Annotated in this window: 208 protein-coding genes, 1 tRNA gene, 1 pseudogene and 1 riboswitch (1 of these 211 cut by a window edge); of the genes and pseudogenes, 87 read left to right on the plus strand and 123 right to left on the minus strand. The window is 62.5% G+C overall.

The features are described from left to right. Positions 1–713, minus strand: a 713-nt coding sequence (locus tag ACW4TB_RS12070; protein ID WP_455828340.1) for a hypothetical protein, incomplete at its 3' end; no start/stop codon positions are given. Between the two features lie 643 nt (positions 714–1,356). Between ACW4TB_RS12070 and gltS the strand changes: the two genes are divergently transcribed. The 7 genes from gltS to ACW4TB_RS12105 all read left to right on the plus strand — a co-directional run bounded on the left by gltS (position 1,357) and on the right by ACW4TB_RS12105 (position 9,923). Continuing rightward, positions 1,357–2,562 carry a sodium/glutamate symporter gene (gene gltS, locus ACW4TB_RS12075; protein WP_279930718.1) on the plus strand — a complete coding sequence of 402 codons (1,206 nt, stop codon included), beginning with the start codon at positions 1,357–1,359 and terminating at the stop codon, positions 2,560–2,562. 277 nt (positions 2,563–2,839) lie between these two features. Then, positions 2,840–3,223, plus strand: coding sequence for a glycine cleavage system protein GcvH (gene gcvH, locus ACW4TB_RS12080; RefSeq protein WP_012316042.1), 384 nt, complete (start codon positions 2,840–2,842; stop codon positions 3,221–3,223). Between the two features lie 11 nt (positions 3,224–3,234). After that, positions 3,235–6,090 carry an aminomethyl-transferring glycine dehydrogenase gene (gcvP, locus tag ACW4TB_RS12085; protein WP_279930715.1) on the plus strand — a complete coding sequence of 952 codons (2,856 nt, stop codon included), beginning with the start codon at positions 3,235–3,237 and terminating at the stop codon, positions 6,088–6,090. A gap of 159 nt (positions 6,091–6,249) precedes the next feature. Beyond that, positions 6,250–7,626 (plus strand): L-serine ammonia-lyase, encoded by a 1,377-nt coding sequence (locus tag ACW4TB_RS12090; protein WP_279930713.1) that lies wholly within the window; start codon positions 6,250–6,252, stop codon positions 7,624–7,626. A 27-nt stretch (positions 7,627–7,653) separates the two neighbouring features. After that, positions 7,654–8,775, plus strand: coding sequence for a glycine cleavage system aminomethyltransferase GcvT (gene gcvT / locus ACW4TB_RS12095; protein ID WP_012316045.1), 1,122 nt, complete (start codon positions 7,654–7,656; stop codon positions 8,773–8,775). A gap of 355 nt (positions 8,776–9,130) precedes the next feature. After that, a complete protein-coding gene (locus ACW4TB_RS12100; protein ID WP_012316046.1) occupies positions 9,131–9,343 on the plus strand; it encodes a cold-shock protein in 213 nt (70 codons plus the stop codon). 91 nt (positions 9,344–9,434) lie between these two features. Then, positions 9,435–9,923, plus strand: a complete 489-nt coding sequence (locus ACW4TB_RS12105) for an RDD family protein (RefSeq protein WP_012316047.1) — start codon at positions 9,435–9,437, stop codon at positions 9,921–9,923. Between the two features lie 97 nt (positions 9,924–10,020). On the opposite strand, the gene lptG is transcribed toward ACW4TB_RS12105, so the two are convergent. After that, entirely contained in the window at positions 10,021–11,082 is a 1,062-nt protein-coding gene (lptG, locus tag ACW4TB_RS12110; protein WP_012316048.1) for an LPS export ABC transporter permease LptG, read from the minus strand. Then, positions 11,075–12,190 (minus strand): LPS export ABC transporter permease LptF, encoded by a 1,116-nt coding sequence (gene lptF / locus ACW4TB_RS12115; protein ID WP_012316049.1) that lies wholly within the window; start codon positions 12,188–12,190, stop codon positions 11,075–11,077. The genes lptG and lptF overlap by 8 nt, the downstream gene beginning before the upstream one ends. Positions 12,191–12,479: 289 nt before the next feature. Between lptF and ACW4TB_RS12120 the strand changes: the two genes are divergently transcribed. The 5 genes from ACW4TB_RS12120 to rlmF all read left to right on the plus strand — a co-directional run bounded on the left by ACW4TB_RS12120 (position 12,480) and on the right by rlmF (position 18,943). After that, entirely contained in the window at positions 12,480–13,973 is a 1,494-nt protein-coding gene (locus ACW4TB_RS12120) for a leucyl aminopeptidase (protein WP_254466387.1), read from the plus strand. Between the two features lie 51 nt (positions 13,974–14,024). Beyond that, positions 14,025–14,453, plus strand: coding sequence for a DNA polymerase III subunit chi (locus tag ACW4TB_RS12125; protein ID WP_012316051.1), 429 nt, complete (start codon positions 14,025–14,027; stop codon positions 14,451–14,453). Positions 14,454–14,458: 5 nt separating this feature from the next. Further along, the gene (locus ACW4TB_RS12130; protein ID WP_012316052.1) at positions 14,459–14,836 is read left to right on the plus strand and encodes a hypothetical protein; all 378 of its coding nucleotides are present in this window, start codon (positions 14,459–14,461) and stop codon (positions 14,834–14,836) included. 138 nt (positions 14,837–14,974) lie between these two features. Further along, a complete protein-coding gene (locus ACW4TB_RS12135) occupies positions 14,975–17,821 on the plus strand; it encodes a valine--tRNA ligase (RefSeq protein ID WP_012316053.1) in 2,847 nt (948 codons plus the stop codon). A gap of 171 nt (positions 17,822–17,992) precedes the next feature. Then, complete coding sequence (rlmF, locus tag ACW4TB_RS12140) at positions 17,993–18,943, plus strand: 23S rRNA (adenine(1618)-N(6))-methyltransferase RlmF (RefSeq protein ID WP_012316054.1); 951 nt, start codon at positions 17,993–17,995, stop codon at positions 18,941–18,943. A 51-nt stretch (positions 18,944–18,994) separates the two neighbouring features. Here rlmF and ACW4TB_RS12145 read toward each other — a convergent pair whose 3' ends face one another. Continuing rightward, positions 18,995–19,276 (minus strand): HU family DNA-binding protein, encoded by a 282-nt coding sequence (locus tag ACW4TB_RS12145; RefSeq protein WP_012316055.1) that lies wholly within the window; start codon positions 19,274–19,276, stop codon positions 18,995–18,997. Positions 19,277–19,669: 393 nt separating this feature from the next. Here ACW4TB_RS12145 and yejK point away from each other — a divergent pair, with 393 nt between their 5' ends. After that, on the plus strand, positions 19,670–20,677 hold the full coding sequence (gene yejK / locus ACW4TB_RS12150; RefSeq protein ID WP_012316056.1) for a nucleoid-associated protein YejK: 1,008 nt from the start codon (positions 19,670–19,672) through the stop codon (positions 20,675–20,677). On the opposite strand, the gene ACW4TB_RS12155 is transcribed toward yejK, so the two are convergent. The 14 genes from ACW4TB_RS12155 to ACW4TB_RS12220 form a co-directional block, all read right to left on the minus strand. After that, complete coding sequence (locus tag ACW4TB_RS12155) at positions 20,678–20,962, minus strand: GIY-YIG nuclease family protein (protein WP_012316057.1); 285 nt, start codon at positions 20,960–20,962, stop codon at positions 20,678–20,680. A 39-nt stretch (positions 20,963–21,001) separates the two neighbouring features. Continuing rightward, entirely contained in the window at positions 21,002–21,472 is a 471-nt protein-coding gene (locus tag ACW4TB_RS12160; protein WP_012316058.1) for a nuclear transport factor 2 family protein, read from the minus strand. Between the two features lie 102 nt (positions 21,473–21,574). After that, entirely contained in the window at positions 21,575–22,855 is a 1,281-nt protein-coding gene (locus ACW4TB_RS12165; protein WP_012316059.1) for a CynX/NimT family MFS transporter, read from the minus strand. A 13-nt stretch (positions 22,856–22,868) separates the two neighbouring features. Further along, the gene (locus ACW4TB_RS12170) at positions 22,869–23,519 is read right to left on the minus strand and encodes a FadR/GntR family transcriptional regulator (protein ID WP_012316060.1); all 651 of its coding nucleotides are present in this window, start codon (positions 23,517–23,519) and stop codon (positions 22,869–22,871) included. Positions 23,520–23,631: 112 nt separating this feature from the next. Continuing rightward, the gene (gene hisC, locus ACW4TB_RS12175) at positions 23,632–24,678 is read right to left on the minus strand and encodes a histidinol-phosphate transaminase (RefSeq protein WP_012316061.1); all 1,047 of its coding nucleotides are present in this window, start codon (positions 24,676–24,678) and stop codon (positions 23,632–23,634) included. Positions 24,679–24,680: 2 nt separating this feature from the next. Continuing rightward, positions 24,681–26,006, minus strand: coding sequence for a histidinol dehydrogenase (hisD, locus tag ACW4TB_RS12180; RefSeq protein ID WP_012316062.1), 1,326 nt, complete (start codon positions 26,004–26,006; stop codon positions 24,681–24,683). Positions 26,007–26,132: 126 nt separating this feature from the next. After that, entirely contained in the window at positions 26,133–26,768 is a 636-nt protein-coding gene (hisG, locus tag ACW4TB_RS12185) for an ATP phosphoribosyltransferase (protein ID WP_012316063.1), read from the minus strand. 90 nt (positions 26,769–26,858) lie between these two features. Then, positions 26,859–28,124, minus strand: a complete 1,266-nt coding sequence (murA, locus tag ACW4TB_RS12190; RefSeq protein WP_012316064.1) for a UDP-N-acetylglucosamine 1-carboxyvinyltransferase — start codon at positions 28,122–28,124, stop codon at positions 26,859–26,861. A gap of 23 nt (positions 28,125–28,147) precedes the next feature. Continuing rightward, positions 28,148–28,387 carry a BolA family protein gene (locus ACW4TB_RS12195; protein ID WP_003255121.1) on the minus strand — a complete coding sequence of 80 codons (240 nt, stop codon included), beginning with the start codon at positions 28,385–28,387 and terminating at the stop codon, positions 28,148–28,150. A 118-nt stretch (positions 28,388–28,505) separates the two neighbouring features. Next, positions 28,506–28,808 carry an STAS domain-containing protein gene (locus ACW4TB_RS12200; protein ID WP_012316065.1) on the minus strand — a complete coding sequence of 101 codons (303 nt, stop codon included), beginning with the start codon at positions 28,806–28,808 and terminating at the stop codon, positions 28,506–28,508. Beyond that, entirely contained in the window at positions 28,805–29,458 is a 654-nt protein-coding gene (locus ACW4TB_RS12205; protein WP_279930698.1) for an MlaC/ttg2D family ABC transporter substrate-binding protein, read from the minus strand. Before ACW4TB_RS12205 ends, ACW4TB_RS12200 begins: the two co-directional genes overlap by 4 nt. Before the next feature lie 9 nt (positions 29,459–29,467). Beyond that, positions 29,468–29,953 (minus strand): outer membrane lipid asymmetry maintenance protein MlaD, encoded by a 486-nt coding sequence (gene mlaD, locus ACW4TB_RS12210; RefSeq protein WP_012316067.1) that lies wholly within the window; start codon positions 29,951–29,953, stop codon positions 29,468–29,470. Next, positions 29,953–30,750 (minus strand): lipid asymmetry maintenance ABC transporter permease subunit MlaE, encoded by a 798-nt coding sequence (gene mlaE, locus ACW4TB_RS12215; protein ID WP_012316068.1) that lies wholly within the window; start codon positions 30,748–30,750, stop codon positions 29,953–29,955. Before mlaE ends, mlaD begins: the two co-directional genes overlap by 1 nt. Then, a complete protein-coding gene (locus tag ACW4TB_RS12220; protein ID WP_012316069.1) occupies positions 30,750–31,559 on the minus strand; it encodes an ATP-binding cassette domain-containing protein in 810 nt (269 codons plus the stop codon). The genes mlaE and ACW4TB_RS12220 overlap by 1 nt, the downstream gene beginning before the upstream one ends. Positions 31,560–31,806: 247 nt before the next feature. Between ACW4TB_RS12220 and ACW4TB_RS12225 the strand changes: the two genes are divergently transcribed. From ACW4TB_RS12225 to ACW4TB_RS12270, 10 genes are all read left to right on the plus strand, one after another. Next, positions 31,807–32,781: a KpsF/GutQ family sugar-phosphate isomerase gene (locus tag ACW4TB_RS12225; RefSeq protein ID WP_012316070.1), complete on the plus strand. Its 975-nt coding sequence runs from the start codon at positions 31,807–31,809 to the stop codon at positions 32,779–32,781. Beyond that, a complete protein-coding gene (locus ACW4TB_RS12230; protein ID WP_455842982.1) occupies positions 32,782–33,321 on the plus strand; it encodes a KdsC family phosphatase in 540 nt (179 codons plus the stop codon). It abuts the gene before it with no gap. 7 nt (positions 33,322–33,328) lie between these two features. Beyond that, positions 33,329–33,901, plus strand: coding sequence for an LPS export ABC transporter periplasmic protein LptC (lptC, locus tag ACW4TB_RS12235; protein WP_279930693.1), 573 nt, complete (start codon positions 33,329–33,331; stop codon positions 33,899–33,901). Next, the gene (lptA, locus tag ACW4TB_RS12240; protein WP_012316073.1) at positions 33,888–34,412 is read left to right on the plus strand and encodes a lipopolysaccharide transport periplasmic protein LptA; all 525 of its coding nucleotides are present in this window, start codon (positions 33,888–33,890) and stop codon (positions 34,410–34,412) included. The genes lptC and lptA overlap by 14 nt, the downstream gene beginning before the upstream one ends. Further along, a complete protein-coding gene (gene lptB / locus ACW4TB_RS12245; RefSeq protein ID WP_012316074.1) occupies positions 34,413–35,138 on the plus strand; it encodes an LPS export ABC transporter ATP-binding protein in 726 nt (241 codons plus the stop codon). 174 nt (positions 35,139–35,312) lie between these two features. Further along, positions 35,313–36,806, plus strand: a complete 1,494-nt coding sequence (locus tag ACW4TB_RS12250) for an RNA polymerase factor sigma-54 (RefSeq protein WP_012316075.1) — start codon at positions 35,313–35,315, stop codon at positions 36,804–36,806. Between the two features lie 79 nt (positions 36,807–36,885). Continuing rightward, positions 36,886–37,194, plus strand: a complete 309-nt coding sequence (gene hpf / locus ACW4TB_RS12255) for a ribosome hibernation-promoting factor, HPF/YfiA family (protein WP_012316076.1) — start codon at positions 36,886–36,888, stop codon at positions 37,192–37,194. 11 nt (positions 37,195–37,205) lie between these two features. Beyond that, positions 37,206–37,670 carry a PTS IIA-like nitrogen regulatory protein PtsN gene (gene ptsN, locus ACW4TB_RS12260; protein WP_279930687.1) on the plus strand — a complete coding sequence of 155 codons (465 nt, stop codon included), beginning with the start codon at positions 37,206–37,208 and terminating at the stop codon, positions 37,668–37,670. 2 nt (positions 37,671–37,672) lie between these two features. Next, positions 37,673–38,527, plus strand: coding sequence for an RNase adapter RapZ (gene rapZ / locus ACW4TB_RS12265; protein WP_012316078.1), 855 nt, complete (start codon positions 37,673–37,675; stop codon positions 38,525–38,527). Between the two features lie 20 nt (positions 38,528–38,547). Continuing rightward, on the plus strand, positions 38,548–38,820 hold the full coding sequence (locus ACW4TB_RS12270) for an HPr family phosphocarrier protein (protein ID WP_012316079.1): 273 nt from the start codon (positions 38,548–38,550) through the stop codon (positions 38,818–38,820). 63 nt (positions 38,821–38,883) lie between these two features. On the opposite strand, the gene ACW4TB_RS12275 is transcribed toward ACW4TB_RS12270, so the two are convergent. From ACW4TB_RS12275 to pmbA, 6 genes are all read right to left on the minus strand, one after another. Next, entirely contained in the window at positions 38,884–39,762 is an 879-nt protein-coding gene (locus ACW4TB_RS12275; protein ID WP_455842983.1) for a ZIP family metal transporter, read from the minus strand. A gap of 26 nt (positions 39,763–39,788) precedes the next feature. Then, positions 39,789–40,400 (minus strand): superoxide dismutase, encoded by a 612-nt coding sequence (locus ACW4TB_RS12280; RefSeq protein WP_254466393.1) that lies wholly within the window; start codon positions 40,398–40,400, stop codon positions 39,789–39,791. A 1-nt stretch (position 40,401) separates the two neighbouring features. Beyond that, positions 40,402–40,863, minus strand: coding sequence for a hypothetical protein (locus ACW4TB_RS12285; RefSeq protein WP_012316082.1), 462 nt, complete (start codon positions 40,861–40,863; stop codon positions 40,402–40,404). A gap of 27 nt (positions 40,864–40,890) precedes the next feature. Continuing rightward, entirely contained in the window at positions 40,891–42,267 is a 1,377-nt protein-coding gene (locus ACW4TB_RS12290) for a class II fumarate hydratase (protein WP_254466397.1), read from the minus strand. Continuing rightward, positions 42,260–42,652 carry a hypothetical protein gene (locus tag ACW4TB_RS12295; protein WP_012316084.1) on the minus strand — a complete coding sequence of 131 codons (393 nt, stop codon included), beginning with the start codon at positions 42,650–42,652 and terminating at the stop codon, positions 42,260–42,262. The genes ACW4TB_RS12290 and ACW4TB_RS12295 overlap by 8 nt, the downstream gene beginning before the upstream one ends. A gap of 136 nt (positions 42,653–42,788) precedes the next feature. After that, positions 42,789–44,135, minus strand: coding sequence for a metalloprotease PmbA (pmbA, locus tag ACW4TB_RS12300; protein WP_279930682.1), 1,347 nt, complete (start codon positions 44,133–44,135; stop codon positions 42,789–42,791). A 155-nt stretch (positions 44,136–44,290) separates the two neighbouring features. Between pmbA and yjgA the strand changes: the two genes are divergently transcribed. Continuing rightward, positions 44,291–44,812 (plus strand): ribosome biogenesis factor YjgA, encoded by a 522-nt coding sequence (gene yjgA / locus ACW4TB_RS12305; RefSeq protein WP_012316086.1) that lies wholly within the window; start codon positions 44,291–44,293, stop codon positions 44,810–44,812. 41 nt (positions 44,813–44,853) lie between these two features. Here yjgA and tldD read toward each other — a convergent pair whose 3' ends face one another. The 8 genes from tldD to mreB all read right to left on the minus strand — a co-directional run bounded on the left by tldD (position 44,854) and on the right by mreB (position 55,969). Next, complete coding sequence (gene tldD / locus ACW4TB_RS12310) at positions 44,854–46,293, minus strand: metalloprotease TldD (RefSeq protein ID WP_012316087.1); 1,440 nt, start codon at positions 46,291–46,293, stop codon at positions 44,854–44,856. A gap of 2 nt (positions 46,294–46,295) precedes the next feature. After that, a complete protein-coding gene (locus ACW4TB_RS12315; RefSeq protein WP_254466399.1) occupies positions 46,296–47,147 on the minus strand; it encodes a carbon-nitrogen hydrolase family protein in 852 nt (283 codons plus the stop codon). Positions 47,148–47,161: 14 nt separating this feature from the next. After that, the gene (locus tag ACW4TB_RS12320) at positions 47,162–50,971 is read right to left on the minus strand and encodes a YhdP family protein (RefSeq protein WP_455842984.1); all 3,810 of its coding nucleotides are present in this window, start codon (positions 50,969–50,971) and stop codon (positions 47,162–47,164) included. A gap of 88 nt (positions 50,972–51,059) precedes the next feature. Further along, positions 51,060–52,517: a ribonuclease G gene (gene rng / locus ACW4TB_RS12325; RefSeq protein ID WP_012316090.1), complete on the minus strand. Its 1,458-nt coding sequence runs from the start codon at positions 52,515–52,517 to the stop codon at positions 51,060–51,062. A 54-nt stretch (positions 52,518–52,571) separates the two neighbouring features. After that, on the minus strand, positions 52,572–53,183 hold the full coding sequence (locus tag ACW4TB_RS12330; protein WP_012316091.1) for a Maf family protein: 612 nt from the start codon (positions 53,181–53,183) through the stop codon (positions 52,572–52,574). A gap of 33 nt (positions 53,184–53,216) precedes the next feature. Then, on the minus strand, positions 53,217–53,705 hold the full coding sequence (gene mreD, locus ACW4TB_RS12335; RefSeq protein ID WP_279930675.1) for a rod shape-determining protein MreD: 489 nt from the start codon (positions 53,703–53,705) through the stop codon (positions 53,217–53,219). Then, positions 53,705–54,781, minus strand: coding sequence for a rod shape-determining protein MreC (mreC, locus tag ACW4TB_RS12340; protein ID WP_279930749.1), 1,077 nt, complete (start codon positions 54,779–54,781; stop codon positions 53,705–53,707). The genes mreD and mreC overlap by 1 nt, the downstream gene beginning before the upstream one ends. A 150-nt stretch (positions 54,782–54,931) precedes the next feature. Beyond that, on the minus strand, positions 54,932–55,969 hold the full coding sequence (gene mreB / locus ACW4TB_RS12345; RefSeq protein ID WP_003255163.1) for a rod shape-determining protein MreB: 1,038 nt from the start codon (positions 55,967–55,969) through the stop codon (positions 54,932–54,934). Between the two features lie 204 nt (positions 55,970–56,173). Between mreB and gatC the strand changes: the two genes are divergently transcribed. The 5 genes from gatC to ACW4TB_RS12370 all read left to right on the plus strand — a co-directional run bounded on the left by gatC (position 56,174) and on the right by ACW4TB_RS12370 (position 61,029). Next, on the plus strand, positions 56,174–56,461 hold the full coding sequence (gatC, locus tag ACW4TB_RS12350) for an Asp-tRNA(Asn)/Glu-tRNA(Gln) amidotransferase subunit GatC (RefSeq protein WP_012316094.1): 288 nt from the start codon (positions 56,174–56,176) through the stop codon (positions 56,459–56,461). A 15-nt stretch (positions 56,462–56,476) separates the two neighbouring features. Continuing rightward, positions 56,477–57,928 carry an Asp-tRNA(Asn)/Glu-tRNA(Gln) amidotransferase subunit GatA gene (gene gatA / locus ACW4TB_RS12355; RefSeq protein ID WP_254466402.1) on the plus strand — a complete coding sequence of 484 codons (1,452 nt, stop codon included), beginning with the start codon at positions 56,477–56,479 and terminating at the stop codon, positions 57,926–57,928. An 11-nt stretch (positions 57,929–57,939) separates the two neighbouring features. Then, entirely contained in the window at positions 57,940–59,385 is a 1,446-nt protein-coding gene (gatB, locus tag ACW4TB_RS12360; RefSeq protein ID WP_039603446.1) for an Asp-tRNA(Asn)/Glu-tRNA(Gln) amidotransferase subunit GatB, read from the plus strand. Positions 59,386–59,550: 165 nt separating this feature from the next. Beyond that, on the plus strand, positions 59,551–59,925 hold the full coding sequence (locus tag ACW4TB_RS12365) for a septal ring lytic transglycosylase RlpA family protein (protein ID WP_042112109.1): 375 nt from the start codon (positions 59,551–59,553) through the stop codon (positions 59,923–59,925). A 60-nt stretch (positions 59,926–59,985) separates the two neighbouring features. Then, positions 59,986–61,029: a calcium/sodium antiporter gene (locus ACW4TB_RS12370; protein WP_039604108.1), complete on the plus strand. Its 1,044-nt coding sequence runs from the start codon at positions 59,986–59,988 to the stop codon at positions 61,027–61,029. A 76-nt stretch (positions 61,030–61,105) separates the two neighbouring features. On the opposite strand, the gene ACW4TB_RS12375 is transcribed toward ACW4TB_RS12370, so the two are convergent. From ACW4TB_RS12375 to ACW4TB_RS12390, 4 genes are all read right to left on the minus strand, one after another. Beyond that, positions 61,106–62,461, minus strand: coding sequence for an amino acid permease (locus ACW4TB_RS12375; protein ID WP_012316099.1), 1,356 nt, complete (start codon positions 62,459–62,461; stop codon positions 61,106–61,108). A gap of 55 nt (positions 62,462–62,516) precedes the next feature. Further along, entirely contained in the window at positions 62,517–63,458 is a 942-nt protein-coding gene (locus tag ACW4TB_RS12380) for an AEC family transporter (protein ID WP_279930668.1), read from the minus strand. A 210-nt stretch (positions 63,459–63,668) separates the two neighbouring features. Further along, positions 63,669–64,229, minus strand: a complete 561-nt coding sequence (locus ACW4TB_RS12385) for a response regulator transcription factor (protein WP_039604181.1) — start codon at positions 64,227–64,229, stop codon at positions 63,669–63,671. After that, on the minus strand, positions 64,229–65,485 hold the full coding sequence (locus tag ACW4TB_RS12390) for an ATP-binding protein (protein ID WP_279930666.1): 1,257 nt from the start codon (positions 65,483–65,485) through the stop codon (positions 64,229–64,231). Before ACW4TB_RS12390 ends, ACW4TB_RS12385 begins: the two co-directional genes overlap by 1 nt. Before the next feature lie 202 nt (positions 65,486–65,687). Between ACW4TB_RS12390 and ACW4TB_RS12395 the strand changes: the two genes are divergently transcribed. The 9 genes from ACW4TB_RS12395 to ACW4TB_RS12435 all read left to right on the plus strand — a co-directional run bounded on the left by ACW4TB_RS12395 (position 65,688) and on the right by ACW4TB_RS12435 (position 77,308). Continuing rightward, positions 65,688–66,404: an SIMPL domain-containing protein gene (locus ACW4TB_RS12395; protein WP_012316103.1), complete on the plus strand. Its 717-nt coding sequence runs from the start codon at positions 65,688–65,690 to the stop codon at positions 66,402–66,404. A 309-nt stretch (positions 66,405–66,713) separates the two neighbouring features. Further along, the gene (locus tag ACW4TB_RS12400; protein ID WP_012316104.1) at positions 66,714–68,339 is read left to right on the plus strand and encodes an ABC transporter substrate-binding protein; all 1,626 of its coding nucleotides are present in this window, start codon (positions 66,714–66,716) and stop codon (positions 68,337–68,339) included. A 135-nt stretch (positions 68,340–68,474) separates the two neighbouring features. Then, positions 68,475–70,067, plus strand: a complete 1,593-nt coding sequence (locus tag ACW4TB_RS12405; RefSeq protein ID WP_279930663.1) for an ABC transporter substrate-binding protein — start codon at positions 68,475–68,477, stop codon at positions 70,065–70,067. Positions 70,068–70,288: 221 nt separating this feature from the next. Continuing rightward, positions 70,289–71,668, plus strand: coding sequence for an OprD family porin (locus tag ACW4TB_RS12410; RefSeq protein ID WP_012316106.1), 1,380 nt, complete (start codon positions 70,289–70,291; stop codon positions 71,666–71,668). Between the two features lie 73 nt (positions 71,669–71,741). Continuing rightward, a complete protein-coding gene (locus ACW4TB_RS12415) occupies positions 71,742–73,337 on the plus strand; it encodes an ABC transporter substrate-binding protein (protein ID WP_254466413.1) in 1,596 nt (531 codons plus the stop codon). A gap of 76 nt (positions 73,338–73,413) precedes the next feature. After that, the gene (locus ACW4TB_RS12420) at positions 73,414–74,424 is read left to right on the plus strand and encodes an ABC transporter permease subunit (protein ID WP_012316108.1); all 1,011 of its coding nucleotides are present in this window, start codon (positions 73,414–73,416) and stop codon (positions 74,422–74,424) included. A gap of 10 nt (positions 74,425–74,434) precedes the next feature. Beyond that, positions 74,435–75,361 (plus strand): ABC transporter permease subunit, encoded by a 927-nt coding sequence (locus ACW4TB_RS12425; protein WP_012316109.1) that lies wholly within the window; start codon positions 74,435–74,437, stop codon positions 75,359–75,361. Positions 75,362–75,371: 10 nt separating this feature from the next. Beyond that, positions 75,372–76,340 (plus strand): ABC transporter ATP-binding protein, encoded by a 969-nt coding sequence (locus ACW4TB_RS12430; protein WP_012316110.1) that lies wholly within the window; start codon positions 75,372–75,374, stop codon positions 76,338–76,340. Beyond that, a complete protein-coding gene (locus tag ACW4TB_RS12435) occupies positions 76,340–77,308 on the plus strand; it encodes a peptide ABC transporter ATP-binding protein (RefSeq protein ID WP_279930658.1) in 969 nt (322 codons plus the stop codon). The genes ACW4TB_RS12430 and ACW4TB_RS12435 overlap by 1 nt, the downstream gene beginning before the upstream one ends. Positions 77,309–77,519: 211 nt before the next feature. Here ACW4TB_RS12435 and ACW4TB_RS12440 read toward each other — a convergent pair whose 3' ends face one another. Next, positions 77,520–78,407 (minus strand): hypothetical protein, encoded by an 888-nt coding sequence (locus ACW4TB_RS12440; protein WP_012316112.1) that lies wholly within the window; start codon positions 78,405–78,407, stop codon positions 77,520–77,522. A gap of 250 nt (positions 78,408–78,657) precedes the next feature. On the opposite strand from ACW4TB_RS12440, the gene ACW4TB_RS12445 reads away from it, so the two are divergent. From ACW4TB_RS12445 to ACW4TB_RS12460, 4 genes are all read left to right on the plus strand, one after another. Beyond that, entirely contained in the window at positions 78,658–79,467 is an 810-nt protein-coding gene (locus tag ACW4TB_RS12445) for an AraC family transcriptional regulator (RefSeq protein WP_012316113.1), read from the plus strand. A 64-nt stretch (positions 79,468–79,531) separates the two neighbouring features. Beyond that, a complete protein-coding gene (locus ACW4TB_RS12450) occupies positions 79,532–80,938 on the plus strand; it encodes an NAD(P)/FAD-dependent oxidoreductase (protein WP_279930655.1) in 1,407 nt (468 codons plus the stop codon). Between the two features lie 32 nt (positions 80,939–80,970). After that, a complete protein-coding gene (locus tag ACW4TB_RS12455) occupies positions 80,971–81,312 on the plus strand; it encodes a cupin domain-containing protein (protein ID WP_115273930.1) in 342 nt (113 codons plus the stop codon). A gap of 52 nt (positions 81,313–81,364) precedes the next feature. Beyond that, entirely contained in the window at positions 81,365–82,444 is a 1,080-nt protein-coding gene (locus tag ACW4TB_RS12460; protein WP_046784466.1) for a polyamine ABC transporter substrate-binding protein, read from the plus strand. A gap of 111 nt (positions 82,445–82,555) precedes the next feature. Here ACW4TB_RS12460 and ACW4TB_RS12465 read toward each other — a convergent pair whose 3' ends face one another. Then, positions 82,556–84,139 (minus strand): peptide chain release factor 3, encoded by a 1,584-nt coding sequence (locus tag ACW4TB_RS12465; protein ID WP_012316117.1) that lies wholly within the window; start codon positions 84,137–84,139, stop codon positions 82,556–82,558. A gap of 506 nt (positions 84,140–84,645) precedes the next feature. Between ACW4TB_RS12465 and ACW4TB_RS12470 the strand changes: the two genes are divergently transcribed. From ACW4TB_RS12470 to ACW4TB_RS12485, 4 genes are read left to right on the plus strand one after another with little or no spacing between them, the layout of a single operon-like run. Continuing rightward, positions 84,646–85,359: an ABC transporter permease gene (locus ACW4TB_RS12470; protein WP_012316118.1), complete on the plus strand. Its 714-nt coding sequence runs from the start codon at positions 84,646–84,648 to the stop codon at positions 85,357–85,359. Positions 85,360–85,372: 13 nt separating this feature from the next. After that, positions 85,373–86,284: a glycine betaine ABC transporter substrate-binding protein gene (locus ACW4TB_RS12475; RefSeq protein ID WP_012316119.1), complete on the plus strand. Its 912-nt coding sequence runs from the start codon at positions 85,373–85,375 to the stop codon at positions 86,282–86,284. Further along, positions 86,281–86,934: an ABC transporter permease gene (locus tag ACW4TB_RS12480; protein ID WP_012316120.1), complete on the plus strand. Its 654-nt coding sequence runs from the start codon at positions 86,281–86,283 to the stop codon at positions 86,932–86,934. The genes ACW4TB_RS12475 and ACW4TB_RS12480 overlap by 4 nt, the downstream gene beginning before the upstream one ends. Beyond that, on the plus strand, positions 86,931–88,088 hold the full coding sequence (locus ACW4TB_RS12485; protein WP_012316121.1) for an osmoprotectant ABC transporter ATP-binding protein OsmV: 1,158 nt from the start codon (positions 86,931–86,933) through the stop codon (positions 88,086–88,088). Before ACW4TB_RS12480 ends, ACW4TB_RS12485 begins: the two co-directional genes overlap by 4 nt. Before the next feature lie 111 nt (positions 88,089–88,199). Here the strand turns inward: ACW4TB_RS12485 and ACW4TB_RS12490 are convergent, their stop codons facing one another. The 3 genes from ACW4TB_RS12490 to ACW4TB_RS12500 form a co-directional block, all read right to left on the minus strand. Then, a complete protein-coding gene (locus ACW4TB_RS12490) occupies positions 88,200–90,629 on the minus strand; it encodes a TonB-dependent siderophore receptor (RefSeq protein ID WP_279930648.1) in 2,430 nt (809 codons plus the stop codon). Positions 90,630–90,737: 108 nt separating this feature from the next. Beyond that, positions 90,738–91,700: a FecR family protein gene (locus tag ACW4TB_RS12495; RefSeq protein WP_012316123.1), complete on the minus strand. Its 963-nt coding sequence runs from the start codon at positions 91,698–91,700 to the stop codon at positions 90,738–90,740. A 17-nt stretch (positions 91,701–91,717) separates the two neighbouring features. Then, positions 91,718–92,206 carry a sigma-70 family RNA polymerase sigma factor gene (locus tag ACW4TB_RS12500; RefSeq protein WP_012316124.1) on the minus strand — a complete coding sequence of 163 codons (489 nt, stop codon included), beginning with the start codon at positions 92,204–92,206 and terminating at the stop codon, positions 91,718–91,720. Positions 92,207–92,714: 508 nt separating this feature from the next. Here ACW4TB_RS12500 and ACW4TB_RS12505 point away from each other — a divergent pair. Then, positions 92,715–93,878, plus strand: coding sequence for a type III PLP-dependent enzyme (locus tag ACW4TB_RS12505; protein ID WP_012316125.1), 1,164 nt, complete (start codon positions 92,715–92,717; stop codon positions 93,876–93,878). Between the two features lie 153 nt (positions 93,879–94,031). On the opposite strand, the gene ACW4TB_RS12510 is transcribed toward ACW4TB_RS12505, so the two are convergent. Together ACW4TB_RS12510 and ACW4TB_RS12515 are read right to left on the minus strand one after the other, a co-directional pair. Further along, the gene (locus tag ACW4TB_RS12510; RefSeq protein WP_012316126.1) at positions 94,032–94,781 is read right to left on the minus strand and encodes a tetratricopeptide repeat protein; all 750 of its coding nucleotides are present in this window, start codon (positions 94,779–94,781) and stop codon (positions 94,032–94,034) included. Between the two features lie 3 nt (positions 94,782–94,784). Further along, entirely contained in the window at positions 94,785–95,465 is a 681-nt protein-coding gene (locus ACW4TB_RS12515) for a Fe2+-dependent dioxygenase (RefSeq protein WP_012316127.1), read from the minus strand. Positions 95,466–95,685: 220 nt separating this feature from the next. On the opposite strand from ACW4TB_RS12515, the gene ACW4TB_RS12520 reads away from it, so the two are divergent. Continuing rightward, positions 95,686–97,968: a TonB-dependent receptor gene (locus ACW4TB_RS12520; RefSeq protein WP_012316128.1), complete on the plus strand. Its 2,283-nt coding sequence runs from the start codon at positions 95,686–95,688 to the stop codon at positions 97,966–97,968. 105 nt (positions 97,969–98,073) lie between these two features. Further along, positions 98,074–100,626 carry a PepSY domain-containing protein gene (locus ACW4TB_RS12525; RefSeq protein ID WP_455842985.1) on the plus strand — a complete coding sequence of 851 codons (2,553 nt, stop codon included), beginning with the start codon at positions 98,074–98,076 and terminating at the stop codon, positions 100,624–100,626. A gap of 127 nt (positions 100,627–100,753) precedes the next feature. On the opposite strand, the gene ACW4TB_RS12530 is transcribed toward ACW4TB_RS12525, so the two are convergent. The 21 genes from ACW4TB_RS12530 to trmJ form a co-directional block, all read right to left on the minus strand. After that, positions 100,754–101,527, minus strand: a complete 774-nt coding sequence (locus ACW4TB_RS12530; protein ID WP_455842994.1) for an amidohydrolase — start codon at positions 101,525–101,527, stop codon at positions 100,754–100,756. A gap of 5 nt (positions 101,528–101,532) precedes the next feature. Continuing rightward, on the minus strand, positions 101,533–102,681 hold the full coding sequence (locus ACW4TB_RS12535) for a pyridoxal phosphate-dependent aminotransferase (RefSeq protein WP_254466437.1): 1,149 nt from the start codon (positions 102,679–102,681) through the stop codon (positions 101,533–101,535). Positions 102,682–102,800: 119 nt separating this feature from the next. Beyond that, a complete protein-coding gene (gene der / locus ACW4TB_RS12540; RefSeq protein WP_012316132.1) occupies positions 102,801–104,264 on the minus strand; it encodes a ribosome biogenesis GTPase Der in 1,464 nt (487 codons plus the stop codon). A gap of 117 nt (positions 104,265–104,381) precedes the next feature. Then, complete coding sequence (bamB, locus tag ACW4TB_RS12545) at positions 104,382–105,551, minus strand: outer membrane protein assembly factor BamB (protein WP_119687743.1); 1,170 nt, start codon at positions 105,549–105,551, stop codon at positions 104,382–104,384. Next, positions 105,526–106,167, minus strand: a complete 642-nt coding sequence (locus ACW4TB_RS12550; protein ID WP_012316134.1) for a tetratricopeptide repeat protein — start codon at positions 106,165–106,167, stop codon at positions 105,526–105,528. Before ACW4TB_RS12550 ends, bamB begins: the two co-directional genes overlap by 26 nt. A 39-nt stretch (positions 106,168–106,206) precedes the next feature. Further along, complete coding sequence (gene hisS, locus ACW4TB_RS12555) at positions 106,207–107,496, minus strand: histidine--tRNA ligase (RefSeq protein WP_012316135.1); 1,290 nt, start codon at positions 107,494–107,496, stop codon at positions 106,207–106,209. 24 nt (positions 107,497–107,520) lie between these two features. Then, entirely contained in the window at positions 107,521–108,630 is a 1,110-nt protein-coding gene (gene ispG / locus ACW4TB_RS12560; protein ID WP_279930636.1) for a flavodoxin-dependent (E)-4-hydroxy-3-methylbut-2-enyl-diphosphate synthase, read from the minus strand. Between the two features lie 3 nt (positions 108,631–108,633). Next, on the minus strand, positions 108,634–109,665 hold the full coding sequence (locus ACW4TB_RS12565) for a RodZ domain-containing protein (RefSeq protein ID WP_254466439.1): 1,032 nt from the start codon (positions 109,663–109,665) through the stop codon (positions 108,634–108,636). Next, positions 109,662–110,423 carry a type IV pilus biogenesis/stability protein PilW gene (gene pilW / locus ACW4TB_RS12570; protein WP_012316138.1) on the minus strand — a complete coding sequence of 254 codons (762 nt, stop codon included), beginning with the start codon at positions 110,421–110,423 and terminating at the stop codon, positions 109,662–109,664. The genes ACW4TB_RS12565 and pilW overlap by 4 nt, the downstream gene beginning before the upstream one ends. A gap of 13 nt (positions 110,424–110,436) precedes the next feature. Continuing rightward, positions 110,437–111,582 carry a 23S rRNA (adenine(2503)-C(2))-methyltransferase RlmN gene (gene rlmN / locus ACW4TB_RS12575; RefSeq protein ID WP_012316139.1) on the minus strand — a complete coding sequence of 382 codons (1,146 nt, stop codon included), beginning with the start codon at positions 111,580–111,582 and terminating at the stop codon, positions 110,437–110,439. A gap of 28 nt (positions 111,583–111,610) precedes the next feature. Continuing rightward, positions 111,611–112,036: a nucleoside-diphosphate kinase gene (gene ndk / locus ACW4TB_RS12580; RefSeq protein WP_012316140.1), complete on the minus strand. Its 426-nt coding sequence runs from the start codon at positions 112,034–112,036 to the stop codon at positions 111,611–111,613. An 89-nt stretch (positions 112,037–112,125) separates the two neighbouring features. Further along, entirely contained in the window at positions 112,126–112,326 is a 201-nt protein-coding gene (iscX, locus tag ACW4TB_RS12585; protein ID WP_003248529.1) for a Fe-S cluster assembly protein IscX, read from the minus strand. Between the two features lie 10 nt (positions 112,327–112,336). Continuing rightward, positions 112,337–112,678, minus strand: a complete 342-nt coding sequence (gene fdx / locus ACW4TB_RS12590; protein WP_039604293.1) for an ISC system 2Fe-2S type ferredoxin — start codon at positions 112,676–112,678, stop codon at positions 112,337–112,339. A 3-nt stretch (positions 112,679–112,681) separates the two neighbouring features. Next, entirely contained in the window at positions 112,682–114,544 is a 1,863-nt protein-coding gene (gene hscA / locus ACW4TB_RS12595) for a Fe-S protein assembly chaperone HscA (protein WP_279930628.1), read from the minus strand. Positions 114,545–114,586: 42 nt separating this feature from the next. Next, positions 114,587–115,108, minus strand: a complete 522-nt coding sequence (gene hscB, locus ACW4TB_RS12600) for a co-chaperone HscB (protein WP_012316143.1) — start codon at positions 115,106–115,108, stop codon at positions 114,587–114,589. Positions 115,109–115,116: 8 nt separating this feature from the next. Further along, positions 115,117–115,440, minus strand: coding sequence for an iron-sulfur cluster assembly protein IscA (gene iscA / locus ACW4TB_RS12605; RefSeq protein WP_008092567.1), 324 nt, complete (start codon positions 115,438–115,440; stop codon positions 115,117–115,119). A gap of 42 nt (positions 115,441–115,482) precedes the next feature. Beyond that, a complete protein-coding gene (gene iscU, locus ACW4TB_RS12610; RefSeq protein ID WP_007929523.1) occupies positions 115,483–115,869 on the minus strand; it encodes a Fe-S cluster assembly scaffold IscU in 387 nt (128 codons plus the stop codon). A 46-nt stretch (positions 115,870–115,915) separates the two neighbouring features. After that, on the minus strand, positions 115,916–117,130 hold the full coding sequence (locus ACW4TB_RS12615; RefSeq protein ID WP_012316144.1) for an IscS subfamily cysteine desulfurase: 1,215 nt from the start codon (positions 117,128–117,130) through the stop codon (positions 115,916–115,918). A 52-nt stretch (positions 117,131–117,182) separates the two neighbouring features. Further along, positions 117,183–117,674 carry a Fe-S cluster assembly transcriptional regulator IscR gene (iscR, locus tag ACW4TB_RS12620; protein WP_042111731.1) on the minus strand — a complete coding sequence of 164 codons (492 nt, stop codon included), beginning with the start codon at positions 117,672–117,674 and terminating at the stop codon, positions 117,183–117,185. Between the two features lie 179 nt (positions 117,675–117,853). Then, entirely contained in the window at positions 117,854–118,639 is a 786-nt protein-coding gene (gene cysE / locus ACW4TB_RS12625; RefSeq protein WP_012316146.1) for a serine O-acetyltransferase, read from the minus strand. Positions 118,640–118,642: 3 nt separating this feature from the next. Then, positions 118,643–119,398, minus strand: a complete 756-nt coding sequence (gene trmJ / locus ACW4TB_RS12630) for a tRNA (cytosine(32)/uridine(32)-2'-O)-methyltransferase TrmJ (RefSeq protein WP_012316147.1) — start codon at positions 119,396–119,398, stop codon at positions 118,643–118,645. Positions 119,399–119,548: 150 nt separating this feature from the next. Between trmJ and suhB the strand changes: the two genes are divergently transcribed. Further along, on the plus strand, positions 119,549–120,367 hold the full coding sequence (gene suhB / locus ACW4TB_RS12635; protein WP_012316148.1) for a type III secretion system regulator SuhB: 819 nt from the start codon (positions 119,549–119,551) through the stop codon (positions 120,365–120,367). A gap of 57 nt (positions 120,368–120,424) precedes the next feature. Here suhB and ACW4TB_RS12640 read toward each other — a convergent pair whose 3' ends face one another. The 6 genes from ACW4TB_RS12640 to queA all read right to left on the minus strand — a co-directional run bounded on the left by ACW4TB_RS12640 (position 120,425) and on the right by queA (position 126,494). Then, positions 120,425–120,970 (minus strand): glycine zipper 2TM domain-containing protein, encoded by a 546-nt coding sequence (locus ACW4TB_RS12640; protein WP_042111733.1) that lies wholly within the window; start codon positions 120,968–120,970, stop codon positions 120,425–120,427. A gap of 120 nt (positions 120,971–121,090) precedes the next feature. After that, complete coding sequence (secF, locus tag ACW4TB_RS12645; protein ID WP_254466451.1) at positions 121,091–121,999, minus strand: protein translocase subunit SecF; 909 nt, start codon at positions 121,997–121,999, stop codon at positions 121,091–121,093. A gap of 10 nt (positions 122,000–122,009) precedes the next feature. Further along, on the minus strand, positions 122,010–123,872 hold the full coding sequence (gene secD / locus ACW4TB_RS12650) for a protein translocase subunit SecD (protein ID WP_279930621.1): 1,863 nt from the start codon (positions 123,870–123,872) through the stop codon (positions 122,010–122,012). A 62-nt stretch (positions 123,873–123,934) separates the two neighbouring features. Continuing rightward, entirely contained in the window at positions 123,935–124,270 is a 336-nt protein-coding gene (gene yajC / locus ACW4TB_RS12655) for a preprotein translocase subunit YajC (RefSeq protein ID WP_008092587.1), read from the minus strand. Between the two features lie 44 nt (positions 124,271–124,314). Further along, entirely contained in the window at positions 124,315–125,430 is a 1,116-nt protein-coding gene (gene tgt, locus ACW4TB_RS12660) for a tRNA guanosine(34) transglycosylase Tgt (RefSeq protein WP_162144435.1), read from the minus strand. Positions 125,431–125,444: 14 nt separating this feature from the next. Next, positions 125,445–126,494: a tRNA preQ1(34) S-adenosylmethionine ribosyltransferase-isomerase QueA gene (gene queA / locus ACW4TB_RS12665; protein WP_039602792.1), complete on the minus strand. Its 1,050-nt coding sequence runs from the start codon at positions 126,492–126,494 to the stop codon at positions 125,445–125,447. A 108-nt stretch (positions 126,495–126,602) separates the two neighbouring features. Here queA and ACW4TB_RS12670 point away from each other — a divergent pair. Next, positions 126,603–126,687 (plus strand) — tRNA-Leu (locus ACW4TB_RS12670). Positions 126,688–126,803: 116 nt separating this feature from the next. On the opposite strand, the gene ACW4TB_RS12675 is transcribed toward ACW4TB_RS12670, so the two are convergent. Continuing rightward, positions 126,804–128,135: a Fic family protein gene (locus ACW4TB_RS12675; RefSeq protein ID WP_279930619.1), complete on the minus strand. Its 1,332-nt coding sequence runs from the start codon at positions 128,133–128,135 to the stop codon at positions 126,804–126,806. Between the two features lie 415 nt (positions 128,136–128,550). Here ACW4TB_RS12675 and ACW4TB_RS12680 point away from each other — a divergent pair, with 415 nt between their 5' ends. Continuing rightward, positions 128,551–129,159 (plus strand): trypsin-like peptidase domain-containing protein, encoded by a 609-nt coding sequence (locus ACW4TB_RS12680; protein WP_455842986.1) that lies wholly within the window; start codon positions 128,551–128,553, stop codon positions 129,157–129,159. Between the two features lie 200 nt (positions 129,160–129,359). Continuing rightward, positions 129,360–130,283, plus strand: a complete 924-nt coding sequence (locus tag ACW4TB_RS12685) for a bestrophin family protein (protein ID WP_012316165.1) — start codon at positions 129,360–129,362, stop codon at positions 130,281–130,283. On the opposite strand, the gene phnE is transcribed toward ACW4TB_RS12685, so the two are convergent. From phnE to ACW4TB_RS12705, 4 genes are read right to left on the minus strand one after another with little or no spacing between them, the layout of a single operon-like run. Further along, a complete protein-coding gene (gene phnE, locus ACW4TB_RS12690) occupies positions 130,255–131,022 on the minus strand; it encodes a phosphonate ABC transporter, permease protein PhnE (protein ID WP_254466469.1) in 768 nt (255 codons plus the stop codon). The genes ACW4TB_RS12685 and phnE overlap by 29 nt on opposite strands. Further along, positions 131,019–131,846, minus strand: a complete 828-nt coding sequence (locus ACW4TB_RS12695; protein ID WP_012316167.1) for a PhnE/PtxC family ABC transporter permease — start codon at positions 131,844–131,846, stop codon at positions 131,019–131,021. The genes phnE and ACW4TB_RS12695 overlap by 4 nt, the downstream gene beginning before the upstream one ends. Then, positions 131,840–132,634 carry a phosphonate ABC transporter ATP-binding protein gene (locus tag ACW4TB_RS12700; protein ID WP_279930615.1) on the minus strand — a complete coding sequence of 265 codons (795 nt, stop codon included), beginning with the start codon at positions 132,632–132,634 and terminating at the stop codon, positions 131,840–131,842. The genes ACW4TB_RS12695 and ACW4TB_RS12700 overlap by 7 nt, the downstream gene beginning before the upstream one ends. Next, positions 132,631–133,485: a putative selenate ABC transporter substrate-binding protein gene (locus tag ACW4TB_RS12705; protein ID WP_279930613.1), complete on the minus strand. Its 855-nt coding sequence runs from the start codon at positions 133,483–133,485 to the stop codon at positions 132,631–132,633. Before ACW4TB_RS12705 ends, ACW4TB_RS12700 begins: the two co-directional genes overlap by 4 nt. A 123-nt stretch (positions 133,486–133,608) precedes the next feature. Here ACW4TB_RS12705 and selD point away from each other — a divergent pair, with 123 nt between their 5' ends. Further along, entirely contained in the window at positions 133,609–134,643 is a 1,035-nt protein-coding gene (gene selD / locus ACW4TB_RS12710; protein ID WP_279930611.1) for a selenide, water dikinase SelD, read from the plus strand. Further along, the gene (gene mnmH / locus ACW4TB_RS12715) at positions 134,643–135,740 is read left to right on the plus strand and encodes a tRNA 2-selenouridine(34) synthase MnmH (RefSeq protein ID WP_119687748.1); all 1,098 of its coding nucleotides are present in this window, start codon (positions 134,643–134,645) and stop codon (positions 135,738–135,740) included. Before selD ends, mnmH begins: the two co-directional genes overlap by 1 nt. 87 nt (positions 135,741–135,827) lie before the next feature. On the opposite strand, the gene ACW4TB_RS12720 is transcribed toward mnmH, so the two are convergent. The 14 genes from ACW4TB_RS12720 to hmpA all read right to left on the minus strand — a co-directional run bounded on the left by ACW4TB_RS12720 (position 135,828) and on the right by hmpA (position 147,878). Then, positions 135,828–136,214, minus strand: a complete 387-nt coding sequence (locus tag ACW4TB_RS12720) for a lysozyme inhibitor LprI family protein (protein WP_039604544.1) — start codon at positions 136,212–136,214, stop codon at positions 135,828–135,830. 19 nt (positions 136,215–136,233) lie between these two features. Further along, positions 136,234–136,773 carry a hypothetical protein gene (locus ACW4TB_RS12725; RefSeq protein WP_279930605.1) on the minus strand — a complete coding sequence of 180 codons (540 nt, stop codon included), beginning with the start codon at positions 136,771–136,773 and terminating at the stop codon, positions 136,234–136,236. Then, the gene (locus ACW4TB_RS12730) at positions 136,770–137,333 is read right to left on the minus strand and encodes a GNAT family N-acetyltransferase (RefSeq protein WP_012316174.1); all 564 of its coding nucleotides are present in this window, start codon (positions 137,331–137,333) and stop codon (positions 136,770–136,772) included. The genes ACW4TB_RS12725 and ACW4TB_RS12730 overlap by 4 nt, the downstream gene beginning before the upstream one ends. A gap of 142 nt (positions 137,334–137,475) precedes the next feature. Next, positions 137,476–137,727 carry a DUF3077 domain-containing protein gene (locus tag ACW4TB_RS12735; RefSeq protein WP_279930604.1) on the minus strand — a complete coding sequence of 84 codons (252 nt, stop codon included), beginning with the start codon at positions 137,725–137,727 and terminating at the stop codon, positions 137,476–137,478. Further along, positions 137,720–137,974 (minus strand): hypothetical protein, encoded by a 255-nt coding sequence (locus ACW4TB_RS12740; RefSeq protein WP_279930602.1) that lies wholly within the window; start codon positions 137,972–137,974, stop codon positions 137,720–137,722. Before ACW4TB_RS12740 ends, ACW4TB_RS12735 begins: the two co-directional genes overlap by 8 nt. A 475-nt stretch (positions 137,975–138,449) precedes the next feature. Next, positions 138,450–138,833, minus strand: coding sequence for a YkgJ family cysteine cluster protein (locus ACW4TB_RS12745; protein ID WP_012316177.1), 384 nt, complete (start codon positions 138,831–138,833; stop codon positions 138,450–138,452). Positions 138,834–138,986: 153 nt separating this feature from the next. Beyond that, complete coding sequence (gene alaC / locus ACW4TB_RS12750) at positions 138,987–140,195, minus strand: alanine transaminase (protein ID WP_012316178.1); 1,209 nt, start codon at positions 140,193–140,195, stop codon at positions 138,987–138,989. A gap of 240 nt (positions 140,196–140,435) precedes the next feature. Further along, positions 140,436–141,323 carry a heme o synthase gene (gene cyoE, locus ACW4TB_RS12755; RefSeq protein ID WP_012316179.1) on the minus strand — a complete coding sequence of 296 codons (888 nt, stop codon included), beginning with the start codon at positions 141,321–141,323 and terminating at the stop codon, positions 140,436–140,438. Positions 141,324–141,334: 11 nt separating this feature from the next. Then, positions 141,335–141,667, minus strand: coding sequence for a cytochrome o ubiquinol oxidase subunit IV (gene cyoD / locus ACW4TB_RS12760; protein ID WP_012316180.1), 333 nt, complete (start codon positions 141,665–141,667; stop codon positions 141,335–141,337). After that, positions 141,667–142,290 (minus strand): cytochrome o ubiquinol oxidase subunit III, encoded by a 624-nt coding sequence (gene cyoC, locus ACW4TB_RS12765; RefSeq protein WP_012316181.1) that lies wholly within the window; start codon positions 142,288–142,290, stop codon positions 141,667–141,669. The genes cyoD and cyoC overlap by 1 nt, the downstream gene beginning before the upstream one ends. A 3-nt stretch (positions 142,291–142,293) precedes the next feature. Continuing rightward, entirely contained in the window at positions 142,294–144,312 is a 2,019-nt protein-coding gene (gene cyoB, locus ACW4TB_RS12770) for a cytochrome o ubiquinol oxidase subunit I (RefSeq protein ID WP_012316182.1), read from the minus strand. Between the two features lie 3 nt (positions 144,313–144,315). Continuing rightward, entirely contained in the window at positions 144,316–145,260 is a 945-nt protein-coding gene (gene cyoA, locus ACW4TB_RS12775) for a ubiquinol oxidase subunit II (RefSeq protein WP_012316183.1), read from the minus strand. Between the two features lie 558 nt (positions 145,261–145,818). Further along, entirely contained in the window at positions 145,819–146,325 is a 507-nt protein-coding gene (locus tag ACW4TB_RS12780) for a disulfide bond formation protein B (RefSeq protein ID WP_012316184.1), read from the minus strand. Positions 146,326–146,699: 374 nt separating this feature from the next. Next, complete coding sequence (gene hmpA, locus ACW4TB_RS12785; protein WP_196997016.1) at positions 146,700–147,878, minus strand: NO-inducible flavohemoprotein; 1,179 nt, start codon at positions 147,876–147,878, stop codon at positions 146,700–146,702. Between the two features lie 155 nt (positions 147,879–148,033). Here hmpA and norR point away from each other — a divergent pair, with 155 nt between their 5' ends. From norR to ACW4TB_RS12830, 9 genes are all read left to right on the plus strand, one after another. Next, positions 148,034–149,584: a nitric oxide reductase transcriptional regulator NorR gene (gene norR, locus ACW4TB_RS12790; RefSeq protein WP_279930596.1), complete on the plus strand. Its 1,551-nt coding sequence runs from the start codon at positions 148,034–148,036 to the stop codon at positions 149,582–149,584. A 184-nt stretch (positions 149,585–149,768) separates the two neighbouring features. Then, a complete protein-coding gene (locus tag ACW4TB_RS12795) occupies positions 149,769–154,637 on the plus strand; it encodes an Ig-like domain-containing protein (protein ID WP_455842987.1) in 4,869 nt (1,622 codons plus the stop codon). Next, positions 154,592–161,539, plus strand: a complete 6,948-nt coding sequence (locus ACW4TB_RS12800) for a BapA/Bap/LapF family large adhesin (protein ID WP_455842988.1) — start codon at positions 154,592–154,594, stop codon at positions 161,537–161,539. The genes ACW4TB_RS12795 and ACW4TB_RS12800 overlap by 46 nt, the downstream gene beginning before the upstream one ends. A 63-nt stretch (positions 161,540–161,602) precedes the next feature. Next, positions 161,603–163,036 (plus strand): TolC family outer membrane protein, encoded by a 1,434-nt coding sequence (locus tag ACW4TB_RS12805; protein WP_279930595.1) that lies wholly within the window; start codon positions 161,603–161,605, stop codon positions 163,034–163,036. Then, on the plus strand, positions 163,033–165,201 hold the full coding sequence (locus ACW4TB_RS12810; protein ID WP_012316189.1) for a type I secretion system permease/ATPase: 2,169 nt from the start codon (positions 163,033–163,035) through the stop codon (positions 165,199–165,201). The genes ACW4TB_RS12805 and ACW4TB_RS12810 overlap by 4 nt, the downstream gene beginning before the upstream one ends. Beyond that, positions 165,198–166,382 (plus strand): HlyD family type I secretion periplasmic adaptor subunit, encoded by a 1,185-nt coding sequence (locus tag ACW4TB_RS12815; RefSeq protein WP_279930593.1) that lies wholly within the window; start codon positions 165,198–165,200, stop codon positions 166,380–166,382. The genes ACW4TB_RS12810 and ACW4TB_RS12815 overlap by 4 nt, the downstream gene beginning before the upstream one ends. A 183-nt stretch (positions 166,383–166,565) precedes the next feature. After that, the gene (locus ACW4TB_RS12820) at positions 166,566–167,465 is read left to right on the plus strand and encodes a chemotaxis protein (protein ID WP_012316191.1); all 900 of its coding nucleotides are present in this window, start codon (positions 166,566–166,568) and stop codon (positions 167,463–167,465) included. Between the two features lie 96 nt (positions 167,466–167,561). After that, positions 167,562–167,873 (plus strand): hypothetical protein, encoded by a 312-nt coding sequence (locus tag ACW4TB_RS12825; protein WP_012316192.1) that lies wholly within the window; start codon positions 167,562–167,564, stop codon positions 167,871–167,873. Beyond that, a complete protein-coding gene (locus tag ACW4TB_RS12830) occupies positions 167,870–168,604 on the plus strand; it encodes a YkgJ family cysteine cluster protein (protein ID WP_279930589.1) in 735 nt (244 codons plus the stop codon). The genes ACW4TB_RS12825 and ACW4TB_RS12830 overlap by 4 nt, the downstream gene beginning before the upstream one ends. 112 nt (positions 168,605–168,716) lie before the next feature. Here the strand turns inward: ACW4TB_RS12830 and ACW4TB_RS12835 are convergent, their stop codons facing one another. After that, complete coding sequence (locus tag ACW4TB_RS12835) at positions 168,717–168,968, minus strand: DUF3077 domain-containing protein (protein ID WP_012316194.1); 252 nt, start codon at positions 168,966–168,968, stop codon at positions 168,717–168,719. Next, positions 168,965–169,216, minus strand: a complete 252-nt coding sequence (locus ACW4TB_RS12840) for a hypothetical protein (RefSeq protein ID WP_042111742.1) — start codon at positions 169,214–169,216, stop codon at positions 168,965–168,967. The genes ACW4TB_RS12835 and ACW4TB_RS12840 overlap by 4 nt, the downstream gene beginning before the upstream one ends. A 479-nt stretch (positions 169,217–169,695) precedes the next feature. Between ACW4TB_RS12840 and ACW4TB_RS12845 the strand changes: the two genes are divergently transcribed. The 8 genes and pseudogenes from ACW4TB_RS12845 (at position 169,696) to ACW4TB_RS12880 (ending at position 179,667) form a co-directional block, all read left to right on the plus strand. Beyond that, the gene (locus tag ACW4TB_RS12845; protein ID WP_455842989.1) at positions 169,696–170,163 is read left to right on the plus strand and encodes an efflux RND transporter periplasmic adaptor subunit; all 468 of its coding nucleotides are present in this window, start codon (positions 169,696–169,698) and stop codon (positions 170,161–170,163) included. 12 nt (positions 170,164–170,175) lie between these two features. After that, positions 170,176–170,859: pseudogene (locus ACW4TB_RS12850) on the plus strand (efflux RND transporter periplasmic adaptor subunit); the annotation flags it as partial. After that, a complete protein-coding gene (locus ACW4TB_RS12855; RefSeq protein ID WP_279930584.1) occupies positions 170,856–173,948 on the plus strand; it encodes a multidrug efflux RND transporter permease subunit in 3,093 nt (1,030 codons plus the stop codon). The pseudogene ACW4TB_RS12850 and the gene ACW4TB_RS12855, both read left to right, overlap by 4 nt. Positions 173,949–173,957: 9 nt before the next feature. Continuing rightward, positions 173,958–174,632 carry a heavy metal response regulator transcription factor gene (locus ACW4TB_RS12860; RefSeq protein ID WP_254466485.1) on the plus strand — a complete coding sequence of 225 codons (675 nt, stop codon included), beginning with the start codon at positions 173,958–173,960 and terminating at the stop codon, positions 174,630–174,632. Further along, entirely contained in the window at positions 174,607–176,019 is a 1,413-nt protein-coding gene (locus ACW4TB_RS12865) for a heavy metal sensor histidine kinase (RefSeq protein WP_012316199.1), read from the plus strand. The genes ACW4TB_RS12860 and ACW4TB_RS12865 overlap by 26 nt, the downstream gene beginning before the upstream one ends. Positions 176,020–176,150: 131 nt before the next feature. Next, a complete protein-coding gene (locus tag ACW4TB_RS12870) occupies positions 176,151–176,372 on the plus strand; it encodes a hypothetical protein (protein WP_012316200.1) in 222 nt (73 codons plus the stop codon). A 204-nt stretch (positions 176,373–176,576) separates the two neighbouring features. Next, a complete protein-coding gene (locus ACW4TB_RS12875; protein ID WP_012316201.1) occupies positions 176,577–177,911 on the plus strand; it encodes an OprD family porin in 1,335 nt (444 codons plus the stop codon). 259 nt (positions 177,912–178,170) lie between these two features. Next, positions 178,171–179,667 (plus strand): GGDEF domain-containing protein, encoded by a 1,497-nt coding sequence (locus ACW4TB_RS12880; RefSeq protein WP_254466491.1) that lies wholly within the window; start codon positions 178,171–178,173, stop codon positions 179,665–179,667. Here the strand turns inward: ACW4TB_RS12880 and ACW4TB_RS12885 are convergent. Then, positions 179,664–180,140 carry a ferritin-like domain-containing protein gene (locus tag ACW4TB_RS12885; protein WP_012316203.1) on the minus strand — a complete coding sequence of 159 codons (477 nt, stop codon included), beginning with the start codon at positions 180,138–180,140 and terminating at the stop codon, positions 179,664–179,666. The two genes, ACW4TB_RS12880 and ACW4TB_RS12885, sit on opposite strands and share 4 nt — an antisense overlap. 132 nt (positions 180,141–180,272) lie before the next feature. Here ACW4TB_RS12885 and ACW4TB_RS12890 point away from each other — a divergent pair, with 132 nt between their 5' ends. Further along, positions 180,273–180,563, plus strand: a complete 291-nt coding sequence (locus ACW4TB_RS12890) for a DUF3820 family protein (protein ID WP_455842990.1) — start codon at positions 180,273–180,275, stop codon at positions 180,561–180,563. Between the two features lie 109 nt (positions 180,564–180,672). On the opposite strand, the gene ACW4TB_RS12895 is transcribed toward ACW4TB_RS12890, so the two are convergent. From ACW4TB_RS12895 to ptsP, 3 genes are read right to left on the minus strand one after another with little or no spacing between them, the layout of a single operon-like run. Beyond that, on the minus strand, positions 180,673–182,412 hold the full coding sequence (locus tag ACW4TB_RS12895; protein WP_279930577.1) for a PTS fructose-like transporter subunit IIB: 1,740 nt from the start codon (positions 182,410–182,412) through the stop codon (positions 180,673–180,675). Then, entirely contained in the window at positions 182,409–183,356 is a 948-nt protein-coding gene (gene pfkB / locus ACW4TB_RS12900; protein WP_279930575.1) for a 1-phosphofructokinase, read from the minus strand. Before pfkB ends, ACW4TB_RS12895 begins: the two co-directional genes overlap by 4 nt. Then, positions 183,357–186,209, minus strand: a complete 2,853-nt coding sequence (gene ptsP / locus ACW4TB_RS12905; protein ID WP_279930572.1) for a phosphoenolpyruvate--protein phosphotransferase — start codon at positions 186,207–186,209, stop codon at positions 183,357–183,359. Between the two features lie 296 nt (positions 186,210–186,505). Between ptsP and cra the strand changes: the two genes are divergently transcribed. Next, positions 186,506–187,501, plus strand: coding sequence for a catabolite repressor/activator (cra, locus tag ACW4TB_RS12910; protein WP_012316208.1), 996 nt, complete (start codon positions 186,506–186,508; stop codon positions 187,499–187,501). Positions 187,502–187,503: 2 nt separating this feature from the next. Continuing rightward, entirely contained in the window at positions 187,504–188,280 is a 777-nt protein-coding gene (locus tag ACW4TB_RS12915; protein WP_254466494.1) for a TatD family hydrolase, read from the plus strand. 6 nt (positions 188,281–188,286) lie between these two features. Here ACW4TB_RS12915 and ACW4TB_RS12920 read toward each other — a convergent pair whose 3' ends face one another. The 4 genes from ACW4TB_RS12920 to ACW4TB_RS12935 form a co-directional block, all read right to left on the minus strand. Beyond that, on the minus strand, positions 188,287–190,299 hold the full coding sequence (locus tag ACW4TB_RS12920; protein ID WP_279930569.1) for a methyl-accepting chemotaxis protein: 2,013 nt from the start codon (positions 190,297–190,299) through the stop codon (positions 188,287–188,289). Positions 190,300–190,401: 102 nt separating this feature from the next. Next, complete coding sequence (ampE, locus tag ACW4TB_RS12925) at positions 190,402–191,232, minus strand: regulatory signaling modulator protein AmpE (protein WP_279930567.1); 831 nt, start codon at positions 191,230–191,232, stop codon at positions 190,402–190,404. Next, on the minus strand, positions 191,229–191,795 hold the full coding sequence (gene ampD, locus ACW4TB_RS12930; RefSeq protein WP_455842995.1) for a 1,6-anhydro-N-acetylmuramyl-L-alanine amidase AmpD: 567 nt from the start codon (positions 191,793–191,795) through the stop codon (positions 191,229–191,231). Before ampD ends, ampE begins: the two co-directional genes overlap by 4 nt. Before the next feature lie 91 nt (positions 191,796–191,886). Next, positions 191,887–194,052, minus strand: coding sequence for a DUF1631 domain-containing protein (locus ACW4TB_RS12935; protein ID WP_279930564.1), 2,166 nt, complete (start codon positions 194,050–194,052; stop codon positions 191,887–191,889). Between the two features lie 243 nt (positions 194,053–194,295). Here ACW4TB_RS12935 and nadC point away from each other — a divergent pair, with 243 nt between their 5' ends. Next, positions 194,296–195,144 (plus strand): carboxylating nicotinate-nucleotide diphosphorylase, encoded by an 849-nt coding sequence (nadC, locus tag ACW4TB_RS12940; RefSeq protein WP_204918865.1) that lies wholly within the window; start codon positions 194,296–194,298, stop codon positions 195,142–195,144. A gap of 73 nt (positions 195,145–195,217) precedes the next feature. Here the strand turns inward: nadC and trxB are convergent, their stop codons facing one another. Next, positions 195,218–196,180, minus strand: coding sequence for a thioredoxin-disulfide reductase (trxB, locus tag ACW4TB_RS12945; protein WP_003247318.1), 963 nt, complete (start codon positions 196,178–196,180; stop codon positions 195,218–195,220). Between the two features lie 330 nt (positions 196,181–196,510). Here trxB and cysZ point away from each other — a divergent pair, with 330 nt between their 5' ends. Then, positions 196,511–197,239: a sulfate transporter CysZ gene (cysZ, locus tag ACW4TB_RS12950; protein ID WP_012316215.1), complete on the plus strand. Its 729-nt coding sequence runs from the start codon at positions 196,511–196,513 to the stop codon at positions 197,237–197,239. A 102-nt stretch (positions 197,240–197,341) separates the two neighbouring features. Here cysZ and ACW4TB_RS12955 read toward each other — a convergent pair whose 3' ends face one another. Next, positions 197,342–198,658 carry a methyl-accepting chemotaxis protein gene (locus ACW4TB_RS12955; RefSeq protein WP_279930557.1) on the minus strand — a complete coding sequence of 439 codons (1,317 nt, stop codon included), beginning with the start codon at positions 198,656–198,658 and terminating at the stop codon, positions 197,342–197,344. A gap of 174 nt (positions 198,659–198,832) precedes the next feature. Between ACW4TB_RS12955 and ACW4TB_RS12960 the strand changes: the two genes are divergently transcribed. Beyond that, positions 198,833–200,047, plus strand: coding sequence for a glycosyltransferase family 4 protein (locus ACW4TB_RS12960; RefSeq protein ID WP_012316217.1), 1,215 nt, complete (start codon positions 198,833–198,835; stop codon positions 200,045–200,047). Here ACW4TB_RS12960 and ACW4TB_RS12965 read toward each other — a convergent pair. From ACW4TB_RS12965 to ACW4TB_RS12975, 3 genes are all read right to left on the minus strand, one after another. Next, complete coding sequence (locus ACW4TB_RS12965; RefSeq protein ID WP_279930554.1) at positions 200,016–201,119, minus strand: NADH:flavin oxidoreductase; 1,104 nt, start codon at positions 201,117–201,119, stop codon at positions 200,016–200,018. The genes ACW4TB_RS12960 and ACW4TB_RS12965 overlap by 32 nt on opposite strands. 125 nt (positions 201,120–201,244) lie before the next feature. Then, entirely contained in the window at positions 201,245–201,727 is a 483-nt protein-coding gene (locus tag ACW4TB_RS12970) for a glutathione peroxidase (protein WP_012316219.1), read from the minus strand. Positions 201,728–201,869: 142 nt separating this feature from the next. After that, positions 201,870–202,355, minus strand: coding sequence for an FKBP-type peptidyl-prolyl cis-trans isomerase (locus ACW4TB_RS12975; RefSeq protein ID WP_012316220.1), 486 nt, complete (start codon positions 202,353–202,355; stop codon positions 201,870–201,872). On the opposite strand from ACW4TB_RS12975, the gene ACW4TB_RS12980 reads away from it, so the two are divergent. Both ACW4TB_RS12980 and pta read left to right on the plus strand, forming a co-directional pair. Next, the gene (locus ACW4TB_RS12980) at positions 202,354–202,656 is read left to right on the plus strand and encodes a DUF3565 domain-containing protein (RefSeq protein WP_279930552.1); all 303 of its coding nucleotides are present in this window, start codon (positions 202,354–202,356) and stop codon (positions 202,654–202,656) included. The two genes, ACW4TB_RS12975 and ACW4TB_RS12980, sit on opposite strands and share 2 nt — an antisense overlap. A gap of 31 nt (positions 202,657–202,687) precedes the next feature. After that, positions 202,688–204,775 carry a phosphate acetyltransferase gene (gene pta / locus ACW4TB_RS12985; protein WP_046784533.1) on the plus strand — a complete coding sequence of 696 codons (2,088 nt, stop codon included), beginning with the start codon at positions 202,688–202,690 and terminating at the stop codon, positions 204,773–204,775. Positions 204,776–204,895: 120 nt separating this feature from the next. Here pta and ACW4TB_RS12990 read toward each other — a convergent pair whose 3' ends face one another. From ACW4TB_RS12990 to ACW4TB_RS13035, 10 genes are all read right to left on the minus strand, one after another. After that, the gene (locus tag ACW4TB_RS12990) at positions 204,896–205,609 is read right to left on the minus strand and encodes an OmpA family protein (protein ID WP_455842996.1); all 714 of its coding nucleotides are present in this window, start codon (positions 205,607–205,609) and stop codon (positions 204,896–204,898) included. 118 nt (positions 205,610–205,727) lie between these two features. Then, positions 205,728–206,372, minus strand: coding sequence for an MBL fold metallo-hydrolase (locus ACW4TB_RS12995; protein ID WP_254466506.1), 645 nt, complete (start codon positions 206,370–206,372; stop codon positions 205,728–205,730). A 15-nt stretch (positions 206,373–206,387) separates the two neighbouring features. Beyond that, the gene (locus tag ACW4TB_RS13000; protein ID WP_012316224.1) at positions 206,388–206,735 is read right to left on the minus strand and encodes a type II toxin-antitoxin system ChpB family toxin; all 348 of its coding nucleotides are present in this window, start codon (positions 206,733–206,735) and stop codon (positions 206,388–206,390) included. Continuing rightward, positions 206,732–206,986, minus strand: a complete 255-nt coding sequence (locus tag ACW4TB_RS13005) for an AbrB/MazE/SpoVT family DNA-binding domain-containing protein (protein WP_042112115.1) — start codon at positions 206,984–206,986, stop codon at positions 206,732–206,734. Before ACW4TB_RS13005 ends, ACW4TB_RS13000 begins: the two co-directional genes overlap by 4 nt. 202 nt (positions 206,987–207,188) lie before the next feature. Beyond that, positions 207,189–207,881 carry a sensor histidine kinase gene (locus ACW4TB_RS13010; protein ID WP_279932810.1) on the minus strand — a complete coding sequence of 231 codons (693 nt, stop codon included), beginning with the start codon at positions 207,879–207,881 and terminating at the stop codon, positions 207,189–207,191. Continuing rightward, positions 207,878–209,485: a tetratricopeptide repeat-containing response regulator gene (locus tag ACW4TB_RS13015; protein WP_254466508.1), complete on the minus strand. Its 1,608-nt coding sequence runs from the start codon at positions 209,483–209,485 to the stop codon at positions 207,878–207,880. The genes ACW4TB_RS13010 and ACW4TB_RS13015 overlap by 4 nt, the downstream gene beginning before the upstream one ends. A 159-nt stretch (positions 209,486–209,644) precedes the next feature. Then, positions 209,645–212,362 (minus strand): LuxR C-terminal-related transcriptional regulator, encoded by a 2,718-nt coding sequence (locus tag ACW4TB_RS13020; protein ID WP_012316228.1) that lies wholly within the window; start codon positions 212,360–212,362, stop codon positions 209,645–209,647. 273 nt (positions 212,363–212,635) lie between these two features. Beyond that, complete coding sequence (locus ACW4TB_RS13025; RefSeq protein WP_012316229.1) at positions 212,636–214,000, minus strand: DUF1329 domain-containing protein; 1,365 nt, start codon at positions 213,998–214,000, stop codon at positions 212,636–212,638. Between the two features lie 25 nt (positions 214,001–214,025). Then, on the minus strand, positions 214,026–215,945 hold the full coding sequence (locus ACW4TB_RS13030) for a DUF1302 domain-containing protein (protein ID WP_012316230.1): 1,920 nt from the start codon (positions 215,943–215,945) through the stop codon (positions 214,026–214,028). A gap of 331 nt (positions 215,946–216,276) precedes the next feature. Then, positions 216,277–217,959, minus strand: a complete 1,683-nt coding sequence (locus ACW4TB_RS13035; protein ID WP_012316231.1) for a fatty acid--CoA ligase — start codon at positions 217,957–217,959, stop codon at positions 216,277–216,279. Positions 217,960–218,120: 161 nt separating this feature from the next. On the opposite strand from ACW4TB_RS13035, the gene ACW4TB_RS13040 reads away from it, so the two are divergent. From ACW4TB_RS13040 to ACW4TB_RS13050, 3 genes are all read left to right on the plus strand, one after another. Further along, a complete protein-coding gene (locus tag ACW4TB_RS13040; protein WP_012316232.1) occupies positions 218,121–219,086 on the plus strand; it encodes a 2-hydroxyacid dehydrogenase in 966 nt (321 codons plus the stop codon). Positions 219,087–219,139: 53 nt separating this feature from the next. Beyond that, positions 219,140–220,135 carry a class I SAM-dependent methyltransferase gene (locus ACW4TB_RS13045; protein WP_279932804.1) on the plus strand — a complete coding sequence of 332 codons (996 nt, stop codon included), beginning with the start codon at positions 219,140–219,142 and terminating at the stop codon, positions 220,133–220,135. Between the two features lie 41 nt (positions 220,136–220,176). Next, a riboswitch (yybP-ykoY riboswitch) is annotated at positions 220,177–220,297 on the plus strand. Between the two features lie 84 nt (positions 220,298–220,381). Further along, positions 220,382–220,969 (plus strand): TMEM165/GDT1 family protein, encoded by a 588-nt coding sequence (locus tag ACW4TB_RS13050; RefSeq protein WP_455842997.1) that lies wholly within the window; start codon positions 220,382–220,384, stop codon positions 220,967–220,969. A gap of 79 nt (positions 220,970–221,048) precedes the next feature. On the opposite strand, the gene ACW4TB_RS13055 is transcribed toward ACW4TB_RS13050, so the two are convergent. The 4 genes from ACW4TB_RS13055 to ACW4TB_RS13070 form a co-directional block, all read right to left on the minus strand. Then, positions 221,049–221,864 carry a M48 family metallopeptidase gene (locus tag ACW4TB_RS13055; protein WP_012316235.1) on the minus strand — a complete coding sequence of 272 codons (816 nt, stop codon included), beginning with the start codon at positions 221,862–221,864 and terminating at the stop codon, positions 221,049–221,051. 97 nt (positions 221,865–221,961) lie between these two features. Further along, a complete protein-coding gene (locus ACW4TB_RS13060) occupies positions 221,962–222,582 on the minus strand; it encodes an SOS response-associated peptidase (protein ID WP_279932801.1) in 621 nt (206 codons plus the stop codon). A 15-nt stretch (positions 222,583–222,597) separates the two neighbouring features. Beyond that, positions 222,598–222,858: a putative signal transducing protein gene (locus ACW4TB_RS13065; protein ID WP_012316237.1), complete on the minus strand. Its 261-nt coding sequence runs from the start codon at positions 222,856–222,858 to the stop codon at positions 222,598–222,600. Then, on the minus strand, positions 222,858–223,043 hold the full coding sequence (locus tag ACW4TB_RS13070; protein ID WP_279932798.1) for a CPXCG motif-containing cysteine-rich protein: 186 nt from the start codon (positions 223,041–223,043) through the stop codon (positions 222,858–222,860). Before ACW4TB_RS13070 ends, ACW4TB_RS13065 begins: the two co-directional genes overlap by 1 nt. 125 nt (positions 223,044–223,168) lie before the next feature. Between ACW4TB_RS13070 and ACW4TB_RS13075 the strand changes: the two genes are divergently transcribed. Next, positions 223,169–224,335, plus strand: coding sequence for a 1-acyl-sn-glycerol-3-phosphate acyltransferase (locus ACW4TB_RS13075; protein WP_042111750.1), 1,167 nt, complete (start codon positions 223,169–223,171; stop codon positions 224,333–224,335). 31 nt (positions 224,336–224,366) lie between these two features. On the opposite strand, the gene ACW4TB_RS13080 is transcribed toward ACW4TB_RS13075, so the two are convergent. Then, entirely contained in the window at positions 224,367–224,627 is a 261-nt protein-coding gene (locus tag ACW4TB_RS13080) for a hypothetical protein (protein ID WP_012316240.1), read from the minus strand. 160 nt (positions 224,628–224,787) lie between these two features. On the opposite strand from ACW4TB_RS13080, the gene ACW4TB_RS13085 reads away from it, so the two are divergent. Continuing rightward, positions 224,788–224,994 (plus strand): hypothetical protein, encoded by a 207-nt coding sequence (locus ACW4TB_RS13085; RefSeq protein WP_012316241.1) that lies wholly within the window; start codon positions 224,788–224,790, stop codon positions 224,992–224,994. A 75-nt stretch (positions 224,995–225,069) separates the two neighbouring features. On the opposite strand, the gene ACW4TB_RS13090 is transcribed toward ACW4TB_RS13085, so the two are convergent. After that, positions 225,070–225,654 carry a YajG family lipoprotein gene (locus ACW4TB_RS13090; protein WP_012316242.1) on the minus strand — a complete coding sequence of 195 codons (585 nt, stop codon included), beginning with the start codon at positions 225,652–225,654 and terminating at the stop codon, positions 225,070–225,072. 204 nt (positions 225,655–225,858) lie between these two features. Here ACW4TB_RS13090 and ACW4TB_RS13095 point away from each other — a divergent pair, with 204 nt between their 5' ends. Together ACW4TB_RS13095 and mqo are read left to right on the plus strand one after the other, a co-directional pair. After that, a complete protein-coding gene (locus tag ACW4TB_RS13095; RefSeq protein WP_012316243.1) occupies positions 225,859–226,092 on the plus strand; it encodes a hypothetical protein in 234 nt (77 codons plus the stop codon). 603 nt (positions 226,093–226,695) lie between these two features. Then, positions 226,696–228,201: a malate dehydrogenase (quinone) gene (gene mqo, locus ACW4TB_RS13100; RefSeq protein ID WP_012316244.1), complete on the plus strand. Its 1,506-nt coding sequence runs from the start codon at positions 226,696–226,698 to the stop codon at positions 228,199–228,201. Positions 228,202–228,312: 111 nt separating this feature from the next. Here the strand turns inward: mqo and ACW4TB_RS13105 are convergent, their stop codons facing one another. From ACW4TB_RS13105 to ACW4TB_RS13115, 3 genes are all read right to left on the minus strand, one after another. Further along, on the minus strand, positions 228,313–228,603 hold the full coding sequence (locus ACW4TB_RS13105) for a PA4642 family protein (RefSeq protein ID WP_012316245.1): 291 nt from the start codon (positions 228,601–228,603) through the stop codon (positions 228,313–228,315). A 67-nt stretch (positions 228,604–228,670) separates the two neighbouring features. Next, positions 228,671–229,141: a hypothetical protein gene (locus ACW4TB_RS13110; RefSeq protein WP_279932791.1), complete on the minus strand. Its 471-nt coding sequence runs from the start codon at positions 229,139–229,141 to the stop codon at positions 228,671–228,673. A gap of 53 nt (positions 229,142–229,194) precedes the next feature. Next, positions 229,195–229,234, minus strand: partial view of a WbuC family cupin fold metalloprotein gene (locus ACW4TB_RS13115; RefSeq protein WP_012316247.1) — the end only. 434 nt of this gene lie beyond the right edge of the window; the window shows 40 of its 474 coding nt (coding positions 435–474); its start codon lies off the right edge, out of view — the gene reads right to left on this strand; the stop codon is at positions 229,195–229,197.

Consider the following 229,234-nt stretch of genomic DNA (forward strand, 5'->3'; position numbering starts at 1 on the left):
TCTGCCTTGGCCCGAGCCGCAGCTTCTGCCTCTGCCTTGGCCCGAGCCGCAGCTTCTGCCTCTGCCTTGGCCCGAGCCGCAGCTTCTGCCTCTGCCTTGGCCCGAGCTTGGGCCTCAGCTTCCGCTCTGAGTTGCTCCTGCGCAGTGTGAAGAGCTTGTTGCAGCGCTGCTATTTGCGCTTGAAGCATCTGTATTTCGGCTTCTCGCAACTGCACCATATACGCGGCACGATAGGCAGCATTGAGAGCTTCCTGAGCACTCGTTATTTTAATAAGACCAGTTGCAATATTCCTGAAGGTAGCATGGGCGTATTCCTCAGGCTTCCTTCCAAACGGAGAAGCCCCGTAATAACTATTCGCCTGTGTTTGCTGCAGCTCCAGATCTGCTGTTTTTCGACCCAACAAGACTGAACGAGCAGCGATATCTTCCTGGAGGCTTTCGATATGTGATAGCTGAGCGCCACCCCGTTTTTTACGTACAATAGCGATTTCTTGCTCAAGCCTGCCAACCAGTGCAGACAAGCTCTCAAGATAAACGACCCTGGCTGCATCATCAGCGATTTTCATTGCGCCAGCGGCTGATATCTGAAACCCCTCCAAAATCGGTCCCACATGATTGGCGACACTGCCTCCAGGAGCAGAAGCCCCAGGGCGTGAAGGTTGTGCCCCGACATAGGTTGGTGGCAATATGACTTGTCTTTTTTTTCGGGCCATTATATCTCCTTGATAAAATCTCATTAGCCTCGTATGCGCCAGTCACAACACTTGCGATTGCTATTGATAAGTTTCAGGACGAGCAAAACCGAGAAAAGTGGCTTAGCCAACTCCCCTACCACCCTCAACAAAACGCAAAAAGTGTTGCACCGCAGCACTCAGCCTAATACGCCAGCCCAAGAAAAAAGAGATGAGTACTTGAAAATAGACAAATCCTACAAGCAAGGAACAAATAACTGATACACAGGTACTTGCCCCAACCACCGCCTATTAAAACCACCCTATTACATGGAAACGCTGCTCGATCGGCTCGCCCCACTCTCCATCCCGCACTACCTAAAGCACATGACTGATCTGATGCGTATCGATTTGGGTACACGCTAGCATTTTTGATACCCGATCGTTTGAGTGCGAGCTTACAAGGATTTGATCGGCCGGCCGTTTTCGATTTGCCCGAAAAATGGCGGGACTGCTGCAAACATCGCATCCCCGATGACGCAGCAGTGCGCAAATCATGGTAGTCCTGGCAAGGATTAAACTTTTCGCAATCAGGTTTCAGACTGTTCCTACAGGCCCAGCCAATACTTCAACAAGCACTGCTGCGAAAATGACGCTCTTCTTTGTTATGGAGAGAGCGCCTCTCATGCTTGAACTCGACTTCTATGGCACATTGGTCGCCGCCTCCCTGGTGCTGTTACTGGGCCATGGCCTGGTGACTCGTGTCGCTGTCCTGCGAACCTACAATATTCCCGAACCTGTTGCAGGCGGCCTGGTCGTTGCCCTGATCCTGCTCCTGTTACGCAGCTTCGACCTGCAAGTGCAATTCGATACTTCATTGCAAGCACCGTTGATGCTGGCGTTCTTCGCCACCATCGGACTGAACGGAGACTTCGCCAGTTTGAAAAAAGGCGGGCGCGTGGTCGGCATCTTCCTGGTCGTGGTGACCGGCTTGCTGCTGGTGCAGAATGCCATGGGCATCGGCCTGGCCACGGCATTGGGGCTGGACCCGTTGATGGGCCTGCTGACCGGCTCCATCACGCTGTCGGGCGGCCACGGTACGGGCGCGGCCTGGAGCAGTACCTTCAGCGAAAAATATGGCCTGGCCTCCGCCTCGGAGCTGGCCTTGGCCTCCGCCACGTTTGGCTTGGTGCTGGGCGGCCTGATCGGCGGCCCGGTCGCCCGCCTGCTGATCAAGCGTGTGCAGATCCCTGGCGTGGACCAAGCAACGCCTCACTTGCCCAAGGGATTTGAAGAGCCCAAAAAAGAACGCCTGATCACTCCCTTCTCGTTCATCGAGACTTTAGCGCTGATTTCGGTCAGCCTGCTCGGCGGCACCCTGTTGAATGGCCAACTACTGGGCACGGCGTTCGAACTGCCAACATTCGTTTGCGTCTTGTTTGTCGGGGTGTTGTTACGCAACGTGCTTTCAGCGCTGGGTCTGTATCAGGTATTCGAGCGTGAAATCTCAGTGCTGGGCAACGTCAGCCTGTCGCTGTTCCTGGCCATTGCACTGATGTCGCTCAAGTTGTGGGACCTGGCGGCACTCGCCCTGCCCTTCCTGATTATCCTGGCCGCACAGACGTTGCTCATGGCGCTGTTCGCTATCTTCATCACCTTCCGGGTCATGGGCAGCAATTACGATGCAGCGGTATTGGCAGCCGGGCATTGCGGATTCGGCCTGGGTGCCACGCCAACCGCCATCGCCAACATGCAAGCCGTAACCCACCGCTTCGGGCCTTCGCATTTGGCGTTTCTGGTGGTGCCGATGGTGGGAGCGTTCTTCATCGACATCATCAATGTCATCGTCATCAAGCTGTACCTGGCATTGCCGTTTTTCGTTGCGGGCTAAGCCCAAACGTCTCATTGTATTGATTTCAATACACCGTATTGAAATCAATACAAACTCCTTCGGATCCGTCTGTGCAAGGGTTTGATCCCCAAACTCTTTTTCCTTTCTCGCCAACTGTATCGTTTTCATTCCAAAAAAATTGCAGAATGATCACGACCAATATTTAACCTATTGTTTTATAAGACTTTTTTACGAGTGGCCGCATTATTGCTAAGGGAATCCCAACCCAAGAGCGCGAACCCACCGCGCCCAACGCCCTGCTTCCCGAGGATTCCCCATGAGCGAGTTGCGTTTCACTGAAGATCACGAATGGCTGCGCGTCGAAGCTGACGGTAGCGTCACCGTAGGCATCACCGCCTACGCCCAGAACGCCCTCGGCGATGTGGTCTTCGTGCAACTGCCGGAGCTGCAGCAATACGACAAAGGTGCCGAAGCCTCCACCGTCGAGTCGGTCAAAGCCGCCAGCGGCGTGTACATGCCCCTGAGCGGGGAAGTGGTCGCCATCAACGACGGCCTGAACGACAGCCCTGAGCTGGTCAACGAGGACCCCCTGGGCGAAGGCTGGTTCTTCCGTTTCATTCCGGCCGACATGAACGAAGTGGCTGCCCTGCTCGACCAGGACGCCTACGACCGCCTGATCAAAGCCAACGACGACGCCTGAGGAACCCGACCATGACCATCAACCTCGGCACCGCCAACGAATTCATCGCCCGCCACATCGGCCCACGCGCCGCGGACGAGCAGGCCATGCTGGCCACCCTGGGCTTCGACTCGCTGGAGGCCATGACCGCCGCAGTCATCCCCGACACCATCAAGGGCACCAGCGTACTGGGCGCCGAAGACGGCCAGAGCGAGGCCGATGCCCTCGCTGCGCTGAAAGCTATCGCCGGTAAAAACCAGCTGTTCAAGAGCTATATCGGGCAGGGTTATTACAACACCCACACCCCGGCGCCGATCCTGCGCAACCTGCTGGAAAACCCGGCCTGGTACACCGCCTACACCCCTTATCAGCCCGAAATCTCCCAAGGCCGCCTGGAAGCCTTGCTCAATTTCCAGACCCTGATCAGCGACCTGACCGGCCTGCCGATCGCCAACGCCTCCCTGCTCGACGAAGCCACCGCGGCAGCCGAGGCCATGACCTTCTGCAAGCGCCTGTCGAAGAACAAGGCCAGCCATGCCTTCTTCGCCTCGGTGCATTGCCACCCGCAGACCCTCGACGTCCTGCGTACCCGTGCCGAACCACTGGGTATCGAGATCGTGGTGGGCGACGAGCGTGAACTCGATGACGTCAGCGCCTTCTTCGGTGCACTGCTGCAATACCCGGCCAGCAATGGCGAGGTGTTCGACTACCGCGAGCTGGTGCAGCGCCTGCACGGCGCCAACGCCCTTGTCGCCGTGGCCGCCGACCTGCTGGCCCTGACGCTGCTGACCCCACCGGGCGAGTTCGAAGCAGACGTTGCCATCGGCAGCGCCCAGCGCTTTGGCGTACCGCTGGGCTTTGGCGGCCCGCACGCGGCCTACTTCGCCACCCGCGACGCATTCAAGCGCGACATGCCGGGCCGCCTGGTCGGCGTGTCGATCGACCGGTTCGGCAAGACTGCCCTGCGCCTGGCCATGCAAACCCGCGAGCAGCATATCCGCCGCGAGAAGGCCACCAGCAACATCTGCACCGCCCAGGTGCTGCTGGCCAACATTGCCAGCATGTTCGCCGTATACCACGGCCCTGCGGGCCTCAAGCGCATCGCCGAACGCACCCACGCACTGACCTCGATCCTCGCTGCCGGTCTGAAAACCCTTGGCGTGCAAGTGGTCGGAGAAACCGCGTTCGACACCCTGACCCTGGCCACCGGCAACGCTACCGCAGGCCTGCACGACAAGGCACGCGCCCAGCGCATCAACCTGCGCCAGATCGACGCCGCCCACCTGGGCCTGTCGCTCGACGAAACCAGTACCCAGGCTGACGTCGAGGCGCTGTGGCAGCTGTTCGGTGGCCAACAGGCACAACCGGACTTCGCCGCCCTGGCCGCCAGCACCGGTTCGCGCCTGCCTGCCGCCCTGCTGCGTCAGTCGGCCATCCTCGAACACCCGGTGTTCAACCGCTACCACAGCGAAACCGAGCTGATGCGCTACCTGCGCCGCCTGGCCGACAAGGACCTGGCGCTGGACCGCAGCATGATCCCGCTGGGCTCGTGCACCATGAAGCTCAACGCCGCCAGTGAAATGATCCCGGTGACCTGGGCCGAGTTCGGCAACCTGCACCCGTTCGCCCCGGCCGAGCAAAGCCAGGGCTACCTGCAGATGACCACCGAGCTGGAAGCCATGCTCTGCGCCGCCACCGGGTATGACGCCGTGTCGCTGCAACCTAACGCCGGCTCCCAGGGCGAATACGCGGGCCTCCTGGCCATCCGCGCCTACCACCGCAGCCGCGGCGAAAGCTATCGCGACATCTGCCTGATCCCCTCCTCGGCTCATGGCACCAACCCGGCAACCGCACACATGGCCGGTATGCGCGTCGTGGTCACCGCGTGTGACGCGCGTGGCAACGTCGATGTCGAGGACCTGCGCGCCAAGGCCATCGAGCACCGCGAGCGCCTGGCCGCGATCATGATCACCTACCCGTCGACCCACGGCGTGTTCGAAGAAGCGATCGGCGAGATCTGCGCGATCATTCACGACAACGGCGGCCAGGTGTACATCGACGGCGCCAACATGAATGCCATGGTCGGCCTGTGCGCACCGGGCAAGTTCGGCGGCGACGTCTCGCACCTGAATCTGCACAAGACCTTCTGCATTCCGCACGGCGGTGGCGGCCCAGGCGTCGGCCCGATCGGCGTCAAGTCACACCTCGCGCCGTTCATGCCCGGCCACGCTCAGTTGCAGAACCGTGACGGGGCGGTATGCGCCGCACCGTTCGGCAGCGCCAGCATTCTGCCGATCACCTGGATGTACATCCGCATGATGGGCGGTGCCGGCCTCAAGCGTGCCTCGCAGATGGCGATCCTCAATGCCAACTACATCGCCCGCCGCCTGGAAGAGCACTATCCTGTTCTGTACACCGGCGGCAATGGCCTGGTCGCCCACGAGTGCATCCTCGACCTGCGCCCGCTCAAGGATACCAGCGGCATCAGCGTCGACGACGTGGCCAAGCGCCTGATCGACTTCGGCTTCCACGCCCCGACCATGTCCTTCCCGGTGGCCGGTACGCTGATGATCGAGCCGACCGAAAGTGAGGCCAAGGAAGAACTGGACCGCTTCTGCGACGCGATGATCCAGATCCGCGAAGAGATTCGCGCCGTGGAGAACGGTAGCCTGGACAAGGATGACAACCCGCTGAAGAACGCTCCGCACACCGCTGCCGAGCTGGCTGGCGAGTGGGGCCACGGCTACAGCCGCGAACAGGCGGTGTACCCGCTGCCAAGCCTGGTGGAAGGCAAGTACTGGCCACCTGTGGGCCGGGTCGACAACGTGTTCGGCGACCGCAATCTGGTGTGCGCCTGCCCGTCGATCGAGAGCTATCAGGACGCCTGACCGCCTGGGGCCGCTTCGCGGCCCATCGCCGGCAAGCCGGCTCCCACCGGTACTGCAACCCGTCGTGGAAGCAGCGCTGAACCTGTGGGAGCTGGCTTGCCGGCGATGGGCTGCGCAGCAGCCCCAAAGGGTTAACCGGATATGTCAGGAGGAAGCACCATGTCACTGAGCGTCTTCGACCTGTTCAAGATCGGCATCGGCCCCTCCAGCTCCCACACGGTCGGCCCGATGCGCGCTGCCGCGCGTTTCGCCGAAGGTTTGCGCCGTGACGGCCTGCTGGCCAGCACCGCCAGCGTCAAGGCCGAGCTGTACGGCTCGCTGGGTGCTACGGGCAAAGGCCATGGCAGCGACAAGGCGGTACTGCTTGGCCTGGAAGGCGAGCACCCCGATACCGTCGACACCGAAGCCATTCCCGCCCGTCTGCAGGCAATCCGTGAAAGCGGCCATCTGCACCTGCTCGGTGAACACACCATCGCCTTCATCGAGAAGCAGCACCTGGCGATGATCCGCAAGCCACTGGCGTACCACCCCAACGGCATGATCTTCCGCGCCTTCGACGCCGCCGGCCTGCAAATCCGCAGCCGGGAGTACTACTCGGTGGGCGGCGGTTTCGTGGTCGACGAAGAGGCCGCCGGGCAAGACCGCATCGTCGAGGACAGCACCGTACTCGTCTACCCGTTCAAGACCGCCAAGCAACTGCTCGGGCATTGCACCGCCCATCACCTCTCGGTAAGCCAGGTGATGCTGGCCAACGAGGTGGCCTGGCGCCCCGAGGCCGAAACCCGTGCGGGTCTGCTGCGGATCTGGCAGGTAATGCAGGATTGCGTCGCAGCCGGCTACCGGCACGAGGGCATCCTGCCGGGTGGGCTGAAGGTTAAACGCCGGGCACCGGCACTGTACCGTCAACTCAGCCAGCACCCGGAGGCCAACCTGCGCGATGCGTTGTCGGTACTTGACTGGGTCAACCTCTATGCCTTGGCGGTCAACGAGGAAAATGCCTACGGCGGGCGCGTGGTCACTGCACCGACCAACGGTGCCGCGGGCATCGTCCCGGCAGTACTGCACTACTACATGCGCTTCGTCCCCGGTGCCAGTGAAGACGGCGTCGTGCGTTTTCTATTGACGGCCGCGGCCATCGGCATCCTGTACAAGGAAAACGCCTCGATCTCCGGGGCCGAGGTCGGCTGCCAGGGCGAAGTCGGCGTGGCCTGCTCAATGGCAGCCGGCGCCTTGTGCGAAGTGATGGGCGGCAGCGTGCAACAGGTGGAAAACGCTGCCGAAATCGGTATGGAACACAACCTGGGCCTGACCTGCGACCCGATCGGAGGGTTGGTACAGGTGCCCTGCATCGAGCGCAACGCGATGGGCTCGGTCAAGGCCATCAATGCGGTGCGTATGGCCCTGCGTGGCGACGGGCAGCACTACGTGTCGCTCGACAAGGTCATCCGCACCATGCGCCAGACCGGCGCCGACATGAAAAGCAAATACAAGGAGACCGCCCGCGGCGGTCTGGCCGTCAACATCATTGAATGTTGACCCGACAACAAAACCAAGGAGTCACCGATGTCCGAAACACTGCACAAGACCCCGCTACACGCCCTGCACCTGGAACTGGGCGCGCGCATGGTGCCATTCGCCGGCTTCGACATGCCGGTGCAGTACCCGCTGGGCGTGCTCAAGGAGCACCTGCACACCCGTGAGCAGGCCGGCCTGTTCGATGTCTCACACATGGGCCAGATCATCCTGCGTGGCAAGAATGCCGCCCAGGCACTGGAAAGCCTGGTGCCAGTGGATATCATCGACCTGCCAGTGGGCATGCAGCGCTATGCCATGTTCACCAACGAGCAAGGTGGCATCCTCGACGACCTGATGGTTGCCAACCTGGGCGACGACACGCTGTTCCTGGTGGTCAATGCCGCCTGCAAGGAGCAGGATCTGGCCCACCTGCAGCAGCATATCGGGGACCGTTGCCAGATTCAGCCACTGTTCGAGGAACGTGCCCTGCTCGCCCTGCAAGGCCCGGCCGCAGTCACCGTGCTCGCGCGCCTGGCCCCGGAAGTAGCCGGCATGACCTTCATGCAGTTGCGCCCAGTCAGCCTGCTGGGCGAAGACTGCTTCGTCAGCCGCTCGGGCTACACCGGCGAAGACGGTTATGAAATCTCGGTTCCGGCCAAGGCCGCCGAAGCACTGGCCCGCCGCCTGCTGGCCGAGCCTGAAGTGCAGCCGATCGGCTTGGGCGCGCGCGACTCTCTGCGCCTGGAAGCGGGCCTGTGCCTGTATGGCCACGATATGGACACCGCCACCACGCCGGTCGAGGCCAGCCTGCTCTGGGCCGTGTCCAAGGTCCGCCGCGCCGACGGGGCGCGCGCTGGCGGCTTCCCTGGTGCCGATGTGGTCTTTGCCCAGCAGCAAGCCGGCGTGGCCCGCAAGCGTGTTGGCCTGCTGCCACAGGAACGTACGCCCGTGCGCGAAGGCGCAGAGATTGTCGATGCATCTGACAAGCCCGTAGGTAAAGTCAGCAGTGGCGGCTTCGGCCCGACACTTGGCGCACCGGTTGCAATGGGTTATGTCGAGATCGAACATGGCGCGCTGGACACTTCACTGTTTGCCCTGGTGCGCGGCAAGAAGGTTGCCCTGAAAGTCAGCAAAACGCCTTTTGTGGCGCAACGTTACTATCGCGGTTGAACGCGGTACATGAGGTTTGCGAGCAGGTCGACTTATTCGTTTCCGAACCTGCCCCATAACTTATGAACATGGCGCCAGGCCAGGCGCCATGCCGTTTGCGATGAAATGTACAGTTATCGAAAAAAGCCCGATTTTCCAGCTGAGCAAGGGCTTGTTTTTTTCTTGGGAGTTGGCGTAGAGTCATTGCACTGTGTTTGCATGGGTCGCAACAGTTCGTGACCTGGGCCAGTAGCCGCAATCTGCTACAACCCGTTCGACGTGACTTACTTTCCTGCAACCCAGCCCAGTACTCTTTCACTTTTGATAACGTGAAAGTAACTGTCATTAAAATTTAAGCTTCATAGGAAATAAGACAATGGCTGAGCGTCAGAACGGTACCGTCAAGTGGTTCAATGACGAGAAAGGTTACGGCTTCATCACCCCAGAAAGCGGTGCTGATCTGTTCGTGCACTTCCGTGCCATCGAGGGCAACGGCTTCAAGAGCCTGAAAGAAGGCCAGAAGGTCACCTTCGAAGCAGTTCAGGGCCAAAAAGGCCTGCAGGCTGACAAGGTTCAAGTCCTCGGCTAAGCCGGTCGCGACTTAGAAGAAAGCCCCTGCCCAGTGCAGGGGTTTTTTTTTGCCCGTAGAATAGCGGCTTAGCCATTCGGAGCTGTCCTGCATGCCCAAGCCTCTGCTTTCACCCCAAGGTGATTTCCCGCCGGTCGGCCTGGGCCGGCGCCTGGCGGCGATGTTCTACGACTTCCTGTTGTGTACGGCCTTGCTGATCGTCACCGCAGGGGCCTACAAGATGATCCAGATGGCGATCATCGGCGAGGCACGCATGCGCGAACTGACCGAGGCTGGTGCGCTGGACGGCGACCCGCTGCTGTCGACAATCCTGCTGTTTGCGCTGTTCGGTTTTTTTGCCAAGTTCTGGACCCACGGCGGGCAGACCCTGGGCATGCAGGTATGGGGCGTGCGCGTGCAAAACCTTGATGGCAGCGCAATCAGCCTGTGGCAGGCGCTGCTGCGCTTTATCGTGTCGATCGCCTCATGGCTGTGCCTGGGGCTGGGGTTCTTCTGGTCACTGATCGACAAGCGCAAGCGCGGCTGGCATGACATTTACTCGCAGACACAGTTGGTGCGGGTACCGAAACAGAAGAAATAAGCCAGTCAGTTGGCGTTGTTAGGGCCGCTTTGCGGCCCCAAAACGATTACCTGACTGGCATTAACCCTGAGGTCGGCTTTCTCGCATCATCAGGCCATCATCCCGCCCGGCGCAGCAACCATAAGCCGGCCAGTGCACACACACCAGCCGGGATCACTACCGCCAACAGCGGCGGGAAGCCGAACACCTGGCTCGAAGGGCCAAGCAGGTCGCCGGCAATACGGAATACAAACCCCACCAGCACGCCAGTGAACACACGCTGGCCGAGGGTTACCGAACGCAGCGGCCCGAAGATGAACGAAATCGCCATCAGCACCAAGGCCGCAGTCACCGCCGGCTGCAGCACCTTGGTCCAGAACGCCAGCCAGTAACGGGCATTGTTCAGGCCCTGGTCGGACAGGTAGTGGATGTAGTCCCACAGCCCGGTGATCGACAGCGACTCCGGGGCCAGCACCACGGTATTGAGCAATTGTGGGGTCACCGAGACATCCCAGCGTTCTTCCGAGCTCTTCACCACTTCGGTGTGATCGCCACGGAAGTAGGTGGTGCTGACATCGCTGAGTACCCAATGATCGTTCTCATAACGCGCCCGGCGCGCGAAACTCGACGTGACGATCTTACGCTCGTCATCGAAGCGGTAGCGGGTCACACCCAGCAACAGGCCATTGGGCTGCACCGAGTTGATATGCACGAACTCATCACCCTGACGGTGCCACATGCCGCGCTTGGAGCTCTGCGCCTCACCGCCGCCCTGGGCCAGGGAACGGTCGGCCTGGGCCTTGTTCTCGCTGATCGGCGCCACGTACTCACCAATCAGCAGGCCGACCAGCATCAGCACCAGCATCGGTTTCATCACCGCCCAGACGATACGCCCGATGGAAACCCCGGCGGCACGCATGATGGTCAGTTCGCTGCTGCTGGCCAGGCTGCCCAGGCCGATCAGGCAGCCGATCAGTGCCGCCATCGGCAACATGTCGTAGAGCCGGCGGGGCGCCGTGAGCAATGTGAACCAGCCAGCATCCATGACGGTATAGGTATCGCTCAGATCGCTCATCTCATCGATGAATGCGAACAACGAAGCCAGGCCCAGAATGATGCCCAGCACGGCCAGGATGGCCATCAGCACGCTCTGGCCGATGTAGCGGTCGAGCTTAACCATGGGCCACCTCCGCACGACGGGCGGCACGCTTGAGGCGCAACGGCTCCCAGTACATCAGGCCCAGGCCGATGAGCAGGAACAGCCCATGCACCCACCACATGCCCAGGGCGATCGGCAGCTTGCCTTTCTCCAGAGCGCCACGTACGGAAATCAGCATCGTCAGGTAGGCCATGTACAGAAGAATCGCCGGCAGCAGCTTGAGGAAGCGGCCCTGGCGCGGATTGACCCGGGACAGCGGCACTGCCAGCAGGGTCACGATGAATACCAGGATCGGCAACGAGATGCGCCATTGCAGCTCGGCACGTTCGCGTAGCCCGGCATTGCCGATCAGTTGGGAGGTAGGAATGGCTTCACGCTCGGTCACTTCCTCGCTGACTTCAGGCTTGGGCAACAGCACGCCGTAGGTGTCGTACTTGATGGCCCGGTAATCGGCCTGGCCAGGGTTGCCGTCATAGCGGTAGCCATTCTGCAACACCAGATAGCGATTGCCGTCGGCCTGCACTTCCTGGTGGCCCTTTTCGGCTACCAGCACGGACGGTGCACGGTCCTTGGTCTTGTCCTGGTTGAAGCGCTTCTCGGAGATGAATACACCGGTGAGGTTGCTGCGATCATCGGTCAACTCCTCGGTGTAGGTCACCCGCGAACCGTCGCGCAGGGTCTGGAAGCGGCCCGGCACCAAGGTATCGAACTCGGTCAGGGCATCCTGCTGGCCAATGATCTGCTGCACCTGGGCAACGCCCAGCGGCGCCAGACTCAGGCTCAGCCAGGCCACCAGCAAGGCGACCAGTGCCGCAGGTGCCATGGTCAGGCCGAGCAGGCGTTGCTGGCTCATGCCGGTGGCCGACAGCACGGTCATCTCGCTTTCCAGATACAGCCGGCCATAGGCCAGAAGGATGCCGAGGAACAGCCCCAATGGCAGGATCAGTTGCAAGAAACCGGGCAGGCGGAAGCCCATGATCAGGAACAGCACGCTCGGGTCGAGCACGCCCTGGGCCGCCTGGGCCAGGTACTTGATGAAACGCCCGCTCATGATGATCACCAGCAGCACTGCGCTGACGGCGCTCAAGGTCACCAGGACCTCGCGGGAGAGATAACGAAAGACGATCAAACCAGACACTCCTGGGTTGTCAGGGGCGGACTGCCAAACAAAGGCTTACGACAGCCAAGACCAATGCCGGTTCGCCGGGGGCGAACCTCCTTGTAAAGTGCGCGCATTATCCTGTGAATGGCCGCGCCTGTCACTTGGCCGCGCATCAAGGCTGACAACGGGGTTGTCAGCACGCTTGCCGCAGGCTCAAACTGGCAGCTTTTCCACTGGCGCGCGACCACGCGGCCAGGCCCGCCCAGAGCGCAAGAACTCAAAGCGCCAACTGCACAGATCATTCGGGGACCCTGACATGGAACTGGTTGTAAAAAGCGTAGCTGCTGCATCCGTAAAAACCGCCACCCTGGTCGTACCGGTCGGCGAAGGGCGCAAGCTCGGCGCCGTTGCCAAAGCTGTCGACCTGGCCACCGACGGCGCCATCAGTGCCGTGCTCAAGCGTGGCGACCTGGCCGGCAAGCCAGGCCAGACGCTGCTGCTGCAAAACCTGCCTGGCCTTAAGGCCGAGCGCGTACTGCTGGTGGGCAGCGGCAAGGACGAAGCCCTCGGTGACCGCGCCTGGCGCAAACTGGTCACCAGCGTTGCCGGCGTGCTGAAAGGCCTCAACGGCAGCGACGCAGTACTGGCACTGGACGACATCGCCGTCAGCAACCGTGATGCCCACTACGGCAAATATCGCCTGCTGGCCGAAACCCTGCTTGATGGCGAATACGTGTTCGACCGTTTCAAGAGCCAGAAAGCCGAGCCACGCGCCCTGAAAAAGATCACCCTGCTGGCCGACAAGGCCGGCCTGACCGAAGTGGAGCGCGCGGCACGGCACGCCACCGCCATCGCCACCGGCATGGCCTTCACCCGCGACCTGGGCAACCTGCCGCCGAACCTCTGCCACCCAAGCTACCTGGCCGAGCAGGCCAAGGAGCTGGGCAAGGCTCACAAAGGCCTCAAGGTCGAAGTGTTCGACGAGAAGAAGATCAAGGACCTGGGCATGGGCGCGTTCTACGCAGTCGGCCAGGGCAGCGAACAGCCGCCACGCCTGATCGTCCTGCAATACCAGGGCGCCAAGAAGAGCGACAAACCGTTCGTGCTGGTCGGTAAAGGCATCACCTTCGACACCGGCGGCATCAGCCTCAAGCCCGGTGCCGGCATGGACGAGATGAAGTACGACATGTGCGGCGCCGCCAGCGTGTTCGGCACCCTGCGCGCCGTGCTTGAACTGAAGCTGCCGATCAACCTGGTGTGTATCCTGGCCTGCGCCGAGAACATGCCGAGCGGCAACGCCACCCGGCCGGGCGACATCGTCACCACCATGAGCGGGCAGACCGTTGAAATCCTCAACACCGACGCCGAAGGCCGCCTGGTGCTGTGCGATGCACTGACCTACGCCGAACGTTTCAAGCCACAGGCGGTGATCGACATCGCGACCCTGACCGGCGCTTGCATCGTTGCCCTCGGCAGCCACACCGCAGGGCTGCTGGGCAACAACGACGAGCTGATCGGCCAGTTGCTCGACGCCGGCAAGCGCGCCGACGACCGCGCCTGGCAGCTGCCGCTGTTCGATGAGTATCAGGAGCAGCTGGACAGCCCGTTCGCCGACATCGCCAACATCGGTGGGCCGAAGGCCGGCACCATCACCGCCGCCTGCTTCCTGTCGCGGTTCGCCAAAGCCTACAACTGGGCGCACCTGGACATCGCCGGCACCGCCTGGGTCAGCGGGGGCAAGGACAAGGGAGCCACTGGCCGCCCGGTGCCGCTGCTCACCCAATACCTGCTCGACCGCGCCAGCGCCTGATGCCGTGAGGCCGGTGACGCCCCAAGGCGTCACCGGCCGGCAGAGCGAACCATGAGTAAAGTCGATTTCTACATCCTGCCCACCGACTCGCTGTCGGCACGGCTGGATTTCGCCTGCAAGCTGTGCGAAAAGGCCTGGCGCCTCGGCCACCGGGTCTACCTGCATTGCCAGGACGCCGAGCAGCGCAGCGAGCTGGACCAACGCCTGTGGCGCTTCAAGGGCGAAGCGTTCGTACCCCACGACCTGGCGGAGGCACATGCCGACGCCACAGTGGCCCTGGGTCTGGCCGACAACGCCGGCGAGCATCGGGACCTTCTGATAAACCTGGGCGCTGATGTGCCCGGCTTTGTCGGGCAATTCGAGCGGGTTGCCGAAATCGTTGTCGAGCAAGCGGATATCCGCCAATCGGCCCGCGAACGATTCCGTTTCTACCGCGAACAGGGCTATGCTCTGCAAGACCACCGCTTACAGCGACTTTGACGACGATGGACAAGCCTTCCGCCCTACCCGATTCCGCCCATCTGCTTGACGACCTTGAGTCGATCCGCCAGCTGCTGGGCGACGCCGACCTGCAACCACCACTGCTCACCGAGACGGTGGAACAGATTCCGCTGCTGCTCGACACCCCGGCCGGCAACACCCTGCCAGCACCTGAACCGGCTGCAGCACCAGCCGAAGCAGAACCCGAAGAAGACCCGCAGACCCGCCGCCAGGACACACTGCTGCACCTGGAAGCCGAGCTCCGCGCCGCCGCCCAGCTGATCATGCAGGACGTGATCAACGACTTCACCCCGCATATCGAAACCGAGATCAAGCGCCGGCTCGATGCACGCATCGAGCGGCTGATCAAGCGTTCTGAATAAGCCTTGACAATCGCGGCGCACTCTTTGCGGGTTTACCCCGCCAAGAGTGTCCATAGGTCTTGCAGCTTGTCGCTTGAAGCTCGCAGCTCCGTTATACTTCCCGGCTTTCCCGAATAAATGCACAGGGTCCCGCCGCGCATGGATAAGACCTACCAGCCGCACGCCATCGAAACTTCCTGGTACAACACCTGGGAGTCCGAAAACTATTTCGCTCCACAAGGTGCAGGTGAGTCCTACACCATCATGATCCCGCCACCGAACGTGACGGGTAGCCTGCACATGGGCCACGGTTTCAACAACGCGATCATGGACGCCCTGATCCGTTTCCGTCGCATGCAGGGCCGCGACACCCTGTGGCAGCCGGGTACCGACCACGCCGGTATCGCCACCCAGATGCTGGTCGAGCGCCAGCTCGAAGCCAAGGGCCAGAACCGTCACGACCTCGGCCGTGACGCCTTCCTGGACAAGGTCTGGGAATGGAAAGAGCAGTCTGGCGGCAACATCAGCCGGCAGATCCGTCGCCTGGGCTCGTCGGTAGACTGGAGCCGCGAACGCTTCACCATGGATGACGGCTTGTCCGAAGCGGTCAAGGAAGCCTTCGTGCGCCTGCACGAAGACGGCCTGATCTACCGTGGCAAGCGCCTGGTCAACTGGGACACCAAGCTGCACACGGCCATCTCCGACCTCGAAGTGGAAAACCATGACGAGAAGGGCCACCTGTGGAACCTGCGCTACCCGCTGGCCGACGGTGCCAGAACTGCCGACGGCCAGGATTACCTGGTGGTTGCCACCACCCGCCCGGAAACCCTGCTGGGTGACGCTGCGGTAGCGGTCAACCCGAACGATGAGCGCTACCAGGCACTGATCGGCAAGTTCGTCGAGTTGCCACTGGTCGGCCGTCGCATCCCGATCATCGCCGATGACTACTGCGACCCCGAGTTCGGTACCGGCTGCGTGAAGATCACCCCGGCACATGACTTCAATGACTATGAAGTGGGCAAGCGCCACAACCTGCCGCTGCTCAACATCTTCGACAAGAACGCCTTGGTGCTGCCCGCCGCCCAGGCATTCAACCTCGATGGCAGCGTCAATGAGCAAGCCGACACCCGCCTGCCCGCCCAGTACGCCGGCCTCGACCGGTTCGTCGCGCGCAAGCAGATCGTCGCCGACCTGGACGCTCAGGGGCTGCTGGTCAGCATCGACGACCACGCTTTGAAAGTACCGAAGGGCGACCGCTCCGGCACCATCATCGAGCCATGGCTGACCGACCAGTGGTACGTCTCCACCAAACCGCTGGCCGAGCCTGCGATTGCTGCCGTTGAAGATGGCCGCATCCAGTTCGTGCCCAAGCAGTACGAAAACATGTACTTCTCCTGGATGCGCGACATCCAGGATTGGTGCATCAGCCGTCAGCTGTGGTGGGGCCACCGGATCCCGGCCTGGTACGACGAGGCCGGCCAGGTCTATGTCGGCCGCAACGAAGCCGAAGTGCGCGCCAAGCACAACCTGGGCGCCGACGTGGTCTTGCGCCAGGACGACGACGTGCTCGACACCTGGTTCAGCTCGGGGCTGTGGACCTTCTCCACCCTCGGCTGGCCGGAGCAGACCGAATTCCTCAAGAAATTCCACTCCACCGACGTGCTGGTCACAGGCTTTGACATCATCTTCTTCTGGGTTGCCCGGATGATCATGCTGACCATGCACCTGATCAAGAACGAGGATGGCACCCCGCAGGTTCCGTTCAAGACCGTGTATGTGCACGGCCTGGTACGTGACGGCCAGGGCCAGAAGATGTCCAAGTCCAAGGGCAACGTGCTTGACCCGCTGGACATCGTTGACGGCATCACCCTGGACGCCCTGCTGGAAAAACGCACCAGCGGCATGATGCAGCCCAAGCTGGCCGAGAAGATCGCCAAGCAGACCAAGGCCGAGTTCCCGGAAGGCATTGCCAGCTACGGCACCGACGCCCTGCGCTTCACCTTCTGCTCGCTGGCCTCCACTGGCCGCGACATCAAGTTCGACATGGGCCGCGTCGAAGGCTATCGCAACTTCTGCAACAAGATCTGGAACGCCGCCCGCTATGTGCTGGACAAAGGCGAGGACTGCGGCCAGAACGGCGAAGCCTACGAGCTGTCGCTGGCCGACCGCTGGATCATCTCGCAGCTACAACGCACCGAAGCCGAAGTAACCCGCCAGCTCGAGCAGTTCCGTTTCGACCTGGCCAGCCAGGCCCTGTACGAGTTCATCTGGAACCAGTACTGCGACTGGTACCTGGAGCTGTCCAAGCCGGTACTGTGGGACGAAAACGCTCCGGTAGAGCGCGCCCGCGGCACCCGCCGCACCTTGGTGCGCGTGCTGGAAGTGGCGCTGCGCCTGGCTCATCCGTTCATGCCGTTCATCACCGAAGAAATCTGGCAGCGCATCGCGCCGCTGGCAGGCATCGACGGCAAGACCATCATGCTCCAGCCGTGGCCAGTGGCCAACGAAAGCCGCATCGATGCCGCCGCCGAAGGCGATATCGAATGGCTCAAGGAACTGATGGTAGGCCTGCGTAACATCCGCGCCGAAATGAACATCGGCCCGGGCAAGCCCCTGCCACTGTTCCTGAAGAACGCCAACGCCGACGACCAGCGCCGCCTGCAGGAAAACGAAGCCCTGCTCAAGAAGCTGGCCAAGGTCGAGTCGTTCACCGTGCTCGGCGAGGCCGACGAAGCGCCGCTTTCGGCCACCGCACTGGTGGGCGATCTGCAGGTGCTGGTGCCGATGGCCGGCCTGATCGACAAGGACGCCGAGCTGGCTCGCCTGAACAAGGAAATCCAGCGCCTGCAAGGTGAAGTGCAACGCGTCGGCGGCAAGCTGTCGAACGCCGCCTTCGTCGACAAGGCACCGCCTGCGGTGATCGAGAAGGAACGCGCCAAGCTGGCCGAGTCCGAGCAGGCCCTGGCCAACTTCACCGAGCAGCATGCGCGGATCGCTGCGCTGTAACAGTTACATCGCTGACTGACCGGCGGGGGCTAAGCCCCCGATCGCGACACAAGGCCGCTCCTACAGATTTGATGCCGGATTCAACGGCACCGCTATCCTGTAGGAGCGGCCTTGTGTCGCGAAAGGGCCGCGCAGCGGCCACAGGCCAGCGATGCCCATTTGGATTCAAGCATGACCCAGAAACCCACCCTGCACCCGCGCAACCGCCATCAGGGGCGCTACGACTTCCCCAGCCTGATCAAGGCCCACCCGGACCTGGCTCGCTTCACCATCACTAACCCCCACGGTAAACCCAGCATCGATTTCGCCAACCCCGAAGCCGTGCGGGTGTTCAACCGCGCCTTGCTCAAGGCCCAGTACGGCATCCAGCACTGGGACATTCCCGCAGATTACCTGTGCCCGCCGATACCCGGCCGCGCCGACTACATCCACGTAGCCGCCGACCTGTTGGCCGAGGATAACGCTGGCGAAGTGCCCAAAGGCGCTCAGGTGCGCGCCCTGGACATTGGCGTGGGCGCCAACTGCATCTACCCGCTGCTCGGCCACTGCGATTACCGCTGGCGCTTCCTCGGCTCGGACATCGACCCGGTGGCACTAGCCTCGGCCAAGGCAATCGTTCAGGCCAATGGCCTGAGCAAAGCCATCGCACTACGCCAGCAGAACAACGCCAAACTCATTCTCGGCGGCCTGCTCGAGGAAGACGAACGCTTCGACCTGACCTTGTGCAACCCGCCCTTCCACGCCTCACGCGAGGAAGCCACCCGTGGCAGCCAGCGCAAGTGGAAGAACCTCGGCAAACAGGACCCCAAGCGCAAGCTGCCCGTGCTCAACTTCGGCGGGCAGAACAACGAGCTGTGGTGTGAAGGTGGCGAGATCCGCTTCGTCAGCCAGCTGGTTGGCGAAAGCCTACAGTACGCTGTACAGGTGTTGTGGTTCACCAGCCTGGTGTCCAAGGCCAGCAACCTGCCCGGCATCGAAGCGGCGCTGAAAAAAGCCGGCGTCAAGGCCGTACGTATCGTTGAGATGGGCCAGGGGCAGAAACAGAGCCGTATGGTCGCGTGGAGCTTCCACGACCATAGCCAACGGCAGGCCTGGAACGAGCGACGCAAATCACAGGCATGAAAAAACCGCGCCCGGGCAAGCCGGGCGCGGTTTGGTCAATGCATCAACGAATTACTTGTTGATAGCGTCGGTCAGCGACTTGGCCGGCACGAATTTGACGACTTTCTTGGCAGCGATTTCGATGGCAGCGCCAGTCGAAGGGTTGCGGCCGGTACGGGCAGGACGCTCGGAGACTTTCAGCTTGCCGATGCCTGGCAGGGTGATTTCAGCGCCGTTTTCCAGCTGGTCGGCAACGATCTGGCCCAGTTGCTCCAGAGCGTTTTTGGCGGTGGCTTTCGGCTGAGCGATCGACTCGGCGATATCGGCAATCAGTTGGTCTTTGGTCAATGCCATGGTGGTGTTCCTTCCCTATCAAATTCAGTGGTTATGCAGCGCTCTACGACGTTATCGGGCCAGCCCCTGAAGTCTGGAGGGCCGCGCCAATCGGGCATGTAGATGCGTAAATCGGCGTTTGGTTCGACACGGAGCAAGCGCGCTGCCAGCAATGCGCCACCCGAGGTGCGCAAGACCGCGCAAAGCTACCACAGGAATGGATAAATATCCGCTGCCCGCTTCAATTTAGTGCAGGTTTTTCGGGGGTTTTAGCCAAATTCGCAAAAAATTGAACAAAAAAACAACAACCGGCATTTCTGCCAACATCCGGCCACTGCATCACCTGTCGTCTGGGGTAAACTTCACAACTTTTGCAGCGCGGCGCCTGGCCGCCCACGACTGACCGAGAATTCCATGCCAATCCGTCATTGCATCGTTCACCTGATCGACAAGAAGCCCGATGGCAGCCCCGCCGTGCTGCATGCACGGGATACCGAGCTGGGCGCATCGGACGCTATCGAAAACCTGCTGGCCGACCTTAACGACAGCTACAACGCCAAGCAGGGCAAAGCCTGGGGCTTCTTCCACGGCGAATCCGGCGCCTACCCGCTGAGCGGCTGGCTAAAGCAGTACCTGGAACAGGAAAAGGACTTTGCCGCCTTCAGCCGCGTTGCCGTCGAGCATCTGCAAAAGCTGATGGAAGAATCCAACCTTTCCACCGGCGGCCACATCCTTTTCGCCCACTACCAGCAAGGCATGACCGACTACCTGGCCATCGCTCTGCTGCACCACAGCGAAGGCGTGGCGGTGAACGCCGAACTGGATGTGACGCCCTCGCGTCACCTGGACCTCGGCCAGTTGCACCTGGCGGCACGTATCAACCTGTCGGAGTGGAAGAACAACCAGAACTCCAAGCAGTACATCTCGTTCATCAAGGGCAAGAATGGCAAGAAGGTTTCGGATTACTTCCGCGACTTCATCGGCTGCCAGGAAGGCGTCGACGGCCCAGGCGAAACCCGCACCCTGCTCAAAGCCTTCAGCGACTTCGTTGAAAGCGAGGACCTGCCAGAAGAAGCCGCACGCGAAAAGACCCAGACCCTGGTCGACTACGCTACCACCCAGACCAAACTGGGCGAGCCGGTAACCTTGGAAGAGCTGTCCAGCCTGATCGACGAAGACCGGCCTAAAGCCTTCTACGACCACATCCGCAACAAGGATTACGGCCTGTCGCCCGAGATACCGGCGGACAAACGTACCCTGAACCAGTTCCGCCGCTTCACCGGGCGCGCCGAAGGCCTGTCGATCAGCTTCGAAGCGCACCTGCTGGGGGACAAGGTGGAGTATGACGAGGTGGCGGGCACACTGATCATCAAAGGCCTGCCGACGCAACTGGTAGACCAGCTAAAGCGTCGCAAGGACTGATCAACCGCTGGTATAGGAGGCGACCAAAGCCTCCTTCGCAGCCTTGCGCAACTTCTTCACCAGGCGCTCCTGGCGCAATGCCTCGCCCTTGTCCGGCCATTGCTCGACGTAGACCAGCGCCTGCGCCGGGCTGGTCTTGAAATACCGCGCCCCCTGCCCTTTCTGATGCGCTACGAAACGCCGCTGCGGATCATCACTGATGCCGCAGTACAGCGAACCATTGGCAGCCCTCACCAGGTAGACATACCAAGGTTTGCAGATGGGGTTCTCGGATACGTCGCTCACGATGCTTGTGCCTGGCTGCAAAGCCGACAGCTTAACCGCTCAGTTCGCCTGCTGGAACGCACGCAGCCCTTTGAACGCCTGCTGGCGCACCTTGTTCTGCAGCATGGGCGACCACCCCAGCAACACACCGGGTGCACCCAACGCCTGACGCGACCAACGCCACAGGTCGAAGCTGTCGTCATGCTGGCAGATCAACCCGTCGCGGATGACGAAGCGCGCCTGGATATCGTTGACCACGGTACGGCCGGTCTGGCTGAACAGGTAGGTCGCCACCCAATGTGCACAGGCGCTGCGCTCGTCTGCATGGACCTGGTCGAACGTCAGGGAGAAATCCTTGGCCCGGGTGGTGAGCATACGCCACATGTCACCGGCATCACGGCCGCGCAGGGTACCGAAAACCGGGTCACTGAAGACGATGTCTTCGCTGTAGCAAGCCACCATCGCTTCGGCGTCCAGACGCTGGAAAGCCTGATAGAAGCGGGTGATCAGGTCACGGTTGGCGTCGCTCATGGGCAGGCCCGTCCTGGGAATGGAAAGCTGCACGATAATCTGTGGGCACCGGCAATGCCATGCCCATTTGCAACATGAATGCCGGCTGGATCAGTGCAGACTTCAGAGCCTTTCGCTACTCACTTTGACATGCCGCGCCCGCCCTGCCCCAAGGCCGAACACGATGGCCCCCACACCCAATACAGCAAAGATCCAGCCCACTGCGGCCCAGCCGCCCGTCATGTCATGTACCAAGCCCACCGCAAAGGGGCCCATGGAGGCAAGGGTGTAACCCACGCCCTGGGCCATGCTCGACAGGTTGGCCGCCACGTGGGCGTCTTTGGAACGCAGCACGATCAACGTCAGCGCCAAGGCAAAAGTACCGCCTTGCCCCAGGCCTAACAGCACCGCCCAGCCCCACAGGCCAGACAGCGGCGCATACAGGCAGCCGAACAGGCCGGCCAGGGTAATGAGCATGACCAGCACGATTGCCAGCCGCTGGTCTTTGCCCCGCGTGGCCAGCCAGGGTGCACTCAGCGAGCTGACCAGTTGCACGATCACCGAGCCGGAGAGCACCAGGCCCGCTTCGGTCGGGCTCAGACCACGGCCGATGAGGATCGACGGCAACCAGCCGAACACGATATAGGCCAGCGATGACTGCAACCCCATGTACAAGGTCACCTGCCAGGCCAGCGGATCGCGCCACAGCCCTCTCACTCGGTAAGCCACCTTGTGCAGGCCATGCCCCTGGCGCGCCTGGGGCAACCAGACCAGCATGGCCAGCAGTGCAGGGATCATCCAGAAACCCAGGCCCAAGGCCCAGCTGCCGTGCAAATGCTCGGTCAACGGTACCGTGGCGCCTGCCGCCATGGCTGCGCCTAGGCAAAGGGCCATGGTGTAGACACCCGTCAAGGTGCCGGCATGCTTGGGAAAATCACGCTTGACGATGCCAGGCAACAGCACACCGATGATGCCAATGCTGGCACCGGCCATGATGCTGCCAAGAAATACCCCGGTTGTACCCATCGCACTGCGTAGAACGATGCCTAGCGCCAGCGTCAGCAAGATGCCGAGGATCACCCTCTCGCTACCCCAGCGCCGCGCAAGCAGCGGCGCAAGCGGCGCAAACAGCCCAAGACAGAGCACTGGCAAGGTCGTCAGGAGCCCAGCCTGAGAGGCACTAAGGCCCAGGCTTTCACTGACCAGGCCAAGTACCGGGGCCATGCTCGACAGCGCCGGGCGCAGGTTCAGGGCGACCAGTACCAGGCCCAGCAACAGCAACCAAGGCCGCTGCAGCATCACAGGCTGGTCCTGCACTTGCGCATCATCGGCTTCGGCATCAATCAGCAGTTCATCCAGCTCGCGCTCGCGGGCAGGTGTGTCACGGGTCATTGGTTCAGCCATGGCCTTCTCGTGGTCAGGATTCGATGAGGGTGCGGCTCAGGCACTTGGCCCGCTCCGCATCGCGTTGTTCGATGGCGTCGAGGATCTGACCATGCAGATCGAAGGTGGCCTGGCAGCGCGGAACAGTGGCCATGTTGTGCTGCAGCGCGGCAGCCACGACACCCGAGAAATAGCGGTACAACTCGCTAAGCGCCGGGTTGTGTGCAGCGTCGATCAGGCGTTGGTGAAACGCCAGGTCGCAACTGACATAAGCATCCACATCACCATGAAAATGCTCGGCGCTGCCCTTTAGCGCGATGCGCAGGGCACGCAAGTCGTCATCGGTACGCCGCAGTGCTGCCAAGCCTATCGCCTCGGTTTCGAGGATGTGCCGCGTTTCCCTCGCCTGTTCCAGCGTGCAGCGGGACATTGCCAGTACAGCCTGCAGCGGGTCCTGGCAAGTACGCAGGTAACTGCCGTCGCCCTGGCGGATTTCCACCAGGCCGCTGAAGGCCAGCACGCGCATGGCCTCACGCACGGTATTGCGGCTGATGCCCAACTCCAGGGCCAGCTCCGGCTCGGTGGGCAGGCGCTGCCCTACCCGCCAGTCACCCTGGAGGATGCGCTCACGCATGCGTTCCACAGCGAGCTCTACCAAAGATCGCTTGGCCAATTCACTGCCCATGCCTAATCAACCAATCATCCGATGAATTTGCGTATGTTAAGTCAGCGTGGATGGCAGATCAAATCAGCGCGCCAACCAAATCAGTGGGGCCGCTATGCGGCCCCACTGATTATCAGCTCAGCGCATCAATCAGCGCCTGGTTCATTTCTGGTGTACCGATGGTGATACGCAGGAACTGGGCAATCCGCTGTTGCTTGAAGTGGCGCACAATTACACCTTGCTCACGCAAACGCGCCGCCAGCTGCGCCGCATCCTCCTGCGGGTGGCGGGCGAAGATGAAGTTGGCCGCCGATGGCAGCACCTCGAAACCCTTGGCAGTCAACTGCTCCACCAGTGCTTCACGGCTGTCGATCACCTTGCGGCAGGTGGCTTCGAAGTACGCCTGGTCCTCGAACGCCGCAGCGGCGCCGACGATCGCCATACGGTCCAGCGGATACGAGTTGAAGCTGTTCTTGATCCGCTCCAGCGCCTCGATGAGGTCCGGGTGCCCTACCGCCAGGCCAACCCGCAGGCCCGCCAGCGAGCGCGACTTCGACAGGGTCTGGGTCACCAGCAGGTTGTCGTAGCGGTCCACCAGGCTGATAGCCGTCTGGCCACCAAAGTCGATATAGGCTTCATCGACCACTACCACCGAGTCGCGGTTGGCCTGCAACAACTGCTCGATTGCCTGCAGCGGCAACAGGCAACCGGTCGGCGCATTCGGGTTGGGGAAGATGATCCCGGCGTTAGGCTTCTGGTAGTCCTCGACACGGATCTGGAACTGTTCATCCAGCGCCACAGGCTCGAACGGGATTCCATAGAGGCCACAGTACACCGGGTAAAAGCTGTAGCTGATGTCCGGGAACAACAGCGGGCCGCCGTGCTGAAACAGGCCGTGGAAAATGTGCGCCAGCACCTCGTCCGAGCCGTTGCCTACGAACACCTGCCCAGTGGTTACGCCGTAATACTCGGCTACCGCCTGCTTGAGCCGGTCACCATTGGGGTCCGGGTACAGCCGCAGGTTGTCGTTCAGCTCGCCGCGCATGGCCTCCAGCGCCTTGGGCGACGGGCCATAGGGGTTTTCGTTGGTATTGAGCTTGACCAACCGGGCCAGCTTGGGCTGCTCGCCGGGGACGTAAGGCACCAGGTCCTTGACGAAGGGGCTCCAGAATCGACTCATGCTCAGTTCCCCTTGTCTTGGGTCAGGATACGGTATTCGGCGCTACGGGCGTGGGCGGTCAGCGATTCGCCACGGGCCAGGACCGAGGCGGTGTGGCCCAGCTCGGATGCGCCCTGCTCGGAGCAGAAGATGATCGACGAACGCTTCTGGAAGTCATAAACACCCAGTGGCGACGAGAAGCGCGCGGTACCGGAAGTCGGCAGTACATGGTTGGGACCGGCGCAGTAGTCGCCGAGCGCTTCGCTGGTGTGACGGCCCATGAAGATCGCGCCGGCGTGACGGATCTGTCCCAGCCAGGCCTGCGGATCGGCGACCGACAGCTCCAGGTGTTCGGGGGCAATGCGATTGGCCACTTCGATGGCTTGCTGCATGTCGCGCACCTGTATCAATGCGCCACGGCCATTGATCGACTTCTCGATGATCTCGGCGCGCTCCATGGTTGGCATCAGCTTGTCGATGCTGGCAGCCACACGGTCGAGGAATTCGGCATCCGGGCTGACCAGGATGGCCTGGGCATCTTCATCGTGCTCGGCCTGCGAGAACAGGTCCATGGCGATCCAGTCGGGGTCCGTCTGGCCGTCGCACACCACGAGGATTTCCGAAGGGCCGGCAATCATGTCGATACCGACCTGGCCAAACACATGGCGCTTGGCGGTGGCCACGTAGATGTTGCCTGGGCCGACGATCTTGTCTACCTGCGGCACGCTCTCGGTGCCATATGCCAGGGCCGCGACCGCCTGGGCACCACCCACGGTGAACACACGGTCGACGCCTGCAATGCAAGCTGCAGCCAAGACCAGCTCGTTGACTTCACCGCGCGGCGTAGGCACCACCATGACCACTTCAGCCACGCCCGCTACCTTGGCCGGGATGGCGTTCATCAGTACCGACGACGGATAAGACGCTTTACCGCCAGGTACATACAAGCCGGCGCGATCGAGCGGGGTAACCTTCTGGCCCAATACGGTACCGTCGGCCTCGGTGTACTGCCAGGAGTCCTGCTTCTGCCGTTCGTGGTAGATACGCACGCGCTCGGCGGCCTTCTCCAGGGCTGTGCGCTGGGCGTCGGTGATGCGGGTCAGGGCCAGTTCCAGGCGTTCACGCCCAAGGATCAGGTCGTTGATGGACGTGGCACCTACACCATCGAAACGCTGGGTGAATTCCACCAGCGCCGCATCGCCGCGCTCGCGCACGGCCTTGATGATGTCGAGCACGCGCTGGTTGACCGCGTCATCGGACACACTTTCCCAGCTCAGCAGATGATCCAGATGTCGGGCGAAATCCGGATCAGCGGCGTTGAGACGGGCGATTGCAGTGGACACGGTCATGGCGAGGGCCTCGATTATTAGCGAATGCTCAGGCGCCCTAGGCTACCAGTCCATCCGCGCGGGCACCCGAGAAAAGTGGCTATGACGCGGATAGACGGGCGCGACAGCAGAGGTCGCGCGTTCGAGTCAGCCGCGGTGTCGCGATTCGACAGCTTGACGCAGGGTGTCGATCAGGCTCTGGATGCGGGCATGCTGCATCTTCATGGACGCCTTGTTGACCACCAGGCGCGAGCTGATCGTGGCGATCAGGTCCTGGGGCTCCAGGCCATTGGCGCGCAGGGTGTTGCCGGTGTCGACCACGTCGATGATCTTGTCGGCGAGGTTGATCAGCGGTGCCAGCTCCATCGAACCGTACAGTTTGATGATGTCGACCTGACGGCCTTGCTCGGCATAGTAGCGCTTGGCTACGTTGACGAACTTGGTTGCAACGCGCAAGCGACCCTTGGGCTCGGGAGCACCGACCACGCCTGCGGTCATAAGCTTGCAGCGGGCGATCTGCAGGTCCAGCGGCTCATACAAGCCCTGGCCGCCGTACTCCATCAGCACGTCCTTGCCCGCCACACCGAGGTCGGCGGCACCATGCTCGACATAAGTCGGCACGTCGGTGGCTCGCACGATCAGCAGACGCACGTCGTCCTGGGTGGTTGGAATGATCAGCTTGCGGCTCTTGTCCGGATTCTCGGTCGGCACGATACCGGCCTCGGCCAGCAATGGCAGGGTATCGTCGAGGATGCGGCCTTTGGAAAGCGCGATGGTCAACATTGGAACGTCGGTCCTTAAGCGGCTACAACCGACCCGGTCATCGACCCGGCCGTGTTCAATTCAATGGGCGCATCCTTGCGCCGACGAGCATTAGCCCGGTACGCGACGGATCTTCGCACCCAGCATCTGCAGTTTCTCTTCGATGCACTCGTAACCACGGTCGATGTGGTAGATGCGGTCGATCAAGGTATCGCCTTCAGCGACCAGCGCCGACAGCACCAGGCTGGCGGAAGCACGCAGATCAGTGGCCATGACCGGTGCACCCTTGAGTGCCGGCACGCCCGTGACGATGGCGGTGTTGCCCTCGACCTGGATATGCGCGCCCATGCGGTGCATTTCGTACACGTGCATGAAGCGGTTCTCGAAGATCGTCTCGATGACCGCGCCGGTGCCTTCGGCAATGGCGTTGAGCGAGATGAACTGTGCCTGCATGTCGGTCGGGAACGCCGGGTACGGAGCGGTACGAAGGTTGACGGCTTTTGGCCGTTTGCCATGCATGTTCAGCTCGATCCAGTCCTCGCCGGTGGTCAGGTCGGCACCCGCTTCCTTGAGCTTTTCCAGCACGGCTTCAAGGATGGTCGGGTCGGTGTCCTTGACCTTGACGCGGCCACCAGTCACGGCAGCGGCAACCAGGTAAGTACCGGTCTCGATACGGTCGGGCATGACTCGGTAGCTGGCCGAGTGCAAACGCTCGACGCCATCGATGGTGATGGTGTCGGTACCAGCACCTTGCACGTTGCCGCCCATGGCATTGATGAAGTTGGCCAGGTCGACCACTTCTGGCTCGCGTGCGGCGTTTTGCAGCACGCTGCGGCCCTTGGCCAGGGCAGCAGCCATCATGATGTTTTCGGTACCGGTCACGCTGACGGTATCGAAGAAGAAGTGCGCACCGCGCAGGCCGCCCTCAGGAGCCTTGGCCTTGATATAGCCGCCTTCGACTTCAATCTTTGCACCCATGGCCTCAAGGCCGCGGATGTGCAGGTCGACCGGTCGCGAACCAATGGCGCAACCGCCTGGCAGGGCCACTTCGGCCTCGCCGAAACGAGCAACCATCGGGCCAAGCACCAGGATCGAGGCGCGCATGGTCTTGACCAGCTCGTAAGGCGCGACCAGGGTCTTGATGGTACGGGGGTCGATTTCCACCGCCAGCTTTTCGTCGATCACAGGCTCAATGCCCATGCGGCCGAACAGCTCGATCATGGTGGTGATGTCGTGCAAGTGTGGCAGGTTGCCCACGGTGACCGGGCCGTCAGCCAGCAGGGTCGCCGCCAGAATCGGCAGGGCCGCGTTCTTCGCGCCCGAAATGCGGATCTCGCCGTCAAGGCGAGCGCCGCCAGTAATAATCAGTTTGTCCATTGGAGTCTCGCCGCCAAGTTGGCTCAGGTGCGCTCAGCCCAGGCTGCGCTGCTGAAAAATTTCATGGTTACCGCATGGATGCTACCGTTGGCGATCCAGGGATTAAGGTGAGCATAGATCGCCTGCTGACGCTTGACCGGGCTCAGGCCAGCCAACTCGTCGCTGATCACGTTCAACTGGAAGTTGCAGCCTTCGCCTTCAACTTCGACCCGGGATCCCGGCAATTTTTCTTCAAGGAAGCTCTTAACTTCTACAGCCTGCATGCTCAACCTCAATCGGCGCCCGATGCGCACGGGTCGGCCATCATACAAAAAAGCCCCCCGCCTGCGAAGCCCACCGAGGGCGTGCGCTGACCGAGGGGCCTCCATCAGTGGCAAGCCATCAGCTCGCCAGCACTTCATCGAGGTCATAGACCTCGGCAATTTCCCGCATGTCGTCGGGCATCCCGCGGACCTCGCAGGTCTTGCCGCCGGCCTGGCCATCGCGGATGAACGCCAGCAGCAGCGACAGGCCGACACTGGAAGACTTTTCTACCGCCGTGCAATCGATTATCAGGCGTGGCTCGCGGGAAGCCTCGACCAGAGCCTTGCCTTGCTTGCGCAAGGCCGGGCCACTGCGGTAGTCCAGCACACCGACCAGGCGCAACACGCCCGGCTCGGCCATGTTCACGCCGCCCTCGCTCATTTCACAGCCTTGTCTGACGAAGTGTCGGCAGTCTGCTTGGCCTTGGCCACCTCGCCGGCCCAGCCATCGATGGTCTTGTCCAGGTTGTTGCCGTTACGCTGCATGGCGTCGGCGAACTGGTCACGGAACAGCTTGCCGATGTTGATGCCGTTGACGATGACGTTGCGCACCTTCCACTCGCCACCCAGGTTTTCCATGGTGTACTGCACTGGATAGACGGCGCCGTTATTGCCAGTCACCTTCATGCCGACGCTGGCGCGCTTGCCGTCATCGACCTTGGCCGGATCGACGGTAATACCCTGGTTGTTGTATTCCAGCAGGGCGTTGCCATAGAACTGCATCAGGCTGCGCTTGAAGTTTTCCTGGAAGCGCTGCATCTGCTCGGGCGTGGCATTGCGCGAGTACTTCACGGTCATGATGCTTTTCGAGATACCGTCAGCATCGACCACCGGGCCAAGGATGCGGTTGAGGGCATCGTAGAAGGCCTGCGGGTTGGTCTTGTACTGCTCCTTGTTGGACTTGAGGTCACCCAGCAATTCATTGGTCGTGCCCTGCACAACATCGTGCGGAGACTGCCCGGGCGCCGCTACTGTCAGCAGGGGAAAGGCCGCCAGCAGGACCAGCAGGCCACGTCGCAGGATCGAAATCATGGAAACTCCTTAATTAGCCGGTTGTGCTTCTTTCGGTTCCTTGCCCACGGTATTGAGCAGGAACTTGCCAATCAAATCTTCCAGTACCAACGCCGACTGGGTGTCATGGATGGTTGCGCCCTCCTTGAGCACCTCTTCCTCACCGCCAACACTGATGCCGATGTACTTCTCGCCAAGCAGACCGGCGGTCAGGATCGAAGCAGTGGAGTCCGTCGGCAGATTGTCGACTTTTCCGTCCAGCTGCAGGGTCACCCGGCCGGTGTAGGAATCACGGTCCAGATCGATGGCGGTGACCTTGCCGATCGTCACACCGGCCATGGTCACTTTAGCTCTGACCGTCAAACCGGCGATATTGTCGAAGTAGGCATAAACTTTATAGGTATCGCTGCTCGGGCTGGCCGATAGCCCGCTGACACGCAGAGCCAGCAGCAGCAACGCCAGGATCCCGGCCAACAGAAACAGGCCGACACCGATTTCCAGGGTGCGGTTTTGCATCAGAAATCTCCAAACATCAAGGCGGTCAGAATAAAGTCCAGACCCAGTACAGCCAACGAGGCATAAACCACGGTCTTGGTGGTGGCACGGCTGATCCCTTCTGAGGTGGGCTCGCAGTCATACCCTTGGAATACGGCGATCCAGGTCGTGACGAAGGCGAACACCAGGCTCTTGACCAGCCCGTTGAGCACGTCGTCGGTAAAGGAAACACTGTTCTGCATGTTGGCCCAGAACGAGCCTTCGTAGACGCCCAGCCAGTCCACAGCGACCCAAGAGCCACCCCAGATGCCGACCACGCTGAAGATCAGCGCCAGCAGCGGCAACGAAATGAAACCGGCCCACAGGCGTGGCGCAACGATGTACTTGAGCGGGTCGACACCGATCATCTCGAGGCTCGACAGTTGCTCAGTGGACTTCATGTTGCCGATTTCGGCGGTCAGCGCCGAGCCTGCCCGGCCGGCGAACAGCAGTGCAGTGACCACTGGGCCCAGCTCGCGCAGCAGGGTCAGGGCGACCATCTGCCCCACCGCCTGCTCCGAACCATACTTGGTCAGAATGCTGTAACCCTGCAGCGCCAGCACCATACCGATGAACACACCGGACACCGCGACGATCGCCAGCGACAGCACGCCCACCGAATACAGCTGCTTGGTCAGCAGCTGGAAGCCGCCGCCGATGCCGCCGCGGCCGACCAGTGCATGGAACAGGAACAGGCAGGAACGCCCGAGCACGGCCAACACATCGATTGCCGAGCGGCCGAACAAGCGGATACGTTCAAGCAAGGATTTTCTGCGCATCAACGCGTCCCCAACAAATCGGCGCGGTAGTCAGGCGCAGGGAAGTGGAATGGCACAGGGCCGTCCGGATCGCCCTTCATGAACTGGCGAATGCGCGGATTGTCCGAGCCCATCAGCTCATCGGGCGTACCCTGGCCCAGCACCTGGCCGTCACCAACTACATAGATATAGTCGGCGATGCTGGCGGTTTCGGCGAGATCGTGGGATACCACGATGCTGGTAATACCCAGGGCGTCATTGAGCAACCGGATAAGGCGTACCAGTACACCCATGGCGATCGGGTCCTGGCCGACGAACGGCTCGTCATACATGAGGATCTGCGGATCCAGCGCAATCGCCCGGGCCAGCGCCACGCGCCGCTTCATGCCACCGGACAGTTCGTCGGGCATCAGGTCGATGGCACCGCGCAGGCCCACGGCCTGCAGCTTCATCAACACGATGTCGCGGATCATCTCGTCCGACAGCTGGGTGTGCACGCGCAGCGGGAAGGCAACGTTCTCGAACACATCGAGGTCGGTGAACAGGGCACCGCTCTGGAACAGTACTCCCATCTGCTTGCGCGCATCGAACAGGTCGCTGCGCGACAAGCTCGGCAGGTTCTGCCCGGCAACCCACACTTCACCAATGGACGGGCGCAACTGCGCGCCCATCAGGCGCAACAGCGTGGTCTTGCCGCAACCCGACGGCCCCATGATGCCGGTGACCTTGCCACGCGGTATGCGTATGTCGACATTGCTGAAAATGCTGCGCGAACCGCGCTTGAAGGTTACGCCCTTCAACTCGACCGCGTAGGCGCTATCCACACTCATCTAGACTCCTTGCTAGTACAGCCATGTCCTAATGGACGCCGGCCCTCATCTTGAAGACACACGCGCCCCTGGCGGGCCGAATAGCGGCGAACTATAGCACCGCTGACAGGGCTGCCCCAAGGCCATGGAGTGAGTCGTTCAGGCCAGCGACAGGCTCCGATGTCTTTTCATTGCTCAATCGAAAGGGTGAGGCTTTCTTCCATTGCGGCTATAATCGCCGCCTTTTCATCAGGCATTGCTTTTCGACATGAGCCAATCCAGTGAGCTGATCCAGTCCGCCCAGCGCACCCTGCGCCTGGAAATCGAGGCCGTACAAGGCTTGACGGCCAGCATCGATGCCAACTTCGTCAAGGCCTGCGAGCTGATCCTGGCGAGCAAGGGCCGCGTCGTGGTGGTCGGTATGGGCAAGTCAGGGCACATCGGCAACAAGATCGCCGCAACCCTGGCCAGCACCGGCACGCCGGCGTTTTTCGTGCATCCGGCCGAAGCCAGCCATGGCGACATGGGCATGATCACCCGTGGCGATATCATCCTGGCCCTGTCCAATTCCGGCAGCACTGCCGAAATCGTCACCTTGCTGCCGCTGATCAAGCGCCTTGGCATCGAGCTCATCAGCATGACCGGCAACCCCGACTCCCCGCTGGCCCAGGCCGCCGAGGTCAACCTCGATGCCCGTGTCGCCCATGAGGCTTGCCCGCTGAACCTGGCGCCCACCTCCTCGACCACGGCAGCACTGGTGCTGGGCGACGCCCTGGCCATTGCCCTGCTCGAAGCGCGCGGCTTTACCGCAGAAGACTTCGCCTTTTCGCACCCCGGTGGCGCACTGGGCCGTCGCCTGCTGCTCAAGGTCGAGAACGTCATGCACGCTGGCACCGAGCTGCCCCAGGTACAACGTGGCACACTGCTCAAGGACGCCCTCCTTGAAATGTCCCGCAAAGGCCTGGGCATGACCGTGGTCGCCGAAGCGGACGGCAAGCTGGCCGGGATCTTCACCGACGGTGACCTGCGCCGCAGCCTGGACCGCAACATCGACGTGCACACTACCCTGATCGACCAGGTCATGACCGTGCACGGCAAGACAGCCCGCGCCGAGATGCTCGCCGCCGAAGCACTGAAGATCATGGAAGACCACAAGATCAGCGCCCTGGTGGTGGTGGACAAGGACGACCGCCCGGTCGGTGCCCTGAACATGCACGACCTGCTGCGCGCAGGCGTGATGTAAATGAGAACGACGCAAATGACCCAGAACCTGATGCAGCGCGGCAAGGCCATCAAGCTTGCCGTGTTCGATGTGGACGGTGTGCTCACCGATGGCCGCCTTTACTTCCTCGAAGATGGGAGCGAATTCAAGACGTTCAACACACTTGACGGCCAAGGCATCAAGATGCTGATGGCTTCGGGCGTGACCACGGCAATTATCAGCGGGCGCAAAACCCCGGTGGTCGAGCGTCGAGCGAAAAACCTCGGCATTCCACATCTGTTTCAGGGCCGCGAAGACAAACTGGTGGTGCTCGACGGCCTGCTCGCCGAACTGGGCCTAAGCTATGAGCAGGTCGCCTATCTGGGCGACGACCTGCCCGACCTGCCGGTCATTCGCAAGGTCGGCCTGGGTATGGCCGTGGCCAATGCCGCGCCCTTCGTTCGCCAGCATGCCGACGGCGTGACCCAGGCACGCGGCGGCGAGGGTGCCGCTCGCGAATTCTGTGAGCTTATCATGCAGGCCCAGGGCACCCTGGACGCTGCCAACGCCAACTACCTGTAGGTTGCCCATGCTCAGCAAGAAAGCCCGCAATATTGCGCTGCTCGCGGTAATCGCCGCCCTGCTGGCGGCAATAGGCTACTGGAATGTCAGCCCCGAGAGCTTCCTCGACAAGCCGGTAGCACCGGTGGACGAAAGCGCTATCGACTATTATGCGATCAACGCCCACAGCGTACAGTTCTTGCCCGATGGCAAGTTGCAGTATGAAATGACCGCCGACAAGGTCGAACACCTCAAGGCCACCGAGGTCACATTGGTGACCACGCCCGACCTGCATATGTACCGGGGCACCGAATACCCCTGGCACATACAGAGCGTGCGCGCCGAGGTCAACCCGGACGGCACCGAAGTCGAGCTGATCGACAAGGTGCGCGTGGCCCGCACCGATGAAAAGCAGCGTGAGACCATCATTACCAGCTCACGCATGACCGTGTTCCCGCAGAAGCAATATGCGCAGACCGAGCAAGCCGTTAGAATCGACGGCGCCGGTGGCACAACTACGGGCAAAGGAATGAAAGCGTATTTGAAAGAAGGCAGGATGGACCTGCTCTCTAACGTAAGAGGACAGTATGAGGCTCGTTAAAACCCTCCCCCTTTTGCTCAGCCTGAGCGCAGCACTGGGAAGCGCGAGCGCCTTCGCCCTGCCGACCGACCGTGACCAGCCTATCCGCATCCAGGCCGACAACGCGCACCTGGACGACAAGCAAGGCGTAGCCACCTACACCGGTGACGTGATCATCACTCAGGGCTCGATGATGATCAAAGGCAATACCGTGACCATGACCCGCGCCGCCAACGGTGACATCGACGTGGTCACTTCGGTGGGCAACCTGGCCTATTTCGAGCAGCAGCAAAGCGCTGCAAAGCCTGACAAGATGAAAGGCTGGGCCGTGACCATCCAGTATCAGGCACAAAAGGACACAGTGATTCTCACCGACCGCGCCAAGGTCGAAAACGAAGGCAACACCACCGAAGGCGAAAAGATCGTCTACAACACCAAGTCCCAGGTTGCGACCGCCGGTCGCGGCGGCAACGTGACTCAGCCACGTCAGCGCATCGACATGGTGATCCAGCCGAAGAAGAAGGCCGAGTAAATGGCAACCCTCAAAGCCCAACACCTGGCCAAGAGCTACAAAGGGCGCCAAGTCGTGCGTGACGTCAGCCTGTCGATCGACAGCGGCCAGATCGTCGGCCTGCTAGGCCCCAATGGCGCCGGCAAGACCACCTGCTTCTATATGATCGTCGGCCTGGTCCAGGCCGACCAGGGGCGCGTACTCATCGACAGCCTCGATGTCAGCCACCAGCCCATGCATGGGCGCGCACGCGCCGGCATCGGCTACCTGCCACAGGAAGCCTCGATCTTCCGCAAGCTGTCGGTGGCCGACAACATCATGGCCATCCTCGAGACCCGCAAGGAGCTCGACCGTGAGGGCCGCCGCAAGGAGCTGGAAAGCCTGCTGCAGGAGTTCCACATCAGCCACATCCGCGACAACCTCGGCATGAGCCTTTCCGGCGGCGAGCGTCGCCGTGTCGAGATCGCACGCGCCCTGGCAACCGCCCCCAAGTTCATCCTGCTGGACGAACCCTTCGCTGGCGTCGACCCCATTTCGGTCGGTGACATCAAGCAGATCATCCACCACCTCAAGGCCAAGGGCATCGGCGTACTGATCACCGACCACAACGTCCGCGAGACCCTGGACATCTGCGAAACCGCCTATATCGTCAATGACGGGCAACTGATCGCCGAGGGCGATGCGCAGACCATCCTGGCCAACGAACTGGTCAAGGAAGTTTACCTGGGCCACGAGTTCCGACTCTGATTCAGGGACGCGCCTGGAGCACTGGTTTTACAGCCTTGAATGGGCTTAAGTTGTTACAGTGCTCTAGGCAAACGCTACAATTTAAGGCATAAAACTTGCTTGAAATTGGCGCTCCGGCGCCCTCGTGTAGTGGATGGCGCATGCGCGCCGGCGAACAAGGTATTAGCCCCTGCCATGAAACCATCGCTCGTCCTAAAAATGGGCCAGCAACTGACGATGACCCCGCAGTTGCAACAGGCCATCCGCCTACTCCAGCTCTCTACCCTGGACCTTCAGCAGGAAATCCAGGAAGCGCTGGAGTCCAATCCGATGCTCGAACGTCAGGAAGACGGCGAAGACTTCGACAACAGCGACCCGATGGCGGACAACGCCGAGAGCAAGCCGGCCGCCGAAGTCCAGGACAACAGCTTTCAGGAAAGCACCACCAGTGCCGAGACCCTGGAAGACGGTGAGTGGAACGAGCGCATCCCCAATGAGCTTCCGGTCGACACGGCCTGGGAAGACATCTACCAGACCAGCGCCAGCAGCCTGCCGAGCAACGATGACGACGAGTGGGACTTCACCACCCGCACATCAGCCGGCGAAAGCCTGCAAAGCCACCTGCTGTGGCAGTTGAACCTGGCACCGATGTCCGATACCGACCGCCTGATCGCAGTCACCCTTATCGACAGCATCAACGGCCAAGGTTATCTGGAAGACACGATCGAAGAGATCTGCGCAGGTTTCGATCCGGAGCTGGATATCGAGCTGGACGAAGTCGAAGCGGTGCTGCACCGTATCCAGCAGTTCGAGCCTGCAGGTGTCGGTGCACGCAACCTGGGTGAGTGCCTGTTGCTGCAACTGCGCCAACTACCGGCAAGCACTCCATGGATGGCCGAGGCCAAGCGCCTGGTCACCGAGTTCATCGACCTGTTGGGTGGGCGCGACTACAGCCAGCTGATGCGCCGCATGAAGCTCAAGGAGGACGAGCTGCGCCAGGTCATCGAACTGGTTCAGAGCCTCAACCCGCGCCCGGGATCGCAAATCGAGTCCAGTGAGCCGGAATACGTGGTGCCCGATGTCATCGTGCGCAAGGACAGCGATCGCTGGCTGGTCGAACTGAACCAGGAAGCGATCCCGCGTCTGCGGGTCAACCCGCAATATGCCGGTTTCGTCCGCCGGGCCGACACCAGCGCCGACAACACCTTCATGCGCAACCAGTTGCAGGAAGCACGCTGGTTCATCAAGAGCCTGCAAAGCCGCAACGAAACGCTGATGAAAGTCGCCACACAGATCGTCGAGCATCAGCGCGGCTTCCTGGACCACGGCGACGAGGCAATGAAACCCTTGGTACTGCATGACATCGCCGAAGCCGTGGGCATGCACGAGTCGACCATCTCGCGGGTGACCACGCAGAAATTCATGCACACGCCACGCGGCATCTACGAACTGAAATACTTTTTCTCGAGCCATGTCAGCACCTCCGAGGGCGGAGAATGCTCGTCCACGGCAATCCGCGCGATCATCAAGAAACTGGTTGCGGCGGAAAATCAGAAAAAGCCATTGAGTGACAGCAAGATCGCTGGTTTACTGGAGGCACAAGGCATCCAGGTAGCCCGTCGCACCGTCGCCAAGTACCGCGAGTCTCTCGGCATCGCACCGTCGAGCGAACGCAAGCGACTGATGTAGCCCCTCGGATCTGCCACAGCGTTTGTGGGGCAGGTGCAAGACCTGCCTCTTTATGCACGGGCAACAAAGGAGAAGCTGTATGCAAGTCAATATCAGTGGACAGCATGTAGAAGTCACCGAGCCGCTGCGCGATTACGTGCTTGAAAAACTCGCCAGGGTGGAAAGTCACTTCGACAAGATCACCAACGTGCAGGTCATCATGAAAGTCGAGAAGCTGCAGCAGAAGGTCGAAGCGATCCTGCAGATTCCAGGCGGTGAAGTGGTTGCCAACGCCGAACACGAAGACATGTATGCAGCGATCGATGCCTTGGCCGACAAGCTCGACCGCCAACTGAAAAAACACAAGGAAAAACAGCAAAGTCTGCTGCAAGGTGCAGCCGCCCGCTGATCCCCTCATCCATGATCCGACTTGAAACCATCCTGACCCCCGGCCGTTCCTTGGTGAACGTGCCGGGCGGCAGTAAGAAGCGCGCCCTGGAAACGGTCGCCAAACTTATTCACGATCAAGTACCCGAGCTGGAGATGCAAGACGTCTTCGAAAAGCTGATCGCTCGCGAAAAGCTCGGTTCCACAGGCTTCGGCAATGGCATCGCCATACCCCACTGCCGACTCGAAGGCTGCACTTCTCCCGTCAGTGCCCTACTGCACCTGGATGCTCCGATCGACTATGACGCCATCGATGGCGCGCCAGTCGACCTGCTGTTCATCCTTCTGGTGCCGGAGGCTGCCACCGACGCCCATCTGGAACTGCTGCGCCAGATCGCCAGCATGCTGGATCGCAAGGAAGTTCGCGAGCGCCTGCGTGCCGCCAACAGCAGCGAGGCCCTGTACCAGGTAGTCCTGGACGCACAGAACGAGCACTGAACATGCGCCTGATCATCGTCAGCGGCCGGTCCGGCTCCGGCAAGAGTACCGCCCTCGATGTGCTGGAAGACAACGGCTTTTACTGTATCGATAACCTGCCTGCCGGTTTACTGCCGCAGTTGGCGGAAAACGCGTTGATCCATACAGAGTTGCTGCAGCCGAAAGTGGCAGTGTCCATTGATGCCCGCAACCTTCCCAGCCACCTGTCACGCTTCCCTGAACTGCTCGCTGAAGCGCGTGGCCGACATATCCAGTGCGATGTGCTGTTTCTCGACGCCGACGAGGACACGCTGCTCAAGCGCTTCTCCGAAACGCGCCGGCGTCATCCGCTGACAAATGCGGATCGCTCACTGGCCGAAGCGATTCGCGTGGAAAGCGAACTGTTGGGGCCAATCTCCGACCTCGCCGACCTGAAGATCGACACCACCAGCCTCAACCTTTATCAACTGCGCGACTCGATCAAGTTGCGCCTGCTCAATCAGCCCGAGCCCGGCACTGCATTCCTGGTCGAATCGTTCGGCTTCAAGCGTGGCATGCCGGTCGATGCAGACCTGGTTTTCGATGTGCGCTGCCTGCCCAACCCGTACTGGAAGCCCGAACTGCGTGAGCATTCAGGCCTGGATCAGCCGGTTATCGACTACCTTGCCGCACAGCCGGATGTCGAAGAGATGTTCACCGACATCTCGACCTACCTGCTCAAATGGCTGCCCCGCTTCGCCGCCAGCAACCGCGCCTACGTCACCATCGCCATTGGCTGCACAGGTGGCCACCACCGCTCGGTGTACATCACCGAGCGCCTCGGCCAACTGCTGCAACAGTCCCTGAAAAACGTCCAGGTCCGCCACCGCGACCTCTAGCCCACAGGATCCGCACCACGATGCCCGCCCGCGAAATCACCATCATCAACAAGCTGGGCCTGCATGCCCGGGCGGCCGCCAAGTTCGTCGGAGTAGCCGGGCGGTTCCCCTGCCAGGTGCGGGTGGGCCGCGCGCCCGATAAGCTGGTGGACGGCAAGAGCATCATGGCCGTGATGATGTTGGCGGCTGGCAAAGGCACCCAGGTGCACCTGCACACCGAGGGTGAGCAGGACAGCGATGCGCTGGACGCACTGGTGGCGTTGATCAACAACTACTTCGACGAAGGCGAATAAGCCACCTCAAATTCAGGCTGGCCTCATCGCCGGCAAGCCGGCGATAGGGCCGTCAATACCAATTCAAGACATCGCCGTATCCATCACCATCATCAGGCAAAAACCCACGCACAGCCCGAGGCTGGCCAAACGGTGATGCCCATTGCTGCGCGACTCGGGGATGATTTCCTGGGTCACCACCAACAACATCGCCCCTGCCGCACAGGCCAGGCCCAGCGGTAGCAGCAATTCGGCGACATTCACCAGCCAGGCACAGATCACCGCTGCCAGTGGCTCCACCAACCCCGACGCTGTACCAATCAGAAACGCCTTGAACCGCGGCATCCCCGCCCCTGCCAGCACCAGCGCAATGACCAATCCTTCGGGTACATCCTGCAAGGCAATACCCATGGCCAGGCTGTCAGCGTCGGCCATGCCACCGCCCGCCGACACACCGATAGCCATGCCTTCGGGAATGTTGTGGCCGATGATGGCGATCACGAACAGCCAGATTCGCGCCGCGATCACCGGCTGCCTCTCGTTGCCGACCAAGGCCTCGGGCGAAGCACCTGAGACTTTAAGCTCGACCACGAACAGGCACATCGCACCGAACAGTAAACCGGCACTGATCAGGCCACCCGCGCCCCAAGGGCTGAAACCTATGGACTGAGCGGCATCCAGCCCTGGGATTATCAGCGAGAAAGCGGTGGCCGCCAGCATCACACCGGCACCGAAACCCAATAAGGTATCGGCCAGGGCCACCGGCATGTTTCGAATCACCAGCACCGGTACCGCGCCCAGTGCAGTTCCCAGCGCGCACAATGCACCGCCCTCCAGTGCGCGCAGCATGCGCGGGTCCAGGTCCAACCAGGCGATACCCCGGGCCACCAGCAAGGCTATGCCAACCAAGAGCAGCAAAGTACCCAGCGCCAGCCGGAACAGACGCACACTACTGACCGACATCACCTCCGAGCGCATACCGGTCCGACTCACTGGCTGGCTTCGAGATAACGACGTTCCACTTCGGCCCAGTCAATTACGTTGTAGAAAGCCCCAATGTATTCCGGGCGACGGTTCTGGTACTTCAAGTAGTAGGCGTGCTCCCACACATCCAGGCCGAGGATCGGTGTGTTGCCATGCATCAGTGGGCTGTCCTGGTTGCCGCTGCTTTCCACCACGAGTTTCTGCTCAGGGGTCACGCTGAGCCAGGCCCAGCCGCTGCCGAAGCGGGTCAGCGCAGCTTTGGTGAAAGCTTCCTTGAACGCCTCGAAACCACCCAGTTCAGACTCGATGGCCTTGGCCACCAGGCCCTGTGGCTGGCCACCGCCTATGGGCGACATGACCTTCCAGAACAGCGAATGGTTGGCGTGACCACCCCCATGGTTGGTCACCGCGCCTCGCAGGTTCTCCGGCAACTGTTTGACCGCAGCAACCAGCTTTTCAACCGGCCATTCAGCCCACTCGGTACCTTCGAGCGCGGCATTGAGGCCGCTGACGTAAGTCTGGTGGTGCTTGGTATGGTGGATCTCCATAGTCTGGGTATCGATGTGCGGTTCCAGCGCATCGTAGGCATAAGGCAACGCAGGCAAGGTATGAGGCATATCAATGGATTCCGTAAGCTGGGGTTGGGGGCGGCAGGCCCGGCTGGGCAGCCAGTTCACTGGCCAAAGGCGCCTGGCGATCGAGCAGGCGCTCGGTGCGCGGATACTGGCCGTACTCGGCAATGAAGCTCAGCAATTGGGTGTAAGTGCGCCCGCTGTGACGCAGCGCAGCATCACGCAGCGCCTGCGGCAAGCGCGCTTCGTGGCTGGCCTGGAGCAGGCGCTGGTGAGCGGCGCACAGGTAGTCGGCGCTCTCCTGCGGCTGGTTCAGGCGCAGGTGCAGGTCGGCCAGGTTGTGATGCGCGATGACGAACGCCGCCACCGCTTCATCGACGTCATGCCAGCGCTCGAACAGCACCTGGGCCAGAGCCAGGGCTTGCAGGTAGAGCTCCCGGGCATCAACCAGCTCGCCCTGTTCGAACAGGCAGTTAGCGGCCTCGGTGGTGCGTTTCCAGTGCTGCATGACATGTCTCCTGGGCGCTGACGCGGGTCAGATGCCCCCAGCGGTGAGTTTTTCCGGGTCCAGCAGCGCCTCGAGCTGATCGCGCGACAGGTCGGTATGCTCCAGCGCCACGTCGATGATCGGCCGGCCCTGTTTGTAGGCGGTCTTGGCGATCTCAGCGGCCTTGAGGTAGCCGATGATCGGGTTCAGCGCGGTGACCAGGATCGGGTTGCGCGCCAGGGCTTCCTTGAGCTTGCCCTCATTGACCTTGAAGCTGGAGATGGCCTTGTCGGCCAGCAGGCGGCTGGCATTGGCCATCAGCTCGATGCTCTCCAGCAGGTTGCGGGCAATCACCGGCAGCATCACGTTGAGCTCGAAGTTGCCCGACTGGCCGGCAATGGCGATGGTCGCGTCGTTGCCGATCACCTGGGCGGCCACCATGGCTGTGGCTTCCGGGATCACCGGGTTGACCTTGCCCGGCATGATCGAGGAGCCAGGCTGCAGGCCTTGCAGTTCGATTTCACCGAGGCCGGCGAGCGGGCCGGAGTTCATCCAGCGCAGGTCGTTGGCGATTTTCATCAGTGCCACGGCAGTGGTCTTGAGCTGGCCGGACAGCGCCACGGCGGTGTCCTGGGAGCCGATCAGGGCGAACAGGTTCTGTCCCCGGGTGAACTCGACCTGGGTGAGGCCGCTCAGCTGACGGGCAAAGCTTGCGGCGAACTGCGGATGGGCGTTGATCCCGGTGCCAACGGCAGTGCCACCCTGGGCCAGGGCCTGAAGGCTCGGCAGGGTTGCCTCGATGTGCGCGTTGGCGCCTTTGATCTGTGCTGCCCAGCCATCGAGCACCTGGCTCATGCGCACCGGCATGGCATCCATCAGATGGGTACGGCCAGTCTTCACGTACTGATGCACTTGCACCGATTTGGCCTCGATCACCTCAACCAGGTGAGCCAGGGCGGGCAGCAACTGCTCATGCAGCGCCAGTGCGGCACTGACATGGATGGTGGTCGGGATGATGTCGTTGCTGCTCTGGCCGCAGTTGACGTGGTCGTTGGCACTGACCTGCTCACCGAGCAGGCGGCTGGCCAGGGTGGCGATCACCTCGTTGGCATTCATGTTCGAGCTGGTGCCGGAGCCAGTCTGGTACACGTCCACCGGGAAGTGCTGGATGAAGTCCTCGGCGAGCAGGTGCTCGACCGCCTTGACGATGGCTTGGCCCTGGGCGGCGGAAATCTGCTCCAGCTCGATGTTGGCCTTGGCTGCCGCAGCCTTGGCCAGCAGCAGAGCACGAATGAACTGGGCCGGCATACGTTGGCCGCTGATCGGGAAGTTGTCGACCGCGCGCTGGGTCTGAGCGCCATACAGGGCCAGGGCCGGCACCTGCAGTTCACCCATGCTGTCACGCTCGATACGGGTATCACTCATCATCAAATCCTTGCATCAGTTCATCGGGAGGAATGGACGGCAGCAACCGGCAATTGGCCAGTTGCAGGGCGTAGGGTTGCCAGCGCTGGTTCTGATCCAGGCGGTCCAGGTTGCGCAGTTCAAGCAGGGGGCGCCAGGCCTGATCCAGGCACTGGCAACGCCAATGCCATGGCAGCATGCGATCGCAGGCGGTATCCAGCAGCAGGCGGAAAGAGGTCAGCGCCACCGTCCATGGCGAGGTATCCGTGCAGCAGACCAGGTAGCGGCCTTCGGCAAGGTAGTGCTCGATCAGGCGCGGCTCGTCAGGTTCGAGCGCGCAGCGGATGCGCCGGCTGAGCCAGCGCCAGTTTTCCAGGTAGGGCAGTTCGCGCAGGGCAGGTTTCATGAACATCATCACCAAAGCACTTGGGTAATGATTTTCATTATTAAATGATAACCGTAATCACTTCAAGCGCAGGTTGAGCAAAAAAAACCCGGCACAGTGGCCGGGTTCCGAGGTTTTTGCTTACCGCGTTGACAATTCAGCTACCTGCAACGGTCATCCGCTCGATCAACACCGAGCCCGTGTGTATATTGCTACGGGTTTCAAGATCACTGCCAATCGCCACAATCTGCTGGAACATGTCTTTCATGTTGCCGGCAATCGTCACTTCCTGCACCGCATGCTGGATCTCGCCATTCTCAACCCAGAAACCTGCAGCACCGCGCGAGTAGTCGCCCGTGACCATGTTCAGGCCATGGCCCATCAGCTCAGTCACCAGCAAACCGCGCCCCATGCGCCGGATCAGTGCCGCCTGATCTTCGATGCCATGGGTGACATACAGGTTATGCACGCCGCCGGAATTGGCCGTGCTTGGCAAGCCGAGCTTGCGACCGGAATAGGTACCCAGCAGGTAAGACACCAGCTCCCCTTTATCGACAAACGGCTTGGCATAAGTCGCCAGGCCATCACCGTCGAATGCCGCGCTGCCAAGGGCACGCGGAATATGTGGGCGCTCATCCAGCGTCAGCCAGCTGGGGAACAGACGCTGGCCAATGGCACCATCGAGGAACGACGACTTGCGGTACAAGTTGCCACCAGAAATGGCCGACAAGAAGCTGCCGAACAGACCACCCGCCAGTTCGGCGGAGAACAGCACCGGCACTTCGCAGGTCTTGACCGGACGCGCACCGAGTCGGCAGGCTGCTCGCAGTGCCGCGCGCTGGCCAATGCTGCGCGGGTCGGCCAACAGCTGGCCCTGGCGGTTGACGTCATACCAGTAATCACGCTGCATCTGGCCTTCACCTTCAGCGATCATCACGCAGCTCAGGCTATGCCGGGTCGATGCGTAGCCACCGATGAAGCCATGGCTGTTGCCATAGACACGGCAACCCTGATGGGTATTGAGGGTGGTGCCATCGGCGTTGAGAATGCGTGGGTCAGCGTCGAATGCCGCAGCCTCACAGGCCAGCGCCATCTCGATGGCTTTCTCGGGCTCCAGATCCCAGTCATGGTAAAGATCCAGGTCAGGGATCTCGCGCGCCATCAGCGCCGCATCAGCCAGCCCCGAGCACTCGTCTTCGGAGGTGTGCCTGGCAATGGCCAGGGCGGCGGCAACGGTTTCGCGAATTGCCTCCGGCCCACTGGCCGAGGTGCTGGCCGAGCCCTTGCGCTGGCCAACATAGAGGGTGATGCCAAAGCCTTGGTCACGGTTGAACTCTACCGTCTCGACCTCACGCTGGCGCACCGTGGTGGACAAGCCCTGCTCCAGCGATACCGCCACTTCGCAGGCGCTGGCACCCTGCCGGCTCGCCTCGGCGATGATCGCTTCGACCTGCTCCTGCAACGCTGGCAGGTCCTTGGGGCCTACGCTCTGGACTGCACTCATGGTTTTCTCCACTCAAATTCTGCGTTCGGCGAGGGTCATTCTACGACCGGGCCGGACAAGCGGCCCCCGGGTGGTTATCATGGCGGCAATTTCTATGCCTTGTACGAAAAGTGCCTGCGCGGCGACTTTTCATAAAACTTAAACGGACTGCCACCATGGTTGATTCATACGACGACGCCTTCGACGGCGAAAAAAGCAAAACCCAGATCAAGCGCGAGTTGCATGCGCTGGTCGAACTCGGCGAACGCTTGACCACGGTCAAGGCCGATACCCTGGCGCGCCTGCCGTTGACCGACGAGCTGCGCAAAGCCTTGGCCGAAGCCTGCAAGCACACCGCCCATGGCGCACGCAAACGGCATATGTCGTTCGTCGGCAAGCTGATGCGCGACCAGGACCTGGACGCCATCCACGCGGTACTCGAGCAGATCGACAGCTCCAGCCGCCAGTACAACGAGCGCTTCCACAACCTGGAGCGCTGGCGGGACCGCCTGATCGACGGTAACGACGAGGACCTTGAACGCTTCGTCAACGAATACCCCGACACCGACCGTCAGCAACTGCGTTCGCTGATCCGTCACGCCCAGCACGAGAAGGCGCGGAATAAGCCGCCTGCCGCTGCGCGCAAGGTATTCAAGTACATCCGCGACCTCGACGAGCTTCAGCGCGGCCTGCGCTGAACCCCGCCACCTGGGGCTGCCCTGCAGCCCCGGGGCATGCATCACGCGCCGGTACCACCGACGGTGATCGCGTCCAGCTTCAATGTCGGCTGGCCAACCCCTACCGGCACCGATTGCCCATCCTTGCCGCACGTGCCCACACCGCTGTCCAACGCAAGATCGTTACCCACCATCGACACTCGGCTCATGGCCTCGGGCCCGTTGCCGATCAGTGTTGCGCCTTTGACCGGCGCGGTGATTTTCCCGTCTTCGATCAGATAGGCTTCGCTGGTCGAGAACACGAACTTGCCGCTGGTGATGTCCACCTGGCCACCGCCAAGGTTGGCGCAATAGATGCCTTTCTTCACTGAAGCGATGATTTCCTGGGGGTCGCTTTCCCCGGCACGCATGTAGGTGTTGGTCATGCGTGGCATCGGCAGGTGGGCGTAGGATTCGCGGCGGCCGTTACCGGTCACCGCCATCCCCATCAGGCGTGCATTGAGTTTGTCCTGCATGTAGCCCTTGAGCACGCCGTTCTCGATCAGCGTGGTGCATTCGGTCGGCGTGCCCTCGTCGTCGACACTCAGCGAGCCGCGGCGGCCCTCCAGGGTGCCGTCGTCCACGATAGTGCACAGGCTCGAAGCCACCTTCTCGCCGATCCGGCCACTGAACGCCGAGCTGCCCTTACGGTTGAAATCGCCTTCCAGACCGTGGCCGACCGCTTCATGCAACAGCACACCCGACCAGCCGGAACCCAGCACCACCGGCAAGGTACCAGCTGGCGCAGGAATGGCCTCCAGGTTCACCAAGGCCTGGCGCAGCGCCTCACGGGCATAACCCATGACCCGTTCCTCGGTGAAGAAGCGGTAGTCGGTACGCCCGCCGCCGCCCTGCCCGCCCCGTTCGCGCCGACCATTTTGCTCGACGATGACACTGACGTTGAAGCGCACCAGCGGCCGCACGTCAGCGGCCAGGCTGCCGTCGGCCGCAGCGATCAGAATGCGCTCCCAAACCCCGGCCATGCTCACGCTGACCTGCTGGATACGCGGGTCGAGCGCCCGCGTGGCGGCATCGACACGTTTGAGCAGCTCGACCTTTTCAGCACGGCTGAGCACGTCCAGCGGGTTGTCCGGTGCATACAGGGCCGTCACGTCCTGGCTGCGGAACGCTTGAACAGTGCCATTCTGGCCGGCGCGGGAAATCGAACGCGCCGCACGGGCTGCCGAAGTCAGAGCCTCGAGGTTGATCGCGTTGCTGTAGGCGAAACCGGTTTTCTCACCCGACTGGGCACGCACGCCCACGCCCTGGTCAAGGTTGAAGCTGCCCTCTTTGACAATGCCGTCCTCCAGCGCCCAGGTTTCCGAGATCTGGCCCTGGAAGTACAGGTCGGCGGCGTCGATGCCCGGCCCGGCCAACTCGCCCAGTACAGCCTGCAGGCTGTCCAGGGTCAGTCCGCCTGGGGCCAGGAGCTGCTCGCTGACGGTGGATAACATCTGGCTCATAGTCACTCCGAGGTGTGCGCAGGCCGCAAGGCGTCCTGCGAAAAAAAGCGCCGGTGCGAGGCAACCGGCATGCGCGCCCGAATGGACGCTTGTTCATCACTGTCGCGCTCGGCGAGCAATACCGCTTCGCCTTGCGCCTGTTCGGCGACGATCCGCCCCCAGGGGTCGACGATCGCCGCATGCCCATAGGTCTCCCGCGGGCCTGGATGGCTACCGCCCTGTGCTGCGGCCAGCACATAGCACTGGGTTTCAATGGCCCGGGCACGAATCAGCACTTCCCAATGCGCCGCGCCTGTGACCGCAGTGAACGCCGCTGGTGCCGTGATCAGTTGCGCGCCGGCACTGCGCAGCGCGCTGTACAGTTCCGGGAAACGCAGGTCGTAGCAGACGGTCAAGCCCAAGCGACCTGCCGGCGTGTCGGCTACCACCACTTGCGCGCCGTGGGCATAGTCGTCGGATTCACGGTAACGGCCGCGGTTATCGGCCACGTCCACGTCGAACAAGTGCAGCTTGTCGTAGCGCGCCACCACCTCACCGTGCTCGTCGATCAAAAGCGAGCAGGCATGCGCCTTGGCATCAGGCTGATCGGCAGGTGGCAGCGGCAAGGTGCCGGCAACAATCCATAATCTGAGGTCGCGGGCCGTGCGTTTCAACCAGGGCAGTATCGGCCCCTCACCCAGGGCCTCGGCTCGGCCGATCGCAGCGGCGTCCTTGCGCCCCATGGCGGCAAAATTTTCTGGCAGCACCGCCAGCCTGGCGCCACCGAATGCCGCCTGTTCCAGCAAGGCACCCGCACGCTGCAAGTTGGCCAGCACATCGTCCTGGCTGACCATCTGGATCACCGCTACTTTCATCGGCACTCCTGGCACTACTTGTTGAACGGTTTCACAAAGGTGATTCTAGGCTCTTTCCACGGCCCTTCGATGCGATAGTGCACGCTGGCGAAGCGCGATACCCGGTCACCGATCAGCCTATCGACCAGAAACAGCGCGCCACCGACCGCCGGTGCGCCGACGATCAGCGCGGCCAGCGGCAGATTGTTGGTCACAGGCAGGGAGACCTGCAGGTTGGCGTCCACCCGGTCGCGAACGAGGTCCAGCGTACCGTCGAGCTCGAAGTTGCTCGAAGGCCCGGTCACGCTGATCGGCTCGCGGGTCACGTAGACGCCGTCACTGGCTACCAGCAAGCCTTTTACCCGGTCATAGGCCAGGCCCTTGTCAAACAGGTCGGAGAAGTCCAGGCGCAGGCGCCGACCGATGGAGTTGAAGTTGAGCAGGCCGAACACCCGCAAGGCTTGCGCGCCGCCCTCCACCTCGACGAACTGGCCCGTGCGCAACGCCGCATCCATGCTGCCCGAGAAGCGGTTTAGGCCGACCCAGGCTGGCGAACCGGGCCAGCGGCCATCCACATCCAGACGAAAGTCGCGACTGGTCACGGTAGGCGCGAAGCCCCAGGCCTTGAGCACGTCGGCCAGGTTCTTGCCATCCAGGCGGCCCTTGTACCAGCTGCTGGTGGCACCGCTGTCACCTTCCCAGCCGCCCCGGCCGTCGATGTGCAGGCCTTTGAAGACGAGGTCGATATCCTGAGCTGCTACGCCTCGAGCGGTCGGGCGCAGCTTCAGCGCCAGGTTGCCGTACAGGTCGTCGCCGCGGTACAGCTTGTCGATGGTCAGGTCCAGTGCCGGTACCTTGCGTGGGTCGAACGAGGCCAGCGGGTCAGGGCCTTCCTCGGCCTGTGCTTGCGCCGGGTCCGCTGGTGGCAGGCGCAAGGTCTGCAGGCGCACGGTCATCGGTGCGCCCTTGGCATCGGGTAAACGCGCATTGCCGATGACTTCCTTGCTGTCCAGGCGCAGATCCCATGCTGGGCCTCCCCGGGCCAGACGCACGACCGCCTGGTTCAGGTCCATGCCGAGGGCCTTCAACTGGCCGATGCTCAGGTCTACGCTCTGCAGAGTCTGCCGGGCACTTGCGCCAGGGTCGTCGCCACTCATCTGCGTCATCTGGGCCTGCCAGGGCGCCAGGTCCAGGCTCTCGAGGCGCCCCCGTACACGCAGGCCCTGCCCAGCTGGCACCTGCGCCTGCCCTGCCCCCAGCAGCAGTTCGCCGCGACCTTGCGCCAGGTTTTGGCTGGGCGCTGCATAGGCAAAGCGGGCAAGGTCGGCGTAGGCAGCATCCAGACGCCGCTCAGGCCCTTGCAGGGTCATGCTGAATCGGCTCTCACGGGTATCTGCTGCGGCCTTGCCGAACGGCGCAGGCAAATCGATTGCAAGGCCTTTGAGCGACGAATTCACGCTCAGACTGTTGTCGCGGCTGCCAAGGTTGAGTTGCAACTGATAGGGCAGGTCGCCAGACGCCGGCAAGGGCTGCTTGACCTGCAGCCAGTCGGTCAAGGCCCGCAGCGACACCTGGCCATTTGCGTTGATACGCGTCTGCATCTGCCCAGGCTGACCCTCGGCAGTGATCTGCGCGGTCACCGGTTTGCCAAATGCCTGCAGGGCGATGTTCTTCCCGCTCAGCCCCTTGTCGAGATCGAAACTGAAATCGCCCTTGAGTCGGCTCAGCTCCAGGCTTGGCGGCGCAACCTTGAGGCGTGCATCGGAGGTGGCAAAGTCGACCTGCACCTTCGGGCGTTGTCCTCGGGCCAGGGGGATGTCGAGCTTGAGCTTGCCCTTGAGCGGTCCCTCGCCCTCCCATCCTGCGAAAATTTCCCCCGTGCCGATAGGCGCTTCCTTGAGAATCCTCAGGCCATCGCCGAGGCTGCCGTCGAAATTGCCATCAAGGTACAGGCGGCTTTGCTCGGCACCCTCCACATGGGGAATGTTGACACTGACGTCACTTACCTGGGTGTCCAGCAACAGGCCTTTATTGGCCTTGATGCGCACGCCACTGTCCTCGATCAGCACATCGCCATCGACGTTTTGCACCTGTGGCCAGCCAGGCTGGAAGTCCAGGGCGGCGTCGTGCACCTTGAAGAACAGGCTGATGCTGCGCGATTCGGGGCTGGCCCCGTGGTTCAGCGAACCTTGATACTGGAAGTAGCCTTCATCGACGTTGCCCTTGACGATGGCACTGCGCAGCCATTCGTCGAGCGCCGGGCTAAGCACCTCAGGCAGGTATTTGGCGGTGTAGCGCCCATCCCCTTCGGTCAGGCCGACGCGCAGGTCCATGTAGCTCTCGCTGCCTTCATTGAACAGCAGGCGAATCAGGAAGTCCCCGGCGATCTTGCCCTCTTCGCCCAGCACTTTCAGGTAGGGGGCGGCCAGGGTGAAACCCTCTTTGTCGAGGGTATAGGTCAAACGGGCGTTGGCTTTCTGATAATGCCAAGGTTTGGCGAAGATCGGATACAGATGCAACATGAAAGCGTCGGTATCCAGGCGTAGCTCGCCATGGCCCAGGTCTCCGCTGATACTGCCGCTGACATTGCCGGCAGCCGGTGCGCCGTGGTAGGCGTCAAAGCCCACTTTTTCCAGATTGGCAGCGAACTGCAGCCGTTGATCACCCTCGGCCTTGGGCCGCAAGTCGAGGCGCAAGTTACGCACGGCACCGGTCACATTCAGCGCATCGACCGCAGTCATGAATTTTTCAGGCAGTGGCGCCAGTGCATCTATCAAAGGCGTCAGCGGCGCAAGGTCAAGGCGGTCGGCTTGCACCTGCCAGCTTTCCCCTGCGGGTTCCTCACCTGCGCTCTGACGCACCTGCAGCTTCGACTCCCAGCGAGTCTTGCCGATGTTGGCAGCCAGTGAATCGACAACCACATCGAACCCTTGCTCGCGACGCTGGAACCAGGCCGACAAAGCCAGGTTATCCAGTGTTACCGCCTGGCGCTGGGCATAGGCGCCGCGCAACTGAGGGGCATTGAGGCGGACCACCGCCTGCTGCAACCGGCCCTCACCCCAGTCAACCCAGAATTCACCACCGGCGCGCAGGGCTTGGGCCTGCCACTGGCCGAGCAGGCGTGGCGGCAGCCAACGCGCCCAGTCGCTCTGCGGCAGGCTCAGGTAAGCCTCTGCCTTACCGTCGCGCCAGGCCTGGGGCGTTACCCGGCTGCGCAGGTTCAGTGCCAACGGCTGACCGTCAGGCAGGGTCGCACGCAGGTCCAGCGCCTGGCGTGAAGCGCCGGCCTGCAGGCCAAAGCTGACATAGGTAAGAGTCAACGGATCACGCTGCCAGGGCTGCAGGGTGACCTGGCTGTCGAATGCGTCGATACGGCCCAACTGTTGCAGACGCTGCAGCACCTCGGCCGGGTCCAGCGGCGCGTCGTCCTTTTTCGGTAAGCCTTCAAGCGCCCAACCGCCCTGCTCGTTCTCACGCAGGATCAGTTGCAGGCCCGCCAACTGGATACGCGCCAGGCGTACTTCGCGTGCAGTGAGGCTGGCCCACAAGTCGGGCACCAGCTTGACGTCATCCAGGCGCAACGCCGAAGCACCCTCGCCCAACTGCAGGTCACGAACCCGCAGCACCGGCGCCAGGCCACTCCAGCGCCCTTCAAGCGCCCCCACATGCACCGGCAGGCCCAACGCCTGCTCTGCCTTGCTTTCAAGGTCGGCGCGATATTCGGCCACCAGTGGCACCAGCTCCCGGCCGAGGCTGACATAGAGCGCCACCAACACAGCCAGCAGGGCGCAGATGCCCAGCCCCCAACGAGTCAAGGCGACAAGAACGCGGGTCAGACGTCCCATGGCCATGGCCCTCCAGGTCGTTTATCCATGATGGCTCGAAGCAGCGGTTTTGCCAGCCCGAGCACCTTGGACTGGGTATCAGAAAGCCTCAGAGCAGCACCACATCGTACTGCTCCTGCGAGTACATCGACTCGACCTGGAAGCGAATGGTTCGACCGATGAACGTTTCTAGCTCGGCCACGTTGCCGGATTCTTCATCGAGCAGGCGGTCGACCACCTTCTGGTTGGCCAGTACACGATAGCCTTCTGCCTGATAGGCGCGGGCTTCACGAAGGATCTCGCGGAAAATTTCATAACAGATCGTTTCCGGGGTTTTCAGCTTGCCACGCCCCTGGCAGGCGGTGCACGGTTCGCACAGTACCTGCTCCAGGCTCTCACGCGTGCGCTTGCGGGTCATCTGTACCAGGCCCAGCTCGGTGATGCCGATGATGTTGGTCTTGGCATGGTCACGTTCAAGCTGCTTCTCCAGCGTACGCAGCACCTGGCGTTGATGGTCCTCATCCTCCATGTCGATGAAGTCGATGATGATGATCCCGCCAATGTTGCGCAGGCGCAGCTGCCGGGCGATTGCCGTGGCCGCTTCGAGGTTGGTCTTGAAGATGGTCTCTTCGAGGTTGCGGTGGCCGACGAAGGCGCCGGTGTTGACGTCGATGGTAGTCATTGCCTCGGCGGGGTCGACCACCAGATAGCCACCGGACTTGAGCGGCACCTTGCGATCCAGTGCGCGCTGGATTTCGTCCTCGACGCCATACAGGTCGAAGATCGGCCGTTCGCCCGGGTAGTGCTCCAGGCGGTCGGCGATCTCCGGCATCAGTTCGGCAACGAACTGCGTGGTTTTCTGGAAGGTTTCCCGGGAGTCGATGCGGATCTTCTCGATCTTGGGGTTGACCAGGTCGCGCAGTGTGCGCAAGGCCAGGCCAAGATCCTCGTAGATGACCGTCGGGGCACCGCAGGTCTGGATCTGGCTGCCAATCTGCTCCCACAGACGGCGCAGGTAGCGGATGTCCTGCAGGATCTCTTCGGCCCGTGCGCCCTCGGCAGCAGTGCGCAGGATGAAACCGCCAGCGTTCTTGATGTCTTCGCTGTCCATGCAGTCACTGACCACCTGCTTGAGGCGATCACGTTCGGCTTCGTCTTCGATCTTCAGGGAAATACCGACGTGGCTGCTGCGCGGCATGTACACCAGGTAACGCGACGGTATGGACAGCTGGGTGGTCAGCCGTGCGCCCTTGCTACCGATGGGGTCTTTGGTCACCTGCACCACCAGGGCCTGGCCCTCGTGTACCAGTGCAGTGATGGTCTCCACGGCAGAACCTTCGCGCTGGGAAATCTCCGAGGCATGAATGAACGCGGCGCGCTCCAGGCCGATATCGACGAACGCCGCCTGCATGCCTGGTAGCACCCGCACCACTTTGCCCTTGTAGATATTGCCGACGATGCCGCGACGCTGGGTGCGCTCGACGTGCACTTCCTGCAGCACCCCGTTTTCCACCACCGCCACACGCGACTCCATCGGGGTGATGTTGATCAGGATCTCTTCACTCATGGCAGGCTCTCGTCAAAGGTCTTCGGTAATCATGGATCGCGGGCGCCGGGCTGGCTACTGCTGCTTTGTTACCTCTGGAGAAAGCGCCGGCACCTGCCAGCAGGCGATACCGAATTGGGCGAGCAGCTCGGCCGTCTCGCTCAGGGGCAGGCCGACTACCGCCGAATAGCTGCCCTGAAGGCCGGTCACGAATACCGCCCCCAAGCCCTGAATGGCATAACCGCCGGCTTTGTCCACCGGCTCGCCACTGGCCCAATAGCGCTGCGCTTCGTCCGGCTCGATGGCGCGAAAACGTACGTTGCTGGTGACGCAGACACTGAGGCAGCACTGGCCATCGCTCAGCGCCACCGCCGTCAACACCTGATGTTCGCGCCCTGCGAGGTCGGCCAGCATGGCCAAGGCATCTTCACGGTTTTCCGGCTTGCCGAGAATACGACCATCGAGCACCACCGCAGTGTCTGCGCCGAGCACTACGGCCGGGCCGGCAAGACTGGCAAGGCCAGCCTCAGCCTTGCTCCGGGCCAGGCGTTCGACGTACGCCACGGCGCTTTCATCTGGCAGCGGGGTTTCATCGATGGGGGCGCTGGTGACGGTGAACGGCACGCCGATCTGGGCCAGCAATTCACGACGACGGGGCGAGCCGGAGGCCAGGTAAAGTGGTTTCATGCAGACATCTCCCTGTCGGTGGCGGCTGTGCCGTCAGTTGATATGCAAACGCCGGCGCAGATCACGCAGGGCGAAGCTGATCCACGGCCAGAGCAAGGCGCTGATGACTGCCGACCAGACCAGCGCCAGCGTCGGCAAACGGTTGCCGGTGAGCGCACTGAGCCACAACTGGATCAGCTGGGCGATACCGAAGATCACCAGGATTACCAGGCTCTGCTGCCACATCGGGAACATGCGCAGACGCTGCTGCAGCGACAGCACCAGGAAGGTGATCAGGGTCAGGACCAGGGCATTCTGCCCGAGCAGCGTGCCGTACAGCACGTCCTCGGCCAGGCCCAGCACGAATGCAGTTGTCATGCCGACCTTGTTCGGGACCATGAGGGTCCAGAACGACACCAGCATCGCCAGCCACATGGGCCGGAACACCTCGAAAAACGGTGGCATGGGCGAGACGCTGAGTAGCAGGCCAATGGCAAAGGTCAGCCAGATGACCCACCCGTGGTTACGGCGCGTTTTGGCCATCATTGCCTCCGGGGCTGGGCAGGTGCCGCAGGCGCTGCGGCAGGGCTGGCGGGTGCCGCCGCCGGTGCTGCAGCGGGCGGGGCCGGTACCGCTGTGGCAGGGACCGCGGGCGTGGCCGGGGCAGGCGTTGCAGGTGCAGGCGTAACGGGGGCAGCGGGCTCGCCATTGGCACCAGGCTGAGTAGGGCTCGCTGCGTCTTTGCGGTCTGCCTCTTCCTGGGCGAGCGCCGCGTCGGTGGCACGCTGCTCCGGAGAACGCCGGTCGCTGAACACCAGCAGCATGTAGCGGCTGCGATTGAGCGCGGCGGTCGGAATGGCGCGCACTATCGCGAACGGCTGGCCGGAGTCATGGATCACTTCGTTGACCGTGGCCACCGGGTAGCCGGCCGGGAAGCGCTGGCCCATGCCGGAGCTCACCAACAAGTCGCCTTCCTTGATATCAGCCGTGTCGGCAACATGGCGCAGCTCCAGACGCTCCGGGTTGCCAGTACCGCTGGCAATCGCGCGCAGGCCGTTACGGTTGACCTGTACCGGGATGCTGTGGGTGGTGTCGGTCAGCAGCAACACTCGTGCGGTGTAGGGCATCAGCTCGACCACCTGACCCATCAGGCCGCGGGCATCGAGCACCGGCTGGCCAAGGAACACACCGTCGCGCTCGCCTTTGTTGATCAGGATACGATGGGTGAACGGGTTAGGGTCGACGCCGATCAGCTCGGCCACCTCGACCTTCTCGTTGACCAGTGCGGAGGAGTTGAGCAACTCGCGCAGGCGCACGTTCTGCTCGGTCAGGGCCGCCAGCTTCTGCAAGCGCCCCTGCAGCAGCAGGGCTTCGGTCTTGAGTTTCTCGTTTTCCGCGATCAGTTCGTTACGGCTGCCGAACTGGCCCGCCACGCCTTGCCACATCCGCTGAGGCAAGTCGGTGATCCAGTACGATTCCATCAGTACCAGGCCCATCTGGCTGCGCACGGGCTTGAGCAGGTCAAAGCGCGCATCGACCACCATCAGCGCGACCGAAAGCACCACCAATACGAGCAGGCGAACGCCCAGCGAAGGGCCCTTGGAGAAAAGCGGTTTAATGGGCCGTTCCTCGTGGACGACTCAGGAAGTCATTGGACATGGGACAACGCACCAGCCTGGTTGCGGGTTGACGGAAGCGGCGCCCCAACGGACGCCAGCCCAACGCATACAGGTAGCACTGCGCGTGCCACCTGTAAACCGGGCGCTCGATCACTCGCTGGAGAGCAGGTCCATCGCGTGCTTGTCCATCATCTCCAGGGCGCGACCGCCACCACGGGCCACGCAGGTCAGCGGGTCCTCGGCAACGATAACCGGCAAGCCGGTTTCCTGGGCCAGCAGTTTGTCGAGGTCACGCAGCAGCGCGCCACCACCGGTCAGCACCAGGCCACGCTCGGCGATGTCGGAGGCCAGCTCCGGCGGAGACTGCTCCAGGGCGCTCTTGACGGCCTGAACGATGGTCGCCAGCGACTCCTGCAGGGCTTCGAGCACTTCGTTGGAGTTCAGGGTGAAGGCACGTGGCACGCCTTCGGCCAGGTTGCGACCGCGCACGTCGACTTCACGCACTTCGCCGCCCGGGTAGGCGGTACCGATTTCCTGCTTGATGCGTTCGGCAGTGGATTCGCCGATCAGGCTGCCGTAGTTGCGGCGCACATAGGTGACGATGGCCTCGTCGAAGCGGTCGCCGCCAACGCGGACAGACTCGGCGTAGACCACGCCATTGAGCGAGATCAGGGCGATTTCAGTAGTACCACCACCGATATCGACGACCATCGAGCCACGGGCTTCTTCGACTGGCAGGCCCGCACCGATGGCAGCGGCCATTGGTTCTTCGATCAGGAACACTTCACGGGCACCGGCACCCAGAGCCGATTCGCGAATGGCGCGGCGCTCTACCTGGGTCGACTTGCACGGCACGCAGATCAGCACGCGAGGGCTGGGCTGCAGGAAGCTGTTCTCGTGAACCTTGTTGATGAAGTACTGCAACATTTTTTCACAAACGCTGAAGTCGGCGATGACGCCGTCCTTCATCGGACGAATGGCAGCAATGTTGCCGGGCGTACGGCCCAGCATGCGTTTGGCTTCGGTACCGACGGCGACGACGCTTTTCTGGTTGCCGTGGGTACGGATGGCAACTACCGAGGGCTCATTCAGGACGATACCGCGCTCACGCACGTAGATAAGGGTGTTGGCAGTACCCAGGTCGATTGAGAGATCGCTGGAAAACATGCCACGCAGTTTCTTGAACATGGGAAAGTGACCCTGGGGAAAGCGTGGGTAAAAAAGTGCGGCAAACTCTAACAATGGCAGGGATTTTGGGCAAGGAGCCAATATGTTAAATTGGTCGTTTTTCCGAGCACGCCAGCAGATGATCGCGGCCGTATGACCGCCAAAATGCCGACATGTTCCTCATCACGGACCTTATTCCGTTCTTTGTTTCCCCTGGAGATACCCATGGCGCTTGAACGCTGCGACGTGGAAAAGATCGCCCATCTGGCCCGCCTGGGCCTGAATGAAGGCGAACTGCCACGCATTACCGATGCACTGAACAGCATTCTCGGGCTGGTCGACCAGATGCAAGCGGTCGACACTACCGGCATCGAGCCCCTGGCCCACCCCCTGGAGGCCAGCCAGCGCCTGCGTCCCGACCAGGTCACCGAAAGCAACCAGCGTGATGCCTACCAAGCTATCGCACCGAAGACCGAAAGCGGTCTGTACCTGGTTCCCAAAGTCATCGAGTAAGGGATAGTGCCTGCCATGCATCAATTGACCCTGGCCGAGATCGCCCGCGGGCTCGCCGACAAGTCGTTTTCCTCCGAAGAGCTGACCGGCGCCCTGCTGGCGCGTATCCAGCAGCTCGACCCGCAACTCAACAGCTTCATCAGCGTCACCGAGGAGCTGGCCCTGGGCCAGGCCCGTGCCGCCGACGCCCGTCGCGCCGCCGGCGAAACCGGCGCACTGCTGGGCGCCCCAATCGCCCACAAGGACCTGTTCTGCACCAACGGCGTACGCACCAGCTGCGGCTCGAAGATGCTCGACAACTTCAAGGCGCCGTATGACGCCACCGTGGTCGCCAAGCTGGCCGAGGCCGGCATGGTCACCCTGGGCAAGACCAACATGGACGAATTCGCCATGGGGTCTGCCAACGAATCCAGCCACTATGGCGCGGTGAAGAACCCCTGGAACCTCGAGCACGTGCCAGGCGGCTCGTCCGGCGGTTCCGCTGCGGCCGTGGCTGCCCGCCTGCTGCCCGCGACCACCGGCACCGATACCGGCGGCTCGATCCGACAGCCGGCGGCACTGACCAACCTCACGGGCCTCAAACCGACGTACGGTCGTGTTTCGCGCTGGGGCATGATCGCCTATGCATCCAGCCTCGACCAGGGTGGCCCGCTGGCCCGCACCGCCGAAGACTGCGCGCTGCTGCTGCAAAGCATGGCCGGTTTCGACGCCAAGGACTCCACCAGCATTGACGAACCGGTGCCGGACTACAGCGCCAACCTGAATGCCTCGCTGCAAGGCCTGCGCATCGGCCTGCCAAAAGAGTACTTCGGCGCCGGCCTCGACCCGCGCATCGCCGAACTGGTACAGGCCAGCGTCAAGGAGCTGGAAAAGCTCGGTGCAGTGGTCAAGGAAATCAGCCTGCCGAACATGCAGCACGCAATCCCTGCGTATTACGTAATCGCGCCGGCCGAAGCCTCTTCCAACCTGTCGCGATTCGACGGCGTGCGCTTCGGCTACCGCTGCGACGAGCCCAAAGACCTGACCGACCTGTACAAGCGCTCCCGTGGCGAAGGCTTCGGTGCCGAAGTCCAGCGCCGCATCATGGTTGGGACCTACGCCCTGTCGGCTGGCTACTACGACGCCTACTACGTCAAGGCGCAGCAGATCCGCCGCCTGATCAAAAACGACTTCATGGCCGCCTTCGAAGGCGTCGACCTGATCCTTGGCCCGACCACGCCGAACCCGGCCTGGAAGCTCGGCGCCAAGAGCAGCGACCCGGTCGCGGCGTACCTTGAAGACGTCTACACCATCACCGCCAACCTGGCGGGCCTGCCGGGCCTGTCGATGCCAGCCGGCTTCGTCGATGGCCTGCCGGTCGGCGTGCAGCTGCTGGCCCCGTACTTCCAGGAAGGCCGCCTGCTCAATGTCGCGCACCGCTACCAGCAGGTCACCGACTGGCACACCCGCGCCCCCAACGGCTTCTGAGGAATTCACACATGCAATGGGAAGTTGTGATCGGGCTGGAAATCCATACCCAGCTGGCCACCCAGTCGAAGATCTTTTCCGGCAGCGCCACCACCTTCGGCTCCGAGCCGAACACCCAGGCGAGCCTGGTTGACCTTGGCATGCCCGGCGTACTGCCGGTGCTGAACCAGGAAGCGGTACGCATGGCCTGCATGTTCGGCCTGGCGATCGATGCCCAGATCGGCAAGCGCAACGTGTTCGCGCGCAAGAACTACTTCTACCCCGACCTGCCCAAGGGCTATCAGATCAGCCAGATGGACTTGCCGATCGTCGGCAAGGGCCACCTGGACATCGCCCTGGAAGACGGCACCATCAAGCGCATCGGCGTAACCCGCGCGCACCTGGAAGAAGACGCCGGCAAGAGCCTGCACGAAGACTTCAGCGGCTCGACCGGTATCGACCTGAACCGTGCCGGCACCCCGCTGCTGGAAATCGTCTCCGAGCCGGACATGCGCAGCGCCAAGGAGGCCGTGGCCTACGTCAAGGCGATCCACGCGCTGGTGCGCTACCTGGGCATCTGCGACGGCAACATGGCTGAAGGCTCGCTGCGCTGCGACTGCAACGTCTCGATCCGGCCCAAAGGCCAGGCCGAGTTCGGCACCCGCTGCGAGATCAAAAACGTCAACTCGTTCCGCTTCATCGAGCGCGCGATCAACAGCGAGATCCAGCGCCAGATCGACCTGATCGAAGATGGCGGCAAGGTGGTGCAGGAAACCCGCCTGTACGACCCGAACAAGGACGAGACCCGCTCCATGCGCAGCAAGGAGGAAGCCAACGACTACCGTTACTTCCCCGACCCAGACCTGCTGCCGGTGGTGATCGAGGACAGTTTCCTCGAAACTATCCGTGCCGGCTTGCCGGAGCTGCCACCACAGAAGGTCGAGCGCTTCCAGAGCCAGTATGGCCTGTCGGCCTACGACGCCAACGTGCTGGCATCCAGCCGTGAGCAGGCAGACTACTTCGAGCAAGTGGTGAAGATTGGCGGCGACGCCAAGCTGGCAGCCAACTGGGTCATGGTCGAACTAGGCAGCCTGCTGAACAAGCTGGGTATCGAAATCGACCAGGCACCGGTCAGTGCCGAGCAACTCGGTGGCATGCTGCTGCGTATCCGCGACAACACCATCAGCGGCAAGATCGCCAAGACCGTGTTCGAGGCCATGGCCGCCGGTGAAGGCGATGCCGACAGCATCATCGAGAGCAAAGGCCTGAAACAGGTCACCGATACCGGCGCGATCGACAAGATGCTCGATGAAGTGCTTGCCGCCAACGCCGAGCAGGTCGAACAGTACCGCGCCGCCGATGAAGCCAAGCGCGGCAAGATGTTCGGCTTCTTCGTCGGCCAGGCGATGAAGGCCTCCAAGGGCAAGGCCAACCCGGGGCAAGTGAACCAATTGCTCAAGGCCAAGCTCGAAGGGTGAGCTTTGTAGGAGCGGCCTCGTGTCGCGAAAGGGCTGCAACGCAGCCCCAAAGGCTTATGCAGTGACCTGGCCATGGGGCCGCGCTGCGGCCCTTTCGCGACACAAGGCCGCTCCTACAGCCACCGCGCCGCCAAGCGCGCCCAATGGCAGCACCGGAGCATCACCTTGCTAAAACGATCCCTCGGCACCCTGGCCCTGTTTTCCCTGTTGGCCGGCTGCGCCAGCCACGACATCGACCCCCGCGGCTATAACCAGACCGGCACCGCCTCCTATTACGGCGCCCGCCACCACGGCAAGCGCACTGCCAGCGGCGAAGCCTTCAACCAGCACGGCCTGACCGCAGCACACCGCAGCCTGCCCTTCGGCACCCGGGTGCTGGTCACCAACCTCGCCAACCAACGCAGCGTGGTGGTCCGCATCAACGACCGCGGCCCGCACACTCGCGGCCGGCTGATCGACCTGTCACGTGCTGCAGCAGAAAAAATCGGCATGATCCGTAGCGGAACGGCGCGCGTGCGGGTACAAGGTCTAAGCGACTGACGCAACGGAGTTCCAACCATTTTCGACCTCGCCACCCTCCCCACCTTTAGCCTCCTGCAACTGGGCATAGCCTTGCTGTTGCTGGTGGCCGGCGCCGAACTGCTGGTGCGTGCCGCCCTTCGCCTGGCCCAGCGTGTACACGTGCGGCCGCTGATCATAGGCCTGAGCCTGGTGGCATTTGGCAGTACGGCACCACAGCTGACCGTCAGCCTGCAGGCCGCCTATCAGGGCGCGCCCGATGTCGCCGTGGGCAGTGTGATCGGCAGTAATATCTTCAATGTTCTGGTGATTCTTGGCCTGGCTGCATTGATCATCCCGCTACGCGTCTCGCGCCAACTTGTGCGCCTGGACATTCCACTGATGATCCTCGCCAGTGCACTGGTCTACGCGCTGGCCGCCAACGGCCACCTGGGTCGGGTGGAAGGGTTGGTGCTGCTATCAGGCCTCGTGGGCTACCTGGTCATGCTCTGGCACCAGTCGCGCCACTATGCCCGCACCTACCCTGCGCCGCGTGCGCTGGCCAGCAGCGCCGGGCGCTTCTGGACTGGCACACTGCTGCAAGTGGCGTTCGGCTTCGGCCTGCTCAGCCTGGCAGGCCACTTGCTGCTGGAAGCGGCGGTCGAAGTCGCGACCGACCTGGGCTTGTCTGAACGCATCATCGGCCTGACCGTCGTCGCGGTGTGCACGTCATTGCCCGAACTGGCTGCGGCGCTGATTGCCGCCCTGCGAGGGGAACGGGAGATCGCCGTGGGCACGGTGATCGGCAGCAACCTGTTCAATCTGCTGGCGGTGCTAGGCCTGACCGCACTGACTACCCCCGAGCCGCTGACCATATCGCCAAACGCACTGGGCTTCGACCTACCGGTGATGCTCGGCGTCGCGGCGCTTAGCCTGCCTGTGTTCTACTCCGGCTACCGGATTACCCGGGCCGAGGGGCTGGTGTTCCTCTGCCTTTATCTGGTGTACGGGCTGCACGTGGTAGCGTTCACCACGGGCATGCCGCTGGCCGGCCGCCTGGAACGGCTGATGCTGTTCTATGTATTGCCAGTGCTCGGCCTGGTGCTGCTGTACACCACTGTGAGGGCCTGGCGGCGACAGCACTAACGCAGGGAAAGTCGTGCCGCGGTGGAGTGCATGCCTTGGGTGGCGCGCTGCGCCATTCAAGACATGCCCCACCAACTCAAGCCTGCCTAGCTTTTTTCAACCGGAACGCCACCCAAAGCAGCGCAATCCACCCAGGTATCAGCATCACCGAAATACGAATCGGCGGGGTCAGGTACATCACCACCAGAATCAGTACGATAAATGCCAGGCACAGGTAGTTGGTGAACGGGTGCCCCCAGCTCTGGTAGAACGGCTTGATACCTGCCGCCAGCTTGGCCTTGCGGAACTTCAGGTGGGTAATGCTGATGCTCGCCCAGTTGATCACCAGCGCCGACACCGCCAGCGCCATCAGCAGGCCGAATGCCTCACCTGGCATCAGGTAGTTGATCACCACGCACATGCCCGTAGCGAAAGCCGACACGCCCAACGCAGTCAGTGGCACACCGCTGCGGCTGACCTTGAGCAGCTGGCGTGGTGCGTCGCCCTGGCTGGCCAGGCCGAACAACATGCGGCTGTTGGCGTACACGCAACTGTTGTAGACCGACAGCGCAGCTGTCAGCACCACGATATTGAGGATGGTCGCCACCAGGTCGCTGTCCAGTTCGTGGAAGATCATCACGAACGGGCTGCCACCCTGAACGACCTTCTGCCATGGGTACAGCGACAACAGCACCGCCAGCGCACCGATGTAGAAAATCAGGATGCGGTAAACCACCTGGTTGGTTGCCTTCGGAATGCTCTGGCGCGGGTTGTCCGCTTCGGCAGCCGTGATGCCCACCAGCTCCAGGCCACCAAAGGAGAACATGATCACCGCCAGCGCCATCACCAGCCCGGTGACGCCATTGGGGAAGAACCCGCCGTATTGCCACAGGTTGGCCACACTGGCGTCCGGGCCGCCGTGGCCACTGCTCAGCAGCCAGGCACCGAACCCGATCATGCTGACGATGGCCACCACCTTGACCAGGGCGAACCAGAACTCCATCTCGCCATAGACCTTCACCTGGGTCAGGTTGATGAGGTTGATCACCACGAAGAAGATCGCCGCCGTGGCCCAGGTGGGAAACTCCGGCCACCAGTACTGCACGTAGATGCCCACGGCGGTGAGCTCGGCCATGCCCACGAGCACATAGACCACCCAGTAGTTCCAGCCCGAGACGAAGCCTGCGAACTCACTCCAGTACTGATGTGCGAAGTGGCTGAAACTGCCGGCTACCGGCTCTTCGACCACCATTTCGCCCAACTGGCGCATGATGAAGAAAGCCATCAGGCCAGCGATGGCATAGCCCAGCAAAACGGAGGGGCCCGCCAGCTGGATGGTCTGGGCGATACCCAGGAACAACCCGGTACCGATGGCACCGCCCAGCGCGATCAACTGGATATGGCGATTCTTCAGCCCGCGCTGCAACCGCTCGGGCGTGCTCTGGTCTTGCATGAAGTGTCCTTAAGCTCAGTGAGGCAGTGTTTTTATGATGTATGCAGTCAAGGATCTAGATCCATCCGCCCCACTGCAAGATGAAAATACCAATATTGGTGGTGATCGCCGCCATTAGCGTAGTGATCACGATGATCGAGGCCGCCAGTTCGTGGTTGCCGTTGGCTGCCCGTGCCATGACGTAACTGGCCGCCGCAGTGGGGCTGCCGATGTACAGGAACAGAATGCCCAGCTCGGCCCCGCGAAAACCGCAGAGCCAGGCACCGAGCGTGCCGAACAGCGGCAACCAGACCATCTTCACCAGGCTGGCATCGATGGCCAACTTGCCGCTGTCGCGCAGGGCGTTGAGCGACAGGGTGCCACCGATACAGATCAGCGCCAGCGGCAGGGTCATCTGCGCGAGGTAGTCGCCCGAGGTGAGCAACCAGTTGGGCAGGGGTACCTGCCCGTAGGCCATGGGCGTGGCCAGTAGCACGCTGATGATCAGCGGGTTGCTGAAAATGCTCTTGCAGATGCTCCACGGGTCGGACTTCAGGTCCGGGCTGTATACCGCCAGCACTACGGCTGAAAGCGAGTTGTACAGGAGGATCACCAGGCCTGCGAGCACTGCCCCCAGCGAGATACCGTAGTCCCCGTAAAGGCTGGCGGCCAGGGCCAGGCCGATCACGCCGTTGTTGCCGCGAAACGCACCCTGGGTGTAGATGCCGCGGTCGGCCAGCGGGCTGCGCCAGATGGCCAGACCCCAGGCCACGGCGAAGCCGACCAGGGTGGCAGCGACGAAATAGAGGATGACACCCGGTTTGATCGCCGCTGCAAGGTCGGCATGGTAGATGCCAAGGAACAGCAGCGCAGGCATGCAGACGTTGAACACCAGTTGCGAAGCAACACGGTTGAAATTGTCGTCGATCAGATGAATGCGTTTGAGCAGCACGCCCAGGAACAGCATGGCGAAGACTGGCGCCGTGATGTTCAGCGTCTGGATAAGAAGGGCGAGCATGCGCTAGCGATCCTGAAGAGGTTGCCGTTAGGGGGCTAATGATACGCCAACAGGCCAGGAGTTGCGGGGATCAGCTGCAATATAAAGAAATTTCTGTCAGGCCCTATCGCCGGCAAGCCGGCTTCCACAGGTCCCCACCAAGCCTTAATACTGTGGAGCACCTGTGGGAGCCGGCTTGCCGGCGATAGGGCCGGTACCGCCAGGATAAGTTCAGCGCCGCACAGGCCGTTTCTGCAGCTTGCGCTGCAACGTGCGCCGGTGCATACCCAGCGCCCGCGCGGTAGCGGAGATATTACCCTCGTGCTCGCTGAGCACGCGCTGGATGTGCTCCCACTGCAAGCGATCCACCGACATGGGGTTTTCCGGCACCAGCGTGTCCAGGTCCGTATGCTCCGAGAGCAGTGCGGCCAACACATCATCGGCGTCGGCCGGTTTGCACAGGTAGTTGCACGCCCCGCGCTTGACCGCCTCGACCGCCGTGGCAATGCTTGAGTAGCCGGTGAGGATCACCACGCGCATTTCCGGGTCCAGTTCCAGCAGCTTGGGCAGCAGCACCAGGCCGGAGTCGCCCTCCATCTTCAAGTCCAGCGTGGCGTAGTCCGGCAGATCGTTCTGCGCCAGGACCAGGCCTTCCTCTGCGGAGCTGGCAGTGCTCACGCGGAAACCGCGACGGCTCATGGCACGGGCCATGACCCGCGTAAAGGTGGCATCGTCATCCACCAGCAGCAGGTGCGGCAGCTCTTCGCTTTCGACCTGGTTTTCTTCGCTCATCATTCATCTCCTCGCTTGCCATGGGGCAGGCGCAGTTCGGTCAGGGTGCCACCCTGCTCATGACTATAGAGTTTCACCGAACCGCCCGCACGGGTCACGCTGGCTTTGCTCAAGAACAGGCCCAGGCCGAAGCCTTTGCCTTTGGTGGTAATGAAGGGTTTGCCGATTGCTTCGGCAATGGCCGGCGGCACGCCGGGGCCATGGTCGCGGATGCTGATGACGATGTCCTGGGCGTCCCAGTCCAGGCGTACCTCCAGGTCGTCAGGGCACGCATCGGCGGCATTGTTCAGCAGGTTCAGCAGCGCCTGGGTCAGGTCCGGTGGCGGGGTCAGGCGGGGCACCTGGCCGTCGCGCAGACGCTGGAAGCGGTAGCTGGCTTCCGGGCGCATCAGGTGCCAACGGTTCAGCGCCTCATCTAGCCACTCGGTCACGTCCTGCTCCACCACCGCCAAGCGGCGATTGGCTTCGGCGGCACGCACCAGTTGCTGCAGGGTTTCCTTGCACAATTTGACCTGGTCCTGAAGGATCTGCAGATCCTCCTGCAACAGCGGGTCGGCGTGGTCCTGGCGCATTTCGTTGAGCAACACGCTCATGGTCGCCAGCGGCGTACCCAGTTCATGGGCGGCACCCGCGGCCTGGGTGGCCACGGCCAACAATTGTTCGTCGCGCAGGCTTTCTTCGCGCCGTTCAGAGCGCAGTTTTTCCTGCTGGCGCAGCTCTTCGGCCATGCGGGCAGCGAAGAAAGTGATCACCGCAGCCGCCAGCGCGATGCTCAACCACATGCCGTAGACCTGCATCTTGTCCCGCGCCATCGGCAGCCCCTCCAGCGGGTAGAACTGCACCAGCAACAGGCTATAGGCGGTCAGGGCGATACCCGAAAGGATCAGCGAGTAGAGCCAGGGCAAGGTAACGGCGGCAATGGCCAGCGGCACCAGGTAGTAGGAGACGAACGGGTTGGTCGAGCCGCCCGAGTAATAAAGCAGCGCGCTGTGGATCAGCAGGTCGCAGGCCAGCTGCAGCGCGTATTCCAGTTCGGTGACCGGCAGCGACAGGCGCAAGCGCAACGCGGTGAAGGCGCACAGCAGGGACGACAGGGCCAGGGTCGCGGCCAGGGAAAACCAGGGCAGCGGCAGCAGTTCGGTCCAGTAGGCAACACCCACCGAGCCTGCCTGAGCGGCCAGGACCAGAACGCGAATGACAGTCAGGCGCCAGAGGTTCTGGCGGGTAGCGGACAGCGGTTGTGCAGCGGCGAGCATGAGCTCTCCTGATGAGTGCTCCAGGACAATCGGTTGGAGTATACCGAAGCCGCACGCCAAGCAGCAGCGATGCGGCAAAGCGCCACAGTTTGTCACAGGTTCATGATGGCACTTTTGAACCCACTACACTGATCCCGGTCTGATGGGCCATGCGTGGGATGGATGGCCAGAACCCACGCCTTTCATTGCCAAGGAGTATCACATGCCTAACCCTCGTCGCAGCGCTGCCCTGATCCTGTCCTGCGGCCTGCTCGCCAGCCTGCCGGCGCTGGCGGCTGATGAGCCGCGCTACAACCAGGTATCGCTGCGTGCCGAAGTCAGCAAGGAAGTGCCCCGCGACCTGATGGTCGTGACCCTTTATAGCGAAGCGCAGAACAGCGACCCGGGCAAGCTTGCCAAACAAATCACCGAAACCATGAACAAGGCCGTGCAGCAGGCCCGCCAGGTCAAGGACGTGAAAATCACCCAGGGCAGCCGCAACAGCTACCCGGTCTACGACAGCAAGGGGCAGAAGATCACCGGCTGGCGCGAGCGTGCCGAAGTGCGCCTGGAAAGCGCCGACTTCCCGGCCCTCTCTCAACTCAGTGCCGACCTGCTGCAGGACCTTAAGATGGGCGGCATGGACTTCTCCATCGCCCCGGCCACGCGCAAGGCCAGCGAAGACGCCTTGCTCAAGGATGCGGTCAATGCCTTCAAGGCCCGCGCGCAACTGGCAACCGAAGCCCTGGGTGGCAAGGGCTATAAAGTGGTCAGCCTGAACCTCAACAGCAGTGGCTACCCACGCCCCTATCTGCGCAGTGCGCCAATGGCCATGAAAGCCATGGGTGCCGACGAAGCAGCACCGGCGCCAGATATCGAGGCAGGCACCAGCGAAGTCAGCATGAACGCTGACGGCCTGATCGAAGTGCAGATGCCCTGATCAACGCTGGCGATTCAAGGGGCGCTTTGCGCCCCAGCAGCACAGTTATAGACATTTCCTACGCACTCAAATAGTGCTTCCTACAAATCCCCTCCCGCGAAACATCCTGCAAAAAGCCATCATTTTGCCCTCGCAAACGTTCAACTTCCTCGAAAGTTATACATATGCGACATCCATGTACGGCCGTACTACTTTTCTGACGCCAACTATCCTTCGCAGTGTTGCATTGGGAACGCACCCTGCATAAGTATCCGCAGGTCGGCTCACGAGGCCACCTCGAATCAGAAAAATGACAACAATGAGGCCACCATGCTCAAACACGCAGTCATTCCGTTCCTGCTCGGCGCAGGCTTGCTGACCGGCGCTCCGCTTGCCCACGCCGCGTCCAACCTGGTGTTCTGCTCCGAAGGCAGCCCCGCCGGCTTCGACCCGGGGCAATACACCACCGGAACCGACTTCGACGCCTCGGCCGAGACCGTATTCAACCGCCTGACCCAGTTCGAACGTGGCGGCACCGCGGTCATCCCGGGCCTGGCGACCAAATGGGACGTGTCCGACGACGGCAAGACCTACACCTTCCACCTGCGCGAAGGGGTCAAGTTCCACACCACCGATTACTTCAAGCCAAGCCGCGAATTCAACGCAGACGACGTGCTGTTCACCTTCAACCGCATGCTCGACAAGAATCACCCCTTCCGTAAGGCCTACCCCACTGAGTTCCCCTACTTCACCGACATGGGCATGGACAACAACATCGCCAAGGTGGAGAAGCTCGACGACCACACCGTCAAGTTCACACTCAACCAGGTGGACGCCGCGTTCATCCAGAACCTGGCGATGAGCTTTGCCTCCGTACAGTCGGCCGAGTACGCCGACCAGTTGCTCAAAGAGGGCAAGGCTGCAGACATCAACCAGAAACCGATCGGCACCGGCCCGTTCGTGTTCAGCAAGTACCAGAAGGACGCCCAGATCCGTTTCAAGGGCAACAAGGATTACTGGAAACCCGAGGACGTGAAGATCGACAACCTGATCTTCGCGATCACCACCGATGCCTCGGTGCGCATGCAGAAGCTGAAGAAAAATGAGTGCCAGGTGACCTTGTTCCCGCGCCCTGCCGATATCGAGCCGCTCAAGGCCAACGACAAGCTGCAGATGCCGCACCAGGCCGGTTTCAACCTGGGCTACATCGCCTACAACGTGATGGACAAGCTCAAGGGCAGTGACCAACCCAACCCGCTGGCTCAGCTGAAGGTGCGCCAGGCACTGGACATGGCCGTCGACAAGCAGAAGATCATCGAATCGGTCTACCAGGGCGCCGGCCAGCTCGCCGTCAATGCCATGCCGCCGACCCAGTGGTCCTACGACGAAAGCATCAAGGACGTGCCGTACGACCCGGAAAAAGCCAAGCAACTGCTCAAGGAAGCCGGGATCAAGGAAGGCACCGAAATCACCCTGTGGGCCATGCCGGTGCAACGCCCGTATAACCCCAACGCCAAGCTGATGGCCGAGATGCTGCAGGCTGACTGGAGCAAGGTCGGCATCAAGGCGAAAATCGTCAGTTACGAGTGGGGCGAGTACATCAAGCGTTCCAAAGGCGGTGAGCAAGGCGCCATGCTGATCGGCTGGAGCGGCGACAACGGTGACCCGGACAACTGGCTAGGCACCCTGTATGGCTGCGATGCCATCGAAGGCAACAACTTCTCCAAGTGGTGCTACAAGCCCTACGACGACCTGATCAAGCAGGCCAAGGCCACTTCCGACCAGGCCAAGCGCACCGAGCTGTATAAACAGGCGCAGCATATCCTCAAAGATCAGGTACCGATCACGCCAATCGCCCACTCCACGGTCTACCAGCCGATGAGTGCCAAGGTGAAGGACTTCAAGATCAGCCCGTTCGCACTGAACGCCTTCTACGGCGTCAGTGTGGAGAAATAGCGCCGGGCACACGCACCACCCTCGCCCACTTCCACCCTTCGAACTCCCCCCGACGCTACCCGCGCCGGGGTTGGGGGCCCTGTTGCCGCATTTCGTATCCCGAAGCGGCAAAAACAGACGGAAAAAGGATTTGCCATGCGCCACACCACACTGTTTTCCACACTGCTCGCCGTTGGCCTGCTGAGCCAGGCATCGGCCCTTCAGGCCGGTAACCTGGTGTTCTGCTCCGAGGGTAGCCCGGCTGGGTTCGACACAGCCCAATACACAACTGCCACCGACAACGATGCGGCAGAACCGATCTACAACCGCCTGGTGGAATTCCAACGCGGCGGTACGGCAGTACATCCCGCCCTGGCAACGAAGTGGGAAGTATCCGACGATGGCCTGCGCTACACCTTCCACCTGCGCGAAGGCGTGAAATTCCACGCCAACAAAGCATTCACCCCCAGCCGCGACTTCAACGCCGATGACGTGCTGTTCACCTTCAACCGCATGCTCGACCGCGAGCACCCGTTCCGCCAGGCTTACCCCACCGAGTTCCCCTACTTCGTCAGCATGGGCCTGGACAAGAACATCGCAGGCATCGAAAAGACCGGCCCGATGACCGTTATCTTTACCCTGAACGAGGTCGATGCCGCCTTCGTGCAGAACCTGGCGATGAGCTTCGCTTCGGTGCTTTCGGCTGAATATGCCGAGTATCTGATGGCGAGCGGGCGCCCCAGCGACATCAACCAGCAGCCTATCGGTACCGGCCCGTTCGTGTTTCAGCGCTACCAGAAGGATTCGCAGATCCGCTTCAAAGGCAACAAGGACTACTGGGCGCCGGACGAGGTGAAACTCGACAACCTGGTGTTTTCGATCAACACCGACCCATCGGTGCGCATCCAGAAGCTGCGCCGCGGCGAATGCCAGGTCACCCTGCACCCACGCCCGGCCGACCTGCCAGCCCTCAAGCAGGACAGCAAGCTGCAGGTGCTGCAACAACCAGGCTTCAACCTCGGCTATATCGCTTACAACACCCAGCACCCACCGTTCGACCGCCTGGAGGTACGCCAGGCCATGGACATGGCAGTGAACAAGCAGGCGATCCTGCAGGCGGTGTATCAGGACTCCGGACAACGCGCAGTCAACGCCATGCCACCAACCCAATGGTCCTATGACGACAGCCTCAAGGACGCACCCTACGACCCTGAGAAGGCCCGCCAGCTGCTCAAGCAGGCCGGGGTCAAGGAAGGCACCGAAGTCACCCTGTGGGCCATGCCCGTGCAGCGCCCGTACAACCCCAACGCCAAGCTCATGGCCGAGATACTTCAGGCCGACTGGAACAAGCTCGGCTTCAATGTGCGCATCGTCAGTTATGAATGGGGCGAGTACATCAAGCGCATGAAAAACGGCGAGCACGACATCGCCCTGATCGGCTGGACCGGTGACAACGGCGACCCGGATAACTGGCTGGGCACCCTCTACAGCTGCGATGCCATCGGCAGCAACAACTACTCGCAGTGGTGCGACCGGCAGTACGACAGCCTGGTCAAGCAGGCCAAGCAGGTAACCGACCGTGAGCAGCGCACGGTGCTGTACCAGCAGGCCCAGCAACGCCTCAAACAGCAGGTGCCGATCACGCCGGTGGCGCACTCCACGGTAAACCAGCCGCTCAGCGTCAAGGTGGCCGGCTTCAAGGTGAGCCCCTTTGGCCGAAATGATTTTTCCGGAGTGAGCGTTGATTGAGCGTTAGCCGGTAGCGGCCCTCTCGCCGGCAAGCCGGCTCCTACAGAAATGGCACAAGCCTGGGGATCTTTATTGATTCCTGTGGGCGCCGGCTTGCCGGCGAAAGGGCCAGCACTGGCCCCCTGATTGGCCCGGTAACCCCGGGCAACCCTGGCAACACCGCAACAACCCGGCCCACAAGGCCAGGCAATAACTAAAAGAACAGAAAGGGAGCTTTCACTTTGAGACTATTCACGTTCACCACACTGGCGTTATCCATCGCCTCCTTCGCCGCCGTGGCCCAGGCCGACACCCAGAGCCAGGACTACGTCCCGTTCAGCCTCAAAGGCACCAGCGAGCAGGATGAGGCCAAAGGCTTCATCGACGGCCAGAGCCTGTCCGGCAGTACCCGCAACTGGTACGCCCGCGAACGCGCCACCCGCGCGCCGTTGTTCAAGTACTACAAAAGCGACGGCACACGCCACGACAGCCACAGCCGCGACAACTGGCTGCAGGGCACCATCCTCAATTACAGCTCGGGCTTCACCCAGGGCACCGTGGGTTTTGCCGTGGAGGCAGCCGGCTACAACGCCATCGCCCTGGAGCAAGGCCGCGCTGCTGTCGCAGGGCCGAACAACCGTACCCTGACCCATAGCGATGGCGACCCCGTCGGCCAGTGGAGCAAGATGGGCCTGGCCAACGTCAAGGCACGGGTGTCCAACACCACCCTCACCGTCGGCCGCCAGTCCGTGGACACGCCGATGATCGCGTACATCGGCAACCGTGCCCTGCCCTCCAGCTTCCAGGGCGCGTTCCTGCACAGTGCCGAGTTCGACAACCTGTCATTCGACCTGGGCACCTTCGACCGCGTCTCGCCGCGCACCGAACAGAGCCTGAGCAAGTTTCGCAGCGAGTACGGCGCCGCTGGCGTGGAAACCGACCGCGCCAGTACCGCCGGGGTCAACTACCAGCCGCTCAAGAGCCTGACCACCAGCCTGTACGCCACCAAGGTCGACGACTTCTGGAACCAGTACTACTTCGGCGCCAGCCACGTGCTGGGCGACAGCACGGTGCTGAGCCTGACCACCGGCCTGAACTACTACAAGACCGTGGACGCAGGCAGCCAGAAGATGGGCGAGATCGACAACGACACCTACAGCCTGTCGTTCGGCCTGACCCACCAGGCCCACACCCTCAGCGCTTCGTGGCAGCAGGTCAACGGTAACGAGTACTTCGACTACCTGCACGAAACCAACGGCATCTACCTGGCCAACTCCCTGCTCTCGGACTTCAACGGCCCGAACGAGAAATCCCTGCAGATTTCCTACGTGCTGAACATGGCGCCGTATGGCGTGCCGGGCCTGAAGTTCAACCTGTACAACGCCCGCGGCTGGGGCATCGACGGCACCCATTACCGCGGTACGGCCTATGACGTGAACGGCCTGGATGGCGAAACCCACTATGAGTGGGGTATCGGCACCAGCTACGCGGTGCAGAGCGGGCCGCTGAAAGACACCAGCATCCGCGCTACCTATACCGCGCATCGCGCCAGCAAGGCACAGGCCGATGGCAGCCTGGATGAGTTCCGCGTGGTGACCACCATTCCGTTCAACATTCTCTGACCGCTTACGCCCAGGTCCGCTTCAGCGCGGGCCCGGGCGGCTACGCTGGAATCATTGCAAGCAAGGAGGACACATGACATCGCTACCGCTACGCGCTGCCCTGGCAGCGGTCATCCTCGGCGCCGCCGGCAACCTGGCGGCCAAGCCGCTGGTGGTGTGCACCGAAGCCAGCCCGGAAGGCTTCGACATCGTTCAATACACCACGGCGGTCACCGCCGATGCCTCGGCTGAGACGGTGTTCAACCGCCTGGTCGACTTCAAGCCCGGCACCACCGACATCCAGCCAGCCCTGGCCGAACGCTGGGACATCTCGGCCGATGGCCTGACCTACACCTTCCACCTGCGCCAAGGGGTGAAGTTCCACACCACCGGTTACTTCAAACCGACCCGCGATTTCAATGCCGACGACGTGCTGTGGAGCCTGCGTCGCCAGCTCGACCCTAACCACCCGTGGCACGACAAGACCAGCGTCGGCTACCCGTATTTCGAGAGCATGGCCTTCAAGGACCTGCTCAAATCGGTGGACAAGACCGACGACCACACCGTGGTCATCACCCTGACCCGCCCGCAAGCACCGTTCCTGCGTGACATGGCCATGGGCTTCACCTCGATCTACTCCGCCGAATACGGCGACCAGTTGCTCAAGGCAGGCAAGACCGGCGACCTCAACAGCAAACCGGTGGGCACTGGCGCGTTCATCTTCCAGCGCTACAACAAGGACGCCCAGGTGCGCTTCAAGGCCAACCCGGACTACTTCCGCGGCAAGCCGCCGGCCGACTCGCTGATTTTCGCCATCGCCACCGACAGCAACGTGCGCCTGCAGAAGCTGCGCGCCAATGAATGCCAGGTGGCGCTTTACCCGAAACCGGACGACGTGGCGTCGATCAAGGCTGATCCCAAGCTGAAGGTCGCCGAGATCGAGGCCCTGGTCACCGGCTATATCGCCATGAACACCGAGCACAAATACCTCAGCGATGTGCGCGTGCGCAAAGCCATCAACATGGCCTTCGACCGCCAGACCCACGTCGACCAGCTGTTCGGCAAGGGCAATGCGCTGGTGGGGGTAAACCCTTATCCGCCGACCATGATCGGCTACAACAGTGCCAACCAGAACCCACCCCGTGACCTGGCCAAGGCCCGTGAACTGCTCCAGCAGGCCGGCGTGCCGCAAGGCACGGTCATCACGCTGTTCACCCGCAATGGCGGCGGCGCGACCAACCCCAACCCACGGCTGTCGGCGGAAATGCTCCAGTCCGACCTCGCCAAAATCGGCCTGAAGCTGGACATCCGTGTGATGGAGTGGGCCGAGATGCTGCGCCGGGCGAAAAACGGCGAGGCCGACCTGGTCTCCACCGGCTGGGCCGGCGACAACGGCGACCCGGACAATTTCCTCAGCCCCCTGCTCAGCTGCGATGCAGTCAAAAGTGGCGAGAACTACGCCCGCTGGTGCAACTCGAAGTTTCAGGACCTGATCACCCGCGCCCGGGAGGTGATCGACAACGACGAGCGTGCCAGGCTCTATGCCGAGGCATTGAAGGTGTACGATGACGACCAGCCCTGGATCAGCATGGCGCATCCGAAGATGTTCACTGCCATGCGTGACAACGTGGAGGGTTATGTGATCAACCCTCTGACCAACAACAACTTCGCCACCACCAAGGTGAAGTAGAACAACAACGACCGCCGGCAACCCACACGGGCACCGGCGGCACCGCCGTACAACGGCTGATGAGGTAACCCTGACAATGTTGAGTTTTATTGCCCGGCGCCTGGGCCTGCTGATACCGACGTTTTTCGGCATCACCTTGCTGACCTTCGCGCTCATACGCCTGATCCCCGGCGACCCGGTGGAAGTGATGATGGGCGAGCGCAGGGTCGACCCCGAGATGCACGCCCAGGCCATGGAGCGCCTGGGCCTGAACAAGCCACTGCCGGTCCAGTACCTGGATTACGTGGGCAAGCTCGCCCAGGGTGACCTGGGCGAGTCGCTGCGCACCCGCGAAAGCGTATGGAGCGAGTTCCTCACCCTGTTCCCCGCCACCCTGGAACTGGCCTTTGCCGCGCTGCTGTTCGCCGGCATCGTCGGCCTGCTGGCCGGCGTGATCGCTGCGCTCAAGCGTGGCTCGCTGTTCGATCACGGGGTCATGGGTATCTCCCTGGCCGGCTATTCGATGCCGATTTTCTGGTGGGGCCTGATCCTGATCATGTTCTTCTCGGTGAGCCTGGGCTGGACTCCGGTCTCCGGGCGCATCGACCTGCTGTACGACATCGAGCCGAAAACCGGCTTCATGCTCATCGATACCCTGCTCAGTGACGAAGAAGGCGCGTTCAAGGATGCGGTGATGCACCTGATCCTGCCGGCCATCGTGCTCGGCACCATCCCGTTGGCGGTGATCGCCCGCATGACCCGCTCGTCCATGCTCGAAGTGCTGCGCGAAGACTACATTCGCACTGCGCGCGCCAAAGGCCTGTCACCGGCCCGCGTGGTGTTCGTGCACGGCCTGCGTAATGCGCTGATCCCGGTGCTGACCGTCTTCGGCCTGCAGGTCGGCACGCTGCTGGCCGGTGCGGTGCTGACCGAAACCATCTTCTCCTGGCCGGGCATCGGCAAATGGCTGATCGAAGCCATCGGTGCCCGTGACTACCCCGTGGTCCAGAACGGCATCCTGTTGATCGCCTGCCTGGTGATCCTGGTCAACTTCGTCGTGGACATCCTCTACGGCCTGGCCAACCCACGCATCCGTCATCAGCGCTGAGGCCTTCGCCATGACTAGCCCGATTCCGAAATCCGTGACGCCGGCCAGCCCGGTGGACCAAAGCCTGCTCTATCCCTCGCCCTACAAAGAATTCTGGCATGCCTTCTCGCGCAACAAGGGCGCGGTGATGGGCCTGGCCTTCATGTGCGTGGTGGTGTTCTGTGCGCTGTTCGCGCCCTGGGTGGCGCCGCATGACCCAAGCGAACAGTACCGTGACTTCCTTCTGACCCCGCCGGTATGGCTCGAAGGCGGTACCTGGCAATTCATCCTCGGCACCGACGAACTGGGCCGCGACCTGCTCTCGCGGCTGATCCAGGGCGCCCGGCTGTCACTGCTGATCGGCCTGTCGTCGGTGGTGATGTCGCTGATCCCGGGCATCCTGCTGGGCCTGCTGGCCGGTTTCTTCCCGCACTTCCTCGGCCCGTCGATCATGCGCCTGATGGACGTGATGCTGGCCCTGCCATCGCTGCTGCTGGCCGTGGCGATCGTCGCCATTCTCGGCCCAGGCCTGATCAACACTGTGATCGCCATCGCCATCGTGTCGCTACCGTCCTACGTGCGCCTGACCCGCGCTGCGGTGATGGGTGAACTGAACCGCGACTACGTGACCGCCGCGCGCTTGGCTGGCGCCGGGTTGCCACGGCTGATGTTCGTCACCGTGCTGCCCAACTGCATGGCGCCACTGATCGTGCAGGCCACCTTGAGCTTCTCCTCGGCCATCCTCGACGCCGCTGCGCTGGGCTTCCTGGGCCTGGGTGTACAACCGCCGACCCCGGAGTGGGGCACCATGCTCGCCTCGGCCCGGGACTACATCGAGCGCGCCTGGTGGGTGGTGAGCCTGCCCGGCCTGACCATCCTGCTCAGTGTGCTGGCAATCAACCTGATGGGCGACGGCTTGCGCGATGCGCTGGACCCGAAACTCAAGAACGCCGCCTGAGGAGAGCGCCATGTCACTGTTGCAGATCAACAACCTGAGCGTGCGCTTCGGCGACGCCAATGCAATCCCTGTGGTGGACGGCCTGGACCTGGCGGTGGACGCCGGTGAAATCCTGGCCATTGTGGGTGAGTCCGGGTCGGGCAAATCGGTCACCATGATGGCCCTGATGGGCCTGATCGATGCCCCCGGGCGCATCACCGCCGATACGCTCACATTCGACGGCACCAACATGCTCAAACTCAGCCCCCGCCAGCGGCGCAAGGTGGTGGGCAAGGACATCGCCATGGTCTTCCAGGACCCGATGACCGCGCTCAACCCCAGCTACACCGTGGGCTACCAGATCGAAGAAGTGCTGCGCCAGCACCTGGGTCTCAAAGGCAAGGCCGCGCGCCAGCGTGCCCTGGAGCTGCTGAAAAAGGTCGAGATCCCGGCTGCCGAAAGCCGCCTGGACGCCTACCCGCACCAGCTATCCGGTGGCATGAGCCAGCGCGTAGCGATTGCCATGGCGATTGCCGGGGAGCCCAAGCTGCTGATAGCCGACGAGCCGACCACGGCGCTGGACGTGACCATCCAGGCGCAGATCATGGAACTGCTGATCAACCTGCAGAAGGAGCGCAACATGGCGCTCATCCTGATTACCCACGACCTGGCCGTGGTCGCCGAAACCGCCAAACGCGTCTGTGTGATGTATGCCGGCCAAGCCGTGGAAGTGGGCCAGGTGCCAGAGCTGTTCGACGTGCCCGCGCACCCCTACAGCGAAGCACTGCTGGCGGCGATCCCCGAACACAGCATCGGCGCCGAACGCCTGGCCACGCTACCGGGCATCGTCCCTGGCCGTTACGACCGCCCGGACGGCTGCCTGCTGTCGCCACGCTGCCCGTACGTGCAGGACAACTGCCGGCGCCAACGCCCCCCCCTTGATCCTCAGGCCCATAGCCTGGTGCGTTGCTTCTACCCGCTGAACCAGGAGGTGGCGTGATGAGCGTCGTTCTAACCGCACGGGAGCTGACCCGGCATTACGAAGTGTCCCGCGGGCTGTTCAAGGGCCATGCCTTGGTGCGCGCACTCAATGGCGTGTCATTCGAGCTGGAAGCTGGCAAGACCCTGGCCGTGGTGGGTGAGTCGGGTTGCGGCAAGTCCACGCTGGCGCGCGCACTGACGTTGATCGAAGAGCCCTCTTCCGGCTCGTTGCAGATCGACGGCACCGAGGTTAAAGGCGCCAGCAAAAGCGAGCGCAAACAGCTGCGCCGCGACGTCCAGATGGTGTTCCAGAGCCCCTATGCCTCGCTCAACCCACGGCAGAAGATCGGCGATCAGTTGGCCGAACCGCTGCTGATCAACACCTCGTTGAGCAAGGCCGAGCGGCGCGACAAGGTGCAGAAGATGATGGAGCAGGTCGGCCTGCGCCCCGAGCACTATCAGCGCTACCCGCACATGTTTTCCGGTGGCCAGCGCCAGCGCATTGCCCTGGCCCGGGCAATGATGCTGCAACCCAAAGTGCTGGTGGCCGACGAACCGACCTCTGCGCTGGACGTATCGATCCAGGCACAGGTGTTGAACCTGTTCATGGACCTGCAGAAGGAGTTCAACACCGCCTACGTGTTCATATCCCACAACCTGGCAGTGGTACGCCACGTGGCGGATCAGGTGCTGGTGATGTACCTGGGCCGGCCGGCGGAAATGGGGCCGAAGGAAGATATCTACGAAAAGCCGCTGCACCCGTACACCCAGGCGCTGCTTTCAGCGACACCGGCGATCCACCCGGACCCGTTGAAGCCGAAGATCCGCATCGCCGGCGAGCTGCCCAACCCGCTCGACCCGCCGGATGGGTGCGCATTTCACAAACGCTGCCCGTATGCGACGGAACGGTGTGGTGTTGAAGTGCCTGCGTTTCGCCAGGTCGGGACCAGGCAAGTCGCCTGTCACTATGCCGAGCAGTTTCTTTAGGTCGGCATAGCCTCAATCGCCGGCAAGCCGGCCCCCACAGGTAGTTCACTGCTCCTGAGAACGGTGATGTACCTGTAGGAGCCGGCTTGCTGGCGATGGGCCGCACAGCGGCCCCAACCACTCAATGCATGAATATCGCGATCAGAATGATCACCGGAATCGGCACCCCAAGCATCCACAGCAGTAATGAGCGCATGATGTTTCTCCTTACTCAACGTTGAACAGTACGACGCGCGGTGTAATCAACCCCTTCCCCTTCCAGCCACATCACGCGATCACGCTGGCGACCACCATACAGGGCAGCCAGGCTGGCGAAGAATGCCCCACACAACAGCGCAACGAAGGTCCACAGCGCGGTCCATGCCGCCACTTTGGCTGCGGTGTCGGCTGCTTTTTTTGCCTCGACCTTGGCTTGCTCGACCTGGGCGAACACCTGGTCTACCCGTGCTTCGGCTTCAGGCTGGCTCAGGCGGGTACGTTGGGCCACCAGTTGCGCCAGGTAAGCGCGGTCATCTTCGGCGAGCGTCCCCTGCGCAATGGACCTGGCGATAATCCGTGCGGCCACGCCATTGGCGGCGTCATCACTCACAGGCGCCGGGCCATCACTGCGGAACAGGCTGTCAACGAAATAGCCATTGGCGTCAGGCTTGGGCGCCATGCTGGCTGCGGCTCCCACGGCATTCGCGCCGGCCTGCACACCGGCACTGGCCAGCCCCCCGGCGGTACTCACGATCAGCATCGCCGCTACCAGGGTGGCGATTGCCCAGGCGAGAAAACCATGCGCCGTGTCGCGGAAGTACACCTCGTCACCGTGCAGGTTCGCCCACTTCACCCGCAGGCGCCCGGCAATATAGCCACCCAGCCCGGAAGCAAGAATCTGGGTCAGCAACAGCCAGATGATGGTCGAGATGCCCAGTGCCTTGGCGCTGGCACCTTCATCGGCCCAAGGCGAGGTGGCGGCAAAGCCGAGCCCCGCACCCAGTACCATAAGGATCAGTGAAAGGGACGCAGCGGCAGCTGCCCCGGCGAAGATGGCCGCCCAGGACACGCCTGAGCGGCTCTGGGAATCGACATGCGGGTAGTCGGCAGAGGGAATCATGAGGTTTTCGCCTTTATTGTTGATAACAGGTCCATTGCCCTGTAATCGGTGCAGAGGCTGTGCCAGTTGTGTCAAAAAATGACATGCTTCCAAATCAATGACTTAGCTCAAGCGTACGTCCTAGGACCGTGCAAAACACCCGAAACGCGGCTCGCGGCTCAGGGTTTATGCAACGCCCGCCAAGATCCGACCCACGCATCCCAGGGCCCACAGACTTGCCTGCTTCCGCCCTCCCCGGCACTATCAAGCCATGACCCCGACCATCCTCGCCGACGGCCCTGAACAAACGCCGATCACCGCCGAAACCGTGCTGCGCTACCACCTGTGCTGGAAGCACCGCGACCTCGACGGGGTGATTGCGCTGTATCACCCGGACGTGCAGTACCACGACTTTTTCCAGAACCGCGTACTCGGTTACGACGCGTTGCGTGACTATGTCCGCGCCTGCCTGCCGCACCAGGCGGGGGAGGACATCGTCCATGGTGACCGCATCCGCGTAGACGGCAGTACGGCATTCATCCAGTACCAGGTCACGGTGCAGGGCGGCGAAGGTCTGGTGGCGTTTCAGTCCAGCGAAGCGATCACGGTCAAGGACGGGCTGATCTGGCGAGTCAATGAGTACGCCACGCTGGTCCGCCAGACCATCCAGGGTCTTGCCAGCAGCGGCACGCGCCCAGCCGTCAGCCGCCTGGGCCTTTCGCCGCGACAGCTGTCGACCATGGCCCAGGACCTGGAACACTACTTCCAGCGCCAGCGCCCCTACCTTGACCCGGAACTGGACCTGCAGCAGGTGGCCGATGCCAGTGGCTACAGCCGCAACCAGATCTCCTACCTGCTCAACCAGGTGCTGGGGCAAAGCTTCTACCGCTACGTCAACCAGGCCCGCCTGCAGCACCTGATGGCCAGCCTGGATGACGACAGGGTCGGGGCGCCGATCGACGACCTGGCGTTCAGCGCGGGCTTCAACTCCCTGTCGGCGTTCTACAAGTGCTTCCGCGAGCACACCGGGCTTACGCCCAAGGCCTATCTGAAGCAAATTTCCCTGCGTGCACGCACGTAAGACAGCCAGCGCTGAACGCCACTAGGATCGCCCACAGACCTTGACGGATGTGGAGCCGAACCCGATGCAACCTTTGCGCACGCTCAGCCTGTGGATGGACCAGCTAGAAGAACCGCTGTGCGCCCGCCCCGCCCTGCGCGAAGACATCGACGTCGACGTGTGCATCATCGGCGCTGGCTACACCGGGCTTTGGACCGCCTACTACCTCAAGCGCCAGGCACCACAGCTGAACATCGCCGTGATCGAGGCCAACATTGCCGGCTTTGGCGCCTCTGGGCGCAATGGCGGCTGGCTGATGGGCAACATGCTCGGTGAAGACCGTATGCTCGCCACCCTGTCGCCGCAACAACGCCGCGCCAGCATCGACCTGCTGCATGGCATCCCCGACGAGGTCCACCGCGTGCTGCAACGCGAAGGCATCGATTGCGACTACCGCAAAGGCGGCGTGCTGTATTGCGCTGCGCGCTACCCGGAACAGGAGCGCAGCCTGCGTGCCTACCTCGATGACCTCTACCGCCAGGGCATGACCGAGGATGACTACCGCTGGCTGCGGCCTGAGCAACTGGACGCCCAGCTTCGCGTGAGCAACGCCTACGGCGCGATCTACAGCCCGCATACCGCGACCATCCAACCGGCCAAGCTGGTGCGTGGCCTGGCCCGGGCGGTTGAAGCGCTGGGCGTGCTGATCTACGAAAACACCCCCGCCGTCGACTGGCAGCCCGGTGAAGTACGGGCACCTCTGGCGCGCATCCGCTGCCAGTGGATGGTTCCTGCTGTGGAGGGCTACGCCGCCAGCCTGCCACCGCTGGGCAAACATCAACTGCCGGTGCAGAGCCTGCTGGTGGCCACCGAGCCCCTGCCCGAATCGACCTGGGAGCAGATCGGCCTGTCACAAGGTCAGGCCTTCAGCGAGAGCAGCCGCCAGGTCACCTATGGCCAGCGTACCGCCGACAACCGCCTGGTATTCGGCGCCCGCGGCGGCTACCGCTTCGGCGGCAGGTTGCGCGAAGACTTCACCCTGACAGATGCCGAAGTCGAACTGCGCCGCTACCTGTTCAGCGAGCTGTTCCCACAACTCAAGCATGTGCGCATCACCCATTCGTGGGGTGGCAACCTGGGCATGGCCCGGCGCTTCCGCCCGCACATGCTGTGTGACCGCCAGCGCGGTATTGCCCTGTCCGGCGGTTATGGCGGCGAAGGTGTCGGCGCCACCAACCTCGGTGGGCGCACCTTGGCCGCGCTGATTCTCAACCAGCACAACGAACTGACCGCGCAACCCTGGGTGCTCGACAACCGTCCGCTGTCGAGCCTGGCCAGCTGGCCGCCCGAGCCCTGCCGCTGGCTGGGCTACAACGCGATCATCCAGAGCTTCGTGCACGAGGACCGAACCCTCGCCAACCCCGCCACCGTGCCATGGCGGCGGCGCCTGGCCGGCTCGCTGGCGGACTTCATGGAAGGCTTCATGCACTGACTTCCCTTTCACCCACACAGGATCCAACGGTAATGAGCATCACCCAGTTCAAACACACCGAAAGCGCCGTGCTGGACAGCTCCAACCCGGTCGCGGTGCCGCTTGGCGAACCCGTGGCAGTGACCTCGGTCACCTGCGTGGAACGCAGCGATGGCGTCGAAACCGGCATCTGGGAATGCACGCCCGGGCGCTGGCGGCGGCAGATCGCGCAACAAGAGTTCTGCCACTTCATCAAGGGCCGCTGCACCTTCACACCCGACGGTGGCCAGCCCCTTCACATAGAAGCCGGAGACGCACTGATGCTACCGGCCAACAGCATGGGCATCTGGGATATCCAGGAAACCGTGCGCAAGACCTACGTTCTGATCTTCTGATCCGCTGATCGCCTGCCTTCGAAAACAACAGACAAAGCAAGGTAAACCCGACATGCGTACCCTCCTTCTCGCACCCCTGATGCTGGCCGCCAGCGTGGCCAATGCCGCCGACTCGGTAAAGATCTACAACTGGTCCAGCTACGTGGCCCCCGACACGTTGAAGAACTTCCAGCAGGCCACCGGCATCAACCCGACCTACGACGTGTACGACAGCAACGAGACCCTCGACGGTAAGCTGATGACCGGCAACTCAGGCTACGACGTGGTGTTCCCCTCCAACCACTTCATGGCCCGACAGATTCAGGGCAAGGCCCTGAAGAAGCTGGACAAGTCGCAGCTACCCGGCTGGAACAACCTCAACCCGGTGCTGCTCAAGGCGCTGGAGGTCAACGACCCCGGCAACCAGTACGGTTTCCCGTACCTGTGGGGCAGTACCGGCATCGGCTACAACATCGACAAGGTAAAGGCAGTGCTCGGTGACAACGCCCCGGTGGATTCGTGGGACCTGATCTTCAAGCCCGAGTACATGAGCAAGCTCAAGAGCTGTGGGGTCGCCGTGCTCGACAACGGCCCTGAACTGTTACCCATCGCCCTGCACTACCTGGGTTTGCCGCACCACAGCAAAGACCCGAAGGACTACGAGAAGGCCAAGGAACTGCTGATGAAGGTGCGCCCGTACATCAGCTACTTCCATTCATCCAAGTACACAGGTGACCTGGCCAATGGCGATATCTGCGTGGTGGTAGGGTTCTCGGGTGACGTGCTGCAGGCGAAAAACCGCGCCGATGAAGCGAAGAACGGGGTGAAGGTCGGCTATTCGATCCCCAAGGAAGGCGCACCGATGTGGTTCGACATGGTTGCCATGCCGGCCGATGCACCGGATGAGAAGGCGGGTTATGCCTACATGAATTACCTGTTGCAGCCGCAGGTGATGGCCAATATCAGTAACCATGTGCAGTACGCCAACGGCAACCTCAAGGCCGACGCCCTGGTGGACCCGGCACTCAAGGGCAACACCATGATTTATCCGAGCGAAGAGATGATGGGCAAGCTGTATGCGCTGGAGGCGATGCCGGCCAAAATCGACCGCATTCGTACACGCATCTGGACCAGTATCAAGGCGGGGAACTGAAATGGGGCCGCTTTGCGGCCCTTTCGCGACACAAGGCCGCTCCTACAGGAATAGGTGAGCTTCTGTAGGAGCGGCCTTGTGTCGCGAAAGGAGGGCATAGCCCTCCCAGGATCAGTGATGCTCGCGAGTAGCGCGGAACTTGACGTCCGGCCAGCGCTCTTCCATCAGCGACAGGTTGACCCGGGTCGGGGCCAGGTAGGTCAGGTGACCGCCACCGTCGATGGCCAGGTTTTCCATGGCCTTGACCTGGAAGTCTTCGAGCTTCTTCTTGTCGTCGCAGCTGATCCAGCGTGCCGACCACACGGTGATCGGCTCGTAGGCGCACTCGACCTTGTACTCTTCCTTCAGGCGGCTGGCGACCACGTCGAACTGCAGCACACCGACCGCACCAAGGATGATGTCGTTGCTGCGTTCTGGGAAGAACACCTGGGTCGCGCCCTCTTCGGCCAGCTGCTGCAGGCCCTGGCGCAGCTGCTTGGACTTGAGCGGGTCCTTCAGGCGCACGCGGCGGAACAGTTCCGGGGCGAAGTGCGGGATGCCGGTGAAGCCCAGCGCCTCGCCTTCGGTGAAGGTGTCGCCGATCTGGATGGTGCCATGGTTGTGCAAGCCGATGATGTCGCCAGCGTAGGCTTCTTCGAGCTGCTCGCGCTCGGACGAGAAGAAGGTCAGCGCGTCACCGATGCGCAGATCCTTGCCGGTACGCACGTGGCGCATCTTCATGCCCTTCTCGTACTTGCCCGAGCAAATGCGCATGAAGGCGATACGGTCGCGGTGTTTCGGGTCCATGTTCGCCTGGATCTTGAACACGAAGCCGGTGAACTTCTCTTCAACCGGCTCCACGGTACGCTCGTGGGCTACACGGGCCAGCGGGCGCGGCGCCCAGTCGACAACGGCGTCAAGCACATGGTCGACACCGAAGTTGCCAAGTGCGGTACCGAAGAATACCGGCGTCAGCTGGCCATTGATGAACTCGTCCTGATCGAACTCATGGCAGGCGCCCTGCACCAACTCGAGCTGCTCGAGGAAGCGGTCATACTCGTCACCCAGGTGGGCACGGGCTTCATCAGAGTCGAGTTTCTCGATGATCTTCGCCTCAGTACGCTCATGACCGTGGCCCGGGGTGTAGACAATGATGTAGTCGCCGGCGAGGTGGTACACACCCTTGAAGTCGCGATAGCAACCGATCGGCCAGGTGATCGGCGCGGCCTTGATCTTCAGTACCGCTTCGATCTCGTCGAGCAGTTCGATCGGGTCGCGGATGTCACGGTCGAGTTTGTTGATGAAGCTGACGATGGGCGTGTCGCGCAGGCGGCAGACGTCCATCAGGGCAATGGTCCGCGGCTCTACACCTTTACCGCCGTCGAGCACCATCAGCGCCGAGTCCACTGCAGTCAGGGTGCGATAGGTATCTTCCGAGAAGTCTTCGTGGCCGGGGGTGTCGAGCAGGTTGATCATGTGCTCGCGGTACGGGAACTGCATCACCGAGGTGGTGATGGAAATACCGCGCTGCTTCTCCATTTCCATCCAGTCGGAGGTGGCGTGGCGGTCGGACTTGCGCGACTTCACGGTACCGGCGACGGCAATGGCCTTGCCCATCAGCAGGAGTTTCTCGGTGATGGTGGTCTTACCGGCGTCGGGGTGGGAAATGATTGCGAAAGTGCGGCGCTTCGCGACTTCGGCGGCCTGGTTGGTCATGGGAAATCGCCTGACTGGGGGATTCAAAAAGGGGCGATATCATACCTGAAGTTGGGCGGGGACCAAAATTTGATCCCCTCCGTTGGTAAACGATGGTCAGTCAGGCGCGTTTCGCCTGGTTTCACAAAAACCGTCAAGCGTCACAGGAGGAATCGGAAAGGTTGTTTTGTCCATCAGCACAGATAGACAGATAGCAGGTAAACCAACGCCTTTACGTAGGATTCACGCTGTTTTTTAGTACGAAAAAACACTCGCCCCAGTGATTAACACTGGCCAAATGCCGCTGCAGATGGGAACCTTTACGCCCTCGGAGACGTCCACTCCCCTGCAACCCGCTTCGCTTGGGGACTGGTTTCATCAGCATTTTCGGGCCCGACGGGGTTCGGCTCATGGCCTGATCGCAGCCTTCGGTTGCTTCACGCTGCTAATCGCGAACACACCACTCGCCGCCAGCCATGGCCGGCCATAAAAAGAGTGTGCTCGCCGACAACACAAGGAGTCCGCCTGTGGCTACACGCTACGGAAAAGGGCTGTTGGGATGGGCCGCCGTGCTCGTCATCCTGGCCCTGCTGGTTCACTGGATCGGCATCGACACGATCGCGCGTTACCGCGACGATCTTGGGTTTTACCTGCAAGCGCACCTGGTACTGGTGCTGGCTTCGATGGCGGCGGCGTTGGCCGTGGGCATCCCCGCCGGCATTGCGTTGAGTCGACCGCACCGGGTCGACAAAGCCGAGCGCTTCATGCAGTTTTTCAACGTTGGCAACACCATTCCCCCCCTGGCCGTTCTGGCCATCGCCCTCAGTATCCTGGGCATCGGCGCCGGGCCCGCGATCTTCGCGCTGTTCCTCGCCTCCCTTCTGCCCATCGTGCGCAACACCTACGAAGGCCTGAAAAACGTCCCCGCCTCGCTCAAGGAAGCCGCCACCGGCATCGGCATGACCCCGCGCCAGCAACTGTGGCAGGTGGAACTGCCCAATGCCGTGCCGATCATAGTCGGCGGTGTGCGCGTGGCCCTGGCGCTGAACGTGGGCACTGCGCCCCTGGCGTTCCTGATCGGTGCCAACAGCCTGGGCAGCCTGATCTTCCCCGGCATTGCCCTGAACAACCAGCCACAGCTGCTGCTTGGCGCGGCCTGCACGGCGTTGCTGGCACTGGCGCTGGATGCCGCGGTGAGTTTCTCCAGCAAGCGCTGGCTGGAACGTGGCCTGGCCCAATAAAAAGAGGGAACGTATGAAGAAGAGAATCGCCTTGCTGCTGGGCGCGGCCCTGCTGTTCGCAGGCTTTGCCCAGGCGGCGGAAAAACCCCTGGTGCGCATCGGCGCACGGGTGTTCACCGAACAGACCGTACTCGCCGAAATCACCGCCCAATACCTGCGCGCCAATGGCTTCGATGTGCGCGTCACCTCCGGCCTTGGCAGCAGTCTCGCCCGCCAGGCCCAGGAGACCGGCCAGTTGGACTTGATGTGGGAATACACCGGCGTGTCGCTGGTGTCGTACAACCACATCGAAGAGCGCATGCCCAGCGCCGAAGCCACCTACGCCAAGGTCAAGGCGCTGGACGCCAAGAAGGACCTGATCTGGCTGACCCCGACCAAGTTCAGCAACACCTACGCCCTGGGCCTGCCCAAACAGGTCGCCGAGGCCTACCCACAGATCAACACGATCAGTGACCTCAACCAAGTGCTGCGCGACGAGCGCCAGCGCAACCACCTGGTAGCCCTGGACACCGAGTTCGCCAACCGCCCGGACGGCCTGGTAGGCCTGAAGGAGATGTACGACCTGCAAGTCGGCCGAGCCAACATCAGGCAGATGGACGCCGGCCTGGTCTACACCGCCATGCACAACAACCAGGTGTTCGCCGGCCTGGTGTACACCACTGACGGCCGCCTGAGTGCGTTCAACCTCAAGCTGCTGGAAGACGACAAGCACTACTTCCCCGACTACACCGCGGCCCCAGTGGTGCGCAAGGCCGTGCTCGACGCCAACCCGCAACTGGTCGCCCTGCTCAAGCCACTGGCCGAGCAGCTCGATGACGAGACCATGCGCCAGCTCAATGCCAAGGTCGACGTCGAGCACCAGAGCCCGACTGCCGTGGCCGCAGCATTCCTGCGTGAGCATCCACTCAAGGAGGTGCAGCCATGAGCCTGCTCGATACCTTCGCCCACCTCGACTGGGCCCTGGTGCTGCAACTAACCTGGCAGCACATCATGCTGGTCGGCATTGCCGTCGGCCTGGCAATCCTGGTCGGCGTGCCGCTGGGCATCCTGATGACCCGCTTCCCGGTGGTGGCCGGGCCATTGCAGGCCAGCGCCACAGTGCTGCTGACCATCCCGTCGATTGCCCTGTTCGGCCTGCTGCTGCCGTTCTACTCCAAGTTCGGCCAGGGCCTGGGGCCATTGCCTGCGATCACTGCGGTGTTTCTTTATTCACTGCTGCCCATCCTGCGCAACACTTACCTCGCCCTGACCAACGTCGAGCCTGGCATCCGTGAAGCCGCGCGCGGTATCGGCATGACCTTCGGCCAGCGCCTGCGCATGGTCGAGCTGCCCATTGCCGTCCCCGTCATCCTCGCCGGCGTGCGCACTGCCGTGGTGATGAACATTGGCGTGATGACCATCGCCGCGACCATCGGTGCCGGTGGCCTGGGCGTACTCATCCTCACCTCCATCAGCCGCAGCGACATGTCGATGCTGCTGGTCGGCGCCGTACTGGTCAGCCTGCTGGCAATCATCGCCGACCTGCTCCTGCAAACCCTGCAACGTGCCCTGACTCCAGAAGGACTGCGCTCATGATCGAACTCAAGAACCTCAGCAAAACCTTCAACGTCAACGGCAAGGACGTCAAAGCCGTCGATTCGGTCAGCCTGACCGTCAACGAAGGCGAAATCTGCGTGTTTCTCGGCCCATCGGGCTGTGGCAAGAGCACCACGCTGAAGATGATCAACCGCCTGATCACGCCAACCTCCGGCCAGGTGTTCATCAATGGCGAAGACACCAGCGGCCTGGACGAAGTGACCTTGCGCCGCCATATCGGCTATGTGATCCAGCAGATCGGCCTGTTCCCCAACATGACCATCGAGGAGAACATCACCGTGGTCCCGCGCCTGCTCGGCTGGGACAAGCAAAAGTGCCACGACCGCGCCCGTGAGCTGATGCACATGATCAAGCTCGAGCCCAAGCAGTACCTGCAACGCTACCCGCGTGAACTGTCCGGTGGCCAGCAACAGCGCATCGGGGTGATCCGTGCGCTGGCTGCAGACGCGCCGGTGCTGTTGATGGACGAGCCGTTCGGCGCAGTCGACCCGATCAACCGCGAGATGATCCAGAACGAGTTTTTCGAAATGCAGCGGGCGCTGAACAAGACCGTGATCATGGTCAGCCACGACATCGACGAAGCGATCAAGCTGGCCGACAAGATTGCCATTTTCCGCGCCGGCAAGTTGCTGCAACTGGACCACCCGGACACCTTGCTGGCGCACCCGGTGGATGACTTCGTCAGCAACTTCGTGGGCCAGGACAGCACCTTGAAACGCCTGTTGCTGGTGCGCGCCGAAGATGCGGCGGACAACGCCCCGTCGGTAAGCCCAGAAACGCCCGTGAGCGATGCGCTGGAGCTGCTGGACGAGCACGACCGCCGCTATGTGGTGGTCACCGATGCACAGAACAAGGCGCTGGGGTATGTACGCCGGCGCGACATGCACCGCCAGCAAGGCACTTGCGCGGATTTCCTGCGCCAGTTCAATGCAACGGCTTCCCACGATGAGCATCTGCGCATCCTGCTGTCGCGGATGTACGAGTTCAACCGCGCCTGGTTGCCGGTGCTCGATGCCGAACAGGTGTTCCTGGGCGAGGTGACGCAGGAGTCGATCGCGGCTTACCTGAGCTCGGGGAGATCGCGCGGGGCCAAGACCAGCATCGTCTCACCGGCTGAGGCGGTGGTTTCCTGATCAAAGGGAGCGCTTCGCGCTCCCATCGCCGGCAAGCCGGCTCCCACAGGGTTCGGCAGCGCTGCTGTCAATGTGGAAGCCGGCTTGCCTGCGATTGAGGCACTGCTGCTATCAGAACCCCACGCTGGCCTGCACATAGAAGGTCCGCGGCTCACCCACATAAATGCCGGCATTGTTGTCGCTGGAGCGGGTGAAATACTGCTTGTCGAAGAGGTTCTTCACCCCCGCCGCCAGCTTCAAATTGGCCATCTTCGGTCCGAAGTCATAGCCACCACGCGCATGCCAGGTCACATACCCCGGAATGTCGCCATACTGCCCGTCAGCGCTCGGCTCGGTGATGTAGTCGCCATTGAAGCTCCCGTCGGCATTGACCCCCGTACCCGGCGCGCGCTGCTTGGATTGGGCGTAGGCGTCCAGGTTCCAGGTCCAGTGGTTGACCGCGTAGCGCAGGCCGGCGGTGGCCACTTGGCGTGAGTAGAACGGTAGATCGCGCCCCTTGAAGCCGGGAATCTCCCCTTCATAAGTCGCGCGGGTGTAGGTGTAGCCACCATTCACCGACAGCCCTTCCAGACGCCGGTCCAACCCGGCCAGGTCGTAGCGTACCGACGCCTCGATACCCTGGTGCTTGGTTGCACCCAGGTTGGTCCAGCCCACGTCGTTGCTGATGTATTGCAGCTCGTCGTCGAAGTCGATGTAGAAGGCCGTCAGCTCCCCGGCGAAAGCACCATTGTCATAGCGCGTACCCAGCTCGTAGGTCTTGGCCTTTTCCGGCTCCAGGCCGTTAGCCGTGCTGTTACCGGTACCGCCTTGGCCCAGCTGGAAGTACTGCAGGCTGCCGAACGACGTTTCGTAGTTGGCAAACACCTTCCAGGCATCGGAGATGTGATACATGACGCTCAGCGCAGGTAGCGGTTCATTGCTGGTGATGCTGCGTTTCTTCTCAGCCACCGGGCGGTTGTTGGCACCCAGCACCGGGCGGTCGCGCCAGTCAGTATTGATGTGCTCGAAGCGCACACCCGGGGTGATGGTCCAGTTGCCGACGTCGATCTTGTCATCGATGTAGTAGGCACTGGCCTCAGTGCCGCCGCTGCGGTCCTGGAATACATGGCCGTCGGACGTCGGGGTAGGCGTCGGAACGTTGTCGATCAGCGCCAGGCGGGTCGACTGTTCGCGCATGGCTTCTTTGAGGTAGCGGTAACCGACACTGACTTCCTGGGTGGTGGGGCCGGCGAAGAAGATCCGCGAAACGCGCGGCTCGATGGCGAAGGTGTGGTAATTGCGCGGGTAGGACGACAGGGTCTTCATGTCACGCGAGGCAATGGTGCTGCCGCGGAAGCTGTCGGTGTAGTACGTCAGCACTTCGAACTGGGTGGCCTCGTCGAGTTGGCGCTGCCATTTGAACGACACGTCCTTGCGACGCCCGGCGAAGTAATCGTAATCACGCAGTGACTGGTACGGATTGCTGTCGTACTGGGCCTGGGTCAGGCCACCGGGCATGTCGGCACGGCCATCGTAGTAATGGAAGTTGAGCCAGAACTCGTCAACGTCGGTCGGTGCCCAGTGGGTCTTGAGGATGACGTCGTCGATGTCATTGCCGTTGTTGCTCTGCCGGTAGCCGTTGCCGTTCACCCCGGTGTACAGCAGCGCCACACCCATGCCGTTGTCGGCAGTGCCGCCGACGAAGGCCGACTCGGTGTGCTTCCAACCGCCGTACTGCGAGGTCTCCAGGGTGGTGGAAAGCTCCGCCGAAGCCTGCTGCGGGATCGCCCGGGTGACGAAGTTGATCACCCCACCGACGTTCTGCGGGCCATAGCGCACCGAACCGGCACCACGCACCACATCGATGCTGTCGAGGTTGCCCGAGGAGATCGGCGCCATGGACAGCTGCGGCTGACCGTAAGGAGCGAAAGCGGCCGGGATGCCATCGATCAGCACCGTAGAGCGAGGCGACAGGCGCGACGTCAGGCCGCGTACACCTACGTTGAGCGACAGGTCGCTGCCACCTGTGCCGTTGGAGTCCTGCACTTGCACGCCCGGGATGCCACGCAGTGCGTCGCGCACGTTCATCGTGCCCTTTTCCACCATGGCCTCACGGCGCACCACGGTGCGCGCACCGGGGTGATTCTGCACAACGGCCTGATCGGCATCACCCAGCCAGTCACCAACCACGTTGATATCGGTGGGCGCCAGTTCCAGGCTACCGCTGCCCAGGTCGAGGGTGGTCGGCAGCGGCTTTACCACCACGGTATCCTGGGACATTTCGAAGGTCAGCCCGCTGCCCTGCAGCAACTGTTGCAGGGCCTGCACCGGCGCCAGCTTACCGGACACCGCCGGGGCCTGCTTGCCGGCCACAAGCTCAGGGCTGTAGAACAGCTGCAGGTGGGTTTGCTGGCCCAATTGGCTGAGCGCCGAAGCCAAAGGTTGAGCCTGGATCTGGATGGTGGTGTCGCCCTGTCCGGCGTGGCTGTTGACGGCCACGGCACTGACCGCCAGGGCCAGCGCCATAACGCGCAAGCGCGGCAAAGGTTTATTGTTGTTCACGTCGTCAAGACATCCTGAAGTTCGGGATAAACGCCAACTGCATGCAAATGGAAATGCTTGGCAGTTGCAGCTGGCGAGGAAGACGAACGAGCCGAAAAAAACCTGAATCTATTTCGCGATTATTTCGCGAGAGCCGTCTTCACGGGTTTTGATCGCCACCGGCAGGATGCTCGGCAAGGCGCGCAGCAGTGCATCGGTATCATCGATGCTGAAGGTGCTGGACAGGCGCATCTGCGCCACCTTGCCGGGGGCAACGCGCAATGGCTCTGTGCGATAGCGCGAGGCTTCGGCAACCACTTCAGCCAGGGTGGCGTTGTCAAAGACCAGCTTGCCCTGGCGCCACGCCGTCAGCGCAGCGGCGTTGACCGCATAGGGCGCAGCAAGCTTGCCTTGTGCATCTATCTGTATGCCCAGGCCCGCCGTCAGTTGCGCCAGCGAAGCATCCTTGCCCCGCACGCTTACCGAGCCCTGCTCCACTGCCACACGGGTGGCGCCAGGGTCGAGCCGCACATCGAAGCGGGTACCGGTGACGGTCACACTGCCCTGTGCGGTATCGACCACGAACGGCCGGTTGCTGTCGTGGGCGACAATGAACATCGCTTCGCCGGCATCAAGCCGAATTTGCCGCCGCCCCGGGCTGTAGTCGACCTGCAACTGCGTAGCGCCGTTGAGTTCCAGCTGTGATCCGTCCGGCAGTAAGATCTGACGGCGCTCGGCAAAGGCGGTCTGCAATTGCGCCTGATGATTGAGGCGTTGGTAATGCCAGCCACTGAAGCCCAGCCCCAGGGCAACTACCGCCACACCGGCCGCCAGTGCCTGGCGCAGGAAACGCCGCCGTGGCAACTGCTGCACCGGCTCAGGTTGGCACAGCGCATCGAGGCGCTGGCGCGGTATGCAGTCGGCGGCCCGCCACAGGCTGACAAGATGCTCATACTCCTCGCGGTGTTGCGGATCAGCCTCCAGCCAGGCACGCAGCTGTGCCTGGAGCACGGCATCGTCCGGTGCATCCTGCACGCGTGCGAACCACTCGGCAGCCTGCTGGCGGACGGTATCGGTGCCGTGCTGTTTCATAGACAAGGTCTCCTGACTCATCTTGCCGACACATCCAGGTGCTCACGCAAATGCCGGAGCGTGCGGATCATATACTTTTCGACCATATTCTTGGTCAAACCCATGCGCTCGGCGATCTCGGCCTGGGTCAGCCCCTCGAGCTTCTGCCAGATGAACACACGTCGGCAATTGAGCGGCAGCTCGGCCAGCGCCCGCTCGACGCTGGCGGCCAGTTCCAGGGCATGTACATACGCCTCGGGGTCGTCCGTGCCGCCGGCCCCTTCATCAAAGGCTTCAAGCTCGAGCGCCTGGCGCCGGTCTTCGCGGCGAAAACCGTCCACCGCAATGTTGCGGGCGGTCTGGTGAAGGTAGGCACGTGGCTGCTCGACCTGCTCGCGCGGGTTTTCCAGAACCCGTATGAAGGCGTCATGGGTGAGGTCCTCGGCCTGCTGACGACTGCGCAGCTTGCGCGTCCAGGTGCCGATCAGCTCTTGGTAATGGTCGAGGAAGCCTTTGTGTCCGGACACGGTCGGGGTCGTCAGCAAGGGGCCAGATAATGGCGCGAATAGTAATATTTCTCATAAAGCACAGCAAATCCGCCAGTCGGTAACAAAAAATTTATGAGTGATTTCAGGCACTGCACTGCCAATGAACGTGGCCATAAATATGAACACCTTCGCCTTTCTCGCGGGTAAGAACGCCTCTATAGAAACCGCACTATCCCTGTGGGAGCGGGCTTGCCCGTGACGGGCCCGAAACGGTCTATTCCACAATTTTTTACGCCTGCCAACGCGCGGGGAACATCTGCCGGTCACACGAGTCGGTTATTCAAGTGACAACGCGCCGTTCCTGGGCCGACACGCCCGGATTACCTGTTGATCTTGCATTCTTCACGCCCTAAAGTGCGCGCCGAACGTCCATGCTGGAAACGATCCATCCGGCTCAAGTACTGAGTAGGCGAACCAAAGTGGGGATACGGAGGACGTTCAGTTTGCAGCCACTTATCTTTTCAGTTTGCCCATGGAGTCCCTGAGCATGTCGATCCAGGTCGAAGACTATTTCGCGCGTGACACCTTCCAGAAAATGAAGGCGTTCGCCGACAAGCAGGAAACCCCGTTCGTACTCATCGATACCCAGATGATCAGCCAGGCCTACGACGACCTGCGCGCCGGTTTCGAGTTCGCCAAGGTCTACTACGCGGTCAAGGCCAACCCGGCGGTCGAGATCATCGACCTGCTCAAAGAGAAAGGCTCGAGCTTCGACATCGCCTCGATCTATGAGCTGGACAAGGTGATGGGCCGTGGCGTCAGCGCCGACCGTATCAGCTACGGCAACACCATCAAGAAGTCCAAGGACATCCGTTACTTCTTTGAAAAAGGTGTGCGCCTGTACGCCACCGACTCGGAAGCCGACCTGCGCAACATCGCCAAGGCCGCGCCGGGCTCCAAGGTCTACGTACGCATCCTCACCGAAGGCTCCACCACTGCCGACTGGCCACTGTCGCGCAAGTTCGGCTGCCAGACCGACATGGCCATGGACCTGCTGATCCTGGCCCGCGATCTGGGCCTGGTGCCATACGGCATTTCCTTCCACGTGGGTTCGCAACAGCGCGACATCAGCGTGTGGGACGCCGCCATCGCCAAGGTCAAGGTGATCTTCGAGCGTCTTAAGGAAGAAGACGGCATCGAGCTGAAGCTGATCAACATGGGTGGCGGTTTCCCGGCCAACTACATCACCCGCACCAACAGCCTGGAAACCTACGCTGAAGAGATCATCCGCTTCCTGAAGGAAGACTTCGGCGACGACCTGCCGGAAATCATCCTTGAGCCAGGCCGTTCGCTGATCGCCAACGCCGGTATCCTGGTCAGCGAAGTAGTGCTGGTTGCGCGCAAGTCGCGCACCGCCGTCGAGCGCTGGGTATACACCGACGTGGGCAAATTCTCCGGCCTGATCGAAACCATGGACGAGTCCATCAAGTTCCCGATCTGGACCGAAAAGAAAGGCGAGATGGAAGAAGTGGTCATCGCCGGCCCGACCTGCGACAGCGCCGACATCATGTACGAGCACTACAAGTACGGCCTGCCGCTGAACCTGGCGATCGGTGACCGCCTCTACTGGCTGTCGACCGGTGCCTACACCACCAGCTACAGCGCGGTGGAATTCAACGGCTTCCCGCCGCTGAAGGCCTACTACCTGTAATGCAGAACGGGGCCGAAAGGCCCCGTTTTCATTTGTGCCTGGGTTGGCCCCATCGCCGGCAAGCCGGCTCCAATATAGAGCTCCACAGGGCTCAAGCCTTGTGCAGTACCTGTAGGAGCCGGCTTGCCGGCGATAAGGCCAGTACCGACACCATCACGCTTCGCGCTGTTCTATCTCTGCGGCATACCGCGCCGCAAAGGCCATCAACCCTGGCCCCGCTCCCTGCAAGGTCGCCAAAGCACTGCGCAGGAAATTCATGTTCCCCTCAACCCGCGCCTGTTCCAGCCACTGCCCTGCCTCGGCCATCTGGCCACGCTCTACCAGCACCAGCGCCAGGCTGAACATCCCACGAAAATCCCCCGCCTCGGCGGCACGCCTGTACCAGCGCACTGCCCGCGCCGGGCTGGGCGCCGTAGCGATACCCTGCTCCAGGTAACGCCCATAAAGGTTCATCGACTTGGCATGCCCCAGCTGCGCAGCCTTCTCGTAGCACATCAATGCCTGCGCCTGATTGGCCGGTACCCCACGCCCGGTAGCCAGCAGGTTGCCCAGGTTATACAGGCCCCAATCCAACCCGGCGTCGGCCGCACGGGCATAGTGAACCGCAGCCTGCGCCACACTCACCTCACCGCCCCAACCATGCTCCAGGCAACGCCCGAGCATGTTGTGCGCCATGGCGCTGCCACCCTGGGCGGCAATGCCGAACCAGCGCCGGGCCAATCCGGCATCCGCTTCGATGCCACGGCCGTCTAGCAGGATCTGCCCGAGCAGCAACTGCGCCTCGATCACGCCCTGCCCTGCCGCCGCGAGAATCGCCTGGGCGGCCTTGCCCGGACTGCCTTCGAGCATGGCCTTGAGGCCTGCGACATCCACCACTTCTTCACGGCGCAACTGATAGGACACGGCTCAGACCTCTGCCCAGCGGCGCAGCAGGTTATGGTAGGTGCCGGTCAATTGCAGCAACGAGGGATGCTCGGGCACATCGGCGGTGAGTTGCTGGATGGCATTGTCCATCTCGAACAGCAACGCCCGCTGGCTGTCCTCACGTACCAGGCTCTGGGTCCAGAAGAACGCCGCATAACGCACGCCGCGCGTCACCGGATTGACCTTGTGCAGGCTGGTGCCCGGGTACAGCACCAGGTCACCGGCAGCCAGCTTGACCTGCTGCTCGCCATAAGTGTCCTGGATCACCAGTTCGCCCCCGTCATAGCTGTCCGGATCACTCAGGAAAAGCGTCGAGGACAGGTCGGTGCGCACTCGCTCCGGGCTGCCTTTTGGCTGGCGCAAGGCATTGTCGATGTGGAAGCCGAAGTTGCCACCCTCGCGGTAGCAGTTGATCAGTGGCGGAAAGACTTTGTGCGGCAGGGCCGCCGACATGAACCGTGGGTTTTTCCACAGGCGGTCGATCAGCGCGCTACCGATTTCCTTCGCCAGCGCGTGACCTTCTGGCAGCTGCAAGTTGTGCTTGGCCTTGGCCGACTGATAGCCGGCCGTGGCCTTGCCATCGGCCCAATCGGCCTGCTCCAGTGCCTCGCGAATGCGGGCAAGCTCGTCGGCGTCGAACAGGCCGGGGATATGAAGCAGCATGGCGGCGGCACCGTTGAGAGTGTAAAGGCGGCAATGATATTGATTCCCTTTTACGCCGTACAAGTCCTTTCTTCACCCGAGACGTTTCAGCTTGATTAAACCGTAAAGAGAATTTGTAAAGATTGTAAGTTCGCAGTGAATGGTAACGAATCTCAATTGTGACCTGCAATCACTTGCATTATGATCCGCGGCCTTCACACCTTGGGGAAGGTCCATAACAATGCGTCAATACGTGCCATCTGCAGTGAGCTCTCCACGCCTGATCGTGTCTGCCATCGGCGTCGCTCTGAGCGCTTCGTCCGTCTACGCCGCCGATCCGGCTACCAGCAGCGCCATCACCCTGGATGCCACCAGCGTCAATGGCAAGGCTGAACAGGCCAGCACCGATTACAAGGTCGAAAAGGCCTCCTCGCAGAAGTACACCGCGCCGTTGGTGGACACCCCACGCTCGGTTACCGTAATCCCCCAGCAAGTCATCAAGGACACCAACGCCCTGAGCCTGCAGGATGCCCTGCGCACTGTGCCTGGCATCACCTTTGGCGCAGGCGAAGGCGGCAACCCGCAAGGCGACCGCCCGTTCATTCGTGGTTTTGACGCCCAGGGTGACACCTACCTGGACGGTGTACGTGATACCGGTGCGCAGACCCGTGAAATCTTCGCCATCGAATCGGTGGAAGTTGCCAAAGGCCCCAACTCGGCCATCGGTGGCCGCGGCGCGGCAGGCGGCACCATCAACCTGGTGAGCAAGCGTGCACACCTGGGCAACTCGCTGGACGGTGCCTGGACCTGGGGCAGCGACCAGACCCAGCGCTACACCTTTGACGGCAACTACCAGTTCAGCGACACCGCTGCCGGCCGTCTCAACCTGATGACCCATGAGAGCAACGTTGCCGGCCGGGACAAGGTCAACTATGACCGCTGGGGTATCGCCCCATCCCTGGCCTTCGGCCTGGGCACGCCAACCCGCGTCAACCTTGACTACTACCACCTGGAAAGCGACGACCTGCCGGATTCGGGCATCCCGTACAGCATCCCTACCGGTGGCAGCAGCGCGCGCACCTCGGCGCACCCAAGCAAGCCGATCGACGGCGGTGACAGCGACAATTTCTACGGCCTGACCGGTCGCGACTTCCGCAAGACCCGTGTGGACATCGCTACTATCGCCGTGGAACACGACCTGAGCGACTCGTTGACCATCAAGAACACCCTGCGTCATGGCAACAGCATGCAGGACTACATCCTGACCCAGCCGGACGACAGCGCGGGCAACGTGAACAACAACGGCGTATGGCGTCGTGCCAATACCCGTGTGGGCAACACTGCCACCACCACCAACCAGACCGACCTGTTCGGTGAGTTCTTCGTGGGCGGTTTCAAGAACAGCTTCTCCACCGGGGTCGAGTTCAGCAAGGAAGACTCGGACCGCCAGAGCTACACGGTGTCGCCAAACAGCAAGCTCACCTGCACCGGCCCGGGCAATGGTGGCAGCTGTACTTCGCTGAGCGACCCGAACCCCGACGATGCCTGGGATGGCACGATCTCGCGCAACTACGCTGGCACAAAGACCAGCAGCAAGACCCGCGCAATCTACGCCTTCGACACTTTGGAGCTGACGCCTGAGTGGCTGCTGAACATGGGCCTGCGTTATGACCACTTCGATACCAAGTTCCGCACTTACGATGCCTCGGGCGCGACCGTGGTGAACAAGAACGGCGTCCCGACCAAAGGCCGCGACACCAGCGAGTTCTTCACCGGCCAATTGGGCCTGGTCTGGAAACCGGCCGAGAACGGTAGCATCTACGTGTCCTATGCCACTTCCGCCACCCCGCCCGGGGCGATGCTCGGCGAAGGTACCGAAGGCAACCCGCTGTCGGGCACCACCGACCGTGGTGGCAACATCCTGGCCAGCGACATGGAGCCGGAAGAAACCACCAACTACGAAATCGGCACCAAGTGGGACCTGCTCGACGAGCGCCTGTCCCTGGCCGCCGCGCTGTTCCGCACCGAAAAGGAAAACGCCCGTGTGCAGGTGGACACCACCACCTACGAAAACGTCGGCGAAACCCGCGTGCAAGGCATCGAGCTGTCGGCCAGCGGCAAGCTCACCGACAAGTGGCAGGTGTTCGCCGGCTACACCTACCTGCAAGCCCGCCAGATCGACGGCGGCCCGTTGGGCAAGGCCAACGACGGCAACCAGTTGCCGAACACGCCGAACAACAGCGCCAGCCTGTGGACCACGTACTCGATCACCCCGAAGCTGACGGTCGGCGGTGGCGCCTTCTATGTGGATGACGTCTACGGCAACGTGGCCAACACCACCATGGTCGACAGCTATGTACGTTACGACGCCATGGCCGCCTACAAGCTGACCAAGAACGTCGACCTGCAACTGAATGTGCAGAACCTCACCAACGAGGTGTATTACGACAAGGCGTTTTCCACCCACTTCGCCAACCAGGCGGCGGGCAGGACTGCATTGCTGACCACCAGCGTCCACTTCTAAAGCAGCAACCCGGAGCCCCGTTCATTCCAGTGAGCGGGGCTTTTGCGTATCAAGGCATAATGCACCCCGCGCAGGGCGCGGCAGCAACACAAGGTGAACGATGTGGTGAAGAAGACGCTGTTCCAATTGCACTGGTTCTTTGGCATCACCGCCGGCCTGGTGCTGGCCTTGATGGGCATTACCGGAGCGCTCTATTCGTTCCAGGAAGAATTGCTGCGTGCCTTCAACGCCGATGTCTTGAAAGTCGAGGTACGCGCCCAGGGCGTACTGCCTCCGGCTGAACTGGTGCGCCGGGTCGAGGCCGCCCAAGGCGACAAAGTGTCGATGCTGTGGGTCGATGTGCGCGAAGGCAACGCCGCACGGGTCTTCTTCACACCCCCGCCGGGCGAGCGTCGCGGTGAGCTGCGTTACGCCGACCCCTATACCGGTGAGCTCAAGGGCCAGGCCGCCGGGCAAGACTTCTTCAAACTGATGCTCACCCTGCACCGGTTCTTGGCCATGGGTGACACTGGCCGGCAGATCACGGGCGCCTGCACCCTCATGCTGGTATTTTTCTGCCTCTCCGGTCTGTACCTGCGCTGGCCGCGCAAAGCCCTGAACTGGCGCACCTGGCTGACCTTCGACTGGGCAAAAAAAGGCCGCGCCTTCAATTGGGACCTGCATGCCGTTGCCGGCACCTGGTGCCTGCTGTTCTACCTTCTGTTCGCGCTGACCGGCCTGTTCTGGTCCTACGAGTGGTACCGCGAAGGCCTGAACAAGTTACTGGCCGACGCGCCTGCCGCAGGACAGCAGCACAAGCGCGGCGAAGGCCGTGGCCGCCATGGGCCGCAGAAAATGGACAAGAACGCGCCGCCGCTGGTGGTCGACTACGACGCCATCTGGGCCAACCTCAAGAACGCCGCCGGGCCAGGCCTTGCCATGTACAACCTGCGTCTGCCGCCTGCTGGCGGCCAGCCCGCCAGCCTGTTCTACCTGCTCGACAGCGCCGCGCACCCACGCGCCTTCAATACCCTGACCCTGGATCCGGCCACCGGCCAGGTGAAAAACCATGACCGCTACACCGACAAGTCCTTCAAGGCACAGCTGCTGCAAAGTGTTTATGCGTTGCACGTGGGTGAATACTTCGGCCTGCCGGGGCGGATCATCGTCACCCTCGCGAGCCTGACCATGCCGCTGTTCTTCGTCACCGGCTGGCTGCTGTACCTCGACCGCCGGCGCAAAAAGCGTCAGATCCGCGCCGCGCGTGGCAGCGTCGACAGCGCCACCAGCAACGGCGACAGCTGGCTGATCGGCTTTGCCAGCCAGAGCGGTTTTGCCGAACAACTGGCCTGGCAAAGCGCCAGGCAGCTGCAGGCCGCAGGCTTGCCGGTGCAAGTACGTGCGCTTGCCGATCTTGGCGAAGAGGACCTGCACCAGACGCGCCGTGCGCTGTTCGTGGTCAGCACGTTCGGTGACGGCGAGGCGCCTGACAGCGCCCGCGCTTTCGAGCGCAAGGTGCTGGGCCAGCCGTGGGCCCTGAACGGCCTCAGCTATGCCGTGCTGGCGCTCGGTGATCGCCAGTATCCGCATTTCTGCGGCTTTGCCCGGCGCCTGCAGGCATGGCTCGGCGAGCGCGGCGCCAGCACGGCATTCAGCCCGGTGGAAGTGGACAACGCCGACCCGGCGGCCCTGCAGCAATGGCAACAGGAGCTGGCGCAGCTGACTGGCGCTCAACCCATGGCTGCCTGGCAACCGCCAAGTTTTGGCAACTGGAACCTGGTAAGCCGCGATCTGCTCAATCCAGGTAGTCAAGGACAACCGGTATACCTGATCGGCCTGCGCTCTGAAGAGCCCGCTAGCTGGGAGGCCGGTGACCTGGTAGAAGTTCTGCCGCTCAATGGCCAGCCACGCGTGGATGCATTCCTCAGCGGCATGGCCGTCGACGCCAACGCCACTGTGCAGCTTCAGGGCCTGAACGAGACCCTCGGCCAGGCTCTGGCAGGCCGCCAGCTACCAACCCGCCGGGACCACTTGATAGGCTTGCAGCCACAAGCGCTGGTCGATGCGCTGGTACCGATCGGCAGCCGTGAATACTCCATCGCCTCAATCGCCAGCGATGGCGTGCTGGAGCTGATCGTGCGCCAGGAGCGTCACCCCGACGGCAACCTTGGCCTGGGTTCTGGCTGGCTGACCGAGTACCTGCCAGTCGATGGCACCCTTAACCTGCGTCTGCGGCGCAACAGTGGCTTCCATCTGCCCGAAAGCGCCGCGCCGATGATCCTGATCGGCAACGGCACTGGCCTTGCGGGCCTGCGCAGCCTGCTGCGGGCGCGGATCAATGCCGGCGAGCAGCGCAACTGGTTGCTGTTCGGCGAGCGTAACCGCGCGCATGACCTGCTGTGTGGCGATGAGCTGCAAGGCTGGCTGGAGAGCGGCGACCTGGCACGCCTGGACCTCGCGTTTTCGAGGGATCAGGCAGAGAAGGTGTATGTGCAGGATGTGTTGCTGCAGCAGGCTGAAGAGTTCAAGCGCTGGGTTGCCGATGGCGCTTATGTGTATGTCTGCGGCAGCCTGCAAGGGATGGCGGCCGGTGTTGATGTGGCACTCAAGGGCATGCTCGGTGAAGAAATGGTCGAGCAGTTGATCGAAGACGGGCGTTATCGGCGGGATGTTTACTGATCAGGGATTGATGTAGCCGGCACCGGCCCTATCGCCGGCAAGCCGGCTCCCACAGGTATCCCACTGCCCTCGAATACAGTGGTTTACCTGTGGGAGCCGGCTTGCCGGCGATAGGGCCGGTGCTGGCTCAGTGCAGCTCGAAGGTATCGGCATCCAGGTTGGCCGGGAAGCGGGTGCGGTAGTTGGCAAGCTCCGCCGCCCTCAGCACGACCGTAAACACCCCGTCTGCCTCGCCCGCGCTGAGCAGGCTTTCACCCTGGAAATCCAGCACCTGGCTGTCGCCCGAATACGCGAAACCCTTGCCATCGGTGCCCACCCGGTTCACCGCCGCCACGAAACACAGGTTTTCGATGCCCCGCGCCGGCAGCAGCCGGTTCCAGTGCTGGCGGCGCGCAGCCGGCCAGTTCGCGGTGTACAGCAGCAGGTCGGTATCCTGCGCATCGCGGCTCCACACCGGGAAACGCAGGTCGTAGCAGATCAGCGGGCGTACCCGCCAGCCCTTGATCTCGAACTGCACCTGACGCTCACCCGGGGTGTAATGCTTGTGCTCACCCGCCATGCGGAACAGGTGCCGCTTGTCGTAGTGCAGAATCTCGCCGTCCGGGCGCGCCCACAACAAGCGGTTGCGGTGGCTGCCATCGGCGGCCTGGATGATCACGCTGCCGGTAACCACTGCGTTGATGCGCTTGGCCTGAGCCTTGAGCCACTTGTAGGTCGGGCCGTTCTCGGGCTCGGCCAAGCTTTCCGATTCCATGGAAAAACCAGTGGTGAACATCTCGGGAAGTATCACCAGGTCGGCATCTCCAGCCTGGTCGAGCAACACCTCGAAATGCGCGTAATTGGCCTCGCGGTCGTGCCAGGCCAGGGTCGTTTGCACAAGGGCGATTTTCAGGTTGGGCAGTGCACTCAGATCGCGCATAGTTTCTCCGCTGCCTGACGCAGCGTCTCCTCACGTTTGGCAAAGCACAGGCGTACCAGGCGTTGCTCGGGGATGGGTTGCTGGTAGAACACCGACACCGGAATTGTCGCCACGCCGTGCTCACGGGTGAGCCAAAGGGCCATTTCGACGTCGTTCAGGTCTGGCCGGATCTGCGAATAGTCCACCAGTTGGAAATAGGTGCCGGCCGTGCGGGTAAAGCTCAAGCGCGAACCTTTGAGCAGGTCGCAGAACAGGTCGCGCTTGGCCTGATAGAAACCCGGTAGTTCGTCGAGATGCTGAGGGTGTTCGGCCATGAAGTCAGCGAGTGCACACTGCAGCGGTGTGACTCCGCAGAAATTGACGTACTGATGCACTTTGCGCAGCTCCGCGCTCAAGGCAGGTGGCGCGATCACGTAGCCGGTCTTCCAGCCGGTCACGTGGTAGGTCTTGCCGAACGAACTGACCACGAACGCCCGGCGGTACAGCTCTGAATGGGCCAGAACGCTGGCATGACGTACGCCATCGTAGACCAGGTGTTCATACACTTCGTCGCTGACCAGGTAGATATCGCGATCAGCGATCAGGCGTGCCAGCTGGTCCAGGTCTTCAGCCGTGATCAGCGCGCCACTGGGGTTGTGCGGCGAATTGAGGATGACCATGCGCGTGCGCGGGCTCAGGGCATCGCTGAACTTCTGCCAGTCGATACGGAAGTCGCCATCACTGAGTTGAACGTGCACGCAGCGACCGCCGGCAAGCGCCACTGAGGGCTCATAACTGTCGTAACAGGGGTCGAAGACTATCACCTCGTCGCCCGCGTGGATCACCGCCTGGATGGCACAGAAGATCGCCTCGGTGGCGCCCGGGGTGATAGTCACTTCCTGATCGGCATCGACCTTGGTCCCATACAGGCGCTCGACCTTGGCCGCCACCTGCTGGCGCAAGGCCGGCAAGCCGGTCATCGGCGCATACTGGTTATGCCCGGCGGACACATGGCGGCCAACCGCATCGAGCAAAGCCTGCGGGCCATTGAAGTCGGGGAAACCCTGGGAAAGGTTGAGCGCGCCGGTCTGCACGGCGAGCTGGGACATGGTGGTGAAGATGGTCGTGCCGACGTTCGGCAGTTTGCTGCGGATCATGGAGCCCTCTTTCCTGGGGGACGGAGAGCTATAAGCTACAAGCTCCAAGCCACAAGAAAAAGCGACATGTATCAGCGTCCGCTCATTCTTGCAGCTTGCGACTTGAAGTTTGCCGCTTGTCAGCGCTTGTCGCGGCGCTTCTTCTCGGCCTTCTTGTGGTGCGACATCAAGCGGCGCTTCTTGTTGACCTGGCGGTCTGTGAGGGTGTTCTTCTTGCCCTCGTACGGGTTCTCACCGCCTTTGTACTCGATACGGATCGGCGTACCGACCAGTTTGAGCACCCGGCGGTAAGTGTTTTCCAGGTAACGCGAGTACGACTTGGGAATCTTCTCGGTCTGGTTGCCGTGGATCACGATAAGCGGCGGGTTGGCACCACCGAGGTGGGCATAGCGCAGCTTGATGCGGCGGCCGTTGACCAGCGGTGGCTGGTGCTCACTGACGGCATCTTCGAGGATCTGTGTCAGGCGGCTGGTTGGCCAGCGGGTGACCGCCGATTTGAACGCGGCCTGCACCGACTTGTACAGGTGACCCACGCCGGTGCCGTGCAACGCCGAGATAAAGTGGATGTCGGCAAAGTCGACGAAGAACAGCCGGCGCTCCAACTCGGTCTTGACGTAGTCGCGCTCACCCGACTCCATGCCGTCCCACTTGTTCAGGGCGATGACGATGGCGCGGCCCGCTTCGAGGGCGAAGCCCAGCAGGTTGAGGTCGTGGTCGACCACACCTTCACGGGCGTCCATGACGAAGATCACCACGTTGGCGTCCTTGATCGCCTGCAGCGTCTTCACCACCGAGAACTTTTCGACTTCCTCGTGGATCTTGCCGCGCTTGCGCACGCCAGCGGTGTCGATGAAGGTGTACTTCTCGTTATCGCGTTCGAACGGGATATAGATACTGTCACGGGTGGTACCCGGCTGGTCGTAGACCACCACGCGCTCTTCGCCGAGCATGCGGTTGACCAGGGTCGACTTGCCCACGTTGGGGCGGCCGATGATGGCGATCTTGATGCCATCCTTTTCGCTCGGGCCGGGGATGCGTACCGCTTCCTCGCCTTCGGCAACCTCCTGGTCGAGGGCTTCTTCCTCAGCGTCGCGAGGAATGTGGCCCAGCACCGATTCCATCAACTGATTGATGCCTCGGCCCTGCGAGCCGGCCACCGGAATGGCATTGCCCATACCCAGCGGCGAGAACTCGGCGCGGGCGACGTCGGCGTCGATGTTGTCGATCTTGTTGGCCACCAGGATGGCCGACTTGTTCCGCTTGCGCAGGTGCTCGGCGATCATCTGATCGGCGGCAGTCATGCCGGCGCGGGCGTCGACCAGGAACAGCACATAGTCGGCTTCTTCGATGGCCATCAGCGACTGCTCGGCCATCTTCTCATCCATGCCCACTTCGTCACCGGTGATACCACCGGTGTCGATCAGGATGAAGGAGCGACCCTGCCAGCTGGCATCACCATACTGGCGGTCACGGGTCAGACCCGACAGGTCCCCCACGATGGCATCGCGGGTTTTGGTCAGGCGGTTGAACATGGTGGATTTGCCGACGTTCGGCCGTCCCACCAGGGCGATTACGGGAACCATGCGGCTCTCCACTCTTGAATTCTTGAAAATGCAAAGGCCGCTGCAAGGCAGCGGCCGGAGTTCGGGCGGCGTGTCCTACGCCGCAACTCAAGACCTGTCGTGGCCTTGAGCATAGCTTCAGCGGATGGTCAGTGCCTCGAGCTTGCCGCTGTTGCCAAAGACATAGATGGTGTCGCCGACCACCAGGGGCCGGGCGCGCAAGCCATCGCTGTCGATACGCTCACGGCCGACGAAACGGCCGTCGACCTGACTGAGCAGGTGCAGGTAACCTTCGAAGTCACCTACAGCCACGTAGCTGGAGAACACTTCCGGCGCCGACAATTGACGGCGCGCCATCGAGTCGTTGGTCCACAGTGCGCTGGAAGAACGCTCGTCGACACCCTCGACACTGCCCGAAGCTTCGCTGACATAGACGTTGCCAAAACCTTGGGCGACACCCACGTAGCTCGAGGCATCACGCTGCCACAGCACACGGCCGCTTTCCAGGTCCAGGCCCGCTACACGGCCCTGGTAGGTGCTGACGTACAGCGTACCACCGGACAGCAGCAGGCCGCCGTCGATGTCGACCACACGGTCCAGCTCGGAACGGCCCTGCGGGATCGCCACACGGCTCTCCCACACCGGCACGCCGTTGTTGATGTCGACCGCGACCACTTTGCCGGTGGACAGGCCGGCAACGGCCAGACGGTTGGTGACGATTGGCGCACCGGTGCCCCGCAGGGTCAGTACAGCCGGGGTGCTCTCGTAGATCCAGCGGCGGTCGCCGGTAGCGGCATCGAGGCCGATCAGACGGTCGTCCTGGGTCTGCACCACCACAACGTCACCGTTGTTGGCAGGCGGCGCCAGGACTTCGCTGGTTACGCGGGAGCGCCAGCGCTCTTCACCGGTGCTGGAGTCCAGGGCAATCACTTCACCCTTGAGGGTGCCGAGCATGACCAGGCCATAGCCAACGCCGACGGCGCCGGAAACGGGCAGCTCCAGATCCTGCTTCCACACTACGTCGCCAGTAATGCGGTCGAGGGCGAAGACTTCGCCATTGACGTCGCTGGCGTAGATGCGGTCGTTCTCGATGGCCGGCACCAGGGTATTGTAAGTCTCGCCCTGGCCGTCACCGATCGAACGGCTCCACTGCTTTTTCAGTACCACTTCTTCGGTGAACTTGGTCAGCTCGGCCGGAGGCAGTTCCTTCTTGCTGTTGCTGCTGCAACCTGCGGCCAGTACGGCCAGGGTCAGCACTGCTGCTTGTTTCCAACCGATCACGTCACGCGTCCCCTTTGGCCAAGTCATCCAGCTTCAGTTGCAGGCCACCGACCGCCGCCTCATCGGACAGCGCGGCCTTGGCTTTTTCATAAGCGCTGTGGGCATCGTCGGCACGACCCAACTGCACCAGCAGGTCGCCCTTCAATTCTTCACGGCTGGCCAAAAACGCCTTGTCGGCGTCGCCGTCGAGCAGCTTGAGCGCATCTTCAGCCTTGTCCTGGGCCGCGAGCACGCGTGCCAGGCGCTGGCGCGAAATTTCGCCCAGGGTGTCGTCAGCAGGCTTGTCGAGCACATTTTTGAGCTCAGCCGCGGCGTCGTCGAGCTTGCCGCTCTCTACCGCGACCTTGGCCACGAACAGGCTGCCGTACTGGGCGTAGGCGGTACCACCAAACTCGCTCTTGAGCTTGCCGGAAAGCTCCGCGACCTTGGTCGCATCCGGCTGCCCGCTCGGCGTCAGGCTGGTTTCAAGCAGGGCCTGATAAAGCTGCGATGCGCCTTGCGACTGGTTGTCCTGGTACTTGTTCCAAGTGTTCCAGCCCAACACCACCACGCCAGCCAGCAACGCACCGGTCAGCAGTGGTTTGCCGTTACGGTTCCACCAGTCCTTGACCCCTGCCAGGTCATCATCATCGGTACTCGACACCCCAATACTCCTTTTCGCCTATTCGCTTGTTGAACCGCGTTACGCCTGTGCGATCGCGGTTTCCAGGTGCTCAGCCAGAGCATCCCAGGCAATGTTCTGTTGTTCGCCCTGACCACGCAGGGGCTTGAGGCCAATCTCTTGCTTGGCCAGCTCATCGTCGCCCAGGATCAGGGCGAACAACGCGCCGCTCTTGTCGGCTTTCTTGAACTGGCTCTTGAAGCTGCCGCCACCGGCGTTGACCGCCAGGCGCAAGCCCGGCAGCCGGTCGCGCAGGCTTTCGGACAAGCGCAGGCCAGCCAGCTCCGCCTGTTCGCCGAAGGCGCACAGGTAGACATCGATCTGACGGTTGATGGACGCCGGTACTTTGCCCAGGGTCTCCAGCAGCAGGATCAGGCGCTCGATACCCATGGCGAAACCAACGCCGGTGGTCGGTTTGCCACCCATCTGCTCGACCAGGCCATCGTAGCGGCCGCCTGCGCAGACGGTGCCCTGGGCGCCAAGCTTGTCGGTGACCCACTCGAACACGGTCTTGCTGTAGTAGTCCAGGCCGCGCACCAGCTTGGTGTTGATCACGAACGGGATACCAGCGGCATCCAGACGGGCCTTGAGGCCCTCGAAGTGCACGCGGGAGTCTTCGTCCAGGTAGTCTTCCAGCTTCGGCGCGCCGACCAGCACCGCCTGGGTGTTCGGGTCCTTGCTGTCGAGGATGCGCAGCGGATTGCTCTTGAGGCGGCGCTGGCTGTCTTCGTCGAGTTGCTCCAGGCGCGCCGAGAGGAACTCGACCAGCGCGTCACGGTAGCGGGCACGGGCCTCGCTGGTGCCCAGGCTGTTCAGCTCGAGCTTGACCGCATCCTGGATGCCCAGCAGGCCCCACAAACGCCAGGTCAGCATGATCAGTTCGGCATCGATGTCCGGGCCGTCCAGGTTGAACACCTCGACGCCAATCTGGTGGAACTGACGGTAGCGGCCCTTTTGCGGACGCTCGTGGCGGAACATCTGGCCGATATACCACAGCTTCTGCACCTGGCCGTTGCCGGTGATGCCGTGCTCGAGCACTGCACGTACGCAGGCAGCGGTGCCTTCAGGGCGCAGGGTCAGCGAATCGCCGTTGCGGTCCTCGAAGGTGTACATCTCTTTTTCGACGATGTCGGTGACTTCACCGATGGAGCGCTTGAACAGCTCGGTGAACTCGACGATCGGCGTGCGGATCTGGCTGTACCCATAGGTGTCCAGCAGCCCGGCGACGGTACCTTCGAAGTAGCGCCACAGCGGCGACTGCTCTGGCAGGATGTCGTTCATGCCACGGATGGCTTGCAGCGATTTGCTCACGAAAAGTCCTTACGAATCTGTGTGTCAGCCGCGGGCGATCAGCGCCGCGTCGGCCTCGACCTTTTCGGCCGCTTTCTGGCGGATGAGCTTTTCCAGCTCATCGACCAGGTTGTCATTGGTCAGTTTCCGCGCCGGCTTGCCGTCGATGTAGATCAGGTTCGGCGTGCCGCCGGTCAGGCCAACGTGGGCTTCCTTCGCTTCGCCAGGGCCGTTGACCACACAACCGATCACCGCCACGTCCAGCGGTACCAGCAGGTCTTCCAGGCGCCCTTCCAGTTCGTTCATGGTCTTGACCACATCGAAGTTCTGCCGCGAGCAGCTCGGGCAGGCGATGAAGTTGATGCCACGCGAACGCAGGTGCAGCGACTTAAGGATGTCGTAGCCGACCTTCACTTCCTCGACCGGGTCGGCCGCCAGCGAAATGCGGATGGTATCGCCGATGCCTTCGGCCAGCAGCATACCGAGGCCGACGGCGGATTTCACCGTGCCGGAGCGCAGCCCACCGGCCTCGGTGATGCCCAGGTGCAGCGGCTGGATGATCTGCTTGGCCAGCAAGCGGTAGGCTTCGACGGCCATGAACACGTCGGAGGCCTTGACGCTGACCTTGAAGTCCTGGAAATCCAGGCGGTCGAGGTGCTCGACATGGCGCAGGGCCGATTCGACCAGCGCCGCCGGGGTCGGCTCGCCATATTTCTTTTGCAGGTCCTTTTCCAGGGAGCCTGCGTTGACACCGATACGGATCGGAATGCCACGGTCACGAGCGGCGTCGACCACAGCACGAACACGGTCCTCGCGGCCGATGTTGCCCGGGTTGATACGCAGGCAGTCGACACCCAGTTCGGCCACGCGCAATGCGATCTTGTAGTCGAAGTGGATATCGGCGACCAGCGGTACGCTGACCAGTTGCTTGATTTTGCCGAACGCCTCGGCGGCGTCCATGTCCGGCACCGAAACACGGACGATGTCGACACCGGCATCGACCAGACGCTGGATCTGGCCCACGGTGGCGGCGACATCATTGGTGTCGGTGTTGGTCATGCTCTGCACCGCAATGGGGGCATCACCACCCACCGGCACATTGCCGACCCAGATTTTGCGGGATTCGCGACGTTTGATCGGAGATTCGCCGTGCATGACTTACTGTCCCAACTTCAGGCGAGCGGTTTCGCCACTGGTGAACGGGGCAACATCGACGGCCTGGCCGTTGTAGCTGACCTGGGCGCCGCGGGCAAAGCCCAGGCGCACCGCGAACGGCGGCTTGCCGGTCAGCTCGAGGTTGTCGCCCTTGCGCTTGATGGCGCTGAACAGCACCTTGCCGTTGCCATCGGACACCTGGGTCCAGCAATCGGCGGTGAACTGGATTGCAACCTTGGCGCTGCCAGCCGGTACGGCGGCAGGCTCGGAGGCAATGGCCGGCACGCTGGCGGCAGGCGCAACAGGAGCGGCCTGGGCTACGGGGGCGGCTGGCGTGGCTGGTGCAGCAGGTGCTGCCGTTGTCGGCGCAGCCGCTTCAGCCTGTGCAGGCGCCTGCTGGACCGGCGCGGCTGCTGCGGCAGCCGGGGCGGCCTCGCTGCTGGCCTCGGCAACCGGCTCGGCAGGTGCCTGCTCCAGCGGCAGCGGCGCACTTTCGCCCTGCTGGCCTAAGGTAACCGCCTGGTCTTCAGGCTCGTCCAGCGGGTGGATCTGGGTGGTACCGTCGGCGCTTTCGACCTCGACATGCTCCAGGGCGATATTGGCCAGGTCCTTGCCGCGCAGGCTGCCCTGGTCCTGCCACCACAGGAAGCTGCCACCGACCACCGCAACCAGCAGCAAGAGGCTGACACCGCGCAGGATGTTGTGCGAAAGGCGCACCGGCTCTTCGATGCGGCCCAGTGAATGTACGTCGCTGCCCTTGGCGTGGGTACCGGTGTACTGGTCGAAGGCCTCGACCAGCGGCGCTTGGTCCATGTCCATCAGCTTGGCATAGGCACGGATGTAGCCACGGGCGAAGGTATGCCCTGGCAGCTTGTCGAAGGCACCGGTTTCCACGTGGTTCAGCGAACTTACGGTGAGGTTGAGCTTGCGGGCCACCTCGGCTTGCGACCACTCCCGTCTTTCGCGGGCCTGGCGCAACAATTCACCGGGGTTCTGGCCAGTCGCTGCTGCTACTTCGGGATGCGCGGCTTTCATCGTTGCTCCGACAGGTATTGCTGATATTCCGGCGTACCGGGATAAAGTCGTTGTAATTGCTGGCCCAGTTCGGCCTGTGTGCCCTGCTCGTCGAACACCCGGGCAAGGCGGCTGCCCAGCAGGAGGCTACGGGCATTGTGATCGCTCAACTGGCTGAAACGATCGTAGAAACCCCGTGCCGGCACATAATGCCTGTTTTCGTAGGACAACTCAGCCATTTCCAGCAACGCCCTGGGTTGCCGCTGGTTGAGTTGCAGGGCCTTGCTCAGATACGCCTGCGCCTGGTCACGGTTGCCGAGTTCCAGGGCTGTCAGGCCAAGGTTCTCGTAGACGCGCGAACGTTCAGGATACAGGGTATCGGCGCTGGCCAGGCGAAACATCTGCTCGGCTTCGGCGAAACGCTGCTGAGCATATAGGAAACTGCCGTAATTGTTGCGAATTCGCGTGTCACCGGGGCTTGCCGACAACGCTTTCTTGAAGTGTTCCTCAGCCAGCGCAGCTTCACCTTCGGCCTGAAACACCAGGGCCAAGGCTGCGTGGGCATCGGCATCCTTGGCATCGAGTACCAGTGCCTTGCCCAACGGAGCCTTGGCCTGCTCGGTCAAACCTTGTTGCAAATAGCCAAGCCCAAGCTGCACGTAAGCACGCCCCGCCTCCACGCGCCCCTGATGAGTGGCAAGAGGGTCGCTCGCGCCACCCGACACGCAGCCGGCCAGCAGCGAAAGCGCAAGGATCGACAGCGCGGCGCGCAGGCTCATGGCGGGCCCGGACTCAGTGGCGCACGGCGCTGTCTTGCAGCTCGGCGTCGGCAGACAGCTGACGTACGGCGATATAGCGCTCGCTGCGGCGGGTACGGTCATTGACCTGGCCGACCAGCTGGCCACAGGCGGCATCGATGTCATCGCCACGGGTGGTACGGGTGGTGACGTTGAAACCACCGTGATGCAGCAAGTCCTGGAAGCGGCGAATAGCGTTGTTGCTAGGGCGCTCGTAACCGGAATGCGGGAACGGGTTGAACGGGATCAGGTTGATCTTGCACGGTACATCGCGCAGCAGTTCGATCATCTGCGCGGCATGCTCGGGCTGGTCGTTGACGTCCTTGAGCAGGGTGTACTCGACCGTCAGCACGCGCTTGCCACCCAAGGTGGCCATGTAGCCCATGCACGACTCCAGCAACATCTTCAGCGGGTACTTCTTGTTGATCGGCACCAGCTGGTTGCGCAGTTCGTCATTCGGCGCATGCAGCGACAGGGCCAGGGACACGTCGATGTGCTTGGCCAGTTCGTCGATCATCGGTACCACACCGGAGGTGGACAAGGTGACGCGACGTTTGGAAATGCCATAGCCCAGATCATCCATCATGATCTTCATGGCAGCGATGACATTGTCGAAATTCAGCAGAGGCTCGCCCATGCCCATCATGACCACGTTGGTAATCGCGCGGTCGATCTTGGCCGGGACGGTCCCGAAGGATTTGTTGGCAAGCCACACCTGGCCGATCACTTCGGCGGCGGTGAGGTTGCTGTTGAAGCCTTGCTTGCCGGTGGAGCAGAAACTGCAGTCCAGGGCGCAGCCGGCTTGCGACGAAACGCACAGAGTACCGCGATCGTCGGTTGGGATGTAGACGGTCTCGACGCAGCTGCCGGAGGCAACGCGGATCACCCATTTGCGGGTGCCGTCTGCGGAAATGTCCTCACTGACCACTTCCGGTGGGCGAATTTCGGCAACAGCCTCGAGCTTTTCGCGCAAGGCCTTGCCGACGTTCGTCATGGCGGCGAAATCATCGACGCCAAAATGGTGAATCCATTTCATCACCTGGCCGGCACGGAAGCGCTTCTCCCCAATAGAGTCGAAGAATTGTTCCATTTCCGGCTGGGTCAGGCCCAACAGGTTGATTTTGCCAGTAGATGTCGTCATGGATTCACCCTCACCCGTAAGCTTTCGCTTAGCGAGTGGTTACCTCGGTAGCAGCGAAGAAGTAAGCGATTTCGCGAGCAGCAGCAGCTTCGGAGTCCGAACCGTGAACGGCGTTGGCGTCGATCGACTCGGCGAAGTCAGCACGGATGGTGCCGGCAGCAGCTTCTTTAGGGTTGGTGGCGCCCATCAGCTCACGGTTCAGAGCGATGGCGTTTTCGCCTTCCAGAACCTGAACGACAACCGGACCGGAAGTCATGAAGGCAACCAGGTCACCGAAGAAGCCGCGCTCGCTGTGCTCAGCGTAGAAACCTTCGGCTTCGGCTTTGGACAGTTGCTTGATTTTCGAAGCAACGATTTTCAGGCCGGCTTCTTCGAAGCGAGTGGTGATCTTGCCGATGACGTTTTTGGCAACTGCGTCAGGCTTGATGATCGAGAAAGTACGTTGAACAGCCATGGAAAACTCCAGAATATGAGTGTTGCGAAAAATTAAACCCGCGAATTATACGCGGGTTCCAGGGGATTGCCTAACCTGCAGCGTCACGCTTAGTCGGCTTCGTCTATCCAGGCCGCCTGGATGGCCTCGAGCACTTTCTCACCGCCGCGTGACGGATCGTCGCTGAATTCCGGCAAGGCCAGCACCCAGCGATGCAGATCGACGAAATTCACATAACGAGGATCGACTTCCGGCTTGCTTTCTGCAAGCTGGATAGCGATCTCAAGTACATCAACCCATTTCAGACTCATTGAAAAATCCTCAGTGGGGCGCTTCGGCAGCGTGGTTGAGCGAATATTTGGGGATCTCGATGGTCAGGTCTTGATCACCGACGACCACCTGGCAGCCGAGACGCGATTGCGCCTCCAAGCCCCAGGCCTTGTCCAGCATGTCCTCTTCGAGTTCGTCCGCTTCTTCAAGCGAGTCGAAACCCTTGCGCACGATGCAGTGGCAGGTGGTGCAGGCCTTCACGCCACCGCAGGCGCTTTCCATCTCGATGTGATGGTCGTGGGCAAGCTCCAGGATATTGGTCCCGGGCTCGACCTCCACGCTCAGCCCCTCTGGGCAGAACTTCTCATGCGGCAGGAATGTCACCAGCGGCATCGGTTACTCCTCGATCTCATTCAGGTTGCGCCCGGCCAGTGCGGCTTTGACCGTCGAATCAAGGCGACGGGCGGCAAATGCATCGGTCACCTGCGACAGACGCTTGGTCTGTTGCTCGATGGCAGGGCCATCGGTGCCGGTTAGCAAATCACGTAGTTCTTGCATCTGAAACTCGATGGCTTCGCGCTCTTCACTGCTGAGCAGTCGCTCGCCATCAGCGTCCAGGGCGCCCTGGACCGCTTCAAGCAGGCGCTCGCCGTCGACCTGGTGCTCACGAAGCTGACGCGCCTGCTTGTCGGAGCCTGCGTGCTCGAAGGAGTCCTTGAGCATACGTGCGATCTCACCGTCGGTCAGGCCGTAGGATGGCTTGACCTGGATACTGGCTTCTACGCCGGAACCCAGCTCACGGGCCGCGACGCTGAGCAAACCGTCGGCATCGACCTGGAAGGTCACGCGGATTTTCGCGGCGCCGGCAACCATGGCCGGAATACCACGCAGCTCGAAACGCGCCAGCGAACGGCAGTCGCTGATCAGCTCGCGCTCACCCTGCAGAACGTGAATCATCATGGCCGACTGGCCATCTTTATACGTGGTGAACTCCTGCGCGCGGGCCACCGGAATGGTGGTGTTGCGCGGGATCACCTTTTCCATCAACCCTCCCATGGTCTCAAGACCAAGGGACAGCGGAATGACGTCGAGCAGCAGCAGCTCACCGCCTTCGCGGCGGTTGCCGGCCAGGGTGTCAGCCTGGATGGCGGCGCCGATGGCCACCACCTGGTCGGGGTCGATCGAGGTCAGCGGGGTACGGCCGAACAGCGTACCTACTGCTTCACGCACACGCGGTACGCGGGTCGAACCACCCACCATGACCACCGCCCCCACTTCATCCAGCTCGACGCCACTGTCGCGCACGGCACGACGGCAGGCCTTGAGGCTACGGGCAATCAGAGGCTCGATCATGGCTTCGAAAGCGGCGCGGCTGAGCTCGCCCTGCCAGGCGCCATGGCTGACACTGACCACGTCGGTGTCGGTCAGGGCTTCCTTGGCGGCGCAGGCGGCCTGGAGCAGCTGGCGCTGGGTAGCAGGATCGAGGTCGGCGGACAGGCCGGCCTGCTCTATGATCCAGCTGGCAATGGCGTGATCGAAGTCATCGCCCCCCAGGGCGGTGTCACCACCGGTGGCGAGTACCTCGAACACACCTGCAGTCAGGCGCAGGATAGAAATATCGAACGTACCGCCGCCCAGGTCATAGATGGCCACCAGGCCTTCGGCATTCTGATCCAGGCCATAGGCCACTGCAGCAGCGGTCGGCTCATTGAGCAGGCGCAGCACATTCAGGCCAGCCAGTTTGGCTGCGTCCTTGGTCGCCTGACGCTGGGCATCGTCGAAATAAGCCGGCACGGTGATCACCGCACCCACCAGCTCGCCACCCAAGGTCGCTTCGGCGCGCTCGCGCAGCACCTTGAGGATATCAGCGGACACTTCCACCGGGCTCTTCGGCCCCTGGACAGTGTCGATGAACGGCATGTGCGACTCGCCGCCAATGAAGCGATACGGCAGCTGTTCACCCAGTTGCTTGACGTCGGCCAGGCCACGTCCCATCAGGCGCTTGACCGACAGCACGGTGTTCAGCGGGTCGCTGGCGGCAGCTTCACGCGCTGCCAGGCCGACCTCATTGTGGCCAGCCAGATAGCGCACCGCGGAGGGCAGAATGACGTTGCCCTGCGCATCGGGCAGGGGTTCACTGCGACCGCTGCGCAGGGCAGCGACCAGAGAATTGGTAGTACCCAGGTCAATGCCCACCGCCAGGCGACGCTGGTGCGGCTGGGGGGTTTGACCGGGTTCGGCGATCTGCAGTAGGGCCATGCTTATCTGAATACCTTAGGCGTCATCACGGGCAACGCCGGGTTAATCGTCGAGGCGCTCTTCTAGTTGGCGCACTTCCTGGGCGAGCTTGTCGAGGAACTGCATGCGGCGCATCAGGCGCTCGGCCTTGTCGCGCTCGGCAGGCACATCCCAGCAGGCGGCAAAATCCTCGTTGAGCTGTTCCTGAGCAGCCTTCAGGCGCTTCTTGAACACGGCGACACCGTCGAGGTCGGCTTCGTCCTGCAGCTCTTCGAGTTCCTCGCGCCACTGCATCTGCTGCAGCAGGAAGTCAGGGTCGTGGACCGTGACTTCCTGAGGCACCTCGTGGCCACCGATGGCCAGCAAATAGCGGGCACGGCGCGGGGCACTGCGCAGGGTCTGATAGGCGTCATTGAGGGCGGCGGATTTTTCCAGCGCTACCCGCTGCTCACGCTCGGAAGCGTCGGCGAAGCGGTCAGGATGAACCTCGCGGGCCAGCTCGCGATAGCGAGTGGCCAGCTTGTCGAGGTCCAACCGGAAGCACGGCTGGAGGTCGAACAGAGCGAAATGACAAGGAGTACCCACAGCCAGCCTCAGACGTTGAAGCTTTCGCCGCAGCCACACTCACCGCGTACGTTGGGGTTGTTGAACTTGAAGCCTTCGTTCAACCCTTCCTTGACGAAGTCCAGCTCAGTGCCGTCAAGGTAAACCAGGCTCTTGGGATCGATGATCACCTTGACGCCATGGTTCTCGAACACGGTGTCCTCGTCCGCCAGTTCATCGACGAACTCCAGCACGTAGGCCAGGCCCGAGCAACCGGTGGTGCGCACGCCCAGGCGGATGCCCTCGCCCTTGCCGCGCCCTTCGAGGGAACGCCGCACGTGGTTGGCGGCGGCTTCTGTCATGCTGATAGCCATCGGTACTTTTTCCTCAACGTCGGATACTTCGCAACAGGCGACTTAGATCAAGCCTTTCTTCTGCTTGTAATCGCGAACGGCTGCCTTGATGGCATCCTCGGCGAGTACCGAGCAGTGGATCTTGACCGGCGGCAACGCCAGTTCTTCCGCCAGCTGGGTGTTCTTGATGGTTTCAGCTTCGTCCAGGGTCTTGCCCTTCATCCACTCGGTGGCGAGGGAGCTGGAAGCGATGGCCGAACCGCAGCCGTAAGTCTTGAACTTGGCATCTTCGATGATGCCTTGCTCGTTGACCTTGATCTGCAGACGCATCACGTCACCGCACGCTGGGGCGCCGACCATGCCGGTACCGACATCCGGGTCCTCGGCATTCATCTTGCCGACGTTACGTGGGTTTTCGTAGTGGTCGATGACCTTTTCACTGTATGCCATGGTGCAATTCCTTCCTCATCAGGGAGCCGCTCTTGCCGGCGACTGCTTAGTGGGCGGCCCACTCGATCTTGGAGATGTCAACGCCGTCTTTGTACATGTCCCACAGCGGCGACAGCTCACGCAGTTTGTTTACAGCCTCGCAGACTTTCTGCGCGGCGTAGTCGACTTCTTCTTCGGTGGTGAAGCGGCCGAAGGAGAAGCGGATCGAGCTGTGCGCCAGCTCGTCGTTACGGCCCAGAGCGCGCAGTACATACGACGGCTCGAGCGAAGCGGAGGTACAGGCCGAACCGGACGATACCGCGATGTCCTTGAGCGACATCAGCAGCGACTCGCCTTCGACATAGTTGAAGCTCAGGTTCAGGTTGTGCGGGACGCGCGCAGTCTGGCTACCGTTGACATACAGCTCTTCGAGGTCCGAGACCTGCTTGAAGAAACGGTCGCTCAGGGCCTTGATGCGCTGGTTTTCAGCAGCCATTTCCTGCTTGGCAATGGCGAACGCTTCGCCCATGCCGACGATCTGGTGGGTCGGCAAGGTGCCCGACCGCATGCCGCGCTCATGGCCACCGCCGTGGATGATCGCTTCCAGACGCACGCGAGGCTTGCGGCTGACATACAGCGCGCCAATACCTTTCGGGCCGTAGGCCTTGTGCGCAGAGAACGACATCAGGTCGACTTTCAGCTTCTGCAGGTCGATTTCCACCTTGCCGGCCGACTGGGCGGCGTCAACGTGGAACAACACGCCGCGCGAACGGGTCAGTTCACCGATGGCGGCAATGTCGTTGATCGAGCCGACTTCGTTGTTGACGTGCATCAGCGAGACCAGAATGGTGTCGTCACGCAGCACCGCCTCGACCTGGGCCGGGGTGACGATGCCGTCTTCGCCTGGCTCGAGGTAGGTGACTTCGAAGCCTTCACGCTCGAGCTGGCGAGCGGTATCCAGGACCGCCTTGTGCTCGATCTTGGAGGTGATGATGTGCTTGCCTTTGGACTGATAGAAGTGCGCCACGCCTTTGATGGCGAGGTTGTCGGACTCGGTAGCACCGCTGGTCCAGACGATCTCGCGCGGGTCGGCGTTGATCAGCTCGGCAACCTGGCGACGGCCGTTTTCGACCGCTTCCTCGGCTTTCCAGCCAAACACGTGGGAGCGCGAAGCCGGGTTACCGAAGTTACCGTCGACCAGCAGGCAGTCGGCCATCTTCTGGGCGACACGGGGATCGACCGGCGTGGTCGCGGAGTAATCGAGGTAGATCGGCAACTTCATTGAGTATCTCCTATCAGGCGGTGGCGTCGCTCGTCGTCACTGTTAATAAAGGTCAGTCGACGGCGGACGTCTCAATCTTGTCCAGCTGGGCAGAACGGCCTGCGACACGACGCAGGTCCTGGCGCTGGGCGACTTCCTGCACCTCACGGCGCATGACGAGGTCGGCCAGGCTGATGCCGCTGAGGAATTCGTGGATCTGCTGGCTGAGGTCGCACCACAAGTGGTGGGTCAGGCAGGTGTCACCGGCATGGCAATCCCCAAGGCCCTGGCAACGGGTGGCATCGACCGATTCGTTGACCGCGTCGATGACTTGGGCCACCTGGATGGTTTCCATGCCACGGGACAGCTGGTAACCACCGCCCGGGCCGCGCACGCTGGATACCAGACTGCTGCGGCGCAGCTTGGCGAACAGCTGCTCCAGATAAGAGAGGGAAATGCCCTGGCGCTCGGAAATGTCGGCCAAAGACACAGGCCCATGCTGCGCGTGCAACGCCAGATCAAGCATGGCTGTCACGGCGTATCGGCCTTTGGTAGTCAGTCGCATGGCTAATGGATACCACGGGAGTTACAGGATGTGAGCGAGTATGCGATTCCCGAGCATTTAAGTCAACTATTAGACCTACTGCTTTAGTCGGGTTTGCATCTGGGAATGGGGCGCGATTGTAGCAGTAAAGGGGCGCGAGCACACGCCCCATATGTCAGTATGACTTCACTGCGGCGCGATCAATGCGACCGAGCGTCGCGCGGGACCGCTGCCGCAGTCTCGCTGAAGTCATCTTCGGGCAGGGCCGGCAGCTCCTTGGCGCAGTAGTCACTGCCCATTTTGGTCAATGCGCCGCACATGCCCTCCAGGCGCTCGTCGACAGCCTGCAGGTGGTCGAGCATCTGGCCGATGGCACGCGCCACCGGGTCAGGCATGTCGCCACTGACGCCGTAGGCATCGAAGCCGATCTTTTCGGCCATGGCCTTGCGCCTAGCCTCGACTTCGCTGTCTTCGCTCTTGACGATGATCCGCCCCGGAATGCCGACCGCCGTGGCACCTGCCGGCACCGCCTTGGTCACCACTGCATTGGAACCGATCTTGGCCCCGGCGCCTACGGTGAACGGGCCGAGCACTTTGGCCCCCGCCCCCACCACTACGCCGTTTTCCAGGGTCGGGTGGCGCTTGCCTTTGTTCCAGCTGGTGCCACCCAGGGTCACGCCCTGGTAAAGAGTGACGTCGTCGCCGATCTCTGCGGTTTCGCCGATCACGATACCCATGCCGTGATCGATGAAAAAGCGCCGCCCGATGGTTGCGCCGGGATGGATCTCGATGCCAGTCATCCAGCGGCCAAAGTTCGACACCAGGCGAGCCAGCCATTTGAAATCGCGCTTCCACAAGGCATTGCCCAGGCGATGCAACCAGATGGCATGCATGCCCGGGTAGCAGGTCAGCACCTCGAAGGCATTGCGTGCCGCCGGGTCCCGATGGAAAACGCTCTGGATATCTTCACGCAGACGTTCGAACATCTGTCAGTCCTTCCTTTTATGCGGCTCGCCCCGTGCGACCTTCTGGGTCTCGGTGAGGATACCGCGCAAAATGCTCATTTCCGGACGTTCCACCGAGCTGCGCCCGTACAGCCGGCGCAGGCGCGCCATCAGGTGCTTGGGCTTTTCGGGGTCAAGGAAGCCGATGTCCACCAGGGTTTTTTCCAGGTGCTCATAGAACAGCTCCATTTCGTCCATGGTCGCCAGCTCGCTGGCGTCGGCCTTTTCGACTTTCTGCGCCGTGCCTTCAGCCGCCAGCCAGGCCATGCGCACCTCATAGGCGAGCACCTGGACCGCAGCGGCCAGGTTCAGCGAGCTGAAGTCGGGGTTCGAGGGAATGTGCACGTGGAAGTGACATCGCTGCAGTTCTTCGTTGGTCAGGCCGGCGTGCTCACGCCCGAACACCAAGGCGATCTCCTCACCGCCGACGGCATGCTCCACGGCCTTGGCCCCGCATTCACGGGGGTCGATCAACGGCCAGGGAATACTGCGCTCACGGGCGCTGGTGCCCATGACCAGGCTGCAGCCGACCAGCGCCTGCTCAAGGCTGTCGACCACCTGGGCACCGGCCAGTACATCGTCGGCACCGGAGGCACGCGCACTGGCGTCTGCGGCGGGAAATTCTTTTGGCTGCACCAGCACCAGACGCGTCAAGCCCATGTTTTTCATGGCACGCGCAGCGCCGCCGATGTTGCCGGGGTGGCTGGTATTGACCAGAACAACACGAATATTTTGCAGCAAGGTGTTGTGCTCACAGATGCGGGTTTTAGGGGTTCGATCTTACAGAACCGACCAGCGTAACGCCATGAAAGCAAATGTGACACTTCTGCCGCCAAACTTTTCTGCTAGAATGTTCGGCTTTCTTCTTTAACATCTCCAGGTGACCCGCCCATGCAGCCTATGCTGAATATCGCCCTGCGCGCCGCTCGCAGCGCCAGTGAACTGATTTTCCGCTCCATCGAACGCCTGGATAGCATCAAGGTGGACGAGAAAGAGGCTAAGGACTACGTTTCCGAGGTTGATCGCGCCGCCGAGCAGAAGATCGTCGACGCACTGCGCAAGGCCTACCCGAACCACTCCATTCAGGGTGAAGAGACGGGCATGCACGCGGGCACCGGCGAAGAAGGCAAGGACTACCTGTGGATCATCGACCCACTGGACGGTACCACCAACTTCCTGCGTGGCATCCCGCACTTCGCCGTCAGCATTGCCTGCAAATACCGTGGCCGCATTGAACACGCCGTCGTTCTCGACCCGGTACGCCAGGAAGAATTCACCGCCAGCCGTGGCCGTGGGGCCCAGCTCAATGGCCGTCGCCTGCGCGTCAGCTCGCGCACCAGCCTGGACGGCGCCCTGCTGGGCACCGGCTTCCCGTTCCGTGACAGCCAGATGGCCGACCTGGACAACTACCTGGGCATGTTCCGCGCTCTGACTGGCCAGACTGCCGGCATCCGCCGCGCTGGTTCCGCCAGCCTGGACCTGGCCTACGTGGCCGCCGGCCGCTTCGACGCCTTCTGGGAGTCGGGCCTGTCCGAATGGGACATGGCAGCGGGCGTGCTGCTGATCCAGGAAGCGGGCGGCCTGGTGAGCGACTTCAACGGTGGCCACGACTTCCTCGACAAAGGCCACATCGTTGCCGGCAACATCAAGTGCTTCAAGGCCGTGCTGACCGCTATCCAGCCGCACCTGCCAGAGCACATGAAGCGCTAAGCGCAGATTGCAGGCACAAAAAAAGCACCTCGCGGTGCTTTTTTTGTGCCTGCAATATTATTGCTGCCCGGCGTCGCTCAGGATCAGCTTGCCATTCTTGTCCAGTGGGATGGTCGAGCCAGGCTCGCGATCCATCTTCACCTTGCCGACCTGGTCACCGATTGAGTAGGTCACGTTGTAACCAACGACCTTCTCACTGACATCGTTGACCGTGCTGCAACGGGTCTGCGTGGTGGTATAGGTATCACGCTCCTGCATGCCCTCCTGCACCTTGTTGCCTGCATAGCCACCACCGACCGCACCGGCCACGGTGGCGATTTTCTTGCCGGTGCCACCACCGATCTGGTTACCCAGCAAGCCGCCCGCCAGGGCGCCTACAACGGTACCGGCAATCTGATGCTGATCCTTGACCGGCGCCTGACGCGTCACGGCCACGTCCTTGCACACTTCGCGAGGGGTTTTCACCTGCTGCTTGATCGGCTGCACGTCGGTGACCTGGGCGTATTCGGGGCCTTTGTTCACCAAGCTGTAGGTCGCCACAGCACCTCCGGCAGTAACACCGACAGCACCCAGTACCGCACCCACCAGCATTGATTTATTCACTTGAACCTCCTGATTCATACCCGCGGGGTAAACCCGCCTGCTCCCAGCCTTGGAGCAAAAAAAAAGGCGCGAGTTCAACACTCGCGCCTTTTCGATCGCCGAACGGCGTAGGGCTATGCCTTAAGGACGATCATCCACACCGTCGGTCTTGGCCGGCGGAATCAGGTCTTCGCTGTTCAGGTTCAGCCAGATCAGCACCACGTTGGCGATGTAGATCGAGGAGTAGGTACCCGCCATGACACCGATGAACAGGGCCAGGGAGAAGCCGAACAGGTTGTCACCGCCGAAGAACAGCAGCGCAGCGATTGCCAGCAGAGTCGAAACGGAAGTGGCTACGGTGCGCAGCAAGGTCTGTGTGGTCGAGATATTGATGTTCTCGATCAGCGAAGCCTTGCGCATCACGCGGAAGTTCTCACGCACCCGGTCGAACACCACGATGGTGTCGTTGAGCGAGTAGCCGATGATCGCCAGCACCGCAGCCAGCACCGTCAGGTCGAAGGTGATCTGGAAGAACGACAGGATACCCAGCGTCACCACCACGTCGTGGATCAGCGAGATGATCGCGCCTACGGCGAACTTCCACTGGAAGCGGAAGGCCAGGTAGATGAGGATGCCGCCCAGCGCCAGGAGCATGCCGAGGCCCCCCTGGTCACGCAGTTCTTCACCCACCTGCGGACCAACGAACTCGACGCGCTTGACCGTCGCCGGGTTGTCACCGCCAATCTTCTGCAGGGCTTCGGCCACCTTGTTACCCAGCATCGGGTCATCGCCAGGCATGCGCACCAGCAGGTCGGTGGTAGCACCGAAGCTCTGTACCACGGCTTCGTTGAAGCCGGATTCGACCAGCTCGGCACGTACCGCCTTGAGGTCGGCCGGGCGTTCGTAGGTCAGCTCGATCAGCGTACCGCCGGTGAAGTCCAGGCCGAAGTTCAGGCCCTTCTGCCACCAGCTGAACAGTGCCAGCACGGTAAGGAGCACGGTTATGGCGAACGCAACATTGCGCACGCCCATGAAGTTGATGGTTTTCATCGTCGCTCCCTCAAACCCACAGCTTCTTGATGTCACGCCCGCCACAGGTCAGGTTGACCAGTGCACGGGTCACCATGACGGCGGTGAACATCGAGGTGAAAATCCCGAGGGACATGGTGACGGCAAAGCCCTTGACCGGCCCGGTACCCATGGCGAAGAGGATGCCGCCGACCAGCAGTGTGGTCAGGTTGGCATCGACGATCGCCGAATACGCCCGGTTGAAGCCTTCATGAATTGCGCGCTGCACCGACATGCCCGCAGCGATCTCTTCACGGATACGCGAGAAGATCAGTACGTTGGCGTCGACCGCCATACCCATGGTCAGCACGATACCGGCGATACCCGGCAAGGTAAGGGTGGCACCCAACAGCGACATCAATGCCAGCAGCAAGACCATGTTGCCCGCCAGGGCGATGGTTGCCAGCACACCGAACGCGCGGTAGATGGCGATGATGAACAGCGAGACGAACAGCATGCCCCACAGCGACGCATCGATACCCTTGGTGATGTTGTCGGCACCCAGGCTTGGGCCGATGGTACGTTCCTCAGCGAAGTACATCGGCGCGGCCAGGCCACCGGCCCGCAGCAGCAGGGCCAGTTCGGACGATTCACCCTGACCGTCAAGGCCGGTGATGCGGAACTGGCTGCCCAGCGGCGACTGGATGGTCGCCAGGCTGATGATCTTCTTCTCTTCCAGGAAGCTCTGCACCGGCACGTCCTTCTCGACGCCGTTGACAGTCTGCTTGACGTAGCGGGTAACCGGCTTCTGCTCGATGAAGACCACCGCCATGCTGCGCCCGACATTGCTGCGGGTCGCGCGGCTCATCAGCTCGCCACCGTGGCCGTCGAGGCGAATGTTCACCTGCGGGCGTCCATGCTCGTCGAAGCTGGCCTGGGCGTCGGTGACCTGGTCACCGGTGATGATCAGGCCACGCTCGACCTGGGCGGAACGGCCGCCCTCACGGAACTCGAAGACCTCGGTAGTAGCCCTGGACGCGCCTGGCTCGGCACCGAAGCGGAACTCCAGGTTGGCCGTCTTGCCGAGGATACGCTTGGCTTCGGCAGTGTCCTGCACGCCTGGCAGCTCGACCACGATGCGGTTGGCGCCCTGGCGCTGAACCAGCGGCTCGGCGACGCCCAGCTCGTTGACGCGGTTGCGCACGGTGGTGAGGTTCTGCTTGATCGAGTATTCGCGGATCTCGGCGACTTTAGCCTGAGTCAGCGCCAGACGCAGCACGGCGGTTTCATTACGCTCGCTGGTGGTCAGGTCGAAATCACTGAAATTCTTGCGGATCAGGGCACGTGCCTGTTCGCGGGTGGCATCGTCGGCGAAGCCCAGCATGATGCCGCCATCCTGCTGAGGCAGGCTGCGGTAGCGGACGCGCTCTTTGCGCAGCAAGGTCTTGACCTCGCCTTCGTAGACTTTCATGCGGGCGCTCATGGCCTTGTCCATGTCCACTTCCAGCAGGAAGTGCACACCACCGGACAGGTCCAGGCCCAGCTTCATCGGGCTTGCACCCAGGTTACGCAGCCATTGCGGAGTGGTCTGGGCCAGGTTCAGGGCCACGACATAATCATCGCCCAGTGCCTTGCGCACTACATCCTTGGCTGGCAGCTGGTCTTCCTGGTTGCTCAGGCGCACCAGCGCGCTGCCCTTCTCACCCAGGCTTGCACCCTTGACGGTGATACCGGCTTCGGCCAGCGCCTTGCTGACGCGGTCGAGGTCGGACTGGTTCACCTGCAGCGCCGAGCTGGCACCGCTGATCTGCACCGCCGGGTCATCCGGGTAGAGGTTGGGAGCGGAATAAATAAAACCGATCGCCAGTACCAACACGATCAGTGCGTATTTCCACAGAGGGTATTTGTTCAGCATCACGCCGCCCGTTCAAGACGCGGGGCGCGTTGCGCGCCCCGACTGGAAAAAAAACCGGTAACTCAGATAGCCTTGAGCGTACCTTTTGGCAGGGTCGCGGCAATGGCGCCCTTCTGGAACTTCAGCTCGACAGTGTCGGACACTTCCAGAACCACGAAATCATCGGAAACCTTGACGATCTTGCCAGCGATGCCGCCGTTGGTGACAACTTCATCACCTTTTTGCAAGTTGCTCAGCAGGTTCTTCTGCTCTTTGGCACGCTTGGCCTGCGGGCGCCAGATCATCAGGTAGAAGATGACCAGGAAACCGACCAGGAAAATCCACTCGAAGCCGGTGCCGGCTGGGCCAGCGGCGGGTGCAGCAGCGTCCGCATAGGCGGCGGGGATCAAGAAGCTCATTGGGCACTCCAGTTGCTTAAGTTTTAATTAGATGGTGCGAACAATCAGTCCAAAGGCGGCACAGGCAGCCCGCGCTTGGCATAGAAGGCGTCGACAAAGGCGGCCAATTTACCCTGTTGAATAGCCTCGCGTAAACCGGCCATCAAGCGCTGGTAATGGCGCAAGTTGTGGATGGTATTCAGCATGCTGCTCAACATTTCGCCGCACTTGTCCAGGTGATGGAGATAAGCGCGGGAGAAGTTCGTGCAGGTGTAGCAATCACAGGTCGGATCCAGCGGCGAATCATCGTGGCGATGGAACGCGTTGCGGATCTTGATCACCCCTGTATCGACGAACAGATGGCCGTTGCGCGCGTTACGCGTCGGCATCACGCAGTCGAACATGTCGACGCCGCGGCGCACACCCTCAACGAGATCTTCAGGTTTGCCTACCCCCATAAGGTAACGAGGTTTGTCAGCAGGCATCTGGGCCGGCAGGTAATCCAGCACCTTGATCATTTCGTGCTTGGGCTCGCCCACCGACAGGCCACCGATGGCCAGGCCGTCGAAGTCGATATTGACCAGCGCTTCCAGCGAGCGCATGCGCAAGTCCTGATACATGCCGCCCTGGACGATGCCGAACAGCGCCGCAGTGTTGTCCCCGTGGGCGTTCTTCGAACGTTGCGCCCAACGCAGCGACAGTTCCATGGAGGTGCGCGCCACATCGTGCTCTGCCGGGTACGGTGTGCACTCGTCGAAGATCATCACGATGTCTGAACCCAGGTCACGCTGCACCTGCATGGACTCTTCCGGGCCCATGAACACCTTGGAGCCATCCACTGGGGAGGCGAAGGTCACGCCCTCCTCCTTGATCTTGCGCATGGCACCCAGGCTGAACACCTGGAAACCACCCGAATCAGTCAGGATCGGGCCTTTCCACTGCATGAAATCGTGCAGGCCGTTGTGCTTCTTGATCACCTCGGTGCCTGGGCGCAGCCACAGGTGGAAGGTGTTGCCAAGGATGATCTCGGCACCAATGGCCTCGATGTCACGCGGCAGCATGCCCTTGACCGTGCCATAGGTACCCACCGGCATGAACGCCGGGGTTTCGACCGTGCCACGGGGGAAGGTCAGGCGGCCACGACGGGCCTTGCCGTCGGTGGCCAGCAGTTCGAAGGACATTCGACAGGTGCGACTCATGCTTGATCCTCTGGGCCGCGTGGCGCCGGATTGCGGGTGATGAACATGGCATCACCGTAACTGAAGAAGCGGTACCCCTGCTCGACCGCCGCCGCGTAGGCAGCCATGGTCTCGGGGTAACCGGCGAATGCCGAGACCAGCATCAGCAGCGTGGACTCCGGCAGGTGGAAGTTGGTGACCAGGGCGTCGACCACATGGAACGGCCGGCCTGGGTAGATGAAGATGTCGGTATCGCCGCTGAAGGCCTTGAGCACCCCATCGCGTGCCGCGCTTTCCAGCGACCGTACGCTGGTGGTGCCAACCGCGACCACACGGCCACCTCGGGCCCGGCAGGCCTCGATGGCATCGACCACATCCTGGCTCACTTCGAGCCACTCTTTGTGCATGTGGTGGTCTTCGATCTTGTCGACCCGCACCGGCTGGAAGGTGCCAGCACCCACATGCAGGGTGACGAAGGCGCGCTCCACGCCCTTGGCGGCGATCTTGTCCAGCAGCGCCTGGTCGAAGTGCAGGCCAGCGGTTGGCGCGGCTACGGCACCTGCACGTTCGGCGTACACGGTCTGGTAGCGCTCACGGTCGGCGCCCTCGTCCGGGCGGTCGATGTAGGGCGGCAGCGGCATGTGCCCGACACGCTCGAGCAATGGCAGCACCTCTTCGGTGAAGCGCAGTTCGAACAGCGTGTCGTGGCGCGCAACCATTTCGGCCTCGCCACCGCCGTCGATGAGGATCACCGCGCCTTCTTTAGGCGCCTTGCTGGCACGCACATGGGCGAGCACGCGGTGGCTGTCGAGCACACGCTCGACCAACACTTCCAGCTTGCCGCCGGAGGCTTTCTGGCCGAACAAACGCGCCGGGATGACCCGGGTGTTGTTGAACACCATCAGGTCGCCGGGGCGCAGGTAGTCGAGCAGATCGGTGAATTGCTTGTGCGCCAGCGCCCCGCTCGGCCCATCGAGGACCAGCAGTCGGCTGCCATGGCGCTCGGCCAGAGGGTGGCGGGCGATCAGGGAATCGGGGAGTTCGAAGGAAAAATCGGCGACGCGCATGATGATGTTCGGGTTCGGCAGGGCCGGGAAGTTTAGCCCAATGCGTGAAAATTGACCATGAAAGCCGATTGACCGACCTGAATCACCTCTCTATACTGCGCGCCACACGCCCTGATGGCGGAATTGGTAGACGCGGCGGATTCAAAATCCGTTTTCGAAAGGAGTGGGAGTTCGAGTCTCCCTCGGGGCACCAAGATCCGGAAAAAACCGACCTTATGGTCGGTTTTTTTATGCCTGCGGTTTGACCAGAGGGCTCTCCCTACCATCTTGCAAAAACGGGGCAAGGGTTCAATAACCAGGCACGTGAAATCATGAGGGTCGCCCTGCCTTGATCCACTCCGTTACTTGTCTCATGGTCAGCCGATACCTGGCGCAGTTGTGCAGCGCCAGGATATCCAGTTCAGCCTGCAATAAAGGCTGAAACTGCCTTTTCTCGTCCTCTGAAAGAGGCAGCCCGGCTACCACTGAACCGGCTGTCAGCCTGTCACGTACGACGGCACCAATCGCCTCGTTCAACACCTCTCGATACTGCAGGCGAACAGGGTCCGGAACCCCCATTGCTTCAAGCATCACGCCATACTTGCTGATCGACCTGCGATAGACCCAGACAAACAGATCCGCCGCCATCGCCATGTCACGCTGCTCGTACACCCCCATCATCGCCAGAGCATAGTCCTGCGGGTTTACGTCAAGGAACGACAAAGGCGAGCAGTTGTAGAGCATCAGCGGTATGTTCGCCGCCAATCGACTTGTGCGTTTGTTGCCATCTTCGAACGGTTGCAGGTAGGCCAGGTTTATCCACAAGAAGAATGCCGCCTCGATGGGATTCTTGATCTGACGCGCCTTGTCGAGTATCAACTCGAACATCTCTTCCAACAGTGAGGGCACCTGGGTTGGGAAATAGGTCGTACCGCTGATGTTCACTACTGTCTGGCGAATACTGCCCAGGGCATTGCTGTCTGCCAGCAGATCCTGCATCAGCAAGCCATGCAAGTTGCGGATCACGGCTGAGTTGAGCCCGTATTCCGGCACTGCATCGACCATGAATTCGATGGCCGCCTTGTGATTGAGCAACATGACCGCATCCAGATCCCCCTGCGTCACACCACTTTCGAACAGCCTCTGGGTGTCGAGCAGCGTATAGCGGTTGCCTTCCAAGCGTGACGAGGACCATGACAGGTCAATCAACAAAGGTTCGAGTACTTTGCGCGCGTAGGTGCCGGCTGGCTGCTGCCCCCTCATCCGCCCTTCAGCCTCGAGTACAACCGTCAAGCTGGGTGACAGCCAGGCAGTCTGGTTCGGCTGGTAGCTGTCTACAAGGTCGCGGTGATAGGTGACGACTTCGCGCATTGCCAATGGACGAGTCAAAGACTTGCGCAGGGCGAGACTCGCAGGCGACCAAGGCAGCTCAGCAGAAAGAGGCTGCGCAGGCGCACTATCTGGTAATTGGGCAACTGCTGTGACCAGGCGATAACGCGTGATGCGTCCGTCCTTCTCCCGCTGAACCTGACCTGCCTCCAACAACGCATCGAGGTGACGCTTGACTGTGGACCAACTCGCATCGAGACGCTCGGCGATCTCGCGCGATCTTAGGCTCTGATCGTTCTGAAGCACTCTCAGAATCTTGTTTGGCAATGTCATGGCGTCTCCGGATATAGCTCAATGCAGCTCAATATAGCTCAATCCAGCTCAATGCAGCTCAACGCAGCTCAACGCAGCTCAATCCAGCTCAATGCAGCTCAACGCAGCTCAACGCAGCTCAACGAGCTGACACCAGCTCACCCATCACCGAAAGCCCTTTTCAACCCCGCCGATTTTGACGCCACCCCAATGACCACGGCACCTCCAGCCATGCCTGGAATCTATTGGCCTCCCTCGTCACCCCCACCTAAGATGTCATTCGTCGGATATACACAGAAAGTATTGATAGCGTAATAGCACTTAGCCATAGTCGCGCTCCCATTTCTCAATGCCCGTGCAAATCATGAAATCAACTGTGCCCTGTCTGGCAGCAATGATGCTGCTCAGTGGGTGCAATGGAGTGCCAACGTCCTACGTGTCAGACCCCGTCTACGATCAGGCTTTCGTGGTCACATCCGGTGCACCGCTGCCGATGCTGTTGATGGCCACTGCCATCCAGTGGAACGAAGACTATGCGGTAACCGCCAAGCACACCCCCTTCCTGCGCAACGTGGTCCATGAAGGCCTGGGTGATGTGGTGTTCTTCAAGCACAAGGCTGCCCGGGTGCCGCTCTGGCGCCAGTATGTGCCGGGCGAGTCCGTGACAGCGGTCGGCTTCAACAGCCTGATGATGCCGGTGCAGGGCAAAGGCCACACCCTGGCTTCACTGGTACGCCTGGAAGGCACGCCAGGCAGCGTGTTCTATTCGGTGCACGATGGCCCGATGGTCAAAGGCATGTCCGGTGGCCCGGTGTTCGCCGAAGATGGCAAGGTCGTTGGGATCAATGTCGCCTTCATCGCCAAAGATGAAATCGATGCGCGCAACCGCCCAGACCTTGCCGACAAAGAACGTATCAGCGTGTTCATGTCGTATAGCGAAATCGACAAGGAATGGCGCCGGTTCCAGTATCTGGCCAATAAAACGAGGCCCAAGGCCGCGCCTGCCGCAGTCAAGGGGTATGTCGTGGTCGCAGCCACACCTTGACTTGAACCTGAGCTCAAGCACAGCGCTCAGCCTGGCATATGATGAGGCCAGCACGACTCATGCAAAGGGACCTGCCATGGCAGGCGTCGGATGGCAAAAGGGTCGCGTTGGCGAAATCAAAACTTCTTGCAACATCAACCACCGAACCTTATCCGACCCTCGACGTCCGATTCTGCATTCCCCCTGTCGAGGTTCCCCGCGTGAAAGAGATCATCGCCCGCAAGTATCGCCTGGTGGTGAAGACCTTCGGCTACATCGGCTGGTCGCTGTTCTGGCTGCTGATCTGGGACGTGCTGGTCACCATCGATTTCATGCTGTTCTTGAACAGCAAATTTACTCTACCGCTGATCCCGCTGACATTGCTGGGTTCGGCGCTGGTGGTGCTGGTGAGTTTTCGCAACAGCAGTGCCTACAACCGCTGGTGGGAGGCGCGCACCTTGTGGGGCGCGCTGGTGAACAGTTCGCGCAGCTTCGCCCGGCAGACGCTGACGCTGATCGACGACCCGGATGACGGCTTGAACCCAATCAAGGCGACCTTGTTGCGCCGGCATATTGCTTATGTGAATTGCCTGGCGGCGCACCTCAAAGGCCAAGCCTGCCCCGACGAACTGATGGCGTTCATCCCGCCCGGGGAGTTCGAGCGGCGCAACCGTTCGAACAATTTCGCCAACGATATCCTCAGCGGTTCGGCAGCCCTGCTCGCCCGCGAATACAAGGCCGGGCGGCTGGACAGCATTCGCCTTGCGCGGCTCGAATCGACGCTGGTGGACCTGTCCAACGCCCAAGGCGGCATGGAGCGTATCGCCAACACGCCACTGCCCTACCCTTACGTGTACTTTCCGCGGCTGTTCATCTCGTTGTTCTGCCTGATCGTGCCCGTGGGTCTGGTCGAATCGCTGGGCTGGTTCACGCCACTGGCGTCTACCGTGGTCGGGTTCATGCTGCTAGCCATCGAGCGGATCGGCACCGACCTGCAGAGCCCGTTCCGCTTCAGTGAACACCAGATCCAGATGGACACCATTTGCGAGACCATAGAGCGCAACCTGGAGTCGATGCAACGTGAAGCGCAGTGCGGGGAGTTAGGGGCTGATGCGTTCAGGCCCGCACATAACGCTGGCGCATGACATCACTGAACACGTCCACCAATAGCACCAAGACCAGCATGGCCAAGATCACCGTGCTGGCCTGGGCCTCCTGGAACAGGCTCAGGGTGGTATACAGCATCTGCCCCAGCCCCCCTGCGCCAACGAGCCCAAGCACACTGGCCATACGGATGTTGTTTTCCCAGCGGTACAAGCTGTAGGCCAGCAACTGCGGCCACAGGTTGGGCAAGGTGCCGAAGCAGAACGCCGCCAGTTGCCCGCCACCTTGCAGGCGGATCGCCGCCGCTGGCTCGACCGGGGTATTTTCCAGCGCCTCAGCGTACAACCGGCCAAGCACACCTGCCGTATGCAGTGCCAACGCGAGCGTCCCGGCGTTGGGGCCAAGCCCTGCCGCCAGTACCATCAGTGCTGCCCACACCAGCTCGGGAATGGCACGCAGGGCATTGAGCAGCAGGCGCGCCGCAGCTTGCAGCGGCCAACCGAAGCGGCCAGCTGCGGGTAATGCCAACAGCATGCCCAGCACCATTGCCAACAGCGTACCCAGCCCGGACATGGCCAGGGTTTCCAGGGCACCGCGCCCCACCGCTTGCAGGTGTTCGCCCGTAACGTCCGGATGCAGAAAACGCCCGGCATACTCGGCCATCTGCCCCAGCCCGCCGTTACCCACCAGCGCCTGCAGGTCGAGGTCCAGATAACTGAACGAGGCGATTACAGCGGCAACCAAGGCAGCCATCACCAGCAGATTGATCACCCGGTTCATGCCAACCGTCCCCGCAGGAAGCGGCTGAGCAGGTCCGCCAGCAGCACCAGGCCGAAGAAGGCGAGCAGCATGCTTGCCACCTCACCGCCTGCGAACATCCGCATCGACAGGTCGATCTGCTGCCCCAAGCCCCCGGCACCAACGAAACCCATCACCACCGAGGCGCGCACCGCGCACTCCCAGCGGTAGACGGTGTACGACACAAGCTCCGTCCCGGCACTGGGCAGGATGCCATAGAAGAAGGCTGTCAGCCGGCCACTGCCCGCTTGCAGCAGGGCATGCGCCGGGCGCTGGTCGACCGATTCGAAGATTTCGGCGTAGACCTTGCCGAGCATGCCGCTGTAAGTGATGGCGATCGCCAGCACCCCCGCCGTAGGCCCCAGCCCCACCGCACGCACGAACAGCAGCGCCCAGACGATCTCGGGAACACTGCGCAGGAAAATCAACAGCCCGCGCACCGGCATCCTTAGCAGGCGGGACCAGGCGCCGGAACGGCCACCACGGGAGGCCGCGCGCAACGACAAGGCACGGCTGGCCAGCAGGCTCGCCGGGACCGCCAGCAGCAGCGCCAGTACCATCCCGGCAGTGGCTACAGCCAATGTCTGCAGGGTCGCCTCGTACAGCAGTTCGAGAAATTCGCCATCATGCGCCGGCGGCCAGAAGGCGCTGGTGAAGCTGGCAATCTGCTGGCGGTTTTCCGCTTGCAGCAGCACGCCCGGGTTCAGCTCGCTCAACTGCGCCCCTGGCCACAGCAGGGCCAGCGCAACCAGGGCGACCAACAGGCGCGGCACAAACGCCGGATCGCGGGCGCTGGCCTTCAGCATCGCGGGATCTGCACAGCCAGGGCCGGGGCCGGGGGCAATGGCGACCCCAGCTGCTCGTTGGCGTAGAGCGCATCGAGCATCTGCTCGGTCACTGCCTCGGCAGAGCAGTCGAACGCCACCCTGCCCTCACGAATGCCGATAACCCGCGGGAAATGTGCCAAGGCCAGGTCCACTGCATGCAGGCTGGCCACCAGCGTCACGCCGTAGGCTTGGGCATGGCGGTTGAGCAGGGCCAGACTGTGTTCGGCCAGCACGGGGTCCATTGCTGAAACCGGTTCATCGGTCAGCAGTACCTCGGGCCGCTGATACAACGCGCGGGCGATGCCGACGCGCTGCAACTGGCCACCGGAAAGCTGCCCGCACTGGACGAACAGCTTTTCCGCCAGGCCCAGTTCGGCCAGCACCTGGCGTGCACCCTGCACATCGGTGGGGTACACCAGGTTGAGCAACGACCGCAGCGTACCCCACTGGCCCAGACGGCCGGCCAGTACAGCAGTCACCACCCGCTGACGAGGCGGCAGGGGCGGCGCCTGATGTACCAGGCCGACCCTGGCGCGCAGACGCTGGCGAGCCTTTGCCGACAACGCCCAGGGCTGCTCACCCAACACGTCCAGGCGCCCTGCGCTGGGCTGTACGGCAGTGGCCATCAGGTGCAGGAGGCTGGATTTGCCAGCCCCCGAAGGGCCGATGATCGCGACCCGCTCACCTTGGGTGATACGCAAAGAGACGGAGTCGAGCGCGCGAACCTGGCCGTGGCGCAGGCCCGCGTCGAGCAGCGTGATAGTCACTTGAGCAGGCCGGCCTCACGTGCCGCCTGCTCGGTGCCCTGATAGTTCTCGGGCTTGGTTTCGATGAAACGGCTGGCGGCCTGCAGGTCGAGGATCTTCTTGTGCTCCGGGTTCGAAGGGTCCAGGGCGAGGAAGGCTTGCTTGATCTTGTCTTTGAGCGCCGGGTCCATGTTGCCGCGCACGGTCCAGTTGTAGTCATAGTAGGTCGGGGTGGTGGCAAACACCTTGACCTTGCTGGTATCGACCTTGCCGGCGTCGACCAGCTTCTGCCAGACGCTGGCGTTGAGCACGCCACCATCGACCTTGCCGGCCTGGACCCAGGCCACCGTTGCGTCGTGGGCGCCGGAATAGGCTACGCGGCTGAAGTAGCCCTCAGGCTTGATGTTGTCTTCCTTGAGCATGAAGTAGCGCGGCATCAGGCTGCCAGAGGTGGACGAAATCGAACCGAAGGCGAAGGACTTGCCCTTGAGGTCGGCCAGGCTCTTCACCTGCGGGTTGGCCGTGATGAACTTGGACGTGAACTGGGCGTCCTGCTCACGCTGCACCAGGGGTGTGGCGGTCGGGTCTTTGAGGTGTACCTGAACGAAGGTGAACCCCCCCAGCCAGGCCAGATCCAGACGGTCGCTGGCCAGCGATTCAACCACTGCCGGGTAGTCGGCCACCGGCACGAACTTCACCTGCATGCCCAACTGCTGGGACAGGTATTTGCCCAGCGGCTCGAACTTGCGCAGCAGTTCGGTTGGCGCTTCGTCGGGAATGGCACTGACCCGCAAGGTATCAGCGGCCTGCGCTACAACGGCACAGCAGGACAGCACGAGGCCGGCGGCGAGCGCCAGAGGGCGTTTGAGCATGGGATTCTCCGGTTCAATAGCGGGGAAAGTGTCGGCGATAGGCAGACGGAGAAGGATTATAAGTGGCGCAGACGCAAAGGCCAGCTTTGCTACAATCGCGCATCACGAAAAATGAGGTGCGTAATGAGCGAGCCGATTCGCCTGACCCAGTACAGCCATGGTGCTGGCTGTGGCTGCAAGATCTCCCCCAAGGTGCTGGATGTGATCCTTGCCGAAAGTGGCGCCCAGGCCCTGGAGCCGAACCTGTGGGTCGGCAACGCCTCGCGCGATGACGCCGCCGTATACGCCCTGGATGATGAACGCGGCGTGGTGTCCACCACCGACTTTTTCATGCCCATTGTCGATGACCCCTACGACTTCGGCCGCATCGCCGCCACCAACGCCATCAGCGACATCTACGCCATGGGCGGCGACCCGCTGATGGCCATCGCCATCCTCGGCTGGCCGGTCAACGTACTGCCACCAGAAGTGGCCCGTGAAGTGATCCGCGGTGGCCGCGCCGTGTGCGCCGAAGCCGGCATCCCCCTGGCCGGCGGGCACTCGATCGATGCACCCGAGCCGATCTTCGGCCTGGCCGTCACCGGCGTGGTCAGCAAGCGCCACCTCAAGCGCAATGACACCGCGACAGAGGGTTGCCGCCTGTACCTGACCAAGCCATTGGGCATCGGCATTCTCACCACCGCCGAGAAGAAGGCCAAGCTGCGCGAACAGGACCAAGGCCTGGCCCGCGACTGGATGTGCACCCTCAACACCCCCGGCAGCCGCTTTGGCAAGCTCGACGGGGTCAAGGCGATGACCGACGTGACCGGTTTCGGCCTGCTCGGCCACCTGGTCGAGCTGGCCGAGGGCAGCGGGCTGACCGCGCACCTGGACTACGCGGCCGTCCCGCGGCTGCCGAGCATCGAGCACTACATGGCCGAGGGCTGCATCCCCGGCGGTACCCTGCGCAACTTCGACAGCTACGGGCACAAGATCGGCGCGCTGACCGACGATCAGAAGCACCTGCTGTGCGACCCGCAGACCAGCGGCGGCCTGCTGGTGGCGGTCACCCCCGAAGGTGAGCAGGCGTTCCTTGCCGTTGCCGCCGAACTGGGCCTGGACCTTGCGCCGATCGGCCTGCTGGCCGAGCGACAGAGCCACGCAGTCGAGGTGAACTGATGCGCCACGACTGCACCGACTTTCGCCAGTTGTTCCTCGACGACGTGCCGATGATGGACATGCGTGCGCCTGTCGAATTTGCCAAGGGCGCCTTCCCCGGCGTCGTCAACCTGCCGCTGATGACCGACCAGGAGCGGCAAAAGGTCGGTACCTGCTACAAGCAGCAGGGCCAAGCCGCAGCCATCACCCTTGGCCATCAACTGGTCAGCGGCACCATCAAGCGCGAGCGCCTGCATGCCTGGGCCAGCTTTGCCAAGGCCCACCCCGATGGATATCTTTACTGCGCCCGCGGCGGCCTGCGCTCGCTGATCGTCCAGCAGTGGCTGCGCGACGAAGCGGGCATCGCCTACCCGCGCATCAAGGGTGGCTATAAAGCCCTGCGCACTTTCCTGCTGGATACAACCCAGCAGGCCGTGGAGCAATGCGATTTCGTTTTGGTCGGCGGCCTCACCGGCACCGGCAAGACCGATGTGCTGCACCAGCTGAACAACGTGATCGATCTTGAAGGCCATGCCAACCACCGCGGTTCGAGCTTCGGCAAACGCGCCACCGCACAGCCGGCGCAGATCGACTTCGAGAACAAGCTGGCCATCGACGTGCTGAAGAAACGCGCACGTGGTATCGAGCAGTTCGTGCTGGAGGACGAGGGCCGTATTGTCGGGAGCTGCACGGTGCCGCTGGAACTGTACCAGGGCATGCAGCAATACCCGCTGGTGTGGCTGGAGGACAGCTTCGAAAACCGTGTCGAACGCATTCTGCGTGACTACGTGATCAACCTGTGCGCCGAGTTCGTCGCGCTACATGGCGAAGAACTCGGGCGCCGACTGTTCGCCGAGCGCCTGCTGCAGAGCATGAGCAACATTCACAAGCGCCTGGGTGGCGAGCGCTACCAGCGCCTGTCCGAGATTATGCGCCTGGCGCTTGATGAGCAGCAGCGCAGCGGTGGCATCGATTTGCACCGGGGGTGGATCGAGGGCTTGCTGAAGGAATACTACGATCCGATGTATGCCTACCAGCGTGATGCGAAGGCGGACCGGGTGGAGTTTGCAGGGGATGCTGTGGAGGTGCGCGAGTACCTCAAGGCTCGCAATCGCTAGGGGCCGCTTCGCGGCCCATCGCCGGCAAGGGCTAGCACCTGACTTGTGGGAGCTGGCTTGCCAGCGATGGGGCCCGCACAGGCAACATCACTGCCCAGGGCTGAGCACCCGCTCCAGTTCAGCCGCCCGCTCGCGGGTCATGTCCAGCACACACATCCCGCCTTCCAGCTGGGCCATCGTCCCGCCGCTGGCTTGAACATGGAACTTGCAGTTGCCATCCCGGTAAGCGATCCACTGGCGCTGAACATCGCGCAAGCTCTTCTTCGGCTCCGCTTCGAGCTTGCCCATCAGTTGCTTGTAGGCCCGGTTCAACCGCGCATCCTGCAGCTGGGTCTCGGCCTGGATGCAACTGCTCATGGCCACCGTACTGGAAGCCTTGTCCATGCACTGGGTATAGCTCGGCGAGTTGTCCTCGGCCATTGCCACGGGCATGCAGCATGCCAAGGCCAACCCCATCAGATACTGCTTGTTCATCACCATCTCCTGGTCAATATCAAAACGCCTGCGGCTGCTCAGGAGGCATCAGTACCTTGCCCGGCACAAAGCGCAGCGATGGCATTTGCGTGGCGGCATACAACGCCAGCGCCAGTGCCGCGATCAGCGCCACGTCGAGCCAGCGCCAACCCGGCATGTCCTCTGCACTGCGCGCCTTCCACACATGCCATGCCTGCCCTGCGCAAAACACCACGATAGACGCCAGCCAAAGGTAAAAACCGGCACCAAAGCCGGTACGGTCCTGAAACGCGTAGCTGATGTTATCCGGCAGCCGTTCGATGCCAAAGCTGCTGGCCGCCAGGTACAACGCAGCCAACCCGGCTACCAGCGCCAGGCGGCGGAAACGCCGATGGGCAAGGACTGCGATGGCCAGCAGCGGGTTGGCAAACCACTGAAACAGCCCGAACGGAACGCCCCACGGCCCGTACAGCAACATCTGCAAGGCAGGCATGTGCCTGCCGGCGCTCATCAGGGCGCCATCGAAACACAGGCCGAGCAAAAACAGGGCAAGGCTGAAGGTGAGGTAGAAAGCAGTCATGCAACGGGGGGCTCGAGCAACAACCCGTAAATGCCCGAGTCGGACAACTCACCCGCCACACACCAGCGTGCGCGCAAAGTGCCTTCAAGGACGAAGCCCTGGCGCTCCAGCGTACGTGCCGAGCCATTGTTGCGCGGGTCGATCTCGGCCTCCAGGCGGCGCATGTGCAGGGTATGGGCGAGGTAGTCGATGAAGCAGGTCAGTGCCTCGTCCATGTAGCCCCTGCCCTGCACTGCGCTGGCCAGGCAATAGCCGATCTCGCCACGGCGGGAGGTGTCGTCGATGTTGAACAGTTGGACCATGCCGATCAGTTCGCCAGTGTCACGGCGGTACATGCCCAGCTTGAGCTGGTCACCATTGGCATAGGCCTCGCGGTCGGCAGCCAGTGCGCTTTGTGCCTCGGCCAGGTCTTGCCAGGGGGCATGGTGCCAATAGCGCATGACCTCGGGGTCGGCCATGATCGTCAGCCATTGCTGGGCATCGGCGTGGCGCATCGGGCGCAACTGCAGACGCGGGCTGTCGAGGCAGAGGTCGGTGGGGAAACTTCGGGGTGGGGTCACGCCGCATCTCCTGTCCATTGCTGGGGAAATGACAGTTTAACGTCATGTGGGGGGCTGGGGCATGCCTGGTGTTTCAAGGGGTATTGAAGACTGAGCGCCGCGCGGGCGGCGCTCGATCTCAAGTGCGCTGGGCGAACACGCTTCAGGGCCCGCGGTTCAAGCCCATTTCCATGTCATTGATCAGCGCCTTGGCCATGGCACTTAGAATGCGCGCGGCGCTCCCGGCAACGAGGTTGCCCTCCATCTCGGCTTCCTCACTCAAGTGCCGAATGCACCCAAGCAGAACGGAAAGTTCGTCAAACGCGTGATCGAGCGGCACTCCCGGCTGGATGGCATACAGATCGAGAAACGTCTCTTGGCCAACCGTGGTTCGCGCTTTCAGGTCATCACTCATGCACCCTCTCCAACGTGCTCATATGGCCGAAAAGGGCCCGCAGGAGCTCGGTGAGGATGCCCATGTTACCCAGCAACACATTGCGTTGGTCTTCGGCCCCGGTGCTGAGGTAGAGCTCGATGGTCCCCGAAAGGCTGTCCATAAGCGCGGCGGCATGGGCCTTGGCATCTTCAAGGGAAAGGTCGGCGATTATCGAGATGTAGGGAATGGGGAAGCTGTCGGGCGGATCGGGTACGAGCTTTTTCATAGTCACTTCTCGGTAGAGTTTTCAGAAGCAACCACTCACATCCTTCTCACAGATTGGGTGGCAGCCATGCGCGAGGTGAGAAGACCGTGTCCGAGATCACCACGGCCAGACCGAAGCCTGCACGCGCACGGCTGCCATATCTGGCAAGCGATCTCAAACTACAGGCTTCTCACACCTGGTCGCCAAACCACAGCGACCGCGAAAAGTTACCTATGAGGTACAGGCTTGCCTATCAGACGGCATCCGACAGGGGTCGTAGGATAATTCGCCAAGCCCGCCTTTCTGAAGCATTTGGTTTCAGGTTCAGAAACTTCTTACAGATGACTGACGATGCGATTGTTGTAGGAGCGGCCTTGTGTCGCGAAAGGGCCGCAAAGCGGCCCCAACGATACCTGTGGCGACCCTAAAATCCTGAGGGCGCTTCGCACCCTTTCGCGACACAAGGCCGCTCCTACGATGACCGTGTCGGCGGTGGTCAAGCCACTTCAGCCCCGTCATCCGGCCAATGCGGCTCGTTGGCCCCCGGTGGCGTCAGCGGCGGCAAACCATAAGCAGCACGTGCATCGTCGCAACTGGGGTTGTGTACGCCACCCTCCCACGACGCTTCGAACTCACGGCAAGGGCTGGAACGGTTGGCGTAAATGGTGCACGCCACCTCGGTGCCGATCTCGCCCTTGAGGCTGACGCAGCGGCAAGGCTTGGCATCGGTGCCGATCATGGCTACCCGGGTCGGGTTGATCTGCACCACCAGGTCATCGGGCACAACGCCACCGGCTGACTGGCATTCGCCCCAGAAGAAGGACACACGGAAGTACCCGCAGCAGGCGCCGCAGTCAAGGCAAGGGTTGTATTCGGACATGATGGCACGGAAGGGGAAGGTTATTGTTATCGGGGCTGGCCCGCGGCGCCATTTGTAATCGAAGCCAGGTCGGCTGAGAAGAGGGGCAACGAAAAATAGTTTGCCGTCGATCCGGCAAACATCAGGGGCCGCATGGCGGCCCCTGATACAGCACTATTTGCGGCTCAGGCCATCAGCCCGGAACATCTGCCGGATGCCCCGTATCGCCTGGCGAATCCGGTCCTGGTTTTCGATCAGGGCGAAACGCACGTGGTCATCACCGTAATCGCCAAAACCGATGCCCGGCGAGACACACACCTTGGCTTCAGCCAGCAGCTTCTTGGCAAATTCCAACGACCCCAGGTGGGCGTACTGCTCGGGTATCTTGGCCCATACATACATCGACGCCTTGGGGTTTTCGACCATCCAGCCCAGCTCATGCAGGCCTTTGACCAACAGGTTGCGGCGCTGGCGGTACTGCTCGGCGATGTCGCGCACACACTGCTGGTCACCTTCGAGCGCCGCGATTGCCGCGACCTGCAAGGGCGTGAACGTGCCGTAGTCGTGGTAGCTCTTGATTCGCGCCAGGGCGCTGACCAGCTCAGGGTTGCCGACCATGAAGCCGATCCGCCAGCCGGCCATGTTGTAGCTCTTGGACAGCGTGAAAAACTCCACAGCAATGTCCTTGGCACCCGGCACCTGCATGATCGACGGTGCCTTCCAGCCGTCGTAGACGATATCGGCGTAGGCCAGGTCGTGCACCACCAGCACGTCATACTGCTTGGCCAAGGCCACCACGCGCTCGAAGAAGTCCAGCTCCACGCATTGGGCAGTGGGGTTGGACGGAAAGCCGAGGATCATCATCTTAGGCTTGGGGATGGACTCGCGGATCGCGCGCTCGAGCTCGTTGAAGAAGTCCACACCGGGCACCAGCGGCACCGAACGCACCTGGGCACCGGCGATCACTGCGCCGTAGATGTGGATCGGGTAGCTCGGGTTGGGCACCAGCACGGTGTCGCCCTGGTCGAGCGTGGCCAGCATCAAGTGGGCCAGGCCTTCCTTCGAGCCAATGGTTACGATGGCTTCGCTTTCCGGGTCGATGTCGACCTCGTAGCGCTGCTTGTACCAGTTGGAAATGGCCCGGCGCAGGCGCGGGATGCCGCGAGAGGTGGAATAGCCGTGGGTGTCTTCACGCTGGGCAACCTGCACCAGCTTCTCGACGATGTGCGGCGGGGTAGCGCCATCGGGGTTACCCATGCTCAGGTCGATGATGTCCTCGCCACGGCGGCGGGCGGCCATCTTGAGCTCGGCAGTGATGTTGAAGACGTATGGGGGGAGACGATCGATGCGCGCAAAGCGGCGCGGCGAACCAGGGTTGGCCATGGTTTCCTCTGAGTACGTAAGCGCCCGGAACCGTCCGAGCGACGCTGGCCGATGTGGCGGCCTGAATCAGAAGATAATGCCGAAACAGCATGACTGTAAAGGACATAATCCTGTTTTGTTAGAACTTTTCAGATGTATTTTTTGAAAATCAGAGATTTATGTTTCCAAGCCGATGATAGGGCCAGAATCGAAAAAAAACCCCGGCACATGGCCGGGGTTTTCGTGTAACAGGCGAATGTGTCAGCGTGCGTAGGTCATCAGCACGTCCGCAGCGGTCTGGCTGTCCACACCCATCATCACGCTCAGGGCGGTAACGGTGAGGATGGAGAAGCCGAATACCTTGCGGGCCCACTTGCTGTCGTCCTCGGCCTTGTAACCACCCCAGGCCATGTACAGCCAGTACAGGCCCATGGCAGCTGCCACGGCCAGGTAGCCGAGGCCGGCGTAACCGCCGAGGGTGAGCATCAGGGTAGCGAGCACGAAGGCCAGCACGTACAGCACGATCTGCTTCTTGGCCGCAAGAATACCGCGTGCCACCGGCAGGACCGGAATGTTGGCGGCGCTGTAATCCTTGAAGCGGAAGATTGCGATCGCGAAGCTGTGCGGCATCTGCCACAGGCTGAACATCACCAGCAGGGTCACTGCCGCCAGGTCGAAGCTGTTGCTAACGGCGCAGTAACCGATCACCGGAGGCATGGCACCGGACAGGCTGCCAACCAAGGTGCCGTGCACCGATTTGCGCTTCAGCCAGAGGCTGTAGAAACCGACGTAGACGATGAACCCGATCAGCGCACAGAACGCCGACAGCGGGTTGGCCTGGACATACAGCAGGCTGAAGCCCGCCACCCCGAGGAGGGTGGCGTAGACCAGCGCGAGGGTCAGCGACATGCCGCCCTGGACCATGACGCGGTTCTTGGTACGTTCCATCTTGATATCGATGTCGCGGTCGATGCAGTTGTTGAACACACAACCGGACGCAACCACCAGGGACGTACCTATGACCACCGCCAGGAACAGGGCGAAGTCTACATGGCCCTTCGAGGCAAGGAAGAAACCGCCTGCCACGGAAAGCACGTTACCGAAAATGATCCCCGGTTTGGTGATTTGGATAAAGTGCTTAACGGACATGCAGTCTTACCTCACTTGGCCATCATTTCGTAGTGGATGCTGAACATGATCCACAGCGACAGGCCGACCAGCAGTGCAATCACCATGGTGGTGAACAGGAACGTCGACACGTTGGAACGCTGCTCTTTCGAGCGGTCCATGTGCAGGAAGTACACGAGGTGCACTACCACCTGGATGACGGCCATGGCCACCACGATCAGGACGGTCAGGTTCTTCGGCAGGCTCGGGTACATCACCAGGCCGAACGGGATCGCGGTCAGGATGATCGACAGTACAAAGCCGATCATGTAGGACTTCACGCTGCCGTGGTTACCTTCGTGATGAGTGTCGTGTGCGTTAGCCATTACAGAACCCCCAGCAGGTAAACGACGGTGAATACGCAGATCCAGACCACGTCCAGGAAGTGCCAGAACAGGCTCAGGCAGCTCATGCGGGTCTTGGCGGTCGGCGTGATGCCGTGCTTGTTGATCTGGTACATCATGATTGCCATCCAGATCAGGCCGGCGGTCACGTGCAGGCCGTGGGTACCTACCAGGGCGAAGAAGCCCGACAGGAAGCCACTGCGCTGCGGGCCGTAGCCCTCAGCGATCAGGTGATGGAACTCGTAGATTTCCATCGCGATGAACGCAGCACCGAACAGGAAGGTCACTGCCAACCAGCCCAGCACGCCTGCTTTCTTGCCGTCGAACATCTTCAGCATGGCGAAGCCGAAGGTGATCGAGGACAGCAGCAGGAACAGCGTTTCTACAGCTACGAAATCGAGCTGGAAGATGTCATGACCCGACGGGCCGCCGGCAAAACTGCCGGACAGCACCGCGTAGGTGGCGAAGAGCGACGCAAACAGGATGCAGTCGGTCATCAGGTACAGCCAGAAACCGAGTACGGTCATCTGGCCCGAGTCGTGGTGGTGATCGTCGTGCCCATGGTCGTGACCATGAGCAGCGCCGTGGATTACTTGACTGGACATTGATTACACCCGCTCAAACGATTCGACACGTGCGCCGGCAGGCAGAGCACCTGCTTTGGCCAGCGCTTTCATGCGCTCGCCTTCGATGCGCGCCACTTCTTCGGCCGGAACCATGTAGCCCTGGTCGTCACGCGCAGCGTGGCGAACGAAGACAGCGATGGTCGCAACCAGGCTCGCGCCCACCAGCCACCAGATGTGCCAGATGAAGGCGAAGCCGAAGACGGTCAGGAACAGGCCCATGAACAAGCCGGTAGCAGTGTTGCTCGGCATGTGGATCGGCTCGTACTTGCTCGGTGCCTTGTAGGCAACACCGGCTTCCTTGGCTTCGTGCCAGCAGTCCAGGCCAACTTTCTCAGGCATGTGGGCGAAGTTGTAGAACGGAGGTGGCGACGAAGTCGACCATTCCAGGGTACGGCCGCCCCATGGGTCGCCGGTCACGTCCAGGTTCTGGTTGCGGTCGCGGACCGAAACGTAGATCTGGATCAGCTGGCAAGCGATACCGAACAGGATCAGCACGGCGCCGACGACGGCAACGTACAGGTAGGGTTCCCACAGCGGGTTGTCGGAGTGGTTCAGACGACGGGTCATGCCCATGAAGCCCAGGGCATACAGCGGCATGAACGCAACGTAGAAGCCCGAGATCCAGAACCAGAAGGCAGCTTTGCCCCACTTCTCGTTCAGGGTGAAGCCGAAGGCTTTCGGGAACCAGAAGGCGAAGCCGGCAATGTAGCCGAATACCGCACCACCGATGATCACGTTGTGGAAGTGAGCGATAACGAACAGGCTGTTGTGCAGCACGAAGTCAGCACCTGGAACAGCCAGCAGAACGCCGGTCATGCCACCAATGGAGAAGGTGATCATGAAGCCCAGGGTCCACATCATCGGTGCGGTGAAGCGCACACGGCCCTGGTACATGGTGAACAGCCAGTTGAACAGCTTCACACCCGTCGGAATGGAGATCAGCATCGTCGCCAGGCCGAAGAAGGTGTTGACGCTGGCGCCGGCACCCATGGTGAAGAAGTGGTGCAGCCATACGGCAAAGCCCAGGATGGCGATCGCGCCCGATGCGTAGATCATCGAGTGGTGGCCGAACAGACGCTTGCCGGAGAAGGTCGAAGTCACTTCCGAGAACACGCCGAAGGCCGGCAGGATCAGGATGTAAACCTCAGGGTGACCCCACGCCCAGAACAGGTTGACGTACATCATCGGGTTCCCACCAAGCTCGTTGGTGAAAATGTGGAAGTCCAGATAACGGTCAACAGTCAGCAGTGCGAGTGCAGCGGTCAGGATCGGGAAGGAAGCGACGATCAGCACGTTGGCCCAGGTGCAGGTCCAGGTGAAGATCGGCATGTCCATCAGTTTCATGCCAGGTGCGCGCATCTTCATCACGGTGACGAGGAAGTTCACACCGGTTAGTGTCGTACCCAATCCGGATAGCTGTAGCGCCCAGATGTAGTAGTCGACACCCACCCCAGGGCTGTACTGAATGCCCGCGAGCGGCGGATAGGCAACCCAGCCGGTCTTGGCGAATTCACCAACGCCCAGCGAGATGTTGACCAGCAGCACGCCTGCCAGCAGCAGGTAGAAGCTCAGGGAGTTCAGGAACGGGAAGGCAACGTCACGTGCACCGATCTGCAGAGGAACCGCAAGGTTCATCAGGCCGGTGAAGAACGGCATCGCCATGAAGATGATCATGATCACACCGTGAGCGGTGAAGATCTGGTCATAGTGTTCAGGCGGCAGGTAGCCTTCGGAGCCGCCGGTAGCAGCAGCCAGCTGGGTACGCATCATGATGGCGTCGGCAAAGCCGCGCAGCAGCATGACCATCGCGACGATGATGTACATCACCCCGATTTTCTTGTGGTCGACCGTGGTCAGCCACTCGGTCCACAAGTAGGTCCACTTGCGGAAATAGGTGATAAGGCCGACGACAGCGATACCGCCGAGCGCGATCATGGCAAGCGTCACCATGACTATCGGCTCGTGATAGGGTATCGCCTCCAGGCTTAATTTACCGAACATCTCTTACTCCTCTGCACCGGCAGCTGGTTGCGTACTCGATTCCACACCCGTGGTGGTGGCCAGATCTTTGCTGCCTGCTTCTTCGTGGACCGGCTTGCCGCGGTTCATGCCTTCGTACTTGTCGACGATGGTCTGGAACAGCTCCGCTGGCGCCTCGCTGTACAGCGCGACTGGGTTGTATTCGCTAGGCTTGGCCAGTGCTTCGTACTCGGCCTTGCCCAGTTTCAGAGGCGACTGCTTCACTTCGGCGACCCACTTGTCGAAGTCTTCCTGGGAAGTGGCAGTAGCCTTGAATTTCATGCCGGTGAAGCCAGCACCGCTGTAGTTGGCGCTGATACCGTCAAACACGCCGTTTTCGTTGGCGATCAGGTGCAACTTGGTGGTCATGCCGGCCATGGCGTAGATCTGGCCGCCCAGGCCCGGGATGAAGAACGAGTTCATCACGGCGTCGGAGGTGACGCGGAAGTTGACCGGGGTGTTAGCCGGGAAGTTGATCTTGTTGACCGTCGCGATGCCCTGCTCCGGGTAGATGAACAGCCACTTCCAGTCCAGTGCGACCACGTCGATCTGGATCGGCTTCACGTCCGAATCCAGCGGACGGTATGGGTCCAGCTTGTGGGTGGACTTGTAGGTGACATAACCCAGGGCAATGATGATCAGGATCGGGATGATCCACACCGCAGCCTCGATCTTGGTCGAGTGCGACCAGTCCGGGGTGTAGGTGGCCGCCTTGTTGGAAGCACGGTACTTCCAGGCGAAGGCCACGGTCATGATGATGACCGGGATCACCACCAGCAGCATCAGGCCGGTAGCGATGAGGATGAGGTTCTTTTGCTCAATGCCGACCTGACCTTTCGGGTCGAGCAGGGTCCAGTTGCACCCGCTGAGTAAAAGCATGCCTAAAAAGGGCAATATGCCAAACAGTCTGGGGTAACGCTTTTTACTCATCTCACGACCTCTAGATCAGCTTGCTTCAATGCAATTTGTGTTTTGGTAGCCAACACTTCGTCCTGCCAAGTGAGGCATTTCGCGCCCGAATACGCTCCTGCCTGGTGTCCGACTGCAGGACCTTGGCTCAAGCGTGTTAGCGGTGCTTATGGTTTCGTAGGCAACAGGCCTGTACTTCAGACCAAGTCCATTTGGTGCGGGAAAACGCGGAGGGGTATCCGCCCGGTATCGCCGCTGGGCGAAACTTGACGAAGTCAGCAAAAGAAAGCGCTGGGGCTTCCTTCAATCCTGCGACTCGCAAGCAGTGCCGAACGGAAATTGGGGGCGATTGTAGTGAGGTCGCCAACCCTTGACTATGACTTATTGAGCAACAGTCTTTTACAGAATGCGTAACAATACTGGTCAAAAATTCAACTTCGCGACAGTTTGTCGCACCCCGCTTGATAGGCCTCAAACCCGCATTGCGCAAGGCTTTGTGGTTGATCTGGATCAAGCGGGAGGCGACTTTTCCCTCTTCTCTGTGGGTGCAAAAGACCACAGCAAATTCGGGACTTATGTCTAAGGCTGGCGCCGATTGCGGTAGATGCCCAGCGGAACCAGAATGGCCGTCAGCACGAACGCCATCAGTGCCCATTGCGCCAGGGACAAACCGAGGATCGGCGGGTATGGCGTGCTGCAGAAACCGTCGACCTGGAATGCGAGCGGCCAGAGCTTGGCCAGCGGCAGGTCGTCGACGATCGGCTGCAGGGTATCGATACCGCAACTGACCATGGGGTTGGCGAGTATATACACATGGTTGCCGGCCGCAACGATTCCGCCAATTGCGCTCAGCACCACCAGCCCTTCGAACAACGTCAGGCTGCGCCGCCCGGGCATCGCTGCGCCGATGAAGGCAAACACGGCGATGAACAGCAGGGCATAGCGTTGCAGGATGCACAACGGGCAGGGGGCTTCGCCGAGCACCACCTGCATGTACAGAGCGCCACCGATCAGGGCGAGACAGATCCCCCCCAGCAGCACCAGAAAGCGCCGTTCCCGATTCAGGCGCGATGTTTGTTCGTTCATTGCCGGTTCCTTCGATGGATAGGGGCAGCGTGGTCCACCTGCCTGGCGCAAGTCTACACGCAGGTCTGACCGTTAGCGTGTCGAGGAAGCGGCAAGACAGCACTGCGAGGGCTATCCGGAGTGGGCTTGAGACCGGCAGGTGTGACGTCGGTTCAACGTCGGCCGGTAAAAAAGCGGCTGCCCGGGCGCCGCGCAGGGGCAAGCCCCTCGACACCCGGGAGTGAAGGATACAGTGATTAAAGGACGATTAACGATGAAAGATGGCTGGCACGATTCATCTTTCCTTTATATGCAAAGCAGCCCAGAAACCACAGGTACGGCAGCGTACCTGTGGGAGCCGGCCTGGCGGCAATGGGGTCAGAACAGTCAGTAGATCACTCCAGAGCTGCCGCCGGCCCGAAGAACTCATAGCGGCTCTGCTGCTGGGGCACACCCAGCTCTTTAAGGTAACGCTTGATCACCGCCATGAAACCCTTGGGCCCGAGGAAGTACGCATCCACGTCACGCTCACCCGGCATCCATTCACCCAAAAGCTCCTGGCTCAACAGCCCCACCGCATTCGCATCGCGCGAACCATCATCCTCGGCATAGCAATAGAAGCGCTTGAGTTGAGGATGTTGCTGGGCCAGCCCATCGACCCAGTCACGGAACGCATGGACCCCTGCATTGCGCGCACAGTGGATGAAATGCACCGGTCGCTTGGTTTCAAGGGCCGCCTCGAGCATGGCCAGGGTCGGTGTGATGCCGACGCCGCCACTGATCAGCACCAGTGGCCTGTCACTGGCGGCAAGGGTGAAGTCGCCAGACGGCGGGAACAGTTGCACGGTACTGCCGACCATCATTTCATGATGCAGGTAGTTGGACACCTTGCCGCCCGCCTCACGCTTGACGCTGATGCGATATTGCTTGCCATCGCACAAGGCCGACAGCGAATAGTTGCGACGCTGCTCGGCGCCGTCGATGAACAGCTGCAAGCCGATGTACTGGCCCGGTTCAGCCTTGAGCACCGGTTTGCCGTCGACGGGAGCGAAGTAGAACGAAACGATCTCGCTGCTTTCCTGCTCGCGGCGTACCAGGCGGAATTCGCGGGTACCGCGCCAGCCACCGGCGGCCTCTTCCTTCTGTTTGTAGAGGCCTTCCTCGGCGCCGATGAGGATCTCGGCCAACTGCCCATAGGCCGCGCCCCAGGCAGCGATCACCTCTGCAGTGGCGATCTCCTTGCCGAGCACTTCCTCGATGGCACGCAGCAGGCAGCTACCGACGATCGGATAATGCTCCGGCAGGATTTGCAAAGCGACATGCTTGTTGATGATCTGGCCGACCAGGCCACCGAGCTGTTCCAGCTGGTCGATGTGCCGGGCGTACATCAGCACGCCGTTGGCCAAGGCGCGCGGCTGGTCGCCACTGGCCTGATGCGCCTGGTTGAACAGTGGGCGCACTTGCGGATACTCGCTGAGCATCAACTTGTAGAAGTGGGTGGTAAGCGCCTCTCCACCGGTTTCCAGCAGCGGGACGGTGGCTTTGATGATTGCACGTTGTTCGGCATTGAGCATTTGCAACGACTCCTGAGCCAGAGGCTTCGAATGGTTGCATGTGCCGTATCAGCATTCGTGCCAACATTTAAACTCAATAAAATCAATGTATTGCCTAAAGCCATGTCAAAACGACCAGGCCAAGCGTATAGTCATTAAGACCCACAGGAGTCATTATGACCGCAAAGCCGCTGCTCACCGCCCTGCTCCCCTTGGTCAGCGACCTGTCCCGTGACCTGCCCGACCAGGAACGCTACCGCCGCCTGCTACAAGCCATGCGCGGCTTGCTGCCCTGCGATGCCGCTGCATTGCTGCGGCTCGATGGCGAATGGCTGGTACCACTGGCTGTCGACGGTTTGTCTGCCGATACCCTGGGCCGGCGTTTCAAAGTAAGCGAGCATCCGCGCTTCCAGGTTTTGCTCAGCCGCGCCGAGCCTACGCGCTTTCCCAGCGACTCCCAGTTGCCCGATCCTTATGACGGCCTGGTCAATGCCCACGACGTCGACCTTCACGTGCATGACTGCATGGGCTGCCCGCTGATGGTCGACGAGCGCCCATGGGGCCTGGTAACCCTCGATGCCCTCACCCCGGGCCAGTTCCAGAGCCTGGAGCTCGATGCCCTGCAGGCCTTCGCCAGCCTGGCAGCTGCCACGGTCACGGTGGCCGAACGCATAGAGCACCTGGCACTGCGCGCCGAGGATGAGCATCAGCGCGCCGAAATCTATCGCCAGGCCAGCGGCCAGGACAAAGAGCTGATTGGCCAAAGCCCGGCGCACAAGCGCCTGCTGGATGAAATACGCCTGGTTGGCGGTAGCGACCTGACCGTGCTGATCACCGGCGAAACCGGCGTGGGCAAGGAACTGGTGGCCCAGGCCCTGCACCAGGCCAGCCACCGCGCCAACAAGCCCCTGATCAGCCTCAACTGCGCCGCGCTGCCCGACACGCTGGTGGAAAGCGAACTGTTCGGCCATGTGCGCGGGGCCTTTACCGGCGCCCACGGTGAGCGTCGCGGCAAGTTCGAACTGGCCAACGGCGGCACGCTGTTTCTCGACGAAGTGGGCGAACTGCCGCTGGCGGTGCAAGCAAAGCTGCTGCGGGTATTGCAAAGCGGGCAACTGCAGCGCCTGGGCTCAGACCGCGAACACACGGTAGATGTGCGCCTGATCGCAGCAACCAACCGCGACCTTGCCGCCGAGGTGCGCAACGGCAACTACCGCGCCGACTTCTATCACCGCCTGAGCGTGTACCCGCTGCAGGTTCCGCCGCTACGCGAGCGTGGGCGCGATGTGCTGCTATTGGCGGGCTACTTCCTCGAACAGAATCGATCACGTCTGGGCCTGAACAGCCTGCGCCTGAGCAACGAAGCGCAATCGGCGCTTCTGGCTTACGACTGGCCCGGCAACGTGAGAGAACTGGAACACCTGATCGGTCGCTCAGCCCTCAAGGCGCTGGGCCAGCACCCGGACCGGCCACGCATCCTTACCCTGCAAGCCAGTGACCTGGACCTGCGTAACGTGGCGGGCGGGGTACAGGCACCCTCCCCTGCGCCCCTGCCGGCGCCGTCGCTGGCCGAAGGTGGCTTGCGCGAAGCTGTCGACGGCTACCAACGCCAGATCATCGATGCCTGCCTGCAGCGCCATCAGGACAACTGGGCCGCCGCCGCCCGCGAACTGGGCCTGGACCGCGCCAACTTAAACCGCTTGGCTCGGCGCCTGGGCCTGCGCTAGACGCGTTTCCTACCAAAGGATTAACCCAGAAAGCCTCTGGTTGCTTTCCGTTGGGCTGCTATATCTCCCTTACCATCGGTAACAGGGCCGTTATACGACCGGGCTGCGTGCTACTGCACAAGCGGTTGCGCCAGCAGGATCGCCAACGGTGCCCCTGTGTACCGCACACCAGCAGGGAGCATCCATGGACAACATCGTCGTCGCCGACAAGCAAACCACCGTCGCCACCCAGAATGCCTGGGGCAATATCACGCTCAACAGCCCAGGCGTGGTGCAAATGCCCGTTGCGCCTGACCAGGTGGCAACCGTGACCCGGCGGGGTCAGGACCTGATCGTCACACTCAAGTCAGGGGAAAAGGTTACCGTCGGCAACTTCTTTGCCGTGGACCAGGCGGGTGTCGGCAGTGACATGGTCTTCGTCGGCGAAGATGGCACCCTGTGGCACGCCAACTACGATGCCGAAGCCTTCACCGGTTTCACCTTCGAGGAAGTCGCCTCGCTCGATGAACTGGTCGCAGGCATCGGCGGCGCTGGCAGCGAAACCCCGACCTGGGCGATTGCCGGGCTGAGCCTGCTGGGCGTTGGCGGCGCTGCCGCCGCCGCAGGCAGCGGTGGTGGAGGCGGTAGCAGCGGCGACGGCTCTGCGCCAGGCGACACCACGCCACCCGCCACGCCCATAGACCTGCTGGTTTCGCCCGATGGCCTGCGCCTGACTGGCCGCGGCGAGGTCGGTGCCACGGTGAATGTACGCGACGGCGCCGGCAACCTGATCGGCAGCGGCACTGTGGGCACCGACGGCACCTTCACCGTGACCTTGAACCCACCCCAGGTCAATGGCGAAAGCCTGGATGTCAGTTTGACCGATGCTGCTGGCAACGTCTCGCAGCCGGGCAACGTGGCCGCACCGGATGCAACCGCTCCCCTGGCCCCCAGCGACCTGGCCGTCAACGAGCAAGGAACCACACTAACCGGCCGCGCTGAACCCGGGTCCACCGTGCAAGTGCGTGCCGCCGACGGTACCGTGCTGGGTACCGCCGTGGCAGGTGCCGACGGCCTGTTCAGCATCACCCTGCAACCCCCGCAAACCGAGGGTCAGCCGCTGCAAGTCACAGCCAGTGACGCCGCTGGCAACACCTCACCCGCAACAGCCGTCAACGCACCCGATGACGGGGTCGGCAACCCGCCCGACACCACGCCGCCCGCACAACCGACCGACTTGGCCGTCAGCGCTGACGGCAGAGTAGTAAGCGGGCGTGCCGAACCAGGTAGTACTGTGCGCGTGCTCGCAGCGGACGGCACCACGGTACTGGGTAGCGTGGTCGTGGGCGCCAACGGTGCGTTCAGCATCACCCTCGACCCACCGCTGGTCGACGGCGAGCAGTTACAGGTAACGGCCACCGATGCCGCCGGCAACACCTCCCCTGCCGGCACCGTCACCGCGCCGGACATCGACACGGGCGGTGGTGACACCACTGCGCCAGCGCCCGCCAGTGGCCTGATCATCAGCGCCGATGGCCGTACAGTCTCGGGGCGCGGTGAAGCAGGAGCAACGGTAACCGTATCGAACGACCAGGGCCAGGTCGTGGGGACCGGGACGGTGCAGCCTGATGGCACCTTTACCCTGCAACTGACCCCGCCCGTGACCGATGGCTCGTCGCTGCAAGTGACCTTGACCGATGCCGCTGGCAACGTATCAACGACAAGCCCGCTGACGGCACCGGACCTGGTAGCCCCCGGGCAACCGACCGGGCTGACGCTGAGCGATGGTCAAACGCTGACCGGCAATGCCGAACCCGGTGCACGGGTGCAAGTGCGCGACGCCTCCGGAGCCCTGATCGGCAGCGCTATCGTCGGGCCGGACGGCAGCTTCAGCCTCACCCTCGACCCGGCCCAGGCCGACGGTGAAGCCTTGGCCATCACAGTCACCGATGCCGCCGGCAACAGCTCCGCACCACTGGCTTATACCGCCCCGGACATTACTGCCCCGGCCCTCATCACCGGCGTGGTGGTGGGCGCCGGCAGCGTCGTGATATCGGGCCGCGGTGAAGCGGGTGCCACAGTGCAAGTGCTGGATGCCGACGGCAATGTCATCGGCAGTGGCACCGTGGCAGCCAATGGCACCTTCCTGGTCGAACTGGATGCTCCGGTGGCTGCGGGCGAAAGCATCGTGCTGGTGCAAACCGATGCTGCCGGCAATCCGTCGCCTGAGCTCAGCATCATCGTGCCACAGACCCCCGTCCCGGAAGGCCCTGCCGGGGTGGTGGTAGCCCCCGATGGCTCGTCCGTCAGCGGCACCGCTCCGGCGGGCAGCCTGGTAGAGGTGCGCGATGCCCAAGGCAATGTGCTGGGCAGCGTGCAAGTGGGCAATGACGGCAACTTCACCGTCGCCCTTGATCCCGCTCAGGCTAATGGTGAGCTGCTCGATGTGGTGGCCTTGGACGCCGACGGCAACAGCTCACTGCCGACCCAGGTCGGCGCACCGGACATCACCCCGCCCAACCCGGCCAGTGATCTGCAACTGAGCGCCGATGGCGCCACCCTCACTGGCCGCGGTGAACCCGGGGCCAGCGTGCAGGTGAGCGATGCCCAGGGCACGGTGCTGGGCACTGCAGTGGTCGGCGCGAACGGCGTCTTCACCCTCACACTGACACCGGCCCAGTCCGATGGCCAGATGCTCGACGTGGTACTGCGTGACGCTGCGGGCAACACCTCGACCGCAACCCTGACCGCGCCGGACCTGGACGGGCCTCTGCAGCCTTCCGGGCTGGCCGTCGACAGCGCTGGCCTGCACCTGACCGGCCAGGGCCAGAGCGGCTCGATCGTCACTGTACGTGCGGCGGACGGTACCGTGCTGGGCACCGCGACAGTCGGCGCCGACGGGCGCTTCGATGTCACCCTCGACCCGCCACAGCGCAATGGCGAAACCCTCACCGTGGAGGCTACCGACAATCTCGGCAACAGTGCCGGCCCGGTCGACTTCACCGCACCAGACAGCACCCCGCCGCAACTCATCGGCAACCCGAGCATCGACGCCAGCGGTACCACCGTTACCGGCACCGGCGAACCGGGTGCCACCGTGATCGTGCGCAGCCCCGACGGCGCTATGCTGGGCAGCGTCGAGGTGGCTGGCGACGGCACCTTCGAACTTACCCTGGACCCTCCACAGACCAATGGCCAGGCCTTGACCGTGGAACAACGCGACCCGATCGGTAACGTGTCAGCAGCGGTCGACCTGCCTGCTCCGGACAACGAGGCGCCCGACACCCCTACCGGCCTGGCCCTTTCCGCCGATGGCACCGTGGTTACCGGTAGCGGCGAACCCGGCGCGCAAGTGCGCGTCACCGGCACTGGCGGCGCAGTATTGGGCACCGCCGTGGTGGAGGCCGACGGTAGCTTCCGGGTGACCATCGACCCACCTCAGCTCAACGGTCAGACGCTGTCCGTCAGCCAGGCGGACGCTGCGGGCAACACCTCCGCTGCCGACACCATAACCGCCAACGACCTCGAAGCACCGCAACCTGCACAAGGCCTGGGGCTGAGCGCAGACGGTAGTGTGCTGAGCGGGCAGGGTGAGCCAGGCGCCACCGTAGAAGTGCGCGATGCCGGCGGGCAACTGCTGGGCGATGCCCAAGTGCAGCCCGACGGCAGCTTCACCGTGACCCTCGCACCTCCCCAGACCAACGGCGAAGTCCTGTCGGTAGTGCTTGTCGACGGCGGGGGCAATACCTCGCCATCGGCCACCTTCACCGCTGACGATTCAACCGGCCCCGCCACGCCGACCGGCCTGCAAGTCAGTGCCGATGGCACAGCGCTGCAAGGCAACGGCGAGGTGGGCTCCACCGTAGAAGTGCGCAATGCCAACGGCGATCTGCTGGGCACGGTCGTGGTGCCGGTGGGCGGCAACTTCAGCGTGCCGCTGTCGCCGGCCCAACTGGATGGCCAGAACCTCGACGTCACCCTCACCGATGCTGCCGGCAACACCTCGACCGCAGCCCAGGCAACTGCGCCGGACCTCACACCGCCTGCACTGCCGACCGATGTAAGCGTCAGCCCGGACGGCACCACTGTGACCGGCAACGCACCCGGGGCCAGCTCGGTCACGGTGACCGACCCCAATGGCACTGTCGTCACCGTTGCAGTGAACGGCGATGGCAGTTTCAGCGTACCGCTGGATACCCCGCTCACCAATGGCGAGAGCCTGACCGTGGTGGTCAGCGACGCAGCCGGCAACGACTCTGGCGCATCGACCGTCACCGCGCCGGATACCACCCCGCCCGCTGCGGCGACCGACATCACGGTCAGCCCGGATGGCGGCTTTATCGGTGGTACGGCCGAACCCGGCACCACCATCATCGTTCGCGACGGCACCACTGACCTGGGCACCGCAACCGCCGGGCCGGACGGCACCTTCGTTGTCGAAGTCGACCCACCCCTGGTTTCCGGCGACACCGTGCAGGTAGTGGTCCGAGACGACGGTGGCAACGAGACCACGGTCGACGTGGCCGGGCCAGACGGCACCGAAGTCGCTACACCAACCGCCCTGACCATCAGTGCCGACGGCTTCCTCCTGACTGGCGAAGGCACCGTGGGCTCGCTTATCACCGTGACCTCCGGCGGCACCACACTGGGCACCGCGACGGTCGGCAGCGACGGCATTTTCCGAGTGTTCTTCAGCGACGCCCAGCTCAATGCCCAGACCCTGCAGGTCAGCGCACGCCTTACAGCCGGGGGTAAACCCTCGGTACCAGCCACCATCGTTGCAGAGGACAGCACCGCGCCGGATGCTCCCACCCAGCTTGCCCTCGACCGCAGTGGCAGCACCCTTATCGGCAAGGGCGAGGTGGGCGCGACCGTACGCGTGGTGGATGCCCAAGGTACCGAGCTGGGCACTGCCACCGTTGGCAGTAACGGGTTGTTCAGCGTCAGCCTGACCCCCCGCAAGCCAATGGCCAGAACCTTACCGTTACCCAGAGCGACGCCGCGGGCAATACTTCGCTCGCCGCAACCTTGCAGGCGCCTGATCTGCAAGCGCCTGATGCTGCCACCGGCCTGAGCCTGAATAGCGCGGCAACCGTAGTCAGCGGCCAGGGTGAGGCGGGCGCGACGGTGACCGTACGCGATGCCAGTGGCGCGATACTGGCCACAGGTACCGTCAACCAGAGCGGCCAGTTCCAGGTCACCCTGCCAAATGCACAGACCACCGGCAGCGCCTTGCAGGTCACCCTTAGCGATGCCGCTGGCAATGTGTCTGGCCCGGCGAGCCTGGCAACACCGGACCGCACGCCCCCGGCTGCGGTCGACAACCCGGTGCTCAGCGCCGACGGCAAACAGCTGTCTGGCAGCGGTGAAGCCGGCGCCACCGTGCAGGTGCGCAACGCTGCCGGCACCGTGGTCGGCACCGCGACCGTGGGCGCCGATGGCCGGTTTACGGTCACCTTCGATACCCCACAGGCAACCGGCCAGGCCATCGGCGTGAGCCAGGTGGATGCAGCGGGTAACACTTCCCCTGCTGTCACCCTCAGTACACCCGACCTCACCCCACCAGCCCCACTGAGCAATGTGGTGCTCAACAACAATGGCCTGACCCTCACCGGCCTGGGTGAAGCGGGTGCCAGCGTGACCGTGCGCGGCCCCGATGGCACCATCATTGGCACAGGCGTGGTGGCCGCCAACGGCAGCTTCACCCTCACCCTGACCAGTGCGCAACTTAACGCTCAGAACTTGAGCGTGACCCAGACCGACGCGGGCAACAACACATCACCTCCTGTTGCAGTAACAGCGCCGGACTTCACCCCACCGGCGGCGCCGGCCGCCCTCGCCCTGGCCGGTACCGGCCTGCAGCTGAGCGGCAGCGCCGAAGCAGGCAGTACCGTGACCGTGCGTGATGCCGCAGGCAATATCCTGGGCACCGCCGTGGCCAGCAGCAATGGCACCTTCCAGGTCACCCTGAGCAGCGCCCAGACCAACGGCCAGATCTTGCAGGTTACCGCCACAGATGCCGCAGGCAACGTGTCGCCTGCGGCACCTTACACCGCTGCCGATACCACACCGCCCACCGCCGTCGCCAACCTGGCCGTCGCTGCCGACGGCGCCAGCCTTACAGGTACTGGCGAAGCCGGCGCCACGGTCACCGTGCGTGCGCCCGACGGCACCTCGCTGGGGACCGCCACGGTCGGCAGCGATGGCCGCTTCACCGTAGCGCTCAGCCCTGCGGCAACCGCCGGCGACAGCCTCAGCGTGACCCAGGCCGATGCCGCGCAGAATGCCTCGCCGGCACAGACCGTGACCGCGCCGGGCAACCTGGCACCGGACATTCCGGACAACCTGACGCTCTCAGCCGATGGCCTGGTGGTTACCGGCAATGCATCCCCTGGTAGCACCGTCAATGTGTATGGCCCTGACGGCGTGCTGTTGGGCACTGCGCCAGTGGGCAATGACGGCAGTTTCACGGTCAACCTCGACAGCGCCCAGGCCAACGGCGAAGTCTTGCAGGTCAATGCCGTGGGCACCGATGGCAGTGCTTCGCTGCCTGCGACCCTGCAGGCACCGGACACCACTGCCCCGCAACCGCTGACCAACCTGGTGCTGAGCAGCGACGGCCTGACGCTCACCGGCCGAGGTGAGCCGGGCGCCACAGTCACCGTGATCGGCGAAGGCGGTGTCGACCTGGGCACCGCCGTGGTCGATGCCAGTGGTAACTTCAGCATTGGCCTGAGCATCGCACAGATCAATGGCGAACAGCTCAGTGCACAGCAGACCGACGCAGCGGGCAACGAGTCCGACAGTGTCAGCCTGACTGCGCCCGACCGTGTGGCACCTGATGCTGCGGGCAACCTGGCATTTGCCGGCGGCGGCGGCTTGCTCAACGGTACCGGCGAGGCCGGCAGCACCGTCAAAGTGCTGGCTGCCGATGGCAGCACACTGGGCAGCGCTGTGGTCCGCGCCGACGGTACCTTCCAGGTCACCCTCAGCGCGCCGCAGGCCAACGGCCAGCAGGTGCAAGTGATACTGACCGATGCCGCCGGCAACCAGTCCGACCCCAGCGCCATCATTGCAGCCGATACCACTCCACCGGCCGCCCCCACTGAGCTTGCGATTTCCAGCGACGGGGTTACCCTGACCGGCCGCGGCGAGCCCGGCGCGCAGGTCAGCGTCAGCAACGCGCAGGGCGACGAAATCGGTACGGCAGTGGTCGATGCCAGCGGTAACTTCACCGTCACCCTCAACCCGGCGCTGGGCAACGCCGAACTGCTCAGCCTCAGCCAGGCCGACGCAGCCGGTAACGTGTCGGCAGTCGCCACGTTGCAAACGCCTGACTTCACGCCGCCGGCCATCCTCACCGAGGTTGACATCAATGCCGATGGCAGTGTGGTCACCGGCCTTGGCGAACCGGGCGCTACCGTCACGGTGACCAATGCCGCAGGCGTAGTGCTCGGTTCGGCCACTGTGCTCGCCGATGGCAGCTTCTCTGTGGAACTGGCGCCAGCCCAGATCAACCAGCAAGTGCTGTCGGTACAACAGGCCGACCCACCCGGCAACATCAGCGCGCCGGTCACGATCGATGCACCCGACCTCACGCCACCTGCACCGGCAACCGAACTGCGCCTCAATGCTGCCGGCGATCAGCTAAGCGGCGTCGGCGAAGCAGGCACCACGGTACGGGTGTACCTGGGCACCACTGAAATCGGCACCGCCACGGTGGATGCCGACGGTACCTTCGTGGTTGACCTCAGCTCGCCGCAGCTCAATGGCCAAACCCTTCAGGTAACCCTGACAGACGAGAGCGAAAACATATCGCCCATCAGCTCGGTCACCGCGGTCGATACCACGCCCCCGGCCACCGTTGTCGCGTCGCTCAACGACAGCGGCACCCAGCTGATCGGTAGCGGCGAAGCGGGGGCACGCATTACGGTGATGAACGACCGTGGCGACATGGTCGGCCAAGGCGTGATCGACCCCGACGGCACCTTCGTGCTTGACCTGACAACCCCACAGATCGACGGCCAGGTACTGACCGTCGTCGCTCAAGACGTCACCGGCAACCCCTCCGCGCCATTCGAAGTGACCGCACCGGACTTGGTGCCACCAGCGCAACCTGCCGACTTGGCGCTGGACCCGACGGGCACGCTGCTGATCGGTAGTGCCGAACCCGGCAGTACCATCACCGTGCGTGGCCCGGACAACATCATTGTCGGCACCGTCCAGGCCACCGAAGACGGCACCTTCAGCGTGACGTTGAGCCCGGCGCAGAACAACGGCCAATTGCTGACCGTGGTCGCCACCGATGAGGCGGGCAACGCCTCGCTGCCAGCCACCTACCAGGCTGCCGACACGTCACCACCTGCTCTGGTCACCAACCTGGCAATCAATACCGACTACGACGTGCTGACCGGGCGCGGTGAGCCTAACGCCACAGTGACTGTCAGCCTGGCAGGCAATGTGATTGGCACCGGCGTGGTCGATGCCAACGGTAACTTCTCCATCGAACTCGAACCCGCACCTGGCTCGGTCGCGACATTGGCTGTGACCCAAAGCGACGGTACCAATACCTCGGCAGTGCAGACCTACATCACCCCGCTTATCCCACCACCAGCGCCCCCCACCAATGTGGTGCTGGACGCCGATGGCCTGACCCTCACGGGTAACGCCACCAGCGGGGCGTCCATCCGTGTCTATGACGATGAGGGCAATTTGATCGGCACGGGTGCAGCGGACCTCAACGGCGACTTCAGTCTCCAGCTCAACAGCGCCCAGTTGAATGGGCAATCGCTCTCGGTCACTGCCGTGGCTCTGGTGGGCGGTGAATCGCAGCCGGTATTCGTGCAGGCAACCGACACCACGCCGCCGGCCAACCCGGTGGTCACGGCGCTGTCCGCCAATGGCCTGGTGCTTACCGGGACCGGTGAAGCCAATGCCACGGTCACCGTGCGTGATGCCAGTGGCAATGTGCTCGGCACCGGCGTAGTCAACGCTGGCGGCGTGTTCAGCATCAACCTGGCCAGCGCGCAGCTCAACGGCCAGGTACTCGGTGTGACGCAGGTCGACGTTGCACAGAATACCTCGGGCAGTACCAGCTATACCGCACCGGACACACAGGCGCCGACTGCACCGACCAGCCTTGCCGTGACCGGCGCAGGCACCGTACTGACCGGCGTCGGCGAGCCCGGCGCGACAGTCACCGTTACCGGCCCGGGCGGTCCGTTGGGCAGCGCCGTGGTACAACCCGACGGCAGCTTTACCGTCACCCTCACCAGCACGCAGAACGACGGGCAGTTGCTTACCGTGCGTCAGTCCGATGCCGCCGGCAACCAGTCCGGCAGCGCCAGCATCACAGCACCGGACACCACGCCACCCGCCGCGCCAGTGGCCGCCATCAACGCCAACGGCACCACGGTAAGCGGCTCTGGCCAGATCGGCAGCACCGTCACCGTGCGCAACACTGCAGGCACCGTGCTGGGCACCGCCATAGTGGGCAGCAACGGCCTGTTCGTGGTCAGCCTGGCGGCGGCGCAAATCGACAACCAGGCCCTGACTGTCACCTTGACCGATGCCACCGGCAACACCTCGACCGGCACCGCACTGACCGCTCCAGACCTCACCCCGCCAGCGCTCGCCAGCAACCTGGTGATCAGCGCCGACGGCAGCACCCTGACCGGCAGCGGCGAGCCTGGCGCCACGGTCACGGTGCGCAGCTCCACCGGCACGGTACTGCAAACCGGCACGGTGCAGCCCGACGGCACCTTCTCCGTAACCCTGACCCCTGCCCAGGACAACGGCCAGACACTGTCGGTATCGCTCACCGACCCACGCAACAACGTCTCCGGCAACGTCAACATCACTGCGCCGGACGTCGACGCCAACGCACCGGTGATCGCCAGCGACAACCTGGCCACCGCCACCGTCAACCTGGCACCGGTTGTCGCCACGCAGACCTACACCGACAGTTTCACCACACTGCTGGCGGGCTTCAGCAAGACCTACACCTGGACCGTCGACGCCGGCACCACGGCGGACCCGACCCTGACGCTGACCACCAGCAGTGCCCTGGCCCTGCTCGACAACGCCACCTTCACCCTGCAGGTAAAAGACGCGTCCGGGGCCTGGGTGACTTTGGCTACCGGTAACAGCCTGGGCCTGCTAGACCTGATTCTGCTTCCCCTGGGCCAGGGGGTGCAGGTCGACATCGGCGAACTGCAGGCCGGTGAATACCGCCTGACCGTAGGCAGCGGCGGCATCGGCCTGGTGACCAACGTCACCACCACGCTGGACATCGAAACCTCCAGCCTGACCGAGTTCACCGGCATCGGTACCCCCACTACCGGCAACGTCATCACCGACCCCGGTGTCGACGGCACCACCGATGCCCGTGGCCCGGACAGCAGCGCCGTGCTGCAGGTGCTCAAGAACGGCAGCTACGTCACCGCCGGCAGCGCCACCGAAGTGCAAGGCCTGTATGGCACCCTGGTGATCCGCGCCGATGGCAGCTACACCTACACGCCGAACGGCACCCCATCCAGCGTCGGCAAAGTAGACGTGTTCAGCTATCAACTGGTGCACGGCAACGGCCTGACCGATGTCGCCAACCTCTATGTGCGGATCGACAGCCCGCAAGCCACGGAGGTCTGGAGCGACAGCAACCTCAGCGCGCCCGCCACGGTGGTCGATGCCGTCAACGACATCGACAGCACCAACATCAGCCTGGCAAACCGGGTGGACACCGGCAGCGCCACACTGGGGACGCTGTCCCTGCCGCTGATCGGCTCGCGGCAGGCGGTCTATGACACCAGCGTTGCCGCCGATACCACCGCCAACCTGCAAGTGGTGCTCAACTCCGCCAACCTGCTAGGCCTGCTCAACGGCACCACCATCGCCCTTTACAAACTCAACACGGCTACCGGCCAGTACGTGCTTGTGCAGTCTGTGCCCGGCAGTTCGCTGATCAGCCTGCTCGGCGGCGGCTCGGCCTACACCTTCCAGAACCAGGGCCCAGGTGCCTACGAGATCCGTGTCAGCGCAGGCGGCATCGGCCTGGCCAGCTCGATCACCACCAGCCTCAACACCACCACCACGTATACCAACGAGTTCGTGGTCAGCGGCTACACCCCAGTGACCGGCAACCTGTTGACCGACACCGCCGGCGGCGGTGCCGACAACCTCGGTTCGACGCTGACCGTGCTCAGCGTGCTGGTAGCGGCCAACACCTACGCCATCCCCGGTTACAACGGCGTCAGCGTGACCGGCACCTACGGCACCCTTTTGGTGAATGCTGACGGCAGCTACACCTACACCCTCAAGGCAGGCCTGACTTCGGCAGTTGTCGGCCAACAGGACACTTTCACCTACGAACTGACGCACCCCAACGGCACCACCGATACCGCAACGCTGACCATCAACCTGGACAACGCTGCCGGGCTCACCGCGACCACTTCGCTGCTGGCTGACAGTGGCGACGAGGGGGCGGCCCTGGCCAGTGTCGCCGCGGCTGCATCCACCGAGGTGATTGCCGGCACCGATGGCAATGACCAACTCGATGGCAGCCAGGGCGGGCAGATCAGCCTGCAAGGCGGCTCCGGCGACGACACCCTCGTGGTGGTGGATCAGGCCTTTGCCAGCGTCGATGGCGGCAGTGGTACCGACACCCTGCTGTGGGGCGGCGGCGATGCCAGCATCGACTTGGGCTCCCTGGCCGGGCGTGTCCACGATATCGAAATCATCGACCTCAACGACACCAGCGGGGTGACCCTGACGCTGAACCTGGCGGATGTGGTGGCCGTCACCGAAAGCGGCAGCAGCACGCTGCTGATCAAAGGCGACGACAAGGATTCGGTGCACATGACCGATAACTGGAGCCTGACCGGCAGCCAGAGCGCCGACGGCATCGACTATAACCAATACACGGCCCAGGAGGATCCGAGCCACCACCTGTGGGTGCAAAACGGCATTCATGTCGTCTGAGGCCGCAGTAACCCGCCGGGCGCCATGCCCGGCGGCAAGGACGATCAGCAGTAAGGGAATTATGTGAAGCGAAGCAGTCCGCTGTCACCGCTGTTGCCGGGAGCCGTCGCGCTCCTGGTACTGATTTCAAACCCGGTTGCCCAGGCAGCCGATGACATAGACCCCTCGCTGCGCTCCATCGGGCCGTCACTGCTACGCGATGCCCCCGATGCCATCCCTGCCCGCCCACCGGCAGGCCAGGCCGCCAACAATGGCGATCGCCTCGGCCTGGCCGAGGCGGTGCTGGCCGCTGCGCAGTGGCACCCCAGCATCGCTAAAGCCATCGGCAACCTGTACAAGCAAGGCGAAGGCATCAACGTGGCCCGCGCCGGTTACTACCCACAGGTTTCCGGCGGTATCCGCACCGGCTATGACAGCGGGTATGGCGGCGACCGCAGCAGCCAGGCGCTGAACCTGTCGCTCAAGCAGATGCTCTACGATTTCGGCAAGGTCGACAGTGCTGTCGACGCGGCTCACGCTGCCGCCGCCCGCGCCCAGGCCAACATCCTGCTGGTGGTAGACGACCTGGCCCGCGATACCGCCTACGCCTGGATCGAAACCCGCCGTTACGAGCAGCTCATGGTGATTGCTCGCGAGCAGATCAAAGGCGTTGGCGATATTGCCGGCATGGCGCGCCAGCGCAGCGACATGGGCGCCAGCACGCGCTCCGACGTGGTCCAGGCCGAGTCCCGGGTGGAAGGCGCCCGTGCCACCCTCGAGGAGTATCAGGCCCAGTACGAGCGGTGGCGCTCGACCCTCGCCGCCCTGCTCGGCCGCGTCGCACCGCCGGCCCTGGCCGAAGAAACGCCCCCCGAACTCAACCAGGCCTGCAAGCGCCCACCGCAAGCCGACGACCGCCTGCCTGCAGTGCTCATGGCCCTGGCCCTGCGCGCGCAATCCAAAGCCGAACTGGCACAGGCCAAGGCCGAGGCCTACCCGACACTGTCGCTGCAGCCGCAGGTCAACCACTACCTGGACAACGACTACGACCGCGACAACAACCGCCTCGACCGTACCCAGGCGGGCATTTACCTGAACCTCGAAGTGCCGATCTACCAAGGCGGCGCCATCAGCGCCCGCAGCCGCGCGGCCGGGCATGCCCTGACCGCCGCCGATTCCGCCGAAGACGCCGCACGCCTGCAGGCCCGCCGAGGGCTGGCCGAAGCCATGGCGCAAACCTCGGGGCTGGGCCGCCGGCTGAGTTCGCTGGAGGCGCGCCAGACCAGCATCAAGGAAGCACGCATGCTCTACGGCCGGCAATACCTGGACCTGGGCACGCGCCCGCTGCTCGACCTGCTCAATGCCGAGCAGGAAATCTACCAGTCGCGCTTCGAACTTGCCGGCACCCGTTCCGACCTGCTGCGCCTGGATGTCGACTGCCTGTACAACACCGGCGCCCTGCGCATGGCCTTAGGCCTTGAAGGGCGCAACCTGCAAGGGGTGGAGATCGAGCCATGAACGATACCGTCAACCTGAGCCAAGCCACGCAGCAGCAAAACCCGGAGCAGGCTATCGTCCATCGGCCGGACCTTGGCCCGTGGCTTGAAGTCATGCTGCAGGTCGCCCACCACTACCGGTTGGATGTATCCCCACAGCGCATTCGCCTGGCGGCCGTGGAAGATGCCCGGCCGCTGGATGAAATCCTGCGCCACATGGCGCGCCAGGCAGGCCTGTCGCTGCGCTTCGTGCGCTTCGATGCCAAAGCCCTGCGGCAATGGCGTACACCACTGGTGCTGGAACTCGACGATGGCCAGTTGGCTGTGGTCGAAGCCGTGACCGAGGACAACGAGCTGGCCGTGGTGTTCGCCGGCGATCAGAGCCTCACCTCGCGCCTGCCCCGCGAAGCGCTCGAAGGGCGCATCAACCGCGTGGCACTGATGCGCCCGGCTCGGCCGTTGCGCGATGTGCGTACCGACGACTACACCGCCCCGTACGACCGCCACTGGTTCGCCCGCATCGTCCTGCGAGACCTGCGCCCGTATGGGCAGGTGATGGTCGCCTCGCTGGTGGCCAACGTGCTTGCCCTGGCCGGCGTGCTGTTCTCGATGCAGGTGTATGACCGGGTGATCCCCGCCGAGTCCCTGCCCACCCTGTACGTGCTGTTCGGCGGTGTGGTGCTGGCGCTGGTGTTCGACTTCAGCATGCGCCTGCTGCGCCTGAAGGTTACCGACCTGCTCGGCAAGCGCGCCGACCTGCGCGTGTCAGATCTGGTCTACGGCCATGCCCTGCGCCTGCGCAACTCGGCGCGGCCGAAGTCCACCGGCTCGTTCATTTCGCAGTTGCGCGAGCTGGAGTCGATCCGCGACCTGATCACCTCCAGCACCGCCACCGCGCTGGCAGACCTACCGTTCTTCCTGTTGTTCCTGTTCGTGTTCTGGCTGATCGGCGGCGTGCTGGTGTTTATCCCCCTGGTGGCACTGCTGGCCATGCTCCTGCCTGGCTTGCTGGCGCAGCGCCGGCTGGCACGCCTGGCCAATGCCTCGATGCGCGAATCGTCACTGCGCAACGCCATGCTGGTGGAAAGCGTCCAGGGCCTGGACGAAATCAAGGCACTGCAGGCCGAAGCGCGCTTCGAGCGCCAATGGAACCAGTACAACGCAGCCTGCGCACACACCAACCTGCGTCTACGCACCCTGACCAACGGCCTGGTGACCTGGACCCAGAACGTGCAAGGCGCGGTGTTTGCCGTGGTCATCGTCATAGGCGCGCCAATGGTGATTGCCGGCGACCTCACCACCGGTAGCCTGGTAGCCGCCTCGATGCTTTCCTCGCGGATGATGGCGCCGCTGGCGCAGCTCACCCATGTGCTGACCCGCTGGCAGCAAGCCAAGGTGGCACTACAGGGCCTGGACAAACTGATGCAGTCACCGGTCGACCACCCCGAAGGAGAAGCCCGTGTGCACCTGCCGGCCATCCGCGGCGAGTACCGGCTGCGTCAGGCCAACTTCCGCTACGACCCCGAGGCACCACCGGTGCTGAACATCGGCCAGCTGGACATCCGGCCGGGCGAACGCATCGCCGTGCTGGGGCGCAACGGCGCCGGTAAGTCGACCCTGCTGCAGGCGCTGGGCGGTGCCATGGACCTGGTGCAAGGCGAGGTCACGCTCGACGGCATTGCCCTGGCCCACCTGGACCCGGCCGACCTGCGCCGTGACGTCGGCTTGCTGGCGCAGTATGCGCGGCTGTTCCACGGCACCCTGCGCGAAAACCTCACCCTCGGTGCCGGCCAGGCCAGTGACCAGGAACTGGTTGCCGCGCTGGCCGCCACGGGCGCACTGGACTTCGTGCGCCGGCTACCCAAAGGCATGGACCACCTGATTCTGGAAGGTGGCCTGGGCCTGTCCGGCGGGCAACGCCAGGCACTGGTGCTGGCACGTTTGCTGGTGCGCCAGCCGCAGGTACTGCTGCTGGATGAACCCACCGCCTCGCTGGACGACACGACCGAACGCAAACTGCTCGATAACCTCGACCGCTTCTGCCAAGGCCGCACCCTGGTGATCGCCACTCACCGTTTGAGCGTGCTGCAACGGGTCGAGCGGATCATCGTGCTCGACGGCGGGCGCATCGTCATCGACGACAGCCGTGAAGCCGCCCTGGCCAAATTGCAAGGAGCGCAGGCATGAGCAACCATGAACTCCCCGCGTCCTACCTGGATGGCCAGGACGATCAGGCCGTGCTGCGCGCAGGCCGCGTCATCACCGCGTGTGCGCTGATGCTGGCCGCGTTCCTGGCCTGGGCCGCCTGGTTCGAGGTCACCGAAGTCTCTACCGGCACCGACAAAGTGATCCCCAGCTCACGCGAGCAGGTGATCCAGTCGTTCGAAGGCGGCATCGTCGCCGAGATGAATGTGGCCGAAGGCGACCTGGTCGAGCGCGGCCAGGTGCTGGCCCAGCTCGACCCGACCAAGACCGCCTCCAGCGTCGGTGAAAGCGAGGCCAAGTACCGTGCTGCCACGGCCAGCGTTGCGCGCTTGCGCGCCGAGGTCACCGGCAAGCCGCTGGCCTTCCCCGACAGCTTGCGCGATTCGCCGGACCTGATCGACGCCGAAACCGCGCTGTACCAGACCCGCCGCCGCGGCCTGGAACAGACCCTGGCGGGCATCGAGGACTCGCTGCGGCTGGTGCGCAGCGAACTGCAGATCACCGAAAACCTGGCCAAGATGGGCGCCTCCAGCCGGGTCGAAGTGATCCGCCTCAACCGCCAACGCTCGGAACTCGAGCTCAAGGCCAACGAAGCACGGTCCGATTACCTGGTACGCGCCCGCGAAGAACTGGCCAAGGCCAGCGCCGAAGCCGACAGCCTCTCGGAAGTGATCCGCGGACGCAGTGATTCGCTGTCACGCCTGACCTTGCGCTCGCCGGTGCGCGGCATCGTCAAGGACATCGAGGTCAACACCCTGGGCGGGGTGGTACAGCCCGGCGGGCAGGTGATGAAGATCGTGCCGATGGACGAACGCTTGCTGATCGAGACGCGCATCGCCCCCCGGGACATCGCCTTCATCCACCCCGACCAGGCGGCCAAGGTGAAGATCAGTGCCTATGACTATTCGGTGTATGGCGGGCTGGAGGGCAAAGTGGTGGGCATCTCGCCCGATACCCTGCAGGATGAGGTGAAACCGGAGATCTATTATTACCGGGTGTTCATCCGTACCGAGCAGGACAGCCTGCAGAACAAGGCCGGCAAGCGCTTTGCGATCGTGCCGGGGATGATTGCCACGGTGGATATCCGCACGGGCGAAAAAACCATTCTCGATTACCTGATCAAGCCGCTGAACCGCGCCAAGGAGGCCTTGCGCGAGCGCTAAGGGCCGCTGCGCGGCCATCGCCGGCAAGCCGGCTCCCACAGGAACTGCACAAGCCGTTGGCGCACTGGTGACCTTGCAGGAGCCGGCTTGCCGGCGATAGGGCCAGCAAAGGCTGCCGCCAAGTTAAAGCCCAGCCCGAACAGGCCGATAACCGGTTATCCCCTGTCTTCCATGAAGGTCACCATGGCCACGCAAAATGCCCGCGCGGACGCGTTGTCCCTGCTGCTGTTCACCCTGCGCAGCGGCAAGCTGATGGCAATCAACCTGCTCAAGGTCAGCGAGATCATCCCTTGCCCGTCGCTGACCAGGTTGCCCGAATCGCACCCCCACGTGAAAGGCGTGGCGACGCTGCGCGGCAACCCGCTGTCGGTGATCGACCTGTCGCGGGCCATCGGTGAACGCCCGCTGGCCGACCCGGACGGTGGCTGCCTGATCGTCACCGAGATCAGCCGCTCGCGCCAGGGCCTGCATGTGCAGGCAGTGAGCCGCATCATCCACTGCCTGAGCACCGACATCAAGCCGCCGCCCTTTGGCTCGGGCAACCGCTCGTTCATCACCGGCGTGACCCGTGTCGACAATACCTTGGTGCAGGTGCTGGACATCGAAAAGGTGATCCATGCCATCGCCCCGCCGGAGCCGGAGCCCGCTCCGGGCAAGCTGAACGAAGAAGACGCCAGCCTGTTGGCCGCCGCCAACATCCTGGTGGTGGACGACAGCCAGGTGGCGCTGCAACAGTCGGTGCACACCCTGCGTAACCTGGGCATCGACTGCCACACCGCACGCAGCGCCAAGGATGCAATCAACGTGCTGCTGGAGCTGCAGGGCACCGCGCAGGAGATCAACATCATCGTGTCCGACATCGAGATGTCGGAGATGGACGGCTATGCCTTCACCCGCACCCTGCGCGAAACACCGGACTTCCAGCACCTCTACGTGCTGCTGCACACCTCGCTGGACAGCGCGATGAGTGCCGAGAAGGCCAGGTTGGCGGGGGCCAATGCCATCCTGACCAAGTTCTCCTCACCGGAGCTGACCGATTGCCTGGTGGTGGCGGCACGCACGGTAGTGTTTGCCGAGCGATGATGGCCGTGCTGTCATATTCAGCGACAAACTCCCTGGCCTGTTGCCAGGGATGACTCGGTCATACTTCCCCCCCTCGAACGTTTCACGGTACAGCGTATGAAGTTTTTCAGCTCTCTCCTGATCGCCTGCGCCCTTTTCAGCGGTGTTGCCCAGGCCTCCAGCAGCCAGGCCTGGAACGAACAACGCCAGCAGATGCTCAAGGCCTGCCTGGCCGCCAGCCAGTTCAAGGATGCCCACGCCCGCGGCAAGCCCGCAGAGTTCGATGACCAGGTCGGCTTCAGCGCCCTGGTCATCGAAGGGGTGTATCCACAAACGCACATGCAGCAACGCACCGGCTCCGAGCTGTGCTTGTACGACCGCCAGCACCAGCGGGCCTTCGTCAGCGAATGGAACCCAGACGCCAAGTGAACGACTCTCTGCGTTTTGCCTGTACCGGCTGCGGCAAGTGCTGCACCGGCCACCATGTACCACTGACCCTGGCCGAGTCGCGCCAGTGGGCGGCATCCGGCGGCCAGGTGGTGGTGCTGATCGAAGCCTTTGTGGAGGATGGCCCGGGGATGCCGGCAGACCAGCGTGAGCATGTGCTGCGCCGCTCGCACCCGGTACCTTGCGGTGACAGCGAGGTACGGGTTTCGGTGACCTTTGCCGCGTTCAACCCTGGGCGGTGCCGCAACCTGGACGAAAACGACCTGTGCACCATCTACGAGAGCCGGCCGCTGGTCTGCCGCATCTACCCGGTGGAAATCAACCCGCACATTCCGCTAAGGCCAGAGAACAAGGACTGCCCGCCAGAGGCTTGGGAGCAAGGGCCTGAGCTGATTCATGGTTCGTTGCCGGTGGACCCGGCGCTGCTGGCACTCGTGCAAGCGTCCCGGCAGGCAGATCGTGATGACATCGCGGCCAAGGTCGCCGTGTGCCAGGCCTTGGGCATGACCATCAGCGCGCTCAAGGGCAATGGCTTCACGGCCTACCTTCCGGACATGGGCGCCTTGGCTGCGGCGGTGGCGGATGTACCGCCAGCGCACGATGCGCCGTGGGCGCTGCACGTGCAGGACACCGCCCTGCTGGCCAAACTGCAGGCGCAGGGCTTGCAGGCTGGCGACACGCCTTCGCAGTACTACGCCTTCATCGGTTTCTAGCAAAGCCAGCACCAAATCCCGGCGATCTCCCTGTGGGAGCCCGGCTTGCCGGCGATCCCCATGTGGGAGCCGGGCTTGCCGGCGATGGGCCGCAAAGCGGCCCCACAACCGCTTAAGCGCTGCGGTTCATGCCCATTTCCATGTCGTTGATCAGTGCTTTGGCCATGGCACTGAGAATGCGTGCCGCACTGCCTGCGATCATGTTGCCTTCCATCTCGGCTTCCTCGCTCAAATGCCGGATACAACCGAGCAAGACCGACAGCTCGTCGAAAGCATGATCGAGCGGTATGCCCGGCTGGATGGCGTACAACTCGAGGAATGTTTCCTTGCCGGCTGTGCTGCGCGATTTCAGTTCATCACTCATGGATGATCTCCTTGCATCGCCATATGGGCGACAAGGACACGCAGCAGTTCAGTGAGAATGCCGAGGTTTTCCAGCAGCGCGTAGCGATGGTCTTCGGCTTCGGTGTCGAGGTAGAGCTGGCTGGTTTTGCAGAGGCAGTCCATCAGCGCAGCAGCGTGAGACCTGGCGTCTTCGGGGGAGAGGTCGGCGATGATTGTGATGTAAGGGATCGGGAATGAGTCCGGTGGATCGGGAACGATTTTTTTCATGATGACTTTCCTGAAGATGCTATTGGAAAGCGACCACCTTGTTCTTCTCACGGATTGGGTGGCAGCCGTACGCGAGGTGAGAAGACCGCGTCCAGGAACCGCGGCCCGGACCGAAGCCCGCACACGCACGGCTGCCATGAAAAATGGCATCCTGGATACAGCTGCGGCTTCTCACGGCCGCTCGCCGTTGTGGCGAACCGTGAAGTTATCGCTGAAACAGTTCCCCGCCTATCAGACGCCATCCGACAGAGCGCGTAGGATAATTCGTCATGGCTGCGCTCTTGAAGCATCTGGTTTCAGATTCAGAATCTTCTTACGGATCAAGGGGAGCAGAGGTATGAATCAGTCAGGATCGCGTTAGGGCTGCCAACTGCCCCCAACCTGTCAGCGCTGTCAGCCAGCTGTCACGCTGCCGACCCGGTCACAGCGCTATAAGCTTCAATAACCGCCCCCTCCTCTTGGCCAAGGTGCCCGCGCCGATGCGACGTCCTACCCGCCCTCTCCTGCTGGCCGCCACCACCCTGCTCGCCCTCGCAGCACTGGGCATCTGGTATGGCCAGCGCCAGGAGGCGCCGGTTGCGCGCGCCCAAAGCGCCGTTCCGGTGCGCGTGGTCAGCGTTGCCCAGCAGGACGTGCCGCGCTACGCCAGCGCCATCGGCTCAGTGCTGTCGTTGCACAGCGTCGAAATAAAACCGCAGGTCGAAGGGGTGCTGACCCGGGTACTGGTCAAAGAGGGCCAGTGGGTCAAGCAAGGCGACCTGCTGGCCACCCTGGACGATCGCAGCATCCGCGCCAGCCTCGACCAGGCCCGCGCCCAGCTCGGCCAGAGCCAGGCTCAAATCCAGGTGGCCGGCGTCGACCTCAAGCGCTACCGCCTGCTCAGCAGCGATGACGGCGTGTCCAAGCAGACCCTCGACCAGCAACAGGCGCTGGTCAATCAGCTGTAAGCCACCGTAAAAGGCAACCAGGCCGCCATCGCCAATGCCGAAGTCCAGCTCTCCTACACGCAGATTCGCTCCCCTGTCACCGGGCGTGTCGGCATCCGCAACATCGACCCCGGCAACCTGGTGCGCGCCAGCGATACCCAGGGCCTGTTCAGCGTGACCCAGATCGACCCCATCGCGGTCGAGTTCTCCCTGCCGCAACAGATGCTGCCAACCCTGCAGGGCCTGCTGAAGGCGCCCACGCCCGCATTGGTGCAGGCCTACATGGACGCCGATGGCGAAAGCAACCTGCTGGGTGAAGGCCACCTGGCCCTGATTGACAACCAGATTTCGGCCAACACCGGCACGGTGCGGGTCAAGGCCGAGTTCGACAACAAGGACGGCCGGCTGTGGCCGGGGCAACTGGTGACCATCCGTTTGCGCACTGCCGTGGAAGAAAACGCCCTGGTGGTGCCGCCGCCAGTGGTGCAGCGCGGCGTCGACGGCCACTTCGTCTACCGCCTGGACGGCGACAAGGTCACCAGTGTGCCGGTCAAGGTGCTGTACCAGGACAGTGGCCTGAACATCATTGCCGGGGTCAAGCCGGGCGAGCGTGTGGTGCTCGATGGTCAGTCGCGGCTCAAGCCGGGCTCTCGCGTGGAGGTCACCCCGGACGCACCGCCGCCGTCGGAAATGGCCGACCGCCGGAGCCAGCCATGAATAGCCGCAACAGCGTGTCGGCCTGGTGCATCGACCACCCCGTCGCCACCCTGCTGCTGACCTTCGCCCTAGTACTGCTGGGCGCCATCGCCTTTCCCCGGCTCCCCGTGGCGCCCTTGCCAGAAGCCGACTTCCCGACCATACAGGTCACCGCCCAGTTGCCTGGGGCCAGCCCGGAAACCATGGCCTCTTCGGTGGCCACGCCGCTGGAGGTGCAGTTCAGCGCCATCCCCGGCATGGCCCAGATGACCAGCAGCAGCGCACTGGGCTCGACCACCCTGATCCTGCAGTTCACCCTCGACAAGAACATTGACACTGCCGCCCAGGAAGTCCAGGCGGCCATCAACACGGCTACCGCCCGCCTGCCCCAGGACCTGCCCAACCCGCCGACCTGGCGCAAGGTCAACCCGGCCGACAGCCCGGTGCTGGTACTCACCGTCAGCTCCGCACAGATGCCCGGCAACGACCTGAGCGACTATGCCGAAACCTTGCTGGCACGCCAGCTGAGCCAGATCGAAGGGGTCGGCCTGATCAACATCACCGGCCAGTTGCGCCCGGCCATCCGTGTGCAGGCCCAGCCGGAAAAGCTCGCCGCCATGGGCCTTACGCTCGCCGACCTGCGCCTGGCCATCCAGCAGACCAGCCTGAACCTGGCAAAGGGCGCCCTGTATGGAGAGCACAGCGTGTCGACCATCGCCGCCAACGACCAGCTGTTCCACCCCGAGGACTATGCCAGGCTCATTGTCTCTTACCGCGACGGCGCCCCGGTGCACCTGCAGGACGTGGCCAAGGTGATCAACGGCGCCGAGAACGCCTACGTCAAAGCCTGGTCTGGCAACCAGCCGGGCCTGAACCTTGTGGTTTTCCGCCAGCCTGGCGCCAACATCGTCGACACCGTGGACCGCGTGCTCGGCGCCTTGCCCAAGCTGCAGGAGATGCTGCCGGCCTCGGTCGAGGTATCGGTGCTGCAGGACCGTACCCAGACCATCCGCGCGTCGCTGCATGAGGTGGAACTGACCCTGATGATCGCCGTAGCCCTGGTGATCGGGGTGATGGCGCTGTTCCTGCGCCAATGGTCAGCCACCCTGGTGGTGTCCAGTGTGCTGGGCGTATCGCTGATCGCCACTTGCGCACTGATGTACGTGTTCGGTTTCAGCCTCAACAACCTGACCCTGGTGGCCATCGTCATTGCTGTCGGTTTTGTGGTGGACGACGCCATCGTGGTGGTGGAGAACATCCACCGCCATCTGGAAGCCGGCGAAGACAGCCGCACTGCTGCGCTCAAAGGGGCAGGCGAAATCGGCTTCACCGTGGTGTCGATCAGCTTCTCGCTTGTTGCCGCGTTCATTCCGCTGCTGTTCATGGGCGGCGTGGTGGGCCGGCTGTTCAAGGAGTTCGCCCTTACCGCCACAGCCACCATTCTGATTTCGGTGGTGGTGTCGCTGACCCTGGCACCGACCCTGTGCGCGCTGTTCATGCGTCGCCCGCCCACGGAGCACCATGGCGGCTTCGGTGAACGGCTGCTGAAGTGGTACGAAAAGGGCCTGGACCGGGCGCTGGCTCATCAGCGCCTGACTCTCGGCGTGTTCGGCCTGACCCTGGCCCTGGCGGTGATCGGCTACGTGGCCATCCCCAAGGGCTTCTTCCCCCTGCAGGACACCGGTTTCATTCTCGGCACCACTGAAGCGGCAGCGGATGTGTCATACCCGTCGATGATCGACAAGCACCTGGCACTGGCGAAAATCATCGAAGCCGACCCCGCTGTGAGGGCCTTCTCCCATTCGGTAGGGGTTACCGGCAGCAACCAGACCATCGCCAACGGCCGTTTCTGGATTGCCCTCAAGCCCCGCGGCGAGCGCGATGTTTCGGCCAGCGAGCTGATCGACCGGCTGCGCCCGCAACTCGCGCAAGTGCCTGGCGTGGTGCTGTACATGCGCGCCGGCCAGGACATCAACCTGAGCTCCGGCCCGTCACGTACCCAGTACCAGTACGTGCTCAAAAGTAACGACGGCGTCGCCCTCAACCTGTGGACCCAACGCCTGACCGAGCGCCTGCGCGAAAACCCGGCGTTGCGCGACCTGTCAAACGACCTGCAACTGGGCGCCAGCGTTACCCGCATCGACATCGACCGCCAGGCTGCGGCCCGCTTCGGCCTGACCACCACCGACGTCGACCAGGCGCTGTACGACGCCTTTGGCCAGCGGCAGATCAGCGAATTCCAGACCGAGACCAACCAGTACAAGGTGATCCTGGAACTGGACGCCCAACAGCGCGGCAAGGCCGAAAGCCTGAATTTCTTCTACCTGCGCTCGCCCCTGACCAACGAAATGGTGCCGCTGTCGGCATTGGCGCATGTCGCCGCGCCCAGCACCGGGCCGCTGTCGATCAGCCATGACGGTCTGTTCCCGGCCGCCAACCTGTCGTTCAACCTGGCCCCCGGCGTGGCCCTGGGCGATGCGGTGGCGATCCTGGAACGCACCCAGCGCGAACTGGGCATGCCCGACTCGATCAGCGGCAACTTCCAGGGCGCGGCGCAGGCCTTCCAGAGTTCGCTGTCGAGCCAGCCGTGGCTGATCCTCGCCGCACTGGTGGCGGTTTACATCATCCTTGGGGTGCTCTACGAGAGCCTGGTGCACCCGCTGACCATCATCTCGACCCTGCCTTCGGCGGGCCTGGGCGCGTTGCTACTGCTGTGGGCCATGGGCCAGGACTTCAGCATCATGGGCCTGATCGGCGTGGTGCTGCTGATCGGCATCGTCAAGAAGAACGGCATCCTGCTCATCGATTTCGCCCTGGAAGCCCAGCGCCGCCATGGTCTGACGCCCGAGCAGGCGATTCACCAGGCCTGCCTGACGCGCTTTCGGCCGATCATCATGACTACCATGGCCGCCCTGCTCGGCGCGGTGCCGCTGATGTTCGGCTTTGGCGCTGGCGCCGAGCTGCGCCAGCCGCTGGGTATCGCGGTGGTCGGCGGCCTGCTGGTCAGCCAGGCCCTGACGCTGTTCACCACCCCGGTCATATACTTGGCCCTGGAGCGCCTGTTCCATCGCCGCAAGGCCGCCAGCGCGGTCGCGCCAAGGACCTACTGAGACAAGACCATGCGTGTGCTGATCATCGAAGACGAAGAGAAAACCGCTGACTACCTGCATCGCGGCCTGAGCGAGCAAGGCTTCACTGTCGACCTGGCACGGGACGGCATCGACGGCCTGCACCTGGCGCTTGAAGGTGACTATGCGGTGATCGTGCTCGATGTGATGCTGCCGGGTCTGGATGGCTATGGCGTGCTGCGTGCCTTGCGTGCCCGTAAGCAGACACCGGTGATCATGCTCACCGCCCGCGAGCGCGTCGAGGACCGCATCCACGGGCTGCGCGAAGGTGCCGACGATTACCTTGGCAAGCCGTTCTCCTTCCTTGAACTGGTCGCCCGCCTGCAGGCCCTGACTCGCCGCAGCGGCAGCCACGAGCCACTGCAGGTGCAGGTCGGCGACCTGTGGATCGACCTGATGGCGCGCAAGGCCAGCCGTGCCGGTCAACGCCTGGACCTCACCGCCAAGGAGTTTTCGCTGCTCAGCGTGCTGGCCAGGCGCCAGGGCGAAATCCTCTCCAAGACCGCCATCGCCGAGCTGGTCTGGGACATCAACTTCGACAGCGACGCCAATGTCGTCGAAGTGGCCATCAAGCGCCTGCGCGCCAAGCTCGACGGGCCATTTGACAACAAGCTGCTGCATACCATCCGAGGCATGGGCTATGTCCTGGAAAACCGTGCCGGTTAACTCCATCGCACTGCGCCTGTCGGCGCTGTTCATTCTGGTGGCGATGGGCGTGTTTCTGTTTATCGGCTCGGCACTTTACCGCCAGGTCGACCATAGCCTGGACATGCTGCCGGCGGCCGAGCTGGACGCCCGCTTCAGCGTGCTCGAATCCACCCTCAATCGCTACGGCAGCCCCGAGCACTGGGCCAAGATCCGCAACAAGCTCAACCTGCTCAGCGAGGAAGACAAACGTATCCGCTTCTGGGTGGTCGGCAGCGACCCGGCGTTCGAATATGGCCACCCCAGCGAACGGGTCCGCGCATTTGCCGAAGGCCCTGAAGGGATGCGCGACCTGCGCCTGCCTGACCGGCCCTACCCTTACAAGGTGCTGGTCAGCGAGTTGCCGGCCCTGGGCGCTCGCCCGCCACTGCGCTTTCTGATCGCTATTGATACCGAGACCTTCTGGCAGGCTCAGCACAGCCTGCTGGTGGCCATCGTCGGGCTGGCGGTGCTCGGTGTGCTGCTGGCCTCGGTGCTCGGCTACTGGGTGGCGCGCATTGGCCTGCGCCCGCTGCTGGCGCTGTCCAACGAGGCACAGGCCTTGGCCCCCCCACGCCTGGATGGCCGCCTGCAAACCGTCAACCTGGCCCCGGAACTGGCGCAATTCGCCGGCGCTTTCAACGCGGCGCTCGACCGGGTCAGCCAGGCCTATTCGCAGCTGGAAGCGTTCAACGCCGACGTTGCCCACGAACTGCGCTCGCCGCTGACCAACCTGATAGGCCAGACCCAGGTCGCCCTCACCCGGGGGCGCAGCGCCGAACACTACTTCGAAGTGCTGCAATCAAACCTGGAAGAGCTCGAACGCCTGCGCAGCATCATCAACGACATGCTGTTCCTGGCCAGCGCCGACCAGGGCAGCAAGGCCACTGCCCTGACCCAGGTATCGCTGGCCGAGGAAGTGGCCACCACCCTCGATTACCTCGACTACATCCTCGAAGACGCCCAGGTCAGCGTCACTGTCAGCGGCGATGCCCAGGCCCCCATCGAAAAAGCCCAGTTGCGCCGGGCGTTGATCAACCTGCTGAACAATGCCGTGCAGCATACCGCACCGCACCAAGTGATCCGCGTGCATATCGATGCCGGGCCGGAGCAGGTCAGCATTGCCGTGAGCAACCCAGGGCCGGCTATCGACGATGATCACCTGCCTCTGCTGTTCGAGCGGTTCTACCGGGTGGATGCGGCGCGCAGCAACAGTGGCGGGGGCAATCACGGGTTGGGGTTGGCCATCGTCAAGGCGATTGCGCTGATGCATGGGGGTGAGGTTTTTGTGCGCAGCGAGGCGGGTGCCAACACCTTCGGCATTCGCCTGCCAAACGCTCAACTGCAGGGGTTTGCGGCAAAGATCTAATGTTTTTCGCAGGGATAGTTACCTTTTGCGCAACAGTGCTTATCGCGCCCGGTGCTGTTTCCAAGGCAATGAAGAGACTAACTTTAGCCCTGTCTCCATTAGCACTTGCACCGCAAGAAGGTAGTTTCAACATGTCCAACAGTATGGGTATTGCCAGCGTTTTCGTTCTGTCTTCCCTGTTGTTGTCGCCCCTGGCCATGGCCGAAGAATCCCCGGCTTTCGTCGCCCGTAATGCAGAGCTTGCTGCTGTTCACCAGGAAGCCCGCGAGGCCGTAGCGCACAAGGCCGACGCAGGCAAAGATGCAAAACAGACAGCTTCCAAGGTTTCCATCGACGCCAATGCCGAGAGCTGATCGCGCAACGATGCCGCTCCCGTTTCCCCCCGGCTACACCATGGGCACCGCCGGTGCCGATATGTTAGCCTTTTAAAGCCGCTGCCGATCAGCGGCTTTTTTTATGTGCTTTGACGATCAGCCCGGCCGTTATTTCTCTAACAAGAAAGTTGCACATTCAAAAATAAAAACTGCCCCACCGTCAGACCAAAGGAGCTAGTACCGGTGCCTTCCGCGTTTCGTGTTACCCCGCTGTTCATTGCATTGACCGCAACGATGCCTTTCGCCGCCCAGGCAGATGAAGACAAGGCTGATGGCTTCATCGAAGGCTCGTCCTTCAACCTGCATTTTCGTAACGCCTACTTCAACCGCGACAACCACAACAGCGGCGTGCGCGACACCCGCGAGTGGGGCCAAGGCGCGGTTGCCCGCTTCGAGTCGGGCTACACGCCAGGCGTAATCGGCTTTGGCCTCGATGCGCACGCCATGCTGGGCTTGAAGCTCGATGGCGGTGGCGGCCATGCCGGCACCAGCATCCTGCCCGAACACGTGAAGGACAACGGCGAACTGGGCGCCGCCCCGCACTCGTTCTCCACCGCAGGCGCGGCGGTCAAGCTCAAGGCCTTCGACACCGAACTCAAGGCCGGTGACCTGTTCCTTACCAACCCGGTGATCGCCGGCGGCGAAACCCGCATGCTGCCGCAGACCTTCCGTGGCGTCAGCCTGACCAATACCAGCATCGACGGCCTGCTGCTCGAAGGTGGCCAGGTCAGCTTCACCAAGCCGTACAACCAGAGCGGCCACCGCCGTATCGACACCTACTACGGCTCGCTGGATGAGCACGACAAAAGCAAGCATCTGAACTGGGCTGGTGCGTCGTGGAGCGGCACCGAGAACATCACTGCCAACCTTTACGCCGCCGAGCTGAAGGATATCTGGAACCAGTACTACGCTGATTTCGACTACACCTACGTGGTCAACGACCTGGTCAGCCTCAACCCGGGCGTGCACTTCTACCACACCCAAGACACCGGCCAGGCGCTGCTGGGCAAGATCGACAACAATACCTACAGCGTGCACTTCACCGTCAATGCCGGCTATCACAGCGTTACTGCCGCCTACCAGCGGGTCAATGGCGACACGCCGTTCGACTACATCAACCTGGGCGACAGCGTGTACCTGGACAACTCGCGCATGTACTCGGACTTCAACGCGCCCAACGAGCGTTCGTGGAAGCTGCAGTACGGCTATGACTTCGCCGGGCTCGGCATGCCAGGGCTGACCACCACCGTGTCGTACTCGCGTGGCGAGGCGGACCTGACCAAGGCTGACCAGGGCAACACCCACTACGACTACTACCGCGCCGACGGCAAGAACGCTCAGCACTGGGAACGTGACCTGGACGTGAAATACGTGTTCCAGCAAGGCGACTTCAAAGACCTGTCGGTGCTGGTGCGTTATGCCGTACACCGCGGCGGCCAGGGCTATGCGTCGATCGACAGCAACAGCGATAACGACGAACTGCGGGTGATCGTCGATTATCCGTTGAACGTGTTCTGACCTGAGACCGCAAGTCAGCCCCACACGGTGTGTGCAGACCGGTAGGAGGGGGCCGCTTTGCGGCCCGTCGCCGGCAAGCCGGCTCCCACAGGGAAAGCGCAGACCTCAAGAATTGCGCGGTCTCGGTAGGAGCTGGCTTGCCGGCGATGGGCTGCGTAGCAGCCCAATGCACGATTCCGTCGGACAAATCTTGTCCGACAATCACCACTTCCCTAGAATGTCGCCCGCCGCAACCGGCCCTGCCTCAGCAGTAGCGCGCATGCCCACTCGATTACCGCGTCTCGCACTCTACAGGTCGCACCCCGAGCTGATCCTCAATCTGGGCAGTTGCATCGCCGTGCTCGCTATCGTGGGCATCGTCAGTTACCTGTTGGGGCGCGAGCGCGAGAGTGTCGAGCAATCGGCCATCCGCTCCTCCAGCAATATCGTCCAGCTGATAGAAAGCGACATCCTACGCAATGTCGAACTTTACGACCAATCATTGCGCGGGCTGATCTGGGCGGTGCAGCATCCCGAACTGCTGCAGGTCGCGCCCAACCTGCGCCAACAGATCCTCTTCAACCAGACGTTCGCGGCCCCGGTGCGCGGCGATATTCTCTGGCTCAATGCCAATGGCGACGTCGTGGGCGACTCCACCAGCGTCACCCCGCGCCAGGCCAATTTCGCCGACACCTTCGACTTCCGGGCCCATCGCCGCGACCCTGGCCTGGGCTTGTTGATCAGCCCGCCTTTCAAGGCACGGCTCGGCGACCTTGACTGGTGCATCAGTTTCAGCCGGCGCATCTCCGCAGCCGATGGCAGCTTTGCCGGGCTGGCCGCCGGTGCCCTGCGCCTCTCCTATTTCAGCGAACTGTTCCAGCGCCTTGATATCGGCCATGAAAGCAGCATCAACCTGCTCAACGTCGACGGCCAGTTGCTCGCCCGCCAGCCGCGCCGCGACCAGGACCCGTTGATCGGCACCAGCTTTGCCGACCGCCCCAACTTCAAACGCATCCTGGGCGAGCGCAGCGGTAGCTTCACAGCCCGCTCCAGCATCTATGGCACCCAGCGCATGTACACCTTCGCCCGGGTCGCCGACCTGCCGTTGATCATACTGGTGGTGCACTCAAGCGATGAGGTGTTCCAGTCATGGCGCCGCACGGCGTTGGTGGTCAGTATCGCCACAGGCGTGCTGTGCATTGGCATTCTCTGGCTCACCCTGCTGCTGGGCCGCGAATTGCGCCGCAGGCATGAGGCCGAGCAGGGTCTGGCCACGCTGGCAGCAACGGATAGCCTGACGGGCCTGGCCAACCGTCGCCGGCTGGATCAGGTGTTACGCCAGGAATGGGCGCGCGCCCAGCGCAACCGTAAACCGTTGGCCGTGCTGATGGTGGATGTGGATCACTTCAAGGCCTTCAACCAGCGCCATGGGCACGCTGGAGGAGATCACGCCTTACGTGAAGTGGCCAAGACGATCGAACAGTGCATACGACGCCCGGCGGACCTGGCGGCGCGTTATGGGGGTGAGGAATTTCAGGTGGTTTTGCCGGAAACCGAACTGGCCGGCGCCCGCTTGTTGGCAGAGAGGATCCGCACCCGAGTCGAGGCATTGGCACCTTTTGCCGATGATGCACACGCGGTGACGGTGAGTATCGGCATCAGCGTCCACACCCCCGGCACCCAACAAGACCTGACGACCATGCTGGGTGCCGCGGACGAGGCGCTCTACCGGGCCAAGGCCAAGGGCCGAAACCGGGTAGAGGGCCCTGCGGATTAGGAGCGGGCGCGTGCGGCGTTGCGCAGTGCCTTCACCTGGTCGTGGTTACGCTGTACGCCCTGCAGCTGCTTTTCCACGAGCATATAGCTCGAATCGCTGACGGAGCGACCCAGCTTGACCAGCTTCTCACGCGCTTCCTTGTAGGCTTTGAGGGCATGGTCTTCGCCGCGTTCTACTTCGTTGAGCACAGCCTCTTCATCCTTACCGGTAACCATCGACTTGAGGTTTACCCAGCCGCGGTGCAGGTCGCCGCTGATGCTGGTGGATGTTTCCGGGTCGCCGCCCAGGCGACGCACTTCACTCTGCAGTTCGCCTGCTGCATTGGCGCATTCGCCAGCGCGCTGGACGAAGAACGCTTTGAGCTCCGGGTTTTTCACATCGTCGGCCGACTCCTTGAACCCTTTCTCGCCGTCCTTGCTGTACTCGATCAGGTTGTTGAGCACGTCGATTACGTCTTTGTTGAGGTCGCTCATGGCTGAAACTCCTTGGCAGGTAATAGTCATGTAAACAGGAGCAGCCTTCGTGCCAAGCCGCGCAATAAGTAAAAACACTTAAAAAACAAGAAGTTATAGGCAAGTATAAAACACTGAAAAACGGCGTTATGCATGATTGCCGCTTGGGCGCTCGTGCAGATTGCAGTATGGTCGGCGCACTTCCACTGCCAGGCACTGCCGATGAAACCGGAAACCCTTGAACTGCTGGTAATCCGCACCATGCCCTTCGGCAAATACCAAGGCCGGATAATTGCCGACCTGCCGGGTGACTACCTGGCATGGTTTGCGCGCAAGGGGTTTCCGGCGGGTGAGCTGGGTGGGTTGCTGGCGTTGATGCACGAGGTCGATCACAACGGCCTGGGGGATCTGCTGGTGCCGTTGCGGCAAAAGCATCGGCGCTGAGCCGGTTGCGGACTACCGCCGGCTCCACAGGTACACCCTTGGCCTTGAGAGCAGTGGCGTACCTGGGGGAGCCGACTTGCCAGCGACCAGAGCAGGATGATCGAACGTCCTAGCCCTTGGCCGGCGCCACGACCATTTCCACACGCTCGCTCTTCTTGATCAGCGCATACACCACCGCTGTCAGCAGGCTACCCGCGACAATGGCCAGCAGGTACAGCAGCGCATGGTTGATCGCATTGGGAATCAGCAGCACGAACAGCCCGCCATGGGGCGCCATCAGCTTGCAACCGAAGTACATCGACAGCGCGCCGGTCAAGGCGCCGCCAGCGATACTTGCCGGGATGACCCGCAGCGGGTCTTTGGCGGCGAACGGGATGGCGCCTTCGGAAATGAAGCACAAACCCAGCACCAGAGCGGCCTTGCCAGCCTCGCGCTCGCTCTGGGCGAACTTGCGACGGGCCAGGAACGTGGCGATACCAAGGCCGATCGGCGGCACCATACCCGCTGCCATGGTCGCCGCCATCGGCGCGTAGCTCGAGGATGCCAGCAGCCCTACCGAAAAGGCATAGGCCGCCTTGTTGATCGGGCCGCCCAGGTCGATGCACATCATGCCGCCGAGCAGCAGCCCGAGGAGGATGGCGTTGGTGGTGCCCATGCTGTCGAGAAACTGCGTCAGGCCTTCGAGCATAGCGGCCACCGGCTGGCCGACCACGTAGATCATCACCAGGCCTGTGAACAGGCTCGCCAGCAGCGGAATGATCAGGATCGGTTTGAGCGCATCGAGGCTGCTCGGCAGGCGTGCCCAGCGCGCGATGGCTTTGGCGCTGTAACCGGCGAGGAAGCCGGCAACGATACCGCCGATGAATCCGGCGCCCAGAGTGCTGGCCAGCAGGCCGCCGATCATGCCGGGCGCCAGGCCCGGGCGGTCGGCGATGGACCAGGCAATGTACCCCGCCAGCAACGGCACCATCAGTTTGAATGCGGCCTCGCCGCCGATCTGCATCAATGCAGCCGGCAGGGTGCCCGGTTCCTTGTAGGCTTCGATGCCGAAGACGAACGACAGGGCGATCAGCAAGCCGCCTGCCACCACCATCGGCAGCATGAAGGAAACACCTGTCAGCAAGTGTTTATAAACACCGGTTTTCTCGGCCTTGCCGGCACTTGAAGCGGCTGCAGCGTCACCAGCGCTTTCCACCTTGGCCTCGGCAAGGGCCTTGTCCAGCGTGGCGCGGGCCTGCTTGAGGGCAATGCCGGTACCACAGCGGTAGATACGCTTGCCGGCAAAACGGGCGGTGGGCACTTCGATATCGGCAGCCAGCAGCACCACGTCGGCGTCGGCAATGGCCTGGGCCGACAACGGGTTACGGGCGCCGACCGAGCCTTGGGTTTCTACCGTAAGTTGATAGCCAAGCTGTTGCGCTGCCTGCTGCAGGGCCTCGGCGGCCATGAACGTGTGCGCCACGCCAGTCGGGCAGGCGGTTACCGCGACGAGCTTGGCCCCAGCAGTGGCCAGGGGCTGTTCGGCTTGATGAGCATCGGCCTGTACCTGGGCATTTGCGGCCGCCTCGTCGAGGAAACCTTCACGGTCGGCCAGCGCTTGCGCCGGTGTGCTCTGGAACAAACGCTTGCCCGCGAAGCGGGCCAGGTCAACCGGCCCGGTGCTGACAACCAGCACCCAGTCGGCATCAGCGATCTGCGCGGCGCTCAGCTGGCGGTCGGGGTGTTCGGCATCCTGCACTTCCACGCAGGTTTTCCAGCCGCGGCGCTGGGCGGCAGCGGCCAGCAGGCGCGCACTCAGCACGCTGGATACCTGGCCGTTGGGGCAGGCGGTGACAATGGCAATGTTCATCGGCGAGCCTCTTGTTGTTCTGTCAGTTGCACGGCGGCCTCCAGGCGCGCCAGTTGCTCGCGGTCACGGATACCGAAGCCGACCTGGGTCACGGCCTGGGCGGCGATGGCCGTGGCGCGGCGCAGGGTTTGCGCAGGCGCTTCAGCCAGCAGTAAGCCGTGAACCATGCCGGCCACCAGCGAGTCGCCCGCCCCCACCGTACTGGCAACCGGCACCTGCGGCGGCTGGGCGTGCAGCGTGTGGCCAGCTGTAAACCAGCTGACGCCTTGCTCCCCCGCCGACACCACCACGTGCTCGACACCCGTGGCCAGCAGTCGTTGGGCGGCAGCCTGCTGTTCGGCGGCGCTGTTCACGTCAAGGCCAAGCACTTCGCCCAGCTCTTCGGTGTTCGGCTTGACCAGCCAGGGGGCGCTCTGCAGGCCTGCGCGCAGGGCCGCACCGCTGCTGTCGAGGGCAACCCTCAGGCCTTGGCCTTTGAGCTGTTCGAGCAACCGGGCGAACCAGTCCGGGCTGATACCGCGTGGCAGGCTCCCAGCCACCACCACGGCGTCATGCCCGGGGGCGACCTGTTCAAGCAGGCGCATCAGGGCCTCACACGCGGCCTCATCGACCTGCGGGCCTTGCCCATTGATGTCGGTCACCCGGCCATCAGCCTCGACCAGTTTGAGGTTGCTGCGCGTCTCACCCGGCACACGGACGAAGCAATCGGCAAAGCCGCGCCATTCGATCAACGCCTCGAACGGTTGCAGGTTGTCCTGGCCAAGGAAACCACCGACGGTCACGCTGTGCCCCAGGTCGGCCAGTACCTGGGCCACGTTCAGCCCTTTGCCGGCGGCATGGCTGTGCTGGTCCTGGGCGCGGTTGACGTGGCCGAGGCGCAGGGCGTCGAGGCTTACGGTGATGTCCAGCGCCGGGTTCAGGGTCAGGGTAAGGATCTTGGCCATTCAGTAACGCTCCACCAGCGCGCGAACCGCTGCGGCGCTGTCTTGTTGCAGGGCCTCGCGCGCCAGGGCGCGGGCCGTCTGATGATCGGCCTGGCGAACCAGGGCCTTGACTTCGGCAACGCTGCGGGCGGCCACGCTCAGCTCGTCCACGTCCAGGCCCAGCAGCACCGCCACCGCCTGCGGGTCCGCGGCCAGTTCACCGCACACCCCTACCCACTTGCCCTCGGCATGGGCAGCGCGCACGGTCATGTCGATCAGGCTCAACACTGCCGGGTGCAGGCCGTCGGCCTGGGCCGACAGGCTGGGGTGGCCACGGTCGATGGCCAAGGTGTACTGGGTGAGGTCATTGGTGCCGATACTGAAAAAGTCCACTTCGCGGGCCAGTTGTGGCGCCAGCAAGGCGGCGGACGGCACTTCGACCATGATGCCCAGTTGCAGGTCGGCTACCGGAATTTCTTCACGCAGGCGCTCGACCATCGCCCTCGCTTCCCGCCACTCATGCACCTGGCCGACCATCGGGAACATGATGCGCAACGGGCGCTGATCAGCGGCGCGCAGCAGGGCTCGGAGCTGGTCTTCCATGATCTGCGGGCGCTGCAAGGTCAGGCGCACGCCACGCACACCGAGGAACGGGTTTTCTTCGGCTGCGATCGGCCAGTAGGGCAACGGTTTGTCCCCACCCACATCGAGGGTGCGCACGACCAGTGGCCGCCCGCCCAGCCCATCGAGCACACGGCGGTATTCGGCTTCCTGGGTGGCGACATCCGGCGCCTGCGAGTGGGCCATGAAGATCAGCTCGGTGCGCAGCAGGCCGACACCTTCGGCGCCTTGCTCCACCACCTTGTCGATGCCGCCGCTCTGGCCGATGTTGGCGAATACTTCGACGGCATGGCCATCGCGGGTTACCGCTGGCTCATGACGGTTGGCCCAGGCTGCTTGCAGACGCTGCTCGCGCAGGTCACGCTCGGCCAGCGCACGTTGCAACTCATCAGCTGGCGGGGCGACGCTGACTACGCCTCGCTGGCCATCGAGCAACAGCGGCGTACCAGGTTCAAGGAGCAGAATCGCCGCCCCCGCGCCGACCACGGCCGGGATGCCCAAGGCCCGCGCAACGATCGCGCTGTGCGCGGTTGCGCCGCCATGGGCAGTGACGATACCGGCGACCCGCGCCGGGTCCAGGCGGGCAACATCAGAGGGGCCGACCTCGCCCATCACCAGCACGTAAGGTTGCTCAGGCTCGGCCTGCGTCTGCACACCGCACAGCTGCGCCAACACCCGGCGGCCGATGTCGCGCAGGTCGGCAGCACGCTCGGCGAGCAGCGCATCATGCAATGCCTCCTGTTGGCGGGCCGCCGCTTCGATCACGGCCATCCACGCGGCGGCGGCGCTTTCACCCTGGGCCAGACGCAGTTCTACATCGTCGGCCAGTGCAGGGTCGGCGAGCATTTCCTGATGGGTGACGAAGATCTCGCCGACGGCCTTGTCGCTGCGCTGCACCAAGGCCTGCAACTCGGCGTTCACTGTATCCAGTGCCCGGCCCAGCTTGACCCGCTCCTGCGCTGGCGATTCGCCACGCAGCGGATAATCGATGTCACGCTCGACGCAGACATGGGCGGGCCCACTGGCAATGCCGGGGGCCGCAGCCACGGCCTGGATACGGCTACCGGCAGCCGGCGCCTGCAACACCTCGACGGGCGCTGGGCTCACCGCGGCCGCAGTTTTCGGCAATGGCTCAACGTCCTCACCCAAGCCCTGCTCGATTGCCGCCAGCAGTACCGGCAAGGCATCACCGGCAATAGACGGCTCGGCCAGCAGCTCCAGTTCCTGGCCACGGCGCGCGCCAAGGCTGAGCAGCTTGCTCAAACTCTTGACCGAAACCGCAGGTTGCGCGCTGTCCAGCACACGCAGGCGGATTTCGCCCTCGAAACCCTTGGCCAGCTGCGCCAGGATTTTTGCCGGGCGCGCGTGCAGGCCATGTGGGTTGGCCAGCACGATACGAGCGCTGGGCCAGTCGGGAGCGGTCTCACCACCGAGCACCTCAAGTACCGCGCGGCTGCTGGTGGCCTGGTAAAGCGTTTGCCCGCGCCCCTCGATCAGCACCTCGCACAGGCGCTCGAGCAGCGCCTGGTGGGCAGCGCCGAGGCTGGCCAGACAAAACAGACCATTGAGTGGCTGGTCGCGGTAGCGCAGCGGCTGCTGCGGGGTGACGAAGGCCAAGCCTGGCTGACGTACCTGTCGCTCGCTGTGCAGCCACCAGAGCCCCTCGCCCAGAGGCAAGGGCTCGGCCTGCTGCAGTACCGCGGCAAAACCATTGTCGACACACCCGGCACGCTGCAACAGGCGGGCACCGCGCCAGGCCAACTCGTCGAAATCTTCGGCAGGCAGGTTCAGGCTGACCAGCTGCGCATCCAGCGCCAGCGCCTGGGGTGCGCCCTGCAGCAGCTTGAGCAGCGCCTCTGCGGAACTGGCACGGCGCAGGGCTTCGGCCAGGTCGGTCTCGCCCAGGGCACGGGTCAGCAACTGCAGCAAACGCAGGTGCTCGTCGGAGCGTGCGGCAATGCCGATGGCCAAGTAGACGATCTGGCCGTCACCCCAGTCCACGCCTTCAGGAAACTGCAGCACACGCACGCCAGTGGCATACACCAGGTCGCGGGTCTGCGGCGTGCCGTGGGGGATGGCGATGCCTTGGCCAAGGAATGTGGAACCTTGCGCTTCGCGCGCCTGCAGGCCCTGCAGATACCCTTCGGCGACCAGGCCGTCAGCGACCAGCCGATCCGCCAGCAGGCGCAGGGCCTGGGCTTTGTCGGCGGCCGTCTGGCCCATGGCTATCTGCTCTTTGGCGAGCTCGAGCATGACCTTCTCCTTTTGCAGCCCCTGCGCGCACTTTTGCACCGGGTACTGAGGTATTGTTGTGAAATTCACGTATTCAGCCAGTCAACGGCCTTGCACGAGCGGCAGGGAAGGCAGAAAAATTAATAGCTGAAACGTTTAATCTGACCAAGCGGCCACGTTACTCGATAATCTTCCAGGGAAAAAGCCCCATCCTGTCGGACAATTGCGACAATGGTCGTCTGCGCGTGGCGACCAGCCCGGGTCAAACTGCCCGGTCTGGTTGTATAGCCCGCCCCGGTAATAACAAGGAAAATTCGGTGAAACTCAGCGATATCGCCCGTCTGGCTGGTGTGTCCGTGACCACTGCCAGCTACGTCATCAATGGCAAGGCCGAACAGCAGCGCATCAGCAACAGCACCGTCGAGCGGGTGCGTGCGGTGGTCGAGGCCCACGGCTTCACGCCCAACCCCCAAGCTGCGGGCCTGCGCAGCCGGCATACCCGCACCTTGGGCTTCATTCTGCCGGACCTGGAAAACCCCAGCTACGCGCGCATTGCCAAGCAGCTGGAGCAAGGCGCCCGCGCCCGTGGCTATCAACTGCTGATCGCCAGCAGCGATGATAGGCCCGACAGTGAGCGCCAACTGCAGCAGCTTTTCCGGGCCCGGCGTTGCGATGCCCTGTTCGTCGCCAGTTGCCTGCCCCCCGAAGATGACAGCTACCGTGAACTGCAGGACAAGGGCCTGCCGGTGATCGCCATCGACCGGCGCCTGAACCCGGCACATTTTTGTTCGGTCATCAGCGATGATCGCGATGCCAGCCGCCAGTTGGCCGATAGCCTGCTGGCCACGGCACCGCGCAGCATCGCGCTGATCGGCGCGCGCCCGGAGCTGTCGGTCAGCCAGGCCCGCGCAGGCGGCTTCGACGAAGCCATGCAGGGTTTTGCCGGGGACGTGCGCCGTTATCAAGGCGAGGCATTCAGCCGCGAATGCGGCCAGCGCTTGATGCAGCAGTTGATCGACGAGCTGGGCGGCCTGCCGGATGCCTTGGTCACGACGTCCTACGTGCTGCTGCAAGGCGTGTTCGACACCCTGCAGGCGCGCCCGGCCGATTCGCGCCTGCTGCACCTGGGCACCTTCGGTGACAACCAGTTGCTCGATTTTCTGCCCCTGCCGGTCAACGCCATGGCCCAGCAACATGGCCTGATTGCCGCCACCGCCCTGGAACTGGCCCTGGCGGCCATCGAGGATAAGCGTTACGAACCTGGCGTGCATGCCATCGGCCGAACCTTCAAGCAACGTATTACTGTGGCCTGAACATGCGCCTGATCGACACTCACACCCACCTTGACTTCCCCGACTTCGATGCCGACCGCACGCGCCTGATGGCTAATGCGGCAGGGCGTGGGGTGGAGCGCATGGTAGTGCTGGGGGTTTATCAGGCCAATTTCCAGCGGGTGTGGGACCTGGCCTGCAGCGATGAGCGCGTGCGCGCAGCGCTTGGGCTGCATCCGATCTACCTGGAGCAGCATCGCCCCGAGCACCTGGTGCAGTTGCGCCAATGGCTTGAACGCCTGCATGGCGATCCGCGGCTGTGCGCCGTGGGCGAGTTCGGCCTGGACTACTACGTCGAAACGCTGGACAAGGCGCGCCAGCAATCGCTGTTCGAAGGGCAATTGCAGCTGGCCTGTGACTTCGAACTGCCCGCCCTGCTCCACGTGCGCCGCAGCCATGCCCAGGTGATTGCCACACTCAAGCGCTACAAGCCGGCGCGGGCCGGGATCATCCACGCGTTCGCGGGCAGCTATGAAGAGGCGCGCGAATACATCAAGCTCGGTTTCCGGCTTGGGCTGGGTGGTGCCGGTACCTGGCCTCAAGCAGTGCGCTTGCGCAAGACCCTGCCGCGCCTGCCGCTGGAAAGCATCGTGCTGGAAACTGACGCCCCGGACATGGCCCCGGCGATGTTTGCCGGTGAGCGAAACAGCCCGGAGCATCTACCGGAGATTGCCGGGGCATTGGCCGAGGTAATCGGCATTGATGTGCAAGTGTTGGCCGAGACCAGCAGCAAGAATGCCTGTGAGCTGTTTGGCTGGTAGTACTGGCTAAACCCTGAACGCCCCGATCAACCGTTTCAATTCCACCACCTGCTCCGACAATGCCCGGCTGGCATCTTCGGTCTGGCAAGCCCCCAGCGAGGTGTCCTGTGCCGCCTGGTTGATCGCCACGATGTTCTGGTCGATGTCATGGGCCACCGCCGTCTGCTGCTCTACCGCCGCCGCTATCTGCTGGTTCTGCTCGACAATGCCGCCAACCGCGCCAAGGATGTTGCCCAGCGCCTGCTGCACCTGGCGAGCCTCCTCGACCGTGCCCGCAGCCATCTGATGGCTACTGCCCATGGCGCGAACCGCTGCCCCGACGCCGTCCTGCAAACGCTGGATCATCTGCGCTATCTGCGCAGTGGAGTCCTGGGTACGCTTGGCCAAGGTGCGCACTTCATCAGCGACCACGGCAAACCCCCGCCCTTGCTCACCGGCCCGGGCTGCCTCGATTGCAGCGTTGAGTGCCAACAGGTTGGTCTGCTCGGCGATACTGCGGATCACCTCAAGAACCTGGCTGATCGCCTGGCTGTCATCAGCGAGCTGGTTGATCGCCAACACGGTCTGGTCGATTTCGGCTGCCAGCCGGCCAATGCTGCCCTGCTGCTCTTGCACCAACGTGCGCCCATTGGCACTTTCGTGGTTGACCTGCTGCGCACCATCGGCAGCCAATGCAGCGCTGCGCGCAACTTCCTGCGCAGTGGCGCTCATCTGGTTCATCGCCGTGGCGACCTGCTCGATCTGTTCACGCTGGCCGCTGACTGACTGGCTGCTGCGTGCCGATACCGCCAGTACCTGCCCCGCCTGCACTTCGACCGCCACAACGGTGTGGCCGACCTGCTCGATCAGGCAACGGATACGGCGCACGGTTTCGCTGAAACCCTGCGCCAGTTCGCCCAGTTCGTCGCGGCTGTGGGCCTTGAAACTGACCGTCATGTCACCGGCCGCCACCTTGTCCATCGCGCCCCCCAGCTTGCGCAGCGTCGTGCGGGTCGAGACATAGAAGCCGCCGTAAAGGTAAAGGATCAGCGCGAAAACGCCCGTCAGCACGGCCACCAAGGCGACCATGCGCAGGCGCTGCTGACCAAGGCGCTCCTGCAACTGCAGGTGCAGATGCCCAAGGACTTCCTCGTTCAGTTGGTAAGTGTGAGCCATCAGCTCACTCACCTGTTGATAGAAGGCGGGCCAAGGCGCATCCAGGGTTTCAGCAACCACCACACGTTCCTCGAACAATGCGGCGGCTTGTTTGACGGAAGCTTTGCTGGCCTGCGCCGCGGCTATCATGTCCGTGGCGACGCCAAGGTCACTGGCCAAGGCTTCATCCACCCGCATGCCATAGTCTGCCGCCAAACGCTCCAGGCGCTGCAGCAGGTCTTCGAAGCGGACGCTGCCGGCCGAGTCGATGAACCCTCGGCCAAGCGCGATGGCACCCATCGTCCTGCCCTCGCCCAAGGCCAGGGTCACCTGGGCGGTGGCAGTGCCAAGCAGTTCGCTCAACTGACGCACCGAAACCTGGCTGTCCTGGCTCAGGCCGGACTGGCTGGCCACCAGTTTGCTCAGCACCTGTGCTTGAGCCAGCAGCTTGTCGAACAGGGCGACCTTGGCCTGCAAAGACGTTTCGGCCTGGGCGCTGGCAAAAGCGTCAGCCAGCTCGTCGAGCTTGGCCTGGGGAACCGCCTCATGGCCCTGCAGGGCCTGCATCTGAGCCCGGATATTGTCCTGCAACGCAGCGATGCGCGACTCCAGGTCGCCGGCCTGGCCCGACTGCCCGAGCACGGCATTGATCTGCATGAGGTTGCCGAGGGCTTCCAGGTCGGTGCGCAATGCCAAGCTGCCGCTAAGCGGGGTAATACCCTGCATTTGGGCACGGGTTGCCTGAAATTGCTGATAGGCGTCGCGCACCAGGTAGCTGCTGGTGGCGAGCATGGGCAGGAAGAACAGGGCGCTGATGAGGCTGAACTTCTGGCCGAAGCTCAGCCGGTTCATCAGTGCGATTGCCGGGTAGAGCAGACGCTTCACGGGGCACCTCCTTGAATTCTTGTTGTTCTGCGAGGGGTAGCACTAGGCCACCTGTATAGCGCAGATCGAACCGGAGGTTTGTAACTTAAGGTTAACCGGCGCTCAGACCAGCACCGTCCACAACGCAAAGCCCGCATACCACAGCACCGCACAGCGCAGCAGCAGCTCCCACAGGCTATCGAGCCTAGCCAGACCGCGCTGGCTGTCCTCTTGGTCGGGAATGTCATCGGCAACCCGCCCGACCCTGGCCACCAGGTGACCGGCGCTGATGTGCCAGTTGAGCAGTTCGTGCAGCATCACGCGGGTCACTGCGACGAAATTGCCGACGAGGGCGAAACTCAGGGCCAACACGCGCACCGGAAGCCAGTCCATGATGTGCCGCAGCTGCTCGGCCCGGGCCTTGAGTGCAGGTTGGCAACTGTTATCGCCTGTCAGCGCCAGCAGGCGATAGGCCAGCGCCGCCCCGGGGCCGAGCACGAAGTACCAGAAGATCACGGCGAAGAAACTCTGATAGGCCTGCCACAACAGGTAGCCTTGCACGCGCACCAGCAAAGCCTGGGGTTCATCAGCTACCAGGCCCAGGTCGCGCTCGGCCACATGCAGCGCGGCCTGGTCGTCGCCGCGCCGCCAGGCATCGCGAAACGGCCCAAGGGCGGCCTTGGCATCGCCACGGCCGAGGCTGTAGATCAGCACCAGCAGGTGCACCGGCAGGGCCAGCAAACCATAGGCCACCGGGTCGAGCACGTGCAGCAGCAACACCAGCACTGCCACGGGTGCAAGCACCAGGATGGCCAGGCTCCACCAGGGATGCACCCTCCTGCTGCGCTCCAGGCGCACCAGCTCGCCCAGGAAGAAGCCATCGCGCTGTACCTGATGGCGCAGGGCGGAGAACTTCTCGACCCACAACGCCAGTATCAACACCAGAAAACTCATGCCTTGTCCTCGTTGTCCTGCATGGCTGTGCGGTAACGCTGCCAGTCGAATGCCGGGCCGGGGTCGGTCTTGCGCTGCGGGGCAATGTCGCTATGGCCCTGGATCCGGCCCAGGCCGATCGCGGGCCAGGCCGCCTGAATCTGCCGGGTGAGTTGCGTCAGCACACTGTACTGGGCGTCGCTGTAGGGTAGATCGTCGGTACCTTCCAGCTCGATACCGATGGAAAAGTCGTTACAGCCTTCTCGCCCGTCAAAACAGGACACTCCAGCATGCCAGGCACGGTCGAGCAACGACACGAACTGGGTCACTGCACCGTCGCGTTCCACGAACAGGTGTGCTGATACCGTCAGGTGGCTGATGCTGGCAAAGTAGGGATGTTCGCTGGGGTCCAGGCGGTTCTGGAAGAATTGCTGGACTTTGCCGCTGCCGAAGCAGGCCGGCGGCAGGCTGATGTTATGGATCACCAGCAGGGAAATCGATTCGCCCTCCGGTCGCGCGTTGAAGTTCGGCGAAGGGCAGTGGGTGATTCCGTTTCCGTGGAACCAGCCGGTGGCACGGTCCAATTGCATGGGGCAGTTCCTGAAGAACGCTGGGTACAGAGGCGCAGTATGCCCTGCCAGTATCGCGCTTTGCATGTGAATCTGCAGCAGCAGGTCAATGAACCTGCTGCTGGCGCAAGGTTTCCAGCACGGTCTCCAGCGCCCGCTCGAACAGCAGGCCATCATCCAGCAGCCGCACCTCACCAAGGCGCAGTGCTTGGGCGAGGCCCAACATGTTCCACTCGCGGACCTTCATCCCGGTGCGGTTGGCGAATACCAGGCGGTCACTGCTGTCGATACGCGCCACCAGTTTGCAGCGCAACGGCTCGTCATCGTCGAGCACTTCTATCCAGGTGCCGATGCGCAGGCGCTGTACCGCACGTAGCTGTGCGGCTTGCTCGTCGTGCTGGTGCAGCGGCGCACAAGCGGGCTCTTCGGCCATGGCCAGCACGATGTCCTCCCCCACCAGCACTTCGGCCAGAGCCTGATCGCCTGGAGTAGGAGGTAGCTCGCCCCCTGCGCAGGCACGCAGATGCAGTAACTCGAGTTGCTGGAAAAAGTCGCGAGTCGCCTGCGAGTCCAGCGCCACGCCGGCCAAACCCTCGCGCAATGCCTTGAGCAGGCCGGGCACTTGCTGCAGCAGGGCCTGCGGATCCCGCCGGGGGATGATGCTGGCTAGCAGCGTGTCCATGGTCGCAAGGGCGTTGATCCACGCCGAAGAGCCCTCACCCTGTTTGAGCCATGCCAGCAGCAGCACCTGGCTCCAGGCTTGCACCAGCATCTGCACGACCGCTTGAGGCAGCACCCGACCGCGCAAGCGCTGGTTGAGTACCTGTTGCACCTGCTGGCGCGCCTGCACGGCCCGCGCACGCCCTTCTTCGGCATCGCGGGTGCGTTGCTCGAGCAGTTCGTTGCGCCGCCGTTCATCCTGGCTGAAGGCCATGAAGTCCTCCAGCAGTTCGGCGAACAGGGCCGAGTCCTCGGTGAAGTCGTTGAGCAAACGCTGGACGATGCGCCCTACCCGCAGGTGCAGGCTGTCACGCAGGCCTTCGCTACCAGTCTCCCAGCCGATCGAGGCGGCAGCGATCTCATTGAGCAAGCGCCGGGCAGGATGGCTGGCGCGGCTGAACAGCCCTTTGTCGAGCAATGCCACCTTGAGCAACGGGATGTGCAGGCGGGCAATCAGCGCCCGCAGGCTGTGCGGCAGGTTGTCATCGGCCTGGATGTAGTCGAACAGCAGGCCGATCAGGTTGATCATGTCTATGTCGGCCGTGGCAATACGCCGGCGGGTGCCACTACGCACGCTGACCCGCAACAGCAACTGTTCGAGCTGCTGGCCAAGGTCGAAATCGTCTTCATCGAAGGTGGCCGGCACATAGTGCTGCAAATGCGTGAGCAGGCGCAGCAGGTCGGCGGTGCTTATCGGCTGGGCTGTGGCAATAGATTGCAAGCGTGGCGCGATCCTGCCGCGGGCCGGTGCCAGCAGCCCTTGCACCGAGGTGAAGAAAGCCTGGCCGGCACTGTCCGCGCCGGCGGCCTCGTCAGGCCCCAGGCTGGCCGGCATCCGCCGCGAGCTCAGGCGACAGTCCTCGGCACGCCGGCGCGGCGCAGGCGGTAGCTCTGCCAGCACGCCGGCAGCAGCCAGCAACTGGTTGGCTTCGCCATAGAGCACGTCGGTATCACGCAGCACGTAACGTTCGAACAACTTCAGCAGGACCAGTTTGACCCGCAGGCCAACACCCAGGTTACGCCCGGCATCAAGGAAGTAGCCACACAATGCGCCAGGCGCTAGGGGGCTTTTTTGCAGGTCCAGTGTACATTCGAGCAGCGCCTGCAAACGCAGGTTCAACTGCTCCAGGGCAATTCCGTCGCGCGACAGAACGCGCGCAACCATACCCTCTACGGTCGCTGCCCGCTCCTGTTGCGCCTTGTTTTTCGGGTGATCGGTAATGGCCACGAAGCCCAGTGGCTCGGCCTCGCCTATGCGGGCGAACCTCTCGTAGAACGTGTCGAGAAAGCCGCGCTCGATGCTCTTGCGCTTGAGGCGCAAGTCGCGCATGGCCTCGAAATACAGGTTCTGATCGAAACGGTCAGCAGCCTTCTCGGCCATTTCAAAGAGCGTATCGTCAGCGTTGTCGAACAAGGCCTGCAAGCCTTGGCGCAATTGCAGGGCCGCCTTGTCGCGCACCTGCAGCAACAGCATCGGCAGGCAAGGCAAGGGCGTGCGCGCACCTCGATCGATGGCGGCCGCCAGGGGCACCACCTTGCCTTCTTTATGCATCCCGAACTCCTTGCTGGGCGACGTGTTCGATAAAAATGGATAATCGTCAAAGCTATGACGCCAAATACTGGGCGCCATTATCGGTAAAAATGCCGATGCCTGCCAGCACCTCTTCACCCGCCGGTAAATGACTGTATTTTTTGCCAAATGCTCACTCGGCCTGACCAAAGGTCAGGTGCAAGGCGGCTGTAAACAGAGCCCCCCTGCCCTATAATCGCCGGCAACTAGCTTGTGGAGCCGACCATGCCGAACCTACGCCTTGCCGACCTGACCGCCGAGATCGAAGCCAACGTGCGCCGCGCGCTGCTGGAGGACATCGGCAGCGGCGACATCACCGCGCAGCTGATTCCGGCCGAGCGCCTGGCCAAGGCCACCATCATCACCCGCGAAGATTGCGTGATTGCCGGCACCGCCTGGGTCGATGCCGTGTTCCGTCAACTCGACCCGCGTGTGGCGGTGCACTGGCAGGTGGCCGATGGTGACCGCGCCACGGCCAACCAGGTGCTGTTCCACCTCGAAGGCCCGGCACGTTCACTGCTCAGCGGCGAGCGCAGTGCGCTGAACTTCCTGCAGATGCTGTCGGGCGTGGCTACACGTGCGCGCGCGCTCGCCGACCTGGTCGAAGGCACCCAGGTGCAACTGCTCGACACCCGCAAGACCCTGCCCGGCCTGCGCTTGGCGCAAAAATATGCGGTGACCTGCGGCGGCTGCCACAACCACCGCATCGGCCTGTTCGATGCCTTCCTGATCAAGGAAAACCATATTGCCGCCAGCGGCGGTGTGCCCGAAGCAGTAGCGGCAGCCCACCGCATTGCTCCGGGCAAGCCGGTGGAAATCGAGGTAGAGAGCCTGGATGAACTACGCCAAGCGTTGAGCGCCGGTGCCGACATCATCATGCTCGACGAGCTGAGCCTGGACGAAATGGGCGAAGCAGTGCGCATTACCGCTGGCAAAGCCAAGCTCGAGGCCAGTGGCGGGGTGACCGAAAGCACCCTGCGGGTGATTGCCGAGACTGGCGTGGACTACATCTCCATTGGTGCGATGACCAAGGATGTGAAGGCCGTCGACCTGTCGATGCGCCTGAGCCTCTGAAGGGGGCGAAACCTGCACAAAACCCAAGACACAAAAAAACCGGCCAGATGGCCGGTTTTTTGTGCGCTGCGGATCAGAACGAGGCGTTGGCCAGGCCGTCCAGGTAGCGCTCGACATCCAGTGCCGCCATGCAGCCGGCACCGGCAGAGGTGATCGCCTGGCGGTAAACGTGGTCAGCCACGTCGCCTGCGGCAAACACACCTTCAACATTGGTAGCGGTAGCGTTGCCTTCACGGCCGCCGTTGACTACCAGGTAGCCGTCCTTCAGGGTGAGCTGGCCTTCGAACAGCGAGGTGTTCGGCGTGTGGCCGATGGCGATGAACACACCGTCGACCTTGATTTCGTCGCTGCTACCATCGTTGTTCTTCAGGCGCGCACCGGTCACGCCCATGTTGTCACCCAGCACTTCGTCCAGCGTAGCGTTGAGCTTGAGCTCGATCTTGCCTTCGGCGACACGGGCGTTGAGCTTGTCGACCAGGATTTTCTCGGCGCGGAAGGTTTCGCGGCGGTGCACCAAGGTTACCTTGCTGGCGATGTTGGCCAGGTACAGCGCCTCTTCGACGGCAGTGTTGCCGCCGCCGACCACAGCCACCGGCTTGTTGCGATAGAAGAAGCCATCGCAGGTAGCGCAGGCCGACACACCCTTGCCCATGAAGGTTTCTTCCGACGGCAGGCCCAGGTAACGCGCGCTGGCGCCTGTGGCGATGATCAGCGCGTCGCAGGTGTACTTGCCGCTGTCACCCTGCAGAGTGAAGGGCTTGTTGGCCAGATCGACGGCGTTGATGTGGTCGAAGACGATCTCGGTCTCGAAACGCTCGGCGTGTTCCTGCATGCGTTGCATCAGCGCCGGGCCAGTCAGGCCATGGGGGTCGCCCGGCCAGTTGTCGACTTCGGTGGTGGTGGTCAGTTGGCCACCGGCCTGCATGCCGGTGATCAAAAGCGGCTTGAGGTTGGCGCGGGCGGCGTACACCGCGGCGCTGTAACCGGCAGGGCCGGAACCGAGGATGATGACGCGCGAATGACGTACTTCAGACATGTCGAACTCCTGTCGAGCGGGCCTCAGGGGCCGGCATCGGTATACCGGCTGCGCCAGCTGGAAATTAAAAAGGACCCACGCAGCACTTGGGGAAGGCTACAACGCGCAGGTCCAAAACCTGAAAGTTGAGCGCACTGTAGCGAGGTGGCAGAGATTAAGGAAATATCCTTCGACAATCCACCTCATAGGCATCCTCTATACGTCAATTTCTCCTGTGGAAAAGGCCATGGTGCTTTTGTTACAGGCAGTTTCCCATACGCTGCCCGCCTTTCGTCGGCGCGGCAAAGCCGGTAAGGTCAGCGCGTTTTCCCTTCTCTGCGGAGCGTCTCGATGCAAGCCCCTGTCCTCTCTGGCCCCCAGTACCTGCGCGAAGGCCTGAAACTGGTGCTCAGCCCCAATCTGCGGTTGTTCGTGCTGCTGCCGTTGGCGATCAACCTGCTGCTGTTCGGCGGCATGATCTACTTCGCCGGCCACCAGTTCGGCCTTTGGCTCGATGCCCTGATGCCAACCCTGCCAGACTGGCTGAGCTTCCTCAGCTACATACTCTGGCCGCTTTTCGTCGCCTTGCTGGTGTTGATGGTGTTCTTCACCTTTACCCTGGTGGCCAACATCATCGCCGCGCCTTTCAATGGTTTTCTGGCCGAAAAGGTCGAGGTGGTGGTACGTGGCGAGGACAACTTCCCGGCGTTCAGCTGGGGCGAGCTGGTGGCGATGGTGCCACGCACCTTCGGCCGCGAAATGCGCAAGCTCGGCTACTTCCTGCCACGGGCCATCGCGCTGTTCATCCTCTCGTTCATCCCGGTGGTGAACGTGATCGCAGCACCGCTGTGGCTGATCTTCGGTGTGTGGATGATGGCCATCCAGTACATCGACTACCCGGCGGACAACAACAAGATGAGCTGGCAGGACATGCTCGCCTGGCTGCGCCAGAAGCGCTGGCAGAGCCTGGGCTTTGGCGGCATCACCTACCTGGCGCTGATGGTGCCGGTGGTGAACGTGCTGATGATGCCGGCTGCGGTGGCAGGGGCCACGCTGTTCTGGGTACGCGAGCGCAACTGATCCGGGGCCGGCATGCACGGCCCGCCGTAGGAGCGGCCTTGTGTCGCGAAAGGGCCGCAACGCGGCCCCAGCAACATGTGCATCACCGCCGAATCCAGGGCCTTACTGCCCCAACCGGCTGGAAAACTGCCCGACCGCATCCACAACTTTCTTCGCCCCTTCCTGAATCTCGACGATCACCCCACCAGTATCAGCCGCCAGCGCCAGCCCCTGTTCGGCCTGGCGCTTGCTGGTATCGATGATGTCCACGGCCGCCTGGGCCAGCTGCTCGTTCTGCTGCACCACCTTGGCGATCTCTTCGGTGGCGGTACTGGTACGTGAAGCCAGCTGGCGCACTTCGTCGGCAACCACGGCAAAGCCACGGCCCTGCTCACCCGCCCGGGCGGCCTCGATGGCCGCATTGAGCGCCAGCAGGTTGGTCTGGCCGGCAATGTCGCTGATGGTCTTGATGATCGCGCCGATCACCTTCGATTGTTTGTCCAGCGCCTGGATGCCTTCGGCGGCTTCCTGCATCGACCCTTCCAGCCCACGCATCACCTCGACGGTCTGGGTCACCACATCGGTGGCCTTTTGCGCACTGTTGTCGGTTTCCAGCGAGGTGTTGTAGGCGATGTCTGCCGCCTGCGCCACGGCCTGCTCCTGATTGACCTGGTCGGTGATCACGGTGGCGAACTTCACCACCTTGTACAGCACATCATGGGCATCGATGATCGGGTTGTAGGACGCCTCCAGCCACACCGTACGGCCATGGGCATCGATCCGTTTGAACCGATCGGCCACGTACTCACCGCGGCGCAGCTTGTCCCAGAACGCCTGATAGCCCGCCGAGTTGGCTTCTTCCGGTTCGCAGAACATGCGGTGATGCTTGCCGCGAACCTGCTCCAGGCTGTAACCCACCGTTTGCAGAAAGCGGTCATTGGCAGTCAGCACCTGGCCGTCGAGGGTGAATTCGATCACCGCAGTGGAGCGCATCAGTGCCTTGATCAGGCTTTCATGTTCGCGCGAGGTCTCGATGGTGCGGGTCAGGTCGCTGGAGTGCATGGAGAAATGCCTGATGCGCCCGTCACTGCCCTTGACCGGCTGCAGGATCGAACGCAACCAGGCTTCTTCGCCGTTGCCACGCAACAACCGGAAAGCACCGTTGAGGTGTTCGCCGCGGCTGATGGCGCTTTTCATGCGCCGGTAGAAATCGAGCGTCTTCACGTGTTCCGGCACGATGTCTTCGATACTGCGCCCGATCAGTTGCTCGCTACGGTACAGCATCTCTTTCTCGAAGTTGCCGTTGACCAGCTCGATACGCCCTTGGGGGTCGAGCTGGAGCACCAGCATTTCGCTGTCCAGGCTGTTCTTGATCTGCTCGATGGAATGAAGCTCCTCGCGCAGTTGCTGGATTTCTTTTTTGAGCTTGCTGTTGAACATCACCGCTCCCGGAGCGCGTCACCTGATCGAATGCATCTTCATCGGCTGCCTGGAGGGGCTCTTGAGTACTACCCAAGGAAATATTCATCCCGCTGAAGCTGCCGGCAATCAGGCGTCATCGGCGCGTCACAAGGCTGTCACATGAGCGCAACGCAGCAAGCGGACACTTTTTTCATGAACACACCTGCCCTGCGCATCACCCTAGTCAGCGAAACCTTCCCACCCGAAATCAACGGCGTGGCCAATACGCTCGGCCGACTTGGCGATGGCTTGCGACAGCGTGGCCACCAGGTGGAGATCGTACGGCCACGCCAGGCCGGCGAATTGCCTGCAGGTGACGATCAGAACCTGTTGCTGTGCCGCGGTTGGGGCCTGCCGGGCTACCCAGGGCTGCAATGGGGCGAAGTGTCGATGCACAAGCTGTTGAGGCGCTGGCGCCGGCAGCGCCCGGATGTGCTGTACATTGCCACAGAAGGCCCATTGGGGCTCAGCGCATTACGCGCTGCCAGGCGCCTGGGCGTGGCAGTGGTCAGTGGTTTCCATACCAATTTCCCGCAGTACTGCGGCCGGTATGGCCTTGGCCTGCTGGCGCGGCTGCTTACCCATTACCTGCGCTGGTTCCACCGACGCACCGCCGCCACCTTGGTACCCAGCGCTAGCCAGAAGCTTGAACTGGAACGGCGTGGCTTCGAACGCCTTGCGTTGATGGCCCGTGGCGTCGACGCCTGCCTGTTCAACCCGGCCAGGCGCAGGCAGGCGTTGCGTGATACTTGGGGGTTGGGTCCTGAAGACATCGCCGTACTGCACGTCGGGCGCCTGGCAGCGGAAAAGAATCTGGGGCTGCTAGGCCCATCTCTGGACGCCCTGAAGAAGACTTATCCACACAAGCGGCTGCGCTTGATCGTGGTTGGTGACGGCCCGCAGCGTGCCGCGCTCGAACAGCAATTGCCAGATGCCATGTTCTGTGGTGCCCAGCGGGGTGAATCACTGGCCGAGCACTATGCCAGCGGTGACCTGTTCCTGTTCCCCAGTATGACCGAGACCTTTGGCAATGTAGTGCTCGAAGCCATGGCCTCGGGGCTGGCGGTAGTTGCGTATGATGAAGCCGCTGCCGCCCAGCATATCCGCCACGGGCACAGCGGCGCCCTGGCCATGCCCGGTGATCAGGTGGCGTTCATCGATGCGGCCTGCTGGCTGCTCGAAGAAAGCGAAACCCTGCGCCGGGTGCGTCTCAATGCCCGCCAGCATGCCAGCCGCCAAGGCTGGCCGGCGATCATCGAGCAATTCGAGACGCACCTTTACAGCGCTTGCCTGGCGGAGCCTGCGGGTACCGAGCCTGCACGCACCGCCCTGGCGGTCAAGCCAAGGTCGACAGCGCCTCGCGGCTGAACGGCAGCACCTGCGCTTCTCGGCCTTCGCGAACCTTCTGCGCCCATTCGGCATCCACCAGCAGTGCCCGGCCTACGGCCACCAGGTCAAATTCCTCATCACCCAAGCGACGCAGCAAACCTTCGAGGCTGGCGGGCTTGGCCACCTTGTCGGTATCGACCATGAACTGCAGGAACTCGCCATCAAGCCCGACGCTGCCCACGGTAATGGTCGGTTTGCCAGTCAGCTTGCGTGTCCAACCGGCCAGGTTGAGCTCGGAACCATCGAACTCCGGCTCCCAGAACCGTCGCGTCGAGCAGTGAAAAATATCCACCCCAGCATCGGACAGAGGTCTGAGGAAAGCGGCCAGCGCCTCGGGTGTTTCAACCAGGCGAGCGTTGTAATCCTGCTGTTTCCATTGGGAAAAGCGGAAGATGATCGGGAAGTCAGGACCCACAGCTGCCCGCACGGCCTGGATCAGCTCGATGGCAAAGCGCGAGCGGCCCGCCAGGTCGCCGCCGTACTCATCTTCGCGACGGTTGCTGGCTGCCCAGAAGAACTGGTCGATCAGATAGCCGTGGGCGCCATGTATCTCCACACCGTCCATGCCGATGGCCTGGGCATCGCGTGCTGCTGCGGCAAACGCGGCGATCACCTCACGGATATCGCCGTGTGTCATGCCGTGCACCAGCACCTGGCCATCTTTGACCTTTTCGCTTGGCCCATAGCCCGGCACTCCGGCGTCCGGCTCGGTGCCCAGGCGGCGTACCGCACCCACATGCCACAGCTGCGGGACGATACGCCCACCTTCTGCATGGACAGCATCGACTACACGCTTCCAACCGGCCAAGGCATCTTCCCCATGGAAACGCGGAACATTGGCATAGCCGTTGGCGGCCTTATGCGCAACCGTGGTGCCTTCGGTGATGATCAGGCCGACACCTGCGGCGGCGCGGCGGCGGTAGTACTCGACCACCCCCTCGTGCGGTACACCGCCAGGGCAGAAGGTACGGGTCATCGGCGCCATCACGACACGAGTCGGCAGCTCGAGCGCGCCGAGAGTGAAAGGCTTGAACAGAGGGTTGGTGGACATGGGGCGCTTCCGTCTGGGGTGAGGAAATGCGCCTGAGATTAGGGCCAGTGGAAGGCGTGGCCCAGCATTATTGATCGGGGTGATTCTGCGGTATCGCTGGGGGCGCGAAGCGGCCCCAGGGATATTCAGCCCAACGCTTTCTCGATGGCTTGCACCACGGCTGGATCATCCGGCGCTGTACGCGGCGCGAAGCGCGCCAGCACCCGCCCGTCCTTGCCCACCAGAAACTTCTCGAAGTTCCAGCTGATATCGCCGGGAAACTCCGCGCCCTCACCCGCCAGCAGGCGGTACAGCGAATGGCGTTGCGGCCCGTTGACCTCGAGCTTCGCCCCCAGCGGGAAGCTCACCCCATAGTTGAGGCTGCAGAACTCCTGGATTTCCTTCTCGCTGCCGGGCTCTTGGCCTGCGAACTGGTTGCAGGGCAGGCCAAGCACGTTGAAGCCTTTACCCTTGAACTGCTGTTGCAGCTTTTCCAGCGAAGCGTATTGCGGCGTCAGGCCACACTTGGAGGCGACATTGACCACCAGCACTACCTGGCCCTTGAACGGTGCCAAAGGCAGGTCCTGGCCGTTCAGCGCCTTCAACGTCAGGTCGTGAAATGCACTCATGATGAATCCCCTCTCAGGTTCCCGGTTGCCGCTGGGGCGAACAGCGCCCACTAAAAAGGCGCTCATTCAAGCCGTGCACCTCCCCGGGAGGTATGTCGGCTTGTCCGAGCGCCTGGCGACTTTCTGAGCTTAGCGCAGAAAATCAGTGGTGATGGCCACCTTCACCGTGGACGTGACGGTGAGCGATTTCTTCTTCGCTGGCATCACGCACGTTGACGACCTTGACCTGGAAGGTCAGACGCTGGCCAGCCAGCGGGTGGTTGCCGTCGACAGTCACGTCGTCGCCGTCCAGGTCACGGATGGTGACGATCTGCATCTGGCCGTCCGGTGCCGAAGCGTGGAACTGCATGCCTACTTCCAGCTCGTCGACACCCTCGAACATGCTGCGGTTCAGGGTGCTGACCAGCTCGGCCAGGTACTCGCCGTAGGCCTCTTCAGGCTCGATGCTGACGTTCAGTTCGTCGCCAGCCTGTTTGCCTTCCAGGGCTTTTTCCAGGCCCGGGATGATGTTGGCGTGACCGTGCAGGTAGACCAGCGGCGCGCCACCGGCGGAGCTGTCGATGGTCTCCCCGGCGTCGTTGGTCAGGGTATAGTCGATGGAGACTGCCTTGTTGGCGGCGATCAGCATGGGGCAAGACCTTTTGCAAAAGAATGTAGAGCGCACAAGTGTAACCAACGCATCGCCCGATTGCGAACGCAGCACGGCTGCGGGGAGACCCATCAGTCGGATCATCGGCTTTCACCAGGACATCGAAGGCCACTGGGTGGTCGACCTGTCCTGCGGCCACACCCAGCACCTGCGCCACCAGCCACCGTGGCAGGCGCGCCCGTGGGTGCTTGATCCCCAGCAGCGTGCGCAGCACATTGGCCAGGCTTTCGCCTGTGGTTGGTGTGCACAAGAGGCCGATAGCGATACCCTTGGTCGTTGATTCCTTGCAACGCTTATTCCGAGAAGCACGCATGCAGACATTTTTCATTGCGCCGACCGACTTTGGTGTCGGCCTGACATCCATTAGCCTCGGCCTGGTGCGTACCCTGGAACGCGCCGGGCTCAAGGTCGGTTTTTTCAAGCCGATCGCCCAGCCTCACCCCGGGGACACCGGCCCGGAGCGCTCCAGCGAACTGGTCGCACGCACCCACGGTATCAAACCGCCAATGCCGCTGAGCCTTGCCCAGGTCGAGCGTATGCTCGGCGATGGCCAACTGGATGAGCTGCTCGAAGAAATCATCCGCCTCTACCAGCAGGCTTGCGTAGGCAATGACGTGGTGGTGGTCGAAGGCATGGTGCCAACCCGCCACGCCAGCTACGCAGCGCGGGTCAATCTGCACCTGGCCAAAAGCCTGGATGCCGAGGTGATCCTGGTGTCGGCACCGGAAAACGAAGTGCTCAGCGAACTGTCCGGGCGGGTCGAGCTGCAGGCTCAACTGTTCGGCGGCCCGCGCGACCCGAAAGTGCTCGGGGTGATCCTCAACAAGGTCCGCACCGACGAAAGCATGGCCGAGTTCGCCGCGCGCCTGCGCGAGCATTCGCCGCTGCTGCGCGGCAACGACTTCAAGCTGCTCGGCTGCATCCCCTACCAATCCGAACTCAACGCCCCGCGCACCCGCGATGTGGCTGACCTGCTTGGCGCCCAAGTGATCAATGCCGGTGACTACGAGCAACGGCGCATGAACAAGATCATCATCTGTGCGCGCACCGTCGCCAATACCGTGCCACTGCTTACCCCCGGCACTTTGGTGGTAACCCCGGGCGACCGCGACGACATCATCCTGGCCGTGAGCCTGGCCGCGATCAATGGCGTGCCCCTGGCCGGCCTGCTACTGACCAGCGACAGCAAGCCCGATGCACGCATCCTCGGTTTGTGCCGCGGCGCCCTGCAGGCTGGCCTGCCGATCCTCTCGGTCAGCACCGGTTCGTACGACACGGCCAACCAGCTCAACTCGCTCAACCGCGAGATTCCGGTGGACGACCGTGAGCGCGCCGAATTCATCACCGATTTTGTCGCCAGCCACCTCGACGCCGCATGGTTGCACCAGCGCTGCGGGACGCCGCGTGAGTTGCGCCTGTCGCCGGCGGTGTTCCGCTACCAGCTGATACAACGGGCGCAGCAGGCCAACAAACGTATTGTCCTGCCCGAAGGCGCCGAGCCGTTGCTGGTGCAGGCGGCTGCGATCTGCCAGGCGCGCGGCATCGCACGGTGCGTGCTGCTGGCCAAGCCCGAGGAAGTCGAAGCGGTGGCCCGTGCGCAGGGGATCACCCTGCCAGCGGACCTGGAAATCCTTGACCCTGAGCTGATTCGCGGGCGCTATGTCGAGCCGATGGTCGACCTGCGCAAAAGCAAGAACCTCAATGCGCCGATGGCTGAGCAGCAGCTGGAAGATCCGGTTGTGATCGGCACCATGATGCTTGCGCTGGACGAGGTCGACGGCCTGGTCTCCGGCCTGGTGCATTCCACCGCCAATACCATCCGCCCTGCCCTGCAACTGATCAAGACCGCGCCAGGCGCCAGCCTGGTGTCTTCGGTCTTTTTCATGCTGTTCCCCGAGCAGGTGCTGGTGTATGGCGACTGCGTGATGAACCCGCACCCCAGCGCCAGCGAGCTGGCTGAAATCGCGCGGCAGAGCGCCGAATCGGCGCAAGCCTTCGGCATCGCGCCACGGGTGGCGATGATCAGCTATTCAAGTGACTCAGCGAGCGACGAGGAAGTCGAGAAAGTGCGCGAAGCAACGCGCCTGGCGCAGGAAGCCGAGCGGGGCCTTGTGATTGACGGCCCGCTGCAGTACGACGCTGCTGCCAACCCGGCAATCGCCCGCCAGTTGGCGCCGAACAGCCAAGTGGCCGGGCGCGCCACGGTGTTCGTGTTCCCAGACCTGAACACCGGCAACACCACCCACAAGGCTGTGCAGCGCAGTACCGATGGCGTCAGCCTGGGGCCGATGCTGCAAGGGCTACGCAAACCGGTGAACGACTTGCCGCGCGGCGCACAGGTGGACGATATCGTGCACACGATCGCGCTTACAGCCATCCAGGCCAGCGTGGTGCGTTAAAACCTGGGCTGCTTTGCAGCCCAATCGCCGGCAAGCCGGCTCCCACCGGGATGTGTGGCGCTTGCGATCCCGGTGGGAGCCGGCTTGCCGGCGATTGGGCCGCACAGCGGCCCTCATGGTTTACGGATACTGCTGCACCTGCCCCTGCTGATCATACTGCTGACCGGGAATAGGCTTGAGGTTGACCTCGACGCGACGGTTCTGCGCCCGGCCATTGGCATCGGCGTTGCTGGCAATCGGTTGATCCGGGCCCATGCCACGCACCGACACGCGCGAGGCGTCCACGCCTTGCGAGGTCAGGTAGGCGCTCACTGCCTGGGCACGGCGCTGCGACAGGTCCATGTTGTGCTGGCGGCTGCCTGTGCTGTCGGTGAAACCAACCACTTCGATGGTGTTCTGGTTGAACTGTTTGAACGAGGTCGCCAGGTTGTTCAGCGGCGAGTAGAAGCTTGGCGCGATGTTCGCCGAATCGGTGGCGAACGTGATGTTGCCTGGCATGATCAGCTTGATCTGGTCACCCTGGCGCTGCACTTCGACGCCGGTGTTGGCCATCTGGGCACGCAGTTCGGCTTCCTGCTTGTCGGCGTAGTAACCGTAACCGGCAGCGGCAGCACCTACCGCAGCGGCGCCGATCAGCGCGCCCTTGCCCCGGTTGTCGTGGTCGATGGCGGCACCGGCGATGGCGCCGGCCAGCGCGCCCAGGCCGCCGTACTTGGCGGTCTTGCTCATCCCGGTCGATCCACCCTGCGCCTGACCTTGGCTGTCGTAGGGGTTCTGGCCGGCACAGCCGGTCATCAGGGCTGCAGCGGTTGCGACGATAATCAGGCGACGCATGGTGAACATGGACAAGCTCCTACAATAATTCGTGTGTGCGGCAAATCATGAATGCATTTATGCCAGCCTTGGATCGCGCTTGGGCGAAAAAATTCCCTGACAGGCTGTTTACGCTGGCTCAGGCCCGCACGAACGGGTTCTCGCGCATTTCGTCACCCAATCGGGTATCGGGGCCGTGGCCGGTGACCACGATTGCATCCTCATCCAGACGATACAGCCGCTCCTTGATCGAGCGAACGATAGCCCGCTGATCGCCGCCCCATAAATCGGTGCGGCCAATGCCACGTCGGAACAGGGTGTCACCGGCAACCAACAGCTTGGCGTCAGCGAACCAGAAGCTCATCGAACCCGGCGTATGCCCGGGCGTGTGCAACGCCACGCCACAGCCGCAGGCCAGCGCTTCATCGTCACCCAGCCAGCGGTCTGGTGGGGGCACCGGGGTATAAGGGACGCCGAACATCTGGCACTGCATCTCCAGATTGTCCCACAGCGCTTGGTCGTCCTTGTGCAGGTGCAAAGTCGCACCAGTGAGCTCCTTGAGCTTTCCCGAGGCGAGGAAATGATCGAAGTGCGCATGGGTGTGGATGATGCTCACCAAGGTCAGACCGTGGGCCTGCAGGCGGGCGAGGATCTTGTCCGGGTCACCACCCGGGTCGACGACGATGGCCTTTTTGGTAAGCGGGTCGCCGATCAGGGTGCAGTTGCACTGCAAAGGCCCGACGGGGAAGGTTTCGCGGATGAGAGCTAGCGACGCTTTTTCCATGAATGACCACAGCAATCAATTGAATAAAGTTTGAACACGAGCCAGCGCATCGAGGATCACGACCTCGGGTACCGACTCGACCCGTTTGGCGCCTCTGGCTTCAAGGTCGACCGTGCGAATCTGGTTGCAGAGCACTACGCCTTGGGTCTGGGTGCCCGCACCACTGAGGGTAACCGCAAAACCCGCATGCCTTGCGAAATCCCCACCTTGGGATATGGGAACGATCACGGCCAGCCCGCAAGCATTGAATGCTGCTGGCGTGACTACCAGGGCTGGGCGCCCGGCCCCTTGCTGCTCGCGACCGATGGTAGGGTCGAGATTGACCCGAACAATATCGCCTCGGCCGAATTTAGCCCGCTTCACACTTCACGCCCCACTGGACGCATGGCGTTCCAGTCAGCCATGTCCTCGGGCTCCGGTGCATTCAGGTCACATTGTGCCATCAGCTCTTCAAGTGTGTATCTGGGATTGGCCCTGACAGGTTTGAGGACCATGGTCTCGCCTTGCGTGTCCAGGCTAAGTGTGGAGCCGACGCCAAGATGCATCTGTTTAAGCACTGTTGCCGGCAAACGAATCGCCGCACTGTTGCCCCACTGCTGAATCTTTATCTGCATGAGTATCTCCCAAGGTAGATACATAGTAGAAACCCTCCAAGTGAATGCAAGTAAAATGTAGAAACTTCGTATCTACATTGTCACTTGTCAGGCCCCGATAAAAGCCCGCATTCCACGAGTAGGAGATGCCTCACAATGCCTTGGGAATCGACTTACAACCGGCCATGGCGGCACTACGGACCATGCGATCCGCCACCAGGCTTTACGGCAAATACAACCTGAACAATCCCCCGCCAAGCGCCCCACCATTAGCGATCTCGATTCGCCCGCGCACGCCATCGCGCTCATGCAGCGCAGCGATGCGTGCCGCGAAATAAAGGCCAAGCCCGGTGCTGCCGCTCTGCGCATCGATGCCCTGTACATAATCCTGCTGCCGCTCGAGCATGCGCGCCGGGTAGCCAGGGCCGTCATCATTGACGCTGATCACCAATTGCTCGTTTTCTTCGGCGATGCTGATCAACAGCGCATGCCCGGCATAGCGGGTGGCGTTGGTGATCACATTGGCGATCACCGAAGCGACCAGTTCGCGATCGAAGAAACCCAGCGGATTTTCGCTGTCGATGCGCCAGGTGGCGAGGATATCGTTGTGCTCAAGCACTTGCTGATGAGCCGCCAGTTGCGCTTCGATGAAGTCGTCCAGCTCGTGATAGTCCGGGCACACCGGCAACTGGTTGACGCCCAGTTTGTACAGCCCCAGCATTTGCACCAGCATGCCATTGAGGTGGCGGAATTCGTGTTCGATCACGCCCAGCTCGGTGCCGCCGCGCATTTCCTCGGGCAGGCGCGCCAGCCACTGGTCGTGGGACTGGATCAGCGCTGACAACGAGTTTTTCAGGTCGTGCACGGTGGAGGCGATCACCGTGGAAAAATCCAGCCCCTGGTTGTCCTGGCTCATGCGCCGAACACCTTGATGTGCAGTTTGCGGTAGCGATCATACCGGCTGTCGCTGGCAGGGATACCCGCGACGCTGGTCAGGCAGTTGCGACACTCCTGCAGGATTGCCGGCGGTGCGGCCTCGCCACCGATGCGCAACAGCGCCTGGGCAGTGTTGAGGGCAATGCTGATGTTCTTAGGTTGCAGTGAAAGGGCCTTGCGGAACATCTGCAAGGCTTCACTGAGCTGCCCGGCCTGATAGCTGCGCACACCCTGACGGTTGAGGTCGACTGCTTCGGTGACAGCGCCGAGCACAGCGGGGTCATCCGTCAGCTTGGCCACACTCTGCATGACCTTGGGGTCATCGCCGTAGGTTTCAACACAGCCTTTGAGGATGGTACCACCGGCGCCTTCCTGGCCCAGCGACTGAAGCTGTTTGGCCACGGTCAGCGCGGCTTCGACCGAGAAGAACTGGTCCATCTTGTCCAGCCGCTGCAGGGCCTGCTCGGTCAGCTTGGCTGCGGTCTCTGAATCACCGGCCTGCTGAAGGCTGGCCGCTTTCATCAAGCGCGCACGCACTTGCAGGCCCTGATCCTCGACGTTGTCCTTGGCCACTTCGCTGAGCACGGTGTTGATCTCGACCCGGGTACGTGCATCCAGGCCGAAGCCGGCGTTCTTGTTCATCAAAGCCTGGACCAGCCCAAGGTTGCTCTCAGCATCCTTGTAGCGCGAGCTCTGGCCTTGGTTCACCGCGTGGCGAAATGCCTTCGAGGCGCCTTCGAAGTCTTCGTTGTCCAACGCCAGTTTGCCCAGCGCGGCCTGTCGCCTTACCGCCAGAGGTGAAAGGCGCACGGCTTCTTCGAGCATGTTTTGCGCGCGCTTGGTCTCACCCTGGGCCACCAGCACGTCGGCCATGCCGTCGTACAGGCTCGGCATGATTGGAAAAGCCTTGAGCGCCTGCTCATAAACGCCCTGGGCCTGGGCATGCTGGCCACGCTTGTGCATCAGGCTGCCCAACGCCGCATACACCCACGGCTGCGGACGGCTGGCGAGAATGCCCTTGAGGAACTTTTCCAGCTCGTCGAAGCGGTTGAGATCTCGCAGAGCATCAGCCCGGTAACGCAGGCACAGGGGCGCGAAACGCGGGTCCTTTTTGCACAACTCGGCGCACGCTGCCAGCACTTCGGCCGGGCGGCCACGGTCCAGGGCCTGAAGGATCGGCTTGAGCAAGGTCTTGCGTTGCGTCAGCTTGTCGAGGCGCTGGGCCAGGCCTACCCGGTTGAACGGTTTGGTCAGGTAGGCATCGGGCTCGTGCTCCAGGGCGCTGAGCACGATGGCCTGGCTGCTCTCGGCGGTCACCATGATGAACACGCACTCATGGCTGATCAGCTTGTCGAGGATCATGTCCTCCAGCACTTGCTGGCCGTTCTTTTTGCCATCCCCAAGGTGGAAATCCTGAAGAATGTAGTCATAGCGCTTTTGCCCGCACATGCGCAGGGCCTGCTCACCGCTGTCGGCAGTGTCGACGTCACGCACGCCCAGCTCGCGCAGCATGGAGCGCGTCGACGTGCGAAAGTCGGTGAAGTCATCGACGATCAGAAAGCTCTTTTGCCCGTACTGCAGCATCAACACGACCTGTATTGGATGATGGGAGGATGGCGTGCGGCGATGCATGCCGCCGAAACGTGTATCGGCAGCCAGGCGCAAAAGATGAGGGCAGGCAGTGCTGCAGCGTGAGGCTGGCCGGGGCCGTTATTTATCCGGCCAGGCCGCCAACGGCCGGCATCAGGCCAGCAGGCCCAGCGACTTGGCCCGTGCCACCGCCTGGGTACGCCGCTCCACCCCGAGTTTGCTGTTGATATGGCTGGCGTGGGTTTTGACCGTGTGCAGCGAGATGAACAGGCGCTCGCTGATCTGCTGGTTCGAGCAGCCTTGGGCGATCAATTCCAGCACTGCCAGCTCACGACCACTCAGCGACTCGCACGTGCCGCTGCCCGGCGCCGCCAGCTCGGGCAGACGAGCCAGCAGCTCGACCTGAACCTTGCAGGCAGGGCGTGCGAGCAACTGCTCGCGAAGCCACAGCGGGTGCAGCTCGATCAACCGCTGAAACGGCTGCATCACCCCGCCTTGGGCCGCTGCCAGGGCCATGGGCAAGCGCTCTGCAGCCTGCGCCTCGCCCCCCTGCTCCAGCAACAAGGCGATCCATTGGCACAGCGCGCTCAGGGTCAGCATCATGCCGCCGCCGACCTGCCCGCGCTCGACCAGGCCGCGCAAGCGCGCTGCGGCATCCTCGCTGCGGCCCTGGATGCGTTCGAGCAAGGCCTGCTGCAATTCGATGTGCAGCGGTAACAACGGGTGGAACTCCGGCGCCGCCGCAGGCTGCTCGCCACCGTAGGTCTGGCCCAGACGCAGCAACCAGGACTCGGCCAGGTCGGTACGCCCCTGCGCCAGCCACAACTCGCACTTCACCAGCGTGATCATGGCCAGGTAGAAGATCGGCGGCACATCCCAGATATGCATCAGCCTCTCGGCTTCGGCCAACTCGGCGAAGGCGTCGGCGTAGTGCCCTTCGCGGCCGTCGAGGGTAGCGATCACACAGTGGCCTATCAGCACGCTGATATCGCGACAGGCGCGCGCCTCACCCAGCCCCGCACGCAAGCGCGCACGCCCTTGCGCAGGCTGCAGGCGCGTCACTAGCAGGTAACCCTCGTACAAGGTCAACCGCGCGCGCACGGCATACAGCCGCTGGGCCGAAAGACCCTGGAGGCGTTGCAGACCCTGGCGCACCTCATCCAGCGCGCGCAATGCCTCGCCCCTGGCATGTAGCACCCGGGCACGGTCGTAGTGCGCCAAAGCTTCGAACAAAGGGTTGCCAACCCGCTGGGCCAACTCCAGCGCCTCGCGGTTCCAACCACGCGCTCGCCAGAAGTCGCCATCGGCAATGGCCAGGTTGGACAGCGTCGACAGGCACACCAGACGCTGCCCATAACGTTTGCACGGAAGGCTTTGCAGCGCCTCACCACAATAAGCCAGGGTGCGTTCGCGATCACCGCGGCCACGCGCAATTACCCCGCTCAAGGCCAGCCACTGGGCCAGCATGGACCTTTGCGCGGTGGCTGAAGGTGCCGGCAAAAAGCGGCTTAGGTAGCTTGCCAGCTCTTCGGCTGCGTCCAACTGGCAGGCCAGGCCCAGCGCCCAGCTGTACAGCACGATGAGCCGGGGCGTACTGATCAGCAGGCTGTCGGGCAAGTCCATCTTCCAGCGCAGCAACATGCCGACGTTCTGCTCGGCCAGCAACTGCTCCTCCGACAGGCTCTGCACCAGGTCGGCGGCGACGTCCAGATGGCCGGCCCGCAGGGCTTGCTCCACCGCTTCGTCAAGCAGCCCTTGAGCCTGAAACCAACGGCAGGCACGCAGGTGCAGACGCGCCTGCGGTTCATTGGACTGGCGGCTGCGCAACAGGTCGGAGAACAGGTGATGGTATCGATACCAGTGGCCATGCTCGTCCAGCGGCACCAGAAACACCTGGTGCGCCTGCAGGTAACGAAGGATGGCCGCGCTGTCGTCGCGCTGACGCAGGGCATCGCATAACGCCGCGCAGAAGCGCTCCTGGCACGCAGTGTCGAACAGAAACGCCTGCACGTCCTCAGGCAGGATTTCGATGACTTCTTCCAGCAGATAATCGCGAATCAACCCTTCCCCGCCATGCAGAGCCTGGGGCAGCGCATGCTCGTCGCCTGACTCACTCGCTGCCAGTTGCCAGAACCGCAACCCGGCAACCCAGCCGTCGCTGCGCTGGATCAGGTTGTCCAAGGCCTGCCCGCGCAGGCCTGTAGGCTGGCGACCAAGAACGGCCAGGGCCTCGTCGGGCGTCAGGCGCAGTTCCTGCTCGTTGATTTCGACCAGTTGCCGTGAGAGCCGCAGCCGCGCCAGGTGCCAGTCTGGCCGCTGGCGGCTGGTGACCAGCAACACCAAGCCGCCCGGCAAGTGGTTGAGAAAAAACTGCAGGCAGCGATCGAGCACCGGCCCCTGGGCCAGGTGATAGTCGTCCAGTACCAGCAGCAAGGGTGTATCGGCTTGCAGGTACAACGCCAACTCGTCGAGCAGGCCGTCGATCCATTCCTCGAACGCGAAGGGTTGGTGGCGCTGGCGCATTTTCAACAGGCCCATGGCTTGGCCGCCCAACGCCGGGCAGTACTGCTGCAGACCCTCAAGCAAGCGTTCGAGAAAACGGCCCGGGTCAGCATCGCGCTGGCTGAGCCCAAGCCAGAGGCTGCGCCAATGGTCGGGCAGCGCCTCGCAGAATTCGATGGCCAGGGAGCTCTTGCCGAAGCCTGCCGGGGCATTGACCAGCAACAAACGGCCGCTGAGGCCAGCCTGCAAACGCTGGCACAGGCGCGCACGCGGCACGTGGCCGTGCGGCAGCGGCGGCCGGAAGAAACGCCCGTCCAGCAGGCCCACGGCCTGGCTGGCGACTCCATGCGTACGGGACAAATCAGTCATGGCCGGCTCGTTCTGGTTGGAAGACTACGGCGGTACGGATTGTTCCGAGACTAGCGGGTAACGCGGCGTATTTGAAGATGATGGGCGCAAATGGCCTGTAAAAGACTACGACAAAAAACGACAAGCCTGATGGACAGAGGGCTGGCGCGGGGTTTGGCGAGGTATTCACCCGTTTTATAACTGCGCCGGCCAGTACAACAAGAGGCTGGAACAGAAACGCCCCGGCAAGCCGGGGCGTTCTGGGAGTATCACAAGGTGTGCAGCACTAGCGGTTCATCGAATACCCGACTGGCGCAGCGCAGCAGGCTGGAACTCTGACTTGCTGGCACTGAAGCCGAAGTCGTAGGCGCGCTTCTCTTCGTTCTTCATGCCCAAGGCCAGGTAGCGGCCCGATTGCAGATCGTAGATGGCCTCCAGGGTGTACCACGGTACCTGCACATTGTAGTAGTCCTGGGCATGCGCCTCGGAAACCCGCCATAGCTGGCCGCGGCCGTCATACTGGTCGATCACCGCTGCCTGCCAGGTGTCCTCGTCGATATAGAAGTCGCGCTTGGCATAGATGTGGCGCTGGCCCGGCTTGAGCGTCGCGACCACATGCCAGACCCGGCGCAGCTCATAGCGGGTCAGATCCTGATTGATGTGACCGGCCTTGAGAATGTCGGCGTACTTGAGCTTCGGATCGTCGAGTTTGTAAGCGTTGGAGGCGATGTACATCTCCTTCTTGCCTTCAAGTTTCCAGTCGTAGCGGTCTGGTGCACCGTTGTACATGTCCAGGTTGTCCGAAGTACGCAGGCCGTCGGCTGCGGTACCCGGCCCGTCATAAGACACCTGTGGCGCCTGGCGCACGCGACGCTGGCCGGCGTTGTAGATCCACGCCTTGCGTGGCTCTTTCACCTGGTCGAGGGTTTCATGCACCAGCAGCACGGTACCGGCCAGACGCGCTGGCGCGGTCACTTCCTGTTTGAAGTAGAAGAGGACGTTGCCCGGGTTGTTCGGATCGAAGTCCTTCATCTTGTCGCGGAAGACGAACTGATCAGCGAAGTACACCAGGCTGTAGGAGCCGTTCTGCTGCGGCGTGGCCTGGGTTACCAAGCGGCTAACGCTGCCACCACGGTAGCGGGTGATGTGGTTCCAGATAACCTCAATGCCACTCTTGGGGATCGGAAATGGCACTGCGGTCTGGAAGTTGTTCAGCCCGTTGCCGCCTTCGACCAGCGTGGTCGCGGTGGCATTCTTCTTGATTGCGGCAAACACCTCGTCAGGCACCGTGGAGCCACGATGGGTCTTGTACACCGGGATCTTGAAGGTTTCCGGGTAGCGTTTGAACATCGCCACCTGGCCTGGCGACAGCTTGTCCTTGTACTGGTCAACGTTCTGCGCGGTGATGGTGAACAGCGGCTTGTCGCTGCCATACGGGTCGGAAAGGAAGCCCTTGGCATCGACGCTGCCTGCGGTCTTTGACAACGGTTGCCACGGGCCGATGGAACCGTCGGCGTTACCGGCCTTTTCCGCGCCCATCGGGGTCAGGGTGCTGCCCAGCTTTGCCGCTTCATCGGCGGAAACCGCAGCCATGACGCCGGTTGCCAGCAGGGACAGGCCCAGTACACCGGCTTGCAGCAGACTTCTGGTCTTGTTCATGTCGTGTCGTCCTGGATCTGTGTGCTTAGAAGTTCACGCCGAAGCTGAGGGCGAGGAAGTCGCGATCATCCACGGTGCTGTACTTGCCGTCGAAGAAGTTGGTGTACGAAAGGCTCGCGGTGTAGGTCTGCTGGTACTCGGCGTCCAGCCCAAGGCTGACTGCCTTGCGGCCTTCCTCGAAGTTGCCGCCAGGGCCCGGCGAGTAACCATCGACGTCATGCGACCAGGCTACGCTGGGGCGCAGGTTCACACCGGCAATGACGTTGTTGTAGTCCCAGATAGCGCGAACGCGATAGCCCCAGGAATCAGACGTGGTATAGCCATCGTTCTCGCAGTAGCGCGATACGTTGTTGGCATCGGCGGTGCCCAGGGTACTGCTGTTGAGCGCCTCGCACTGGCCATTGGGCAGAGGCCCCGGGCCGAACACCGGGTCACGCCCGTAGCGCATCTTGGATGTGCTTTCCAGGCCGCCGACGTGGGTCCAGCCGATTTCGCCGACCATGGTCAGCCGCTCCGCCCCCATCACCTGATCGAAGAAGTGGGTGAATGTTGTCTGCAGCTGGGTGATTTCCTTGCGACGATAGCCAGGCTGGTCCGCACCAGGTGTTCCAGGCAACACAGAGACATCCGGATTGAGCGGCGTCAGGCCCGAATAGAGGATATCGGTGGTATTCAACTGCACTGGAGCGTTCGGCCGGTAGCTGACTTCACCACTCCAGGCGGTACCGGTAGGCAGTGTGGTCGAGAAGCTCAGACCATACAGACGGATGTCTTCCGGATACTCCACGTAGTAGCTGGAGTTGCCTGCAACCTGTAACGGCATAAGGCTTGGCAACAGGCTTGCCAGCGCAGCAGACGGCACACCCGCACTGACCAGCGCGCCCGCCAGGCCGCTTGTGCTGTAGTACTGGGCATCGGCACCGCGACCGCTGAAGATTGGCGCACGGCTGTGGTAGTTCATGAAGTAGCCACCGAACTCGGTATTGAGCGGCTCGTACATGTAGCGCAAAGCAACGCCGAACTGACCACTGTCCCGGGCATCGCGGTCCGCGCCACGACGGACGATCACGCCCTCATCGGGGGAGCCGTAACTCACGCCTCGCGCGGCCAGAGTGGCCGCGACCGGCGCAGCCAGCGGCCCAAGCCTGCTGGCCAAGGTGTTCTGCGTGGCCAGCACGGCCAGGTTGTTGTCGCAGCCGTCGGCGATCACGTCGGGCTGGGAGAAGAATGTGCCGCAGTTGTCGACAACGGTCTGGTCCCACTCGATCTGGTAGAAAGCTTCGGTCGACAGGTTGTCGGTGAGGCTTTGTGAGACGTAGAACATGTTGACGGGGATCAGGCCTTCCTTGATTTCAGCCCCTGGCCGACGGAACGCTGAGACGTCGATCGGGTTGACTGCGTTGATGCCGCCACCAATGAAGGTACTCTCCCCCCAGCTCACTACCTGCTTGCCCAGACGCACCGAACCTGGTTGATCGCCGATGGCGTAGTTGTGGTAAACGAACGCGTCGAGCAGTTCGGCGCCAGACGATTTGGCGCCCTCCTTGCGGTTTGAATCGCTGATGTCCTTGAACTCGCGGTTCTCGTCCTTGAGTTCGAAGTCGTACCAGTACTTGCCCCGCACGAAGATGCCGGTGTCGCCGTACTTCAGTTCAAGGTCATGGATGCCTTTGAAGATCTTCGAGAAGGTTTCACCTTTCTTGAAGTTGAGGTGACCATCGTCCGAGGTTTGCGAAAGGCCCTTGCCGCCGTTGTTGGCGCCGATCAGGTTGCTGTTGGGGTTGGCGGTCGACCAGCTGGCCCCGACGGAGAGCGACGAGTCGAACTGGCCTTCGATTTCCCCGATGTTGAAACTGACCGCGAAAGCAGGGCTTGCGAGCGTGGAAGCAAGGCTGACGGCCAAAGGCAGCTTGGCCCGACGCCAGAACGGGTTTGCAGATGTCATCGACGCTACTCCATGTACTTTTTTGTTATGGCAGTGAGTCCTTTCAAGAACGGCCCGTGCGACCGGTATGCAGGCTTGCGCCCGTGGCGACACGTGTTGCGCGTGTCGCCCTCCCCCATTCCTGAAAATCCCCTGGCCCCGACTATAGCCAGCAGACCAAGGTGCTTGATCCCTCTAAAGTGTGATTTGCACACCGTTGGCCAATTCGCCCTGGCGTGTTCCCAGGTTGCGCACCGGCAGTGCCCAAGCATGGCCGATTTTTACCGATTGGCAAGGTGCCGGCCGCTCTGGTCTGCGGGTCGTGCCCCGGGGTACACGACCCGCAACGCGACTACAGCGTGGAAAGGAAGGCGCTGTTACTGGCCTGCCACTGGACGATGTCCTGGCGGATGCGCTTCTTGTCGAGTTTTCCGACACTGGTCTTGGGAATTTCTGTAACAACGGCGATCTGGCAGGGAATCGCCCACTTGTTGATGTGCCCTTGCTCTACAAACGGTTTGAGGTGCTCCTTCAACGCCTTGGCATCGACGACCTGGCCGTCGCTCACCACCAGCAGGGCAAACGGCCGCTCGCCCCACTGCGGGTCGGCAACCCCAACCACCGCAACCTCGCGCACAGCAGGGTGTCGGCTGATCAGGTCCTCAAGGTCCAGAGAGGAGATCCACTCCCCCCCCGTCTTGATCACGTCCTTGATACGGTCACGGATGTCGATGTAACCCATGCCATCCAGGGTGGCGACGTCACCGGTATGCAGCCAGCCGCCCTGCCACAGCTCCTCGCTTTTCTCCGGCTCCTTGAAGTACCCCATGGTCAACCACGGGGCACGCAGTACCAGTTCGCCTTGGGTCTCGCCGTCGGCCGGAAGGAAATTGCCATCGCCATCGACGATCGCTGCCTCCACCAGCGGCACCGGGACACCTGCCTTGATGCGGTAGGTCACGCGTTCGTCTTCGCTGCCGGCCTGCAGCTCATCGTTCAGGTGCGCGGCAGAAATCAGCGGGCACGTCTCGGACATGCCATAGGCCGCGGTCAGCTGAATGCCCCGGGCCAGCGCCGCTTGATAAAGCGAGCGGTTGAGCGCACTGCCACCGATGATGATCTTCCAGCCGCCGAAGTCCTGGCCTTGGGAGCTGGGACAATTGAGCAACATCTGCAGGATGGTGGGTACGCAGTGCGAGAAGGTGACCTTCTCGTCCCGCCAGAGCTTGATCAGCATGTCGGGCTCGTAGCGGCCCGGGTACACCTGCTTCAGACCGAGCATGGTGGCCGCGTACGGGATGCCCCAGGCATGCACGTGAAACATGGGCGTGATGGGCATGTACACGTCATTGCTGCCAAGCAGGCGGACGCTGTCGATACTGCCTGTCACCGAGGCCTCGGCCAAGGTGTGCAGCACCAACTGGCGATGCGTGAAGTAGACGCCCTTGGGGTTTCCTGTGGTGCCGGTGGTGTAGAACGTGGTGGCGACCGAGTTCTCGTCGAAGTCAGGGAAGTCGTAATGCGGGCTGGCCGCCGCGAGCAACTGCTCGTACTCGCCCACCATGTTCGGCAGCTCGGCGGTCTTGTCCGGGGCATCAGTCAGCAGCAGAGTCTTGTCGACCGTGGTCAACTGCCCGGCAATGGCCTGGTAAAGGCCGACAAAATCGCTGTTGACCAGTACGAAGCGGTCCTCGGCGTGGTTCATGGTATAGAGGATTTGCTCAGGCGACAGGCGCACGTTGATGGTGTGCACCACCGCGCCGATCATCGGGATGGCGAACATGCATTCCAGGTAACGGTGGCTGTCCCAATCCATCACCGCCACGGTGTCACCGGCCTTCACCCCGGCTTCGGTCAGCACGTTGGCCAGGCGGGCAATACGCTCGTTGAGCTGTGGATAAGTCAGCCGCAACCGATCGCGGTAGACGATCTCGCGGGTCTTTTCATAGCGGCTGCCGGACATCAGCAGGCGTTTGATCAGCAGAGGAAAGCTGTAGGCGCCCTCGGCGGGCTTGATGATGCGGGTCTGCAGCATGGTTATCCCTTCTTGAAAAGCGAGCCGGACAAGTCTGTGGCCTACTGTAGTTCGCCAATGTGACGGTCAAATCAGCCGAAGGAATGATTTGGCTAGGCGAGGTATGAGTGGCATTGTTCGGTCGATGGATCAACCCTTGCCCTGCCACTGGAGCCGTATCTATGCCCAGCACGCGTCGCGCCGTGTTTCTCGATCATCAATCCCTGGACCTTGGTGACCTCGACCTTTCACCTTTGCAGAGCCAGTTCGACGCGTTCGAACTGTACGACGCCACCCGCCCGGATCAGGTAGCCGAGCGCCTGCAGGGCGCCGTTGCGGTGATCAGCAACAAGGTCATGCTCGACGCCGACGCCCTGTCTGCCAACCCACAGCTCAAGCTGATCCTGGTCGCCGCCACCGGCACCAACAACGTCGACCTGGCTGCCGCCCGCGCCCAGGGCATCACCGTCTGCAATTGCCAAGGCTACGGCACGCCCTCGGTGGCACAGCACACCTTGGCCCTGCTGCTGGCACTGGCCACGCGCCTGTGCGACTACAACCAGGCGGTGGCCGAGGGCCAATGGGCCAAGGCCAGCCAGTTCTGCCTGCTGGACTTCCCGATCGTGGAACTGGAAGGCAAGACCCTTGGCCTGCTCGGCCATGGCGAACTCGGTGGCGCCGTCGCGCGGCTTGCAGAAGCCTTTGGCATGCGCGTGCTGAGCGGGCAGATCCCCGGGCGCCCTGCGCGCAACGATCGCCTGCCGCTGGATGAACTGCTGCCGCAAGTCGATGCCCTGACCCTGCACTGCCCACTCAACGAACACACACGGCACATGATAGGCGCACGTGAGCTGGCATTGCTCAAGCCCGGCGCGCTGGTGGTCAATACTGCACGTGGCGGCCTGATCGACGAGCAGGCCCTGGCCGACACCCTGCGTCGCGGCCATCTGGGCGGCGCCGCCACCGACGTGCTGAGCGTCGAGCCGCCGGTCAACGGCAACCCGCTGCTGGCCGGCGACATCCCGCGCCTGCTGATCACGCCGCACAGCGCCTGGGGCGCGGTGGAGTCGCGCCAGCGCATCGTCGGCCAGCTCAGCGAGAACACCCAGGCATTCTTTGCCGGCCAGCCACGCCGCGTGGTCAGCTGAGCGCAAGGGCAGGCTCTGCTACACTGCGCCACTTTTTTCAGGAGGCGTCGTCCATGGACCCGCGCAGTGAAGTTTTGCTCCGCCAGGCGGACCTGTTCCAGGGTCCACTGCTGATCGCCGGCGCCCCCGCCGATGACCTGCTCGGCCAGTTGCCAAAGGCCAATGCCTGGACCTGGCACGCGGGCGATCAGGCCATGCTTGACGCCCGCTTTGCCGGGCGCAGCCATTACGGCGTCGACGTGCCGCCGGTCGCCTTCGAGGCGGCTGTGCTGTTCCTGCCCAAGTCGCGCGAGCTGGCGGCCTACCTGCTAAACGCACTGGCGTCACGCCTGGGCGGCGGCGAACTCTACCTGGTGGGCGAAAAACGCGGCGGTATCGAAGGCGCAGCCAAGCATTTGCAGGCCCTGGGCAAGCCACGCAAGCTCGACAGTGCCCGGCATTGCCAGCTGTGGCAGGTCACCGTGGACAACGCGCCCGAAGCCAAGCCACTGGAAAGCCTGGCCGAACGCTTCGCGCTTGAACTGGAAGACGGCCCGCTGCAGGTGGTCAGCCTGCCTGGCGTGTTCAGCCACGGCCGTCTGGACCGCGGCACGGCGTTGCTGCTCAAACACCTGGATAACCTGCCAATGGGCCATGTACTGGACTTCGGCTGTGGTGCCGGCGTACTCGGCGCCACAGTCAAACGCCGTTACCCACAAAGCCGGGTAACGATGCTGGACGTGGACGCCTTCGCCGTGGCCGCCAGCCGCCTGACGCTGGCGGCCAACAAGCTGGAAGGTGAAGTCATCAGTGGCGACGGTATCGATGCTGCGCCAGGCGACTTGAGCCTGATCCTGAGTAACCCGCCGTTTCATACCGGTGTGCACACCAACTACCAGGCATCGGAAAACTTGCTGAAAAAATCAGGACAACATCTGCGAAAAGGTGGCGAAATGCGCTTGGTCGCAAATAGTTTCCTGCGTTATCAGCCACTGATCGAAGGCGCCCTGGGCAACTGCCGGACCTGCGCCGAGGCAGCCGGTTTTCGCATCTATCAGGCAACACGTTGATAAAACAGGGCTTGCCCAAAGCGTTTGGGCTAGGCAGAATCCGCACCGTCCTAGGGGAGTAGTCTCCCGCAAGCAACCTGCTTGCCCGGCACGCGTCAACACACTTGGCCCACAGGCCATGGCGCGTGCGACCCACGATCTGCGCAGACGGATCCAGGGTTTGACAAGACCTATGACACGCACACCTTACCCGGGGCGGGGAGGCTGTACGTGTCATAGCCGTGTCGACCCGCCCCCACAGGAATCCTGATGCTGGAATCTCTCCTCGTACCTACCGCGATCGTCGCCCTGGCCGAAATCGGCGACAAGACGCAACTGCTCGCACTCATTCTGGCTGCCCGCTTCCGCAAGCCCTGGCCGATCATCGCCGGCATCATCGCCGCCACCTTGGCCAACCATGCCGCCGCAGGTGCCGTAGGCGCCTGGGTCAGCGGGTTCTTCAGCGAGTCGACGCTGCACTGGATTCTCGCCGCGAGCTTTACCGCCACGGCCCTGTGGACCCTGGTGCCAGACAAGATGGATGATGATGAAAACCCTGCGCGGCGCTTCGGCCCGTTCCTTACTACGCTGATCGCGTTCTTCCTGGCCGAGATCGGTGACAAGACCCAGGTTGCCACGGTGATGCTGGCAGCCCAGTACCCGCACCTGATCATGGTCATCATCGGTACCACGTTAGGCATGCTGATTGCGAACGTACCGGTAGTCCTGGCGGGCAATTTCGCCGCAGAAAAACTGCCGCTTACGCTGATTCGTCGCCTGGCCGCGACGGCCTTCATCGTGCTGGCGATCGTCGCCGTCTACTCGGCAATGAAAACCAGTGGGTGGGTGGGGTAAAGCTGCAAGCTGCAAGAAAGAGCAGATGTACGCGTACTGCTCTTGCTTGTAGCTTGTAGCTTGTAGCTTGTAGCTGCTCTTACTTCTTGGCAGCCTGATACAGCGGCATGACCTTGGGAATCGCCGCCTGCAACGAGGCGATCCGGCTGTCAGAGGCCGGGTGAGTGCTCATGAACTCAGGTGGCGCGCCCTCGGACGCCTTGCTCATCTTGTTCCACAAGGTGATCGCGGCATTCGGGTCATAGCCGGCACGCGCCGACAGTTCCAGGCCGATCAGGTCGGCTTCGTTTTCGTTGGCGCGGCTGTTAGGCAGGGTCATGGCGTAGTTCACTACCTGGTCTGCCAGCGCAATGCTGTTCTGGCCAAGGCCAAACAGCGCACCTGCGCCCTGGCGGGCCATTTCCACGCCATAAGCCTTGGACATCGCTTCGCGGCTGTGTTCACGCAAGGCGTGAGCGATTTCATGGCCCACCACGGCGGCAATCTCGGCATCGGTGAGCTTGAGCTGGTCGATCAGGCCGGTGTAGACAATGATCTTGCCGCCAGGGCCGCAGTTGGCGTTGAGCTCATCGCTCTTGATCACATTGACCTCCCACTGCCACTGGGCGGCATCCGGGCGGAATTTCGGCGCCTGGGCGATCAGCCGGTCGGCAATCACCTGCACGCGCCTGGCATCGGCGCTGGACTTGTCCAGCACGCCCTTGTTCGACGCCTCGCCGAGGGTCTGCTGGTACGACTGGGCGTACATCTGGTTGACCTCATCGGTCGAGAGCATGCTGAACATGTACTGCTTGCGCTCGACGCCGACAGCACCGCCGCTGGTGGTATTGACCGCCTGGCAGCCAGCCAGCAGGATGCCAGCACTCAAGAGGCTGACGACAAAAGACTTACGCATGAAAACACTCCCTTTTTACATGCGGGATATCCTAGGCCGAGTCGCCCATGGGCTACCAGAGCCGTAGGGAAGATTTTCTTCGCCCGTATCGGCCCCATCAGGCCGGCGTCAAGCACTCGGGCGCATCCAGCTTCGGGTCATTGACGAAATTCGCCAGCGCCCGCTCACGTAGCGTAGCCGGTGGGCTGGCGAGCAGCTCATGCAAACGCGGCAGCGGTGTTTCAGGGTCCAGCCATGCGGCCTGCCCCGCCTCATCGAGAATCAACGGCCGGCGTTGGTTCATCGCCGCCTGGGTCACCACCGCACAGCTCAGCCACACCTGGTCCTGGACCGGGTAAGCTTCCCATATGGCTGCGAAATACAACGACGAGCCCTCCCCCGGCGTCAACCAGTAAGGGCGTTTGCGCACCGTGCCACGCCATTCGTAAAAGCCGTTGGCTGGCATCAGGCAACGCCGCAGACGTAACGCTTCACGGAACATCGGCTGCTCGGCCAAGGTTTCGGCCCGGGCATGCGCGGGGGTGCGTGAGAGGTCAGTGAGCCAGGCCGGGGTCAGGCCCCAGCGCGCCTTGGCCAATTGCATCTGGCCGTCGACCTGGCGCTGGATCAGCACCGAAGCGCCGGGCGAGATATTCCATTGCGCCGGCTGGCCGGCAGGAAAGCCTGGCAGGCTTGCCAGCACCTGGGGCCAGCGAAACAGGGCATAGCGTCCACACATGGGCGATTTCAGAACCTAGCAGATCAAGGTACCGGGATAGCTCTCCGGTTCGTCGCCGACAAGCGGCTGGGCGCCATTGTACGCATCGATCAGCTGCCGTGCGTAACCTGCCTGCTCATCGGCCACTGCGAGCCCGAGCAAGCCTTGCATCGGCAACTCGCCAACACCACCCATCAGGTCACGGCCGACCAGGTGCACCTCGATACCCTCGCTGGCCAGCATGCCAGCGAGCATTTCTGCCTCCAGCAATGTTTCCGGTTCGTAGATCCGCTGCATCAGGCATCGTCCTCGCGTCTGACTTCGAGCATCCATTCGTCGCCGTGCACCTGCAGGATGAACACCACCGACTGACAACATACCTGGCAGTCTTCGGTATACATCTGGTCGCCACCGGAGATGTCCACGGTGGTTTCTACGCGCTCGCCGCAATAAGGGCAATCGTAGAAGTCGGTTTCCAGCATCGCGGCCTCCGCAGTGACTTATGCGTATAATTGCCGGTCTGTTTACAGGGCCTGCGTGTGTCCGAGCCGTTTTTCGGGCCCCACCCCTACTTTATTACCCTAGCCGTTTCCAACAAGAGAGCATGATGGGCGAATTCGATGCCATCCGACCGTACGACGATGCTGAGGTCCCTGCCGTGCTGGCACGCCTGCTCAGCGACCCGGCATTCCTCGATATCCTCACCCACTTCCGCTTCCCGCGCGCAGCCGGGGCATTCGGCTGGTTGCTCAAGCCGCTGATCGCACGGCGCCTGCGCAAGGAGTTCGCCGGGGTTACCTGCGTGTCCACATTGCAGGACAAGGTCGAATACTACGTCGACCACACCATCGAGCGCGCTACCGACGGGGTCACGTACACAGGCGTCGAGCAACTCAAATCCGGTACCGCCTATCTGTTCCTGGCCAACCACCGTGACATCGTCATGGATCCGGCCTTCGTCAACTACGCGGTGTACCACGCTGGCCTGCCGACGCCACGCATCGCCATTGGCGACAACCTGCTGCAAAAGCCGTTCGTCAGCGACATGATGCGCCTGAACAAGAGCTTCATCGTCCACCGCTCGCTCACTGGCCGGCGCGAAAAGCTCGCGGCTTACCAGCTGCTTTCGGCCTACATCAACCATTCGATCCGCACCGACGGCGCCTCGATCTGGATAGCCCAGGCCGAAGGCCGTGCCAAGGATGGTGATGACCGCACCGACTCGGCCATCCTCAAGATGTTCCACATGAGCCGCAAGGACGAGCCTTTCGGTGCGGTGATCCAGGGCCTTAACCTCACTCCGGTGTCGATCAGCTACGAGTACGACCCCTGCGACCAGGCCAAGGCGCGCGAACTGTATATCCGTGCAACCACCGGCACCTATCAGAAAGCGCCAGGTGAAGACGACAACAGCATCGCCAAGGGCATCACCGGCTACAAGGGCCGTGTACACATCAACTTCGCCCCGCCGGTAACCGCGTTCTACGAGGACACCAAGCAGCTGGCGCAGGAGATCGACCGGCAGATCCTGGGTGGCTACCGACTGTTCCCGGTGCACTACCTGGCCTATGCAATGTGGGGCGAAAAGGATGAGGCACTGCAGGTGCCGAGCGCCGAGAAGCTGTTCCCGGCAGAGGAGCTGGCAAAAGCCAAGGAAGAATGGCAACGCCGCCTGGACGCCTGCCCGCAGGAGCAGCGGCCATACCTGGTGTTGCAATACGCCACGCCGGTGCGCAACCAGTATCAGGTCAGGCAACAGGCGCCGGTAGCCTGATCATAGGGGCCGCTTGGCGGCCCCGCATGTTTCAGATCCAGGTACTGAACCAGGACAGCAGCAAGGCCATCGCCAGGCAGGAAAAGCCGAGAATGTAGTAATAGCGCGGCACCCGCTGGTCGAATGCATCCACCAGCCCGTCATCCACTGCCAGGCTCTCGCGGGTGATAGCCTGGCGACGCCGTGCACTGTGCAGCAGCAACCCGCCCGGGCAGGTCATCAACAGTGCCAGCAGATTGATCAGCTTGGTCGGATGGGCGGCCAGAACCCCCCAGAGCACTTGCAAGGACATCACGCAACCTCGGTCAGAACGTCAGCGAAGGCCGGCATTCTACCGAAGGCCGGCCCCAACGCCTGAACTTGGCGACAAAGTGTCACTAAATTTCATCTGTCACACGCTCGTCATCAGGGCAGGCCACCCTGTCGGCCTTTTCCCGAACCGGAGCGAGTTCATGCTGCACGCCGAAAATCAGGATCGCCTCTATCTCGTTGCCCAGAGCGATGAACAGCAGGCGTTGATCGATGGTTTTGCCATCAATGTCCAGGACCGCCAGTGGCTGGTGTATTGCGCCCTGGGCGGGCATGCGCATGAGCATTTGCCAGAGGTGGACCTGCTGACGGGCGTGAGCGTGCTGGATTTTCATATCGAAGCGGCCTGAGGCCTTCGAAAAACCAAAAAAAAACCCGCTACCTGGCACGCAGGCAGCGGGTTTTTTCTCGATACAGCGAAAAGCTTATTCGCCCAGCACCTGGCCGATGGTCGGGTCCTTGAACAAGCGAGTCAACGCATCGCTCAACACATCCCCCACCAGCTTGGTGTTGGTTTCCTGGTTGGGCGCCATGCCGAAGCGCTGGTCCAACGAGGCGCCGTAGCGGCCGCTGTAACGGCGGTTAGCGTTCGACACATCAGCACGGAAGGTGGCGCCGATAGTGGCCTCTGTCACGTACAGGTTTTCCTTGGGCGACTGGTACTTCAGCTCGGCCAGGGTCACGGTCAGCTGCGGCGCGTTGGAGGCGCTGGCCGAAGGGGTGAAGCCCAACAGGCGTACGGCCGCCTCGGCCTGAGCCTGCAGCTTGGGCACGATGTCATTGCCATTGACGCTGATGGTGCTGGTCTCGGGGTACATGCCACCACGAGTGCCCAGGGACTGCGAAGCCCGGCCGTCCACCACCTTGACCACCACCGGCTGGCCATGGCCGACCGGGGCGAGCTGGGCGTTGAGCTTGGGTTGCGGGCTGAGTTGTTGCGGGCTGTGGGCACAACCGACCAGGCTCAGGCTGGCCACGGCAAGCAAACCGAACAACAGACGTTGCAACATGCGTGTTTCTCCAGAAAATGCGGCAAAGGCTCACAGTATACCTAGCGGCAAGCTACAAGCGGCAAGCTACAAGTAAAAGCAGACCGCACGGGGCGCAGGCGTCTTCTCGAGGCTTGCCGGTTGAAGCCAGGCCCTTGTGTCACACTTGGTTCATGGTCCTACTGTTATCCTCGCCGCAAGCCCTAACACACAGGACTCGACACCATGGCCTCGCTCTGGACCCTGCTCTTCCAACGCCCGCGCCACAATACCTATGCCCGCCTCGATGGCGACGGCAACTGCCTGGGATTCAAGCAATGCAGCCAGCCACCAGGCAGCAGCGGTTGGGTGCAGGTCAAAGAAATCCAGCTTGCCTGGCTGGGCCGCCCACTGCCCGCCAGCGCCCGGGTTTGCGCCCATGCAAGCCACCATTGGCAGCGGCGCACCCTGCCGGCCTGACAAACGCTGCAATAAAAAGCACGAATAACGACCTTTCTGCCCGCGACATCGTTATAATCTCCCCCCGATTATAAGGACGTCTCCTGATCGGGCCCCGCATTTGCCGTTTGACCCCGGCACCTTCACCGCTTCGCCCACAGAGAGCCTTCCATTCAGGTCTTGCATCGGCTGTCGTGCCTGCTTTTCCGGCCCTTCGCACTGCATGAACCTGCGGGTTGCCATCGCGCAGTCCCCTTTTGAGGTTCACGTCTCCAAAAGAGCGTGAAAAAAACGGTTTTCACAACTTCACGAGAGTGTGGCGAGCAAATGAACAGTCTGGCATGTGCAATAGCGACAGATGTGTCCCGAACAGCCCTGAACAGGCGGCTGATACGCTCATTTCACATGGGCGTCTGAATCCGTTCCATAACGCACGCACGACACCTTGACCATAAGTCGAATTGCCGCACCTGTGGCAAACGGCGTTCAATATACGAACCCGAAGACTGATTTGGCGGTGTCCGCGGAAGTTGCAAGAACTGCGAAGAGTCGGACATGGCGATCCTGGCACACCTGGGGTCCTATGCTGTCAATTAGGTAGCTGTAGATTGTGGAGACGCGTTAATGGCGCAGAACGAATCGGTTGATGTAGTACTGGTAGGCGCGGGCATCATGAGTGCCACCCTGGCCGTACTGCTCAAGGAGCTCGACCCGACCCTGAAGCTTGAGGTCGTCGAGGCGATGGACTCCGGGGCCGCGGAAAGCTCCAACCCCTGGAACAACGCAGGCACCGGCCATGCCGGCCTGTGCGAGCTGAACTACACGCCCCAGGCCGCCGATGGCAGCATCGACATCAAGAAGGCCGTGCACATCAATACCCAGTTCGAGGTGTCGCGCCAGTTCTGGGCTTACCTGAGCAAAAAAGGCAATTTCGGCCCGGCCCGTGCCTTCATCAACCCTGTCCCGCACCTGAGCTACGTCGAAGGTGACAAGGGTGTTTCCTTCCTCAAAAAGCGTTTCGAGCTGCTCAAGCAGCACCACGCCTTCGCCGAGATGGAATACACCGAAGACAAGGCGGTGATGAATGAGTGGATGCCGCTGATGATGCCCGGCCGACCGGCCGACCAGCACATTGCCGCCACCCGCGTGACCAAAGGTACCGACGTCAACTTCGGCGCACTGACCAACAAGCTGCTCAAGCTGCTGGGCGACTCGCAGAATGCGCAGGTCAAGTACAGCAAGAAGGTCGTCGGCCTGCGCCGTAACGGCGCTGGCTGGACCGTCAGCATCAAGGACGTCAACAGCGGCGGCAGCCGTGAAGTGGACGCCCGCTTCGTGTTCCTCGGCGCCGGCGGTGCGGCACTGCCGCTACTGCAACTGTCCGGCATCCCTGAGAGCAAAGGCTTCGGCGGCTTCCCGGTAAGCGGCCAGTGGCTGCGCTGCGACAATCCGGAAATCGTCAAGCAGCACCAGGCCAAGGTCTACAGCCAGGCAGCCGTTGGCGCGCCGCCAATGTCGGTGCCGCACCTGGACACCCGCGTGGTGGACGGCAAGACATCGCTGCTGTTCGGCCCCTACGCCGGCTTCACCACCAAGTTCCTCAAGCACGGCTCGTTGATGGACCTGCCGCTGTCGGTGCGCATGGGCAACATCGGCCCGATGCTGGCCGTGGCCCGCGACAACATGGACCTGACCAAGTACCTGGTCAGCGAAGTGATGCAGTCGATGGAGCAGCGCCTCGAGTCGCTGCGCCGCTTCTACCCGCAGGCCAAGGCTGAAGACTGGCGCCTGGAAGTGGCTGGCCAGCGCGTGCAGATCATCAAGAAGGACCCGAAAAAAGGCGGCATCCTGCAGTTCGGTACCGAGTTGGTGTCGGCACAGGACGGCAGTATCGCAGCACTGCTCGGCGCATCCCCTGGCGCTTCGGTGACCGTGTCGATCATGCTTGAACTGATCGAGCGCTGCTTCCCCGAGCAGGCCAAGGGTGCCTGGGCTGCCAAGCTCAAGGAAATCTTCCCGGCTCGCGAGAAGACCTTGGCCACCGATGCAGCCCTGTACCACAAGATCAGTGCCGAAAACGATGAGGCGCTGGACCTGGTAGAGAACAGCCCGGCCAAGCACTACGCCTAACGCCCCTCGGGGTAATGCCAGTCAGGTAAGCGATCCAGGGCCGCTTTGCGGCCTTGATAACGCTAACTGACTGGCAATACCCCTAGGGCGTTTCTTTGTGGCTGGGATCTATCAGCCCCGGGCTTTTTCGATGATCTCGATGTATTCAGCCGCATTGCGCTGGTCGGCGATCACTTCGACGAAGGTCTTGCCCTGTTCGTCTTTCCCATCCAGGTCCAGCCCGGCTTCGACGAAGAACCCTACGAAGCGCTCGAAATCGTCGACACGCAGGCCGCGGTAAGCCTTGATCAGCTTGTGCTGAGAAGGCGAGGTCACACCATCTGCAGGCTCAAACTGGAGGAACGACTTGACGTAGTCGTCGCTGATTTCGTCACCAATCACCTGCTTCTTGTCTTTGCGCATTGCCGGCTCCAACTGGACCATCACGAATTTCGAAGGACGGCAGTTTACCCCCCACCCGCGCAACGTCTCAACGCGTACGTACGGTACCCGTGTGCAAGTCGGCCCAGACGTGGCCGTTGGAGTAGGTCAGAAATTGTACGTACACCGTCTCGTTGCGCAGCAGGTCCATGATCACGCGGTAGTCGCTGACCGGATAGTTCAGGCTCAAAGTGCGGGTCTTGTCGTCATACAGCGGTTTTTTCAGGCTCTTGCCCGCCTCGCCATCGAATGTGAGCAACACCAGGCTGATGGTCGCACCTTTACTCAGCGGCTTGCCTTTGAGGCGCATCTGCAGGGAGGCTGTGATCGGAATTGGCTGTTGATCAGACTGGCGCTGCGCCCCAACCACTACCGAGTAATCGGTTACCTGCAACAGTTGCTGGCCTGTCGGCGCTTCCTGGCGCAGGGACTGGTCATCGGGCGGGAGAAACTGGCTGTGCAGCGGTGCGGCGGCAAGGGGCAGGCTGACTGCCAGCAGCAGGGGTAGAATCGCACGCATGTGAGGCTCCTTGGCATGAAGGAGCACTCTAGCATGCTGAACAACGGGGGCTGTCAATCGAACTGCGCGAGCATCCAGGCGTGATACCGGGCG

It is taken from the genome of Lelliottia jeotgali, from assembly GCF_977070485.1.

What these genes read in the sequence shown, in the direction of transcription:
- ACW4TB_RS12460 (WP_046784466.1), top strand. Translation starts at nt 81,365, where the DNA reads ATGCGTACCCTCCTTCTCGCACCCCTGATGCTGGCCGCCAGCGTGGCC.
- ACW4TB_RS12740 (WP_279930602.1), bottom strand. Translation starts at nt 137,974, where the DNA reads ATGAAAAAGCTCGTACCCGATCCGCCCGACAGCTTCCCCATTCCCTAC.
- ACW4TB_RS12735 (WP_279930604.1), bottom strand. Translation starts at nt 137,727, where the DNA reads ATGAGTGATGACCTGAAAGCGCGAACCACGGTTGGCCAAGAGACGTTT.
- ACW4TB_RS12250 (WP_012316075.1), top strand. Translation starts at nt 35,313, where the DNA reads ATGAAACCATCGCTCGTCCTAAAAATGGGCCAGCAACTGACGATGACC.
- ACW4TB_RS12615 (WP_012316144.1), bottom strand. Translation starts at nt 117,130, where the DNA reads ATGAAGTTGCCGATCTACCTCGATTACTCCGCGACCACGCCGGTCGAT.
- pilW (WP_012316138.1), bottom strand. Translation starts at nt 110,423, where the DNA reads ATGAGCCTGCGCGCCGCGCTGTCGATCCTTGCGCTTTCGCTGCTGGCC.
- gcvH (WP_012316042.1), top strand. Translation starts at nt 2,840, where the DNA reads ATGAGCGAGTTGCGTTTCACTGAAGATCACGAATGGCTGCGCGTCGAA.
- ACW4TB_RS12285 (WP_012316082.1), bottom strand. Translation starts at nt 40,863, where the DNA reads ATGCAGCACTGGAAACGCACCACCGAGGCCGCTAACTGCCTGTTCGAA.
- gatB (WP_039603446.1), top strand. Translation starts at nt 57,940, where the DNA reads ATGCAATGGGAAGTTGTGATCGGGCTGGAAATCCATACCCAGCTGGCC.
- ACW4TB_RS12435 (WP_279930658.1), top strand. Translation starts at nt 76,340, where the DNA reads ATGAGCGTCGTTCTAACCGCACGGGAGCTGACCCGGCATTACGAAGTG.
- ACW4TB_RS12970 (WP_012316219.1), bottom strand. Translation starts at nt 201,727, where the DNA reads ATGAGTGCATTTCACGACCTGACGTTGAAGGCGCTGAACGGCCAGGAC.
- selD (WP_279930611.1), top strand. Translation starts at nt 133,609, where the DNA reads ATGAGCGAGCCGATTCGCCTGACCCAGTACAGCCATGGTGCTGGCTGT.
- ACW4TB_RS12895 (WP_279930577.1), bottom strand. Translation starts at nt 182,412, where the DNA reads ATGAACATTGCCATTGTCACCGCCTGCCCCAACGGCCAGGTATCCAGC.
- ACW4TB_RS12955 (WP_279930557.1), bottom strand. Translation starts at nt 198,658, where the DNA reads ATGTTCAACAGCAAGCTCAAAAAAGAAATCCAGCAACTGCGCGAGGAG.
- gltS (WP_279930718.1), top strand. Translation starts at nt 1,357, where the DNA reads ATGCTTGAACTCGACTTCTATGGCACATTGGTCGCCGCCTCCCTGGTG.
- ACW4TB_RS12535 (WP_254466437.1), bottom strand. Translation starts at nt 102,681, where the DNA reads ATGATCCGCAGCAAACTGCCGAACGTCGGCACGACCATCTTCACCACC.
- ACW4TB_RS12400 (WP_012316104.1), top strand. Translation starts at nt 66,714, where the DNA reads ATGCTCAAACACGCAGTCATTCCGTTCCTGCTCGGCGCAGGCTTGCTG.
- ACW4TB_RS12515 (WP_012316127.1), bottom strand. Translation starts at nt 95,465, where the DNA reads ATGCTGCTTCATATCCCCGGCCTGTTCGACGCCGACGAGCTTGCCCGC.
- ACW4TB_RS12390 (WP_279930666.1), bottom strand. Translation starts at nt 65,485, where the DNA reads ATGCTCGCCGCTGCACAACCGCTGTCCGCTACCCGCCAGAACCTCTGG.
- ACW4TB_RS12975 (WP_012316220.1), bottom strand. Translation starts at nt 202,355, where the DNA reads ATGCTGATCGCCGCCAACAAGGCAGTCTCCATCGACTATACCCTGACC.
- ACW4TB_RS12935 (WP_279930564.1), bottom strand. Translation starts at nt 194,052, where the DNA reads ATGCATAAAGAAGGCAAGGTGGTGCCCCTGGCGGCCGCCATCGATCGA.
- hmpA (WP_196997016.1), bottom strand. Translation starts at nt 147,878, where the DNA reads ATGCTCAATGCCGAACAACGTGCAATCATCAAAGCCACCGTCCCGCTG.
- tldD (WP_012316087.1), bottom strand. Translation starts at nt 46,293, where the DNA reads ATGAGCCAGATGTTATCCACCGTCAGCGAGCAGCTCCTGGCCCCAGGC.
- mnmH (WP_119687748.1), top strand. Translation starts at nt 134,643, where the DNA reads ATGCGCCACGACTGCACCGACTTTCGCCAGTTGTTCCTCGACGACGTG.
- lptA (WP_012316073.1), top strand. Translation starts at nt 33,888, where the DNA reads ATGAGGCTCGTTAAAACCCTCCCCCTTTTGCTCAGCCTGAGCGCAGCA.
- ACW4TB_RS12170 (WP_012316060.1), bottom strand. Translation starts at nt 23,519, where the DNA reads ATGGGCAGTGAATTGGCCAAGCGATCTTTGGTAGAGCTCGCTGTGGAA.
- ACW4TB_RS12485 (WP_012316121.1), top strand. Translation starts at nt 86,931, where the DNA reads ATGATCGAACTCAAGAACCTCAGCAAAACCTTCAACGTCAACGGCAAG.
- ACW4TB_RS12495 (WP_012316123.1), bottom strand. Translation starts at nt 91,700, where the DNA reads ATGAAACAGCACGGCACCGATACCGTCCGCCAGCAGGCTGCCGAGTGG.
- ACW4TB_RS12475 (WP_012316119.1), top strand. Translation starts at nt 85,373, where the DNA reads ATGAAGAAGAGAATCGCCTTGCTGCTGGGCGCGGCCCTGCTGTTCGCA.
- ACW4TB_RS13015 (WP_254466508.1), bottom strand. Translation starts at nt 209,485, where the DNA reads ATGCTGCAGTACGGGCAAAAGAGCTTTCTGATCGTCGATGACTTCACC.
- ACW4TB_RS12465 (WP_012316117.1), bottom strand. Translation starts at nt 84,139, where the DNA reads ATGACCAACCAGGCCGCCGAAGTCGCGAAGCGCCGCACTTTCGCAATC.
- ACW4TB_RS12415 (WP_254466413.1), top strand. Translation starts at nt 71,742, where the DNA reads ATGACATCGCTACCGCTACGCGCTGCCCTGGCAGCGGTCATCCTCGGC.
- ndk (WP_012316140.1), bottom strand. Translation starts at nt 112,036, where the DNA reads ATGGCTGTTCAACGTACTTTCTCGATCATCAAGCCTGACGCAGTTGCC.
- ACW4TB_RS12270 (WP_012316079.1), top strand. Translation starts at nt 38,548, where the DNA reads ATGCCCGCCCGCGAAATCACCATCATCAACAAGCTGGGCCTGCATGCC.
- ACW4TB_RS13045 (WP_279932804.1), top strand. Translation starts at nt 219,140, where the DNA reads ATGGACCCGCGCAGTGAAGTTTTGCTCCGCCAGGCGGACCTGTTCCAG.
- nadC (WP_204918865.1), top strand. Translation starts at nt 194,296, where the DNA reads ATGCCGAACCTACGCCTTGCCGACCTGACCGCCGAGATCGAAGCCAAC.
- ACW4TB_RS12845 (WP_455842989.1), top strand. Translation starts at nt 169,696, where the DNA reads ATGCGACGTCCTACCCGCCCTCTCCTGCTGGCCGCCACCACCCTGCTC.
- ACW4TB_RS12320 (WP_455842984.1), bottom strand. Translation starts at nt 50,971, where the DNA reads ATGGGACGTCTGACCCGCGTTCTTGTCGCCTTGACTCGTTGGGGGCTG.
- ACW4TB_RS12395 (WP_012316103.1), top strand. Translation starts at nt 65,688, where the DNA reads ATGCCTAACCCTCGTCGCAGCGCTGCCCTGATCCTGTCCTGCGGCCTG.
- ACW4TB_RS12160 (WP_012316058.1), bottom strand. Translation starts at nt 21,472, where the DNA reads ATGAGCGACGCCAACCGTGACCTGATCACCCGCTTCTATCAGGCTTTC.
- ptsN (WP_279930687.1), top strand. Translation starts at nt 37,206, where the DNA reads ATGATCCGACTTGAAACCATCCTGACCCCCGGCCGTTCCTTGGTGAAC.
- bamB (WP_119687743.1), bottom strand. Translation starts at nt 105,551, where the DNA reads ATGACTTGGCCAAAGGGGACGCGTGACGTGATCGGTTGGAAACAAGCA.
- iscA (WP_008092567.1), bottom strand. Translation starts at nt 115,440, where the DNA reads ATGGCTATCAGCATGACAGAAGCCGCCGCCAACCACGTGCGGCGTTCC.
- ACW4TB_RS12425 (WP_012316109.1), top strand. Translation starts at nt 74,435, where the DNA reads ATGACTAGCCCGATTCCGAAATCCGTGACGCCGGCCAGCCCGGTGGAC.
- ACW4TB_RS12855 (WP_279930584.1), top strand. Translation starts at nt 170,856, where the DNA reads ATGAATAGCCGCAACAGCGTGTCGGCCTGGTGCATCGACCACCCCGTC.
- ACW4TB_RS12225 (WP_012316070.1), top strand. Translation starts at nt 31,807, where the DNA reads ATGAGCCAATCCAGTGAGCTGATCCAGTCCGCCCAGCGCACCCTGCGC.
- ACW4TB_RS12820 (WP_012316191.1), top strand. Translation starts at nt 166,566, where the DNA reads ATGGCCACGCAAAATGCCCGCGCGGACGCGTTGTCCCTGCTGCTGTTC.
- ACW4TB_RS12980 (WP_279930552.1), top strand. Translation starts at nt 202,354, where the DNA reads ATGGGGCAAGACCTTTTGCAAAAGAATGTAGAGCGCACAAGTGTAACC.
- iscX (WP_003248529.1), bottom strand. Translation starts at nt 112,326, where the DNA reads ATGAGTCTGAAATGGGTTGATGTACTTGAGATCGCTATCCAGCTTGCA.
- gcvT (WP_012316045.1), top strand. Translation starts at nt 7,654, where the DNA reads ATGTCCGAAACACTGCACAAGACCCCGCTACACGCCCTGCACCTGGAA.
- ACW4TB_RS12105 (WP_012316047.1), top strand. Translation starts at nt 9,435, where the DNA reads ATGCCCAAGCCTCTGCTTTCACCCCAAGGTGATTTCCCGCCGGTCGGC.
- cyoB (WP_012316182.1), bottom strand. Translation starts at nt 144,312, where the DNA reads ATGTTCGGTAAATTAAGCCTGGAGGCGATACCCTATCACGAGCCGATA.
- ACW4TB_RS12520 (WP_012316128.1), top strand. Translation starts at nt 95,686, where the DNA reads ATGCGTCAATACGTGCCATCTGCAGTGAGCTCTCCACGCCTGATCGTG.
- ampE (WP_279930567.1), bottom strand. Translation starts at nt 191,232, where the DNA reads ATGAGTTTTCTGGTGTTGATACTGGCGTTGTGGGTCGAGAAGTTCTCC.
- ACW4TB_RS12165 (WP_012316059.1), bottom strand. Translation starts at nt 22,855, where the DNA reads ATGGCTGAACCAATGACCCGTGACACACCTGCCCGCGAGCGCGAGCTG.
- lptG (WP_012316048.1), bottom strand. Translation starts at nt 11,082, where the DNA reads ATGGTTAAGCTCGACCGCTACATCGGCCAGAGCGTGCTGATGGCCATC.
- ACW4TB_RS13065 (WP_012316237.1), bottom strand. Translation starts at nt 222,858, where the DNA reads ATGCAGCGGATCTACGAACCGGAAACATTGCTGGAGGCAGAAATGCTC.
- hisG (WP_012316063.1), bottom strand. Translation starts at nt 26,768, where the DNA reads ATGTTGACCATCGCGCTTTCCAAAGGCCGCATCCTCGACGATACCCTG.
- ACW4TB_RS12445 (WP_012316113.1), top strand. Translation starts at nt 78,658, where the DNA reads ATGACCCCGACCATCCTCGCCGACGGCCCTGAACAAACGCCGATCACC.
- lptB (WP_012316074.1), top strand. Translation starts at nt 34,413, where the DNA reads ATGGCAACCCTCAAAGCCCAACACCTGGCCAAGAGCTACAAAGGGCGC.
- ACW4TB_RS12505 (WP_012316125.1), top strand. Translation starts at nt 92,715, where the DNA reads ATGTCGATCCAGGTCGAAGACTATTTCGCGCGTGACACCTTCCAGAAA.
- ACW4TB_RS13040 (WP_012316232.1), top strand. Translation starts at nt 218,121, where the DNA reads ATGCCCAGCACGCGTCGCGCCGTGTTTCTCGATCATCAATCCCTGGAC.
- ACW4TB_RS12380 (WP_279930668.1), bottom strand. Translation starts at nt 63,458, where the DNA reads ATGCTCGCCCTTCTTATCCAGACGCTGAACATCACGGCGCCAGTCTTC.
- ACW4TB_RS12815 (WP_279930593.1), top strand. Translation starts at nt 165,198, where the DNA reads ATGAGCAACCATGAACTCCCCGCGTCCTACCTGGATGGCCAGGACGAT.
- iscU (WP_007929523.1), bottom strand. Translation starts at nt 115,869, where the DNA reads ATGGCATACAGTGAAAAGGTCATCGACCACTACGAAAACCCACGTAAC.
- gcvP (WP_279930715.1), top strand. Translation starts at nt 3,235, where the DNA reads ATGACCATCAACCTCGGCACCGCCAACGAATTCATCGCCCGCCACATC.
- mqo (WP_012316244.1), top strand. Translation starts at nt 226,696, where the DNA reads ATGGCGCAGAACGAATCGGTTGATGTAGTACTGGTAGGCGCGGGCATC.
- ACW4TB_RS12090 (WP_279930713.1), top strand. Translation starts at nt 6,250, where the DNA reads ATGTCACTGAGCGTCTTCGACCTGTTCAAGATCGGCATCGGCCCCTCC.
- lptC (WP_279930693.1), top strand. Translation starts at nt 33,329, where the DNA reads ATGCTCAGCAAGAAAGCCCGCAATATTGCGCTGCTCGCGGTAATCGCC.
- ACW4TB_RS12725 (WP_279930605.1), bottom strand. Translation starts at nt 136,773, where the DNA reads ATGACTGCTTTCTACCTCACCTTCAGCCTTGCCCTGTTTTTGCTCGGC.
- ACW4TB_RS12720 (WP_039604544.1), bottom strand. Translation starts at nt 136,214, where the DNA reads ATGAACAAGCAGTATCTGATGGGGTTGGCCTTGGCATGCTGCATGCCC.
- ACW4TB_RS12330 (WP_012316091.1), bottom strand. Translation starts at nt 53,183, where the DNA reads ATGAAACCACTTTACCTGGCCTCCGGCTCGCCCCGTCGTCGTGAATTG.
- ACW4TB_RS12120 (WP_254466387.1), top strand. Translation starts at nt 12,480, where the DNA reads ATGGAACTGGTTGTAAAAAGCGTAGCTGCTGCATCCGTAAAAACCGCC.
- ACW4TB_RS12440 (WP_012316112.1), bottom strand. Translation starts at nt 78,407, where the DNA reads ATGATTCCCTCTGCCGACTACCCGCATGTCGATTCCCAGAGCCGCTCA.
- ACW4TB_RS12480 (WP_012316120.1), top strand. Translation starts at nt 86,281, where the DNA reads ATGAGCCTGCTCGATACCTTCGCCCACCTCGACTGGGCCCTGGTGCTG.
- cysZ (WP_012316215.1), top strand. Translation starts at nt 196,511, where the DNA reads ATGCAAGCCCCTGTCCTCTCTGGCCCCCAGTACCTGCGCGAAGGCCTG.
- ACW4TB_RS12795 (WP_455842987.1), top strand. Translation starts at nt 149,769, where the DNA reads ATGGACAACATCGTCGTCGCCGACAAGCAAACCACCGTCGCCACCCAG.
- iscR (WP_042111731.1), bottom strand. Translation starts at nt 117,674, where the DNA reads ATGCGACTGACTACCAAAGGCCGATACGCCGTGACAGCCATGCTTGAT.
- tgt (WP_162144435.1), bottom strand. Translation starts at nt 125,430, where the DNA reads ATGTCCTTCGAACTGCTGGCCACCGACGGCAAGGCCCGTCGTGGCCGC.
- cyoD (WP_012316180.1), bottom strand. Translation starts at nt 141,667, where the DNA reads ATGGCTAACGCACACGACACTCATCACGAAGGTAACCACGGCAGCGTG.
- ACW4TB_RS12840 (WP_042111742.1), bottom strand. Translation starts at nt 169,216, where the DNA reads ATGAAAAAAATCGTTCCCGATCCACCGGACTCATTCCCGATCCCTTAC.
- ACW4TB_RS12405 (WP_279930663.1), top strand. Translation starts at nt 68,475, where the DNA reads ATGCGCCACACCACACTGTTTTCCACACTGCTCGCCGTTGGCCTGCTG.
- fdx (WP_039604293.1), bottom strand. Translation starts at nt 112,678, where the DNA reads ATGCCGCTGGTGACATTCCTGCCGCATGAGAAGTTCTGCCCAGAGGGG.
- ACW4TB_RS13080 (WP_012316240.1), bottom strand. Translation starts at nt 224,627, where the DNA reads ATGTCCTTGCAAGTGCTCTGGGGGGTTCTGGCCGCCCATCCGACCAAG.
- ACW4TB_RS12780 (WP_012316184.1), bottom strand. Translation starts at nt 146,325, where the DNA reads ATGAACGAACAAACATCGCGCCTGAATCGGGAACGGCGCTTTCTGGTG.
- mlaD (WP_012316067.1), bottom strand. Translation starts at nt 29,953, where the DNA reads ATGCAAAACCGCACCCTGGAAATCGGTGTCGGCCTGTTTCTGTTGGCC.
- ACW4TB_RS13060 (WP_279932801.1), bottom strand. Translation starts at nt 222,582, where the DNA reads ATGTGTGGACGCTATGCCCTGTTTCGCTGGCCCCAGGTGCTGGCAAGC.
- ACW4TB_RS12675 (WP_279930619.1), bottom strand. Translation starts at nt 128,135, where the DNA reads ATGACATTGCCAAACAAGATTCTGAGAGTGCTTCAGAACGATCAGAGC.
- ACW4TB_RS12195 (WP_003255121.1), bottom strand. Translation starts at nt 28,387, where the DNA reads ATGCAGGCTGTAGAAGTTAAGAGCTTCCTTGAAGAAAAATTGCCGGGA.
- ACW4TB_RS12315 (WP_254466399.1), bottom strand. Translation starts at nt 47,147, where the DNA reads ATGAAAGTAGCGGTGATCCAGATGGTCAGCCAGGACGATGTGCTGGCC.
- ACW4TB_RS13075 (WP_042111750.1), top strand. Translation starts at nt 223,169, where the DNA reads ATGGGCGAATTCGATGCCATCCGACCGTACGACGATGCTGAGGTCCCT.
- ACW4TB_RS12885 (WP_012316203.1), bottom strand. Translation starts at nt 180,140, where the DNA reads ATGAGCGACCTCAACAAAGACGTAATCGACGTGCTCAACAACCTGATC.
- ACW4TB_RS12280 (WP_254466393.1), bottom strand. Translation starts at nt 40,400, where the DNA reads ATGCCTCATACCTTGCCTGCGTTGCCTTATGCCTACGATGCGCTGGAA.
- ACW4TB_RS12880 (WP_254466491.1), top strand. Translation starts at nt 178,171, where the DNA reads ATGCCCACTCGATTACCGCGTCTCGCACTCTACAGGTCGCACCCCGAG.
- ACW4TB_RS13025 (WP_012316229.1), bottom strand. Translation starts at nt 214,000, where the DNA reads ATGAACAAGACCAGAAGTCTGCTGCAAGCCGGTGTACTGGGCCTGTCC.
- ACW4TB_RS12100 (WP_012316046.1), top strand. Translation starts at nt 9,131, where the DNA reads ATGGCTGAGCGTCAGAACGGTACCGTCAAGTGGTTCAATGACGAGAAA.
- ACW4TB_RS12865 (WP_012316199.1), top strand. Translation starts at nt 174,607, where the DNA reads ATGTCCTGGAAAACCGTGCCGGTTAACTCCATCGCACTGCGCCTGTCG.
- hisC (WP_012316061.1), bottom strand. Translation starts at nt 24,678, where the DNA reads ATGAGTCGATTCTGGAGCCCCTTCGTCAAGGACCTGGTGCCTTACGTC.
- ACW4TB_RS13055 (WP_012316235.1), bottom strand. Translation starts at nt 221,864, where the DNA reads ATGCGTAAGTCTTTTGTCGTCAGCCTCTTGAGTGCTGGCATCCTGCTG.
- rapZ (WP_012316078.1), top strand. Translation starts at nt 37,673, where the DNA reads ATGCGCCTGATCATCGTCAGCGGCCGGTCCGGCTCCGGCAAGAGTACC.
- ACW4TB_RS12135 (WP_012316053.1), top strand. Translation starts at nt 14,975, where the DNA reads ATGGATAAGACCTACCAGCCGCACGCCATCGAAACTTCCTGGTACAAC.
- ACW4TB_RS12130 (WP_012316052.1), top strand. Translation starts at nt 14,459, where the DNA reads ATGGACAAGCCTTCCGCCCTACCCGATTCCGCCCATCTGCTTGACGAC.
- norR (WP_279930596.1), top strand. Translation starts at nt 148,034, where the DNA reads ATGACCGCAAAGCCGCTGCTCACCGCCCTGCTCCCCTTGGTCAGCGAC.
- mreD (WP_279930675.1), bottom strand. Translation starts at nt 53,705, where the DNA reads ATGGCCAAAACGCGCCGTAACCACGGGTGGGTCATCTGGCTGACCTTT.
- ACW4TB_RS12990 (WP_455842996.1), bottom strand. Translation starts at nt 205,609, where the DNA reads ATGCGTCGCCTGATTATCGTCGCAACCGCTGCAGCCCTGATGACCGGC.
- ACW4TB_RS12960 (WP_012316217.1), top strand. Translation starts at nt 198,833, where the DNA reads ATGAACACACCTGCCCTGCGCATCACCCTAGTCAGCGAAACCTTCCCA.
- ACW4TB_RS13030 (WP_012316230.1), bottom strand. Translation starts at nt 215,945, where the DNA reads ATGACATCTGCAAACCCGTTCTGGCGTCGGGCCAAGCTGCCTTTGGCC.
- ACW4TB_RS12290 (WP_254466397.1), bottom strand. Translation starts at nt 42,267, where the DNA reads ATGAGTGATACCCGTATCGAGCGTGACAGCATGGGTGAACTGCAGGTG.
- ACW4TB_RS12745 (WP_012316177.1), bottom strand. Translation starts at nt 138,833, where the DNA reads ATGTCCGAATACAACCCTTGCCTTGACTGCGGCGCCTGCTGCGGGTAC.
- mlaE (WP_012316068.1), bottom strand. Translation starts at nt 30,750, where the DNA reads ATGCGCAGAAAATCCTTGCTTGAACGTATCCGCTTGTTCGGCCGCTCG.
- ACW4TB_RS12810 (WP_012316189.1), top strand. Translation starts at nt 163,033, where the DNA reads ATGAACGATACCGTCAACCTGAGCCAAGCCACGCAGCAGCAAAACCCG.
- ACW4TB_RS12890 (WP_455842990.1), top strand. Translation starts at nt 180,273, where the DNA reads ATGATTGCCGCTTGGGCGCTCGTGCAGATTGCAGTATGGTCGGCGCAC.
- alaC (WP_012316178.1), bottom strand. Translation starts at nt 140,195, where the DNA reads ATGGCCAACCCTGGTTCGCCGCGCCGCTTTGCGCGCATCGATCGTCTC.
- ACW4TB_RS13085 (WP_012316241.1), top strand. Translation starts at nt 224,788, where the DNA reads ATGCTGCACGCCGAAAATCAGGATCGCCTCTATCTCGTTGCCCAGAGC.
- cysE (WP_012316146.1), bottom strand. Translation starts at nt 118,639, where the DNA reads ATGTTCGAACGTCTGCGTGAAGATATCCAGAGCGTTTTCCATCGGGAC.
- pmbA (WP_279930682.1), bottom strand. Translation starts at nt 44,135, where the DNA reads ATGAGTGCAGTCCAGAGCGTAGGCCCCAAGGACCTGCCAGCGTTGCAG.
- rlmF (WP_012316054.1), top strand. Translation starts at nt 17,993, where the DNA reads ATGACCCAGAAACCCACCCTGCACCCGCGCAACCGCCATCAGGGGCGC.
- ACW4TB_RS12835 (WP_012316194.1), bottom strand. Translation starts at nt 168,968, where the DNA reads ATGAGTGATGAACTGAAATCGCGCAGCACAGCCGGCAAGGAAACATTC.
- queA (WP_039602792.1), bottom strand. Translation starts at nt 126,494, where the DNA reads ATGCGCGTCGCCGATTTTTCCTTCGAACTCCCCGATTCCCTGATCGCC.
- ACW4TB_RS12220 (WP_012316069.1), bottom strand. Translation starts at nt 31,559, where the DNA reads ATGAGTGTGGATAGCGCCTACGCGGTCGAGTTGAAGGGCGTAACCTTC.
- gatC (WP_012316094.1), top strand. Translation starts at nt 56,174, where the DNA reads ATGGCGCTTGAACGCTGCGACGTGGAAAAGATCGCCCATCTGGCCCGC.
- yjgA (WP_012316086.1), top strand. Translation starts at nt 44,291, where the DNA reads ATGGTTGATTCATACGACGACGCCTTCGACGGCGAAAAAAGCAAAACC.
- gatA (WP_254466402.1), top strand. Translation starts at nt 56,477, where the DNA reads ATGCATCAATTGACCCTGGCCGAGATCGCCCGCGGGCTCGCCGACAAG.
- ispG (WP_279930636.1), bottom strand. Translation starts at nt 108,630, where the DNA reads ATGCACGGCGAATCTCCGATCAAACGTCGCGAATCCCGCAAAATCTGG.
- ACW4TB_RS12295 (WP_012316084.1), bottom strand. Translation starts at nt 42,652, where the DNA reads ATGAAACCTGCCCTGCGCGAACTGCCCTACCTGGAAAACTGGCGCTGG.
- ACW4TB_RS13105 (WP_012316245.1), bottom strand. Translation starts at nt 228,603, where the DNA reads ATGCGCAAAGACAAGAAGCAGGTGATTGGTGACGAAATCAGCGACGAC.
- rng (WP_012316090.1), bottom strand. Translation starts at nt 52,517, where the DNA reads ATGAGTGAAGAGATCCTGATCAACATCACCCCGATGGAGTCGCGTGTG.
- ACW4TB_RS13070 (WP_279932798.1), bottom strand. Translation starts at nt 223,043, where the DNA reads ATGCTGGAAACCGACTTCTACGATTGCCCTTATTGCGGCGAGCGCGTA.
- ACW4TB_RS12705 (WP_279930613.1), bottom strand. Translation starts at nt 133,485, where the DNA reads ATGCTCAAACGCCCTCTGGCGCTCGCCGCCGGCCTCGTGCTGTCCTGC.
- ACW4TB_RS13035 (WP_012316231.1), bottom strand. Translation starts at nt 217,959, where the DNA reads ATGCTGCAGACCCGCATCATCAAGCCCGCCGAGGGCGCCTACAGCTTT.
- ACW4TB_RS12125 (WP_012316051.1), top strand. Translation starts at nt 14,025, where the DNA reads ATGAGTAAAGTCGATTTCTACATCCTGCCCACCGACTCGCTGTCGGCA.
- ACW4TB_RS13095 (WP_012316243.1), top strand. Translation starts at nt 225,859, where the DNA reads ATGGCCTCGCTCTGGACCCTGCTCTTCCAACGCCCGCGCCACAATACC.
- ACW4TB_RS12375 (WP_012316099.1), bottom strand. Translation starts at nt 62,461, where the DNA reads ATGCAAGACCAGAGCACGCCCGAGCGGTTGCAGCGCGGGCTGAAGAAT.
- cyoE (WP_012316179.1), bottom strand. Translation starts at nt 141,323, where the DNA reads ATGTCCGTTAAGCACTTTATCCAAATCACCAAACCGGGGATCATTTTC.
- ACW4TB_RS12420 (WP_012316108.1), top strand. Translation starts at nt 73,414, where the DNA reads ATGTTGAGTTTTATTGCCCGGCGCCTGGGCCTGCTGATACCGACGTTT.
- phnE (WP_254466469.1), bottom strand. Translation starts at nt 131,022, where the DNA reads ATGAACCGGGTGATCAATCTGCTGGTGATGGCTGCCTTGGTTGCCGCT.
- ACW4TB_RS13020 (WP_012316228.1), bottom strand. Translation starts at nt 212,362, where the DNA reads ATGACTGATTTGTCCCGTACGCATGGAGTCGCCAGCCAGGCCGTGGGC.
- ACW4TB_RS12145 (WP_012316055.1), bottom strand. Translation starts at nt 19,276, where the DNA reads ATGGCATTGACCAAAGACCAACTGATTGCCGATATCGCCGAGTCGATC.
- ACW4TB_RS12860 (WP_254466485.1), top strand. Translation starts at nt 173,958, where the DNA reads ATGCGTGTGCTGATCATCGAAGACGAAGAGAAAACCGCTGACTACCTG.
- ACW4TB_RS12695 (WP_012316167.1), bottom strand. Translation starts at nt 131,846, where the DNA reads ATGCTGAAGGCCAGCGCCCGCGATCCGGCGTTTGTGCCGCGCCTGTTG.
- hisD (WP_012316062.1), bottom strand. Translation starts at nt 26,006, where the DNA reads ATGACCGTGTCCACTGCAATCGCCCGTCTCAACGCCGCTGATCCGGAT.
- ACW4TB_RS12455 (WP_115273930.1), top strand. Translation starts at nt 80,971, where the DNA reads ATGAGCATCACCCAGTTCAAACACACCGAAAGCGCCGTGCTGGACAGC.
- ACW4TB_RS12870 (WP_012316200.1), top strand. Translation starts at nt 176,151, where the DNA reads ATGTCCAACAGTATGGGTATTGCCAGCGTTTTCGTTCTGTCTTCCCTG.
- ACW4TB_RS12565 (WP_254466439.1), bottom strand. Translation starts at nt 109,665, where the DNA reads ATGAAAGCCGCGCATCCCGAAGTAGCAGCAGCGACTGGCCAGAACCCC.
- ACW4TB_RS13110 (WP_279932791.1), bottom strand. Translation starts at nt 229,141, where the DNA reads ATGCGTGCGATTCTACCCCTGCTGCTGGCAGTCAGCCTGCCCCTTGCC.
- ACW4TB_RS12450 (WP_279930655.1), top strand. Translation starts at nt 79,532, where the DNA reads ATGCAACCTTTGCGCACGCTCAGCCTGTGGATGGACCAGCTAGAAGAA.
- ACW4TB_RS12825 (WP_012316192.1), top strand. Translation starts at nt 167,562, where the DNA reads ATGAAGTTTTTCAGCTCTCTCCTGATCGCCTGCGCCCTTTTCAGCGGT.
- trxB (WP_003247318.1), bottom strand. Translation starts at nt 196,180, where the DNA reads ATGTCTGAAGTACGTCATTCGCGCGTCATCATCCTCGGTTCCGGCCCT.
- ACW4TB_RS12385 (WP_039604181.1), bottom strand. Translation starts at nt 64,229, where the DNA reads ATGAGCGAAGAAAACCAGGTCGAAAGCGAAGAGCTGCCGCACCTGCTG.
- cyoA (WP_012316183.1), bottom strand. Translation starts at nt 145,260, where the DNA reads ATGAGTAAAAAGCGTTACCCCAGACTGTTTGGCATATTGCCCTTTTTA.
- ACW4TB_RS12995 (WP_254466506.1), bottom strand. Translation starts at nt 206,372, where the DNA reads ATGGAAAAAGCGTCGCTAGCTCTCATCCGCGAAACCTTCCCCGTCGGG.
- ACW4TB_RS12915 (WP_254466494.1), top strand. Translation starts at nt 187,504, where the DNA reads ATGCGCCTGATCGACACTCACACCCACCTTGACTTCCCCGACTTCGAT.
- cyoC (WP_012316181.1), bottom strand. Translation starts at nt 142,290, where the DNA reads ATGTCCAGTCAAGTAATCCACGGCGCTGCTCATGGTCACGACCATGGG.
- ACW4TB_RS12230 (WP_455842982.1), top strand. Translation starts at nt 32,782, where the DNA reads ATGAGAACGACGCAAATGACCCAGAACCTGATGCAGCGCGGCAAGGCC.
- hpf (WP_012316076.1), top strand. Translation starts at nt 36,886, where the DNA reads ATGCAAGTCAATATCAGTGGACAGCATGTAGAAGTCACCGAGCCGCTG.
- murA (WP_012316064.1), bottom strand. Translation starts at nt 28,124, where the DNA reads ATGGACAAACTGATTATTACTGGCGGCGCTCGCCTTGACGGCGAGATC.
- hscA (WP_279930628.1), bottom strand. Translation starts at nt 114,544, where the DNA reads ATGGCCCTACTGCAGATCGCCGAACCCGGTCAAACCCCCCAGCCGCAC.
- ACW4TB_RS13010 (WP_279932810.1), bottom strand. Translation starts at nt 207,881, where the DNA reads ATGAGCCAGGACAACCAGGGGCTGGATTTTTCCACGGTGATCGCCTCC.
- ACW4TB_RS12200 (WP_012316065.1), bottom strand. Translation starts at nt 28,808, where the DNA reads ATGAGCGAGGGCGGCGTGAACATGGCCGAGCCGGGCGTGTTGCGCCTG.
- der (WP_012316132.1), bottom strand. Translation starts at nt 104,264, where the DNA reads ATGGTTCCCGTAATCGCCCTGGTGGGACGGCCGAACGTCGGCAAATCC.
- ACW4TB_RS12205 (WP_279930698.1), bottom strand. Translation starts at nt 29,458, where the DNA reads ATGATTTCGATCCTGCGACGTGGCCTGCTGGTCCTGCTGGCGGCCTTT.
- secF (WP_254466451.1), bottom strand. Translation starts at nt 121,999, where the DNA reads ATGAAAACCATCAACTTCATGGGCGTGCGCAATGTTGCGTTCGCCATA.
- pta (WP_046784533.1), top strand. Translation starts at nt 202,688, where the DNA reads ATGCAGACATTTTTCATTGCGCCGACCGACTTTGGTGTCGGCCTGACA.
- mreB (WP_003255163.1), bottom strand. Translation starts at nt 55,969, where the DNA reads ATGTTCAAGAAACTGCGTGGCATGTTTTCCAGCGATCTCTCAATCGAC.
- rlmN (WP_012316139.1), bottom strand. Translation starts at nt 111,582, where the DNA reads ATGACGACATCTACTGGCAAAATCAACCTGTTGGGCCTGACCCAGCCG.
- ACW4TB_RS12275 (WP_455842983.1), bottom strand. Translation starts at nt 39,762, where the DNA reads ATGTCGGTCAGTAGTGTGCGTCTGTTCCGGCTGGCGCTGGGTACTTTG.
- ACW4TB_RS12965 (WP_279930554.1), bottom strand. Translation starts at nt 201,119, where the DNA reads ATGTCCACCAACCCTCTGTTCAAGCCTTTCACTCTCGGCGCGCTCGAG.
- yajC (WP_008092587.1), bottom strand. Translation starts at nt 124,270, where the DNA reads ATGAGCTTCTTGATCCCCGCCGCCTATGCGGACGCTGCTGCACCCGCC.
- yejK (WP_012316056.1), top strand. Translation starts at nt 19,670, where the DNA reads ATGCCAATCCGTCATTGCATCGTTCACCTGATCGACAAGAAGCCCGAT.
- ACW4TB_RS12430 (WP_012316110.1), top strand. Translation starts at nt 75,372, where the DNA reads ATGTCACTGTTGCAGATCAACAACCTGAGCGTGCGCTTCGGCGACGCC.
- suhB (WP_012316148.1), top strand. Translation starts at nt 119,549, where the DNA reads ATGCAGCCTATGCTGAATATCGCCCTGCGCGCCGCTCGCAGCGCCAGT.
- secD (WP_279930621.1), bottom strand. Translation starts at nt 123,872, where the DNA reads ATGCTGAACAAATACCCTCTGTGGAAATACGCACTGATCGTGTTGGTA.
- ACW4TB_RS13005 (WP_042112115.1), bottom strand. Translation starts at nt 206,986, where the DNA reads ATGCAGATAAAGATTCAGCAGTGGGGCAACAGTGCGGCGATTCGTTTG.
- ACW4TB_RS13090 (WP_012316242.1), bottom strand. Translation starts at nt 225,654, where the DNA reads ATGTTGCAACGTCTGTTGTTCGGTTTGCTTGCCGTGGCCAGCCTGAGC.
- pfkB (WP_279930575.1), bottom strand. Translation starts at nt 183,356, where the DNA reads ATGGCCAAGATCCTTACCCTGACCCTGAACCCGGCGCTGGACATCACC.
- ptsP (WP_279930572.1), bottom strand. Translation starts at nt 186,209, where the DNA reads ATGCTCGAGCTCGCCAAAGAGCAGATAGCCATGGGCCAGACGGCCGCC.